206 protein-coding genes, 1 pseudogene and 1 riboswitch (1 of these 208 running past the window's edge) are annotated in these 207,044 nt (G+C 51.1%); of the genes and pseudogenes, 40 read left to right on the forward strand and 167 right to left on the reverse strand.

Annotated features, from left to right (window positions below):
• From NI000_RS04170 to NI000_RS04305, 28 genes are all read right to left on the reverse strand, one after another.
• On the reverse strand, window positions 1–629 hold the 5' portion of the coding sequence (locus tag NI000_RS04170) for a DNA cytosine methyltransferase (RefSeq protein ID WP_253407992.1). Its footprint begins 544 nt before the window's first position; 629 of the gene's 1,173 nt are visible here — the first part of the coding sequence; the start codon lies at window positions 627–629; the stop codon falls past the left edge of the window.
• Window positions 630–695: 66 nt separating this feature from the next.
• Window positions 696–1,421, reverse strand: coding sequence for a hypothetical protein (locus NI000_RS04175; RefSeq protein WP_253407994.1), 726 nt, complete (start codon window positions 1,419–1,421; stop codon window positions 696–698).
• A 21-nt stretch (window positions 1,422–1,442) separates the two neighbouring features.
• Window positions 1,443–1,775 (reverse strand): hypothetical protein, encoded by a 333-nt coding sequence (locus tag NI000_RS04180; protein WP_253407996.1) that lies wholly within the window; start codon window positions 1,773–1,775, stop codon window positions 1,443–1,445.
• Complete coding sequence (locus tag NI000_RS04185; protein WP_253407999.1) at window positions 1,772–2,140, reverse strand: DUF1360 domain-containing protein; 369 nt, start codon at window positions 2,138–2,140, stop codon at window positions 1,772–1,774. The genes NI000_RS04180 and NI000_RS04185 overlap by 4 nt, the downstream gene beginning before the upstream one ends.
• A 14-nt stretch (window positions 2,141–2,154) precedes the next feature.
• Entirely contained in the window at window positions 2,155–2,652 is a 498-nt protein-coding gene (locus NI000_RS04190; RefSeq protein ID WP_253408000.1) for a hypothetical protein, read from the reverse strand.
• Between the two features lie 145 nt (window positions 2,653–2,797).
• Window positions 2,798–3,265: a hypothetical protein gene (locus NI000_RS04195; RefSeq protein ID WP_253408002.1), complete on the reverse strand. Its 468-nt coding sequence runs from the start codon at window positions 3,263–3,265 to the stop codon at window positions 2,798–2,800.
• Window positions 3,266–3,286: 21 nt separating this feature from the next.
• On the reverse strand, window positions 3,287–3,982 hold the full coding sequence (locus NI000_RS04200; protein ID WP_253408004.1) for a hypothetical protein: 696 nt from the start codon (window positions 3,980–3,982) through the stop codon (window positions 3,287–3,289).
• An 82-nt stretch (window positions 3,983–4,064) separates the two neighbouring features.
• Entirely contained in the window at window positions 4,065–4,247 is a 183-nt protein-coding gene (locus NI000_RS04205; RefSeq protein ID WP_253408006.1) for a hypothetical protein, read from the reverse strand.
• Between the two features lie 12 nt (window positions 4,248–4,259).
• Window positions 4,260–4,838, reverse strand: a complete 579-nt coding sequence (locus NI000_RS04210; protein WP_253408008.1) for a dUTP diphosphatase — start codon at window positions 4,836–4,838, stop codon at window positions 4,260–4,262.
• Window positions 4,835–5,167, reverse strand: a complete 333-nt coding sequence (locus NI000_RS04215; RefSeq protein ID WP_253408010.1) for a hypothetical protein — start codon at window positions 5,165–5,167, stop codon at window positions 4,835–4,837. Before NI000_RS04215 ends, NI000_RS04210 begins: the two co-directional genes overlap by 4 nt.
• Before the next feature lie 231 nt (window positions 5,168–5,398).
• A complete protein-coding gene (locus NI000_RS04220) occupies window positions 5,399–5,974 on the reverse strand; it encodes a hypothetical protein (RefSeq protein ID WP_253408012.1) in 576 nt (191 codons plus the stop codon).
• Window positions 5,913–7,352 (reverse strand): replicative DNA helicase, encoded by a 1,440-nt coding sequence (locus tag NI000_RS04225; protein ID WP_253408014.1) that lies wholly within the window; start codon window positions 7,350–7,352, stop codon window positions 5,913–5,915. Before NI000_RS04225 ends, NI000_RS04220 begins: the two co-directional genes overlap by 62 nt.
• Window positions 7,312–7,650, reverse strand: a complete 339-nt coding sequence (locus NI000_RS04230) for a replicative helicase loader/inhibitor (RefSeq protein ID WP_253408016.1) — start codon at window positions 7,648–7,650, stop codon at window positions 7,312–7,314. The genes NI000_RS04225 and NI000_RS04230 overlap by 41 nt, the downstream gene beginning before the upstream one ends.
• Window positions 7,595–8,482 (reverse strand): conserved phage C-terminal domain-containing protein, encoded by an 888-nt coding sequence (locus NI000_RS04235; protein WP_253408018.1) that lies wholly within the window; start codon window positions 8,480–8,482, stop codon window positions 7,595–7,597. Before NI000_RS04235 ends, NI000_RS04230 begins: the two co-directional genes overlap by 56 nt.
• A gap of 13 nt (window positions 8,483–8,495) precedes the next feature.
• A complete protein-coding gene (locus NI000_RS04240) occupies window positions 8,496–9,185 on the reverse strand; it encodes a hypothetical protein (RefSeq protein ID WP_253408020.1) in 690 nt (229 codons plus the stop codon).
• Window positions 9,186–9,944: an MBL fold metallo-hydrolase gene (locus NI000_RS04245; RefSeq protein WP_253408022.1), complete on the reverse strand. Its 759-nt coding sequence runs from the start codon at window positions 9,942–9,944 to the stop codon at window positions 9,186–9,188.
• Window positions 9,941–10,225 carry a hypothetical protein gene (locus NI000_RS04250; RefSeq protein WP_253408024.1) on the reverse strand — a complete coding sequence of 95 codons (285 nt, stop codon included), beginning with the start codon at window positions 10,223–10,225 and terminating at the stop codon, window positions 9,941–9,943. The genes NI000_RS04245 and NI000_RS04250 overlap by 4 nt, the downstream gene beginning before the upstream one ends.
• A gap of 215 nt (window positions 10,226–10,440) precedes the next feature.
• Window positions 10,441–11,418, reverse strand: coding sequence for a RecT family recombinase (locus NI000_RS04255; RefSeq protein ID WP_253408026.1), 978 nt, complete (start codon window positions 11,416–11,418; stop codon window positions 10,441–10,443).
• Between the two features lie 2 nt (window positions 11,419–11,420).
• On the reverse strand, window positions 11,421–11,921 hold the full coding sequence (locus tag NI000_RS04260; RefSeq protein ID WP_253408028.1) for a hypothetical protein: 501 nt from the start codon (window positions 11,919–11,921) through the stop codon (window positions 11,421–11,423).
• Window positions 11,918–13,477 (reverse strand): AAA family ATPase, encoded by a 1,560-nt coding sequence (locus NI000_RS04265; protein WP_253408032.1) that lies wholly within the window; start codon window positions 13,475–13,477, stop codon window positions 11,918–11,920. The genes NI000_RS04260 and NI000_RS04265 overlap by 4 nt, the downstream gene beginning before the upstream one ends.
• Window positions 13,478–13,486: 9 nt before the next feature.
• Window positions 13,487–13,681, reverse strand: coding sequence for a hypothetical protein (locus NI000_RS04270; protein ID WP_253408035.1), 195 nt, complete (start codon window positions 13,679–13,681; stop codon window positions 13,487–13,489).
• The gene (locus NI000_RS04275) at window positions 13,674–13,949 is read right to left on the reverse strand and encodes an AbrB/MazE/SpoVT family DNA-binding domain-containing protein (RefSeq protein WP_253408036.1); all 276 of its coding nucleotides are present in this window, start codon (window positions 13,947–13,949) and stop codon (window positions 13,674–13,676) included. Before NI000_RS04275 ends, NI000_RS04270 begins: the two co-directional genes overlap by 8 nt.
• A 26-nt stretch (window positions 13,950–13,975) precedes the next feature.
• Window positions 13,976–14,173 carry a hypothetical protein gene (locus NI000_RS04280; RefSeq protein WP_253408038.1) on the reverse strand — a complete coding sequence of 66 codons (198 nt, stop codon included), beginning with the start codon at window positions 14,171–14,173 and terminating at the stop codon, window positions 13,976–13,978.
• On the reverse strand, window positions 14,170–14,322 hold the full coding sequence (locus NI000_RS04285) for a hypothetical protein (RefSeq protein ID WP_253408040.1): 153 nt from the start codon (window positions 14,320–14,322) through the stop codon (window positions 14,170–14,172). The genes NI000_RS04280 and NI000_RS04285 overlap by 4 nt, the downstream gene beginning before the upstream one ends.
• Complete coding sequence (locus NI000_RS37060; RefSeq protein WP_375540938.1) at window positions 14,312–14,623, reverse strand: helix-turn-helix domain-containing protein; 312 nt, start codon at window positions 14,621–14,623, stop codon at window positions 14,312–14,314. The genes NI000_RS04285 and NI000_RS37060 overlap by 11 nt, the downstream gene beginning before the upstream one ends.
• A 19-nt stretch (window positions 14,624–14,642) precedes the next feature.
• Window positions 14,643–15,347: a Rha family transcriptional regulator gene (locus NI000_RS04295; protein WP_253408042.1), complete on the reverse strand. Its 705-nt coding sequence runs from the start codon at window positions 15,345–15,347 to the stop codon at window positions 14,643–14,645.
• Window positions 15,348–15,533: 186 nt separating this feature from the next.
• A complete protein-coding gene (locus NI000_RS04300; RefSeq protein ID WP_253408044.1) occupies window positions 15,534–15,920 on the reverse strand; it encodes a hypothetical protein in 387 nt (128 codons plus the stop codon).
• A gap of 191 nt (window positions 15,921–16,111) precedes the next feature.
• Entirely contained in the window at window positions 16,112–16,432 is a 321-nt protein-coding gene (locus NI000_RS04305; protein WP_253408046.1) for a hypothetical protein, read from the reverse strand.
• 107 nt (window positions 16,433–16,539) lie between these two features.
• Between NI000_RS04305 and NI000_RS04310 the strand changes: the two genes are divergently transcribed.
• Window positions 16,540–16,944 (forward strand): helix-turn-helix domain-containing protein, encoded by a 405-nt coding sequence (locus NI000_RS04310; protein WP_253408047.1) that lies wholly within the window; start codon window positions 16,540–16,542, stop codon window positions 16,942–16,944.
• Between the two features lie 192 nt (window positions 16,945–17,136).
• Here the strand turns inward: NI000_RS04310 and NI000_RS04315 are convergent, their stop codons facing one another.
• Window positions 17,137–17,394, reverse strand: a complete 258-nt coding sequence (locus NI000_RS04315; RefSeq protein ID WP_010501401.1) for a helix-turn-helix domain-containing protein — start codon at window positions 17,392–17,394, stop codon at window positions 17,137–17,139.
• A gap of 308 nt (window positions 17,395–17,702) precedes the next feature.
• Between NI000_RS04315 and NI000_RS04320 the strand changes: the two genes are divergently transcribed.
• Window positions 17,703–18,146 (forward strand): hypothetical protein, encoded by a 444-nt coding sequence (locus NI000_RS04320; RefSeq protein ID WP_253408049.1) that lies wholly within the window; start codon window positions 17,703–17,705, stop codon window positions 18,144–18,146.
• A gap of 5 nt (window positions 18,147–18,151) precedes the next feature.
• Complete coding sequence (locus NI000_RS04325; protein WP_253408050.1) at window positions 18,152–18,514, forward strand: hypothetical protein; 363 nt, start codon at window positions 18,152–18,154, stop codon at window positions 18,512–18,514.
• A 26-nt stretch (window positions 18,515–18,540) separates the two neighbouring features.
• Here the strand turns inward: NI000_RS04325 and NI000_RS36695 are convergent, their stop codons facing one another.
• Together NI000_RS36695 and NI000_RS04330 are read right to left on the reverse strand one after the other, a co-directional pair.
• On the reverse strand, window positions 18,541–18,663 hold the full coding sequence (locus tag NI000_RS36695) for a hypothetical protein (RefSeq protein ID WP_272942346.1): 123 nt from the start codon (window positions 18,661–18,663) through the stop codon (window positions 18,541–18,543).
• 13 nt (window positions 18,664–18,676) lie between these two features.
• Window positions 18,677–19,225, reverse strand: a complete 549-nt coding sequence (locus NI000_RS04330) for an accessory gene regulator B family protein (protein ID WP_253408051.1) — start codon at window positions 19,223–19,225, stop codon at window positions 18,677–18,679.
• A 978-nt stretch (window positions 19,226–20,203) separates the two neighbouring features.
• On the opposite strand from NI000_RS04330, the gene NI000_RS04335 reads away from it, so the two are divergent.
• Entirely contained in the window at window positions 20,204–20,896 is a 693-nt protein-coding gene (locus NI000_RS04335) for a CPBP family intramembrane glutamic endopeptidase (RefSeq protein ID WP_253408052.1), read from the forward strand.
• Between the two features lie 16 nt (window positions 20,897–20,912).
• Here NI000_RS04335 and NI000_RS04340 read toward each other — a convergent pair whose 3' ends face one another.
• Window positions 20,913–21,773 carry an ATP-dependent DNA ligase gene (locus NI000_RS04340; RefSeq protein WP_253408053.1) on the reverse strand — a complete coding sequence of 287 codons (861 nt, stop codon included), beginning with the start codon at window positions 21,771–21,773 and terminating at the stop codon, window positions 20,913–20,915.
• Window positions 21,774–21,913: 140 nt separating this feature from the next.
• Here NI000_RS04340 and NI000_RS04345 point away from each other — a divergent pair, with 140 nt between their 5' ends.
• Window positions 21,914–22,033, forward strand: a complete 120-nt coding sequence (locus NI000_RS04345) for a putative holin-like toxin (RefSeq protein WP_301292321.1) — start codon at window positions 21,914–21,916, stop codon at window positions 22,031–22,033.
• A gap of 166 nt (window positions 22,034–22,199) precedes the next feature.
• On the opposite strand, the gene NI000_RS04350 is transcribed toward NI000_RS04345, so the two are convergent.
• From NI000_RS04350 to NI000_RS04360, 3 genes are all read right to left on the reverse strand, one after another.
• On the reverse strand, window positions 22,200–22,994 hold the full coding sequence (locus NI000_RS04350) for a hypothetical protein (RefSeq protein ID WP_253408055.1): 795 nt from the start codon (window positions 22,992–22,994) through the stop codon (window positions 22,200–22,202).
• A gap of 379 nt (window positions 22,995–23,373) precedes the next feature.
• Window positions 23,374–23,721: a YolD-like family protein gene (locus tag NI000_RS04355; protein WP_253408058.1), complete on the reverse strand. Its 348-nt coding sequence runs from the start codon at window positions 23,719–23,721 to the stop codon at window positions 23,374–23,376.
• Window positions 23,722–23,800: 79 nt separating this feature from the next.
• On the reverse strand, window positions 23,801–24,019 hold the full coding sequence (locus NI000_RS04360) for a helix-turn-helix domain-containing protein (RefSeq protein WP_253408060.1): 219 nt from the start codon (window positions 24,017–24,019) through the stop codon (window positions 23,801–23,803).
• A gap of 460 nt (window positions 24,020–24,479) precedes the next feature.
• On the opposite strand from NI000_RS04360, the gene NI000_RS04365 reads away from it, so the two are divergent.
• From NI000_RS04365 to NI000_RS04375, 3 genes are read left to right on the forward strand one after another with little or no spacing between them, the layout of a single operon-like run.
• The gene (locus NI000_RS04365; RefSeq protein ID WP_253408062.1) at window positions 24,480–24,644 is read left to right on the forward strand and encodes a hypothetical protein; all 165 of its coding nucleotides are present in this window, start codon (window positions 24,480–24,482) and stop codon (window positions 24,642–24,644) included.
• 39 nt (window positions 24,645–24,683) lie between these two features.
• A complete protein-coding gene (locus tag NI000_RS04370; protein WP_253408064.1) occupies window positions 24,684–24,851 on the forward strand; it encodes a hypothetical protein in 168 nt (55 codons plus the stop codon).
• 59 nt (window positions 24,852–24,910) lie between these two features.
• Window positions 24,911–25,102: a hypothetical protein gene (locus NI000_RS04375; protein ID WP_253408066.1), complete on the forward strand. Its 192-nt coding sequence runs from the start codon at window positions 24,911–24,913 to the stop codon at window positions 25,100–25,102.
• 126 nt (window positions 25,103–25,228) lie between these two features.
• Here the strand turns inward: NI000_RS04375 and NI000_RS04380 are convergent, their stop codons facing one another.
• On the reverse strand, window positions 25,229–25,585 hold the full coding sequence (locus NI000_RS04380) for a hypothetical protein (RefSeq protein WP_253408068.1): 357 nt from the start codon (window positions 25,583–25,585) through the stop codon (window positions 25,229–25,231).
• 735 nt (window positions 25,586–26,320) lie between these two features.
• Between NI000_RS04380 and NI000_RS04385 the strand changes: the two genes are divergently transcribed.
• Complete coding sequence (locus tag NI000_RS04385; RefSeq protein ID WP_253408070.1) at window positions 26,321–26,764, forward strand: hypothetical protein; 444 nt, start codon at window positions 26,321–26,323, stop codon at window positions 26,762–26,764.
• A gap of 55 nt (window positions 26,765–26,819) precedes the next feature.
• On the opposite strand, the gene NI000_RS04390 is transcribed toward NI000_RS04385, so the two are convergent.
• From NI000_RS04390 to NI000_RS04550, 33 genes are all read right to left on the reverse strand, one after another.
• Window positions 26,820–27,494: a M23 family metallopeptidase gene (locus NI000_RS04390; protein ID WP_253408072.1), complete on the reverse strand. Its 675-nt coding sequence runs from the start codon at window positions 27,492–27,494 to the stop codon at window positions 26,820–26,822.
• A 15-nt stretch (window positions 27,495–27,509) separates the two neighbouring features.
• The gene (locus NI000_RS04395) at window positions 27,510–28,136 is read right to left on the reverse strand and encodes a glucosaminidase domain-containing protein (protein WP_253408074.1); all 627 of its coding nucleotides are present in this window, start codon (window positions 28,134–28,136) and stop codon (window positions 27,510–27,512) included.
• Window positions 28,129–28,644 (reverse strand): hypothetical protein, encoded by a 516-nt coding sequence (locus NI000_RS04400; RefSeq protein WP_253408076.1) that lies wholly within the window; start codon window positions 28,642–28,644, stop codon window positions 28,129–28,131. Before NI000_RS04400 ends, NI000_RS04395 begins: the two co-directional genes overlap by 8 nt.
• Window positions 28,625–28,948 carry a hypothetical protein gene (locus NI000_RS04405; RefSeq protein WP_253408078.1) on the reverse strand — a complete coding sequence of 108 codons (324 nt, stop codon included), beginning with the start codon at window positions 28,946–28,948 and terminating at the stop codon, window positions 28,625–28,627. Before NI000_RS04405 ends, NI000_RS04400 begins: the two co-directional genes overlap by 20 nt.
• A gap of 3 nt (window positions 28,949–28,951) precedes the next feature.
• Window positions 28,952–29,200, reverse strand: coding sequence for a hypothetical protein (locus NI000_RS04410; protein ID WP_253408080.1), 249 nt, complete (start codon window positions 29,198–29,200; stop codon window positions 28,952–28,954).
• 165 nt (window positions 29,201–29,365) lie between these two features.
• Window positions 29,366–30,613, reverse strand: a complete 1,248-nt coding sequence (locus tag NI000_RS04415; RefSeq protein WP_253408082.1) for an SGNH/GDSL hydrolase family protein — start codon at window positions 30,611–30,613, stop codon at window positions 29,366–29,368.
• Window positions 30,614–30,661: 48 nt separating this feature from the next.
• Window positions 30,662–30,922: a hypothetical protein gene (locus tag NI000_RS04420; RefSeq protein WP_253408084.1), complete on the reverse strand. Its 261-nt coding sequence runs from the start codon at window positions 30,920–30,922 to the stop codon at window positions 30,662–30,664.
• Between the two features lie 6 nt (window positions 30,923–30,928).
• Window positions 30,929–31,402: a hypothetical protein gene (locus tag NI000_RS04425; protein ID WP_253408086.1), complete on the reverse strand. Its 474-nt coding sequence runs from the start codon at window positions 31,400–31,402 to the stop codon at window positions 30,929–30,931.
• Entirely contained in the window at window positions 31,399–32,820 is a 1,422-nt protein-coding gene (locus tag NI000_RS04430) for a hypothetical protein (protein WP_253408088.1), read from the reverse strand. The genes NI000_RS04425 and NI000_RS04430 overlap by 4 nt, the downstream gene beginning before the upstream one ends.
• A gap of 2 nt (window positions 32,821–32,822) precedes the next feature.
• Complete coding sequence (locus NI000_RS04435; protein WP_253408090.1) at window positions 32,823–33,380, reverse strand: putative phage tail protein; 558 nt, start codon at window positions 33,378–33,380, stop codon at window positions 32,823–32,825.
• Window positions 33,381–33,394: 14 nt separating this feature from the next.
• Window positions 33,395–34,513: a baseplate J/gp47 family protein gene (locus tag NI000_RS04440; RefSeq protein WP_253408095.1), complete on the reverse strand. Its 1,119-nt coding sequence runs from the start codon at window positions 34,511–34,513 to the stop codon at window positions 33,395–33,397.
• Window positions 34,514–34,515: 2 nt separating this feature from the next.
• Window positions 34,516–34,902 (reverse strand): DUF2634 domain-containing protein, encoded by a 387-nt coding sequence (locus NI000_RS04445; protein WP_253408097.1) that lies wholly within the window; start codon window positions 34,900–34,902, stop codon window positions 34,516–34,518.
• A complete protein-coding gene (locus tag NI000_RS04450; RefSeq protein ID WP_253408099.1) occupies window positions 34,899–35,177 on the reverse strand; it encodes a hypothetical protein in 279 nt (92 codons plus the stop codon). Before NI000_RS04450 ends, NI000_RS04445 begins: the two co-directional genes overlap by 4 nt.
• Entirely contained in the window at window positions 35,174–36,211 is a 1,038-nt protein-coding gene (locus NI000_RS04455) for a phage late control D family protein (protein WP_253408101.1), read from the reverse strand. Before NI000_RS04455 ends, NI000_RS04450 begins: the two co-directional genes overlap by 4 nt.
• 79 nt (window positions 36,212–36,290) lie before the next feature.
• Window positions 36,291–36,887, reverse strand: coding sequence for a LysM peptidoglycan-binding domain-containing protein (locus NI000_RS04460; RefSeq protein ID WP_253408103.1), 597 nt, complete (start codon window positions 36,885–36,887; stop codon window positions 36,291–36,293).
• A gap of 3 nt (window positions 36,888–36,890) precedes the next feature.
• Window positions 36,891–40,064, reverse strand: coding sequence for a phage tail tape measure protein (locus NI000_RS04465; RefSeq protein WP_253408105.1), 3,174 nt, complete (start codon window positions 40,062–40,064; stop codon window positions 36,891–36,893).
• A gap of 222 nt (window positions 40,065–40,286) precedes the next feature.
• Entirely contained in the window at window positions 40,287–40,643 is a 357-nt protein-coding gene (locus NI000_RS04470) for a hypothetical protein (protein ID WP_253408107.1), read from the reverse strand.
• 13 nt (window positions 40,644–40,656) lie between these two features.
• On the reverse strand, window positions 40,657–41,091 hold the full coding sequence (locus tag NI000_RS04475; protein ID WP_216788403.1) for a hypothetical protein: 435 nt from the start codon (window positions 41,089–41,091) through the stop codon (window positions 40,657–40,659).
• A gap of 3 nt (window positions 41,092–41,094) precedes the next feature.
• Complete coding sequence (locus NI000_RS04480; RefSeq protein ID WP_253408109.1) at window positions 41,095–42,627, reverse strand: phage tail protein; 1,533 nt, start codon at window positions 42,625–42,627, stop codon at window positions 41,095–41,097.
• Window positions 42,628–42,642: 15 nt separating this feature from the next.
• Window positions 42,643–43,170: a hypothetical protein gene (locus NI000_RS04485; protein WP_253408110.1), complete on the reverse strand. Its 528-nt coding sequence runs from the start codon at window positions 43,168–43,170 to the stop codon at window positions 42,643–42,645.
• On the reverse strand, window positions 43,167–43,733 hold the full coding sequence (locus tag NI000_RS04490; protein ID WP_253408112.1) for a hypothetical protein: 567 nt from the start codon (window positions 43,731–43,733) through the stop codon (window positions 43,167–43,169). The genes NI000_RS04485 and NI000_RS04490 overlap by 4 nt, the downstream gene beginning before the upstream one ends.
• A complete protein-coding gene (locus NI000_RS04495) occupies window positions 43,734–44,141 on the reverse strand; it encodes a hypothetical protein (RefSeq protein ID WP_253408113.1) in 408 nt (135 codons plus the stop codon).
• A complete protein-coding gene (locus NI000_RS04500; protein WP_253408115.1) occupies window positions 44,141–44,671 on the reverse strand; it encodes a phage adaptor protein in 531 nt (176 codons plus the stop codon). The genes NI000_RS04495 and NI000_RS04500 overlap by 1 nt, the downstream gene beginning before the upstream one ends.
• Window positions 44,622–44,996, reverse strand: coding sequence for a hypothetical protein (locus NI000_RS04505; protein WP_253408117.1), 375 nt, complete (start codon window positions 44,994–44,996; stop codon window positions 44,622–44,624). Before NI000_RS04505 ends, NI000_RS04500 begins: the two co-directional genes overlap by 50 nt.
• A 24-nt stretch (window positions 44,997–45,020) precedes the next feature.
• Window positions 45,021–48,005, reverse strand: a complete 2,985-nt coding sequence (locus NI000_RS04510) for a hypothetical protein (protein WP_253408119.1) — start codon at window positions 48,003–48,005, stop codon at window positions 45,021–45,023.
• A gap of 24 nt (window positions 48,006–48,029) precedes the next feature.
• Complete coding sequence (locus NI000_RS04515; RefSeq protein WP_253408121.1) at window positions 48,030–48,380, reverse strand: hypothetical protein; 351 nt, start codon at window positions 48,378–48,380, stop codon at window positions 48,030–48,032.
• A gap of 16 nt (window positions 48,381–48,396) precedes the next feature.
• Window positions 48,397–50,658 carry a portal protein gene (locus tag NI000_RS04520; protein ID WP_253408123.1) on the reverse strand — a complete coding sequence of 754 codons (2,262 nt, stop codon included), beginning with the start codon at window positions 50,656–50,658 and terminating at the stop codon, window positions 48,397–48,399.
• Window positions 50,639–52,195, reverse strand: coding sequence for a phage terminase large subunit family protein (locus NI000_RS04525; RefSeq protein WP_253408125.1), 1,557 nt, complete (start codon window positions 52,193–52,195; stop codon window positions 50,639–50,641). The genes NI000_RS04520 and NI000_RS04525 overlap by 20 nt, the downstream gene beginning before the upstream one ends.
• Window positions 52,192–52,953 carry a hypothetical protein gene (locus tag NI000_RS04530; protein ID WP_253408127.1) on the reverse strand — a complete coding sequence of 254 codons (762 nt, stop codon included), beginning with the start codon at window positions 52,951–52,953 and terminating at the stop codon, window positions 52,192–52,194. Before NI000_RS04530 ends, NI000_RS04525 begins: the two co-directional genes overlap by 4 nt.
• Window positions 52,943–53,806 carry a tyrosine-type recombinase/integrase gene (locus tag NI000_RS04535; protein WP_253408394.1) on the reverse strand — a complete coding sequence of 288 codons (864 nt, stop codon included), beginning with the start codon at window positions 53,804–53,806 and terminating at the stop codon, window positions 52,943–52,945. The genes NI000_RS04530 and NI000_RS04535 overlap by 11 nt, the downstream gene beginning before the upstream one ends.
• 420 nt (window positions 53,807–54,226) lie before the next feature.
• Window positions 54,227–54,733 (reverse strand): hypothetical protein, encoded by a 507-nt coding sequence (locus tag NI000_RS04540; protein WP_253408129.1) that lies wholly within the window; start codon window positions 54,731–54,733, stop codon window positions 54,227–54,229.
• 325 nt (window positions 54,734–55,058) lie between these two features.
• The gene (locus NI000_RS04545; protein WP_253408131.1) at window positions 55,059–55,352 is read right to left on the reverse strand and encodes a DUF5052 domain-containing protein; all 294 of its coding nucleotides are present in this window, start codon (window positions 55,350–55,352) and stop codon (window positions 55,059–55,061) included.
• A gap of 71 nt (window positions 55,353–55,423) precedes the next feature.
• Window positions 55,424–55,960 (reverse strand): hypothetical protein, encoded by a 537-nt coding sequence (locus tag NI000_RS04550; RefSeq protein ID WP_253408132.1) that lies wholly within the window; start codon window positions 55,958–55,960, stop codon window positions 55,424–55,426.
• A gap of 618 nt (window positions 55,961–56,578) precedes the next feature.
• Between NI000_RS04550 and NI000_RS04555 the strand changes: the two genes are divergently transcribed.
• Entirely contained in the window at window positions 56,579–58,225 is a 1,647-nt protein-coding gene (locus NI000_RS04555; protein WP_253408134.1) for a recombinase family protein, read from the forward strand.
• A 3-nt stretch (window positions 58,226–58,228) separates the two neighbouring features.
• On the opposite strand, the pseudogene NI000_RS04560 reads toward NI000_RS04555, so the two are convergent.
• The 5 genes and pseudogenes from NI000_RS04560 to NI000_RS04580 all read right to left on the reverse strand — a co-directional run.
• Window positions 58,229–59,101 (reverse strand): annotated as a pseudogene (locus NI000_RS04560) (protein prkA); the annotation flags it as partial.
• Window positions 59,102–59,455: 354 nt separating this feature from the next.
• Entirely contained in the window at window positions 59,456–59,932 is a 477-nt protein-coding gene (locus NI000_RS04565) for an RNA polymerase sigma factor (protein ID WP_253408136.1), read from the reverse strand.
• A gap of 264 nt (window positions 59,933–60,196) precedes the next feature.
• Entirely contained in the window at window positions 60,197–61,303 is a 1,107-nt protein-coding gene (locus NI000_RS04570; RefSeq protein ID WP_253408139.1) for a sensor histidine kinase, read from the reverse strand.
• Window positions 61,293–61,988, reverse strand: coding sequence for a response regulator transcription factor (locus NI000_RS04575; protein ID WP_253408141.1), 696 nt, complete (start codon window positions 61,986–61,988; stop codon window positions 61,293–61,295). Before NI000_RS04575 ends, NI000_RS04570 begins: the two co-directional genes overlap by 11 nt.
• A 39-nt stretch (window positions 61,989–62,027) precedes the next feature.
• Window positions 62,028–62,177, reverse strand: coding sequence for a hypothetical protein (locus tag NI000_RS04580; RefSeq protein ID WP_253408143.1), 150 nt, complete (start codon window positions 62,175–62,177; stop codon window positions 62,028–62,030).
• Window positions 62,178–62,349: 172 nt separating this feature from the next.
• On the opposite strand from NI000_RS04580, the gene NI000_RS04585 reads away from it, so the two are divergent.
• A complete protein-coding gene (locus tag NI000_RS04585) occupies window positions 62,350–62,976 on the forward strand; it encodes a HutD/Ves family protein (protein WP_253408144.1) in 627 nt (208 codons plus the stop codon).
• A gap of 42 nt (window positions 62,977–63,018) precedes the next feature.
• Here NI000_RS04585 and NI000_RS04590 read toward each other — a convergent pair whose 3' ends face one another.
• From NI000_RS04590 to NI000_RS04625, 8 genes are all read right to left on the reverse strand, one after another.
• Window positions 63,019–64,098: a lactonase family protein gene (locus tag NI000_RS04590; protein ID WP_253408146.1), complete on the reverse strand. Its 1,080-nt coding sequence runs from the start codon at window positions 64,096–64,098 to the stop codon at window positions 63,019–63,021.
• Window positions 64,099–64,522: 424 nt separating this feature from the next.
• A complete protein-coding gene (gene deoC / locus NI000_RS04595) occupies window positions 64,523–65,200 on the reverse strand; it encodes a deoxyribose-phosphate aldolase (protein WP_253408148.1) in 678 nt (225 codons plus the stop codon).
• 42 nt (window positions 65,201–65,242) lie between these two features.
• Complete coding sequence (locus NI000_RS04600) at window positions 65,243–66,544, reverse strand: pyrimidine-nucleoside phosphorylase (RefSeq protein ID WP_253408150.1); 1,302 nt, start codon at window positions 66,542–66,544, stop codon at window positions 65,243–65,245.
• A gap of 39 nt (window positions 66,545–66,583) precedes the next feature.
• Window positions 66,584–67,777 (reverse strand): NupC/NupG family nucleoside CNT transporter, encoded by a 1,194-nt coding sequence (locus NI000_RS04605; protein WP_253408152.1) that lies wholly within the window; start codon window positions 67,775–67,777, stop codon window positions 66,584–66,586.
• Between the two features lie 477 nt (window positions 67,778–68,254).
• Complete coding sequence (locus NI000_RS04610) at window positions 68,255–69,199, reverse strand: sugar-binding transcriptional regulator (RefSeq protein WP_010496337.1); 945 nt, start codon at window positions 69,197–69,199, stop codon at window positions 68,255–68,257.
• Window positions 69,200–69,344: 145 nt separating this feature from the next.
• A complete protein-coding gene (locus NI000_RS04615; protein WP_253408154.1) occupies window positions 69,345–73,028 on the reverse strand; it encodes a carboxypeptidase regulatory-like domain-containing protein in 3,684 nt (1,227 codons plus the stop codon).
• Window positions 73,029–73,050: 22 nt separating this feature from the next.
• The gene (locus NI000_RS04620) at window positions 73,051–74,499 is read right to left on the reverse strand and encodes a glycosyltransferase (RefSeq protein WP_253408156.1); all 1,449 of its coding nucleotides are present in this window, start codon (window positions 74,497–74,499) and stop codon (window positions 73,051–73,053) included.
• A gap of 73 nt (window positions 74,500–74,572) precedes the next feature.
• Window positions 74,573–77,338 carry a hypothetical protein gene (locus NI000_RS04625; RefSeq protein ID WP_253408158.1) on the reverse strand — a complete coding sequence of 922 codons (2,766 nt, stop codon included), beginning with the start codon at window positions 77,336–77,338 and terminating at the stop codon, window positions 74,573–74,575.
• A 473-nt stretch (window positions 77,339–77,811) separates the two neighbouring features.
• Between NI000_RS04625 and NI000_RS04630 the strand changes: the two genes are divergently transcribed.
• Both NI000_RS04630 and NI000_RS04635 read left to right on the forward strand, forming a co-directional pair.
• Window positions 77,812–78,591 (forward strand): DUF2161 domain-containing phosphodiesterase, encoded by a 780-nt coding sequence (locus tag NI000_RS04630; protein ID WP_253408160.1) that lies wholly within the window; start codon window positions 77,812–77,814, stop codon window positions 78,589–78,591.
• 102 nt (window positions 78,592–78,693) lie between these two features.
• Window positions 78,694–79,422, forward strand: a complete 729-nt coding sequence (locus NI000_RS04635) for a polysaccharide deacetylase family protein (protein WP_253408162.1) — start codon at window positions 78,694–78,696, stop codon at window positions 79,420–79,422.
• Window positions 79,423–79,510: 88 nt separating this feature from the next.
• Here NI000_RS04635 and NI000_RS04640 read toward each other — a convergent pair whose 3' ends face one another.
• The 3 genes from NI000_RS04640 to NI000_RS04650 all read right to left on the reverse strand — a co-directional run bounded on the left by NI000_RS04640 (window position 79,511) and on the right by NI000_RS04650 (window position 83,033).
• Window positions 79,511–80,434 (reverse strand): NAD(P)/FAD-dependent oxidoreductase, encoded by a 924-nt coding sequence (locus tag NI000_RS04640; RefSeq protein ID WP_253408396.1) that lies wholly within the window; start codon window positions 80,432–80,434, stop codon window positions 79,511–79,513.
• Window positions 80,435–80,777: 343 nt separating this feature from the next.
• Window positions 80,778–82,109: an MFS transporter gene (locus tag NI000_RS04645; protein WP_253408164.1), complete on the reverse strand. Its 1,332-nt coding sequence runs from the start codon at window positions 82,107–82,109 to the stop codon at window positions 80,778–80,780.
• A gap of 240 nt (window positions 82,110–82,349) precedes the next feature.
• A complete protein-coding gene (locus tag NI000_RS04650; protein ID WP_253408397.1) occupies window positions 82,350–83,033 on the reverse strand; it encodes an ArsR/SmtB family transcription factor in 684 nt (227 codons plus the stop codon).
• A gap of 133 nt (window positions 83,034–83,166) precedes the next feature.
• Here NI000_RS04650 and NI000_RS04655 point away from each other — a divergent pair, with 133 nt between their 5' ends.
• On the forward strand, window positions 83,167–83,799 hold the full coding sequence (locus NI000_RS04655; protein ID WP_253408167.1) for a flavin reductase family protein: 633 nt from the start codon (window positions 83,167–83,169) through the stop codon (window positions 83,797–83,799).
• Window positions 83,800–83,910: 111 nt separating this feature from the next.
• On the opposite strand, the gene NI000_RS04660 is transcribed toward NI000_RS04655, so the two are convergent.
• The 3 genes from NI000_RS04660 to NI000_RS04670 all read right to left on the reverse strand — a co-directional run bounded on the left by NI000_RS04660 (window position 83,911) and on the right by NI000_RS04670 (window position 87,077).
• On the reverse strand, window positions 83,911–85,209 hold the full coding sequence (locus tag NI000_RS04660; protein ID WP_375540942.1) for an ABC transporter substrate-binding protein: 1,299 nt from the start codon (window positions 85,207–85,209) through the stop codon (window positions 83,911–83,913).
• Window positions 85,210–85,356: 147 nt separating this feature from the next.
• Window positions 85,357–86,193 carry a carbohydrate ABC transporter permease gene (locus tag NI000_RS04665; protein WP_253408171.1) on the reverse strand — a complete coding sequence of 279 codons (837 nt, stop codon included), beginning with the start codon at window positions 86,191–86,193 and terminating at the stop codon, window positions 85,357–85,359.
• A complete protein-coding gene (locus tag NI000_RS04670; RefSeq protein WP_253408173.1) occupies window positions 86,193–87,077 on the reverse strand; it encodes a carbohydrate ABC transporter permease in 885 nt (294 codons plus the stop codon). Before NI000_RS04670 ends, NI000_RS04665 begins: the two co-directional genes overlap by 1 nt.
• A 168-nt stretch (window positions 87,078–87,245) precedes the next feature.
• Here NI000_RS04670 and NI000_RS04675 point away from each other — a divergent pair, with 168 nt between their 5' ends.
• From NI000_RS04675 to NI000_RS04690, 4 genes are read left to right on the forward strand one after another with little or no spacing between them, the layout of a single operon-like run.
• On the forward strand, window positions 87,246–89,033 hold the full coding sequence (locus NI000_RS04675) for a cache domain-containing sensor histidine kinase (RefSeq protein WP_253408175.1): 1,788 nt from the start codon (window positions 87,246–87,248) through the stop codon (window positions 89,031–89,033).
• Window positions 89,030–90,661: a response regulator gene (locus NI000_RS04680; RefSeq protein WP_253408177.1), complete on the forward strand. Its 1,632-nt coding sequence runs from the start codon at window positions 89,030–89,032 to the stop codon at window positions 90,659–90,661. The genes NI000_RS04675 and NI000_RS04680 overlap by 4 nt, the downstream gene beginning before the upstream one ends.
• Window positions 90,658–91,089, forward strand: coding sequence for a hypothetical protein (locus NI000_RS04685; RefSeq protein ID WP_253408179.1), 432 nt, complete (start codon window positions 90,658–90,660; stop codon window positions 91,087–91,089). The genes NI000_RS04680 and NI000_RS04685 overlap by 4 nt, the downstream gene beginning before the upstream one ends.
• Window positions 91,090–91,125: 36 nt before the next feature.
• Window positions 91,126–92,205, forward strand: coding sequence for a phosphodiester glycosidase family protein (locus NI000_RS04690; RefSeq protein ID WP_253408181.1), 1,080 nt, complete (start codon window positions 91,126–91,128; stop codon window positions 92,203–92,205).
• Window positions 92,206–92,536: 331 nt separating this feature from the next.
• Here NI000_RS04690 and NI000_RS04695 read toward each other — a convergent pair whose 3' ends face one another.
• Window positions 92,537–92,707, reverse strand: coding sequence for a hypothetical protein (locus tag NI000_RS04695; RefSeq protein WP_253408183.1), 171 nt, complete (start codon window positions 92,705–92,707; stop codon window positions 92,537–92,539).
• 246 nt (window positions 92,708–92,953) lie between these two features.
• Between NI000_RS04695 and NI000_RS04700 the strand changes: the two genes are divergently transcribed.
• Window positions 92,954–94,528, forward strand: coding sequence for an alpha/beta hydrolase (locus NI000_RS04700; RefSeq protein WP_253408185.1), 1,575 nt, complete (start codon window positions 92,954–92,956; stop codon window positions 94,526–94,528).
• A 98-nt stretch (window positions 94,529–94,626) separates the two neighbouring features.
• On the opposite strand, the gene NI000_RS04705 is transcribed toward NI000_RS04700, so the two are convergent.
• The gene (locus tag NI000_RS04705) at window positions 94,627–94,875 is read right to left on the reverse strand and encodes an AbrB/MazE/SpoVT family DNA-binding domain-containing protein (RefSeq protein ID WP_010496298.1); all 249 of its coding nucleotides are present in this window, start codon (window positions 94,873–94,875) and stop codon (window positions 94,627–94,629) included.
• 141 nt (window positions 94,876–95,016) lie between these two features.
• Complete coding sequence (gene trmL, locus NI000_RS04710; RefSeq protein WP_054977773.1) at window positions 95,017–95,481, reverse strand: tRNA (uridine(34)/cytosine(34)/5-carboxymethylaminomethyluridine(34)-2'-O)-methyltransferase TrmL; 465 nt, start codon at window positions 95,479–95,481, stop codon at window positions 95,017–95,019.
• Between the two features lie 124 nt (window positions 95,482–95,605).
• On the opposite strand from trmL, the gene NI000_RS04715 reads away from it, so the two are divergent.
• A complete protein-coding gene (locus NI000_RS04715; RefSeq protein ID WP_025851217.1) occupies window positions 95,606–96,322 on the forward strand; it encodes a response regulator transcription factor in 717 nt (238 codons plus the stop codon).
• A gap of 118 nt (window positions 96,323–96,440) precedes the next feature.
• Here NI000_RS04715 and serC read toward each other — a convergent pair whose 3' ends face one another.
• Entirely contained in the window at window positions 96,441–97,529 is a 1,089-nt protein-coding gene (gene serC, locus NI000_RS04720; protein WP_253408186.1) for a 3-phosphoserine/phosphohydroxythreonine transaminase, read from the reverse strand.
• A gap of 105 nt (window positions 97,530–97,634) precedes the next feature.
• Here serC and thpR point away from each other — a divergent pair, with 105 nt between their 5' ends.
• Window positions 97,635–98,201 carry an RNA 2',3'-cyclic phosphodiesterase gene (thpR, locus tag NI000_RS04725; protein WP_253408188.1) on the forward strand — a complete coding sequence of 189 codons (567 nt, stop codon included), beginning with the start codon at window positions 97,635–97,637 and terminating at the stop codon, window positions 98,199–98,201.
• A 65-nt stretch (window positions 98,202–98,266) separates the two neighbouring features.
• Here the strand turns inward: thpR and NI000_RS04730 are convergent, their stop codons facing one another.
• Window positions 98,267–98,422, reverse strand: a complete 156-nt coding sequence (locus NI000_RS04730; RefSeq protein WP_253408190.1) for a hypothetical protein — start codon at window positions 98,420–98,422, stop codon at window positions 98,267–98,269.
• A 171-nt stretch (window positions 98,423–98,593) separates the two neighbouring features.
• Window positions 98,594–98,935, reverse strand: coding sequence for an XRE family transcriptional regulator (locus tag NI000_RS04735; RefSeq protein WP_216797286.1), 342 nt, complete (start codon window positions 98,933–98,935; stop codon window positions 98,594–98,596).
• Window positions 98,936–99,203: 268 nt separating this feature from the next.
• On the opposite strand from NI000_RS04735, the gene NI000_RS04740 reads away from it, so the two are divergent.
• A complete protein-coding gene (locus NI000_RS04740; protein ID WP_010496289.1) occupies window positions 99,204–99,575 on the forward strand; it encodes a helix-turn-helix domain-containing protein in 372 nt (123 codons plus the stop codon).
• 131 nt (window positions 99,576–99,706) lie between these two features.
• Here the strand turns inward: NI000_RS04740 and NI000_RS04745 are convergent, their stop codons facing one another.
• Window positions 99,707–99,883: a hypothetical protein gene (locus tag NI000_RS04745; protein ID WP_253408192.1), complete on the reverse strand. Its 177-nt coding sequence runs from the start codon at window positions 99,881–99,883 to the stop codon at window positions 99,707–99,709.
• Between the two features lie 490 nt (window positions 99,884–100,373).
• On the opposite strand from NI000_RS04745, the gene NI000_RS04750 reads away from it, so the two are divergent.
• Complete coding sequence (locus NI000_RS04750; RefSeq protein ID WP_010496287.1) at window positions 100,374–100,742, forward strand: helix-turn-helix domain-containing protein; 369 nt, start codon at window positions 100,374–100,376, stop codon at window positions 100,740–100,742.
• Between the two features lie 58 nt (window positions 100,743–100,800).
• Here the strand turns inward: NI000_RS04750 and NI000_RS04755 are convergent, their stop codons facing one another.
• From NI000_RS04755 to galU, 19 genes are all read right to left on the reverse strand, one after another.
• Entirely contained in the window at window positions 100,801–101,454 is a 654-nt protein-coding gene (locus tag NI000_RS04755; RefSeq protein WP_253408194.1) for an SGNH/GDSL hydrolase family protein, read from the reverse strand.
• Window positions 101,455–101,629: 175 nt separating this feature from the next.
• A complete protein-coding gene (locus NI000_RS04760) occupies window positions 101,630–102,280 on the reverse strand; it encodes a lectin-like domain-containing protein (protein ID WP_253408196.1) in 651 nt (216 codons plus the stop codon).
• 126 nt (window positions 102,281–102,406) lie between these two features.
• On the reverse strand, window positions 102,407–102,721 hold the full coding sequence (locus tag NI000_RS04765; RefSeq protein WP_253408198.1) for a hypothetical protein: 315 nt from the start codon (window positions 102,719–102,721) through the stop codon (window positions 102,407–102,409).
• A 42-nt stretch (window positions 102,722–102,763) separates the two neighbouring features.
• Window positions 102,764–104,131 carry a sugar phosphate nucleotidyltransferase gene (locus NI000_RS04770; RefSeq protein ID WP_253408200.1) on the reverse strand — a complete coding sequence of 456 codons (1,368 nt, stop codon included), beginning with the start codon at window positions 104,129–104,131 and terminating at the stop codon, window positions 102,764–102,766.
• Window positions 104,128–105,318: a glycosyltransferase family 4 protein gene (locus NI000_RS04775; RefSeq protein ID WP_253408202.1), complete on the reverse strand. Its 1,191-nt coding sequence runs from the start codon at window positions 105,316–105,318 to the stop codon at window positions 104,128–104,130. The genes NI000_RS04770 and NI000_RS04775 overlap by 4 nt, the downstream gene beginning before the upstream one ends.
• Window positions 105,319–105,334: 16 nt before the next feature.
• Entirely contained in the window at window positions 105,335–106,114 is a 780-nt protein-coding gene (locus NI000_RS04780) for a glycosyltransferase family 2 protein (RefSeq protein ID WP_253408204.1), read from the reverse strand.
• A gap of 21 nt (window positions 106,115–106,135) precedes the next feature.
• Entirely contained in the window at window positions 106,136–107,446 is a 1,311-nt protein-coding gene (locus NI000_RS04785) for a lipopolysaccharide biosynthesis protein (protein WP_253408206.1), read from the reverse strand.
• An 81-nt stretch (window positions 107,447–107,527) separates the two neighbouring features.
• Window positions 107,528–108,961 carry an O-antigen ligase family protein gene (locus NI000_RS04790; protein ID WP_253408208.1) on the reverse strand — a complete coding sequence of 478 codons (1,434 nt, stop codon included), beginning with the start codon at window positions 108,959–108,961 and terminating at the stop codon, window positions 107,528–107,530.
• A gap of 24 nt (window positions 108,962–108,985) precedes the next feature.
• Window positions 108,986–110,119 carry a glycosyltransferase gene (locus NI000_RS04795; RefSeq protein WP_253408210.1) on the reverse strand — a complete coding sequence of 378 codons (1,134 nt, stop codon included), beginning with the start codon at window positions 110,117–110,119 and terminating at the stop codon, window positions 108,986–108,988.
• A 15-nt stretch (window positions 110,120–110,134) separates the two neighbouring features.
• Complete coding sequence (locus NI000_RS04800; protein ID WP_253408211.1) at window positions 110,135–111,298, reverse strand: glycosyltransferase family 4 protein; 1,164 nt, start codon at window positions 111,296–111,298, stop codon at window positions 110,135–110,137.
• Between the two features lie 56 nt (window positions 111,299–111,354).
• On the reverse strand, window positions 111,355–112,512 hold the full coding sequence (locus tag NI000_RS04805; protein WP_253408213.1) for a glycosyltransferase family 4 protein: 1,158 nt from the start codon (window positions 112,510–112,512) through the stop codon (window positions 111,355–111,357).
• Window positions 112,513–112,560: 48 nt separating this feature from the next.
• Window positions 112,561–113,955, reverse strand: coding sequence for an oligosaccharide flippase family protein (locus NI000_RS04810; protein ID WP_253408215.1), 1,395 nt, complete (start codon window positions 113,953–113,955; stop codon window positions 112,561–112,563).
• The gene (locus NI000_RS04815; protein ID WP_253408216.1) at window positions 113,952–115,385 is read right to left on the reverse strand and encodes an O-antigen ligase family protein; all 1,434 of its coding nucleotides are present in this window, start codon (window positions 115,383–115,385) and stop codon (window positions 113,952–113,954) included. Before NI000_RS04815 ends, NI000_RS04810 begins: the two co-directional genes overlap by 4 nt.
• A 21-nt stretch (window positions 115,386–115,406) precedes the next feature.
• Window positions 115,407–116,054, reverse strand: coding sequence for a CpsD/CapB family tyrosine-protein kinase (locus NI000_RS04820; RefSeq protein ID WP_253408225.1), 648 nt, complete (start codon window positions 116,052–116,054; stop codon window positions 115,407–115,409).
• On the reverse strand, window positions 116,038–116,766 hold the full coding sequence (locus NI000_RS04825; protein ID WP_253408227.1) for a YveK family protein: 729 nt from the start codon (window positions 116,764–116,766) through the stop codon (window positions 116,038–116,040). Before NI000_RS04825 ends, NI000_RS04820 begins: the two co-directional genes overlap by 17 nt.
• Window positions 116,767–116,789: 23 nt before the next feature.
• On the reverse strand, window positions 116,790–118,205 hold the full coding sequence (locus NI000_RS04830) for a UDP-glucose dehydrogenase family protein (RefSeq protein ID WP_253408241.1): 1,416 nt from the start codon (window positions 118,203–118,205) through the stop codon (window positions 116,790–116,792).
• A gap of 11 nt (window positions 118,206–118,216) precedes the next feature.
• Window positions 118,217–119,194 (reverse strand): UDP-glucuronic acid decarboxylase family protein, encoded by a 978-nt coding sequence (locus tag NI000_RS04835; protein WP_253408243.1) that lies wholly within the window; start codon window positions 119,192–119,194, stop codon window positions 118,217–118,219.
• A gap of 16 nt (window positions 119,195–119,210) precedes the next feature.
• Window positions 119,211–119,837, reverse strand: a complete 627-nt coding sequence (locus tag NI000_RS04840) for a sugar transferase (protein WP_253408244.1) — start codon at window positions 119,835–119,837, stop codon at window positions 119,211–119,213.
• Between the two features lie 18 nt (window positions 119,838–119,855).
• Window positions 119,856–120,746: a UTP--glucose-1-phosphate uridylyltransferase GalU gene (galU, locus tag NI000_RS04845; protein ID WP_253408246.1), complete on the reverse strand. Its 891-nt coding sequence runs from the start codon at window positions 120,744–120,746 to the stop codon at window positions 119,856–119,858.
• Between the two features lie 283 nt (window positions 120,747–121,029).
• Between galU and NI000_RS04850 the strand changes: the two genes are divergently transcribed.
• Window positions 121,030–121,395: a helix-turn-helix domain-containing protein gene (locus tag NI000_RS04850; RefSeq protein WP_054974699.1), complete on the forward strand. Its 366-nt coding sequence runs from the start codon at window positions 121,030–121,032 to the stop codon at window positions 121,393–121,395.
• A gap of 86 nt (window positions 121,396–121,481) precedes the next feature.
• Window positions 121,482–122,813 carry a hypothetical protein gene (locus NI000_RS04855; RefSeq protein WP_253408248.1) on the forward strand — a complete coding sequence of 444 codons (1,332 nt, stop codon included), beginning with the start codon at window positions 121,482–121,484 and terminating at the stop codon, window positions 122,811–122,813.
• Between the two features lie 190 nt (window positions 122,814–123,003).
• Here NI000_RS04855 and NI000_RS04860 read toward each other — a convergent pair whose 3' ends face one another.
• From NI000_RS04860 to NI000_RS04890, 7 genes are all read right to left on the reverse strand, one after another.
• Complete coding sequence (locus tag NI000_RS04860) at window positions 123,004–124,866, reverse strand: polysaccharide lyase family protein (RefSeq protein ID WP_253408250.1); 1,863 nt, start codon at window positions 124,864–124,866, stop codon at window positions 123,004–123,006.
• A gap of 29 nt (window positions 124,867–124,895) precedes the next feature.
• Complete coding sequence (locus tag NI000_RS04865) at window positions 124,896–125,330, reverse strand: hypothetical protein (RefSeq protein WP_253408252.1); 435 nt, start codon at window positions 125,328–125,330, stop codon at window positions 124,896–124,898.
• Window positions 125,331–125,484: 154 nt separating this feature from the next.
• Entirely contained in the window at window positions 125,485–126,669 is a 1,185-nt protein-coding gene (locus NI000_RS04870) for a glycoside hydrolase family 55 protein (protein ID WP_253408253.1), read from the reverse strand.
• A 181-nt stretch (window positions 126,670–126,850) separates the two neighbouring features.
• Window positions 126,851–130,147 (reverse strand): discoidin domain-containing protein, encoded by a 3,297-nt coding sequence (locus tag NI000_RS36910; RefSeq protein WP_253408255.1) that lies wholly within the window; start codon window positions 130,145–130,147, stop codon window positions 126,851–126,853.
• A 227-nt stretch (window positions 130,148–130,374) separates the two neighbouring features.
• Window positions 130,375–130,809 (reverse strand): acyltransferase, encoded by a 435-nt coding sequence (locus tag NI000_RS04880; protein WP_309247868.1) that lies wholly within the window; start codon window positions 130,807–130,809, stop codon window positions 130,375–130,377.
• Between the two features lie 541 nt (window positions 130,810–131,350).
• Window positions 131,351–132,592: a DUF1501 domain-containing protein gene (locus tag NI000_RS04885; protein ID WP_253408260.1), complete on the reverse strand. Its 1,242-nt coding sequence runs from the start codon at window positions 132,590–132,592 to the stop codon at window positions 131,351–131,353.
• Between the two features lie 14 nt (window positions 132,593–132,606).
• Window positions 132,607–133,923 carry a DUF1800 domain-containing protein gene (locus NI000_RS04890; RefSeq protein WP_253408262.1) on the reverse strand — a complete coding sequence of 439 codons (1,317 nt, stop codon included), beginning with the start codon at window positions 133,921–133,923 and terminating at the stop codon, window positions 132,607–132,609.
• 219 nt (window positions 133,924–134,142) lie between these two features.
• On the opposite strand from NI000_RS04890, the gene NI000_RS04895 reads away from it, so the two are divergent.
• The gene (locus tag NI000_RS04895) at window positions 134,143–135,024 is read left to right on the forward strand and encodes an AraC family transcriptional regulator (protein ID WP_253408264.1); all 882 of its coding nucleotides are present in this window, start codon (window positions 134,143–134,145) and stop codon (window positions 135,022–135,024) included.
• Window positions 135,025–135,051: 27 nt separating this feature from the next.
• On the opposite strand, the gene NI000_RS04900 is transcribed toward NI000_RS04895, so the two are convergent.
• The 13 genes from NI000_RS04900 to NI000_RS04960 form a co-directional block, all read right to left on the reverse strand.
• Window positions 135,052–136,125 (reverse strand): hypothetical protein, encoded by a 1,074-nt coding sequence (locus NI000_RS04900; RefSeq protein ID WP_253408266.1) that lies wholly within the window; start codon window positions 136,123–136,125, stop codon window positions 135,052–135,054.
• Window positions 136,126–136,137: 12 nt separating this feature from the next.
• Window positions 136,138–137,121 (reverse strand): Gfo/Idh/MocA family protein, encoded by a 984-nt coding sequence (locus tag NI000_RS04905; protein WP_253408268.1) that lies wholly within the window; start codon window positions 137,119–137,121, stop codon window positions 136,138–136,140.
• A gap of 24 nt (window positions 137,122–137,145) precedes the next feature.
• The gene (locus NI000_RS04910) at window positions 137,146–138,123 is read right to left on the reverse strand and encodes a Gfo/Idh/MocA family protein (RefSeq protein WP_253408270.1); all 978 of its coding nucleotides are present in this window, start codon (window positions 138,121–138,123) and stop codon (window positions 137,146–137,148) included.
• 147 nt (window positions 138,124–138,270) lie between these two features.
• Complete coding sequence (locus NI000_RS04915) at window positions 138,271–139,689, reverse strand: erythromycin esterase family protein (protein ID WP_253408272.1); 1,419 nt, start codon at window positions 139,687–139,689, stop codon at window positions 138,271–138,273.
• A 493-nt stretch (window positions 139,690–140,182) separates the two neighbouring features.
• Window positions 140,183–141,607, reverse strand: a complete 1,425-nt coding sequence (glnA, locus tag NI000_RS04920; RefSeq protein ID WP_054974711.1) for a type I glutamate--ammonia ligase — start codon at window positions 141,605–141,607, stop codon at window positions 140,183–140,185.
• 261 nt (window positions 141,608–141,868) lie between these two features.
• Window positions 141,869–142,915, reverse strand: coding sequence for a 3-deoxy-7-phosphoheptulonate synthase (aroF, locus tag NI000_RS04925; protein ID WP_253408274.1), 1,047 nt, complete (start codon window positions 142,913–142,915; stop codon window positions 141,869–141,871).
• Between the two features lie 127 nt (window positions 142,916–143,042).
• The gene (locus NI000_RS04930; protein ID WP_253408275.1) at window positions 143,043–143,576 is read right to left on the reverse strand and encodes a DUF2062 domain-containing protein; all 534 of its coding nucleotides are present in this window, start codon (window positions 143,574–143,576) and stop codon (window positions 143,043–143,045) included.
• 31 nt (window positions 143,577–143,607) lie between these two features.
• Complete coding sequence (locus NI000_RS04935) at window positions 143,608–144,561, reverse strand: 4-hydroxy-3-methylbut-2-enyl diphosphate reductase (RefSeq protein ID WP_253408277.1); 954 nt, start codon at window positions 144,559–144,561, stop codon at window positions 143,608–143,610.
• Between the two features lie 39 nt (window positions 144,562–144,600).
• Window positions 144,601–146,115: a sensor histidine kinase gene (locus NI000_RS04940; protein WP_253408280.1), complete on the reverse strand. Its 1,515-nt coding sequence runs from the start codon at window positions 146,113–146,115 to the stop codon at window positions 144,601–144,603.
• Window position 146,116: 1 nt separating this feature from the next.
• Window positions 146,117–146,809, reverse strand: a complete 693-nt coding sequence (locus tag NI000_RS04945; protein ID WP_253408282.1) for a response regulator transcription factor — start codon at window positions 146,807–146,809, stop codon at window positions 146,117–146,119.
• A 116-nt stretch (window positions 146,810–146,925) separates the two neighbouring features.
• Window positions 146,926–148,530, reverse strand: coding sequence for a S1C family serine protease (locus tag NI000_RS04950; RefSeq protein ID WP_253408284.1), 1,605 nt, complete (start codon window positions 148,528–148,530; stop codon window positions 146,926–146,928).
• Window positions 148,531–148,795: 265 nt separating this feature from the next.
• Window positions 148,796–149,032, reverse strand: a complete 237-nt coding sequence (locus tag NI000_RS04955) for a hypothetical protein (protein WP_253408286.1) — start codon at window positions 149,030–149,032, stop codon at window positions 148,796–148,798.
• Window positions 149,033–149,220: 188 nt separating this feature from the next.
• The gene (locus tag NI000_RS04960; protein ID WP_253408288.1) at window positions 149,221–149,637 is read right to left on the reverse strand and encodes a YugN family protein; all 417 of its coding nucleotides are present in this window, start codon (window positions 149,635–149,637) and stop codon (window positions 149,221–149,223) included.
• A gap of 243 nt (window positions 149,638–149,880) precedes the next feature.
• Here NI000_RS04960 and NI000_RS04965 point away from each other — a divergent pair, with 243 nt between their 5' ends.
• The gene (locus tag NI000_RS04965; RefSeq protein ID WP_253408290.1) at window positions 149,881–151,179 is read left to right on the forward strand and encodes an ammonium transporter; all 1,299 of its coding nucleotides are present in this window, start codon (window positions 149,881–149,883) and stop codon (window positions 151,177–151,179) included.
• Between the two features lie 100 nt (window positions 151,180–151,279).
• Here the strand turns inward: NI000_RS04965 and opp4C are convergent, their stop codons facing one another.
• The 9 genes from opp4C to NI000_RS05010 all read right to left on the reverse strand — a co-directional run bounded on the left by opp4C (window position 151,280) and on the right by NI000_RS05010 (window position 160,378).
• Entirely contained in the window at window positions 151,280–152,164 is an 885-nt protein-coding gene (opp4C, locus tag NI000_RS04970; RefSeq protein WP_253408292.1) for an oligopeptide ABC transporter permease, read from the reverse strand.
• Window positions 152,165–152,167: 3 nt separating this feature from the next.
• Entirely contained in the window at window positions 152,168–153,139 is a 972-nt protein-coding gene (locus NI000_RS04975) for an ABC transporter permease (RefSeq protein WP_253408294.1), read from the reverse strand.
• 54 nt (window positions 153,140–153,193) lie between these two features.
• Window positions 153,194–154,858: a peptide-binding protein gene (locus NI000_RS04980; protein ID WP_253408296.1), complete on the reverse strand. Its 1,665-nt coding sequence runs from the start codon at window positions 154,856–154,858 to the stop codon at window positions 153,194–153,196.
• A 40-nt stretch (window positions 154,859–154,898) separates the two neighbouring features.
• The gene (locus tag NI000_RS04985; protein WP_253408298.1) at window positions 154,899–155,855 is read right to left on the reverse strand and encodes an ABC transporter ATP-binding protein; all 957 of its coding nucleotides are present in this window, start codon (window positions 155,853–155,855) and stop codon (window positions 154,899–154,901) included.
• Window positions 155,856–155,882: 27 nt separating this feature from the next.
• Window positions 155,883–156,830, reverse strand: coding sequence for an ABC transporter ATP-binding protein (locus NI000_RS04990; protein WP_301292348.1), 948 nt, complete (start codon window positions 156,828–156,830; stop codon window positions 155,883–155,885).
• Window positions 156,831–157,096: 266 nt separating this feature from the next.
• The gene (locus NI000_RS04995) at window positions 157,097–158,797 is read right to left on the reverse strand and encodes a M3 family oligoendopeptidase (RefSeq protein ID WP_253408301.1); all 1,701 of its coding nucleotides are present in this window, start codon (window positions 158,795–158,797) and stop codon (window positions 157,097–157,099) included.
• Between the two features lie 164 nt (window positions 158,798–158,961).
• Window positions 158,962–159,279: a hypothetical protein gene (locus tag NI000_RS05000; RefSeq protein ID WP_253408303.1), complete on the reverse strand. Its 318-nt coding sequence runs from the start codon at window positions 159,277–159,279 to the stop codon at window positions 158,962–158,964.
• Window positions 159,280–159,505: 226 nt separating this feature from the next.
• A complete protein-coding gene (locus tag NI000_RS05005; protein ID WP_253408305.1) occupies window positions 159,506–159,658 on the reverse strand; it encodes a hypothetical protein in 153 nt (50 codons plus the stop codon).
• Window positions 159,659–159,724: 66 nt separating this feature from the next.
• On the reverse strand, window positions 159,725–160,378 hold the full coding sequence (locus tag NI000_RS05010; RefSeq protein WP_253408307.1) for a 3D domain-containing protein: 654 nt from the start codon (window positions 160,376–160,378) through the stop codon (window positions 159,725–159,727).
• A gap of 166 nt (window positions 160,379–160,544) precedes the next feature.
• Between NI000_RS05010 and NI000_RS05015 the strand changes: the two genes are divergently transcribed.
• Window positions 160,545–161,705 (forward strand): acyltransferase family protein, encoded by a 1,161-nt coding sequence (locus NI000_RS05015; protein WP_253408308.1) that lies wholly within the window; start codon window positions 160,545–160,547, stop codon window positions 161,703–161,705.
• Between the two features lie 86 nt (window positions 161,706–161,791).
• Here NI000_RS05015 and thrS read toward each other — a convergent pair whose 3' ends face one another.
• Both thrS and ytxC read right to left on the reverse strand, forming a co-directional pair.
• Entirely contained in the window at window positions 161,792–163,729 is a 1,938-nt protein-coding gene (gene thrS / locus NI000_RS05020; protein WP_253408310.1) for a threonine--tRNA ligase, read from the reverse strand.
• Between the two features lie 331 nt (window positions 163,730–164,060).
• On the reverse strand, window positions 164,061–164,993 hold the full coding sequence (gene ytxC, locus NI000_RS05025) for a putative sporulation protein YtxC (protein WP_253408312.1): 933 nt from the start codon (window positions 164,991–164,993) through the stop codon (window positions 164,061–164,063).
• Window positions 164,994–165,204: 211 nt separating this feature from the next.
• On the opposite strand from ytxC, the gene NI000_RS05030 reads away from it, so the two are divergent.
• Window positions 165,205–166,734, forward strand: a complete 1,530-nt coding sequence (locus NI000_RS05030; protein ID WP_253408314.1) for a L,D-transpeptidase family protein — start codon at window positions 165,205–165,207, stop codon at window positions 166,732–166,734.
• A 91-nt stretch (window positions 166,735–166,825) separates the two neighbouring features.
• Here the strand turns inward: NI000_RS05030 and mqnC are convergent, their stop codons facing one another.
• The 5 genes from mqnC to metA form a co-directional block, all read right to left on the reverse strand.
• Entirely contained in the window at window positions 166,826–167,965 is a 1,140-nt protein-coding gene (mqnC, locus tag NI000_RS05035) for a cyclic dehypoxanthinyl futalosine synthase (protein ID WP_253408316.1), read from the reverse strand.
• A gap of 135 nt (window positions 167,966–168,100) precedes the next feature.
• Entirely contained in the window at window positions 168,101–169,474 is a 1,374-nt protein-coding gene (locus tag NI000_RS05040) for an EAL domain-containing protein (protein ID WP_253408318.1), read from the reverse strand.
• A 365-nt stretch (window positions 169,475–169,839) separates the two neighbouring features.
• Window positions 169,840–171,036, reverse strand: coding sequence for a trans-sulfuration enzyme family protein (locus tag NI000_RS05045; RefSeq protein ID WP_253408320.1), 1,197 nt, complete (start codon window positions 171,034–171,036; stop codon window positions 169,840–169,842).
• The gene (locus NI000_RS05050) at window positions 171,029–172,228 is read right to left on the reverse strand and encodes an aminotransferase class I/II-fold pyridoxal phosphate-dependent enzyme (RefSeq protein ID WP_253408322.1); all 1,200 of its coding nucleotides are present in this window, start codon (window positions 172,226–172,228) and stop codon (window positions 171,029–171,031) included. Before NI000_RS05050 ends, NI000_RS05045 begins: the two co-directional genes overlap by 8 nt.
• Entirely contained in the window at window positions 172,225–173,151 is a 927-nt protein-coding gene (gene metA, locus NI000_RS05055; RefSeq protein ID WP_253408324.1) for a homoserine O-acetyltransferase MetA, read from the reverse strand. Before metA ends, NI000_RS05050 begins: the two co-directional genes overlap by 4 nt.
• Before the next feature lie 120 nt (window positions 173,152–173,271).
• A riboswitch (SAM riboswitch) is annotated at window positions 173,272–173,423 on the reverse strand.
• Between the two features lie 447 nt (window positions 173,424–173,870).
• Here metA and corA point away from each other — a divergent pair.
• Window positions 173,871–174,806, forward strand: coding sequence for a magnesium/cobalt transporter CorA (gene corA / locus NI000_RS05060; protein WP_253408326.1), 936 nt, complete (start codon window positions 173,871–173,873; stop codon window positions 174,804–174,806).
• 48 nt (window positions 174,807–174,854) lie between these two features.
• Here corA and NI000_RS05065 read toward each other — a convergent pair whose 3' ends face one another.
• Both NI000_RS05065 and NI000_RS05070 read right to left on the reverse strand, forming a co-directional pair.
• Window positions 174,855–175,280 (reverse strand): hypothetical protein, encoded by a 426-nt coding sequence (locus NI000_RS05065; protein ID WP_253408328.1) that lies wholly within the window; start codon window positions 175,278–175,280, stop codon window positions 174,855–174,857.
• Window positions 175,281–175,364: 84 nt separating this feature from the next.
• Complete coding sequence (locus NI000_RS05070) at window positions 175,365–176,375, reverse strand: HRDC domain-containing protein (protein WP_253408330.1); 1,011 nt, start codon at window positions 176,373–176,375, stop codon at window positions 175,365–175,367.
• 220 nt (window positions 176,376–176,595) lie between these two features.
• Between NI000_RS05070 and NI000_RS05075 the strand changes: the two genes are divergently transcribed.
• Window positions 176,596–176,898, forward strand: a complete 303-nt coding sequence (locus NI000_RS05075; RefSeq protein ID WP_010497973.1) for a hypothetical protein — start codon at window positions 176,596–176,598, stop codon at window positions 176,896–176,898.
• A 91-nt stretch (window positions 176,899–176,989) separates the two neighbouring features.
• Here the strand turns inward: NI000_RS05075 and nhaC are convergent, their stop codons facing one another.
• The 8 genes from nhaC to NI000_RS05115 form a co-directional block, all read right to left on the reverse strand.
• Window positions 176,990–178,423: a Na+/H+ antiporter NhaC gene (gene nhaC / locus NI000_RS05080; RefSeq protein ID WP_253408332.1), complete on the reverse strand. Its 1,434-nt coding sequence runs from the start codon at window positions 178,421–178,423 to the stop codon at window positions 176,990–176,992.
• 197 nt (window positions 178,424–178,620) lie between these two features.
• Window positions 178,621–178,929 carry a YerC/YecD family TrpR-related protein gene (locus tag NI000_RS05085; RefSeq protein WP_253408333.1) on the reverse strand — a complete coding sequence of 103 codons (309 nt, stop codon included), beginning with the start codon at window positions 178,927–178,929 and terminating at the stop codon, window positions 178,621–178,623.
• Window positions 178,930–178,948: 19 nt separating this feature from the next.
• Window positions 178,949–180,106: a homogentisate 1,2-dioxygenase gene (locus NI000_RS05090; protein WP_253408334.1), complete on the reverse strand. Its 1,158-nt coding sequence runs from the start codon at window positions 180,104–180,106 to the stop codon at window positions 178,949–178,951.
• Window positions 180,107–180,139: 33 nt separating this feature from the next.
• Entirely contained in the window at window positions 180,140–181,402 is a 1,263-nt protein-coding gene (fahA, locus tag NI000_RS05095; RefSeq protein ID WP_253408335.1) for a fumarylacetoacetase, read from the reverse strand.
• 16 nt (window positions 181,403–181,418) lie between these two features.
• Window positions 181,419–182,363, reverse strand: a complete 945-nt coding sequence (locus NI000_RS05100; protein ID WP_253408336.1) for a hypothetical protein — start codon at window positions 182,361–182,363, stop codon at window positions 181,419–181,421.
• A gap of 48 nt (window positions 182,364–182,411) precedes the next feature.
• Window positions 182,412–183,527, reverse strand: coding sequence for a 4-hydroxyphenylpyruvate dioxygenase (gene hppD, locus NI000_RS05105; RefSeq protein WP_253408338.1), 1,116 nt, complete (start codon window positions 183,525–183,527; stop codon window positions 182,412–182,414).
• Between the two features lie 129 nt (window positions 183,528–183,656).
• Complete coding sequence (locus tag NI000_RS05110; protein ID WP_253408340.1) at window positions 183,657–183,887, reverse strand: DUF1450 domain-containing protein; 231 nt, start codon at window positions 183,885–183,887, stop codon at window positions 183,657–183,659.
• Between the two features lie 53 nt (window positions 183,888–183,940).
• Window positions 183,941–185,101, reverse strand: a complete 1,161-nt coding sequence (locus NI000_RS05115; RefSeq protein WP_253408342.1) for a Glu/Leu/Phe/Val dehydrogenase dimerization domain-containing protein — start codon at window positions 185,099–185,101, stop codon at window positions 183,941–183,943.
• Between the two features lie 492 nt (window positions 185,102–185,593).
• On the opposite strand from NI000_RS05115, the gene NI000_RS37065 reads away from it, so the two are divergent.
• The 7 genes from NI000_RS37065 to NI000_RS05145 all read left to right on the forward strand — a co-directional run bounded on the left by NI000_RS37065 (window position 185,594) and on the right by NI000_RS05145 (window position 194,644).
• A complete protein-coding gene (locus tag NI000_RS37065; protein WP_375540939.1) occupies window positions 185,594–185,788 on the forward strand; it encodes an elgicin/penisin family lantibiotic in 195 nt (64 codons plus the stop codon).
• A gap of 81 nt (window positions 185,789–185,869) precedes the next feature.
• Complete coding sequence (locus NI000_RS37070) at window positions 185,870–186,061, forward strand: elgicin/penisin family lantibiotic (RefSeq protein ID WP_375540940.1); 192 nt, start codon at window positions 185,870–185,872, stop codon at window positions 186,059–186,061.
• Between the two features lie 191 nt (window positions 186,062–186,252).
• A complete protein-coding gene (locus NI000_RS05125) occupies window positions 186,253–189,369 on the forward strand; it encodes a lantibiotic dehydratase (RefSeq protein ID WP_253408399.1) in 3,117 nt (1,038 codons plus the stop codon).
• Window positions 189,366–191,243: an ABC transporter ATP-binding protein gene (locus NI000_RS05130; RefSeq protein WP_253408346.1), complete on the forward strand. Its 1,878-nt coding sequence runs from the start codon at window positions 189,366–189,368 to the stop codon at window positions 191,241–191,243. The genes NI000_RS05125 and NI000_RS05130 overlap by 4 nt, the downstream gene beginning before the upstream one ends.
• Before the next feature lie 38 nt (window positions 191,244–191,281).
• Window positions 191,282–192,646, forward strand: coding sequence for a lanthionine synthetase C family protein (locus NI000_RS05135; protein WP_253408348.1), 1,365 nt, complete (start codon window positions 191,282–191,284; stop codon window positions 192,644–192,646).
• Window positions 192,647–193,229: 583 nt separating this feature from the next.
• Complete coding sequence (locus NI000_RS05140) at window positions 193,230–193,595, forward strand: MerR family transcriptional regulator (protein WP_253408356.1); 366 nt, start codon at window positions 193,230–193,232, stop codon at window positions 193,593–193,595.
• A gap of 119 nt (window positions 193,596–193,714) precedes the next feature.
• Window positions 193,715–194,644 carry an NAD(P)-dependent oxidoreductase gene (locus NI000_RS05145; RefSeq protein ID WP_253408358.1) on the forward strand — a complete coding sequence of 310 codons (930 nt, stop codon included), beginning with the start codon at window positions 193,715–193,717 and terminating at the stop codon, window positions 194,642–194,644.
• A 421-nt stretch (window positions 194,645–195,065) separates the two neighbouring features.
• Here the strand turns inward: NI000_RS05145 and ilvD are convergent, their stop codons facing one another.
• Complete coding sequence (ilvD, locus tag NI000_RS05150; RefSeq protein WP_253408360.1) at window positions 195,066–196,751, reverse strand: dihydroxy-acid dehydratase; 1,686 nt, start codon at window positions 196,749–196,751, stop codon at window positions 195,066–195,068.
• A gap of 210 nt (window positions 196,752–196,961) precedes the next feature.
• On the opposite strand from ilvD, the gene NI000_RS05155 reads away from it, so the two are divergent.
• Entirely contained in the window at window positions 196,962–197,255 is a 294-nt protein-coding gene (locus NI000_RS05155; protein WP_253408362.1) for a DUF3055 domain-containing protein, read from the forward strand.
• Between the two features lie 72 nt (window positions 197,256–197,327).
• On the opposite strand, the gene NI000_RS05160 is transcribed toward NI000_RS05155, so the two are convergent.
• Together NI000_RS05160 and NI000_RS05165 are read right to left on the reverse strand one after the other, a co-directional pair.
• Entirely contained in the window at window positions 197,328–197,645 is a 318-nt protein-coding gene (locus NI000_RS05160) for a cupin domain-containing protein (RefSeq protein ID WP_253408365.1), read from the reverse strand.
• A gap of 108 nt (window positions 197,646–197,753) precedes the next feature.
• Window positions 197,754–198,569 carry an AraC family transcriptional regulator gene (locus NI000_RS05165; RefSeq protein ID WP_253408367.1) on the reverse strand — a complete coding sequence of 272 codons (816 nt, stop codon included), beginning with the start codon at window positions 198,567–198,569 and terminating at the stop codon, window positions 197,754–197,756.
• 117 nt (window positions 198,570–198,686) lie between these two features.
• Between NI000_RS05165 and NI000_RS05170 the strand changes: the two genes are divergently transcribed.
• The gene (locus tag NI000_RS05170; protein WP_253408369.1) at window positions 198,687–199,925 is read left to right on the forward strand and encodes an MFS transporter; all 1,239 of its coding nucleotides are present in this window, start codon (window positions 198,687–198,689) and stop codon (window positions 199,923–199,925) included.
• A 102-nt stretch (window positions 199,926–200,027) separates the two neighbouring features.
• On the opposite strand, the gene NI000_RS05175 is transcribed toward NI000_RS05170, so the two are convergent.
• The 4 genes from NI000_RS05175 to NI000_RS05190 form a co-directional block, all read right to left on the reverse strand.
• Window positions 200,028–200,540 carry an acyl-CoA thioesterase gene (locus NI000_RS05175; protein ID WP_253408371.1) on the reverse strand — a complete coding sequence of 171 codons (513 nt, stop codon included), beginning with the start codon at window positions 200,538–200,540 and terminating at the stop codon, window positions 200,028–200,030.
• A 20-nt stretch (window positions 200,541–200,560) separates the two neighbouring features.
• The gene (locus NI000_RS05180; RefSeq protein WP_253408401.1) at window positions 200,561–201,442 is read right to left on the reverse strand and encodes a 5'-3' exonuclease; all 882 of its coding nucleotides are present in this window, start codon (window positions 201,440–201,442) and stop codon (window positions 200,561–200,563) included.
• 354 nt (window positions 201,443–201,796) lie between these two features.
• The gene (locus tag NI000_RS05185; protein WP_253408373.1) at window positions 201,797–205,078 is read right to left on the reverse strand and encodes an amino acid adenylation domain-containing protein; all 3,282 of its coding nucleotides are present in this window, start codon (window positions 205,076–205,078) and stop codon (window positions 201,797–201,799) included.
• A gap of 15 nt (window positions 205,079–205,093) precedes the next feature.
• Window positions 205,094–207,044, reverse strand: a 1,951-nt coding sequence (locus tag NI000_RS05190) for a condensation domain-containing protein (RefSeq protein WP_253408375.1), incomplete at its 5' end; no start/stop codon positions are given.

The raw sequence follows: 207,044 nt of genomic DNA on the forward strand, positions 1-207,044 counted from the left end.
TGCGCTGTGCCCTCAGTCCGGTTGGATCGTCTCCGCTGCGATAATCCCGAGATTGTGGCGTGGGCCATAGGTGAACCGCCGAATGCAAGTCTGGAGTTCTCCTCTCCCGTTCCGAGGGACAATCCCCGCGCAATGAAGCTTTTGGAGTGGGCCACAATGAAGACTCGTTCTCTTTGGTGCGACGCACCGACGGCCGAAGCTGGAATAACAAACGCTTGTGCTTCATAGCCCGCGTTTTCCAAGTCAGCGAGGACATCGTCGAGCCCCAAAGTGATGTGCCCAGCAACATTCTCACCAAGGAACCAACGGGGCCTGATTTCCTGTAGTATTCGCTCAACCTCCGGCCAGAGGTGACGGTCATCTTCCGCGCCTTTTCGCTGCCCGGCATGACTGAAAGGCTGGCAAGGGTATCCTCCGTGAATAAGCTCAATTGGCCCGATTCCATCAGCATCTAACCTCTCTTTCGTGAGCGTACATACATCGTCGTATATGGGAATATCCGGCCAGTGTTTCCGCAGCACTCTTTGGCAAAATGGCTCCCGTTCGCAGAAGGCGACCGTTTCAATGCCAACCCATTCGCAAGCCAGGTCAATTCCGCCGATGCCGCTGAATAGGCTGAGTGCTTTCATCCGGTATCATCCTCTCCTTGGGGAGCCGAAACTCCCCGACTAAAATATCTTACGGCCTCCGCTTCGCTAAGCGGTTTCGGTCGTCTCGATGGCCTTCGGCAAAATGCCGGCTTCTTTTTCCATTTTCCACACGCAGAACTGATAGCAGTCGTCGAAATTTTCGAAATAAAACCGTCTATAGTAGGATTTTTCTACATCTTCGAACGCAGTCACACCGGGGATGTACAGATTCTGCGCAGCATTATCGGTTCGATATTCGGCGCTGTCATAGTCTCCGTCGTTCTTCAGCGAGTAATAAAGCCATGTATTCTTGATAGTTCCCCAGTCTTGCCGAGTTGAAATCTTGCGGAGAATGTTCTTCGCGGGATGATATACGGTTATTTTCTCGTAGCAAGTGCAAGTTTCAGTGACGTCCCTACCGAGCGGCGTTTTAAAGTGAATCTTCCGGTTCTCGTCGCATTGTTCGCATTTCCGCGATTCCACACAATAGTATTCAGGTGTCCACATTTCAACCTCGAAACCACCCATCAGTTCTGAAAGACGCGCTCGTTTCGCTTGACGGTAAGCCTCTTCTTTATCGGTTTCGGACTGGTGCTTCAAGGACGCGATTTCACGCTCAAAATTTCGTTTCTGTTTCTTGAACTCCTGAAGTTCGGCATTTTCTTTCCGCAGTCGTTCCATCTCGGCCAAATACTCATCTTTCACAGACTTGAGCAACGATTCTTTGAATTCCTCTATCTGCTCCTCGAATTCGTTAGGCTCGCAATAAAATTCTTCGTCGTAGTAACTCATCCGTTTCATCTCCTTTATCCCTTATGAGGGGTTTAAAAGTTTATTCCTGAACTCTTTAAGCCACTGACGGCCCTCAAATCCTGATTCATCCGCCCAATCGTGAGAATCAGTACATAAGTGGGCTAAATCGTTTACTGTCGTCCTAGCTGTCAATTTCCCGCGCCTAATGAGATGCGCCCGCTCAGTTGCTCGGGCAGCGTCACAGCGCTCGCATACGCCGTTTGAGCGGTCCTTTAGCTGCTTGTCCACCTTTGCACTGATGTCGCCCATTTGCTTCTGTGTGGGCTTCTGGCGCTTGCTTTTGCACTGGTCTTCTTTGGAATATGTTAACGCTGGACGATCGGCAAGATTCATGGCTCCCTCCGTTCAATCATTTCCGGGAAGCCGACAGTTTTGGTCCAACATGTTTCTATCAGGGAAAGTACAGCTGCAGCCGCCAGAGCAAGGAAGAACCAACTTGCCGCATCGTGAAAAGCCCAGTTAAAGCCGACCATCGCGAACGATACCCAAATCCCTGTGCACCAGTGGCAATTTAACAGTTTTCCGAAGTATCTCCTTGCTGCTCCTCCTTGAAGCATGAAAGTCGGTATTGGACCGCCATAATCCCGAGTGACGAAGAAATTCCTGATCGGATCGAAGACTTTGTCAAAAACAAGAAAGTGGGTGATTCGGTACGCGGCTAAGCAAAATATGATAACTTCTAGGAAATTTAGGTTCATGAGCTGCTCTCCCCTCAAAAAGTCCAGTCTCGATCTAGCACACCTAATGGTTTGAGATGTTTTTCGATTGACTTTTTCCCAGCCTTAATTCTTCGACCGAAAGTATTTTTATCCATATGCAGTTCTCGTGCTGACCTCATTTTTGGTATCCCTTGAAGATAAAAATATTCAACTGCATTTCGCACTTCATCATCATCAATCATTCCATGGGCAATTATTAGGCCAGCTACTCCAATTTTGTATTCGTTATAACGCCATTGACGGATCTCGTGTCGGATTACAGCGGTCCCCGTTTTATCAGCATGCGTTTCATCGCCGAAGACTTTACGGGCATTCTCACCTTCAATGTCGGCTAAATAAAGTATTTCTCCGTTTTTCTCAAACTCCCGTATGAAGTTCTTCATGAAACGGAATTCTTCTAGTAAGATCAGTGTCCGATCAGTGTCCTCTTCGGTTCTTGAAGGAAATAGCCTTACTTGCTCGTGTGATATTTCCTCCACCCCCTCACCCATCCCCCAGGATGCAGCCGGGGGGTGATTTCAGAACAATCTTTGCACTTGAGAGCGGATCTCTCCGCCCTCGTTTGTGCTATTTTCGATACCATTGCTTACATCTCCGTCATTTTCGCTGACCTTATGGGCATAGAAATGCCCGGGATCAGAAAGGAAGGTCATCGTCTTCAGGCATTTGAGGATCTTCATCGGTTTCCTCATCGCTATCATTTTCTTCCTGATCCTCTTCCTCGTCTGAATCACTTTCGGCGCCTTGCATATCGTCTGCATCTTCTTCGTTGCCAGCTTCAGTACTTTCTTCTCGGCTTTCAGCGTCTTCATCCTCGCGAGTCTCTTCGACCTCATCAATGTCCATTTGCCCAGTTTCTTCAGAAGCAGTTGCCGATTCGACTACGCCGGCCGAATCTGTTTTGATCAGAAGCCCCTTACGTGGTTCGCCGAGATAATCCGTTACCTCCATCTGTGAAATACCAAGGGCAATGAAGATCTCATCCCGTTTAGCCAGACGCTGGATAGAATCAAGACTAACGCTCGAAGGAATTTCAATGGTTAAAACTGTGGTTTTGCTGCTTGCAATTCTCTTAATTTCGGCAGAAGTCAATACAATGTTCATTTCATCACGCATCCTTTTCGATTATTTTTTTGGATTAAGAATATCCCTGACGACTTCCAACTGGTACGGCATCTTGTCAATCATTCCTAGGAGCTCGCGTTCCCGATACAGATTCCAGGCGATCCTGGCGATCACATAAGCATCAACGACGTTATCGCTCTTATGCGTGAAGCCGAAATGCTGCTGCACTGCCTCTTTCATTGCTTCCTTCTTTTCTTTATCCTTGAGGCGTCGCTTGCTTCCCGGTTCCCCTACCCAACCAGTGACGCCGACGTACTTCTTTACTGAATTGGGAGCAGCCTGATTGAATCTGAGCCCTTTCCTTACAACCATGGTCCGTACGCCGCCGTGAATCATGCCGGCCGTAATAGCCTTTTGCGTATCGAATGGGGTTCCCTCGATGACGATTTCGTCTTCATTTTTCAGATGACGGTACACCTCGTTTTCAAGCTCGACCAGTTTTTGAATATCTTCCTTCGATTTTCCGGCCAGCTCAGTCGCAACGAGGACGTTGCCTTGCTCGTCTAATGCCACGAAACCGGTCTTTGTTGCTGGGTCAATTCCTACGAATCGGATCACGTTGACCTTCCCTCCTTTTTGCTCCAAGGAACCAACCAAGCTATCCGACGATATTGCGTTCTCCGAAATGAAGCCGGCTTTGATGAAGCATAATAACGACTCGTCTCCGCTCTGATTACTTCGTAGTGACAGCAGCATAGTGGAATCAAGGCCCACGACTTATTTGCAGCCGCAACGCAGTTGGGAAAGTTGCACCTGTGTCTTGTAACCTTTGGGTACTTCATAGCAATTTCTTCAACTCCCCCGCAGCATAGAGGTAACCGGCGGCAGTGTGGATATGACTAATTGCCGGGATAAAATGTCCGAAACTGAGATAATTCTTTGTTATTTCCATTTCGATTCGAAACTTAGTTTCAAGGTCATCGATAACACGATTGATGTCGTCTGCGAGATTTCTTGGCATGCGGCACCTTCCTTAGTACCCGGTCGATTGACGCTTATGGTTAATTGCATTCTTGGCGACATAAGCTTCAGCGATCTGTTCGAAGGTGAGTCCTAAACGCTTCTCACCAAGTTCGTAAAAAAGTGAAAGGGCTGCTATAAAGTAATTCCGTCTGTATTCCAATACATTCGTAATTGGATTGACCAATAGACGATCAGCAAGAATTAATCCTACATAATGCAGAAGATTAGAAAATAAAATTACCGTGTCGCCTTCAGGGGTATATTCCAATGTGTACAAATCTTCTGCTGGTAGATCAAGCTGCCGAGCTATCGAGAGAAAGAAATGAAGGCAGTCTACGTATTCTTCAAGCACCCGGTTAACCAGTTTCTCTTCGCTGCAGTCGGTTCCCCCTATTTCTAGAACGTTAAACCGCGGTTCTCGATCATTTGACCAATGCTTAAACCCTCGCCATTCATTTGCCAGCTCGGCAATTTCAACCTGGAGTGCCAGAACGGTGTTCGGCAGCAAATCCACTCCCTCTAGTCCTTTTTCTTTGATGATTCGAGCGTCCAACTCTTTTTGCATTTCGTACATTTTCTCTAAATTCATTTCTCCATCTCCTTCTGCTGCATTCTCAATACCACCTGAACAAATTCATGCTTAACCCTATGCTCCGCATGCATCAACTCGGCGAAATCGTCCGCCAACATATCTGAATGCTTTGTCCGTAGCTCCAAAATCTTATCCCGGGCCCGCAGTACCCTAAGTACTATGGACTCGGCAACCCTGTACCGGCGCCGATAAAATCTTGCAAACTCTTCTTCTGTGCCGTCACTATATGCTTTCCTTACATCCAAAATGCTTTGCTCAAGGTCAACAGCGGTAGGGGTGTCGTCAATTTTATCTGTGCGTCTTTTGATAATGAATGTTTGGGACATTGTACTTCACATCCTCTCCCTGCGTCTTTTGCAATAGTTCTTAGTTGGAAAATTTATGAGTTTCGATTTGCAAGAAAATTTATTTTTATTAAAAAATACACATGAGAAACAAAACTTTGGGATTTTTACGGTATCCTTCATTGAACGAACGGCGGCATATCTTAAGTCCAAATCGATGTCTGGATCTGTAGCGATTTGATATAGTACCGAAACGTTAATGCTCGTGACCAATCACTCCCCCATAGGCAGCGGATGCTTCCTTGTCAACTGTTTCAGCAACTCCGGTATCACATCGCCCCATTGCTGCAAATAACGTGCTTTGAAGTCGTCGTATTCGGCCTGTGACTCCCAGGCTACTCGGCCGGTTGGATCGATGTCGGGCTTTAGCACCCAGATACTTTTACCTGCCCTCAGCCGTGTTCCTGCGCACCGAAAGCTGTTTAGAACACCGCAGAGCGTATCTACCTCACCGTATACCCTGCCGCCCTCCTTGTCCTTATCCAGCGCCATCAGGAGCAAATGTGCCCATAAATGAGCATCCTCCGTTAGGTCTGGACGTGGATCCTTTTCCGGCGGCGCCGCTTCCTGCAGTACAATGGCTGTTTTTTCTGACTTGGAGACAGGATCGACTGGTTTTGTTCTGTCCTTGTACTCTTGGATGGCAGCATTAAGCCGATTGACCTTTGTCTGAAGCTTTGACTTTTCTGCATCATCCAACAGCGGATCTCTAAGTTCCACTTCAAGACTATTTTTTAGCTCCTCGGCCTTTCTTAGCTGCTCCGCGTTTTGGATTTGCAGTGCCGCCATCGTCGTCACCATCCTTATCAAGCTCTATAAATTTCTGGTGCCACCACTTGAAAAGGTATCTGAACTTATTTAGACCGACATTACGGCCTTTAGCAAAGATAGACCTAATCACCCTTAGTCCATCCTTCAACGTACCATCCCAGTAGAGGAATTCGACCACATCGGCGTCCTGCTCTATTGAACCGGATTCCTTTAAGTGCCGCAATTTCGGCTCTTCTTCATCGACAGCACGATCCAATTGCGAAAGCATGATCATAACAAACTTCATATTTCTAGCCATAGTTTTGGCGGTTCGAGTAACCCGGCCGATCGCTTGTGTTCGATTTTCACCTTTTCGCTGTGGAATCTCCATGATTTGCAGATAATCCACAATAATAGCTGAGATCTTCCCATACTCCTTGATAAATTGCCTCGCTGTAGCTCGGATTTCGTCAATTGTTACGCCAGCACTATCCTGAACGAATATTGGCAGACCTTCCAATTCGGCGTAAGCCTGCTCAATCCGAGCCCACTCATCAACAGTAAACCCAAACTCGCCACCTTTATTGATCAGTTTGTTGTAATTCACCTCAGCGACAGCAGAAACCATGCGATCCTTAACCTCGTTCTCGTCCATTTCTTGGCTATAAAAGAGGACTGGACCGGCATTCTTGTTATATTTAGCAATACCATATGCTAGTAACAAAGCCTTTACAGTTTTCCCCACACCAGGGCGTCCGGCTATGATATATAACCATCCGATCCAGAGCATTGCCCACGCATCGAATTGTTGGAATAATCCCGTCATCAGTTTCGCAGCTTTGCTTTTTAAATGGTCGAAGTATTCCTTCTTGGATTCAGCGAAGCTACGCATCTTTGAGGTTTTCTGCGGCCGCAGATCATAAACACGATCCTCAACGGCTGCAAAGAAATCTTCATCGTTATCGAATTCCTTTACTTTTGATTTCTCTGCATCAGGGTTCGGAACGATCTGAATCGTAAACTCGCCACCGCTCGAAATTTCAACGATATCCTTACTGATTTCAATTGCCCGGCGCCGGTGCGCCTTTGATCGAACGATTTGTGCATGCCGCTTAATATTTCGAGTTGTTGCGACTGCGCCGGCCATTTGCGAAAGGTAGGTTATGCCCCCCAATTTCATCAACAGAGCCATTTTTCCTCGCAGTTCGAAATGCCCGGCTAACGTCTGGAGATCGATCGGTTCGTTCCTGTCTCGTAGGTACCGCATCACACCGAAAATGATTTCATTCCGCTTTTGGGAGAAATCCCTCGGCTCAAGAAAATAGATTTCATCAATGCAGTCACCTTCTAGCAGTACCGCCCCAAGCACAGCCATTTCAAGTTCTAAGTCGTTTAATGGAGTCTCCATCAGGTTCATAGACAAACGCCTCCGGATCATTTCCTGCTCTTACCCAAGCTGAGTGAGCTATTTCGATGTTGCGGGCTCGAATTTCGGGGTCCTCTTCGATCTCTTCTTCCTTGGACGTTCTTATATCGGCTATAGTTGGTGGATATTTATTGGACATTACGTGCTCCCGAACGTTAGCCAGCCCGGTACCGTCAGGAAGGTCCTTCAGCAAATCGAACCATAAATTCTCTTTAAAATCATCGAAGGTAAAGTTATTGTAAGTGTTTCGGAGAATCGTCAAAATCTGAATAAGCTCCGATTTTTTCATTGGCCTGCTCCTCTTGGATTTTTCGTAAGAGCCTTTCATTTTCCTTAGACAGTGTTCCGCCATCCACTTCTGCAGCAATAGGCATCTTTTGGTTGAGGTATTCAACAAAATTAGTTGGACGGAATAATGTCGAAGGTCGAAGGAATTTTTCCATTTTCACGTTGCCAAGCCAGTCGGCGCATTTTACGTCAATCACATACTTGAAGTCATCCAGCGTATATCCTTCATTAAGGCGCCCGTTGATCATTTTTTTTATCTCTTTGGTCGAAGGTCTATATTTCGTAGAAAGCTTTGCATTAAGGTAATGGATAATGTCCGTGATTAAAGCTTCGTTTTCCTTTGACACCGGTTCACCCTCCGTTTCTTCTTTTTTTGAATCTGATTTCTTACGCACAACACTATATCTTTTAAGATCTTTTAAGTTCTTATAATTCTTTACATTCTTGTTTGTGTTCAATTGCTGTTCATTTGCTGTCCAACTGCTGTCCAAATCTTGATACTGAATCCAGTTAACCACAGTAACGACGCTGTATTTCGTCGTTTTTTTGATGTTCAACATTTGCTCACTTTCGAAACGTGATAGCATTCGCCATAAAGTGGATTCACTTAGCTGTTTTGATGGCTTTATGCCCTTGTTGAACTCCTCTTCAATGGAATGTCTGCCGGTTACAAACTGCCCAACTTCCAAGTCAATCAGTTGGTTACCTACAAGCTGCCTAGTCTGTTGGTGAGATGCTTTGAGTAGGCATAAAACCCACAGCTTGAGGTAATTCGGATCAGCAAAGAAAGGACTTGCCAGCAACTTGCGGTGAAGTTTTATCCAGCCCTGCATCTCACCTCACCCTCTATGCATTTTGTTCTGCGTATACTTGCTTAACAAAGGAAGCGATACGATCAGATAATTCTTTGTCCCGCTTGTTTTGTTCGAAACCGAATTGCTCGAAGATTTGACGAATGCCCAGTTTCAAACGATCGTCCGATGAAGCTTGTTGATCCGGACCAGACATTTCGATTCTGTAGCCATTGGCGAGAGCTTTAAATAGTTTTTCTGCACCTGCCTCTGTCTGGTTATACTCCCTAAGAACTTTAAGGGCATTTAGCGTCCTTTCATCATAGTCTCTAAACAATTGACCGATTACTTCTGTTAGTGGCAGGACGTTATTTTTCGAAATTCCCGCATCAGCACAAACTATAAGAGCTTCAGCAACTTCCAAAGGAATTTCCGGCCAATCTTTGTTCCGTTCTTTGGGGATGTCTCTTTTTAGCTCGGCAATAACCTCAAGTGCTTCGAATAAAGCTTTTTCATGCAATTTAATATCGTTGCCTTGATCAATAATGCCTCGGAGTAAGGAAAGCTCTTGGCAAAGAGGCGCGAGAACGCACCTGCTTTTCTCGATGCTAACTCTTTCGTAATGCCCCCTAATGACCTGATATCGGTCTCTATCGCTTTCCTCAACCTCTAACAGCGTTCCAGCGGGTATAGGATGACAATCGTGTTTGTACATTATATTCCCGATCGTAATTACGTAAAGCACTCAAACCACCTCCAGATGATAATGCTTGCCTGCTTCAAATCCTTTTTGTCGTAATGCTCGCCTAACTGTCCCCTCGGCAAGAGCCGGCATGTTGTTGTTGCTTGAAAGATGTGTAAGGTAAATTCGTTCCCCCTTACCTTTTACCAACTTCGCCAGCGCCGCAGCCGTTTGCTCGTTGCTTAGATGCCCGCGGTCATCGCTCATAATTCGCGCCTTCAGATAATCCGCGTATGGTCCGTTCTCTAGCATGTCCTCGTCGTAATTCGCTTCAACGATATAGATGGATCCCTCCATCATTTGGAGCATGTCTTGGTCAATATGGCCGGTGTCGAAGACGATGCAGGCGCGATCTCCGTTATCATCCTCTACTGCATACCCAACCGGCTCGTAGGCGTCATGATGAATTTTGAAGGGGTAGATGTGTAACCCGCCGAGTACAATCGTTTCGTATCTACCGTGCAGGGTCCCCAGTGTTTGCCGCAATTCATCGTTAACGCCCGATATTCCATGCCATTCCCCAGATGTCGCGTAAACCGGAATGTGCCATTTGTTGGCGAGCGACAAGCCCTTTATATGATCCCCGTGGGCATGTGTAATAAATATTGCCTGGATATCCGAAGCCGGGTTTATACTGGCTTCGATCATGCGTTTCTCGATCTTCGTTTTAGGGACTCCAGCATCGATTAGGACGCCGACGGTGTCGCTTTGAAGATGGATACAGTTCCCGGCCGATCCTGATGCGAGAATGGTGACTTTCATGATTTCGTTCCGCCTACTTCCACTTTCAAGTCCCTGAACATGACAGAATTGAACCCGAAGCCGGGAAACTCTCGCAAATACACGTCGGTATGGCATCCTCCAACTTCCGTACATTCCACCGTGTATACCCCGCCTTCTTTCAAACCAACCTTTCGTGCATGCTCCGGTTCCCAATCATGTCCGTTATCGTTCAAAAAAACTACTTTATCACCCTTCTGGGCATAGATGTTCATGGTTTTCGGCAATTTTTCAATTTGCCTGTCTATATCCGACCAATTCATATCGCACGCTCCCTCTTGATTCTTTCTTGCCACTCCTTCAAATGCCCGCAGCCCTTAGCTGGCTCCTCGTAATACCGCTGACCATTTGCGAAAGAGACGAATTTGTCTGTCGCCTGCTCATAATACATACCGTTGAGGACCGGAGTGTCCGGCGCCGCAGTGGGCACCGGAACCGGATGTACATCATTGAAAAGATCGAGTTGGATTGCTACCATCTATTCCAGCGCCGCCATTAATTCGTCATCTAGGAGGTCGTCGCCAGACTTATCAGCTTCCGCGGCCTTCTTTTCTTCAATGTGCATGTCCATGATCTTGAGCAGACCCATCATTTCGGCCAATGTAGGCTTTTTATTTTTTGGCTTGGCATGCTGAGCAATGTATTTGCCCATCTCCTCCGGATCAGTAATTCCGAGGGCTTGAAACTTCACCGCCATCTGCTGGCGAGCTTCCTGAAGCTTCGTTTCTTCATCGTTGGTTGGGGACTCTGGTTTCGATACCTGCTTCTGTTCTTTTACCATTTGCTCCGCTTCAGTGGTAATATCCCGGCGTTCGTAAGTCTTCTCATCCGAAGCACCCGGAGTGATGAATTCGCCAGATTCGTCAACAACAGCTGCAATATTGAATTGTGCCTTTACAGCCCGGGTTCCGACATGCTTTTTGAACATATCCGGATCTATAGAACCGTCATCAAGCCTCCAGAACTTCGCATTATTTTTGGCGTACTTCATGACCTCGGAAACTTCCATGAGAATAATTACATCGCGGGCTCCTTTTCGTTTGGCAATCGAATATGCACCTACGACCTTACCTCTTGGGAACCTTACTTTGTGGCGAATCTTCGTGATCACACCCTCGTCGTCTGTCTCGGCTTCGAAGTCATCAGTCTCGTTTTCGCATACAACTTGGTTGAATACGCCCTCGTAGTCAGGACATTCCTTTGCTTTGGAAAGGAAGCCTTCATAAGCAACCCGGATATCCAATTTCCCGCCATACACGATTGGGAATGCTTGTTTCAGGAAAGGATCTAATCCCATTCGATTAACTTGGTACATGAATAGGTTAAATTGGGGAACAGTGCAGTCCTTGCCGATCGTTTCTTTCAAAGTATTGATTTCCGCCAAACCCCATTGGCCGATGGCTTGGATTTGATTCAAGTTGATCTCTGTAGAAACGGCGAGTTGATTTTTGCTCATTGTTATTGCCTCCTCTTAGGTAGTTGTGCTGCATTCCACGGGCTAATATCAGCGACGACTTGATCGGCTCCAAGATAATGGATAACTTCTTCCAAAGATTCACGATCTGCTTCGTTTCCACGTTCTTTTACATGTTGGTAATGCTTTCTGATTGCCGAGTAACCTTCCAAAGCTGGCGGAAGTGCATCTTTATTGGCTAGTTCACTAATAAAACGCAGCAAATATCTAGCGAGGTATAATTCACGTCTAGCCTTACATGCCTGCTCAAACTGATGGTCGCTGTTTGCTTCAATTTTTCTGAGTTCAGCTTTTACCTTTTCAAGCTCTTCATTAACTTCTGCTTGATTAAAGAGAAGTTCGCAATTTTCGAGAAGAATGGTCTTTCCTTTATGGTTCCAGTGACCCACAACATGAGCGTATTTCACACCGTCAGAGACAACGGTGTAGATTTCGCCGGGCCTATACCAGTTATCTTCATGAGCATAGGTGATAAGAGCCTTCATTCGGCATCCTCCGTATCTATTTTTAATTCTTGCCCCACTACCGCCCTGCCGGTTATCAATTGGTCGTAAACAGCAACCTTTCCAGTGTACGACTCTATACCGTCAATGAAGCACGGCACGATCAGTTCAGATTGCTTGAACAGCACTTCCGTGAGCTCGAGGCCCGCTGCAATCTTCTCGCCGGCCGATAATGCGACATAGTCTTTACCATCCATCTGAATCATGAAGTCCGATACATGCTCGCCGCTTGTCTTCACGTATTTGAAGAGCCGGACCGAGAGTGTTGAAAATAGATCCTGTACCTTTTTGGTTTGAAGTTCCGCTTCCTTGGCCTTAAAAGCTTTGATCGCGTCTAGGATGAAGATGGAGTCGTTTTTAGCTTGGAGATATGCAGCCTCGTCCTTTTTGGCTTTTTCCAATTCCTGCATGACCTTAGTTCTGGTTAATTCAGTTTGAAGTAAGGCCCTGAGCTCATTAGATCGCTCAACTAGGTCAGAAACGGAATATCCCGGTTCCGGCAGCGGTTTAAGTTCGGCCAGCTGCTCTCGTAAAGCTTTACGCTCACGGATCAACGGGTTAACCTTATCTGCCTGGTATTTGACGGCGTCTTTCTTGGCTTGCTCCGCCTTTTCCCTGGCCGCTTCGGTCAGCGGCTGTCCGCATGTTCGGCATTCCTGTTCAATCATTTGAGCAGCTGCAGCATCGTAATCTTTTTTGCCAGCTTCAATTTGTTGGGTAAGTCCTTCGATTTTCAAATGCAGTGTTCGGATTTCGCTATTCCGGTCAGCAACCTTTTGCCGATCCGTATCGAACGCTTCGATCCGATCCTTCAACGATGAAAGTTCGGACGTGATTGCTTCTTGGTCTACAGGGCCCGTTTCACCCTCCTGCTGTTGCCTTGTGAGCGTCTTAACACTGCCCTGTGTCTGGATATGAAGTTTATCGTTCTTGTTCTTTAGGTCCGTGTGGAGGCTCGCCAGTTGATCGATAGAATGCTTTTTCAAAGCATCAGCCAGACGAGCTGCTTGCGGGTTTAAGGCAATCTCCTTCTGCTTTTGCTCCGGGCTTGACCGAGACATTTCCGCGAGCACTTCCGAATTTGCTGGTGGCAGCAAGTACCTTAGCAGCAAATCGCGCTGTTTATCTTTGTGGAGACTGAAAAAGTACAATGGATAGTAGAGTGATAGAAATGTCTCTTTGTCAAACAGCGACTGGACGAATCCGCTATACTCCCCTTCTTTGACCGGGACCTCGTTCAGATAATATTTATTAGAGCCTTTGACAATCTCCCGGGTAAGAAGGTAATCGGTGCCGTCAACTGATATCAGCAATGAAGCATGCACAGCATCGAACTCATAATTCGTAGGCGTCGGGTTGTACTTAGAGCCTCCAAACAGATCTGTGCCGAAGAATACCCATGCCGGCGCCTCGCCGATCGATGACTTGCCTTCCCCGTTTTTTCCGGATAGTTTGGTGATATCACCGTAATCAACCATCAGAGAACGGTGAACTTTGTAATTCCGTAACTCCAGCTGCTTGAATCGAATACGTTTCATTTTGGCCTCCTATAAGCGAATATCAAACATAAAACCGAGCTGCGGCAATACTTCCCGATCCACCTCAACACTGCCAGATGTGGCCTGCGGGCTTACGCTGGTGTGCTTCAGAAAGGCTCTGGGCAATACAATGATTTCTTGCTTTTTGAACCGGACGATAAAATTCCCAGTGTAATGTTTTTCGAAGGAGATGAGGCTAGTCAATGACATCTCCACCTTTCAAACTGCCTGTTGATGCTGGCATTTCAGACAAGCATGCCTTACAAACAATTTTCCCCTTATAACTGGTTGTATTTTCAGCACTGCTGCAGAAGATGCATGCCGGCTCGTATTTCTTCAAGATAATCCGCTCGCTGTCCACGAAGATTTCCAGAGCGTCTTTTTCACTGATATTGAGCGTGCGGCGCAATTCAACTGGCAGGACCACACGTCCGAGCTCATCTACTTTACGAACAATTCCGGTTGCTTTCATTTCAAATTCCTCCAATAGGTATATTTTTATGGGATCTCCTCAGGATCGCCGCCGGCTTTTACAAACTCCTCGCACACTTCAAGCCATCCCTCGGCTGCTTCGGCTGCTGTACAGCCTTCCGCTCGTCGATCGGCAATATAGATGCGCCGGCTACGACTCCCGGTCTCTCGTAAAAGCCACTCCTCAAAATCAAGATGCTGCTGAAATTTGTCCCCTTGTCTCATCGCTTCAACTTTTGTACAATGGCGATGAGAATGTTTTTGACGGAAACGCTTCTCAACCCAAGCACTTGCCCTGGCCGGCGGGTGCTTTTCTTTTTGAACTGGTCGCGTTGCCCCGGCGTTAAATAAGTCCCCTCGACCTTAACGCTCATATGCCTCCTCCCGTCCAAGCAGATAATCCAAACTAACCTCGAAGTAATCGGCGAGCTTCAGCAGAGTTTCGAAGTCCGGCTGCCGCCGCGCTTTCTCATAATGTGATATCGCGGCACGTTTGATTCCTAGCTTGTCCGATAGTTGGTACTGGGTCAGGCTCCGTGATTCTCGAAGCTCTACCAGCCGGCGACCAAAGTTTTGAGTGATTCGGCAAATTTTGACCTCCTTCGCTTTCAACAAGCCGCTGGAGTATACCGGGCCGGACTGGAGCTGAGCGTCCTGCAACATTTGAGCGAACATCTCGTTTCACCTCCTTTCGTTAGAATGTTAGCTGATCATTAGCTGCTTCTATTTCCCGTAAAAGGTTATTAGGAGCCGTCCAACGCGGTACATACTGTAATGCTCTTTCATAATCTTTAATCAACGTGTTGTTATAGGAATTGACCTTAAAATATTCCTGGTAATCATTCCACAACGTTGAATACGCTGAGCTCCGCAAACTGCTGTTCCGATATGCTGGTGCCTTCTTCCCACCGAGTAGTTTCACGATCCGGGCATTACCTAATTTCTTGAGTTCCCGCTGCTGGCCGTAATCAATGGTTGAATTGTTCTCCAATTTTTCGACGCGAGCTTCCACTTCCTGAGTCCTTACATCCAACATAAAAATTGCCTGTAGCTCTTTACTTGCGCCATGAAAAGGATTTTTAAGTTTCTGTTCCATTTCTTCGAACTGAGTAACATATGCCGCTGTAAATTGAACGCCCTTTTCACCGGTCATCTTATTTGCTACCATATCGCAACCCTTGCGGGTTAGAAGAAAGCAAGGACGCGTTTCACCTTTGCCATCCTGATAGTTGCTTTCGATGAAGAAATCCAACGAACGGAAATTTCCGTTGGTTAAATGCTTCACATATCCATTGATTTTTTCGAGTAAATCGGCATGACGCACATTCGTCATTTCAGCAACTTCACGGCTATCAGTTAACAACACACCCTCACGGTTAATAACCTTTAGTTTTTTCAAATGACTCCCTCCTATTTTTTTGATTGGTCATATTCCGGATTCTAAACGAAATCCCCGGAACTCTCGATCAAACTACTTTACAAATGTACTTCTAGGAAGTAGTTCATAAAAGTAGTTGAAAATGTCCCCTCGCTAATTACGACAGGCGAGAGATATACTTATACAATTTTCTAAGTTTTTAAAGAGCTATACCGAATGCTCGAATTCTACATCTTTTACAATGCGCTGAGATTTGCAAATTTCAGTGTTTGTATGACGGATTAATTCAATAATTGAGAGAGCTACAGCCTGGGCATCTTGTACATCTCCCTTTTTTAACTTCGAAACATACTTTAGTCCAAAAGATAGGCGGATAATTACTCCTATTGCATTTGCCAGGTCATGCTTTTGTTTAGGGCTCAAGTCACCGCATTCAGTGAAAATCAGACCACGAACCAAATGCCAATTAGCAAAGTTGTTTCTTGAATGTTGATCTTGATGGTATGAGGGAGCGATGTTTACTTGGCCTTTTTCTAATCGATCCTTTTGCTTAAAGAGTAATAGACCAACTACTTCGCTTAAAAAAGACTTCAAAATAACCCCACCCTTCGATATCCTAAGTAACAAATATTATAAATACGGAATTTAAAATTCCGAAAAGGGTATAGAAGAGCAGACCCTTTATGACTTAAAGGCCTATATGAGAACAGGTATTCTGTGTTGCGGTATTTTAAATATCATGATATAGTTATAATGTAAAAAATAATGACACTGATTCAAGATCTTTAACATTGTGAATCATGCTCAAACTTTGCTTCAAGGGATGCATAGTATTCAGATGCTTGTGCAACAATATCTGGAAACAACTCATCCACGGGAGTCCTTAAATAAGCTGAGTACACATATGCCATCATAATACTTGGATCAAGCGTCCCATACTCAATTTTTCGAATAGTTTCCTCTGTTACTCGAAGATCAAGAGCCATTTTTCTACGAGAACATTTATTCAATCGAATGTTCTGAAAATTAATACGAGGTACCACCTGTCGATCTTTCTTTAGAGGCAGAGACTTGGGCTGCCGTTTTGTTGTTCTTAACCTTTCCATTTCACACCTCCAATCCTTGGTAAAACGAATATATCACGGTATTTGAAATTGCGCAATACTAAATTTTGATATTGTTAGTATCATAACACTATTGGGAGTTGCTCTTTATGACAAAATCAATGGGTGAACTAATCAAAGAACGCCGCTTGAAACTTGATCTTAAGCAAGATGAATTGGCTGCAAAGGTAGGTATTAATCGCAATGTATTATCTAGCTACGAATCAAATCGCAATATTCCACCAAGTATAGTACTTGGAAAAATAGCAGATGCCTTGAAGGTTTCAGTAGACTATCTACTGGGGCGAACTGATGATCCATATCAAATTTTTATCAATAAGGAGGATGACTTTTCTGATCAGGAACAGATCCTTCTAAAAAAATTCATGATCGAGACAGAAGAATTGTTGAGGTCAAAAGGTGATATCTCTGAGGAAAAATTAAGTCATGTTCTGGAGTTTATGGGATGGGTTTTCCGGAAGGAAGCAGAAGAAAAGAACAAAAGTCAATCCTAAATTTCGACAATTTATGTCGAATACAATAAATTTTTCTTTATATTTGTAGACCATTGCACTATTCATGTCAGGTCCGTGCTATAATGTTTTCTACAACGCCCGTTTCCATATTTCTACTATTATCGGGTCGTTGTGGGATTATTTTTTAGCTTTTTGTACCCTAAAAGGGTGACAACCATCCCAGAAGAGAACCTAATCGGTACTCTTCGTTGAATGTTGCCGCCTGCGTCGATTTGATTGTTTGGGAACGAGGTCATAGATTCTTGCCGGGTGGACACCCATCGCTTGTGCTGCGGACAAGAGCAATGCAGCTCCCATCTTTTTTCTGTTATGTGCATAGTCTGAAGCTTGCTGTCTTGTCAGGCCCATCCTTTCAGCGAAATCTTGATTCGTCCAGCCGATCTCTTTCCAAATCTCATGCAAGTGGCAATCTCCCAACTCATAACGCATCGGGTAGGTTGCCTCCTAAAAAGGTGGGTTAACGTCAATCGTAACAGAAAGCTGCAACAAAGTGAATTCCTTATAGGAGGTGTTTAATAAAAAGAAAATAAAAAAAACTCCAAACTTTATGAGCGCAAAGGCTGGTACCCTTGTACGCTCCGGTTCGGAGTTCTGTTTAATCTCATGTTTAATTGTATTATTTCACTACACCAAAAGAAAGCGAACAAAATGCGAACTTTATGTTAAGTGTTTCCGGGAAGAATTTTTCTTGACATCTTTGGAACCTTATGATCTTGGCGAATGGAGGGAACAAATACATGTCTGACGGCACTTGTGTCATGCGCGTACATCTTGTTCCCCTTGTTGACCTTGAGACTGGACAGATAGTCGAAATTGATCGAGACGACATTACAAAGATCACTAGCGACAAATACGGTATTGTCTTCACTTCGCACGAATCCGGGAAACGTTATCGTTTTCCAAGGAATCAGGATGAGATTGAAGAAGCATGGTTTCAATACGGATTCAGATCTACTGATTCGACAAACGTGGTTAATGTTAATCGGGCTAAAGTGTATGATGAGGCCAGAGGACTTTTATATTTTGGGGATTCAGAAGAAAGTGACTTCGCATACGTTGCAGCAGTACATAATGATCATGTGATAGCACTTTCGATCCAGCGCGGTATTAAAGTGATTCCTTCTGGAATCAGGTCTAGGTATAACAAAGTTAAGGAACGACTCACACGGCGATCGGAGTGATTTTTTTGAAACTAGACGAGCAACTTAAATCATTATTCGATGAAGTTGGGGAACGCTGCCCTTATAAATTAGCCCAACACCTCGGAATCACTCTCCATTATCTTGATCTTGGGGAACATGTATGCGGATTCTATCAAAATAGCCCTCTTGGAGGTCGTTATATAGTTCTCAATTCATGTCTTGATATGGATGAGATGCAAACTACAACGTATCTTCTGCTCCAGCATCACCAAGCACACGGAGAACTGAACTTGTCATTAGGTTGGAACGATATCAATACCTTCAAACGTGTCGAGAGAGAATCCGTCAAATACCTTAGGATGGTTGTCGATGCATTCTTGGCAATTAAAGTAAAAAAACAGACATAAATAAAGCGGCCAGCGGCCGCTTATTTTTATTTCATGAGCTCATCCGGAATATCCGGTGCATTACAACCAAGAAAGCAACCAGTCTTTGCTAAGCGTTTTGAGAACCAAGTGATAATTGCGTCTGTTGATTTGAATAATGCTGTCTTCATTTCATTGGCTCCTTCATAGGTTTATTTTTCTAACCAATCCCTGAACAACCGGAGTAGTTGTAATAGATTGGATAAAAAACGCGGTGGTCAAGACTTCAGACTGAAAGAAAAGATTTGAAAGAACTATCAGTGCAGATATAAATTTGAGTCTGGGATAGTGTTCCTTTTTTATGTTACTTTTCTTAATTCCTGCAGGGGCATAAAGTAACAGTAAAATTATTGAAATCACATTTAATATAAGCCCATTATACCAATATTCGACATTATAGTACATTGAGATGAGCATAAAAAAAGACGTTACTAAACTGCACAGATTCGCCGAAGAAAAATGAACCCCTCCGCTATAATAGCGTAGTAAAGGGAATCCAAGTACTGCCAGAACAGCAGCTGAAAAATGATCACTAAGTCCTCCGATCAACAATACAATTATTACAGAAAACAACAAATTTATTAGGCCTATTAACCCAAATTTTAATACAGCGACTGACGATGATTCTGGATAATTTTTATTTATTTTAATTGCAAGAGATTCAGCGATGTTTTCTATTTTTAAACTCTTCATAGCGATCTCCTAGAAGTTCTTTGATGAGTTTCCTGTTTTGTTTAAAAGTATAGATAATGCTTACAAGCAAGCTTAAGAAGATAAAGACGATTATGTATGCATGGCTCGAATAAATCGTGAAACGCGTATTTGCGAATTCAAGAACAAGAAATCCAAGAGCTAAAATAGTGGTCCAAACAAAATTAGATGTCTTCAAAGCTTGCTTTCCTGTGAACCGGTCAGAAACAAACGCAAAGCCGCGGTTAAACTTTCGGAGTACGAAAGCCAGGAGAACACAAAGTGTGGTAGTAATAAGGTGGAGCACGACAAAGTGTAAGAGATCATTTGTCATTAAATCCATTGTACTGGCGCCGGTTTGGAGAGCAGTAATCGTTACAATGGAGTCTACCAACGAAACTCCGATCGATCCTGTGATTCCAAAAATAAAAGCATATAAAACTGGATACCTTCTAAAAACAACTAAACAAATAATATATACGAGAACTTGACTAATTAAGAAATACGATGATTCCATTACGAATTTAAAATAATAATTTACGGCACCGACGATGAGGGATAGAATCAAAATCTGTTTATGGTTCCGTCTAATGTTAATCTTAAAAATCGCAAAATTTAACACAACCATGGATACGAAGAAGAATATTGTGATTACGAGTTCGACCCAAATTCTAACTTCCACTTATGCATCAGTCTCCCCATGCTTTTTCTTTGGATTCGGTTGATTTTTAAGGAGTATCCACGTCTTACCTATTTGAAAGGCCTCACATTTACCTTGCCTGCATAATTTCTTTATGTGGTCCTGGGATAGACCCCACAGTTTATGAGCTTCCTCTGTTCCCATTAAAAGCTCTTGAATCTTGCTTAATTTCAACATTTGAGCCCCCTAACCTATTGGAATTATTGACCGATATCGGTCATTCAATTATGATACTATCATGACCGATATCGGTCGTCAATACACAAGAAAGAAGTGAGCTGATGCCGCATTTCATCACGGTTTTGATCGTAGCTATTCTCCCCATAATCAGCATTTTTGAAGTCCGAAAACTCAAGTCAAATATAAGCGATCGAACCAAGGAATCGGCTTACTGGAGAATATACTTTTGGTACGTCGTTACATCTGTTCTGATCACATTTGACCGGCCAATTTCTGAGTTATTCTATCATACTGGTTCAATCGAATTGCCAACAATTATAAATCTCATACTGTGGACAGTTGTGAGTTACCACATCTTTATGCTCGTTGTTCCTACCGTTCTAGTATGTTCCAGCAAGCGAATGCAACAAGCGACTCGAGCTGCATATGAGGAAAAAGAGTACATGTTCCCACGCTCCGGGAAGAGCCTGATCATGTTTACCGCTCTGGCGTTCATTGTTGGGGTCTCTGAGGAACTGATCTTTCGGGGATACCTATACTCCTATATGCAGGAATACTGGGGCGCATCAGCCCTTCTGAGCCTTATCATCGTGAATGTGTTATTCGGCCTTCTCCACTTCCATCAAGGGCGCTCAGCTATGATCGACACTGCAACACTCGGTTTCGCTATGAGCCAGCTTTACATCCAAAGCGGAAGTCTGCTGCTGCCGATCATATTTCATATCCTGTACGATCTGAAAATAGTCATCGTCACCCGGAAACTAGGAATGCACAAGACCCACCAGCCAATTTAATGACGGTGGGTCTATGTTACAAAATAAATTCCACAAAAGCCGGCTGCCGCAGCATGCCTGCCTTTGTCCAGTTCCTTGTCTTTACCCGGGCCCGTATCTTCGGCTCCAGGTACACAAAATCGCCGCTCTCCCCGGTAACCAGTTGCTTACTAACTCCATAGAAAGCACGGGCTGCTGCAGGAGTCACACCAAGCTCCACAATCCCCGCGGGTCGGAGGCGTCCTTCTTCCTGAACGTGAACGAGCCAACCCAACTCTGATTTTCTGTAGCCAGCAATAAAAACGTCATGATATTCCCATCGAATGATCTTCAACCAATCAGGGGATCGCCGGCCGACATAGCTGCTCCCTTTCACTTTCCCGACTATCCCTTCCCATTTTCGTGCCGCGACAAGGTCAAATAAATCCATTCCCCTGCCTTCCACATATGAAATGAGGGTAAAGTACTCGTTCGGATGCAAAACTTCAGCAAGAATTCGTTTCCGCTCCATAAGAGGCATTGCGCGTAGGTCTTGACCATTCAACTGCAGTATATCAAAAACAACAAAGTTTACGGGCCTTCTTTCCGCGGTGCCATGGATCCGGTCTTCCTTCTTCAATTGGAACCTTTCCATAACCCGTTCGAAGTCAAATATGCCTGTCTCGGGATCCACAGAAGCTACTTCACCGTCCAGGATCAGCTCATCAGCATCTGTCGGAACGCTCCAGAGCTCCGGATACTGTCGCGTACAGTCGTTCCGGTGCCGTGTAAAAAGGCGCACCTGGTCGCCTGAAAAATGTAACTGCAATCGGTGTCCGTCTATCTTCGGTTCAAAAATATGTGCCGCGGAGTCGAAGGCTTCTGCCCTCGTTTCAAGCAGCATCGGCTCTAAAAACATAACCATCACCTATGTAAAATAGTAACGGTTCCATATCCAAACGGAAATAGTAGATTACTGGGGAATGTATGATGTATAATATTTCCTGTACAATAGAACGGCTTGCAAGGGCGGTCGGCTAGCCTCTCGGAAGGGAGGTGATGCCTGTGGAGGTTAAAGACACTTTGACGCTCATGATTAGTTTCGGTTCGCTTATCATCGCGCTGCTGACGCTGATTGTGACCATCGTCTTGGTGCTTATCCAAAACAAAAAGAAATAGACCGCCCCCTGGTAAGGTACGGTCTATTCTGATCAACCCTTATTGAGCCGACCGCCTTTGAAGCGGCCTACTGTACTATAGGAGTCGTGTTAGCCGCACGGCTCCTTATTTATTCTTATGATACAACTTCTTTTTCATACCTGCAACCCCAATAAACTCGTGCTGCTTAAGGTTTTACTTTATTAGCCTTCAGTCCGGTTGAGTCTTTAAGATTTTTATAAATAGCAGGATGGAAGTGGTATTGTGTAGCAATATTAAACGATCTCTTGTAGTCCGCCATCGCCATGTCTTTAAACTTCTTAAAATCTACTTTTTCAGCAGTTTCTTTATCCCAGCCAATCTTAACAGCCAGAGCCTCATTACTTTTTCCGTATTGATCAGTGAACGAAGTATACCCCCAAAGAGTTACTTCTTTGATATTCGGGTGCTTAAATAAAATTTCGCCGTAATAAACAATGGAGTGTGCCATTTTTTCTGCGAAATCTGTTTCATCCCATACAGTGCCGGGATCTAATCTGATATTAATAATTTTACTAGTTTCTGAATCGCCTCTTACTTCAATTGCCTTTAATGTTTTATCGTCAAGCTTTATATATCCAATACCTTTAAGATCACTCAGTGCCGTTTTAATTGTCTCTTCAGATATTTCAACATCCGGCCATTTCTTGGTTTCTTCCTTCTTTGGTTCTTCCTTTTTGGGCTCTTCTTTTTTCACTTCTTCCTTCTTACCTTCTGAGGCATCTTTCTGTGCTTTGTCCTCGACTTTTTGTTCGGACGTTACAGGTGCAGACGCTTCTTTCACAACATTCTTATCTCTGGTCATATTCGCAATAACACCAAGGGCACAAAATACCGCCCATATGACACCAAAGGTTTTTCCCACTGCGCGAAGATGGTTCCACCTCAAAAATATCATTACATACGGAATAAAAATCCATCCCAGAACTCTAAGGAACGCCACTTACTTTATCCCCCTTGTCGAAGAAATGATTGGTATATATAGGATAATTGTACCACAAATAATGACAAGGGCTTTCTAAAGAAATCTTTATATAGTTTTCAAGACCCACGAAAAAAACAATTGATAATAAGGCCAAGATTCCAATTAACTCCTTCAATCCAACGATACCCACCGCGGCGGCGGTGGTGACTCTGGCTCCCATCCCCGAATAACGCGCAACTCGCCTTTGCCTAGTTCGACATACCCATCTCTCACAAGGGCTTTTATGATCGCCCGAAGCTCCTCAATGGACCGCCCTGAGATCCGGCATATCTTCGCCGCATCCGGCTGCACCCATTCGCTTTTGTATTGGTTCCACAAGATTCTTAGAATCTTCCTTTCAATATCGCTCAACATTGAACTCAACCCTGATCACGTCGCGAAACTGGATCAACTCCCAACTTTGGCCTGTCTGAACTTTTACGAGACGGTACTGCGGATCAAGCCCCGTTACAATCCCGACGATTTTCTTGTTCTCGTATTCGTCAAAAAGCGTGATCTCAACGTCCAACGTGTTCGAAAGTGATGCCCGCAGCCGGCCGAATAGTTCCTGCTGCTCTTCTTCCGTCATCTCTGGCCGCACCTGTTTCTTCGCTTCTTTCCGCTGTAGAATAGAGCTCTCACGATGCTGGGGAATCATCATCCTCGTCGATTCCCATAGTCCGTTTCCATTCAGTTTGATGCTCATGATGTCACCCTCCATGTAAGAACGTTTGTTTGTATTATATGCAAACAAAATGCGAACATGCAACAAAAAAACGCCGCGGTTACTCGCCGGCGTTTTCTTCGTCTGGCTTATGCTCAATCACATCATTTGGTTGCACTCGAAAGTAAGTACATATCTTATCAATAACTTCCATTGACACATACTCCCCTTTCCCCATCTTGGCAACTGTTGACGGCCCGAAGCCGAGTGCATGACGAAGATCTTGTTTCTGCATGTTGTGCTTTGCTAGTAACACCCAAAGTGGTTTATATGAAAACATTAAAATCCACCTTTCCGTACTTTATATTCAAATAATAATAAAATAAATACAGGAAGTCAAATATTTTGATTGACGTAAAATACAGATAATGATATATTAATTACAGGAAGTGAAACATTAACTTCCTGAAAGGGTGATTAAATGAAAGATTGGGTACTTCTTCTTACGGCTTTCGTTCAACTACTCACAGCAATTATCACACTACAAAATGGCCGAAAGAAAAGCAAAAAAAGGAACCCCACGCCGCGCAGCCCGCAAACGTAAATAGGTTCCCTAGAGAGGGTCGGATGCACCCGGCCCTCTCACCCAATCTTAACATAAAGTAATGTCAAAATAAATGGAGGGATTAGGAATGGACAAGCTCTTTTGGGTCGTCTGGGTTCTGGTTTTAGTCCTCTCGGTAGCTGGTCTCATTAAGGTGTTGCGGAATCGGAAATAACGAACATGGGAGGTATACGGTATGACGTTTCAAGAAGCACAAGAAATGGTGTTGTCGCAATTGAGAGTTCGGGTTTGGGAAAAGCAATGGGGTGACATCGAAATGGATTATGTTCGGTATTTTGACGATATAGAGGCCATCGAAGCCTTCAGGAAAGAAACCGGATTCCGTATAGAGATTCTATAACGTAGGCCCTTCGGGGCCTCCATGACGAGGAGGGGAAACATGGCCGAAGAGATGCTGACGCTCCGGAATGATCTTCTGGAGCTTCAAAAGTTTTGGGGGGCGGAGGCCTTAGAACGGCCTGACGAAGCCGGTATTGAGTACGCGAAGGGAGTGAGCTACGGGTTCAAGATTGCAGCGGCTATCGTTGAAACGAAGGAACAAAAATAGCTCGGGGCTTCGGCCCCTTCAAAACATCGTCGGCGGACGGTAAACGCTAGGAGGACAAAATGTGGATCGTATCAACGGATGAGTTCGACGCTACTACGCAAGAGTTTGAAGACGAGCGTATGGCACGCCATGTATATCAGGAGTATATTACAGAGCGTCATTTTAGCGGTGGATCTTACCGCGTCTACTTGGCGGAAGTCAAGGAATACGACGGGGGTCCTGCGGATTGGAAAAGAGGAAGCTCCGCCTGACGATGGCCCGCGCGGAATGGGCCGAAACCTACCGGCACAAGCTGCTGAACGTAAAAAATCCCCACCGGCTCCGTAAGGCTGGCGGGGATTTTGTTGGATTGATCTGTACTTTAACTGAGAGGGTAATTACTCCTTAATATGCAAAATATATACGTACTCTAGTGACCTATTTTCGTAAACTCCAATCCTCGCCGTACCATCTCCGACTGATTTGATGGTTACTCGACCTGTTCGATGATTAATCTTAATATTGCCAGAATTTGTATTGTATGTGAATCTATCCGGATCAGGCAAGTCGAAACGATCACCCACGCGTAAATTCCATACGTCAATGTACTCTGTCTTTGCTGGCGCGATAATCTCTTGGGAAACACTACTTGTTGAGCTAATTTCGCGCGGTTGAATTTGTTCGGCGCTTGCAGCAGAAGTAATGGAAGTGATGGCTAATGCTGAAAGTAAAGTCAAGGATGCAATTTTTTTCATGACAATCGCTCCTTTATCTTTTTTTGTTCAGTTAATCTGAACAAGATCAACAATACAATATTTAACATTAGCTTTTGACCATTTTGATTATCTGGCAGAAAAACGGTATTATCCTGAACAAAATTAGTCGAACTTTCCAAAAATCTTGTCGGATGCATTTAACTGCTTTGATGCCGCTTCAACTCGTTCATAACCTCTCGCATATGCCGCCCTATCTTTATAACTGCCCGCGCTTCCTTGCGGTTATTAGCGATTTTCTGTTCCCGTATCCCTCGTCCCCGTATTTCTTTCTGTACAGCAGCCAACTCATCCGTAACGGGGCTTTCTTTTTCGAGTAAACACGAGGGAATTCAACAATTTTGACGAAAATTATTAAGTTTCAAAATAGTCCATTGTTACTATTAACTTTTTTGGAATATTTTACTATTATAATCAAGGATACACTTTTTACTCCGAGTATAAAAACAAGGAGGTTTCAAAAGAAATAGTTTTAAAGTGAGAAAATTAAACTTTACTGAACGGAGACAACACATCATGAGTAAGAAAGCATTGGTTGTAGATCTTATCATTACCACTATTTTGTATATCTTCTGTATAGTCTGGATGCAACGTGCAAACGTATCAGGAGATGTCTTTTGGCCTGCTGTAATTTTTGTAGGCATCGTGATATTGGTTAGGATTTACAACGGATTTTTGAAAAAGAAAAAATAATTCGTAGTGGGAGGAACTTTTATTATGAAAAAAGGAAGTTTGATCGTCGCTGCAACACTTGCTTTGACTGTAAGTGCCTTTTCCCCTATCTCTTCGTTGGCGTCTGCTGAACCAGTCCAACAAGCCGCAGCGTTAGAATCCTATCAATATGTAGGTACGATGTCGGGCCACACGCAAGCGGCCAGAGATGCTGCAGCACTTGCGGCAACACTTGCGGGTTCTATTCCCGGTCTTGGGTGGACAGCTAAGGTGGTAATGACTTTGACAGGGTATGGTGCAAATCAAAGTATTCCTGCAGCTTACTACACATACGACTTATACCAAAAAGGATTTATGACTGAAAATTGGTATCAATATTCGGTGGTTCGATTCTACGAAGATAAAGAGCACACTAAGCCAATGGGAGAGTCATGGACATCTAATCCGGTTCATATCGACTTGCCCAACAGTGTGTTGCCCTTACAATAGATTAATAAGTTTGCAACAAAAAACCCCCGTTGGCTAACGGGGGTTTTCACTTTAACTATCCCCTCTGGTCTAGGGGAATTGCTGCTGGATTCTCCGCGTCTACATCAATCCCCTGAGTACGTGCATTGATCACGGCCAACACATGCGTATATTCCCCAGCCGTCAGAGTTCGATCAAGAACCTTCTGGCACCATTGCCATTCTATTTCCCCCTTGTTATATGCTGCCCCTAAAATGTTGTATGCTTGTTTCCAGAACCAATCGTCCGCTTTGATTGCCATATTATCCACATCCTCGTCAGTAATTTCGCAATAAAGTTCAAGGTATTCCCCGGGATCAACATGCGCGCCGTAACCGTAACTTGGCGTGTCCTTGGACCGGACTTCGTAATGCAGATGGGACCCGGTGCTGCGGCCGGTCGTCCCTTGGTACCCGACGATATTTCCTTTGGAGATCGTCTGGCCTTTTTGGGCGGCCACCGAATCAAGATGGCAATAGCAATGGACATACCCCTTTTTATCCCGCAGCGCGACCACGTTTCCATAGCCACCGAATCCTGTGCCCGCAACGCCTTCGCCGGCAAAAAGAATAACCCCACCAACAAAGGCGGGGATTGGAAAACGATGATATTTGACGAGGTCGATGCCCGTGTGAAATACTCGGCTGCCGGTGAATGGATCGGACCGGTATCCGTACGGGCTTGTTATTTTCCAGCCTTCGAAAACGTTCATATTGTCGCTCGCCTCCTACTGTTCCGGCAGGCCAGACGCCCGGCGCAATGCATTTGCAAGCGTCCGCTGCCAATCTCGGAGTTTTACTGCGGTTTCCGCTCCTTCGGTGTCTCCAGCAGCGAGTGCCGCCTGATATGATGCCTCATGCGTCGCATATGCCGGCTTGAGATAGCCGTCAATGATATTGTTTGCGATTTCTGCTTTCAGCACCGGTTCGTTGACCTCCTCTAATGTGTATCCTTGTTTCGCATTACTTCTTAGCCTCGAAATCAGGCTCTCCGCATAGTTTGGGTCAGCTGCCCATCCTTGCCGCGCAATTTCACGTATCTGCCCCTCTTCTGTCCGCTGGAGCCTCACTCCGGCATACCGTGGATTGCGCTGGATGAAATCAACATACCCGACAACTGGGTCGTCGTATCGGACGTAATAGCCGCCTTCGCTCGCAGGGCGAGCTGTGCCTTTCATAGATTCGGGATATTGCGGCGTCCAAGTTTGGCCCGCGATATTTCTATTTTCGGTGAAGTTTCTACTTTGAAAATAACCGGTTTCCCATTGCCATTGAGCAAAAATGACTGTAGCAAACCAGCCGGTTTGACGGCTGGCCTCCTTCGCTTTCTCCCACCAATGATTTGTGTCAAACATTGTCCGCTTGCTCCTCTCGCTTCTGATGATGCCGCACCCGTTCCATTGCCTCCTCGAAGGATTCGCCATCTTGCGGAATCGGATTGCAGTCGGGCCGCGCCAGCTTCTGCATCATGAATTCGCCCAAGGGTAGATTATGGATACCGGTTCCGCCGTCTACTTCATCACTAGTGCCTGTATGATGGTCTTGACAGAGAACCATCATATTTCGAATATCGTCGATCGATGTGATCGGGCTGTGTTTCAGCAGCTTGCCATACCCGTACACGTCCCACTCCTCGCAAAACTCTTTCAATTTCTCGAAGTCTACGAGATTCGCGAACATATGATATATCCGGTGGTGCACCTGCAGCTCGTCTGTCCTCCCGCAAATGTAGCAGCGATAGAGGCCGTCTTCCTTTAGCCGGTGTTTAACTGCTCGGAACTCGGGAGTCTCCTCTCGTTCGGCCTTGTCCGGGTCAATGACAAACACACGCAGCGTGCGCTTTTCAATGTGCGCTGGTATCATTCCGTTTCCCCTTTCTCACAGGTGGGCTAATAGATTTTTGTTGCATTTGGGCTGCTGCAGCTGCGACGAGAAACGAATTTGCGAAAGTCAGAGCATATACCCGCCAATCCGTCACACTAGAGCCGGTAGCAAATTGTGCAGCCAACAGCACGAAGAAAGCCACCATAACGGCGAATATATCCGTTGGGACCTTCAGGTACTCATCTAGCAAACTCTTGCTGTATTGAACAATGAAAAAGGTCAACAAAGAAGCCCCTCCCATAGCGGAAAGAGCCTCCCATGTGAAGAACTGGCTTTCTTTCATTTCCTATGCGCCTCCCTTGAGCTTCCAGAAAAATGCGATAGCCGTAAAGAACAGTCCGACAGCGCTAAGGGTGATACCAATAAGCCACCGCTGTCCCGATCGAATTTCTTTCTGGTCCTCATCGATTTTTTTGTCCGTCGCATCCAGGCGCCTCACGACTTCATCCAACCTATGATGCGCCGACTTGGCGCGCTGATCCGCTTCCTTTGCGATGTCGTCGGATTTGTCCAGCTTTTCAACAAGTCTGTTCACGTTAGCTGTAAGCTCGTTTGTTGCTTTTGTGCTCGCCTCATGGAGCGCTTCAAGTCTGCCAAGCCTTCCAGATATCTCATTGAGTGCCCGAACTTCTGTATCACTCATTTCCTACTCCTTCCCGCCCGTTCAGGCAATAAAAATAGCCCCGAAACAGCTCGGAGCTCATTTGAACTTCTTCAGATAATCTGTGAATTTCAGGCGCATTCTTTCATGGCCAACTTCGTTCGGGTGGGTGCCGTCTTTCGTTGTGCCTACATCCCATTTGTTACCGTCCTTCGGATGCTGGACGGCGGACGCGGTATCGATTGTACCAGTGAGCAGGCCCGGTGCAGGATTTGACAGGAGCCAAGCATTTGCTTGATCCCTATCAGCTCCCTTTGCGAACTTTGCGTTTACGGGGGTTTGGTTCTCATGGGTCGCCCAATTATCCGTTGAGGTAGTTCGCGGCGGAATCGTGAACTGGTAGATTTCCTCTATGCCGAAGTCCCGAAGGAGCTGCCACGTCGCTGAGATATCCGCTTTGAACTGATCAAATGATTTCCCCATAAGGTCATTCGTACCATAGTGAACAAAAGCTCGACGCCCGTATTTCAGAAGGCCGACTCGGAACATGGCTTTTCCGTTAGCACGGAAGTCGTAGCTGCTTTCCCCGCCTTTTGCAACACGTATCCATGGAAAATCGGCCCCGAGTCCCGCAGCGATAAATCCGCGGTCTTGGGGATTGTCTCCAGCGCCTTGGCCGATGGAATCAGCAACTATGATGTTTCCGGGGGCATCAGAAGGCCCTACAATCGCAATGGGGTGATATACAAACTGGCCGTGTGTATCTGGTGCCCCAGAATCCACTATGTCTGCATTTTTCAGCCCTTCCCCGCGAGAATTGTACGCGACCAGGCCCCTCGGAAACTTCTCGCCTTCGGCTACCTTCACGCAAGTATACATATAGAATCCAGTGCCTTTTTTCCCGTTGACACTCACAAGATCGGATAGTTGTTTTGCTCCGGGGTCAAGAATGAATGTTCTACTTCCGCTTGATGTGTAGACTGGAATTCGCTTAGTACTCCCGATCGGGTACTCAATGGCTGCGCTGACCGAAATTTTATTCGGAACCGGAACATCTTGGTCATAAAAATTCCCGAAAATAACAGCGATTTCAGGTCGATCCTCGGTAAATTCGTGATATGTTTTGGATGTCTGCTCTTTCACTACAGGATCGTCTGCTTTGGTCGGATATACTCCATTGCATAAATGACTGCCGCGGGTCGCCACGGCTTGAATCGAACGTGCTGGTACGCTTCGCGGTTTACTTTCTGGATCTTCTGGATCAAATGTTTCGTACATCTCTCCAGGCGCAATTAGTTTGCCGTAAGCATCATAAACATAGCATCCTTTTTTATTTATCCTTAGCATAAACACACCTCATAAAAAAATTAGCTCCGATCGGTTCGGGGCCAATCACTATTTTACTATCGGCCTGTATGCCGGATCTTCAGCAGTCTTCAAAGCTACGATGTCGTCGTACTCTTTTTGGGTGATCCAACCCTGTGCGAGTGCCCTATCCAAGTCGTCAACGTAATAATTTCTCGCAGCATAACCTGCCACGTCAGAATGATAGCTCTCCGGAATGCCCTTGAAACCATCCCGGGGCGTAAAGCGCTCCTTTCCGAAAATATTGATGTTTCGCGAGTACGTGGAGACGAGAAACGGTAAGTTTGCCATGATGATCTACTCTCCTTTGGTCATGATGTATTCCATAAACGCCTGTAAATCGGCGCTGACGGCAGCGGCTTGTTCTTCTTGTTGTTTCAGTTTCAAAGCCAGCTCGACATTCGCTTTGTTGAGCTCGTCAATAATCTGCTTGTCTGTCTTCCTGAGAAGATCCCGCTTGTCCGTGAATAATTTCGGATCAAATGGATCTCCGGGACGAAAATCTCCTTTCGAGGTCGAAACGTAATACCGTGTCTCATAAAGGATCGTTTCATCCTCTAGTGGATCACCCTTTTCGTCGTATCCCGTGATGGTTTTGAATCGAGCTGTTTCAACCTGTTCTGAACGGATCGTTCCATCGTCGGTGACTAGAATGTTGAGTGTGACTCCGCGGGCGGATCCTGTCGATCCGATGACATCTTGACCATCAATGGTCTGCACATTATCAACGAAGCCCGCATACTTGCCGCTTTTGTATAGAATCGCAATCATGCTCGAATCACTCCCCCGGCATACTGATTTTCCAAAGTCGCTCCTGCTGGCTGCGACCCGTTCTTTCCGATAGTTCCGGCCGTATCGGCAACGAGCCCATATGTGTTGTTCGCTCCCGTATTGCTATCGCTGTATACTCGTGCCCTTCGAGAAAAAATGGCCGCGGAGCGATTCGATATTTCGCAGAATCCGACATGCACAGAGGAAGCGACGACATACACCCCTTCGTATGGTGCATTTGTGACCATGCGCATTCTCTGAATATCTACATGCACCGCGCTCGAGACCTCAATACACTTACGGGATATGCTGTTTAGTCGGAGACCTTGAAGCCATACCCCACAGCTAGTACTATAAACGCCAATGCTCAACAGTTGTCTGCTGTCACTAACAACGGTGTCGCCATTGATAATAATTTGTCCCCTACCCATGAACCCACTAAGCACTACATCTTCGCTATATGTTCCAGCAGCTACTACAATCGTTACCGTATGATTAACGATTTGCGGAATCCGATTAATTGCTGTTTGGATACTTCGGAGCGCTGTGCCTGCCGTTAAGCCATCATTCCCATCATTTCCGGAAGGAGAAACGTACAAAGTGATATTCCCACTTGTCGCTGATAAAACTCCGTCATCTAGCGAACCGCCTGCTAATACCAATCGGTTAGTGGTACCAGAAGGCTGCGACCCTTCTATGCCCATGCTCGCTCCATGGGCACATTGGATACCGTACACGTTGCCCGTGCCCGAACAAAATCCGACGTGTACCTTACTTGCGTAATCGGCAACAATAGCGGATCTCTTTGACGAAATCACAGCCGAATAGATAAACGCAGTTGATTTTTCAACATATATGCCATCATAAGACGTATCAACAGTCACCGATTTCGGAGCACTCATTTGTAGGCTTGTGCACCCACGAATATAGAAGGCACAACCAAATACGCTATGCTTTCCATTCGCTTCGGCCGTATCGAAATGAGTGCGTACCGTCACACCGTCGAACGCAAATGCTCTTGCCGTATAATAGGATGTTGAGTCAGTCCCCTTAATCCAAAGCGCACTTCCGCCGGAAAAGCCAGAAATCGTAACCTCTTCATTGTAGGTGCCTGCTGCAATAATGATCTCACATACGTGATTAATGACTTGTGGCAAGCTGTTTACAGCCTTTTGGATCGTCTTGAATGCTGTGGCTGCTGTTTTTCCGTCATTCGCATCGTTGCCTGTTGAGCCGTTGACATAGAGTTTCAGAGGCGTAGTGGTTTTCGTTGGAGTCGCTGCCAGTTTGTCGTTAACTTTTTTCAACTCTGTGTCGGCAGCATCCCAGTTCTCGTTCTGATCTCTAATATCATAATTATCGATTAGCCTATCCGGCTTTTTGAAGTTATAGTTTGTAGAGTATTGCACTTCTTTCACCTCTATTTCGAAGGAAGATGCGTTTCATAATAAGCATGGGTTTTCCCTTCCATTTGGGCATGAGTGAATGGTTCGAGTTCATAATGCCTAACATGAGAGAATTCCCACTCTTTACCTACGTGAGCCCGAGTTACTTCTTCGACAAACTCTTGGATCTGCTGAAATCCTGATGGTTCTCCGTATGGACTTACAATTTTGATTTTCATCAACGATTGTCCGGGAATGTTTGTGATCTCTGCTTCCAACCCATAGGAACGAAGAGCGTTTAAAAGATCATCTTTCGTGATCGGTCGGGCCTGCTCCCTCATTCTGGCTATGATGCTCGAACGTCGGATATCAAGCGGTATCGACGGATCGGAAGGTATCCCGTATTCGTCCTCTCTAAGGGAAATTGTATCAACGGCTGTAAGGACCCGGGATTCATTTTTGACCTGCTGCAGCAAGTCGTTCATCTGATCTAGAGTTTTACCTAGCCCCTCAAACATCTTCTTATTCCCATGAAGCTTCGGATTGAGCCAACGATGCGGGAAAAAACTCATCAAAAACGACGAGAAATTCATATAACATCACCTACTCAGGACATTGATATCGTCCCCGGGACCGCCATTTCAACATTCCCCAGGGTACGGTTGGCTGCAGGAGCCGTTACATTGAAGTCAAGAAGCACAGGTTTTTGGCTCAAATCCGTTTTGTCGAAAGCATTTTTAGCAGTGGTAATGATATCTACCACCCGGACTATACGATCTTTATTCGCCCGCTTGGAAATGTACGTGCCGATCGCATCCTTCACAATAGAGGCACCTGTAGTGACGTTATAACCCGCGGCCCAAGTACAGTTAGAAAGCGTTACGTTTATGGCAACAGATGTCGGTGCAATTACCTTCACTCCGCCATCTGCGATATCTGCCGGCGTTTTCGTGTCAATGTAACTTTGGCAGCTTCTGACCAAGTCAGCGCCTGGCACTCCATTCGCACCGGTGATTACGATATCAACTGTGCCGTTTCCTCTATTTCGAGGAAGGACCAACGCCGAAACCACCCCGTCTACGCTCTCTGCCCAAATTTTATAGTCGGAGGCAGTCCCCCCACGCCCCGGATTCCGCTTTCTCTCAAGAATCCGTGCTCTGTAGGGTTCATCATCCTCTTGCTCAGCTCCGGCCGTGACTAGAACAGAATCTGTAACAGAATCAAAGCCTGCCTGTGCAACCAAGTTGATTGCTCCATTTGGTACCGTTCCGACAGACCCGGATTCCGTGCATTCGACCTTTACAGTTACTGAAGATTGGCCCGATAAAATCTTTGCGTCCTGTTTGGGGATCACCCGGAACTGTACCGGCGGGTTATTCCCATAAGGGGTCGTTGTAACAAGAAACAAGTCAGGCACGGGAGTATCCACGTTAACCGGACTTGATTTTCTAAGCGCAACCTGATGAACCGCCTTCGTTGCTTGCTTTCTGTCGACCCCGTATTCATAGCCGATTTCATCAAGCTTGTTCCATTTGGCCCCCTTAACGGTAAATTGCTCGTATACCAATTTGAGGACAATGACGAATGAATAGATCGCTTCACGCAGTCCAAGCAGTAGGTGCTTCGTTACCCATTGGTTTTGTAAATCTGATATTGTTTTATTCGGGCCAAGGAGGTTTTCGACAAGCTTTTGCGTAATCTCGTCTTTCGACGGGAACTGAATCACGCCTATATCACCTCCATCTTGAGATTAATATCCCTTGGTGTCGTTGACCCTTGCAAGAGGTACTTAGCGAATAGAACCTTTTTCCCGCTTGTCTCCTCCAATTCGATGCGGCATTCAAGTACCTGTTCAATCCATCTATCCCCAACACGCGACAAAGTTGCTTTTGCTTCTGCTTCGGCCTTCTTCTTGTTTTCGTCGTTAAAAGGCCTGGATAGATACATTTGCAGTCGACCCCCGTAATCAGTGAAGAACACACTTTCACCCGAGTCTGTGATCAACTGAAGGTATGCTTGCTGATCGACGTTGTCTTCTCCACTAACCGTAGCAAGGTTATCTCCTTCCCAGACGAACTCACCATTCAAAATCAAAAAATCAGCCCCAAAATTCATACTTCACCACCATCCAAGAGCCCTAATACGACATACTGTTCATCACCGTGATCCCCACGTACTACCGCAGCAAGAACCTCTTGGTCCATTTTATAGGGCCAAGCAGGTTCATTCACTCGTAACACGCGGCACCATCCTGTCTCTGTGCCCCATGGCTCGATTACAAGTTTCAGGCTTCTAGTGTTTTGATCTACAGCTGCGACCATGGCAAATACGATCGGTGATTGAGGTAGTGCGTCGTCCATCGATCTTCTCTGATTAGAAAAGAAATTCATCCGAACGTCCCTCCTTCTTCAAGCGGAAGATTGGTGAAAGTAACTTCGGATCGAATACCTTCATCCTTTGAGCCCGTGATCGATACTTTAGGAACAAAGTAGTTGCCATTAAGCCCCTGACCAGCACCAGATATTGCAATCTTCCGGTCGTTCGATAACTCTGGAAACCAATCGGTTGAAAATGACCCATAGACCTGATTTTTTGAAAGCTCCGCCAAAATTGCTCTGGCCTGCTGTTGACATTGGTCGCGAGTCCGATTCGGGTAATAGTAACGAAGGGTGTACTTATGTCCGCTACTCGAACCCCGCATCGTAGCCTTCTCGATGATTCGCCGACCACCTTTCTTTTTTCCAGGAGCCCATGAGATCACCTCGACGGTCAAGTTCCTTGCAGCGTTCGGAGCTCGTTCGATTCGAAACGGCTCGTCAATATTGAATCCCCATGAGAAAGGGATTGGCTCAAGATCAAATCCGGGCAGTTCACTGTTTGGACCAAAGAACCATTCTTTTCCCTTCACTCGTGTGGTGAATTCCTCTGCCTGAGCCAAATATAAAACAAAGTCCCAATGTGAGACCTCTCGCTTCATATTGACGTGGTCGTCCTTGGCGTACTCACCGATCAGTTTTGATGTCTCCTCTGGTACCACAGGGGTCAACCCGTGCTGCATCGCAATTTGTTTGAATGCCGCTGTGCTAGTCAAGTTTTGCCACTTTGCCGTCTCCTTGAAGTCGAATGGCCGGGATGCATAGGATCGACCGCGAATCAAAACTATTTCCCCCTGCTGCTTTGAAAAATCCCATGTCGGGTGATCCATCGGCCCCTCTATCAACAAAGATAAAGGTCCTTCTCCTTCAAAGCCGGCTTCTATGGAGAGGATTGCAGCACCGGTGACGAGGTCAGCCGATCTGTCTGGACCGCTGAAAAGCAACTCATCTCTCGGCTGCTCAGATACCTCCCAAGGTAATGTGATATCGAATGTATCAACAGCTCCAAGACCATTCAGATCTACAGAAAAACTGATCCAATCATTCACCCGACGGCCATTGATGGTTATACTTACGATAGGTTTGCCAGTAGGTCGGAACGGACCCGACCGATTAATGAGTGGATCTCTAAACATTTATCTTCAACTCCATTCCCGGCAAAATCCAATTAGGTCCTACGGTCAGAACATCGAGATTGTCCTGATATATTTGCTCTACGAGATTCGCGTTCTTGCCTGCCGTCTCCCTTCTAGCTATTTTCCACAACGTATCTCCATCCTTTACGACATAGGTCTTCCCTTGTTGCTTTGAAGAAGATTCGGCATACTGAACTGCGGCCTTGTCTATGGAATCTACCAGTTGTGCGGCAGACTTCTGGCGTAGATCAACAACGTGAATTAGGGTGATTGTGAAAGGAATTCTTGTGTCGCTTTTGTAATCCGGGTAGAAATCCTTGATTACGATCGGAAAGGAAAATTTGTCGCAAGAGAACTCAACTGGCTTCCCGGCGGTTCTCATCAAGCCGAGAGTCATCATGCGATCGTAAGCGTCCTCTCCGATGAACATACCGCTCCATGTAATCGGGCGATATGACGGCCCCATGTCTTGGATTGAAACACTCCCCCCGGGAAAAGGACGGATCGCTAACATCTGCTCTCCGCCGCGGTTTATGAAGTCCGGCTTTTCCCAGTCTTTCAACTCAAATTCACCTATAGCCACTCGCATGGATCAATACCCCCTTGCTAGGCCGCGGGCGCCGATTGTCAGGTTTGCTCGCTGAGACTCGGAATTAAGCATTGTATTTACCTCTCGTTTTAATCGAGCAAGCAGGGCGTCGGTATTTTCTCCTGGTTGTTGGTGGATCTCAATGTTAAAGCCACCGTTTATAACAGTACCTCCACCATTAGCAGGCGGTCTATTTACAGAAATACCACTTCCGCCTCGCCCAGCTCCTTGTACCTGTACTGCACTAAAAAGAGACTCGGAAGCATTCTTCACGAGCCCTACCTGATCCATGATGCCGATCGCGACGCCTTGGGTAATGTTGTTGCCTTTCTCCTTCATTACGCGAGAAGGAGAATTTATACCTGCTTTCTTCGTGAACGGATCTTTCACATACTCATCCCAGAGCTGCCCCATGGTAGTTTTGACATTTTCCCAAGAGTCTTTAATACCATTGACCAGTCCATCGACAATGTCCAAGCCCCACTGTTTCGCTGCTTCTTTCCATGTGCCAGCAAGCTTCATAATACCTTCCCAACCCTCGCTGAAGAGCCGCTTTATGTCGGACCATAGATTTGAACCCATCTCTTTCATTGCTTCCCATGCCCCGGACCAATCGCCCCTAAGAACCTTTAATCCGATCTTAATCATGCCGGTAATGTAGTCCCACCAGAAGGCAATGACATTTTTAATATTCGTCCAGGCAACCTCAACAACCTCAGAAACCGTGCTCCATGTGAGTTTCATCGTAGCCCAGATTACTTTCCCAGCAAATTCAATCCCTATCCAGATGTTTTTCAAATTGTACAGGACGACATCACGAATCCCGGGCCAGATGAAGCTTATAAAATTCCAAATGGTGGTGAGGTAAGCTTTAACGCTTTGCCACCAAAAATTTGCCACACCACCGACTATATATTTTATATCCGGCCAAACCTCATTCGTAAAAGCTGATATCTGGGACCACGCACTTTTCAACGTGTTCCATACTTCCCGGACGGGTCCGGATACAGATGGTCCAATACTACCCCAAGCAGAAGCAATGCCGCTTTTCACCTTTTCCCAGATGCCCGAGGAATATCCAGGGATGCCCGACCAGGTCGAGGTTATCGATCCCCATAAAGAAGAAAGACCGCTCATAACGCCGCCAAACATATCTTTTCCCCACTGTTTAGCTGCGTCAACTGCGGTACCAAAGACGCGTGTTATTCCGGAAAGACCGTCGGTAAAGAGCTGCTTTACATTGGACCATAGCTTTGAAGTTGTTTCTTTCATAGCATCCCCGGCACCCGCCCAGTCCCCTTGCAGTAGCTTCACGCCAACTTTCACGATTCCGGATATAAAGTCAACCGTAAGCTTGATATAGTCCTTAATCAGCGTCCATACGACGATGGCTTCTTCCTTGACGATGGTCCAAACGAATTTGAGGGTGTACCAAATCGCCATTGCCGTAGTCTTTATCTCAAACCACATGAATTTTATGTGAATTGAGACGATGGCGCTAATGTACGGCCACACGTCCGAAACAATGCTTTTTACTTGGGGCCATATCTCATTGAAAAACGACGCTATGGAGCTGAATCCGCCAATCACTGAGCTCTTTATTTCGCTTGCAGCACCTGTGATATGGGGTTTTATTGTATCCCATACCGACACGGTTGCTGATTTCACAGAGTCCCATACGCCGCTTACATAAGGACTGATGGAGTCCCAATTCTTGTATATGAGGTATGCAGCCCCGGCAATGGCTCCAATTGCTGCAACAACACCGCCGCTGATGAGAGCGATTGTCCCAAGTCCACCTACAGCAGCCACGGCCGTAGACAAGGCCCCAAAGGCTGCTACAGCTACGGTAATCGCTCCACCGATTGCAAGAAAGGCAGTCGCCCCCAATGCTACTGCAGTCACCATTTTGATGATTTGAGGGTGTTCTTTTGCCCAAGGTATCACGCCCTCAAGGACATTCTTCAAGGCAGATAGAGCAGCCTTCGCTGGCTCTAAAAAAGGGTCGCCAAATACCCGCTTTACTACGCTCCACGTTTCCGCGAAGGATTCTGCAATGCTCTTGGTATTTTGCATCTGTAGGTCAACTTGCTGATACATATCGAGCTGGTTGCTGACGTTACCCTTGATGTCTGAGTAAACCTGACTTTGGTTCGCTAATGCGAGCGCAGTGTTTTTCCCTTGCTCCAGAAATACCTTACTCATCATGTTTTGGAACTGGTCAGGTCTGAATTTTTTGGACGTCTCCTGTAAAGTATTGAAAAGGAAGTCTGAGCCTTTGATCTTTCCGGACTCATTGAAAAAGATGCTGGATCCGTCACCCTTCAACCAGCCGAGCTCCGCCATTGCTTCCTTCTGTTTCTTTGTATGTGGGATCAGTCGATCCAAGAAGTCCTTAGTAAATGTGCCGGCGGACCCTCCATCTTTCGTATAGGTCCCCGTGGCTGCCACTAGGAGCGCTGTGTCCTCTGGGGTCATCCCGAGAGTTCCAGCTACACCCGAAGCCGTCAGCATACCAGGAATTAAGCTCTTCATGTCCATTGTGGAAGCAGCTGCGGTTTTAGCGTAAAAGTTTACCGCTTCAAGGGTCCGGTCTCCATTCATATTGAAGGCAGCCTTCTGTTTAGCAATGAAGTCACCAGAAGACTGAGGATCGATGTCTCCCAGCTGGGCGGAGTACATCGCCGCCGTCAAGCCGGAGTAATTATATTTTCCTTTCGTGTCTTTTGTGCCAAGAATGAACTCCTTATCAATGCCACCTCTCAACATGCCGAGAGATGTTTCAGCCGCGGCTTTATCGCTGAATTTCGTTGCGATCCCCAACTTCTCGAAGCCGAGCGTTAGGTCATCCAGAGTTTGTTTAATTTCTCCAGCTTTTGTTTTGTCCAGCAGGTCCTTTCCGAACGCCGCCATTTTAACGTTCGTCATGACATCCTCAAAATCAGCTGCTGCTTTTGTTGCCCCTATAACTGCATCGGTTACAGCGTTAAAGCCAAGGGCCCCGGCCACTCCAACAGCGCCTCCAACCCAGCCCATTGTCTTGAAACTCTCCATTTTCTTCTTGGCGTCGTCAGAGGCTTTTTCCATCAGCTTAAAATTGCCGATGATTCCCTTAATACCAGATGAAATATGATCGGCCAAAGATATGCTAATCGCTAGATCAAGGATAGAACTCAACTTAATACCTCCTTTCAAGCAAATAAAAAAGGCCATCGTAAGATGACCTAGCTGCTTCCTGAGCAAGCGAGAGTCATTCTCCCAGGCTCAGGAAGCCCTCCGATTATGTATCAGAGGACGCCCGTTCGTTCCATTCGTTTGTGATGATAATAGATGCAAAGACCTCAACTTCATCAAACCCCAGTGATTCGCTGAAAGAGATCCCCGCCCCGGATGCCAGCGCTAGTTCGATTCGTTGTCTGAACCATCGCTGTTCTGCAAGTTTTTTGCTGCTTCATCTAATTTCTTTTGAGTATCTGCCGGCAGGGATTTTTTCTCAAGTTCATTCCATTCGTCGTATGTGAAGTTGTCCATCAACTCATAGATTCCGGTCAAATCATCCGGTGTTTTAACTTTTTCACCATCAATAGACTCTATCGATACAATGGTCGTTACCGCTACTGTGGACATGATGCTTCCGAGGTTCTGACCGCCTTCACCAATACTGCTTGCGAGCAACCGCCTTTCAATGAAATGATGTTGACCTTTTTTCTCACGCAGCCCGACTTTTTTACCTGTGGAAAGTGTAATTTCTCTCATGAATTCGTTCCTCCTATTGTTTGACACGCCGTGTCGCGTGCCAGTTCAAATTGTTAGTGATCGGTTTACTCCCGCCATCAGACGAACGTTTATATCCGTCGAACGTAACTTCTTCATACTTGTACTTACGAACGGTGCCATCCTTATAGGTTTCAGAGGTAAAAATAACAAATTTCAGGGTGCCGCCAAATTGGTCTTGATATTGCTGTTTCAAGTCAACAATATCGTCGTATGCTGTATTTGGAGATTGGCCTTCGATCGTTCCTTTCCAGCCGCTTTGCAGCACTTGTCGATGCTCAGTTTCTTCGCCGACAGGATGTTTCTTTTCCTCGCTGGTAATCTCCTCAACTGACCATTTCAAGATCTCAGGAGACTTTTGTAGAGCATTACCCCGTTCGTCTGTGAAAGCGATAATTAACTTCTTTCCGAGCAGGCCATCTTGTGCCATAGGTTACTTCACCTCCACGTTCGTTCCGCCTTGGAAGTTCAAGAGAATCCATTCCGCGGTGTTGTAGTGCTTAACCTTGATATTTTGGACAAACTGATCGATAGCGGTTGCCTTCGAATCAAAGGTAATTGAATATGCATCAATTTTGCTGGTTTCGAGAGGATTCACCGGCTTGACTAAATTATCAAAAAATGTCCGGATTCTCCGCTCTGCATCATCTTTCATTTTCTTGGTCAGCGCCTTCCCTTGCCATGGCGCCGCGACTGCCTCAAGAGCTTTTTCGATCCAGCTATTCAGCCGGCGCTTGTTCACTTTTCGGTTTTCATCATCCCGAATTACATCCCCAGCTACATCTGTTAAGGCGAGGGTGTAATCATTCGCCATGCGCCAAGCCAAGGAACCGTCTCCAACGGCCGACGGTTTGAGTTGAAAGGCTGCGATTTGATTCGTGTAAAGAGTCGTGTAATCGTCCAGGTCAATCCCCTGATCTGAACCAACAATCCAAGGACATTCAATTGCGAGACCGGAGTCCTCGACATTTCCGATAGCATGAACGATCGCAGACAAGCATGCACCCGAGATCCATTGCCCCCCAACCGATTTATACCGGCCGTATACCATTTGCATGAAGTCAGTATCGAATGTTTTCCGGTATGCGGTGGCTGCGCTGACCGTATTTGCCGTTCCCTGTCCGCAGTAAGTCATGCAGTTGTATTTCTCGCCAAATACCTTCAATGCTGCATCGGCTGCTGCAGAAGAGTAGTCGATGAAGGCGACATCCGAAACTACGTTTCCGACAAGCTCCAAAAGTTTCAGACCGGTCCTTACACCTGTTCCGGAATCAACTGTTCCAATCCGATCGGCATCGGTTAGAACTGCGCCATTACTACCTCCAGTAAGTTGCGTCTTTGCTTTTACCGCAGGAATAGCCTGGGCTCGCGTTGCTGCTGCTGATTTCATGTCTGTGACGATGAAATGTTCACTTGCAGCATTTACGACCTTCTCCGCAAATCGAGCATCTGCCGTATCCATGCTCAAGTTGTCGTATGTTTCCATTCCGCCGATATCGGACCCCAGTATTAACTTGAAAGTCCCAGCCGTGGTTCCATCCTGCACCTCAACCGTAAAGATATTCGCATATGTGCCCGGCCCAGCTTTCGGACTCACTTTCAATGTGTCTGCCGGTGTGGCTTGACGGTCTTTTAGGGTTATGGATGCCGTAGCATAGCCGGCACCAAGCACCCTCGCAAATACCGCTTTTTTAACACGTGCGCGGTCTAGATGATCAAGTAAGGCGTTACCTTTTGCTGTTGTTGTGGTTAAACCGAGAATCGGCGCCGCAATTTCAGCTAACCGTTTACTCGGCGTCTCGCTGATCATCACATATTGATTTACCGGCCCACGATCAAATTCCCCTACAAAACCAAGGACAAAATCGCTCGTAGCCGTATCATCTGACTGCGGAACGGCCAGCTCATTGATGTATAGCCCCGGAGGGAAGCCGGCTAAAGATTTAGCTCCTCGAAGAATAGTCAACAGAAATCAACTCCTCTATTCAATTTTGAATTTCAATTTCGATACATCGATGGACTGCACTCTCTCTTCGGTGATGAGTTTCCCACGGCATCGATAGGTTGCATCACATTGGTACAAGTCCGGTTCTCCACGCGGCGGCATTGGTGGAGCTTCAAGAAATATTTGCATGGACTCGCCCCATTTATCACCCGGGATAACTAGTTCGTTATCCATCTCGACGTAAGCCATGAAAGCAGTGGAGAGTCGCTGCGCGATCCCCGGCTTTGCCCCATAGAAGGATACTTGAATCAGATAATCAAAACGACATGACTCCGTTCCCACAGTGTAGGTGCCGTCTCCGTTGTTAATCAGACCATGCGGTTCATATTCCCGCATCAGGGCCTTTTCAACGGTTCCGCTGACCTGGACAATATGTGCTGCCGGCAGTTGCTTTTTGAACACTGTCGGATCAGGATCGCCGTCTAGCACAGGAAAGTCTTTACCATGGACTTTCACCATTGCAGCAGCCAATGCTTCATACGTGGAGACTAATGGATCTCTCATCTCCGGAACCGCCCCAATTCATGGATCAGAGCTTTAGCGACCTCTTGCTTGATTGCCGGTTTAGATTCTTCGAGAGCCGGGCGCAGAAAAGGGCGCGAAGGAATGTTCTTAGCAGCATACCCAAATTCATGTGCTGCAGCAGAATCCGCTGGGCTTCCTTTTCCTGCTGCTCTGCTCCCTGCAGCCACACCAACATAGGACACACCGCGGTTATCCAACTCAGAAAAATCTGTTGTGATCGCCTGTAGAAGGTGCCCTTTATCGACCAAGGGGCTGTCATCATTCCCTCCAGCCCCCCATGATCCATGCTTTTTGAGGTATGCTTTACCTCCCCGCGTCAATTTTCCGCTTCCGGATTTCGAAAGATGCTTCCGACGGATGGTTTCGGGACTGAGCTTAGCCCAAGCATTGAAAGATCCAGACGCGCCTTGGTATGTTCCGAGTTTTGCTTTGGCTCGGCCCATGACAATGACAGCACCCTTTTTCAAGCCCTTTTTCACGGCATGATCTGCAGCGCCTGGAATAGAATGCAATGCTCTAAAGAGCTCTTCAAATCCTGCCAATCACTTCACCGCCTTCGCAGTGACTTCTTTTATGATTAACAGCCCGGCAAGCGTGGCCGGGCTGACTAATGTGATATTGTACCTTTTTGCGTTATAGATCAGAATGCGTCCTTCCTGTACCTGTTTACGTTCCGGCTCTGTCCCGTCCTCAATGACGATGAACTCAAGCATCTCGTTCGGATTGTCACCGATACCCGTCGGGTTCTCAACGAGTCCGTGGGATGTGACAACGATCCTGATAGTCTCCTTATGTGGGTCCGGGTCTTTTTCGCCGGCATCAGAAATATTCAGTCGGCTAGGATTGATTTTCTCAGGAGAAAGAAGCTCGGCGTCTACCTCATACCCTTTTGCACGTATCTGCTTTTGGAGTACTTTCCGGACCTTTAGGGCCAACTTCGAAGCATCCATTAGGTTACACCACCAACTGGCTTAGTCACCGCAGCTAAATAGCTTTTGTATCGCTTGTCAGCAAGTTCTTTGATCTGGTCGAAGTTATCAAACTTGATATCAAGACCTTTACCGAGTTTCAACTCACTGATCTCAGACCCTTCACGCACTGCATCGGAAAGAAGTTTCCACATGCAGAAATCAAGCACAAGGGAAAGAGCTTCCGGCATGCTGACGATATCATGGTTTCCGAGGTAAGTGTAGGCCACCGAATACGATGCTGCCGGCGGTCTGTCCAGATACACGATGTTATCTAGAACCTCGTATTTTTCCAGTCCCGTAACCCATGTTTGGAGATCAGCCGGCAATGTGTATTCCTGTTGGCCCGGCTGAAAATTAAGTGTTCCCCGCCGTCGCAGCGGACGGTACTGGGAGTAATCATAAACGGCGCCACGGATAAATCCCAGCAGCGCCGCATCATCATACCGATATGGTTTATCTTTATCCCCGATCTCCGCTCTCAGCGCCGTCAGCAGGGCCGTCTGGTCCATCCTCTGTAGCCCCTTTCTCCGGAACCGGTACGACAGGTTCAGAAACGTTTCCTTCTGTTTCTTTAGCTTTGAGCCATGCCGCGTAATTTTCGATTCGTTGGGATTCGTTGGACCCCAGATCGATATTGAGACTTTGCAAGAATGATTTCTGCTCGGAGGCTTTTAACTCGGTAAATTGCTCCAAGGTAAGAGATTGGTTTAAAAAGCCGCTTTCCTGATTTGCTTCTACGGACGGTACCGGATCATCTTCGAAGTAAATGTCCCCCGGGCCAATATAAAGCCCGGTTTGAGGATGAGAAAATGCGTGTCCGTTATTCACTTTCATAGGCATATAGATCACGTTCCCTTCTTAGGAATTAAAAAATTTGATAGTGCGATATGGCGGGTTGTACTGTTTACCAGTACCGTCGATTACAAGAGGTGTTGCGATACCGACTTGTTGGGTTGCATAGTACTGCTTGGCAGAAGTGACTTGCATCTTTTTCGTATCAAAATATGCTTCAGGTCCTTCGATTTGAAGTGGTGAACCAATTCCAAATCGAGTGGCATTCGTTTTTCCGATCAGAATTCGTTTGTCCCCTGCTTCCCAAGGTGCATTCGTTTCTCCAATTTGCATTCCAGCACGTGTAGCAAACCACATATTGCCACGCAGGAAGCTTGTTCCTTCTGGAGAAGCCCATTTATAAAACAACTCTGCCTGTTTGATAGGCACCATTGCATTCAACGATCCAATTGCAAAGTCAGGCATCACATAACGCGGTGCAGATCCCATATACGCTTTTTGCATATCAAATCTCTCTAACAAACGGTTGTAATAACGAGCAGGCATCTCGGCTAAAGGTGCAGGAATAGTGAGGTCAAAGAAGTTTACATTTGTAGCATATGCATACTTGATAGTGGGTCTATTTGTATTGTTATCGACGCCAGAAGAAGCAGCGAAATAAAGCTTGCCGTTTTCGAAATCAACACCGTAATCCCCGTTAATAATTCTCTTATCTTCCTTAGTAAGAACACCTCTTGTCAACGTAGTTCCTCCACGCTTGACAATAATATCGTTTACCATTTCGGTCTGTTTTCGACCAGTTGTATCCAGCCATACACGAGTTCGCGGGCGAACAATTGGAGGAACTTGTTTGCCGATTGCACCACTAACATAGCCGCAAAGTAGGCTCACAACCCAAGTTGCGTTTGAGTTTGCCGGGACGTTTCCACCAGGACCCGAAGTTGCAGCTACAATTTCAGCAGCAGCTACGGCTTCATTATTTACAACTCTGGCTTCGTATTCATCAGATACATACAGCATTTCGCGGCTCAGTTTTTGGTCATTCACCAGGCTATAGCGATTTGCCAGATGGGCAAGGTTTCGAGCTACAACATCATATCTGAAAGGGCCGGTTTGCAGTTCATGTTGAGCTTCCTTTGAAATTACCGTCCCCCTCTTCAGCCACTCAGCGCCGAATTCAAGGAAGTAGGTATGGACACCTTCCGTTTGGATTCCATCGTATTCGCCAGTTACAAAGTCATCCTCCGTAAAAAGATCACTCGATTGAAATTCAACAGGAATTTTATACGTCGAACCGTTGAAAGTATCTGCCATGACCAGTTGTAAGAACTGAAGGTCTTGCCAAGCTTGATACATGAAGGCAAGGGATATGAGCGGCGCTTGTGCAAAATCACCCGTGCTGGACAAAGCAGAATCTGTAATTACGCCGTCTTGTATGGTTTGAGCGGCGTCTGTAAGCGAGCGCATGAAATTTGTGTGTTGTTCATTTTTCTCACGTCCCAATTTCCCCATTAAGCGATCAATAATTTCTCGGTTAGTCTTCCTCATCTCAACATCCGGTCGGAAATTTCGTTCAATCTCACGATAACGGTCATCGAATGCCGCCTGCAAATTGTCGACAATTGGTCTCCACGGTTCTGGGTTAGATGTCACAGTAACCGTCGGATCAAGAGTTACTGCTCGGCCGGATTGAGGCACACCCAGACCGGCCAGTTTTGTTTCGACTGTAAACGAATCAAATACAGGATCCAGTACAGCCTGCTCACCTTCGATGAAACTGGAAACGGCGGCGGCATCCATGATTACTTCACCTTTTTTCAGAATAGCCGCCTTCACATTGTCATCATAGGGCAGGGCTTGAACAGCATCCGCAAGAGCCGTTTGAGCAGCCTGCTTCTTCTGTGCTGCCTCTTCGGCCTGTTTGCGTTCCTCTTCTCTGCGGCGGAGCTGCTCGAGCTCATCCGTCAGAGCGGCTTCTTTTTCCTTGTTTGCGATAGCCGCATCGCACATAGCCATTTCAGCGTGGCCGACGTTGCTGGCTTTCCATGTTTTCAATTGCTCAAGTGTCATTGCGAGAAAATTCATTTTCGGGTCATCTCCCTTTAGGATAGAATCTAAGATTTCGGTTACTGCGGAATCAGTCAGCGGCAACGGCGTTGTGAATGCATCGGGCTCGGCTGGATTCAGCACAACGTCCCAGGTGTAAAGGTTAAGGGACTTGGCGACATTGACCTTCCGGCCTTCTACCGTTGTTGGCACCATCGTTCCGGTCATTCGGTTAGAAAAACCGATCGGCAGACGGGCATCAAGCATCGCCTGTACTTGTCGCCCCATATCTGTATCAAGAGGTTTGTACTCGGCCCAAACAACGCCGTTTTGGTCAATATATGCGTTCCGAAATTTGACCGCCTGATTCGGTACCTTGGAATCAAAAAGCACCCGGCCATCCATGCCCTTCATAGAAGGTGGATGCGGGTGCTCTCCGGCGTATGGGAAGCCTGCTTGCTTCAGTGCGTCAAGTGTGGGCTGATAGACAGGTCGCGGATAAATCCGGTTATTGCCGTTAATCGCATCGACCCGGGAAACAGGTTGCTTGTACCAGCCTGCCCATTTACCTTCGGCGTCGGTGATTGCAACGGCCTTAGAAAGGCATATGTCCATCGCTTCACCGGCCGAATCCGTGATGACTGCGAAACTCGGTTCCACTGAATCTGTCGTTACGGTTACAGTGGCGCTGTTGACTTGGAAGCCAACAGGAGGTTTTGCTGCCTCTTCTTCTTGCTTGGCCGCGTATTCAACCTCGTAATAACCAAATTCTGTCCGGCATTTAGCTTCTATGGCTTCGTAATAAATGCGGCGATCGATTTCAGATAAAGGCTCGTTTGCCAGCTGCTTTTTGATCGCGAGTAGCGATATTGCGCTTGTAGCGTCAAGAATCTGCTTCATCCTCGGATCGTCGGAAAGCGCATCTTTAACCGGCTCGTCATCGCCAGCGGTAAAGCCGATACCGCCGAAAAGTTGTAAATCAAGTACTCTTAGGGGTTTATTCACCCTTAGCCCTCCCTTCGTTTAGTATCAAACCGTCGGTGTCTTAGTCATCACCGCCTTTCGAAGGATAGGTGCTGCTTCAGTAGCTATGAATTCCTTTGTGTTATCATCAGTTGTGTTTTGAGCAATATGAAGTATGATTTCAAGTGATTTCTGGAAAACGTCCAAATCCGTCATTTTAACCTCAACGGTCAAACCTTTGAACTGGCTCCGTTCCTTGAGCGCTTGGAATGCGATGTTATTCTCAAGTGGGCCAGCCTCGCATGTATAGCCGCATGATTCGAGTTGACTTACGATTTCTTGTAAAGTCATAGAAGCCGCTTTACAGTTATCGCTGTCGCAATATGGAGTCCTAATGTTCGGGTCGCATTTGCACATTCACAAATCCCTCCTCTTATTCAAATGGTAACAACGTACACCTGCAGCGCGGATGAGCCGGAATCGTTGGATGGTTGTCGATCGGATAAGTTTTTCCGTTCATGCTTGCACACTTCGAACAGCAACCGGCTACCGCAGACCATTGCACTCGACTAAATCCAGCATCAGCATAAATTCGTTTCGCACTTCGGTTGTATGCCCAAGATAACTCAGTTCGGGCAATCATTTCGGCACGATTAATGTCCCGTATAACCGGTTTGAGCTGGATCATGAGTTCGCGCCAGCCAAGATTCTCCTCGAAAGCTTTAGCGGACAGTGCTTGGACCTTAATTCTCGTTGTCTCTTTGATGCCTTTTATATGCTCGCCGGATGCCTCTAACAAGTCATCGTGAATGTCTTTCTTGACGATCTTCATCTTCACTCCGACGCCTGTTTCCGGGCTCGTTGGGTCAACTACTTTGCCACGGTCAAAATCCATGACCAGTTGCACAGCTCGCTCGGCACCCATCATTCCTGTTTTAGTCATATGCTTGACGATGCCTAGACGATAGTTGCCCTCTTCGGCGTTCCATGCTTCTTCGAAGACTTCCATGACCTCGTTAACATCTACCGACCTGCCATCCTCTTCGGCATCGGTTACGGCCTCTTCTGCGTTCGCCATCCTTCGATAAACGGAATCAAAAAAACGAAGGTTAGTATCCTTCGCTTCGTCTTCAATGGCATCGAACCCGGGCCTATCCTCTTGGACAACGTCTGTGACGACCTGTGCGCCATTCTCAGGCGTTTTCTCGTCTCCTGAGACCGAGCGTCCATCAGAACTCTTGTTCGTCTGCGTGCGGGCAAAATCGAGGCGGTTTTGACGCTCTTCTTCCTCAAGCTGCGCGGCCATCTCCGCCGGGTCCTCGATATCAAAGTCGTCGGCGATCTCTTGGATGGCTTTTTCAAGTGTAATGAGCTTCTTGCCGCCACCCTTACCGAGCGCTTGCTGTGCACGTTCGAGTCTTTCGGCAGGTGAATCTGCGCTCTTATCCGACCAAACGATGTCGTATTTGATGGAGTCCGGATTTATGCCGGCGAGCAGCAGTTGAAGATCAACAAGCGCTCTGTATCCTGAAAAGGTCCCCGTGTCCCCGTACTCAAGCAGGTCCGTGATATCTTCCAGCGTCTCCAGATAGTGCGGATACTGGACTTTGAGGATATCTCTGTTGATATCCTGTCCGGCCGTCAGAATCGCTTTAGGAACGCCTAGGTTTAGCCAAAGCAGGTCCTCGAAATACTTGATGTCATCCATTTGGTCAAGGTTCTCGTCGCCGTTCAAGACCTTCACGTCGGCGGTACCTACGAAATCGGAAAGCAGATGCGCGTTCCGGGTAGGGTTTCCAAGCTTGTCGATCAGCCCGACCAATCGCATGTACTCGATCGCGTCTTTCTCCTGCGTTCCCTCTGGCAGCTTGTGGTTAAATTTCTGCACACTGCGGAACTCCCGCCGGATTGCAGAGGCGATCTCCATCTTGTTCAGTATCTTGTATGTGGCCCGGGCGCTCGCATAGTGACTCGTTCCGTACATCTCCGTTTCCTCTTCCATCCAGCGAATATGATTCATCTGGAAGAGTGCGAAGTCCGTACGTGACATGCTTGGTGGGCCGATTTCCATCAATGAGTTGATCTGCGTTCGCGGATCGATCTGCGAAAAAGCTCGCTCGATGTCTGGGAACTCCCCGAACTCGTCACTATTCCGTTTGATGGTGAGTGCCGGTGCCCGTCGGATGTCCAAAACAAGTCCGGCCGACAAATCAACGATCGGATTCAGGAAAAGGTCGCCGTCCCGCGTCAATACCCGGGCGTGCTCCTTTGACTTGGCCTGCAGCTTCGTGCGCTTCAAGAAGTCGTCTATGACCTGTTGCGCGATATTGGCGCCGGGCGTGAGTCGCTTGATTTCCTTGCCTTGTTTCTTCTTCCGCGCACGGTCAGCGTCGCTGCCGGATACGACGATACGAAATCCTCCCCGGGTCGCATCTGCTGCCAACCGGTTATTGGTCATCTTGAACCGGAGATCCGTCCTTACTAGCTGATTGACTTCGCGAATCGTGGATAGCCGATCAGTCGCTACCTGGAACTGCTCGAACACATAAAGGCTCGGGGACTCTGCGTAGCTGACCATCGTCTTGGTGTCTTTGTTGGAGCCTGCGTCCGTTTGATCCGGTTCGTTTAGCGTGAGTTGCCGGCGACCGAAGAAGTCGAACAGTGTGTTTGTCATCTTAGTGATAAGTCCCGCCATATAGTTCCGTCACCTCCCCTCCAAATACTGATGATATGTCTGCTTTAATAGAAAAGCCCACGGGTTTAGTAGTGCCTTTGCTCAAGGCATGGTTAGCGAGAGCCAAAGCCCAAAATTTGTCCCCGTGGTGCTTCTCATTCCGTTCGACTGCATAGCGGAAGGCGCCGGTACTTGTGACTTCTCGTTTGATCGCCACAATTTGACTTATCAGGTCCCGGTCGTTCGGAATCAAGATGCCGCTGCGGCCACGTTCAAACTCCTTGTGCAGCGCAATTGCCATTGCTTCTTTCGTGGCGTTCGTGAACGGAATTGGCTCGACTTGCCCGGAATACTTCTTTTTCAATCGTTCCGCCAAGTCCATCCCGAGCCCTGTTTCATCAATGCAGAGTCGTATCGGCTTCGCCACTTCTAGGAACCGGCTGACCTCTTTCTCCTGCAGGTCAAAATCTGATTGCTTGTACGTCGCCATGAGCCGGAGGATTTTGCCATTCCCGGTATCATCCAGGCTGACCAACTCCGAAGCATCCTTCCGCCGGCCAACGTCATACCCGCCGCCAAGAGAACCGATAGTCTTTTCTCGCAACACCTTGAAATCGTTGGACGTCAGCTTATCCTGCTCTGACAATCCTTCCCCTTCATCGTCCATTACGCAGGCATATACCATTGCAAGAGGAAAATACGACGTGCTGTCATCGATAAAAGCGCACTCGAACTCCTGCTGGAATGCTTCAAGATCCATTGCATTAAAGAGCTCGATCAACTGCTCGGTACCAAACTCCTCTACCCGCTGAAGAGTATGCATAGACTCAGCTTCGCGGCGTGCACGGGGGACATCTTTGCAAAGCAACGAGAAATCCCACCAGTATATCACGCGCCGCTTGTAGTTCTTGTATTTCTTTGTTCCATCCCAGATGTCGAAGAACTTCCCGGCTTTCCCAAGCGGCGTACTGATGACTGTCAGGCTACCATGCTTCACCCGGGTAAGAACTGGAACGGCCGAGGTGTATACGATGTCGTCGTAGCTGCCGAAGAATGCGAACTCATCAAGAATGATGTCAAGAACGTTGTTTGAGCCTTTCCCCCGGATCGGCCCCTTGCCTTGTGCAATGATCCGTGTTCCTGTACTGTCCCGACCTGACTTACTTACGAATTCGAGTGAAGTCGTGTTATCTATCAGTCTTCGCTTCTTATAGTTGTCCGGCAATGAATCGTATATTTGCTTCGCGTACCGGATCTTTTCCTTAGAGTCATCCTGCTTGTATGAAGCTATGATACAGGTATAGTCATCAAGGTTCTGGCTACGGGCAAGCGCGCGTGCTGCTGAGACAAACGAGAACCCGAGCTGCCGACCCTTCAAATAGACTTGGAACCTATCGACCGATTCTAGGAAGTCCCGTTGATAGTCATCGAACTGCAGCGCCGGTTCGGTCAGCAACTCTAAATACCCCGCCTCGGTCGCCAATGCGTCCAGCAGGGTTTGAGATGTAATGTCCTTTGGTGTGATGATCGTCGGGCCCTGCTGCTTTTTCTTTGTCATGAATCATCACCCTTGGTAGGCGACACCTCAACATCAATTACTTTATCTGGTTTAGCGAACCGCGCCGCAAATCTTGCGTGAACCTCGTCCTGTGATATCCCAATGTTGACCTGCACCTGCGGTCCGTTCTCTTTGACTGCCTTCGGAGTCATAAGGAAGTTGGTAAGATCGATCCCAAGGTCCTTAGCGAGCTTAGAGGCCGCTGTAAGAGCCGGGTGTGCCATCTTCTCATTATAGGAATGGCCGGCGACGAACTTGGTCGTCTCAACTACAGCGCCGTCAGTATTGACTGCTTCCAGTAGCCGCACTAGTTGCACCGCCAAAGCTCCGGCCACGGCGCCGACATCGTCCTTAAGCTCTTCAAGATTGCCCTTCCGGAATGCCACCTGCCATTTCTTTATTTTGCGAAGCTCCGGCTTGCAAAGGTCCTTCTCCTCCACGCGGCCAGAAATAAAGTCCTTACATGTCCCTCGGTGCGGACAGTCTGCCGTACATGGGCGTACCGGGATTTCCGAAGTGATGTACGTCTTGGATCGGATCGCCTTCTTAGCAGCGATGTCCTGCTGTACTGCTTGGATACGTGCTTCAGCAAGAGCTTCGTCCCGATCAGCTACAGTTGCGGTAAGTACGTCTTCCTCTGGTCCCTGTGACTTCAGTTCGTTGATATAGTCATCGTCAAAATCAGGTGTGTTTGGCATGCTGCTCACCTCCAAAAGAAAAAGCACCCCGGTTATGGAGTGCTCAATATTATCGATCATTTAATAGTTCGACGGCTTCCTGAAGCTCGTCTTTCCCAGGCTCCAAGTAAATCTTCGTTGCCTCAAGGCTCGCATGCCCCATCAGTTTCATGACGATGTGCAGCGATACGCCGCGCTTAACTAAGTCATGACCGAATGTATGCCGTAGCATATGAGGTGTAAGCCTACGACCAAGCTTAGCATTTTTACCAATCTTATCACATAAGTGCTGCACTGCCCGCGGCGTGATTCGTTCCTCTCGTTGGGAATCGAAAAGGTATTCACTCATCGTATCCCTATTTGCATCTATATATTGGTTCAAGCATTCGCGTAAGACTTTCGGTATAGGAACCTCACGGTATTTGTTCCCCTTTCCTTGGCGAACGATGATTTCCCCTGATCTTTCTGTTGTAATAATATCTTCCGGCTCTAAATCACACAATTCCGAGACACGGAGTCCAGCGAATAAGAGCGTCCAAATGATCGCTTTGTTCCGGATGTTCTTCTCGTGTTCTGCTGAACGCTTTACACGGTGCGCCTCGTTTTTATCCAGCCACTTAATCGGCGGCGCCGTCATGGCGACCTTCTCAACATCAGCAACCGGATTATGGGTCAAGTGGCCTTCTTTATGAAGCCACGCGCAAAATGCTTTGATTGTGGCAAGCTTTGTGTTAATTGGTCCCGGCTTTGAACCGTTCTGTTGTAAGAAGCGCCGATACTCGACCGCATCCGTAGATGTAATCGATAATGGATCTCGGCTTCCGGTAGTCTTTTCAAGCCAATCGAGGAACAAATAAAGCTGTGATTTATAGTTCTTAATAGTAGCCTCGCTCTTGCCCCGAGCGGCCAACTTACTCAAATAAAGCTCCATCATATCAATCACCTCAATAATACGACAAGTTTTTTTATAGATAACGAACCTCTAAGCCTGCATAATTAGTAAGTTCATCTTATCACTCTCGTCGTATTATTTCAATAATATGACATGATATTTTGATAACCCGAATGTAGATTATGGGGTCATGAGCAACGTTAGGCGTGCGCACGGTTTTTTCCTACCATCAACCTTAGCAGCCTCTTTATGAAGGATAAAAACGCCGTAATCCCTTATCCCACAAGCTTTCATGCCCATTTTCACAAAAGGTAAAATTTCTTTACCATTTAGGCCAAAAAAGGTAAAAATCCTTTACCCCTCAAAAATGACCTTGCGCCCAGTCGTGGTGCGGCTTCTCGGGTTTTCAGAGTACGCCGTTTATCTAAAGAGTATATTCTGGCGGCGAAGCGGTCAGCTGGACTAATCAGGTTCTTCGTCTTCTTCAAGATCAAGTTCAAAATCAAAAACCTGTCTCAGTGCATCATCCGGTTTGACCCCACGTAATGCATATTGGGGGTTAATGACGATCGCTGCTCGCTTGCGTCTGACCTCGATAAACCCGATCACCTTCTTCTCCACAAGTGACTCCACGATTTTTATACGCGTTGGTTTGGATATGCCAGCTACCTTTTCAATCTTCGTGAAATTAAGAGGCTTATTCTTTTCCTCAATGACGCCGTCACCCACAACAATGTTAGTTTCCCATTCGAGGTATGGGAGCATGGAGAATAAGAATCCCCGTTCCTCAATTGTCAGTTTATCGTACACGCGTTTCTGCTTACGAGCCACACGTAGTTTTACGTGACGGATATTCTTTTTGCTGTAACCAGGATCGAATACACGCACGATTTCATTAGATCGTTTATGCACGAGAACGGGTTCCAATATTTCTCCAGTCTCACCATCTATATGTCTGGGTTCGTCCACGACGTATCACCTCTTTCGTAAAAAGAATTATGTAGGTATGGCTTTGAAGATGGTGGAAAACCTCGCGGTTTTCTTTTTTTATAAAAGCTCTAGACCAATATACCGATAATGCCTTTAAGATCATAAAAACGAGGTGTTTCTCATGCGTTTGCTCCGGAATCTTATTGTAATTGCTGTCGGCTGCTTGTTAGCTTACTTGCTTATGAGTTGGGCTCTCAACGATTGGTTTCAGCGTGCGGGTGCATAATTGCACCTAGACCCTACATGTGCTAAACTTCGAGCATAATAGGTTCATATGGTCGGCTCATTTTGGCCGATCTTTTTTTTATTTCTCGTCAACAATCACAATCGCGTTGTAAATGATGTGTCGCTTTCCATTCAGATCAAAAAGGATCTTGGAGCCGGTCGTGCCGCCATTCTGGTCAGTATTCGATTGGATGTCGAACTTGCCTTCGTATGTGGCGAGGAGCTGCCCTTGATGGCTGTATACCTTCATAGTGCGTTCAAGGCCGCCGTTTTGTTCGGAGCTCCATGTTTTAACTGGACGGTCCCTGCTTTCGCAGGCTGGAAGAAGTGTAATAAGAACAGCAGCAAGGATTACAGTTAGGATTTTTTTCATTTAAATCGCTCCTTGACAGAATTTTGGTCAATAAAAAAAGCACCTCGACGGGTGCTTAGTTACATCAGTTATTAACGCACATACACGTAATCAAAATAGTAATTGTCACTCAAGTTTGTAAAATTTAACTTTATGAGAACATTTGCTTCCTTAGTGTCTTTACCTAGCACAACGGATGCATGTTCAAAACGGCTTAAAGGATATTTTTCTAGAAATTGATTTGCCTGAACCTCACCATCCTTAATTGCTTCTTCTTCTTTCTTTTCACCATAAGGCACTGTATCATAAAAATGTTTGGCTACAATGAAACTAATTAGTTCCTTCTCGTCCATTCTCTTCACTTTATTAGTTCTATCTTCCCTAAGAAGATACCTATCGGTAAATTCAGGTCTTATATACTCTCTAAAAGCTACAAACTGCATTACTTCATTTGGATCATCCCCGTAGATACTAATGTACGATTTCGGCTTTTCTAAAATTGATTTTTCTAATTCATAGTATGTCTCATCCAAATATTGATTCGGATACTTCTCTTTAGGCGTTACTATCAAAAGAACATGCCGCTTTGAAGTTCCTTCTAATTTGTCTAAATAAGAATTTATTGACATGATTTTCTACCTCCATTTTTGTTATATAAAACACTTCGACATAAGGTAACATTTTCCTCTTTTATTCATCGTTTCCAAATTTAATTGTACAGTAAGCCGCCTCTTGCTTGCGCGGACGGCATGCGCCCTCGATCCTCTCCTTGATTCGATTGCTGAGGTCACAATCGGTCGGAGGCGCAGTTCTCCTATACCACCTTTGCCCTGGTGGATAGGTAAGTATGATGAACTGCCTTTTAGGGAGGAGAGGAGTGTCCAGATATAAGAAAAGACACCCTCGGTTGAGAGTGTCCTTTAAGCTGGTTCGTGATATTTTGATGCTGTCGCCCTCACATTTGCCCTGTGTTGCAATTTTCAGGTGCTTGTCCGAGGATAGAGCCTCCGAACAGACGTGCACCTTAAAATCAATTCTAGAGCGTCATTATTTTACCCGAGGAATGACTTTTTATTCCTGGTGCTGATCTCAAACTTTCACATTTACAATATAACACAGGAAAATGACCGCGTGGGGTTCAACATTTCCCGATTTGGGTTCATTTTCTCTTGATTTGTACTAATTTCATATATTTGGTCTATAGTATATAATATACTCACATACCAAATTCAAGAGGGAGGCATTCCATGGTCGTTACATTCAATAATCTACACGAATACGTAAAGAATATTATCAATTACCTTCGTAAATCCAGGCAAGACGAAGAACTTGAAAAAAAGACCGGGGAAGACTCTCTTAAGGCTCAAGCTGACTTGATGGATCGAGTACTTTCTCCGCTTGCCATTCCATATGTCCAGTTGAAAGAATTGAAGTCTGGAGACAAAATATCGGCTAGACCAGTCTTCCAAGGAGTCATAGAGGATTTGCGCAAGGGGATATACCAAGCGATAGCAGTAAAGGAAATCTCTCGTATGGGCCGCGGATCGTACGCAGACATGGGACTTATTTACGAACTCATTAGAGAGAAGCGTATTTTCATAGTTACTCCATATAAAGTATACGATCCAAAAAATCCCGCTGATTTGCGTCAAATTAGATTTGAGTTATTCCTATCAAGAGAGGAATTTGAAACAACAAGTGAACGACTGATGGGTGGGCGTGTTAGCAATGCTTTGGCGGGGCAGTGGGTATCCGGCGCAGCTCCGTTCGGATTTACGTATAACAGCGACACTCGTAAACTTGAGATTAATGAGTCAGAAGCCTCAGTGATACGTACAATTTTTGATTATTATGTAAATGGAGTGCCCATGCCAGACGGGAGCAGACGCGATGTTAGTTTTAGAGCATTAGCTACCTATATCAAAAAACATACTCCCCTACTTACGCCACGAGGAAAAAGAGAATGGCATCCTACTCAGTTACGGCAATTAATTGAGAATGAGAGATTCATCGGCACAATGCGGTTCAGAACCACTCAACGTGTTGGGGGTAAACAAGTTCCTCGTCCAGTAGAAGAACATATCATCGTCCGAAATGCAGTTCCTGCCATAATTGATATAGTTACCTGGGATAAAGCGCAAGAAAAGCTTAGAAATTCGGGGGACAAACCAAGAAATACTATGGAATTTTCTCCTTGCGAACTAGCAAGCATAGCGGTTTGCAAAGTTTGCGGGCGAAAAATGGTTCGAAATTATAGTGTTCAGAATTACAAAAGCAAAGTAACTGGAGAAGTAACTCAGTACCATAAGGAGTTCCTTTGGTGTACCACTTCTGCTTGCACGTTTGTAAAGTATCGAGAAGTTGAGGCTGATTTACTCTATTTTCTCAAGTACCTAATTGATATAGATAATGAGTTGTTTCGCGAACAGATAGCTGCTATCGTTGAAGATAAAAAACACAAGGATGGCTTAATGTCACAAGAGGACATGCTCCAGCTTATCGAGCAAAGAGAGAAAGAACTAAAAGACAGAATGGACTTCGTATACGAGCAATACGAAAAGAGGAAATACTCCGAAAAAATGTTCGATGAGCGAAAAGCCGTAATAGACGAGGAAATGTTCCAGTTAGAAGAAATGAAAAAATCAGCAATGACAGTAAATACAAATAGCCCCACTACGATCAATGTGGAGTCTGTAAAAAGTAATCTGAAATCGATTGTTGAAGCTTATAAAAACTGCGAGGATAAGACCGATAAAAACACTATTCTAAGAAAGGTGTTTGCGAAGGTAGTTGTTGAAATAACTGAGAAGGGTCGAGGTAGGATACCTTCGAAGTTTACACTATATCCGATTCTGAAGTTTGATATCCTAAATCCTGATTCTTTGCATTTATGAGTATATAATCAATTCGTCTGCCGAAATCAGCGCGAACCGTCCAGCTTTAAAGTTGCCTTCCTGCGTGAGGGACAGCAGGTTCCACAGAAACTTCTCGTCGCATTTCAGCATTTCCTGAAACTCCATCAAGCCCCGGTTGGCCTTGTTCAGCTCTCCATCGAAACGGTAAGCCCTCGGATCGGATTCCGAGCCGTACTCGGTAATCGTGGAGAAATCGATACTCCCCGTCAGGTCGGCGATATCCTGCGATTTCGGATCAGACGGACTGAACGTCCCGATGCCTACGCGGCTATCTTCGGACAGCAGCACGCGCTCCACCAGCACGTCTTCGATGCGTCCCCCATAATCATCCCGCAGTCGGATTTGGCAGGAGGGGCACAGGTTGCCCTCGATCCTCACGCCGAATTCCTGCTCGATCTCGCTTCTCAGCTCATGCGGAATTAAGTGCAAAGGCTCCTCGTGCATCGGGCAGCCTTTGATTGCATATACAGCGCCTTGATCCGTGCGCGAGAACTGCTCAAGCCCGCGCTTGAGCATCGTGACAATGGTCGATTTCCCCCCGCTAACCGGTCCCATCAAAAGCAAGATCCGCTTGCGGACATCCAACCGACGCGCCGCCGAATGGAAATATTCTTCCACCAGCTTCTCAATCGCAGAATCGAGCCCGAAAATCTCTTTTTCGAAAAAGTTATACTTTCTACGCCCATTTTCTTCCAGGATGCCGTGGGAGGCAATCATTTCGTACACCCGTGCATGCGCCGTCATAGCCAGATGCGGATGCCGGCGGAGCAGCTCGATGTACTCGGCGAAGGTTCCGGTCCAGGCCAGCCTTTCGGTTTCCGTGCGATAGTCGGCGATTTTCTTGAATATATTCATGATCTTTACCTCCTGAGGGTTTTGCGCTAAGCAAAACCGGCTTCGAAAGGATACGCTTTGAGTCTTGCTTTAGCAAAACTGGCTTCGAAAGGATACGCGCTTCGAAACGATGCGTAACGCCGTTAGCCGCCGCTTCCGGGCTTCGGCCCCGGCTTCTTCTTCGGATTTGAAGTGTAATAAATACCTATGCAGGAAGCAAAGGGAAGTTGACCGAAAATTTCTGACAAAATCGGAAAAGAAGCGCGTAGGCTTGTCCGGACGGAAATAACGAAAGGAAGGGCAAAACGGAGGGAACTTTAAAACGCGGCAGAGCGCATACCGGGGTGCTGGAAGATCAGGCAAGCCGGGGAACCGTTACGGGCGCCCCTCGACTTGGAGGCGCCGGACGGCTTCTTTCCGCGCACGATGCAGTCTTGTTTTGATCGTCGTGAGCGGGAGCTTTAAATAGGAGGCGATTTCGCCGGGCTTCAGTTCGTATTTGGCCTTAAGCAGCAGCACGTCCCGAAACGGCAAAGGCATCTCCAAAATCATCCCGAACATTTCACGGCTGTCCTCGCGCTTCAAATACTCCTCCTCCGCGGACGTATGGGCCTTCTCCGTCTCGACACTGTCCACAACCGTCACTTTGCGAAAATAGGAGCTTCTCCGATAATCGAACACGGTATTGCGGGTAATCGTGAGCAGCCACGCCCGGACGGAGCCGTCGCCCCGAAACGAAGCAATTCGGCGGTAAGCCTTCAAAAACACATCCTGGGTAATATCGTCGGCCACATCGTGCTTGCGGGTTAATCCATAAGCATAAGCCCATACCTCACGGCGGTGCTGCTCCATCCATGATCTAAAAAGAACCTCATCCTTGGAGGACGGGCGATTTTCCAAGTTACGACAATTGTTGGTTTGTTCTAATTTTTGCGGCATCTCTATCCAAGCCTCCTCCGACAAACGAGCGCTTCCGGAGCGCTTTTTTTCTTTATTATGAACTCCATTACTTAACGATGAACTAAGAAAAGTTAACGAATTTCTTAAGATTTTCTATATAAAGACGAAAAAAACGCGCCTACCCCTGCAGGTTCGGCACGTTTTATGTGCAGTTTCTTAAGAATTAGGCTTCTCTCCCAGAATATTCAGGCGCACCGTAAAGACGGTTCGTTCCTCGTCGCTGGATGCGGAAATGGTTCCTCCGTGCAGCTCGACGATGCTTTTGGCGATCGCCAAGCCGATGCCGGAACCCCCGGTATGTGTCGCGCGGGATTTCTCCACGCGGTAAAACCTATCGAAAATATGAGGCAAATCGGTTTGCGGGATCGTATCGCCGTAATTGATGATCTGGATCACGGCTTCGTCCCCTTCCTTGAAGCCCATCACCTCAAGATATTTCCCTTCGCTGCCGTACTTGATCGCATTGGAGATCAAATTCTCGAATACCCGCCGGAGCTTGTTGCCGTCGGCCATGACCAACATCTGTGATTCAAAAAAGGTCATATGCTGCTCGATCCCGGCCTCCTGAAGCTGCAGCCGAAACTGCGCGGAAAGCTGGCGCATCATCTCGACCAGATTGATCGGAGCCTTCTGGATCGTCGCTCCCGTAATATTGCTTAAGCGGGTATATTCGAACAAATCCTGAATTAATTGAAACAGCCGCTGTGATTCCTCGTACGCCATGTTGACATAATAACGCAGCTCCACTTCGTCCCGGTAACGGTCCTGCTCGATCAGACCGAGATATCCGGTAATCGAGGTGAGCGGAGTACGCAGATCGTGAGATACGTTCGTAATCAGCTCGTTCTTGGTGGATTCGGCCCGCCGTTCCTCGTCAATCGACGTCTTAAGACGCTCGACGACCTGATTGATGTTCCCGGCCAACTGGCCCAGCTCGCCGATTGATTGCACGGGCACCTTATGATCGAAGTCGCCGTCGGCGATCCGCTGCACGTCCTCGATAATATGGATCAGGTACCTGTGGTAGCGGGCGTCTTTTTCCCGTTTAAAAAAATATAAGGCCGACAGCATGAACAAAGGCAGCGCCGTAAGATAGTAAATATCGGGATAGCCGATATAATAATTAATCCAAATGAACAGTGAATTTAAAGACAGCTTGGAAAAATATATCGACTTGGCGATCGTCGAAATGACCGACAGCACGACCGCGGTCGTTAATGCGCTCCAGAAGAGCGGTACCGCGACTCTCCAGTTAGTTCTCAATTTTGTACCCTACCCCCCACACGGTGTGAATCAGCTTTTCTCCCGCCATTTCCTTCTCCAGCTTCTCGCGCAGCCGGCTGATATGAACCGTGACGGAGTTGTTCGTCTCAAAATATTTTTCCTTCCAGATTAGCTCGAAAATTTCCTCCGAACCAAAGACCCGGCCCGGATGGCTGGCCAGCAAAAATAAAATGCCAAATTCGATCGGCGTCAGCTTGATCGGGCGTTCGTCGATGGTGACGGCATGATTGCGTTTATCGATTTGCATCGATTTGATCTTGATGATCCCTTCCGCATCCGGCTGAGCCGTCTGCGCGCTGAAATACGACCGCCGCAGCAGCGACTTGACCCGCGCCACCAGCTCCAACGGATTGAAGGGCTTGCCCATGTAATCGTCGGCTCCCGTCATCAGGCCCAGAATTTTGTCCATATCCTCGTCCTTGGCGCTCAGCATCAGGATCGGCGTCGTCTTGTCCTCCCGGATTTTGCGGCAAACCTCCATCCCGTCCACTTCGGGCATCATCACGTCCAAAATGACCAGATGGACGGTTTCCTCCTCGATCCGTCTTATGGCGTCGATTCCGTTATGCTCCTTAAGAACCTCATAGCCTTCGTTTTTCAAGTAAATTTCAAGCAAATTCGCGATTTTATGATCGTCGTCGACGATGAGGATTCGTTTGTTCATTCTAGTCTACCTTCCTTAACCGGTTAGTTTAACGGCAGATTACCACGTTCCGGGAAGGAAATCAACGACTTGGCTTTCCTCGGTGCCGTACGGCCATACGGTGTCTTCCTTTCTCATGCTGCGGACATATCGTTTCTCCTCCTTCTCGGGCGGCAACAAATTGTCCCCGTCATGGCTAACAGATTCCATAGCAAAGCGCGCTTCCTTACTTTACCGCCTGTTCGTTAACCGAAAGCTAAGCAAAGCTTACGAAAAGGTTACGCTTCCTTGCTAAAATCTAACAATGCCGGACAAGCCTTGATTCCTGAATCGTCCCGTTGTATGTTCATCATAAGAACAAGAAAGCGATGTGATCGATTCGATGGGTTTTTCCGCCAAAATCATTCGGCAAGAGGATCAAAAAACGACGAGCTGGTCGGGAGGAGCCACGACGCAAATGGCGATCTATCCCGAGGGCGCGTCGTATGAGCAGCGGAATTTCGACTGGCGAATCAGCAGGGCAGCGATTCATGCGGAGGAGTCCGTCTTCACGAGCCTGCCTGGCTACCGAAGATTGCTGATGGCAACGCAAGGCCAATTTGTGCTGGAGCACGAACAGCAGCATACGGCCGTTCTGAAGCCTTTTGATCAAGACCGCTTTGACGGGTCTTGGACGACCCAGTGCCAGGGAAAGGGGAACGACCTCAACGTGATGCTGGGGCCTGGCTGCTCGGCCGAAATGCTGCCTGTCCTGATCCGCGATACTTACAGAGAGGATGTGCAGCAGCGTCTGGGTTCGGCCGCGGATACGGTGAGCTACGAATGCGTTCATCCGGTTGACGGGGATGTGGAGTTTTCAGCGGGCGACGATTTGTCGGTTGTGCTGCGCCAAGGGGACTTGCTCATTTATAAAATTAACGGAAGGCCGGAGAAGCCGCTTGCGTTCCGCTATGCGAAGGTTGGGGCTCCGGTTCATGTGGTGCGCATCACCATCCGCGGGTCAAGATAAAAAACGACGGGGTCCCTGGTAAACAGGGACCTCCGCCGTGAACTAACCGATTGCCACAAATTTGATGCATACGGGCTTGGACACATCGAGTCTATTCCCTGTAGGCGATAGCTTTCCGGTAGCCTCGTCCCGCGAGAACGTCACGATTTGATTCGAATCCCGGTTGGCTACGAGCAGGAAGCGTCCGTCCGGCGAGAGCGCGAAGTTCCGCGGATGCCCTCCAAGCGTCGAGGCATGCTCGACGAGCGTTAGTTTGCCGGTCGAGGAATCGATGGCGTACACCACGATGCTGTCGTGTCCGCGATTGGAGCCGTACAGAAATTTGCCGTCCGGCGAGATGTGAATATCGGCGCACGCATTATCCCCTTCATAAGAAGCGGGCAGCGTCGAGACGGTCTGGATTTCGCCGAGCTTACCGTTCTCCTGATCGTAGGTGAATGCCGTGATCGTTGAACCCAGCTCGTTGATAACGTAGCCGTAAGGCAGCGACGGATGAAAAACAAAGTGCCGCGGTCCCGATCCGGGCGCTACCCGAACTTCGTCATGAGGAAGCAGTTGCCCGGCGGCGAGGTCGAGTTTGTAAGTAAAAACGCGATCCAGCCCCAGATCGCAGACGACGGCGTAGCGGTTGGAACGGTCGACGAATACGGAGTGCGCGCGAGCCTGATTTTGCACGGGCAGGACGCTGGAGCCTTCGTGCCGGCGGATGTCCGCGGTCTTGCCGATGCGTCCGTCCTCCAGCAGCGGAGACAGACCGATTAGGCCGCCGTGGTAGCTTGCGACCATGATGTATGTATGGGTACGGTCCAAAGTAATGTGACACGTGGTCGCCGGCACCGTCAGTTCCTTGCCGAGCAGCGAGAGCTTGCCGGTACCGGGATCGAACCCGTATGCCGCGGCAGCCCCGCAGCGCTTGCCTTCGGCATCGGTTCCCTCCGTGATCGCATATAGCTTCAAGCCCTCAGCATTCACATCCAGAAACGTCGGATTTTGCAGCCCGGCCGTTTGATCGGTCAGCTCGAGACTTCCGGTATCGGGATCGAACCTGCAGGCGTACAAGCCCGGATCGGCCGCATCCGCATACGATCCCAAAAAAGCGAAGATCTTCTTCTTGCTCTCCATCCAAACACCTCTCAATCTCATTCATGTCCTATAGGCATTATCGCAAATCTGCTGTCCTCAGGCAACCGGGCCGCTTCTCGCGTATTCGCTGGCCGCATGGTAAAGAGGACCTCCCGTGAGGAAGGTCCTGAGTTGAGAAAGTGGTCAATTGAGATAATAGAGGTTACGAGGGTTGGGGTATCTACTTCCGGACGCTGTTGTCAGCGGGAAATTTTGATTGAAGCCGCTTAGTAGCGGATATTTCCCGCAGACAAAGGCGAACGCTATCGCTCCTCCACTAGATACCCCACCTCCGTTTGCATCTCTATTTTTTTGTAAAAATCCACTTTTTCAACAGCCTAAGGACCTTCCATTACGGGAGGTCCTTGAAGTCTAAGTAATATCGCATCGCGGGCGCTTTGAGGCGCGCTTCGTTCATTTTCGATTAGTACGCGCTGTTGGACTGCTCGCCTTTGACGATCGATACGCCGGAGCTGGAGCCGATCCGGGTAGCCCCCGCTTCGATCATTGCTTTAACATCCTCCAGGCTGCGCACGCCGCCGGACGCCTTGACTCCGATGTCCGGGCCTACCGTTTTGCGCATCAGCGCGATATCCGCTGCCGTCGCTCCACCGGTCGAAAAGCCCGTCGACGTCTTTACGAAATCCGCGCCGGCCTTCACCGCCAAACGGCATGCCCGCTCCTTCTCTTCGTCGGTCAAGAGGCAGGTTTCGATGATGACCTTCGTCAGCGCCTTACCTTTGGCTGCTTCGACGACGGCTCGGATATCCTGTTCCACCAGATCGTCCTGCTTATCCTTGAGCGCTCCGATATTGATCACCATATCGACTTCCGTCGCTCCGGCAGCGATAGCTTCCCGGACTTCGAATGCCTTCACTTCCGGCATCGTCGCTCCCAATGGGAAACCGATGACCGTGCATACTTTCACGTCCGGCGTGTCCTTCAGCACTTCAAAAGCTGTCTTCACTTGTACCGGATTGACGCACACCGAGGCGAAACGGTATTGCTTCGCTTCCTCCGCCAACCGGATCACCGCCTCACGGCTGGCATCGGCTTTTAATAAGGTATGGTCGATTAATCGGGCGATTTCGTTCATTGTCATCTGCTTATTCCTCCGTTCGTTTTTCAACCCTCGAAACTAAGATTAATGAATTTCTGCGTGCACCAGAACCGGACGTTCCACTTTGCCGGAGGCGATGGTGTACGATTCGTAGATGCTTTCAATCACGTCATCCACCGTTTCGCGATTGCTGTGAATGGTAACAAGCGTATCCCCGGGCTTCACTTCGTCGCCGATTTTTTTGTGCAGCATCAGGCCGACACTCAGATCGATCTCGGATTCCTTCGTTGCGCGTCCCGCGCCCAAGATCATCGCCGCGGTGCCGATGCTGTCGGCGACGATCTCCGAGACATAACCCGCTTCCTTCGCCTTCACCTCGATACGGTATGCGGCAGCCGGCAGCTTAGACGGGTCGTCTACGATCGACGCGTCTCCGCCCTGCGCGGCAATGAACGCTTTAAACGTCTCCAAGGCCCGCCCGCTGGAAATCGCTTCCTCCAGCTTGCTCCGCGCTTCGCTCACGCTAGCAGCCTGCTTTGCCAAATATACCATATGACTGCCAAGCGTCAAGCACAGTTCGTGCAAATCTTCAGGACCTTCCCCGCGCAGCGTATCGATCGCTTCCTTCACTTCGAGCGCATTGCCGATCGCAAAGCCGAGCGGCTGATTCATATCGGAAATGACCGCCATCGTATTGCGTCCCACGTTGTTGCCGATGTCCACCATCGCCTTCGCCAGCTCCTTGGCGCTGTCCAGGTCTTTCATGAACGCGCCGGCGCCCACTTTGACATCAAGTACGATAGCATCGGAACCGGAGGCGATCTTTTTACTCATGATCGAGCTGGCCATCAGCGGGATCGAATTGACCGTCCCGGTCACATCGCGAAGCGCATAAATCTTTTTGTCCGCCGGGGTCAGGTTTCCGGTCGGTCCGGTCACCGCAACTTTCACTTCGTTCACTTGCTTGATAAACTGTTCGCTGCTGATTTCAGCCTGGAATCCCGGAATCGCTTCGAACTTGTCCACTGTGCCGCCAGTATGGCCGAGTCCGCGCCCGGACAGCTTCGCTACGGGAACGCCGACCGCGGCGACGAGCGGCGCAAGAACGATCGTCGTCGTATCGCCGACGCCTCCGGTGCTGTGCTTGTCCACTTTGACGCCTTCGATAGCGGACAGATCGATCGTATCTCCCGACGCCACCATAGCCATCGTCATATTCGCCGTCTCCATCGGAGTCATGCCGCAGAAGAAGGCCGCCATCAGAAACGAGGACATCTGGTAATCCGGGATCGTCCCGTTCGTATAGCCTTGCACGATGAAATCAATTTCCGTCTTGCTAAGCTCGTGACCGTCACGCTTGCGGGCAATCAAATCAACCATTCTCATGTTTCTCGTCTCCCCGTGTTTAGTATAGTATCGAATATTTTATAGGAACAGCCCGATGAGCGTGGCCGACAAAATCGAGGCCAGCGTCGAGCCAAGCAGCAACTTCAAACCGAACTGCGCGGCCTCGTCTCCCCGTTTGTCGTTCAGCGCTTTCACCGCGCCGGTGATAATGCCGATGGAGCTGAAGTTCGCAAAGCTGACCAGGAATACCGAGACGATCCCGACCGTACGGGCTGACAAGCCGGAAGCAATGTCTTTGAAGCTGAGCATCGCAACGAATTCGTTGGTCACAAGCTTCGTCGCCATGATGCCTCCCGCCTGCACGGCTTCGCTCCATGGAATGCCCATCAGGAACGCGATCGGTGCGAAAATATACCCCAGCACGGATTGGAACGAAATGTGGAATATCAGCTCGAAAACGTAGTTGATCATATTCATCAAAGCGATAAAGCCGATGAGCATCGCGCCCACGATAATCGCCACTTTGAATCCGTCCATAATGCTTTCGCTGATCATCTGGAAGAACGATTCCTTCGGATGATGCTCCTCGTCAGCCACAATCGTCGCCTGTTCTTCCTCCGGATCGAGCTTGTACGGGTTAATAATGTTGGCGACAATCAGCGCCGAGAAAATGTTCAGCACGATGGCGACCACGACGTACTTCGGTTCAAGCATCGTCATGTATGCTCCCACGATCGAGATGCTGACCGCGCTCATCGCCGATGTGCAAAGCGTGTACAGCCGCTGCTTCGTGACCTGGCTGAGCTGCTTCTTCGTCGTCAGGAACACTTCCGATTGACCGAGCAGCGCGGCGGAAACCGCCACATAGTTTTCCAGTCGGCCCATGCCGTTCAATTTGCTGAGCGCCAGCCCTACATATTTGATGACGAACGGCAGCACCTTCACATAGTTCAGGATGCCGATCAGAATCGAGATAAAGATGATCGGCAGCAGCACGTTGATAAAAAAGGTCGAAGCACCCTGATTTTCCAAGCCGCCGAAGACGAAGTTGACGCCGCCTACCCCGAATTCCATCAGCTTATTGAACAATCGGGAGACGAACGTAATCAACTCCAGACCGATCTTCGTATTCAGTATGATAAAGCTCAGCACAATTTGCGTAACGAGCATAGCCAGAATCGGTCTGCTGCGAATTCCTTTCCGGTTGTTGCTGAACAAATATCCCACCGCAAACACCAGCAGCAATCCGGCCGCTACAAATAAAAATTTCATCGGAATTCCCCCAGCCTCGTCTAATTTGGCACGTAAAGAGAAGCGAACTGTTGATTGAAAGCGTTAGCAACGAATGCAAAAAAGCTTCAACACCGAACACGAAGATAGAACAATGGGTCTGTACGATGCTGTCATTTTAGCATTTCCTTGGCCATAATGTTTTTATGTGCTTTAAACATGATGTTGTTTCGAAGCGGCTTCGATTACAATTTAACTATAACAAGCGTTTGAACAAATGTAAATATATTATTGAACTTTTGTTCTTACCAATAAAACAATTTTGAACAAATTGTGGAATAACTTGCGTCTCCTATGGTTGACCCTATGATTTCGCTTCCAAAATTGCGTTTTTCTCGATCATTTGTATGGTTTATTATTCACATTCGTTCTTGGATAGGGCAAAAAAAGAAACCATCCTAGCTTGCGCCCGGATGGTTCCTTACCCCTTTAGCGGGATGCCGAATCTGATAGATTGCGTTACCCTTCTTGCTCCAATAATATTTTGGCCGTGTACTGATCCGTTACCAGTACATTCGCGTACTGCGCTTTCAATGCGCCGCGGATGCCTTCGACTTTTTTCAAGCCGCCTGCGATGAGAATCGACTGGTCTTTTGTCTTGAGCTCGTGCAGCTCGATCCCGATCGTGCGGGCATTCAGCGTCTCGTTGCAAATGGCGCCGTTTTTATCGAAGAACCGGGAAGCGATATCCCCTACCGCATGGTCGGCGATCAGCTGCATATCCTGCTCCGTGAAATAGCCGAGCTGGAACAGCAGCGAGTCCGTCCGAGGCACGCCAACCGTGAACAAAGCGATGTTCGCCTGCTTCCCCATGTCAAGCAGCTTCCGGATGTGGCGGTCCGCCTCAATCGCCTGTTTCACCACGACGTGGTCGACGATAGCCGGCAGCGGCAGCTGATAAGGCGTCGCATCGAACGCCATCCCGAACAAATGAAGCGTTTCCGAGGCATATGTTTTCTTCTCGGAATGGCTGACGCCGCCCTTCAACTGGACGATTCGGACGTCCTTCAGCGCTTTGTGCTCCAGATGCGTCGCCACCTGATAGATGGTCGTGCCCCAGATGGTGCCGATGATATCGCCGTCCTGGACGATTTCCCTCAAATAGTCCGCCGTCAGCTTGCCCAAATACTGCTTGATCACATGATCCTCGAACAACGGGATGGACGCGACCAGCGCCCGCTTCAGCCCGAACTTTTCTTCCAACTGTTCGCTCAGGATTTTGCGGTCCTCGGTCGGGTCCGAAATACGAATCTCGACGATTCCTTCCTCTTTCGCCTGCTGCAGTAGACGGGAAACGGTCGGCCGGGAAACCTCCAGCTTGTTCGCGATATCCTGTTGGCTGTAATCCAGCAAATAGTAAAGCTTGGCGGCCTCGATCATTTTTTTTAGCTTCTCTTGTTCCATAAAGCCCCCGACTCCATCCCTGAACACTTTACCATGTATTGTTACACAAATGTCCGCCGTACTGCAAGCGTTTTAGCTCAAAAACGTCCCCAACTCTAGTTAGGGACGCTTTATCCGAATAAAATTGATTAAATCTCAACATACATTAGTTAGTGAATTTTACGTATTGCAAGAATCGCTTAAGCACCGTTGCAACTTGAGCTCGCGTCGAATCCAAAGAAGGTTCGAACGCCGTATCTGTCATTCCTTCGATGATCCCCGTTCGAACGACTTGTTCAACGGAAGCAGCCGACCACTCGCTAATAGCTCCGCGGTCCTTGAATTTGTCTATCCGCATCTCAGCCTCTTTGGAGGACGGATCGCTTCCTGCTGCCTTAAGCGCTCTGTTAATCATGACAGCCATCTGTTCGCGGGTAATGCTGCCGTTCGGTTCGAACGTCCCGTTCTCGAATCCGTTCACAAGACCCGCTTTTACTGCGGCACCGACCGATCCGGCGTACCAATCTTTTGGCTGAATGTCATTAAAGATCGCAGCGCCTGGATCTTCAAGCAAGCCTAACGAACGGACAAGCAGCGAAGTAAATTCCGCGCGCGTTATTCTTTTATCTGGCTCATAGAGCTTGTCGGTCATCCCCTTTACAATAAATTTCGACGCCAGCCGCTGGATATCCGATTCCGCCCAGTGTCCGGCAATGTCATCAAAGGTATGATTGGCCGTAACTACCGTATAAATGCTGTTATGGGTGGAAAAAATTTTAACTGTAGAAGCCTTCTCTCCTTTTTCGATATAGGAAGGAATAAAGGTCGCTTCATGGGTAACCGGATCAATCGTAATGGCTGTAACATGGTCCCTATTGGGATCGCTGCCGGCGGGAACAATTACTTTACGCTCCACATAAACAGCCCCGAAATTCACTAGCTCCTGCGATAAACCGTTGCTGCCTTCGGCCGTAATTTTGAAATCAAGAGGATTGGGAAGCAGTGTGCCGGTCAGTTGATTCGTCTTGATAATCTTCTCGTTCATACTTGATGGCAGCTTCTCGATAGCCACGGTAATCTTGATGATTTGCATCGTTGTCAAGGACTGGGTCCAAGTACGTAATACGTGAACCGGCAGCTTATATTCCATCGCATCTGTGCGTAACGTGATCAAGGCGCCGGCTTGAACTTTGTCCGGATTTTGGAATGACTCCGCCGGAAACTCGACTTTAGTCAATACGTCGGCACGATCGATTTGAACGATTACCGAGCTGGCCGTTTGCAAAGCTGAGGCTAATTTGTCCTTGTCTAACGTTATTTTGGTTATCGTTTGTCCCAAGCTACTGGTCTCTTTGGCAACAATCCCGTCTTTGCTCGGATCCAGAACGACTTCCGCCGCGTTCGGTTTCGGCGTTGGTTGCGACCCGCTTGCAGATCCGGCGGTACTTTGGCTAGAGCTTGACGTACCACTACTATCCGACGAATTGCCGCTAGTGGTATAAAGCGTCATATCGTTAACCACGATCTTGTCCGCCATTGCCGTTACGCGAGTTTCGGCAGAAACGAATCCGGACGACTCCGATCTGAAGACGTAAGTTCCGGCAGGCAACGAAATGGAAAAGGCCCCGTCCTGCCCTGTTTGTAGTTTCTCAAGCAGCATGCCGTCTGCAGAATCATAGACTTTAACCCATGCTTGTGCTGCAGGGTTAGACCCGTTCGTAATTCTCCCCGCCACAACACCGTTTGTTTGCAATGAAGCTTGGACGAATACATCCTTTTCCTTGTTGACGGCTACGTTTTTCGTTATGCTTCCCACATTGCTTTTTTCCGCTGTCAACGTATAAGTTCCGGCAGGAACAAACAAGGCAAACGTGCCGTCGCCGTTTGTTTTCGTATAATTGGAATAGGCTTCATTAGTCGCACGGACGATGACCCCACCCAGTGGAGTTTTGCCGTCGGCAGCGAAGATCGTGCCGCCAATTTTCCCGGCTTCCGTTGTCAAATTCTGATGTAATGTTTGCTCCGCGGCAACGGTAATCGCAGTCGGTGTCTGATTGCCGTCAAAAGATCTACTATCAACGGTATATTGGCCGGCCGGAAGCATCAAGGAAAAGAAGCCTGTATCCGCGTGAGTCGCGATACGATCGACAGGCGTTCGAGTCTGATCGAGTACGATAGCCGAAGCTCCGCCTACGTTTGTTTTCCCGTTGGATACATAACCGTTGAATATGCCGGCCGGGCCTAATACCGGATTTACTGCAATGCTTGAGCCTCGTGAGACGCTAATATTTTTGTTTAGTGCCACTTTATGGTAATGCATTGTTTTTAATGTATAGCTTCCGGGCGGAACCTTTAGTGTGTATGTCCCGTCTACCTTCGATGTGGTGAAAGAATAGGAGCTGCCGTCTTGAGACAGAGCAACGATTGTCGCATATCGTATCCTTGTTCCGTCCGCTTCAGTAACTTTACCATTGATTTCTGTCGGATTTATCGTCGGATCATACGTGCTGGTCTGTCCTTCCAGAATGCTCAAATTCTCTTTTACCGCGACCGAATCACCCGAGACCGCAGTAATACGATAATTTCCTACAGGCAAAAGAGTCTCATAGCTGCCATCATGAAGCGGTGCCAGCTTGTCGACAACTTGTCCGTTCTTATCTTGTACGGTGATTGAAATGTCCTCAAAGCTTGTTTGCGGTCGGTTATCAGAATAAGATACTTTGCCTGATAACGTACCGGCATTTCCCAACGTAATCGCTACAGACTCATTTTTGCCGGGTGCAAGAGTTACGGGCTGACTAATCCCAGCGTGTGCCCCAGCGCTAGCTTTCACAATGTAAGTTCCGGGCGGCAATAAAAATGCATAAGTACCGTTGGGAGACAAAGGATCGACATCCGGAGCATAGGCGTTGCCTAGCAAATCGAAAACGCGAACACGGCCAGTTGAGTCAGTTGGCGCATTAGCCAGACTCACCTTCAAGCCGGAATTCATAACCGTCAGATTCATTGTCGTTGAACCGGGCGTAATAGTCGCTTCGGAACTAGCTTGTATGCCGGTTTCATTTTCTGCGGCTGCAATGATGGCAACTTGCCCAGTAGGGACTGCAAGCGTATAAAGACCGTTCTCATCTGCCCGTGTTTCGTTCAACATCATTCCCTGCTGATTAAGGGCTTTTACTTTGAATTTTGCTTTTAATCCGGATGCGGATTGAATCGTACCGCTGACTTTTCCGGCCGGGTTAAGCTCGATCGTAAGAGGGGACTTCGACGAATCCGTTGTAAGGCCCGATACAGAGCCGTAATACGGTTCGTCTTGAGACGAATAGGCCGCCACGGTATAAGAGCCTTCATTGATCGGAACCGTAAAAGCTCCGTCCGGCGAAACGGAAGCCTCATTATACATAAAGCCCGTATTCTCGTCGATCAGTCTCACTTTTGTTCCGGAAGGCAGCGGGCCATTGGAGCCGCTTCTCGTGACAACACCGCTAAGCAGCATCGTATTCAATGAAAAGTTGGCTGTCTTGGTTTGATCCTGACTAACAGTAACGGAACTGCTGGAACCCTCGGTTTCGTAAATGGCCTCAATCGTATACGTTCCAGGCGTAACGTTCAGACGGTAATTGCCGTCCGGATTGGTGATATCCTGCGCAATCGTTTGGCCGCGGCTATCCAAAGTAACCACGGCTGCATTCGGTATCGGCTTCCCGCTGCGGTCCGTCACGTCCCCGCTTACAGTCCCCTTGGCTGCACTGCTATTCGGCGCTGTATCTGCAAAAGCCGAAACGGGTAAAGCAATCGCCAGGGACAGAATCAGGAGCACTTGAATAACGATCCTCTTGCTCAAAAACATGAATGCTCGCCTCCGTCTGTTTTCATCTTTGCTGGTTGTATTGATCAAGCAATCTTCGCTGTAGATCAAAGAAGGCTAGTTTGTTGGATAGAACCATCATTTTGGGATGGCTTTGCCTCACTTTTTTTAACAGGAACCCGGCTTCTGCTATTTTACCGGAGTGAACCAATAAGTCAGCCTTTAGGATATCGGCTTTCCATGCAAGAATATCGCGGTCCGCAGTTACAGTCCCCCGGTAAGTTTCAAATCCTTCCACAGCTGCCTCGATATGTCCTTCCGCCTCTTGAAGCAGCAAGCGGGCTTTTCTCATCTGCATCTCCGCGAGCGCATAACGGGCATCGGGAAAGTCAGGATGGAGCTTCAACGCCTTGCGGCAGCATTCTTCGGCCTGCTCCCATTCGTTGCGCGACGCCAGTATTCGGGTCATCATCATATAAACTTCTGGCATTCGGCCAAATTTGGGATTGGCGCGGGCATACTCCTCGGATTTTCTCAGATAGTCCAAAGCGTTGTCGTAATCCCCCAGGGACATCGTCTCTCTCCCTAAAAAATACCACCAGCCCGAATTTTCGGGCTCTTCTTGCGTCATCAGACGAAGGAGATGGATATTGCGGCTAAACTTATCTTTATCCTCTTTAACAAAGGCTTCATAGCCGTCATGGAACACTCTGATTTTGGTCGGTTTATGCAGTACATTGGAAGTAAATATTCCTTCTTCCTGCGTAGCGATTTGTTCATGGATTCGTCCGCTGTAATAAAGTCCCCGTTGGACCGGGAATAAACGCGGTACGGAATAATCGCATACTTCCGTACCATTTACTTGGTTGATCAATCCGACATGCAGCACCGGGATAATATGGCCTAAACCAGAGTAAAGCGCTGCAGCCGTTCGAATATTTGCCTGATCTTCGGGATGAAGCCACTCGTCCGCATCCAGCCAAAATACCCAATCGGAGGTGACGCGGGCAAGCGCCTCATTGCGCAATTGCGAAAAGCTGTCGTTCCAAACCGTTTGATGAACTTTAACGGTTGGGTAATCCGTTAATATCGACAATGTTTGATCGGTCGAACCGGAATCTACAACAACGATCTCGTCAAATACCCCGATGATGCTATCGAGGCAGCGCTTAATGCAGCGCTCTTCATTTTTGACAATAATAGCGGCCGATACGCTAACCGGTTTTGTTTGCAGCAAATCGATGATATCCTGCCTCACAACCCCTATAGGGGTTTTCCCCAGTTCTCGATACGCTGACGGCATCCAAGTTGCCTCGGGATCCAAAAGATGCGCCCTCTCAAACATAAGGCGTGCCATTTCACCGTTCTGTTGATGCAATAACGCCTCTCCCAATAGAACCCACCCTTGCCCGTCTATGGGAAATAAACGGACGTGCTCGATAGCATGGGCTTCCGCTTCTTGATATCGTTGTTGTTTTAACAAATGGGTTATCATCTCGTGACGCGGATGCATAGAACCGACCTTCCTGCTTCAAAAATATATCGGCCAATCGTCCGATTGGCCGATTTCGTTCATTATAATAAGTTTAATGCTGAGCGTTGATCGTTACTGTGTTGGCTACATATCCGCTATATCCATCCGTTGCGTGGATGACGATTTGGGTCGTTTCCTGAGCAGTCCCTGACAACAGCAACAGCGTTCCGCTTATCGAAGCGCTGAGCGTGTTTGACCACGAGCCGTAAACATACGTCAATACGTCCTGATTCGCATCGATAAAGTAGTTCCGCAAGTCAATTTGCGTCAATCCGCCCGTTAAGGAAACGGCCGGCTGAGACAATGCTTGGGGAGCTATGTTTTGGCTGCTGCTCCCTATGCTCACCGTATTGCTCACATACACACCATGTCCGTCCGTTGCCTGCACGATCACATAGGTCGGCTCCTGGACCATCCCCGACAGCAGCAGCATCGTTCCGCTTACTGAGGCACTGAGCGTGCTCGACCACGGATACTTCCATCCGTAGTAGAACGTGAGCTTGTCCTGATCCGCATCGTTGAAGTAGTTTCTCAGGTCCACCTGTGTCAGCGTACCAGACAAGGAAACCGCAGGTTGCGACAACGCCTTGGGTAGGAAATTTAAGCTGAAGCTTTCTTCCGCAGATGCTCCGTGCGTATCCGTCGCTTTTACCCGGAACGTCGTCGGCGTCGTCGGCGTACCTCCCACATAAAGCGTGTTGTTGGCGATGCTCGCCGACATTCCGCTGCCCGCAGACGGTGCTTCGGTTATCGCATAGCTTAGTCCATCCCCGTTTGCATCATAGAATATATTCCCTAACTCAATGGCACTGGAGGCGAATGCCCCGCTGTTCGGGTCAAATGTTACCAGATTGTGACTCAACCAGCTTTGCGGCGCAAAGTTTAGCACTTCCGTCAAATCCGCATACAGCCCGCTCGGGTCTGTCGCCCTCACCGTAAACGAATCGTTCTTCCGCGTTGGATTTCCGCTCAAATGTACGATGCTTCCGCTTACGATGCTCGCTGAAAACCCATCCGGCTGTCTCACAATTGAGTACGTCAACGGATCCGTATCCGTGAAGTACACTCCCGCGTCCGCATCGTTGTTCATAAAACGCTGCGCCGCCGGGTCCCATGTCGTGTACACCATACCGCCGCTCGGCAATACTTGCGGGATTCCACCAGTTTGTTGCACATTTACCGTATTGACTATAGAGAAGTAGTGTCCATCCGTAGCATACACGATCACGTAAGAGGGCTCCTGCGCCATCCCCGACAGCAGCAGCATCGTTCCGCTTATCGAGGCACTCAGCGTGCTCGACCATGGATATGTCTTGCCGTAGTAGAACGTCATTTCGTCCTGATCTGCGTCGCTAAAGTAGTTCCTCAGATCAACCTGCGTTAGCGCACCGGATAAAGAAACCGCCGGCTGGTGCAGCGCTTTGGGTGCAAAATTCAGGCCGAAGCTCCCTTCCGTAGATGAACCGTGCGTATCGGTCACCTTCACCCGGAACGTCGCCGGTGACGTCGGCGTACCGCCCAGATACAGCATGCTGCCGCTGATGCTCGCCGTCATCCCGCTGCTCACAGATGGCGCCTGAACCATCGAATAGTCCAGCCAGTCCCCGTTTGCATCATAAAATATACCTCCCAGATCGATGGCGCTGGTTACGAACGCACCTCTGTTCGGGTCAAATGTTACCAGATTGTGACTCAACCAGCTTTGCGGCGCAAAGTTTAGCACTTCCGTCAAATCCGCATACAGCCCGCTCGGGTCTGTCGCCCTCACCGTAAACGAATCGTTCTTCCGCGTTGGATTTCCGCTCAAATGTACGATGCTTCCACTTACGATGCTTGCTGAAAACCCTTCCGGCTGTCTCACAATTGAGTACGTCAATGGATCCGTATCCGAGAAGTACGCCCCCGCGTTCGCATCGTTATTCACAAACCGCTGCGCCGCCGGGTCCCATGTCGTGTACACCATACCGCCGCTCGGCAATACTTGCGGGATTCCACCAGTTTGTTGCACATTTACCGTATTGACTATAGAGAAGTAGTGTCCATCCGTAGCATACACGATCACGTAAGAGGGCTCCTGCGCCATCCCCGACAGCAGCAGCATCGTTCCGCTTATCGAGGCACTCAGCGTGCTCGACCATGGATATGTCTTGCCATAGTAGAACGTCATTTCGTCCTGATCTGCGTCGCTAAAGTAGTTCCTCAGATCAACCTGCGTTAGCGCACCGGATAAAGAAACCGCCGGCTGGTGCAGCGCTTTGGGTGCAAAATTCAGGCCGAAGCTCCCTTCCGTAGATGAACCGTGCGTATCGGTCACCTTCACCCGGAACGTCGCCGGTGACGTCGGCGTACCGCCCAGATACAGCATGCTGCCGCTGATGCTCGCCGTCATCCCGCTGCTCACAGATGGCGCCTGAACCATCGAATAGTCCAGCCAGTCCCCGTTTGCATCATAAAATATACCTCCCAGATCGATGGCGCTGGTTACGAACGCACCTCTGTTCGGGTCAAATGTTACCAGATTGTGACTCAACCAGCTTTGCGGCGCAAAGTTTAGCACTTCCGTCAAATCCGCATACAGCCCGCTCGGGTCTGTCGCCCTCACCGTAAACGAATCGTTCTTCCGCGTTGGATTTCCGCTCAAATGTACGATGCTTCCACTTACGATGCTTGCTGAAAACCCTTCCGGCTGTCTCACAATTGAGTACGTCAATGGATCCGTATCCGAGAAGTACGCCCCCGCGTTCGCATCGTTATTCACAAACCGCTGCGCCGCCGGGTCCCATGTCGTATAGATCATACCGCCACTCGGCAATACCAACGGTGGGCCGGACAACTCGCTCAATTTAATTTTATTCAGTTGATAGGAAATATTCGGATTATAAACAGGATAATGATACTTTTCTAAGTTGCCATATACTGACTCTTCTTTTACTATTCTCTTTTCACTCCCCATAAGCTCAATAGAGCCTGCATTTACATATGGAGCAAACTGAGGGTATAAAACCATAGTGGCTTGCAATATTCTTAAAAGCTTCTGGTAATGATTTTCTCGAGTCAACATGCTCACCTTGTTTCTTTTATTTTTTGAAATGAAATACGTATAATCCATTCAATACAAAAAAATTAGTAATTTTCTCCTGTATATATCGACAAAACAATACCATTTTATTAGACTTTCGCACTATAACAATTTACTTTTTCGTATCAAAATGCCCTTTTCTCTTCCCCCTCCCAAGGTATGGTATAATTACACTACCCTATCACCCCAAAGAAAAAAGGAGGCGCGGCCCCTTGGCTATCAAAAGTGAAACGGAGCTGTACGCCCCCGTTAAAGCCTACTTGGAGCAGCTCGGTTACACGGTGCGCGGCGAGGTGCGTCATTGCGATCTGGTCGCCATCCGCGGAGAGGAGCCTCCGGTCATCGTCGAATTGAAAAAAAGCTTCTCGATCCCGCTCCTGCTGCAAGCGATCGACCGTCTGCGGATCAGCCGTTTCGTGTACGTCGCTTTCGAGCGGCCGGCCAAAGGACGTGCGCCACACGGCGCCAGTTGGCCGGAGCTCCGCAGACTGTGCGGCATGCTCGGCATCGGCATGATCGTCGTGCAATTCTATAAAACGCGCAAGCCTCGGGTCGAGGTCGAATGTCATCCGCCGGACGGGTCCGGGCTCGCCATGCCGCTCAAAATGCCCAGGCATAACAAATATGCGGCCGGCAAGCTGATGCAGGAATTCCAGGAACGCCGGGCCGATTATAACGTTGGCGGCAGCACCAAGCAAAAGCTCGTCACCGCTTACCGCGAAAAGTCGCTTCATCTCGCGGCGCTGCTGCGTACCCATGGCCCCATGAGCCCTAAACAGTTACGCGATCTGACAGGCAATGCACAGGCTGCAGGCATGCTTCAGAAGAACGTATATCTGTGGTTCGAACGCGTAGCCCGCGGCGTATACAAGCTCACCCCGCAGGGAGAAGCGGAGCTGCAAACTTTTGCTCATGTCGTAGAGGCTTACTTGCCGGCCGCGGCGGCGGATAGCGCCGCGGCACCGCAAGTCCCTGTCCTGCAAAATGCATAAATCGTTCGGGCAGCGGGTATGTATAGAGTGATAGACTACCGTGCAGAAAGGACGTGCGCTATGAAACCGTTCGTTCGGGCTCTCTTCGCGTTATGTCTTGCTATGCTTGCGTCGACATTGTCACTCTTCCCCCCTGCCCTCCCGCCGTCTGCGCAGGCCGCTTCTTCCATTCGCATCCCCGTGCTCAACTACCACAGCATTACCGTCGATCCCGGCAACCGGGCGACCATCGCCCCGGACAAATTCGAAGAGCAGATGCGCTACTTGGCTGACGAAAGCTACACGACGCTCACGCTTCAGCAATTCACCGATATCCTCGAAGGCAAAGAAAAATCGCCGGAAAAACCGATCCTGCTCACGTTTGACGACGGCTATGCGGACAACTACGAACACGCTTATCCGCTGCTCAAAAAGTTGAAATTCAACGCGACATTATTTATGGTTCCTGGGTTTGTAGGTGACGGTTATTATTTGGATTGGGAGCAGGTCAAAGCGATGAAAGAGGCCGGTTGGGACATTCAGCCTCACAGCATGAGCCACCCGCATTTACCGAAGCTGAATGCCAAGAAACAAGCGTACGAAATTACTGAGTCCAGGCGGCTGATCGAGGAACAGTTCGGCACGACGGCCGATATTTTTTGTTATCCGTATGGCGAGTCCAACCGGACGACCTTGAATATTTTAAAAGAGAATAAATTCCGGTATGCGTTCACCATTGATCAGGGGTGGGCTTCGTCCGATCAGGACCCGCTCAAGCTGAAACGGCTGTTCGTCAACGGAGAAGCATCGATGAAAGCCTGGAAACGACTGCTGGAGCCGCCCAAATCTTGACTTCCCCTTCCGTCGGGGAAAAAACGCAAAGGACCAAAGCGATCCTCTGAACGGAGACGGCTTTGGTCCTTTTAACCTGCGGTGCAACTTAAACGAAGACCGCGGTATTCGTTTTCCTCTTCAAAAGCTCTTTATGAATCCAAATCGCCGCCTGCGAGCCCTCGCCCATCGCGATCGTGACCTGTTCCGAATGCACCCCGATATCTCCGGCCGCCCAGACGCCGGGAACGTTCGTCATCTTGGTGCGCGGATCGGTGACGATATGACGGTTCTCTAGCCGCTCGATGCCAAGCGACGCCATCCATCCGGTATGCACTTGGTTGCCGCCGAAAGCGATAAAGCCGCGCTCTCCCTCGATCGTCCGGCCATCCGACAAGCGTACGCCGTCGAACCGGGCGTCCTGACCCCCGAGCACCTCGGCGATTTCCGCTTCAACATGCGGTATGCCCGCTTCCATCAGCTTGTCCGCATAGCCGCTGCCCACGGCTTGCCGTTCGTGATTAACGTAAACGATCCGATCGGTCCAATAGCGCAGGGCAAGCGCCATTCCCGCTCCCGTATCGCCCGATCCCATCACAACGGTCCGCTTCCCGGCAACCTCGTATCCGTCACAGTCGGGACACACGTACACGCTGATCCCAAGGCGTTCTTCCAGCCCGGGTAGAGGCGGGAAGCGATCCAGTACGCCGGTCGCCGCAAGCAGCGTCTCGGTGTGGACGGCTCCACCCCCATCGGCAAGCGCGATCTGAAAGCCGCGGCCGTTCCTTGCCGCCGCCACCGCCTCGTCGCGGCGAAATTCCACACCGAGCCGTTCGGCATGCTGCCGTCCGAGATGGCGGAGCTCTTGGCCGGATACGCCATCGGGCCAACCGAGCACATTGTGGTAGCTGCGGCATAGCGTTGAACGCCCTCGCCCTTTGTCGATCACCAGCACGCGATGCCGATACCGTCCAAGCTGAATGGCCGCCTGCAAACCGGCGATGCCCCCTCCGACGACGATGCAATCGTACATGATATACGCCCCTTCGTTATTCGTTAACGTTAGCATCCCCCCATAGTCCTTGTTTCCATTCCATCCGTTTCCTAAGCAGTACGGAAAAAAGCTTCCTCTTCAATCAAGAGGAAGCCAAAATGTTGAGAAAGCGGTCAAATGGAATTATAGAGGTTACGAGGGGGTGGGGTATCCACTTCCGACCACTGTTGTCATCGGGAAATTTTGATTGGAAGCCGCTTAACAGCGGACATTTCCCGAAGACAAAGGCGGCCGCTATCGCTTCTCCAGTGGATACCCCACCTTCGTTTGCATCTCAATTTTTGTAAAACCCCACTTTCTCAACAGCCTAACTCTCTCCAAATCAAGAGGAAGCTTTCATATCGGTACGGGAGCCGCTCTCCGAGCCGGGACTGCGCACCGCCGGGGCCTCGCCCAAAGGCGGCTCTTCATCCGCACGTCGGCTCAGCAGCCAGACAAGCCCAATTTGCAGCACGGCCGTTGCCGCCAGCACCCAGGGAAGCACCTCGCTGCCTGCGGTGCTTGTAAGCCAGACAAGCAGGCCGATCGATGCGACGCGTCCCCCGTTCAAGAACGTTTCGCGCATCACGACCGATTCGACGCGAAGCTGGCCCTTGAGCGGCAGCACGCCGATCAGGCGGTAATAATACGAAGTAATCGTGTTCCCCTGCAGCGGTGAGCAGATGGAATAAATGATCATAAAAGCGATTACGGTGCCCAGCGTCAGTTTCCACAAAATGAACGCCGTGCCGATCACGAACCCTATGGTCGAGATGAACATAAAGGCCCTCGCCTTGGATTCGCTGCCGTAACGGGAAATGAACATCCCCGTGCCGATGCCGAGACTGGCGTATAGTACTCCCAAGTAACCGACCAAATCTTCCCGGCCGACGATCTGAAAAAGCAAAATATTCGGCAAAAACAGCATCAGCCCCTGAAACAGACCCATAACCAAAAAGGCGATTAGCGAATAGGTCCAATCCCGGTTTTTGCGCATCAGCAGGCCGACATATTTCAAATAATACGCTTTATGGTGCGAAGCTTTCATCGGAATCTTGAAGCTGCCGAGCGCCGCCAGCAAAAACATGAGGAACGAGATGCCGAAAACGATCGTATAGCCCTGCAAACCCTCGAACTGCCGAATGAGAAATCCGGCCAAGGCCGGTCCGATCAGCCCGCCCAGCGTAAACGTTATCATATTGATCGCGAGAAAACGGATACGGTTGCGATCCGTCGTAACATCATACATCAAGGTCAGATAACCTACCCAGTAAAACGAACTCGCGATGCCGTTCAGCACCGCAAAAAGCACATAATATCGAGCCACCAGCTCCCCGGAGAAAACAACGGACAAATAAAACAGCGCAATCATCACAATGCCCAGCCGATACGTAACCATGCGGTCCTTTCGCTTGATCATCCAGCCGCCGAGCGCGAATGCCAGCGGCGCCACCGCATAGTTAATTGCGAAGTACGCTCCGTTAATTTCGAGGCTGTGGGTCAGCCGCCACAAGTACAGCGTCAAAAAGACGCCCGACATCGAAGCTCCGAACTGAAAGCAAAAATGAATAAAGAGCGAAGCGACGGCCTCGGCCGACAGCCTCTTTTCTTCCGGCACCGCCGTCTTCCGCGACTCCGCCCAATGCCTGACCGCTTCTCCGAGTCGTAACCCCATCCGAGCCTGGACCGCCTCTCCCGGCAAACAGGAGGCACCCCTGCCCTCCGTTCGCTCAACATCGATTTTACGACCATTGTATCAGCGGGGACTGCCGTTTGTGAAACCGCAAACAAGCGCAATTGCAAGCGTATCCGGTCATTTTTCGCCAGCAGCGGGATGAGGCCCCGGTCAACCTCCCGTTATTAGCCGTTTCCCCGTCCCTTGTCGGTTTGATGCACCGCTGTACCAGCCGCCGGTTTAATCGAACCGAATGCCAAATCGCTCTGCTATGCCTTGCTTTCCTTCCTGCGTGATTCGCACGGCCCTGCTTTGCTCCTCCCGATGAAACCAATCCATCGCAAACATCCGCTCGGTTAGCCCTTGCCCGAGTGCGCCGGCCAAATGATGCTCGCGCTCCGTCCAATCGAGACAGCAGCGGGAGAAAGCCCGCCGCTTCTTGCGCAACTGCGGCAAGTCCAAACCGAAATCCGAAAAAAAACGTTCGCCGGAAGCCGTAACGTGAAGCTGCAGCCCGTCTTTCTGCAAATGCCCTTCCCTTTGCAGCGATTCCGCAATGCGTACCGCAGCTTCCCCTGCCAAATGGTCGTAGCACATCCGGGCGTGACGCAGCTTTTTCATTTGGTCCGATTGCCGTAACGAGACGACAGGCGCCGGCCCGGCAAACGAAAGCAGCTGCTCGATCATTTCCGCATCGCTCGCCTGCGCAATCCGGTAATACCGGTGCCGGCCGTGCTTTTCTACCGTTACCATTCCGATCTCGGCCATCTTGGCCAGATGAAAGCTGGCGGTTTGCGGCGTGATTCCCGCTGCGGCTGCCAAATCCCCGGCCGGATGGCAGCGGCCGTCCAGCAGATGCAGCAGGATGGCCGCCCGGGACGGGTCGCTAATTAGCGAAGCGATGGATGATACATTCCGATTCAGGTTCATCGTAGTCCTCCTTTTCATTGCATTCCACATTTCGATGATAATGGAAACGTCTATGAATTACAATGAGCTGGGAACAGTTATCCTGAATTTCCTATCGGACTATGACAACCATCGGAGGTAATAAAGCATGAACACAAAAGCATCCCCTGCGGAAGCAAGCCATTTGAACATTCAGCCTAAAATTTTATACTACGGCATGCCCGTTATTCTCGCTACGACGCTGAACGAAGACGGTACGACCAACATCAGCCCCCTTTCCTCGTCTTGGGCGCTCGGACGTTATCTGGTGCTCGGCATGGGCTTCGGCGGCCAAGGCATCGACAACCTGCGGCAGACGCCGGAGCTGGTCGTCAACGTTCCCGACGCCGCCATGTGGCAGCAGGTCGAAAAGCTGGGCCCGCTCACCGGAAAACATCCGGTGCCGGACTACAAAGCGCAGATGGGCTACCGCTACGAGCCGGATAAATTCACCGCCGCCGGGCTTACGCCGGCCGCTTCGCTGTCCGTTAAACCGCAGCGAATCGCGGAATGCCCGCTGCAAATCGAATGCACCGTCAAGAAGATCACATTCCCGGACTATACACCGATGTTTGCGATCGTTGAAACCGAAGCGGTGCAAATCCACGCTCACCCGGATATCGTGAAGAAGACGGGCAGCGATCATATCGATCCTTCCCGCTGGAACCCGCTGATCTACAACTTCCGCCATTACTTCGGACTCGGTGATCGCCTGGGCAACAATTACCGCGCCGAAGTATAGCGGCCAAGCTGCGAAAGCCGCGCAAGCTGACATTTGAAAGACTTTCCGAAGCATGCAAAAAAATCAAGGCACCACCCGCCAGGGCAGATGCCTTGATTTTTCAAAACCATCTTATTTCTTCAGGCTTTCCCAAGTTTGCTGGAATTCCGTCAGCATTTGCTCTTTCGTTTTTTGCTTCGCGACATACGCCTGCATCGTGGAAGCAAACTTTTTGCTGGATGCTTCGCCGCCAGGGAATTTAAACCAGTTCCAGCTCAACGTTTTGTTTTCTTTGCTGTATTTCATCAGATCGGCAGCCAGAGGTCCGAGAATCTTCTCGTCGCCTTGGATGTTGGTGAACGCCGGGATGAACTTGAATTCTTCCACCATGTACTTTTTGCCCATATCCGAAGTCACGAGCCAGTTCAGGAACTTTTTCGCTTCTTCTTTGTTCGGGGAATTTTTATTGATTACCCAGTTGTTCGGCACGCCGACCGGCAGCTTGTCGTTCGCTGCTGCATCGTCGGAAATCGGCATCGGCAGGAAGCCAACCTTCAGGTTCGGGTTCGTTTGCGTCAGTTGCAATTGCGTCCAGTTGCCCTGCTGCGTCATCGCCGCTTTGCCGGTAGCGAACTCGGTTACTTGCGTTTTATAGTCGGTTTGCAGCGGGTTCTTGTTGCCGTACTGGAGCTGCAGATCGAACAGCTTCACCCAGTTGTCGAACACCGGGTCGCCCGGAATTTTAGCCGTGCCTTTGTTCAGGCCGCCGATGAACGCGTTCGGGTCTTTCTGATAAGCGAACGGCAGGTTCACGAAGTGGTTGCCGAGCACCCACCATTCGGCGTAGCCGTTCACGAACGGCGTAATGTTCTTGGCTTGCAGTTTCTTCGCCGCGTCTTCAAGCTGCGTCAACGTTTTCGGCAGCTCGGTGATGCCGGCTTGGGCAAACAAATCTTTGTTATACAGGAAGCCGTAGCCTTCCAGGTTAAGCGGTTGGCCGTACAGCTTGCCGTCCTTGGTCATCGGCTCTTTGGAAACCGGCACCAGATCTTTCACCCAAGGCTGGTCGGACAGGTCTTCCAAATGCTCGATCCACTTGTCCAAATCGGAGAAGCCGCCGTTGTTGAAAATGTCCGGTTTGTCCCCGGAGTTGAATTTCGCCATCAGCGCCGCGCCGTAGTCTGCGCCGCCGCCGACCGTATCGATTTGGATTTTGACGCCCGGGTTTTGCTTCTCGTATTCGGCTGCCAGCTTGGCAAGCGGTTCCGCAATTTCGACCTTGAATTGGAACATTTTCAGCGTTACGGCTTTGCCTCCAGCGGCACCGCCTCCGGCGTTCGTTCCGCTTGGCGCTTCTTCTTTTTTCGCGCAGCCCGCGATGAGCGACATCAGCATAACCGCTGCCATTCCGGCGCTCGCAACCTTGTTCATTTTCATGATGTAACCTCCCTTATTTAATGCTGCTGTTTGTCTGTTCGTTTCATTTGTATTGTATAAAATGCCCCGCCTTTCGAACACGTACTATATTGAACGAAAAGGTGGAACATTTTGAACAACCGCTTACATTACCATTTGTTGTCAGCCTTTGACCGATCCGGCCGTAATCCCTTCGATAATAAACCGCTGCATCGCCAGGAAGAAGGCGACGATCGGAATGACGCCGAGTACGAGCGCAGCAAGCGCCATATCCCACTGCTTCGTATATTGGCCGAAGAACGAATACGTGGCCAACGGAATCGTCCGCAGGTCCGGACTGTTCAGCACGAGCAGCGGCAGCAGGAAGTCGTTCCAAATCCACAAGCTGTTGAGCAGTATAATCGTGACGCTCATCGGCTTCAGCAGCGGAAAAATGATTTTCCAGAACACGCCGTAGGGGGTGCAGCCGTCCACGGTCGCGGATTCCTCGATTTCCCGGGGAATAGACTTGATGAATCCGTGATACAAGAACACGGTCATCGAAATCCCGAAGCCGAAGTAACAGAAGATCAGTCCGAGCTTGCTGTCCATCAAGCCGACCTCGCTTGCCACTTTGACGAGCGGGATCATGATCGATTGGAACGGAATAACCATCGCCGCCACGAAGGCGAGGAACAGCAGATTATTGAACTTCGACGGGAACCGCACCAGCCGGTAAGCAGCCATGGAACCGATCACCACAAGCCCAAGGTTACTGAAAACGGTAATGATCAGCGAGTTCGTAAATACTTTCGGAAATTTCATGATGCCCCATACTTTGACGTAGTTGTCGAAGTTGATCGATTTCGGCAAATTCGCCGAATTGACCAGCAGGTCTCCGAACGATTTCATCGAGTTGACGATTACGAAATAGAACGGCACGAGGAAAAGCAGGGCAAGCACAATGGCTAACAGCTCCAGGGCGAAGGTGCGCAGATTATAGCTTTTGGACGCTCCCATTATACTTCAACCTCCTTTTTCTTCGTGAGAGACACTTGAATGAGCGTAATGAGCGCCACCACGATGAAGAAAATAAAGGCCTTCGCCGTTCCTAAGCCGTAGCGGTTGTTGCGGAACGCTTCTTCATAAATATTGAGCGCCACGGATTGCGTCGAGTTGAACGGTCCGCCCTGCGTCAAGGATACGTTCAGATCGTACATTTTGAACGCCCAGGAGATCGTCAGGAACAAGCAGACGGTAACCGAAGGCATGATCATCGGAATCGTAATGTGGCGCAGCGCCTGCCAGCGCGTGGCCCCGTCGATGGTCGCCGCTTCCGTCAGCTCCTTCGGCACGTTCGCCAAACCGGCGATATAAATGACCATCAAATAACCGGCCGTTTGCCATACACTTACAATAATGAGTCCCCAAAACGCCGTCGGGGCATCTCCGAGCCACGGGAGCTGGAAGAAGGCGATTTGGGTCAGCTCGCCGATGGTCGAGAACCCTTTGATGAAAATAAACTGCCAGATGAACCCGAGCAGCAGTCCGCCGATGACGTTCGGCAGGAAGAAGACCGTCCGCAGCACGTTCCGCGTTTTGAGCGCCTGGGACAGCAACAGCGCCAGCCCGAAGCCGAGCAGGTTCGCGAGAATAACGCTCGTCACGGTGAACCGCGTCGTAAACCAGAACGCTTTATGGAAATCTTTATCCGTCGTTAGGATTTGTTTGAAATTGTCGAGGCCGATCCATTTGACGTTCGACGTGACCCCGTTCCATTCCGTAAACGAATAATACATGCTCATGAGAAACGGAACAAGGACAATGAGGCTGAAGAACAGAAAGGCCGGGCCGACAAAGACGGTTTGCTGGAGCATGCCGGATAGCCGCTGTTTCGCTTTCATGGATTTTCCCCCTTTATTTCTTACAATTCGCAGGCCAAGCTGAAAGTATACCCCCAGTATATAAGCCTCAAAAAGCAAAGAACACGCACTCTGGTGACGTATCAGGTGGAATTTATTGACCTCAACTGGTACAATAGTGGCGCCGACATTTGCGTGGAGGGAATCGCGATGATCCGTAACAGCATCCGGAATAAACTGATTGTATTTTTGCTTGCGGCCACCATACTGCCGATTTCCACTTCCATCGTCATGACGTACTATTTTACGAAGCAAAATATTACCCAGGAAACGCTCCAGACGAATTCCAACTTGATCTATCAAGGCAAGACGAACATTATTAATTATTTGAACGGCATTCATCAGGCCTCGCTCTCGGTGTATAACGACATTGATTTTTACGAAGCGATCGAAGCCGGGGCCTCCGATTACACGAGCCGCAACGAGATCGTCCGCGGCCTGCAAAGCATCTCCAACGCCGTGAAGGATATCCAGCAAGTATACTTGTATATCGCAGATACGGATAAATCGTACCTCTGGACGCAAGGGAACATCTACCGCAACGAATCGAGCGGGTCAAAATTCATTCCTCCCGTCAGCCGGACGGAGGATGTCATTTTGGAGCCGACGCACCCGAGCCATTTGTACGGAACGAGCGGCTTCGGCCCGGTGCCTCCGGCTCCCGCGATCAGCCTGCACCGGAAGGTTGTCAGTGCCGTGACCATGAAAAACTTCGGCATTTTATCGATTGACTTTAACTTGAACATGCTCTCTTCCATCTGCGAGCAGCTTTATAAAAAAGGAGAAGAGCAGCTTTATATCTTGGACAATCAAGGCCACGTTGTTTACGGCCCTGGGCCGCTCGGAACCCGGATCGACGAGCCTTGGGTGACCCATCTGCTCAGCTTGTCCGAACCGAGCGGAAGCTTCGAATCGGACAGCGGCGAATTTAAGGGCATTCAAATGTACGAACGCATGACGACGCCTTATATGGAATGGACGCTCGTCAAGCGGATTCCGTACGACCGGCTGTACAGCAATGCCAGACAGCTGACGGAAATCAATACGCTCATTCTGATCGGGTTCCTTGTGGTGGTCATCTCCGCCACGCTATACATTTCGTTCCGCTTTACCGCGCCGATTAAAAAGCTGATCGGATACATCGGAAAAATTCAATCCGGCAACATGCAGGTCGATATTCACGTCAAAGGAAACGACGAGTTCGGCATTCTTGCGAACCGCTTCCGTATCATGATGCAGACGATCAACAACCTGATCACGCAGGAGTACAAGCTGGAGTTGGCCAACAAGACGAATCAGTTGAAGGCGCTGCAGGCGCAAATCAATCCGCACTTCTTGTACAACTCGCTGCAGTCGATCGGAACGCTTGCCTTGCAGCACGATGCGCCGCGAATTTATTCGCTCCTGTCGTCGCTCGCCAAAATGATGCGCTACAGCATGAATACCAGCGTCGCCATCGTTCCGTTTGACAGCGAAGTAAAGCATGTCCGCTCCTATATGGAGCTGCAGATGCAGCGCTTTGAACATCAATTAACCGTGGAGTACGACATTGACGCAGACACCATTCAGGTCCCCGTGCCCAAGATGATCCTGCAGCCGATTGTAGAAAACTACTTTAAGCATGGATTCGACTCAGGACAAAATACGGGAAAATTGCTGATCGCAAGCCGTGTGGCGGAGGACGGACGCATGGAAGTGACGGTGACGGACAATGGGAAAGGGATGGCGGAGGAAGAACTGCAGCGCCTGAAAGCGAGACTCGGTTCGCCGTCGGAACCTGTGCAGGAAGAGGACAGCATCGGTCTGATCAATGTGGTATCGCGTCTGCGGCTCTATTACAACCATGAAGCGGACATGAGGATCGAGCATCACAAGCCTTACGGCGTCAAGGTAACGATCCTTATGCCCATGCATATGAAGGAGAACGGGGAGCTATGAAAGCCATCATCGTCGATGATGAAAAACACGTGCGGGAAGCGATCAAGCTGCTCGTCCGATGGAGCGACTTCGGCATCGATCAGGTGCTGGAAGCCCAGGACGGGCTGGACGCCGTCCGCCAAATCGAGGAGCATCGGCCGCAGCTCATCTTTACGGACATGATGATGCCCGTCAAGACCGGAATGGAGCTGATGGAATGGCTGCAAAGCCAATACCCGTCCGGCAAAACGATCGTCATTAGCGGGCACGACGAATTCGAGCTTGTCCGGCATGCCGTTCAATACGGCGGCGTCGATTACATCTTGAAGCCCATCGATCACGAGCAATTGGCAGCAGCGGTGGAGAAGGCGGTATCCGCCATCCGGCGCGAAGAATCGGAACGCCGTCTGCAGCAGGCGCGAAATATTGAAATGAATCAGCTCAAGCCGGTCTATTGGGACAAAATATTGTCCAACCTGCTGACCGAGCCGAAGCTGTATTCCCAGCACGTCAAAGCGTTGGACGCGGAGTTCGGGCTTGGACCTTCGGTAAAAGAGTGCCGGATCGCCATCTTGAGCCTGGATACGATGAGCCTCAGCTTCAAGGACAAGTTTATGGCCGATTACGAGCTGCTCTTTTTCTCGCTCACGAACATCTGCAACGAGCTGCTGTCCGCTCGCGCGTCCAGAGGTCCCCGGCAAGGCATTGCCTACCGGTATTGGAACAGCGACAGCGAAGCGATCCTGCTGCTCTACGGCGGACTGGACCAGACGCCGGCATTGCTCGAACGCATTCGGGAAGGCATCCGGGACACGGTCCGCAACTGCTTCGATACGGGCGTCAGCCGGGTGCATCCGTTCCCCGAAGGCTTGACGGCCGCTTATCTTGAAGCCAGGCAGGTGCTTCGCAGACGGAATCTGCTGATCCGGGAGAAGCGCACGCTGATCGCCGGACCCGCAGCGACGGCGACAAGCAGCCGGCAGCTTTCTTTTACGGATTACGCCGAACCGATCCGGCTCTCGGTGCAGAGCGGCAGCGAGGAGCAGATCCGCCGCGCGGTCGCCGCGTGGTTCGCGGACGTGCGCAAGCTGGACTCTATCGACATGGAGCAGCTCGAGCATTGGTGGCACGAGTACAATGTCGTGCGCAGCCGCTGGCTGGCCGAGCTGTTCGAGGGCGACGGGCTCCGCGGCGAGGAGGAGCATAGCGCCCCGTTCGTCGTTCCGCTGGACGAGGAAGGCTTCCTGTCCCTCGACCGCTGGGAGCAGCAGCTCGTCCGCAGCTTGTCCGAGCTCTCGCGGCTGCTGCTATCGCACCAGCGGCAGGACAGCAACGTTATTTTCGAAATTTCCAAATTTATTCAGAATCATTACCATCAGGACATTACGCTGCAGGAAATCGCCAACCATTTTTACTTGAGCCGTGAATATATTTCCCGTAAGTTCAAGCAGGAATTTCATGTGAATTTATCCGATTACATAAGCGGCATCCGCATCGATAAAGCCAAGCTGCTGCTTTTGAACCCGAATCTTCGCATTTCCCAGATCGCAGCCATGGTCGGCTACGACGACGAGAAATATTTCAGCAAAGTGTTCAAGAAGACGGTTGGCGTCTCTCCTAACGAGTACAGGAAGGTGAACCAACCATGAGTATGCAGATCGAGCCGGCGGGACAACCGTCCGCTCCGCGCAACGTCAAGCCGAGAAAACCGACGAGGAAAACGTATCTGATTCTGGCGCTGGTCTGGGCCGTACTTGTCGGCTCGGGCGCATGGGGCGCCAAGCTTTATACCGACCATTTGAAGCGGCAGCTGAAAGAAGAGCTCGCCGCTCAGACGAATGAGCAGCTTGCCGCCGTGCAGGAGCAATACCAGAAGCAGATCGCCGAGCTTAAAGACAACATGACAGGCGAAATGGCCAAGCTGCAGACAAAGGTTGATGCCGTGAACGAGCTGCTCGCCTTTACCAAAGACAGCGCCAGCAGCAAGACGGACAACAGCAACCAGCTCTATACACAGCTCGCCGAAGTGAAGAAGCAGCTCGAAGACCTGAAGAAGCAGCTGGATGCGCTGCAATAGATTGCACGGACGAAAGGATAGTGAACTTCGAAAGCCATGATTCCGATTCAACATATTAACCGGACAATGCTGCTGGTGTGCGCGCCGTTTGTCGGATTATTGTTGTTCCTGATTATCGCGGGCGTATCGGTCGAGCTATCTCCATTCGCCGGGGCTCCCGCCGCTTCGTGGAAAGCCGGCGATGAATGGCAGAACGTCCTTGCCAAGCTGGACAAAACAAAGGCCGACGCGGCGCAGACCCGGTCGACGATCGAGAAGTACTACGAGCTGTACTCCAAAAGCTCGGCCGAAGCTGCCGCCATGACGCAAACTGCGGAATCGGCGGCTGCGCGCCCGGCAGCCATCTTCGACTCGCGGATCGGCGACAAGCTCGGCGGCAAGGTCAACCGCGCCACGACAACCTCCAACGTTGATCTAAAATTATATACGTTTACGGAAGCGAGGTATAAAGGTTACGCATTGAAAGTAGATCTGAAATCAGACAAAGGCATGAAGATGGTGCTGGGAAAAGACAAGGTCGGGGGCAGCGAAACCACGCTGGACGCGGTACGCCGCTATGGCGCCGTCGCCGGGATCAATGCAGGAGGCTTCGCCGACGACGACAAAACCGGCAAGCGGTTCCCGCTTAGCACGACGGTGCTCGGAGGCAAGTATGTCTACGGCTTCGAGCCGACGTTCGAGGATTTGGCGTTCATCGGGATCAGCACCGACCGGAAGCTGATCGGCGGCAAATTTTCGCGCCAAGAAGATTTGGACAAGCTGAAGCCGTCCTTCGGGGCGACATTCGTGCCGATCCTGCTCCAGGACGGGAAGAAGCAGAACATTCCAAATCAGTGGCTAACCTCCCCGGCCCGCGCGCCGCGGACGGTGGTCGGCAGCTTTAAGAACGATCAGCTGCTCTTTATGGTGACGGACGGCAACGACGAAAACGGCCGTTCTGGCGCCACGCTGCCGGAGCTTCAGGACAAGCTTGTCGCACTCGGCGTCAAAGACGCCTACAATCTGGACGGGGGCGGGTCGTCAAGCTTGATCTATGACGGACAAGTAATCAACCGGCCGTCCGATGCCGGAGGACGCCTGCGGCCGCTGGCAACGCACTTCCTGTTTTTCAAGTAAAATTCACATATTTAGCGTTTTCTTTTGCCAATGGGTTGGTTATAATATAGGCGGGAGGTGCTGAGTAAATGTCAGTCACATTTTGGATCGTTATCGTGGTTTTTCTTCTGTTCATTGTCTCGATGCTTACAGCCGCATACAATGATGACAAAACCAAGGGACTTTAATCATACGCTTCCCTTCGCCTGCGGGTTGAGAGACTCGGCTTCCGGATCAATCAAGGTTCGTTACAGCACCTGATTGCATTTGCGGCCGGTATCTTTCAACCCGTTTTCACGTCCGTAGGCAGATACACTTTGTATCTATCACTATAAAAAAATAGAACCATCGGCTAACGTGTGTCTTCGTTCTCCGCATCGGGCTGCGAAGTCTGGTCAAGGGGGATCGGACTGCTGCTGAACTTTTGCCAATCGAGCGGATTGAGCCCAAGCTGCCTCATTACTTCACGGATCTCCAAATGTATAACGGTTTCATCTCCAGTAGTCATTGCGATTCGCTCCATCCTGACAAGTCCACCTCTATATGGTTTTAGTATGATTTTGTATGAGCTTGACCGAAGAGTGTAACAATCCTTACAGGCATTCTAGCACAGCGAGCGTTACAGAATGGTTACAAAACCAAAAGAATTCATAAATTTTCTCCTAGCTTTATTAAATTTTGGCTAAACATTTGATATAATATCCAAAGACCTAGTCCTATTAGACTAATTTAAATGAAAATTCGAATCCCATAGGGGGACTTTGGGCTTATGTCGTTTTTCATTTCCGCCGATTCTCTGATGTATTACGAACATTACGAGTGCCCCGCAAAGGGAGCGAAAACTTTGGTTATGATCCACGGCGCCGGACTGAACTCCACCTTCTGGCAGTCCATTGTCCCGCTTCTCGAATGGCGTTATTCCATCTTATTGTACGATCTAAGCGGCCACGGACAAAGCAGTGAAGGACATACGGACATTTCTTGGGAGCTGCTGACCGGAGAACTCCTTGCTCTGCTGCGCTCGCTGAGATTGGAGCGTGTCACCCTGCTGGGTCACGACTTCGGGGCCCATCTCGCCGTCCAGTTCGCATTGACGTACGGCTCAATGGTTGAAAGCCTTATCCTGATCTCACCATTCGCCCACCTTCCGCTTACCTCGCTTCATAAAGAATACAAGCTGCGCGTCTCCCTCGCCAAGAAAGCAGCTCGTCAAACGCTCGGGGAAGCGATGGCGAAGCGCATGTCCGTCAAGCACGCGGATGCGGTCTTGACGCAGCGAATCGTGCAAGCCTTTGAACGGGTCCATTCCCCTACCTATGTTCAACTGGTGGAGCTGGCGACGAAACCCGTATTTCCGAAAGATTATCTCCTCCTCCAAAAGCCTGTGCTGCTGCTCTCCGGCGAGCAGGACCCTGTCTTCACGCCGGCGCTGGCCGGTCTGATACATGCGCAGCTGGAGACGACGGCCTTCTTGGTCGTCCCCGACGCCTCGAGCCTGGTGTTCGTCGATCAGCCGATTTATGCGGCCGACTGGATCGATGCCTTTAGCCGCAAGCCGTTTACCGGACAGCGGAATAACGCCATAAATCGCGAGCTGCGGCAGCACGTGCAGCAATTGACTAAACAGGGCTACGAGCATTGGGGCGGCAACCGGATTCGCATCCGCTGCTTGGGCAAGTTCGAGGTCTGCCTGAACGACCGGATCGTGCCGGGCGGCTGGAATACCCGGTACGCCAAAAGCCTGATAATCTATCTGGCCTTTCACCCGACCGCTACGCGGGAGCAGCTGTGCGAAGCTCTATTCCCGGAAGTCGAGCACCCGAATGCGATGCGGAATTTGCGCGTCTACTTAAGCCACTTCGCCAAACTGCTGGAGACGAATAATACGGAGAAGCCGTGCCTTACGATCGGAAGAGATGTCGTCAAGCTAAATTATGTTGTCGATTGCGATTTAATGGAATTTCTGAACGATCTGCAGCAGGTCGCCGCAGAGCAGGATAGCGAGGTGAAGTACGGGCTGTGCGAAGATTTGCTTAGCCGGCTCAGCGGCAAGCTCATGCCGGGGTGCTACGATCCTTTTGCCTTATCGTTGAAAGAAAAAGTGGAGCAGCTATGGGAAGGCATCACCTTATGGGCGGCCGATTACTGCATGCTGACCGGAAAAAGCGGCCAAGCTATTCCATTCCTGCTCAGCGGATTGCAGCACGGCTTGGCGGACGAAACCTTGTATTATGACCGGTTGATCGCCATTTATCAGGAAAACGGCAATACCAAAGAGCTGCGCAAATGGGTCCGCAAAAAAAGAAACAGCCTATCCGCGCCCCCGGCGGAGGAAAAGCTATAAGCGGCTTCCAGCAGACGAAAAAGCACGGCCGGCGTCCCTTACGGAACGAACCGGCCGTGCTTCTCCAGTTGCGGGCTAACCCTGCGCAGCCGCTCGGATTACCCTTTCAATTGATGCATCTCGCCCAGGCATTCGGCGCAGATATGTCTTTCCTTGAAATCGCTCACTTGCTCCATCGAGCCGCAAAATACGCAGCGGGGACGATACCTCTCCAGAATGATATGATCACCGCTTACCAATATTTCAACAGGATCGCCTTCGTTCATTTGGTATCTTTTGCGCAGCGATTTCGGGAGTACAATTCTGCCGAGCTGGTCGACTTTTCTTACTACTCCTGCCGGTTTCATCATCAATTCACCTCACTTTCACACGATTACGCTTGCCCTCCATATAGTTCGACGCTGATGTTAAAATTCCTTCCCATAATTGCGAGTTTTCTCCGTTGATTTCTATGAGAGTCGCATTTTCGTAACGAAATGGGTCGAACTTTAGGACAATTCTGGAAATCCGGTCTGCCGGAGCGCTTCGAACAGGACGATCGCCGCGGCGTTGGACAAGTTCAGCGAACGAACGGCGTCCGTCATCGGCAGCCGCATAAGCGAATCCGGGTGCTCGGCCAAAATCTCCGGAGCAAGCCCTTTCGTCTCTTTGCCGAATACCAAAAAATCGCCGTCTTGAAATGTCAAATCCGTGTAAACTTTAGACGCCTTGGTCGTGGCAAAAAAGAAGCGGCCGTCCTTGTATTTATCTTTCACTTCCTGAAACGAATCGTGATACTCCAGCTTGACGGCGTGCCAATAGTCCAGTCCGGCCCGCTTGAGAGTCCGGTCGTCGGTATCGAAGCCGAGCGGACGAACCAAGTGCAGCCAAGTGCCGGTCGCGGCGCACGTTCTGGAGATATTCCCCGTATTGGCCGGAATTTCCGGCTCTACCAGTACGATATGAAAAGCCATGCTGCTCCGTTTTCCTCCTGTATGCCTCATTAATTTTACATACGTTTTACCTTTTCTTAATACGAAGATGATAGTGGCTTGAGATAATGAATTCATCCAAGTGACTACAAAGGAGACTACCGAAATGATGAAGAAGAAAATTCTTGTCGTTGACGACGAACCTTCAATTTCGATGCTCATAGAATTCAACCTGAAGCTTGTCGGCTTCGAAGTGCACTGCGTCTACGACGGTGAAGCGGTATTCCAGGCGATTCAGCATTTCCGCCCCGATCTGATCGTGCTCGACCTGATGCTGCCCAAGATGGACGGTATTCAAGTGTGCCGCAAGCTGCGCGGCCAGAACAATCTCGTACCGATCATTATGCTGACGGCGATGCAGGACTTGTCCGACAAAATCGCCGGTCTCGATAACGGCGCCGACGATTATATGACGAAGCCTTTCAGCCCGCAAGAGCTGATTTCGCGAATTCAAGCGATCCTGCGCCGCATTCAGACCCTGCCTTCCACAAGTCCGAACACGCCGGTGTCCATCGGTCAGATCGTCATTCAACCCGATCAGCGGGAAGTGAAGGTCAAGGGCCAGCCGATCGAGCTGACGCCCAAAGAATTCGATCTGCTGCTCTTCCTGTGCAAGCACCGCGGCAAAGTGCTTAGCCGCCAGCAGCTGCTGCACGGCGTCTGGGATTATCATTTCCTCGGCGATACGCGGATCGTCGATGTGCATATCAGCCATTTGCGCGACAAGATCGAGACCAACGCCCGTAACCCTGAATATATCGTAACCATCCGCAACGTCGGTTACAAATTGGCCGAGCCCGCCATGAAAGAATCTTACGCCTAATATCCGATACAACGAGCGCCGCGCAAACTTGCCGCGGCGTTCTTGTCATATTCGCGCCGTACAAAAAGCAGCCTTCGCTCGGCTTCATGCCGTGGCGAAAGCTGCCGGACGGGTCCGATTACCCGTTGCGTTTTTGGAAATCAACCATAAATTCGGCCAGCGCTGCACAAGCTTCGTAAGGAACCGCATTGTAAGCGGAAGCGCGAATGCCTCCTACGCTGCGGTGACCGGCCAAACCGACGAAGTTGTTCTTCTCCGATTCCTTGACGAACGCTTTCTCCAGCTCTTCGCTCGGCAGGCGGAACGTGACGTTCATGATCGAACGGCTGTCCGGAGCGATGTTTCCGGTATAGAATCCGCCCGAGGCATCGATGACATCGTAGAGCAGCTTCGTCTTGGCGACGTTCTGCTTCTCCATCGCCTCTACCCCGCCGTTCTCCTTCACCCATTTCAGCATCAGGTTAACGACATAGATCGAATGTACGGGAGGCGTGTTATACAGCGACTGATTTTTGGCATGCGTCGTATAGCGCAGCATGACGGGAACATGCTTCGGCTCTTCCTGGAGCAGATCGTCGCGGATGACCGCCACGGTTACGCCGGCAGGACCGAGGTTTTTTTGAGCCCCTGCATAGATCATCGCAAATTTATGGGCATCGATCGGACGGCTCAAAATGCCGCTGGTCATATCGCCGATCAGCGGAATGTCTCCGGTTTCCGGAATGTCGGACCATTGCGAGCCTTCGATCGTATTGTTCGTTGTCATATGCACGTAAGCGGAGTTCGGATCGATCCGAATTTCTCCTGCTTTCGGCAGGCTTCTCCAGTTCGTTTCTTTATTGGAGGCGGCGACTACCGCTTCTCCGACAATTTTGGCATCCTGATACGCCTTCTCGGAAAAGCTGCCCGTTACGAGGTAGCTTCCGACCTTGCCAGGCTTCAGGAAGTTGAGCGGAATCATTGAAAACTGCATGCTGGCGCCGCCGCCCAGAAACAACACCTGATAGCCGGACGACAAACCGAGCAATTCGAGCATCAGCTCTTGGGTTTCACGGTTCAGCGCTTCATATTCCTTGCTGCGGTGGGAGATCTCCGTCAGCGACATGCCGATGCCGTTGTAATCGACGAACGTTTCTTGGGCTTTCTGCAGCACTTCGAGCGGGAGCGCAGCCGGGCCGGGATTGAAGTTGTACGCGCGCTTGGACATGTTTAAAACCCCTTCGCTTTTCATATGATATGGCTATGATAGCAAAGGTTGCAGCGCCGCATCAAGTGTAAGTTTCATGAACATCCGAAAGGAGAGAAGATTCCAATGGAACTGTCCGACCGCCTGTTCGTCGCCGTCCCTGCTCCGCCGTCCATGATCTCCACCGCCGAGTCTTGGGTCCTGCGACTAAAGGACCGGCTTGCCTTTGCCAAGTGGGTCCACCCTCAGGATTTGCATCTTACTTTACAGTTTTTAGGTGACGTTGAACGGGACCGAATCGATCGAATTGCGCAAGCGATCGGACAAGCGTCTGCGGGCGCGGCTCCCTTCTCGCTTCATTTTCAAGGCTTGGGAGTGTTCGGCAAACCGAGTGCTCCGTCGGTGCTGTGGGCCGGGGTGCAGGGAGAAGTGGAGAAATTAGGGCAGCTTCAAAGCCGAGTAGAGGACACGATGAAAACGCTGGGGTTCGCTGCGGAAAACCGTCCGTATAAACCGCATTTGACGCTGGCAAGAAAATTTACAGGTCCGGCCGGAAGTCATGCCGCAATGCTGGACGTTGCGCTGCCGGACGAATGGCATACGCCTTGGCGGGTTAAGGAAACCGTGCTTTATCGCAGCCGCTTGGGCAGCCGTCCGATGTACGAGCGTGTCGCCTCTTTTCCTCTCGGCTGAAAGAACGCGAACAATCGTGAGCTTGGCAGAGGCAAGGCAGCAGGACATCGTACCCTGAGGCGGGGCTAATCGCCCGTCAAGAGAGCGGCCTCGCCCGGTGGGGCCGTCCGTTCGGGCGGCAGGATCATCTCCTCAATGGTCAAAAACTCCATGGCTTTCATCGGATTCATGCCTAGCTGACGCAGCATATCTCGAATATCGAGCAATATGGTTTTGTCCATAGCTACCTCTCTCTCCAATGGTTATCCTCAGGGTCTCCCTTGTTCTATTTCTGTATTGTAACGGAATGTACCGCACTTTTGATAGTCTAAAATGGCTATTTTATCGACTCTAAAGAATTTTTTAGCGGGTCTGTCAAATCACGACAATAGGCGCATTTATGGTATATTTTGTCACTGGGCCTGGTCGTAAGTCACCGTTTGTCTCATCTTCAGCTGTACGACGATTTTGCGAAGCGACTCTTTGTTCAGGCCGAGCTCGTTCAGCTCCTGAATCAATTGAACCCACTCCTGGTCCAGCGTCTCGGGCTTGTCCCCCTGATCGTGCAAAATAAGCGTTTGTACGTTTACGCCGAGTACGGGCGCGAGCTTCCGCAGAAATTGGATGGACGGATTCGATTGCAAATCCCTTTCGATTGAACTCAAATAAGACTTGGCGACGCCGGCGCGGGCGGCAAGCTCCGTAAGCGACATGCGCTTTTGATGTCGAAGGGACTGAATTCTTGCCCCGATCATGATTAATTCCTCCTTAATGTTCCCGAAGGCCGAGTTTTATAGTTCTAGTTCTATATTCATACTAATTGTATCATATTTTGATACATTTTGTATCTTAATTTAAAAAATTTTATTATTTTTTGCCTATTGACCGCCACTTTTTTTTGAAATATGGTTCTTCACAAACTTTGCTACGTAATGTATAATCTAGTCAAGCTTGAATTCAACAGATTTCGACAAAAGTGATACCGAGACTAGTACATCGGCAATGTTTTGGAGGGAAATGGAAATGGTCAGAATCGGGGACAAAATCGCTCTGCTCCGCGAAAAGCATGCGCTCACTCAGGAAGAGCTTTCCAGTAAAATCAACATTTCGCGCGCTTCGCTCTCTCATTACGAGAAAAACCGCAGGGAGCCGGACTACGAAACCGTGGTCAAAATTGCAGATTTTTTTAAGGTATCCATCGATTACTTATTGGGAAGGACCGAGGACCCAAGAGTCGTACTGGAGCCGGAAGTACGGGCTTTCGTAGATAGTCTGGAGCTGTCCGACGAAAAGATTATCGACCGATTTTCCTTAACCGTAGACGGCATGAAACTGACTTTTGACGAGGCGAAACGGTTCATCGCCTTCGTAAGGGCCGAAAGATCGCTCAGATAACGCTGCGAGCCTCCCCTCCTGTTAAGCAAGCAGCCTAGCTCGATCCTCATTTCCATACAATTAGGTATACATGCGCCCCGCAATGGCAATAATGGGCAATTGGGCGTCCTGCACGGTTCGCGGCGGATCGTTTATCCTGGCTTCGTGCGGCCGGGCGGTACGGACGACTGGGCTGAGGGCAGCTCCCGGACCGGATGATTACGCTCCGGACAACCCTTAAGCTCGTCCAAAAAACGGTTGATTTTATCAGGGTGAATCCCAAGCTGCTTCATTGTGCTGCGAATATCAAGGGCAACGTTTCTGCTCATGACTCCAAATCTCTCCTGTACAGGTTTGGGTATGGGAAGCCCCCTGCTTCAAATAATTGGATTTGAAAAATCAGGGATAAGTTGCAACGGCATCTTGTATACTTATTGTATCATAAAACAGATACAAATTGTAACCCAATTTTTCGCTTTTCCTTGCCATTTGGTAACAAAATTCACCCAAAACAAGGAAGAACCATCCTTCACAAATGTCGATACGTAATGTATAATTTAATTACTTCCTAACACAGTCTGGGAGCTTGACCCCTCGTTACGGCCGTTCTTTATAGAAAACAGGCCCCGCTGTGACAAAAGAAGCAAACGCATTCAATTGGTCTGGGAAGTTTGCTCCTGAAACGGTTTACTCCGGATTGTTTTTTCGTTATCGATTAGGCACAACGACTCATTCGCGACAAACGAAAAGACCTAGAACGAAACATTTCGTCCTAGCCGGAGGACTATCGTATACTTAAGATGATCGGGGTGAGAACAGTTGGGGCAAATTGGAAACCGCATCGCTGCATTAAGGGAAAAGCAAGGATTGACTCAAGAAGAGCTTTCCTTGAAACTCGATATTTCCCGCGCCTCCCTCTCTCATTATGAGAAGAACCGCCGGGAACCCGACTACGATACCCTGGTGAAAATCGCCAATCATTTCAAAGTATCGATCGACTATTTGCTTGGTCGGACTCAGGACCCGGAGATGGTGCTGGATCAGCAGGTCAGACAATTCGTCGACAGCCTGGAGCTGTCGGACGAACGGATTTTGCAGCATTTTACGCTTACGATTGACGGAAAACAGCTCACGCCGGAGGAAGCCAAGCGGTTCATCGCCTTTGTCCGGGCAGAGCGGTCCTTTTAAGCATTTTAAATAAAGCCCCAGGCTTATGCCTGGGGCTCCGCTATGTTCCGCGCGCCGGCTATTCGGTATCCTGCTTTGGACCCTTTAAAAAATATTCGGTCACAATCTTAGCCCATATTTCATAGCCCTCATCGTTGGGATGTGTGGCATCGCTCAACACTTGGTCCAGGTTCATTTTATTTTTAGCGAGCGTCTCGTTCATTTCCTTATAAATATCGATATATTCCCAGCCGTTTTTCTCGATAAACGCTTTGGTGCCCTGAATGTAATCCTCGTACGTAAGCCCCGCCTTATTCTTGACCTCCCCGTGTCTTCTGGGGTTAGGAGACAATAAAACAATTCTGCTTTCCGGCAGGCCCTGCTTTAGCCGGTTCACAATCGTTTCAATGTTTTTATTTGTCGTTTCGATCGTTATATTTTGCAGGTAATCGTTCAATAGGCTTGTCTCAAAAAGAACGACGGTCGGCTTTTGACGAATAATCCGGTCGGGAATTTGATGGTCGATCAAATTTTGGGTGGAAAAACCGTTAATTCCCCCGTTGTTGAATTGCAGGCCGCTTAGCCCCGGCTGCTTTTTCAAAGCCTGCACCAGCTGACTGACCCAATTCTTCTCTTTCTGCGAGGCTCCCATGCCCCCTGTGACGCTGCTCCCCATCGTAGATATAGACAAGGCTTTGTTATGCGCCGCTTCGTATTCCAGCGTCTTGACCACGGGAGAAATTTGACGGCAAGCGGTTCGATGGGCCAAAAAATATTCAGGATTGGTGCAACCCGAGGAGTTACTCATATCTAACGAGGATATTCCGGCAAACAATAGGATGGTTAAACTTTTAATGAAATCCAATAGATTCATTCTGTAACCTCCACTTCTCTTGTTGTCCCTTGGATCATGATGGTTCCAGCTCTATACTAAAGTTATCGATTATATGCGAATTCGTATATTCTCCCGTGCTTGCGCTGAAACCGATAGCCCGCAATGGATCCGCTCCATCGACAGCTTCGGAAAGCACCCTCACCCGGTCCAGCATGACGACCAGCTTTTCTCCGGTAAATTTGATTTCGACGTCGTGCCAATTATAATCTTCCGTCTTCACGGTTTCAAACGAAGCCACTTTATTGGTAATGCTACGTTTCACCAAGGCGATATAATTGCTCGCCGGATCATTTAATTCGGGATTGTAAAAATTATCGAAAATCACGGCGTAGCCTTCCGCCGGCTCAAAGCCCAAATATCCTCCGGAAGGCGCCGCTTCCGACGGTCCCGCCACCCACAAAAAAGCAAGACCGTCCCCTCCCGTGCCTCCCCCGGCCTTATAGCGGAAGGAGACCTTCCACCGGTCGGCCACATTCGTCTTGAGCCACGCGGCTCCCGCCGAATTCAGATTGGGGGTCGTTAAAACCATCGTCCCTTCTCCCCGGAAGGCCGTTCCCCGATAGCTCCATAACCCGCTATCTTCCTCAAACGTATCCGTAATCAACGGAATACGCGTACCCGTATTGCTTGCTCCAGGCGAAGCCGGCGAATCGTCATTTTTCAAGAGCGATGCACTCTGTCCAGACTCTTTCTGTGCAAATAATACCATCATTAAAATCGTAATCGGGAACAAAAGGATAAGTTTTCGTCTCAAGTGTGACTGCTCCCTTCTGGTTGACGACGGCTCTGTTTATTTTTCGGCGGCCATATGCTTGCTCAAAATGTTCTCCCCAGCTTCCACCGGAATATTTAACAGCTGCAGCAAGTGCTTGGACTCCAGATACAGTTTATGCGTGCCCTTGGAAATTCGTAAGCAGGAGCAAACGAGCTCGTAATCGATATTCAAATATTCCGCAAGCCGCTTGTATATTTTCACATCGTAGGTTTTACTATCCTGGCATTCCGTGCAGACAAAGCTGACCGCGTAATTGGTCCCTTTCCCCGATTCCTCGTCCGTTTCAAAGAAAAACACTTTCTTGATCCGATTGCCGCAGGTACAAATCATGTTCCATATCTCCTATGCACAACAATATGCATTGATGGTTACTTAAATGCATAGCCGGACGATCTCCGTCCAGGTCGTGCACAGCTCAACTGTGTTCTCTTCAAAAGCTCCGGTGCCGTTCTGGATTTCGATCAACTCAAGATCGGTCAGCGCGCGAATGCTGTGTCTCGTTCCGGCCGGAATCTGAATGACGTCGCCTGCCTGAACCGGTTGAAGCCGCTCATCGAGGATCATTTCCCCTGTGCCGGAAAGCACGGTCAGCACTTCGTCATGCATGCGATGAACCTGATAGCTGTGATGCTTACCGGCCAAGATGCACAGCCTTCGGGTTAACGCCTTGTGGTCGTTCTCGCCAAGAACGCAATCCAAGATTCGGTATTTTCCCCATACTCTTTCCTCATACATGGGGGGCTGCTCGATCGATTTGATGATATCTTTGATCTTCGGAGTCGATTCCTTGCTTGCCACAAGAATTCCGTCCGGACTTGCGGCAACGACTACATCCGGCACATCCAGCACGGTAATGGGAATGTTCAGCTCGTTGACCAAATGCGTATTTTGGCTGGCGTCCGTCATGATTCCCGTGCCGATAATCGGCGTACTCATCTCTTCCGTCAGCGTATTCCAGGTGCCCAGGTCTTTCCATACTCCATCGTACGACAGCATAGCGATATTTTTCGTTTTCTCGACAACTTCATAATCGAAGCTGATTTTGTCCATTTTCCCGTACTGTCGGACCAATTCCTCATACTGAATGGGCAGGCCTTTTTTAATCAACAGCGTGATGATGAAGTCGAGCTTAAACGCGAAGATCCCGCAATTCCATAGCGCGGATTGGGCAATCAGCTCCGCCGCTTTGCTTTGCGTCGGCTTTTCTTGAAAGTTGGCCACTCGCATGAACGGTTCGTCGCTGTCCGTACTCGGCTCCGGCACGATATACCCGTATTTTTCGGATGGAAAAGTCGGCTTTACTCCCATCAGCGCCAAGTCCGCCTTCGATTCCCGCAGTACATCCTCCAGCTTCTTAATATGCTCGAAGAACGGATCTTCCACGTAAGGATCGACGGGAAGAATCGCTACGCATTCTTCGAGACTGACGCTTTCCACAGAGTACAAGTAGACGGCAGCCAGAGCGATCGCCGGAAACGTATCCCGTCTCTCCGGCTCGATGATCAGGGGAACCTGCTCGCCGATCTGGCTTTGCAAAATTTCCCGCTGCACCTTTCCCGTGGCCACGTAGGCGGACTGATCGATATCGGCGTGTTTCAACTGCCGCCATACCCGTTCAACCATCGATTCGAGCTGCCCTTCGTCGTTGCGCAGCACCTTCAAAAATTGCTTCGACCTCGTATCGTTCGATAACGGCCACAGACGCTTGCCGGAGCCGCCGGACAATAAAATGTATTTCATGATAAGCACATCCTTTTCATGGTATCGTTTTGTTCGCCCGCGGTTCGCAGCAACACCTCGTTCACGTGATTTGCCGCATGACTCCACGTATATTTGGACAGCACAAAGTTGCGGCAGACCTCCGAAGTAGGCCACGTCTCCCGCTCCCGGTACAGACGAACTAGCCCTTCGGCAATGGCATCCGCGCTCGTATCCTTGAATAAAAACCGGGAGTCGAACGGCGTCAAAATCTCCTTGTTCCCTCCGATGGGAGTCGCCACCACCGGTACTCCGCTGGCGAGAGCCTCAATGGTGATCAAGCCGAAGCCTTCCAGCGCCTGGGTAGGAACAACGAACAAATCCGAGGATTGATAATACAAGGGGAGCTGATCCTCCGGCACATATCCCAGCAAACGAACATGATGTTCAAGGCCGTATTCCCGGATTTTCTCCTTCAATTCGTCGGCCAGCGGCCCCCTTCCGCCGATGAGCAAGAGACTGTTCGGCTCCTCAAGCACAACCGTTTTCCAGGCTTCCAGCAAGTTGAGCAAGCCCATCCGCTTGACCAAGCGTCTCACGGTCAATACGACAAACCGGTCGGAAGGAATGTTCAGCTCGGCTCTTGTCTTCTGCCGGTCGGAGGCTGGCTTGAAGTTATCGATATTGGTCGCTCCGGGCACAATTTCGATTTTCTCAAGCGGAATCCCGTAGGATTCGTGTAAAATGTCTTTAAAAAATTGGCTCAGTACAATGAAGCGGTCGCCAAGCCGGTACGTACTCATCTCGATCTTCCGGGCCACCGAGTTTCTCAACCGGTTGACCAAATCAAGCTTCTCTACGCCCAATTCGTTCGCCCACGGGCCGTGAAAGCTCATCACCACGGGAATATTCCGTTTCTTCGCTTCCAGAGCCGGACCCAGAGCATACGGCGAGAAATGCGTGTAAAGCACGTCGATCGGACGGCTGTTCATAATGGCCGCTGCTTTTTTTCGGAAGGCCAACTGCCGCAGCAGCATCATCTTATGGGGCTGCGTGGCCTGAATGATTTTGATTCCCTGATGCACCGGCTGTTCCGGGCTGCTCACCATGGCTTCCAGATCATGGATTTCGGAAAGCTTCTCGCATATCGAACGAAAATATGTGTTTAATCCTCCTGGCTGATACACGGGCCATCCCATTCCCGTTGCCAATATTCGTAATATTGACATGCTGATCCCCCTACCTTTATTCGGCAACTCCGCTATTTTGAACCCTTTTTAATTCATACAGCTTGATTTGCGTCAAATATTCGTAATAAGCCCACAGGGTCGCAACCGTGAGGCCGGCCAGCCCTTTCTTGAACAGCCCGTGAACAAAATATTTTTGCCCGAAGCGCAGAACCGGGCGGAACAGCAGCCGCATCAGACTGAAATTTTGGTTGGCGGAAAGCGCTTTTTGCGCTTCCAGGGCGGTGTATTTATTAAACCGGATGACATGGTCATCGATGCTGCGGTAGCCGTCATGCCATAGAATTCCCGGCATAAATCCGATCTTGCGTCCTTCCGGTTCCGGTCCTTCGTGAACCTCCGTCTCTCGAATGGAGGTGACTTTCCGGTTGTACATCCGCGGAAGATTCTCCCCTTTATCGAGCCATTTCCCCATAAAATTGCCGATCCGGTAAATGTTATAAATATCGGCGTCGGCCGTTGTGCCCGCTTTCCACTGCTTAATGGAATGTTTCAGTTCCTCGTTCGCAAATTCATCCGTATCGATGAAAAAGATCCAATCGTGGGCCGCCTTCTCCGCGGCAAAATTGCGCTGCTTGGCAAAGCCGGGCCATGGATTGACATAGACTTTGCAGCCCAGGCTTTGCGCGATTTCCACCGTCGCATCCTTGCTTCCCCCGTCGACAACAACAATCTCATCCGCAAAATCCTGGCATGAAACAACGGCTTTGGCGATTCGTTGCTCCTCGTTTTGAGCGATAATCGTCACCGATATGCGCTTGACCTCGGAGTTGTCCATCTCCTGATTGACTCCTTTCGTTTAGGTGGCATTTGATTTGAGCCGTTGCGTGATTTTTCGCTTAAACCATAATAAATCGCCCTGTGTCGGGACAGGACGCGGCATCGGGACCTTCAAGCTGAGCGGAAATTGAAACATGATGAAGCAGAATCGTACAAAGGTTGCCGCTAACAGCGCACAAGCCGCCCCCGTCAAGCCGAAGCGCGGAACGAGAATGATGAGCAGCGGAATGCTGATGGAGAGGCCAACCGCTTGGAGAAGGGATACTTTGCCGGGCTTTCCCAAAGCCATGAAGGTTTGCGCCAACACCCAGACCGCGCCGCTTAATACCGTCTCAAGAAGCAAAATCCATATAATACCCGTCGCTTCCCTATATTTCTCGCCATACAACAAGATGAGCGCCGTCGGCGAAATGACCATTAACACCAAGGCAATGATGCAAGTGCCCGTCGAAGCGATCCGGAATACTTTCATCGTGAGCGAAATGGTCTCTTCCTTGCTCATGCCTGCGGCTTTAGGCAGCAGGACAATCGCAATGGCATTTTGAAAAATGCCGACCATCCGCGCAAGGCTTAAAGCGACCAGATAGAGACCCAGGTCGGTCGGTGTCATTAACCGCACCATCACCACCTGGTCCATGAACAACGTTAACGTGGCCACGATATCGATCAAGTAGGAGGAAAGGCCGTACGTGATAAGCCTCTTGACCGACGAGACGATGCCTTTCAACGAAGTTTTGTACACGCGAAACAGCTGATATACGGTATAAATCCCAATCGGAACATTGGGAAGAAAATACGATAAAGCCGAAGTGAACGGCGTGAGATGGCCCGTGAGCGCCAGCCCCAACAGCATGATCAGCGTCGCGATCACCGGCAAATACCGTCTTCGGTTGAACCCCCTGAAATCTTCGCGCCCCTGCATGACGGCGTTTAAATAGTTCGTAAAAAGTACGCTTGGTGCAAAAAACATCAAAATTTGTGCCAAAACTACCGTTTCCTGCGAATAAGAGCTCAGCCAAACCGGAACAAACCAGATACCTAGAGCCGTAATGAATACGCTGGTTCCCAGATGAATCAGGCACGCGGTATAAATAAAGTGTCCGGATTCTTGCGGATTTTTCTTCATGTTGTAGATTACGGAGGTTTGCAGGCCGAGCGTAAACAATTGCCCGAGCAGCGACGGCCAGAGCATGATCGCCGATTGCTCCCCTCTCCCGATCGGGCCTAAGAAACGGGCGCAAATGATTCCCGTTCCAAGGTTCAGAAGAACGATAAACATGCTGGTCATGATGGTTCTTATCGTATTGGCCGCGCTTGATTTTTTACTCAACTTGTTCTGAAGACCGGTCCATAAAGGAATGAACCTTTTCCTTGCTTTTTCGGGTAGTATAGACATGAGCCGCGACATCCTTTAGTCTCCTTTAGTTGATGGTTCGGAGCCATTCCAGCCCATAGCAACGCAAAACCAGATCAATACGCCTAGAATCGAATTGTAGCTGTTGGAGAAAAACAAATTGGTGAATGAAGCGGTCATGACGGCAATGCCGAATCGCGTATAGCTTCTCTCCCTTAAGCTCATCCCCTGTTGACTGCACAAGCTTTTGAACAAGCTCCAGAGCCCATAACAAAAAGCGGCAGTTCCAATCAGACCGTAGGTCATCATAATACTGCCTATCCCGCTATCGAATACGCCGGTTTCTTGGCTAAGCTCGCCGCCGTTCTGCAATCGCGTGGCCGTCCCCAGGCCGCCCAGTCCCAAGCCCTGCGGATTGCCGAGGAGCATCGGCAGCAGCTGGTTGGTCAAATCCATCCTTTCGTTAAACGAATGATCGTTCTCCATATCCCCAAACGTAGCAAACCGGTTCAGCAGATCCTGTCCTTGCGGCACAACCAGCAAGCATGCGTAAATGAACAGGATAAAGCCGGCGAGAATGCTAAACGATTTCAAGCGGTTCATTTCTTTCGAAATCGCGATAAAGACGATTAAGGCGACGGCGGCCAGCACCCATCCCGAGCGCACCAAGGTCACCATCGAGCCCATCGCTACCAGCATGACGCCGGCCCATCCGAAAGCCCCCCGCCATTTTTTGACCAGCAGCATCGCGGCAAACGCCAACGAAAGATAGCTGCCTGCGGGACCCGGAGAGTTGAGCGTCGAAAATACCCGGATTTCAAACGGGTTGGGCTTGCCGATCGACGTCATTCCCGAATAATCCATCCAAAACGCATCCCATGGCGGGACCGCAACAAATTGGATCAGTCCGTAGCAGGCAATGAAGACGGCAAGATGGACGAAGCTGATCATCCAGGTATCGCGTTCTTGAACCGTTGGACGGTAAGCTACGATATAAGGCAGCCACAGCAAAGGCACCAGCGTATTGGCCAGGTCGAACAGACTGGCCGATCCGTTACGCGCAAGCCCGATGAGCAGCGCATACCCCAGCGCCCCAAGCAGCCACAGCAGGCCCTTGCCCGCTTGCCCGGGAAAATCGCCCAGTGCACGGACGATCGGGATGACCATCAGCAGGCTGACGACGAGCGGAAGGACGCTGATCATCGACATCGAATGGTAAGAATCCGTCAACCAATCGTAGATTCTTCGCATTTCGGGCGCCGTAACCCAGACAAACAGATTGTAAGGAAGAAACCACAGCGAATTATGCCATGCCAGCAGCAAAGCCGGAAAGACGACTAACATGACGACAACCAGCTGCATCATGGAATCGCCGCTTTTTAATCCGATGGCATAGCCTAAATAACCTGCAAGCAACCAAGACAGAATGATTTTTCCTATCCAGTGGCCGTATAATTTGCCGCTTATTTTCAAGTATCCTGTTTTATGCAATTGGCCGTTCCTCCTACAGTGTCTTTAAGACAGCGAAACGCCAACGGACTTTCTTTGCTTCGTGCTTTCCAGAAATGCGCGGTATTTCGTTTGCAGATGCTGGTCGAACTCGCTTTTAAACCGGTCGACGTTGAATTTCTCCGCGTGCGCCCGAATAAGCTCCGGATCCCAAGTCATGCTCTCGCACTGCCTGACGGCATCGGCCAACGAAGCCGCATTCGGCTGCTCGAAATAGACGCCGTTAAGCGGTGGACGGATCGTATCGAGCGCTCCGCCTCCCTTGTAGGCGATAACCGGCCGGCCCGCGGCGTTGACTTCAAGCGGCGTAATGCCGAAATCTTCTTCCCCGGGAAAAATAAACGCCCGGCACTGCGACATCAGCTTGGCGACTTCCTCGTCCTCCAACCGGCCCAAAAATTGAACGTTGCTTTTGGCCATGCCGCGAAGCCGCTCCAGATCGGGCCCGCCGCCGACCACGTACAGCTTGGCGCCGATTTGATTGAACGCCTCCACCGCCAGATCGATTCTTTTGTAAGGGATAAGACGCGAAACGATCAAATAAAAATCGTCCACCTGCTCCGAGATCCGGTAACGATCCGTTTCGACCGGAGGGAAGATGACGCTGGACTCCCTGCGGTAACAATTGTGAATTCGTTCTTTCACGATCGTGGAGTTCGCGATGTACTCATTCACCCGGCCGGCCGTGTTCCGGTCCCAGTATTTTAAATATTTCACATAAAACCGCAGCCCGTTTTTGATGAGAGGCGAATAGGATTCCCGCGAGATGTACGTTTCAAAATCCCACGCAAACCTCATCGGGGTATGGCAGTAGCATAGATGGAACGTTTCTTTCGGAACCTTGATTCCTTTTACAAAAGCGAAGCTGGACGAGATGACGACATCGTATTCGCGAAAATCCATCTGCTGAAGAGCAAAGGGATAGAGCGGCAGCAGCTTCTTGAAATTGGCTTCGATCCCGGGAATTTTCTGGGCCCATGTTGTCCGGATATCGGCGCCCTTCAAGTCGTGCATCATTTTGTCAAAATTGGCGGCTAACGTGTAGATCGGAGCTTCGGGATACATTTGATGCAGAACGGCAAGCACCCGCTCGGCCCCGCCCATCTGCGTCAGCAGATCGTGAACAAGCGCTACTTTCAATTCCGAAGGCCTCCTTTATATTTTTATTCTTCCGCTGATGACTTGAGGATAGAACGACGTAATTTTTTGAACCGTATGTTCGATCAAGAACAGCTCCTTCACCCGGTTCATGGCCTTCTCGCCCATTTCCTTGCGCTCTTCCGGATGCTCAATCATCCATTGAATGGCTTCAATTAGCCGATCCGCTTTTCCCGGCGGAATGAGCAAGCCGGTTTCTTCGTTCAGCACGATCTCCCGGGGCCCTCCCGCATTGGACGCGATGACCGGGAGCCCGACCGCCATGCCTTCGACGATCACCTGGCCGAAAGGCTCCGGAATGACGGACGTGTGAACCAGCAAATCCGCTTGGCTCATCAATTGGGAAATATCGTTCACATGTCCCAGCATCTTGACGTTAAACAAGCCGTTCTCGCGGATGTATTGGATGAGCTGCTGCTTGTAGACCGCATCCGCTTCGAAAAGCGCGTCGCCGGCGATCCAAAACTCGACATTCCGCTTGGCAAAGGACTTCGCGGCTTCCAGCAAAATATGCTGTCCTTTCCAATCGGCCAGCCTGCCGACCAACAGCACGATAAAGCGGTCGTCCTTATCCTCAAGCTCCGGTTCGTTCTTCCGTCCGATTTGACCGAAGTAAGAAGGGTAGGCAATGGTTTTTTTCTTGGACGTCGCTTGCGACAAATTCAAAGTAGCCATCGTTGCATTGGAGTTGGCGATGACGCCGTCCGGCAAATATTTCACCAGCAGCTTCATAAAAAAAGCGACGATTTTTCGCAAATACGGCGCCTCGATGATGTCATGAATATGCCAAATGAGCGGTATGCCGGCCGACTTGGCGGCCACGGCACCGTAGATGGCGGATTTCAGAGAATTCGTATGAACGCAGACCACTTTTTCTTCCCTAAGCACTCTACCAACGGCTTTTCCGTATAAATAAGTTTTAATCGCAGAGCTAAATACTTGGAAATTAATTGTATTGCGATTTCTATTTCTAACCTTCTCGTCCAAATGGATGATTCGAACGTCCATTCCTTTTTCTCTTAAACGTTCTGCGAGCGGACCGTCCTCTGCCAACACGACTAACGGTTCTACGGTTTGATCAAGATTGGTCAGCAGATTAAACAGCGCCACTTCACCGCCGCTCCATCTGGCAGTATGATCCAAGTATGCTACGCGGTACATGCGACACATTAACCTCCCTTCTTACCTATAAACTTATAATGAAAAGTGACCCCACATCACTGAACCTTCTGCTCCCGGATGACCATCGGATAAAATTCGGTAATCCGTTTCACGGTCGATTCAATCAAAAAGTGTTCCTGCACACGCATCATGCCCATTTCTCCCATGTGCCTTCGTTCCTCGGGATGATCGATCATCCATTGAATGGCCTCGCTCAGCAGATCCGGCTGTCCCGGCTGAATGAGCAGTCCGGTGACATGCGGCACGACGATCTCGCGCGGTCCCCCTAAATCCGAGGCGATGACCGGCAAACCGTTCGCCATTCCTTCCACAATAACCTGCCCGAACGGCTCCGGCATGATGGAGGTGTGGACCAACAGATCGGCTTGCTGCAGCAAAGACTGGATATGCTCGACGTGCCCAAGCATCATCACATTCGTTAACCCGTGGTCCTCAATAAACTGCTGCAGCCGCTTTTTGTATCCGTCGTTGCCGAACAAGGCATCGCCGGCCAGCCAAAACTGGACCTCCGGCTGCTGCTTGAACCGCTTCGCGGCATCGAGCAGGACATGCTGTCCTTTCCATTCGTCCAGACGTCCTACGAGCAAAATGACAAACTGCTTCCGGTTCGAGGATTGACCGAGCATCGATCCGATCGGGCCGTTGTACGACGAATAGGCAACCAGCGTTTTGACGCTCTGCGCTTCGGACAGATGCAGGGAAGACATGGTCGATTTGGAATTGGCAATAATGCCGTTCGGCAGCAGCTTAGCCATGATGCGAATAAATTTGGCGATGACAGGGCGCAAGTACGGCTCTGCAATGTTATCCCGAATGTGCCAGACGAGGGGAATCATGGCGCTTTTGGCTGCGATTGCCCCATAGATGGCTGATTTCAACGAGTTGGTGTGTACGCACGATACTTTTTCCTTTTTCAGCAATTTGCCGATTTTCAACCCGTACTGGAAAAATTCAAGAATGGAGACGAATAAATGCATGTCCAGTTTGTTCCGATTCCGGTTCCTCGTTTTGTCATTGAGCAGCATGACCCTAACGTCGATACCTTTTTCCCGCAGCTTTTCGGCCAGCGGTCCCTCCTCGGCAAGAATGACCAAAGGATGGACCGTTGAGTCCATATTCGTAAGAAGGTTGTACAGCGCTACTTCTCCTCCACTCCACCTGGCCGTATGATCCAAATAGGCAACCCGAAGCATGGCAATTTTTCCATCCTTTCTCCAGTAATACCACTCCTCTTGAGACCTTCACGCATCATTTGTTTGTTTCGTTACGTGGCTTCCCAGATTCACTTGGCGCAACAACCATCGGATATCGTCACGAGTGATGAGCAGGCGTGGAATTGTAGTTTTTAAAGTAAATTTGTATTGACTCAGTATGAAGACAAAGCGAATGCAGGTTGCGGTGAGCAGCGATATTCCGGTAAAAAGCAAGCCGTATCTGGGAACAAGCAGCACCATAAGCACAAGGCTCACGGAAAGACCGATCACTTGTTGAATCGAGCAAATGCCGGGTTTTCCGACAGACATAAACGCTTGCGACAAGATTAAAGTGCCGCCGCCGATGACAACCTCCAGCAGCAGAATCCGAAAGATGCTGACCGCTTCGTGATACTGCGAGCCGTACAACAAATTCAATACCAAAGGACCGATAAACATAAAAAGAAGCGCTACGATCAGGGTGACGAATACGCTGATGCGGAACACTTTTTTGACGAGCTCAATCGCTTCCTCCTTTTGGAGGCCCGACGCTTTGGGAAAGACGACCAAAGCCAGCGAGGTTTGAATCACATTGACCACTTTGGCCAGACTGACCGCGACCAGATACAGCCCCAGATTGGAGGGGGACAGCAGCATGATGACGACGACCTGATCCATGTACATGATCAACGTGCCCATGACGTCGACGCCGGAAGACCGGAGGCTGTAGGAAACAAGATTGCGGACGGACTGCTTCATCTGTTTCAAGCGGGGAAGATACCGCCATAGCAACCGCACTGTCAGCCCCAAGGTAATGGGAATGGTCGGCAGCGCATAAGCAACAGCTCCGCTGAAGGGCGTCAGCTTATTCGTGAATATCAATACGAGCAGGATCAGCACAGTCCCGATATGGGGTAAAATACGCAATTTATTAAAAAGTGTAAATTCCCCCCTTGCCTGCAAAACCGAGTTATTTATATATTCTAAAAGCAATACGGGCGAAGCCAACATAAACCATTGTGCGTATCGAACCACTTCCGGAGAGTAGCCGTGCAGCCAATAAGGGATACCGGTGAAGCCGATCAGCAAAGCCGCGCAGCCGGTCGCCAGACATAACAGCACTCCCGCTACGTACAGCCCGGGGGAATCCTCCTGGCGCTTCTTTAAATTAAACAACAGCGCGGAAGGAAGCCCCAGCATAAGCATACCGGCCAAAAAAATAAACCAGAGCGTCATCGCGGAAAGCTCGCCCTTGCCGACCGGGCCGAGATATCTGGCGGTCAGGATGCCGGTGATCAAATTCAACAGAAAGATCAGCATGGTCACGGTCACCGTGCTGATCGAGCTGGCCGTACTGTCTTTTCTGGTAAACAGGCTTTTGACTAAGCCATAGACGTTAGAAATATCCAATCCCTTGCGAAACAAGGACATGAAACTGTTCATTTTCTCTCCTCAATTCGTTCGATAGCCGGAAGAGGCTTGATCCCTAAAGCGGCGACAAACCATACAATGGCTGCTCCAATCCCTGACATTCTATTTTCGAATGTTAAGTAGCATACGGCACTGACCAAGACGCAAAGCGCCAGTCGAACGTATTTTTGATCGGCTGGCCCGGCTGTTTTATGCAATCGGAACAACTGTTTCGCGTACAGCCATATGGCTCTTAAAAACACAATGGCGCCAAAAATTCCGAAGGTCAAAAACAAAGCGAAAAATCCGTTATCAAAGTTCCCATACTGTCCCAGCTGTCCGCCATTTTCCAATTTCGTCCCTGTTCCTACGCTGCCCAGCCCTTCGCCGAACGGATTCCCAAGCAGCTTCGGAATCATACTTGCCGTGAATTCCATCCGGTCGTTATACGAATAGTCGTCATCGATGTTGCCGAGCGATTGGAACCGTTCGACCAGTTTGTCCCCGCCTGGAACGACCGGGATAAGACCAACGCCCAATATGGCAATCGCACAGATCAGCAATAAGCCTTGCGCGCGTCTTTTGGCATTGCTCAGCAGCAGGTAGAGCAAGATCGCCACCACCATCGTCACCCAAGACGCTCTAACCAACGTAATGATTAATCCCAAAGCCATAACCGGCACGCCAAGCCACCCCATGAAGCCCCGCCACTCTTTCTCGACCAGCATGGCCAGCAAGGCGACGGACATGAACATGCCCGCCGGACCCGGCGAGTTCAGGGAAGAAAAGACGCGGATTTCGTAAGGCACAGGCAGCCCGTTTGTCGACATCTCGACTTCATTCATCCAAAAAGCGTCCCAAGGCGGAACGACAAAAAATTGAATGATGCCATAAACGGCCACAAGCAATGCGATGTTCACATACGATTTCATCCACAAACGGCGCTCCGCATGTCCGTGAGAGCGGAGCTCGGCATATACTAAAAACAGCAGAGGGACTATATAATTCGCAAAATCGAACAGGCTGGCAAACCCGTTCCGTATCAATCCGATCGCAAGCCCGTAAATCAAGGCGATTAAAAACAAGATCAGTACGTTTCGGATAACGGGCGTCATCTCCCAGCGTCTCCGCACAATCGGGATGATGACCGTCAAAGTGACCAGCAGCGGCAATACGCTAAACAAAGAAACCGGATGATATTCGTTGTGGTACCATTCAAACAACCTGCGTATTTCCGGGTTAACCGCCCATACGAACAAGATATAAGGAATTAACCACTTCGAATCGGTCTCCGCCATAATCAGGGCCGGAAAAAACATGGATAGGATGATCGTTAATTGAACGGCCAGCTGCTTCTCAAGGAGAGAGCAAAAAAAGCCGATCCCTACCGAAACAACGAAGGCGAGCCACATCCATGCCGGAATTTGCAACCATCCCGCGGTCTTTTGCAAAGGTATCTTCATACTGCTCCTTTTAACACATGTCTACGTTTCTGATTCCATAAACACAAATCCGATTAAACGAGCGTTCACTTGCTCGTGGTTTTTCTTCCATTTCCGCACTTCATCCAATTTTACGGTTTTATGCTTGACGACGAGCACCACGCCGTCGCACTGGGCCGCCAGCATCAGGCTGTCCGTTGTCCACTCCGCAGCAGGCGAATCGATAAACACGAGGTCGTATTCACCGGCGAGCTGACGCAAGATCAGCCCAAGCGTTTCCGAGGCCAGCAGCTCCGTCGGATGCAATCCCGTAACTTCTCCCGCCGGAATGACGCTTAGCTCCTCAACATGGGTGCGCACGACGGCATTTTTTAGCGGCAGTTGTCCCGTCAAAATGTTGGAAAGCCCTTCTTCGTTGGAGATGTGAAAATAGTGGTGCTGCACCGGTTCGCGAAGGTTAGCATCGATCAGCAGGACCCTCTTGCCGGCTTGGGCGAAGGAGACGGCCAGGTTAGCCGTCAACTGCGATTTCCCTTCCTTGGGCTTGATCGAAGAAATCAAGATGATGTTCTTGGTTTCATTCATGCGAAACGAATATTCCAGCTTCGTACGAATGGACTTGTAGTCTTCGGATGCTTGTGCCTTAGGATTCGTTAGCGTAATTAAAGCGGTATTAACTGAGCTTGGCATACGTCGGATCACCAACTTTTCGATTCATTGTTTTCGCTTCCCGCCGCTTCCAATCTTTCTTGGTCGTGACGGATACGTTGCCTAAGGGGATCAAGCCGAGCTCGGCTTCCAAGACAGCCGGGTTTTTGATCGTATCGTCAAGCGTTTCTCTTGCGATAATAAAACCTACCGACAGCAGCAGCGATACGACAAACGCCAACAAGACGTTAATCAACAGCTTCGAGGTCGCTTTCGGCGCTTCGCCGTCGGCCGGCCCGTCCGGGAGAATGTAAATGTTGTTCACCTGCATAATGTTCGCAACCTGCGATTGGAACACTTTGGCGACGGCATTTACAATCTGATTGCCGTACTCGTAAGAGCTTTTCGTAATGGAAATGGTCAGCAGCTGAGAGTCCTTGGACGAGCTTACCTTCAGCTTCTTGGACAAATCCTCGGCGGACAGCTTCAGATCGGGGTATTCGGTTACCGTTTTGTTAAGCACGGTCGGAGATTTAATCAGTTCCTTGAACGTGTTAATTAACAAAATATTGGTATTGACCGCACCCAAGTCCAGCTTGTCTCCACTGTTTACGATAAGTCTGACGGACGACTCGTAAGAGGGGGGAAGAACTTTATACGTGACATAGAACGAAGTCAAGCAAGCAATAAGTACAAATGAGACGATCCACAGCAGTTTTCTTCTCACTGCCCGGATATAATATACAAAATCCATACCCTACCTCCGAATGTTAGCTCTTATATGACCTCGGACAAGGCTCGGTACTGATGGTGCTCTTGGGAACTTCCGATACCGATGCCCTCGTAATGATAACCAAGCTGGTTCATCATTGCGGCCGCCAGGAAGTTTCTGGTATCGAGTACGTATTTATGATTCATGCGGCTGCCCATATCGCTCCAGTTCAACAGGGCGTAATCTTCCCAATGCGTCAGCAGCACAATGGCATCCGATTGGTCCGCCACCTCTTCCGCCGCATTGCAATACGTTACCGCCAAGTTCGGGTTGAAGATATGGAACATCTCCATTCCTTGCGGATCATGCACCTTGACGCTCGCCCCTTGGTTGATCATGCCTCTGATGATGAAGCTAGCTTGCGTATGGCGCGTATCGTCCGTGTTGGGCTTGAACGTAAGACCCAAGACGCCGATCGTCTTGCCATAGAGCGTCCCTAATTTTTTCTTCACTTTTTCCACAATATACGCATGCATTTCCAAGTTCGATTCCATGGCGGCTTTGACTACATTAAGCTCGCGCCCGTGCTTCCGGCTGGCAGCCAAAAACTCCGCCGTATCTTTTGGGAAGCAGCTTCCGCTCCAACCGCTGGATACCTGCAAAAATTTGTTGCCGATCCGCGAATCTAAGCCCATGCCTTTGGATACCTCCAGCACGTTGGCTTGCATGGCCTCGCATAAACGGGCGACTTCGTTAATATAGCTGATTTTGACGGCCAAAAAGGCATTGGACGCGTATTTGATCATCTCGGCGCTGCGGGTATCCGTCTCAAAATAAACGGGCAGACCGCTCTCCCGCTGCGGGTTGAAGCCGAGCTGGCGAATAATTTCGTAAGGCTGCTCTATGTCGACAAGCTTGCTGTACAACTCTCTCATGATCGTTCTTGCCCGTTCGTTCAACGTCCCGATCACGATCCGGTCCGGCAAAAATACGTCTTCTACCGCATAGCCTTCTCTTAAAAATTCCGGATTGCTGATGACGCTGAAGTGAACGTTGCTTTTTAGCCCCGAATGCTCTTCGATGATGGCGCTGACATGCTCGGCCGTTCCGACGGGAACAGTCGATTTATTGACAATGACCGTATAACCGTCAGGCTTTATGGCTTTGGCGATGTTGATAGCCGCTCCTTCGATATATTTCAGATCGGCACTTCCGTCCGGTCTTGACGGCGTACCTACGCCAATAAACACGACGTCCGCTTCCGATACCGCATCGTACTCGACCGAAGCGTTCAGCGTCACCCCGGCATACGTTTTAATCAGGGTGTCCAAGCCTGGCTCGAAGATCGGGCTCTTGCCTTCGTTAATCGCCTGCACCTTGGATTGATCGATATCAATGACGGTCGTCTGATAACCGAGCGCAGCAAAAGCCGCTCCGGTAACGCTGCCGACATAACCTGCTCCTATGCAAACAACTCTCATGGTTTGCCTCCTTATACGACGTTTTGTTTCATGTCAGCTTCATGTTTCGCCCGATAAGCGTCAATCGTTCGTAATAACCCCTCTTCCAATTCAATGATCGGTTCCCAGTTCAGCAATCGCTTGGCTTTCTCGATATTGGGACGGCGAACTTTCGGATCGTCTACGGGTAGCTGGTGGAACGTAATGTTGCTGTCGGTATTGGCCAATTGCTTGACCAACTGGGCCACTTCGATAATTTGATACTCTTTCGGATTGCCGATGTTAATAATTTCGCCTGTGGCCAGATCGCTCTCCATCATCATTTGCAGGCCGCGAATATTGTCGTCTACATAACAAAAAGACCGGGTCTGCGTTCCGTCGCCATATACGGTCAGGTCTTCCCCGCGAATAGCCTGGGATACGAAATTCGAAATGACTCTTCCGTCATCGTTCCGCAAGCCGGCGGAATACGTATTGAAAATTCTCGCAACCTTCACTTCCACGCCATAGCGTTTATGGTATTCGTAGCAGTAAACCTCGCCGAGTCTCTTCGCTTCGTCGTAGCAAGCGCGAGGGCCCCAAGTGTTCACATTGCCCCGGTATTCCTCAGGCTGAGGGTGCACTTCCGGATCGCCGTAGGCTTCGCTGGTGCTCGTGTACAGCATTTTCGCTTTCTTAGCCTTGGCCAACTCCAGCATATTTTGCGTTCCCAGCGTATTCACTCGCATCGTGCCAATAGGATCATTTTGGTAGAATTTAGGAGAAGCAGGGGAGGCTAAATGATAAATTTCGTCGACATGTCCGAGCTTCTCAAGCTCTTCCGTGACGTCGTTCGAAATGTCCATTAACAAAAACTCGAAATTCGGATGAGTCAATTCCTGATGCAAATTCGAGATTAATCCGGTAGACAATATATCGATACCGATGACATGGTGGTTTTGCTCAAGCAAGCTCCGCGTAAGATGAGAGCCGAGAAAGCCGGCCGCCCCGGTGATGACAATTCTTTTCATGACAATTCTCCTATTCTTAATGAGTATTGCTCTTGATCATGACACGCAGCGTGCCGAAAATGATTTTGATATCCAGCCAAAACGAAGCGCGTTTAATATAATACAGGTCATGGTGCAAATTTTCGTGAATCGGCTTTTTGCGGTCCTCGCTAATTTGCCAGAGCCCCGTAATCCCCGGTTTGACGGAGAAACGCCCGTTTTCTGTGTCGGTATAGTATTGTTCGACGATAGACTTCTGCTCGGGACGCGGACCGATAAAGCTCATGTCCCCTTTTAAAATATTGAACAGCTGCGGCAGCTCGTCGAGACTCGTTTTGCGGATGAATCTTCCGACCTTGGTTACCCGGGGATCGTAATCGTTCTCGGGAGACCTTCCTTCGCGGGCAACATGCGTATACATGGAGCGAAACTTGTAAATGACAAACGGCCTGCCGCCTTTTCCGATGCGGTGCTGCTTGAAAACGACCGGGCCCTCCGACTCTAACTTGATGAGAATGGCAACCATGATCAAGACCGGGAGCAGGAATAGGATAAATGCTATGCTCAAAATCAGGTCGATCGCTGTCTTTACATACTTCACATACACATCGGACGATTTGGTTATATCGTCTTCCATCGAGTCTTGATAAGTCGCGGAGTCCAAGTAAGACGCCCTCCTCACTTAAACAACAATCTTTTCAATTTTTAAATCTTTGGCGATGTCCTGCAAATACGTCCCGAACTCTTCCGCCAGCTCTCGGTTTCTTAGCGCGTATTCGACGGTGGCCTTCAAAAAACCAAGCTTGCTTCCCACGTCGTAAAGCGTTCCTTCATATATATAGCTGTAAATGGATTCCCGCGCAGTCAACACTTTTAAAGCGTCTGTCAGTTGGATTTCCCCGCCAACGCCAGGCGCTGTATGTTCCAAAATATCAAAAATGGCCGGACTCAAAATATATCTTCCCGAAATCGCCAGATTCGATGGCGGATCCTGCTTCGGTTTCTCTACGAGATTATGAACCAAATGCACGCGGTCCTCGATACGTTCCGAGACGACCACCCCATAATTTTGCACTTCGCTCCAAGGCACCGGTTCGACGGCAATGACCGAACCGCCCGTTTCATCATACACATCTATCATTTGTTTCAAGCAAGGCACTTTATGATTGATGATCATATCGCCGAGCAGCACCGCAAAAGGCTCATCCGCAATAAACTTTCTTGCGCTCCAGATCGCATGGCCAAGGCCTAAAGCTTCTTTTTGCCTTACATAGTGAATGTCCACCATATTCGTGATTTCTTTCACGATATGAAGAAGATCGTTCTTTTGTTTGCCTTCGAGAGTGATTTCAAGTTCAAAGTTTTTGTCAAAATGATCCTCGATCGACTTTTTGCTGCGTCCGGTCACGATGATGATATCTTCAATTCCCGACTGGATCGCTTCTTCTACGATATATTGGATGGTAGGTTTGTCGACGATAGGCAGCATTTCCTTGGGCATGGCTTTCGTTGCCGGTAAAAAACGGGTACCCAGGCCGGCAGCCGGAATAACAGCCTTTCTAACTTTTTTCATGAAATCCACTCCATTATTTTTATATTGAAAAAATGTTGCCCGAGGCATCTAACCTCTCCTCACGTCACACTCTCGACGATACACGTCTAAGGTTTAGCCAACCCACAGCATGACCGAGTACCTCCGTTGATAACGGTAAGGAGATATCACCGAAAATGAAAGCGTTGAAAATATTGATACGTATTGTAACATTTATGGTTCTAATTTATAATACATTTTGTATCAAGTCAATTGTTATTTTTTCACCATTTTCATGTTTTTATTTTGTTGAGGAGTGATTTCGATGCAATACGACACCAGGATTGCAGCTTTGCGGGATAAGAGCGGCTTCACGCAAGAGGAGCTGGCGGATCTGCTTGGAATATCGCGGGCGTCCTTGTCACACTATGAGAAAAACCGCAGAAAACCGGACTTTCAAACCTTGACAAGACTAGCGGATTTTTTTAAAGTAACAATAGATTACTTAATTGGGCGACCTCCCCAGTGGTTTTTTCAAACCGAAATTCGGGAATTCGTCGATTTGGATCAGCTTGATAACGAAGAGATGTTTCGCTTGTTCGATCTGCGTTGGGATGGCCATCTTTTAACCGAAGCCGAGACCAAAAAAATGATAGACCTCGCACTGCAACCGCGAGTCTTGAAGCAATGATACCGGCCATTCTGTTACACTTGTCGTCCATGTCCAACTCCATAAAAAAAAGGACGGGGAATATGTATCTACTAGCCGCTAAGACGATGATTCCGTTCTTGTTACTCACTGGTCTGGTTGCGAATTCTGAATTAAATTCTCCTCCGATTATCGAAAAGCCGGCGCCGGAGCGAAAAGTCGCTTCCCTCTTGGGGGGCGGTAATTTCACCAACGAGGCGGCGCATTCGACGAACGACCTGACTTACATGCGCAAATTAAACATAAGCTGGGCACGGCTTAATCTATACCCTCAGTACTATTACAGCAAACAGACCCCCAAGACCGACTCGATCGAGAAAGTCATGTCGGATATGTACAGCCATAAGATCACACCCATGATTTTGTTCGAATATTACGGAAGCTATGAGAAAAAAGGCATTCCCATCGGGGATTATTCGAAATGGTATTCCATTGGACAAGCCTATGCGGAAACGTACCGGCCAGGGGGAACGTGGGCTGCTGAACGTGGCATCAAAGATTGGGGAGTTACGGTATTTTCTGCTTTTAACGAACCCGATGTCGAAAGAACCATTCCCTTTGAGAAATACTATCAGGCTTTAAAAGGATTAGCCGACGGTGTGCATTCCGTCGATCCCAAGCTCAAGGTCATTCCGGGCGGGTTCAGCTCCCAGAACGCCTTCTCCGACTGGTCCTTGAAAGGCTATGGTCCAGCCATCGCCGAGTTATTGAATAACGGGACCTTGGACGGACTCGACCTGCATACGTACTATGACGACAAATACGCTCCGATTCTGGGCACTTACAAGAACTCGGCGCAGAACAATTTTGACCAAATCAAAAAAAGGCTGGGCTTGACCCGGGATATTCATTTTTATTCGACGGAGTTCAATGTCAAGCAAAGCAAGCCGCCGCACAACGCGCAAACGGAAGAATATTTGGCCAAGCAGTTTTTAACTGCCATTTGGGACAACCTTGGGGTTGTGAAGAACGACGGCCATACGCCCGCCACTCAATTCGCCATGCCGTGGAGTCTGCTGCAGACCGGCAAAGAAGACAAGCTCTACGGGATGCGGACGGAGCACGAAGGGAGCGCTTCTCAGATTTCCCGGACGAAGGTGCTGCAGCTGGTGACGGAAGTGACGGCGGACGCCTCGTTTGACTATCTCGATCCGAAGAAAAAGGGAGAATACATTCTGACGAGCCCCGGCAAGAAAATATGGGTCTGGCAAAACGTGAAAGGCTGGAGCAACCGCACGGGACATTCATATCAAATTGATAATATCCCTGACGGAGCCAAAGAACTGGCCGTCTACCGATGGAACGGGTTGAACGAAGTCATTCCTCTTGATGCAAGCAAGCGCACGGTCACGTTGAACCATTTGAACCAAGACGAAACGTATATGTTTGTTGCGCGATAACCGCTTCATGAATAAGAAAAGCTTCTTATCGAAGCCTATTCGAGGAAGATACATTCGTGTTTTAGAGGAAGCTTTTCTTGCGATATAGAATTCAATCAGCTCCGCTGATAACTTATCGATTCTATATCTAAAAAACAGACGTCCTGAAAATCGCTTTCATCATTTCAGAACGTCTGTTTTTTACTTTTCCTCAATCGCCCAGCTTCCGGCTCAAAATATATTGCACCGAGTCTCCGGCGGGCAAATTGACCTGAAATTCGGCCCAAGGCGAAGCTTTAACGTTCACCTGCTGAACGGCGTCGCGGTACGTCTCTCCCGGACCGATCCGTTCTCCGTCATATTCGCCTTTCAAGGGCATCTTCACCCGGACGCGCACCGATTGCGGCGAATCTTCGAAGTTGACGAAATTGACAAGCAGCTTGTCGGAAGTTGCTCCGGAACCGGGAAGCGGTGCCAAATAGCTGGTATCTACCGCACGTACATACACTTTTTTATCATGGGCTTCCGAACGGTTCATGATTTCAAAGCTGAGCGGTTTACCGTGCGTCGCATAAGCCAAGGCCAACCGTCTGAAAATTTTGACCCTGCTGTCCTGATTGCCGGAAAACGAATAGCTGCGCGTAGCTGCCGGATCGTGTGATTTAAAGTCAAAATCGTGGCGAAACAGTTCATAGTTCTTATAGAATGCGGCGTGCTGGATAAAAATATCGCTGAAGCCGATATGGGCTCTTAAAATGCGGTCGAAGACAGCCGCTTGTTTCTGGCTGGCGCCGTAGCCGGGAGGGTCCAAATGGGTGTTGGTCGTTCCGACTTCCGTATTTAACATTTTTTTCGGAAGGCCGTCCTCATCCGAACCTAGCGTCCGCAGGTTCTCAACAAAGCTTCCTCCTTCGTTATCCGCATAAGACGTCCCGTACGCATGACCGTTCGTAAGATCGGTAAGATCCTCCAGCTCTTTTCTTTGCAGCGAGTCCCGCTCCCAGCCGAATGGTTCGCCTCCCGTAGACTTGTAAGACCATCCCGGGGAAACAATCTGCAGATGCGGGCTGTAGATCGACCGGTGTTCGGACAGCCATTGGGCCACGGCGACATTGACGGCTTTGGAACGCTCAAACAGGCCCGGCTCATTATCCACTTCGTAATATTGGATGTACCGGCCATATTGCTTGAGAAAGTCCGTCAGCTTCGCTCTGGCGTCAGCCGGTAAGCCTCCGTCCGGATCGAGCGTTATATTTTTGGTGTAAAGATACAGCGCAACGGCACCTGTGTTGTACTCCTTTAACGCAGCATAGTAATTTTTCATGTCCGAACAAGAATTTCCGACATTCGAAAAACATCCTGCACGAACGATGTTTCCACTATATGCGATGCCTAACCATTTTAGAACATAAGGCAAATGCCGCGTGGCCGCCGTATCGAAGTAATAATCGTTCGAAGCGACCCCGGTCCCCATGTGGATATAGCGGCCGTGCACCGGTTCCCCGGAAGGAACTGGCAGCGCTTCCAGTTCCAAATAGTCCCACGACCACGATAAGTGAGGATCTTCTTTATTGGAGCAATAGAGACAACGCTCGGCCCCCAGCTTAAGCTCATTCTGCCCCTGCTTCAGCTGTTCCTTGGGAATATACAGCTCATAGAGCTTTTTATACTTATAGGGACTATTCTCACCGATTCCGGCAATCTGAATCATACCGGACAACGTCCCGTTCGAGAAAACCGACATTTGAGGCACGGCTTTGGAGGCGGACAGAATCCGGACTTTGAAATTTACGCCATGCTCGGGAACTTTGCTTAACGAATAACGAATGGATAAATTGCGTGTGATCGAGGCGTCCAGCCCTGCAGGGAAATCGCTCCATACCGCTTGTGATGTTCCTTGTTTCACTTGGTACTGGAGCTTATCCGCGGTTGGGTTGGCGGCGAACTCCTGCTTCGAGTCGTCTTCCACCCCGATTCTCCAAATGCGGGGGTCTTGCTCGGGCGGTTGCAGCGCAAATCCGGACAGTATCAGCAATCCTGCAAGGATAAACATGATGCCTGCTTTTTTTAACATGTATCCCTCCGTACTGGTCCAAATTCGGTTTATAACTGAATATCAATATGCGCCGAGCCCATCGGGACTTCGAAGAGATGGTAGCTCTCACGAACCTTCCGGCAGTCCGCCACATGCTTGATCAGCCATCTCCATGCGGATTCGGTCTCGGGCTCCAGATGAAGCTCCACATTATAGACAAGCTCCGAATCGTTCATCCGGTTCACGCCATACACCCGGCCTTCCAAAGCAATCACGTGATCCGATGTCGAAAGCTCAATTCCGATCACCAGCTCCGTTTGCAGAGGCAGCAGCAAGGTCGAAGCGAACGAAATTCGGTGTTCCTCCATCACAATAATACGAATAGGAGCAAACTTTGTTATAACCGGCGTGCGGTTCAATTGTTTAATGGTCATTAAAGCGTGGCCTGCAAATGACGGATCCATTTCAATAGCCGGATCGGCAAGTTCATAATTGGTGATCAATTTGAGCCCTCCTCTGCTTCTTCGTGTTCACTGATACAATTCGGACGAAATTCCAAGGTAATGTTTATATAATTAAATTTATGTTACAATATGTATCGTTGTCAAGTTGATATTAAGAAAAGCCGCCGAAGAGTTTTTCCGGCAGCTCATCACCTCACAACGTTTGCACGACTTTCCATGTTTGTCCCCAATCCGTCGAAATTTGCAATTGATTGTTCAGCGAACGAAGCAACAGATTTCCCAGCACTACTTTCGAGGAGTAATTGGATCGGCCGATTGCCGTCCCCAGTCGTAATTGCGATATCTCCAGCATGGTTAAGCCGGTGTCGATGGACGGATAATTTAAGAACGAAGCATGGCTCATCTCCGTTCCCAGCTCATAGATGGAAAATGCACTGTACTCTCCTTCAATAACAATCGGAGGCCCGGAATGCTTCCCGCGGATCGTGTTATTTTCGAATGTAATTTGACTGGACTGCGCTCTTTGCTGTTTCAAGATCCCAAGCGCATCCGTGTCCGTATTGGCAAGAAACGAGCTGCCTCTGACCGCCATATTCGTTTTATCGAAGGCACGCAATGCCCACACATGTTTGTAGCCCTCAAAATCGATTCCATCGAAGATGATGTTACCTGTCCCGCCGATGGTGCCGGTGACCAGATCTTTGCCTATAATCACGATTCCCAAGCTGTCGTCAGGCGCGGTCAACCCGAAGCCGGCCGATAATTGTCCCCCCCAAAAGTGGAACCCGCCCGAAGCCGGAGAAATATGGACTGCCGCTTTCGTTCCGCCTAACCAGCAGTTGTAGAATTGAAGATCGTTGCCGCTTTGAAAGCCCGATCTCAGGTTCAACGCAACGGTATTCCAGTTATACTGTGCCCGCAGATTGAAAAAGACCGAGCCAAAACAGTTGTTGATTAAATCAAAGGCAATGGGAAATCCGTCCGATTGTACGTTGCGCACCTCAAATTGGCGGATCCCGTTTAATTTCACGCCGGCGGTTACCCCTTGCGGCTGCTTCACAGGCCCCAGAAAATAAATATCCCGGAGAAAGCCTCCCAAACTTTGGTTATTCATATTGGCTCCGGGTCCGATCAGAATACAGTCATAATCGTTACTTAACGTTTTAATGACGGTATTGGTCCCTCCGGCTCCGTAGATCATGACGTTGCTTCCCTTTGCGATCAGCGGCCCCGAGGTCTGATAAGTTCCCGGAGGAATATAGCAAGGAACTTTGCGCTGAATCGCTGAGGCGAACGCCGCATTCAACGCGTTGGTCGAATCGTATTTTGCCACTTCTTCAATTGGAATCGCGCCACAGTCTCTTGCGTTCACGATCATTGTTTTTAGATCACCCACCGTCTGCTCCGCTCCTTATTTTTTATTTTCATTCCCGTCTATAGTATTCTTTCCGCGGACTTTTGGCTTGGACGATGCACTAGACCAGGCCGTCAAATCCAATGACAAAAAAGAGCTGATCCCAAGTCTTTGCAGACCTTGAGGAACAGCCCCTGAAGGGTGGTTATTTATAAACATTGAACTCATGGATAGACCAGAACACGCCGGCTTGCCCGGTTTGAACGATTCTCACATATCTCGCGGTTTGCGGCGGGAAGTGAACGGTCGTCATGATGCTGCCCGCACCGGAGGCTATAGGCGCCCCCCATCGTTCTCCGTCATTGGACACGTATACCTCGTAGCCTCTGGGGAAGTCAAGCACCGAGTTCCCGGCATCCAACACGATTCTGGAAAATGTTTTCCGGGCTCCCATATCCACTTGAAAACTTTCGCCGCCCGCCTGACGCGCTCCCGTATCCCAACGGGTGAACATCTTATTGTCGATCGCAAAAGGATGATTCGCGCCGGTTCCCGAGCTCTTCCAGCCTTCCTTATCCAGCGAATCGCAAAATACGTAAAGATCGTCGACGCTCCACGGACTTCCGCCCGTATTGACGATTTTGATGTACCTGGCCTTTTGCTGAGGCATCGTTATGGTCGTGATCGGGCCGCCTGTGCCCGATTGAACAGGATTCCCCCAAGCCGCACCATCCGTTGAGACGTACAAGCTGTAATGTTGCGGGTAAGCATTCGGCCCGCGGGAAGCGTCCAGCACGATTCGGTCAAACTTTTGCGGCTCTCCCATGTCCGCCACAATCGTTTGGGCCCCGGCGAATTTCAGGCTGTCGCTTTGCTCATGGAAGCCGGCCAACGCTTCTCGTCCCGCATTAACCCCTGAGATGGTCCAGCCCGTTCGGTCCAGCGAACTGCTGTACACATTCAATTCGTGTACGGACCAGAACGTAGGACCTTTGCCGGTTTGGACGACTTTCAGGTACCTGGCCGTCTGTGGATAAGGAAGCCCCATCGTTGTCGTAACGCTTCCCGTCCCTTGGGATACGGGCTCCCCCCAATTCCTTCCATCGCTCGAAACATACATTTCGTATTGGCGCGGATAATCATGAGGCGAAGCTTCGGTGTCCAGCATCACTTTATCGAACGTTCGATTCGACTGCATATCGATAATAAAGTATTGTCCCTCTTTCTGAGGCGCTCCCGTATCAAACCGCGTCGCGGGCGAGCCGTCCAGCATCTCCTGTCCGCCTGGCTTCCCAGTCGAAGCCGTAACCGTCCAACCGCTTCGGTCCAAAGCCACCGAAGACGAAGGAATGATTTCCATGGGCCTGGAGCGTCCGCCGGCGCCGTTCGTTCCGACAGCTTGAAGGGCATAATAATACACGGTATCGTTTTTCACCGTGATATCCTTGAATGAATTCGCAGTCAGCCGGGCTGCGACAGCTTCGTAAGGTCCTTCCGGGGCCGTCGACCGAAGCACGTTGTAAGAAACGGCCCCTTCCGATTCCAGCCAAGTCAGCTCAACGCTTTTGTAGCCGACCGCTTGGTTTAAAATCACGGGAGCTTCGGGAAGCGAGCTTCCTTTTTCCTCCAAAATATACTGTACCGATTCGCCGGGGTCCAAATGGACCGACAAGCTTAAGGCGGGGTTCGCGGCTAGGCCGGTAACATAAGTTCTGGCGGCTTCATATGTATCTCCGGCGCCGATGCGGTCGCCCTCGTATACGGCTTGACTGGGCATCACAATTCGCGCGCCGACGGTCTGCGGCGACGATTCGAAGTTTACGAAATTCAATAATATTTTGTTTGAGGTTGCGCCGCTTCCGGGGAGTGGCTTTAACGTCAACGTATCCACTGCCCTGACATACACTTTTTTTCCTTTGAGCGACTCGCGGTTGTTGAGCGTATAGGACAGCGGCTTTCCGTGCGTAGCGTAGGCGAGCGCGATTCTCCGCATCGTTTTCACACGGGAATCCTGCCCCTCGTCAACGTAAAAAATTTCCGTCTTCGCGGGGTTATGTATCTTCATGCTTGAAAAGTCCGTTTTGAACAAGGAGTAGTCCTGGAAAAACGCCGCATGCTGCGTGAAATAGTCGGCGAATCCGACGTGAGCTCTGGCATTACGGTCAAACACGGCCGCTTTGCTGGCCGCTCCTTCTCCGACCACGGGGTCGGTCAAATCGTCCTTCGTGCCAAATTCGGTAGCGAACATCGGCTTCGCAAGGCCGCTGGCCCCGACGCCGACCGATTTGATATTTTCCACGAGACTGCCGCCCATGTTATTGGCATACGAGGTCCCGTAGGCATGGCCGTTTGTTAAATCCGTCAAGTCTTCGACGGCTTTTCTTTGCTTCGGGTCCCGCTCCCATCCGGCAGGAATGCCGCGTTTATCGTCGTAGGCCCATCCGGGAGACACGATTTTCAGATGCGGGGCGAGTGCGGCGCGATGATTCTTGAGCCACCGGGCAACCGCGATATCGACATCTCTGGAGCGGTTAAACAATCCCGGCTCGTTGTCGACCTCGTAGAACTGAATTTTCGAGCCGTAGCTTTTGAGATAGTCGGACAGGACGTTTTGCGCCTCCATCGGAAGACTGCCGTCCGGATTGAGCGTAATATTGCCGGTATAGAGATGAAGCGCAATCGCCCCGGTATTCAACTGGCGGAGCTTGTCCAAGTAGTCGGACATGGCCGAACAGGAATTGCCGACGTTCGAGGCGCATACCGTTCGAACGTAGTTGCCGCTATAAGCGATTCCCAGCCATTTGAGAATATAAGGCAGGTGATTGACCGCGCCCTGATCGTAATAGGCCTGATTATTTTTCACATTCGTGCCGAGGTGAACGTACGAGCCATGAATCGGCTCCCCAGCCGGCGCCTCCAGAGCTTCCAGTTTCATGTAATCCCATACCCACCACAAATAAGGATCTTCGTTGGCCGAGCAGTACAGACACCGGCTGGCCTCCAAGGTAATCGTATTGTTCCCGGGCTGAAGCATCTCCTTCGGGATATACAATTCATAGACTTTACTGTAGGAGACGGCGCTCGTCGTCCCTCCTACCCCTGCAATTTGAATCATTCCGGCAAACATTTGATTGGAGTAAACAGCCAACTGCGGAACATATTTATGGGCATCCAAAATTTTAACGGAAAATTTAACACCGTTGGGAGGAATTTGGGCCAGTGGATAGGCCAGCGTCATGACGGGGTTTTGGCTGCGGTTCAAACCTTTCGGTATGGCGCTCCAATCCGTTCTGCTTCGCCAATCTTCCGGAACCGGAACTTCCTTGGCGCTGCCCGCTTGATAGCCGACAAATTCGGCGCTGGATTGATCCGCCTTTCCAATCATCCATAAGACCGGGTCAGCCGCACGGGCGACACTGATACCGCTTTCACGGGGCCCGAGGTACCAGAAAAACAGTGCAACAAACAACAGGATCGGGAGTTTAATACGGTAAAAGTCCACCCCAAATTACCTCATTCCGATGTCATATTTTGTCGGTTTTCGCCTCCAATGGTTTCCATTTTACCATGTAGCTGGCAGCTGACGACATCCGACAAAATGCATAGGAACGAGCTGCGAATGCATGACTTTACTCCTATCCGATTGTTTACAAAATGCGGCTTGCAGCATATAAACGTCGATAAAAAAAATCCTCAGATTCTCCAAGTCCGGAAAATCCGAGGAAGGGATTACAAATGCCAATCGACATCGGTCTTAATGACTTTCGCCGGTACGCCGGCTACAAGCGAGCGCGGAGGCACATCGTGAGCGACAACGGAACCGGCGGCTACAATCGCGCCGTCTCCGATCGTAACGCCTTTCAAGATCGTGGCTTTGCAGCCGATCCATACATGATCGCCGATGATGACCGGCTTCGTATTCGGTCGCCCGTCCATAATCGTATGGTAATCCGTGTCCATGATCGACACATCCCAGGAGATGGCGCAATGACTGCCGACACGGATATGTTGCTTGCACATGAATTCGGTTCTCCGGTTGATAAACGTTTTGTCGCCAATTTCAACCGTCGCTCCGGGAGCGTCCAGATAAAAGCCGACCCCCGCATGCAGCAGCACATGATTGCCTATGACGAGATTCGTATTTTTTAATTCCGAGCGGTGCACCTTTCCGCATACCCTGAACATTTTCCCGCATTTTTGCACATGTCTGCGAAACAATAATCCTAGAAAAAGTCTGTAGGCATATCGTACATACTCGTAAAATGCCCGTTTTTGCTTGACATTCCCCATCGAATCAGTTCCCCGTGTTATAAAATTTGTTTTGCTGCAGAATGATACTTTTTGTATATTATATTATATTTTTGTTCCAAATTGTAGAGTTAATTTCGCCACATTTTGGCAGCACAAAAAAGGACCGGCTGTGTTCGTAGCGGTCCTTGAGCTTGTTGAGAAAGTGGTCAATTGAGGTAATAGAGGTGTACGAGGGGTGGGGTATCTACTTCCGGTCGCTGTTGTCTGCAGGAAATTTTATTAGAAGCCGCTTGGTAGCGGATATTTCCCGCAGACAAAGGCGAACGCTATCGCTCCTACAGTAGATACCCCACCTCCGTATGTTTTCTATTTTTTATAATGACCACTTTCTCAACAGCCTAAAGGACCGTACTGCATTCGCAGCGGTCCTTGTTCCTATCCTATGCCATGCAAGTTACAAAAACCCGAGCCGTTCGTACGTTTTTCCGAGCGCGCCCGCCGCGTCGCCTTTGAGCCATTGGTCGATGACGGTGTAGTACACGGAGCGGAAATCGACCTGGTATTTCAGGTCGCCGTTATCGAGGTTCGTCAGACTCGGCATCACGCCATACAGTCCTCCCTTGATTTTGCCGCCGAGCACAAAGACGGGAGCTGCGGTTCCATGGTCCGTGCCTCCGTTGCCGTTCTCTTTCACCCGCCGTCCGAACTCCGAAAAAGCCATGGTCGCGACGCGATTCTCAAGCCCCTGCGCTTCCAGGTCCTCATAGAAGGCGCCGAGCGCTTCGTCAAGCTGCTTCAGCAGCCTCGCATGCAGCTCTTTCTCCTGGACGTGATCGTCGAAGCCGCCGAGCTGCAAATAAAAAACGCGCGTGCCGGACTTGCCCGCGAGCATCTTGACGACAAGCTGAAGATCTCTGGCTATGGCCGTCTTCGGATACTCCACCTTCGCCTGGTATCCGCCCCCGAGCTGATGCACCGCTTCGACGCTGTCATAAGCGTCCCGGCCGCGCTCGCAGGTTACGCGGATGACGGTACCTTGCCGCTTCGGATCGTACATATCGAGGAACGCCTTGGCGAGCCGATTTTGCTCGGTCTTCGGCATTTTCGGGTCCAGGAAGGAGTACGTCTCCAGCGATTGGATGACCGGCACATTGACCGATTCCGCTTGAAACGCCAGCCCGCCGGCGGCACTGCCGATCTGCAGCGCCTTGAGCGGATTGCCGTTCCGGCTTAGCGACGCTGCCGCATACCGGCCGAGCCAGCCGGTGCGCCCCATCTTCTCCGGCTCCGCGGTCTGCCATATTTCCATCGAGCGGAAATGGGAGCGGTCCGGCTTCGGATAGCCGACGCCTTGGACGATCGCCAGCTTGCCTCTTTGGTACAAGGCGTGCAGCCGGGTCAGACTCGGATGCAGCCCGACCTGGTTGTCGATGGCCAGCACCTCGCTCTGCGTCAATCTCAGCGTCGGCCGCGCGTCGAAATAGCCGCCCACCCCATAGGGGATAAGCGTATTGAGCCCGTCGTTGCCGCCCGACAGCTGAATGACGACGAGCGCAGACGAATCGGAGTCGCCGTTATCCGTCTCTTGCGACCGGAGCGGCGAGCCGTTCTCGGCGAAGATCATCGGTCCCCCGAGTCCGAGCGTCGCCAGCAGGGCCGTGCCCTTGATTAGAAAGTCTCTTCTCGTCAGCTTCATCGGCGTCTCCCCTCCTATTTCATCTGCGCTTCCGGACTAATCAGCACAAGCTGGAGCAGGCCGCGCATCCCGTTCGTCTTCTGGGCGGCATGGATGAACGTTTCATCCGCATAATTCGCCAGCACCGCAGCCGTCTGCTCTCCCAGCTCCCGGACCCCGACGTTCAACCCGAACTGCTTCACCCATTGCTGCGAAGACGCGGAAGCCTCCAGCATGTAATCCTTCGCGCTAAAGTGGCCCTGGTTCAGCCGCTTGACGGCCGATTCCGCGAACTGGCAGCGCGCCAGCAGGTTGGCGGTCGTCAGCCAGGCCGTCCCGCCGCGCCAGCCAGCAACATTGGGCGGAAGGTAAAGCTCCTGCCCCATCTTGCGCAGCGCCTGCGCATAGCCTCTGGCGACCGGCAGCTCCAGCACTTTGGCGATGCCCGCAACGTATTCCGCCGGCGACTTGACCAGGCTCCCCCGCAGCTCCGACGCGTAGAAGGCATCGGAGAGAAAAAGCGACCGCAGCGTATCGCCGATGTGGAAGTTTTTCGCGAACACCGCCGCCAGCCCGGTCACCCACTCCTCCGACGGCTCGGCCGCCGCGAACCACGTGAGCAGCTTTCGCGCCACCCAACGCGGGAGCGCGTCCTGCTTGAACAGCACGTCCACGAAGCCATCCGCATCGAGAGGGCCGGTATGTCCGAGCACCGTCTTGCTGCCGCCGTCATGCTGCTTGGCGTTGAAGTTGACTTGGTCCGTCTTTTTATCGTAGCTCCATCCGGTCAGCGCCCGCGCCGCTTCCTTGACGTCCTCTTCCGTATAGTTTCCGATCCCGAGCGTGAACAGCTCCATCGCCTCTCGGGCGTAGTTTTCGTTCGGCTTGCCCTTGCGGCTGTTATTCGTATCCAGATATACCATCATCGCCGGATCTTTGCCGATCTCCCGCACCAGGTCGCGAAAGCTGCCAAGCGCGTGAGTGCGCAGCAGCTCGTTCTGCCGCACAATTAACGGCATCTCCCTGACCTTCTGGTACGAGGTGGTAAAATGGCCGTGCCAGAACAGCGTCATTTTTTCGATTAACGGAGCTTGCGTGTTGATCATCCGGTACAGCCAATAGGTCTGCTGATCAATGATCGGCTCTTTGTCCAGCGCTTTGCCGTCGGCGGTAATCCGCTCGATCGGCTCCGGCGAGAACGTTCGGCCTATCAACGACTCCCCGGCGACGAGCCGCCGCACGGTTTCCTCCTTCCCGAGCTGAAGTACCGCATTCACTTCCTCCCTACCGGGAAAAAACGTCGCCCGGCTGAGCAAATGCGCCGCTTCCTTTTCCGTCCATTGTGCACTCATCCGCAGCACCGCCCTGCATGTCTTTATTCCTAATATATTGTTATTCTATAGGACAAATGTTACAAAAGTATTTGCCTGATCATTCCAAATAAAAAAAAGAGCAAACAAAAAAAACGCTTCAAATCGAAGCGTCCGTTCGGTACAATATAATGAAGTTTCGAATCCGCTTCAACTTCAAAGCGACTTGTCGGATTCGGCCGCAGCCAAGAGGTGATTCGCATGCGCTCTGATCTGATCATACGGGAACTGCCCATTGTCAAACAAGTGTTCCCTTATAAAGTACTGCCGCAAAAAAGTCCTTCCCAGTTTTATTCCCATTATCACGACGACGTGTTCGAGATTCTTCTGGTGCAGCAGGGGAGCGCCGAATTCCGTATTGGCGGGCAGAGGCTGACGGCCGTGCCCGGCGATATTTTTCTGATCAACGAGGGAGAAATTCACGAAGGCGGCACGCTGGACGACGAGGCGGAATACTGCGCGTTTCTGTTCGATCGGACCCGGATCGTTCATTCGCACGTCGCCCATTCGGATTACGCCGCTTCCTTAACCGAGCCGTTGTCCGTACCGGTGCATCTGAGCCCCGCCGACGAGCATTACGAATCCATCGCGGCCCTGCTTCGACGCATTGCGGACGAGTACGACCGCAAGGAAACCGGCTTCGAGGTCGTCATCCAATCGTACATCACCGTGCTGATTACCGTGCTGACCCGTCTCTACGCAAGCCCCGGCCGCAGCGATCAAGGAGAGGCCGCAGGCAAACGCAAGCTGGAGAAGCTGAAGGAAGTGCTCACTTTCGTCGAAACGCATTACCGGGAAAAATTAACGATCGAACGCGCCGCACAAGTGGCCAACATGAGCAATCATCACTTCTGCCGCGTGTTCCGCGCAGCCGTCGGGAGAACGTTCATGGAATATGTCCACCTGCTGCGCATCAACAAAGCGGAAGAGCTCCTCCGCGATACGGACTGGTCCATGACGACGATCGCCGAGGAAGTCGGCATTTGCGATGTGAATTACTTCGGGCGGCTGTTTCGCAAGTACAAGCGCTGCAGTCCGGCCCAGCTCCGCAAAAACCGTTACGCCGGTCAGCCGCCGGGTTGACCGGCCGAGCTTCCGCTTCGCCGTATGTCACGATAAACGAAATTGCTCCAAGCTGGCGATATAGACGGGAATTCGCTCCTCCACCGCGGCTTGGTCGCCATAGCGCAGCACCGCTTCCTCCGTCATATCGTGCTCCAGAAGCCCGATATGGTCGCAGGTCAGGTCCAACAGCATCAGAAATTGTTCCACGCGCAGCGCGTAGACCATCTCAGGATCGCCTTGCGCATACCCTTCGAGAAACCCGTCGGCGAACGAGCGGAGCAAGGGCCGGTACCGGTCGAACCGGTGATGCTCGTACCGCGGAGAGCGGTGAAACGACGGAAACAACGTATTGAAATTGTTCAACACGTTGCCGGCAAACGCGAGACCGTCATAGATGATCGGCACCGGATCGATCAAGCGGACCCCCGCTTCGCAAATAATGAGGTTTTCCGGTGACACGTCCCGGTTCGTCAAGCTTAGTCCAGGCGTACGCCGCAAGCGGAACGGGACGATTTCGTCCACAATTCGCTTCACGCCCGCGGCTTCGCTGCCATATCCCGCACGCTGCAGCCGTTCCCACGACTCCAAATAGCTCTCCGTATCCTCTACCCAATACGCGCAAAAATCCTGCTGATGATCGCCAGCAAGTTTTCCGTCCTTCCAGTCCAGAAACCCGAACCCTTCCAGCTCGACGCTCGTCCGGTCCATTTGCCGGAAAAAGCGTCCGCACTGCGCTCCCCACCGGGCCGCTTCGACTTCGTCCGCTGCCGCGAGCGACATGACGGGCCCGCTGTAGGTTTCGATCGTAAAGCTCAGCTCCGGACTGACGTAGTATGTATAATACGGAGGGCAGATGCCTTCGCTCACCCCGTTCGCCAACCGGTAATACAATCCTCGGCCGCCATATTCGGCTCTCAGTTCCCGTTCGTTATACACAAACGGCTTCCCGTAGGAAAAAGGCTTCGGAAACCGCGCCACCAAAGGCCCGGTTTCCGTTGTAGAGATCAGGTAAGCTTCATGCCATGCGCCTTCCGCCAAATACGAGACCTGCAGCCCGTTTTTTCCGAGCCCGGTCAGCTTAAGCGCAGCTTCGATTCTTGCCTTGATTCCCGCTTCCAATGTAGCTCCTCCTTACAGCCGGACCGGCTGCCCTTGTGCTGCGGACTCATAGGCGGCAAGAGCAACGGCCGCGGCTTTCATCCCGTCTTCGCCTGTAATCGGGACTGACGTGCCGTGGAGCAGCGCCTCAACGAACGATCGGACCAAATACTCGTCCATATTGTCTCCCCAATAGCTCCACTCCCCTTTGCCCGCCTGAACGTTGTACACATCGTTCTTTTGGGCAAACGCATCGACGGAGAGCACTCCGCGCGTGCCGACGATTTCCATCGTCACATCCCCCCAGGTCGGGAAGCTCCGGTTGCGCGACCAGCTCGGGTCCAGAACGGCGAAAACGCCGTTATCGAATTTGACGTGCACCATGCCGGCGTCGTCAATATCCTGCTCCTGAAACACCGTCGTCGCATAGGCGTATACTTCCTGCACTTCCGCGCCAAGAAACCAATGCATCAAGTCCATGACATGGACCGTATGGTCCAGCACCGCGCCACCGCCGGACAGCGCCTTATCGGCGAACCATCCGCCCGGAAAGCTGCCACGGTTCGTGCCTTTGATCGCCACGATCTCGCCGATCTCACCGCGCTCGACCGCTTGCTTCGCTTGCACGACCGCAGGCAGATAGCGGCATGGAAAGGCGGTCATCAGCTGTACGCCGTTTTCTTTGCAGGCCGTGATCATCTCTTCCATCTCCCGCTTGGAAACGCCAAGCGGCTTCTCGCACAGGACGTGCTTCCCGGCTTGCGCCGCAGCGATGGTCAGCTCCGCATGCCGGACATTTTCCGAGCAGATGACGACGGCATCGATATCCTTCGAGAGCAGCTCCCGGTAATCTTCAAAATAAGGGATACCGTGCTTCTCCGCCACGGCCTCCACGCGGGATTTCACTTCGTCTGCGATTCCCGCCACTTCGACCTCGGGCATGGCAACGAGCGAGTTCAAGTAGCTGAATGCATGACCGTGCGCGAAGCTGATCATTCCTATTTTTAATTTGTTCATCGTAGCGTTCCTCCTCACGTGGAATTAGAGATGCACGGCAGTGCCCGTTTTGGCCGATTTAATGGCGGCAAGTGCAATTTCAACCGCTTTGTACGCATCGGCCGGCGTCACGATCGACTCGCGGTTTTCACGGATGCACCGGACGAAGTGCCGCAGCTCGTAATAATACGGATCGTGATATCCCGGGCTGCCCGGCACTTCCACGGCGGCAGGGCCGTCCTGGCCCTCGGATACCCGGACCAATTGCAGCGACTGCGCCTCCAAGCTGCTGTTGCGCACGATTCCATCCGACCCGGCGATTTCCGCCTTCGTATGGAACGGTCCGGGATACCCCCAGAACGCTTCCAGATTGGCGACGGCCCCCTGTTCGAACACGAGCGTCGCCAACGCATAATCCATCTCTTGATCGCGCCGGTTAAGCGCATACACCGATTTCACTTCGCCGAGCGCCCAGCGCATAAAGTCGATATCGTGAACCATCAGGTCGAGGATCACACCGCCGCTTTGCTCGAAATTGCCGAACCATTCTTTCACCTTCGCCGGATGGCTGCCGGACCGTTTCGCGTGCGCTACTCCGAGCTTGCCCAATTCCCCGGCCTCGACTTTCCGCTTGATATCGGCATACTCCGGGAAGAAGCGGACGACATGGCCGACGAACAAACGAACGCCCGCCTGCTCGCAGGAGCGGATCATCTCCGCCGCATCCTCCAGCGTCAGAGCCATCGGCTTCTCGCACACGACGTGCGCGCCAAGCGCCGCTGTCTTCACCGTGTATTCTTTATGTAAATAAGTAGGCAGCGCAATGCTGACCAGATCAGGCTTGACGGCGGACATCATTTCTTCATAGGAAGCAAAAGCGCGGCAATTCGTTTCATCCGCCAGCCGCTCGGCAAGATGAACCTCGATATCGCATACTCCGACCAGCTCAACTTCAGGCATGGACGCATAATGGATAGCGTGAATCCGCCCCATTCCCCCGCAACCAACTACGACGACTTTCATGAATAACCCTCCTTGACGGTATTCCGAAGCTGTTCGGATGCTTCCGATTATAACCTACGGGAAGCGTGCCGTCTCGGCATGGAATTGCTCATTTTTAGCACGATATTGATCGTTTCTCTCAAATCAGCGAAGGAACGGGGCAAAAGCTTAAGGCTTCGTTCTTATATACGTCGGCGGGTGAACCTTATCGATCATCAGCAGGCCGTCGAATTGTTCCCGCGGAATCATACTTTCCGGCAACATCCCCCAATCGAGCGAGATGCGGGGCTGGAACATCCACGAGGTGCCCTTCTTGTTCTTCCAATATTTCAAATCGACATACGTATACGGATGTCCGGCTTGCTTCAAAATGTGTTCCATGCTGCCGGGCTCGTGCGTACCGATCTTGTACGTTTGTGCCATATTGTTGCCTGCCTCGCCTTCATACATGTACAGGCCGATCGCATAGCTTTGCTTCTTCAGCCTGTCAGGCATGAGCTCGCCCATGAGCTTCACTCCGGAGTACGGAGAGTTCATGACCTGCGAATTGTTTTTGCGGATGTGGTCGTTATGGCCCCAGACGATGATTTTCTTGTTCGGATATATATGATCTGCAAGCCAAGTCAAGTTGTCTGCCATCATTTCGTCGCGAATGCGCATCGTTTGCAGAAAAGGCTCGTAGTCCCCTTGCTCCGTGGCGGTGTTGCTGCGAATGACAACCTCCGTGTACTCCTTCACGACACGAATCCGGTCGTCCATGACCCGCTGCGTCATTTCGAGCAAGTGCTTGTTTTTCGGATACTGTGCTTGCAGCTCGGCCGCATGGTTCCCCAGAAAAGCTTTCATGTCTTCGTAGGTTTTGAGCAGTTGAGGCTTCGCCTGGGCGTAAGCGGCGGCATCCTTGCTCTCGCTCCAATCGGCAAGCTCCTCCTCGGCCTTGACAAACGCATCGGCCAGCGCGGCATCCTTCGTTCCGATCCATTCCTTCATAAACGAAGCGTAAGGGAATTGAACCTGCATATCGAAGCCGCTGACCGCAAGCGGACGCTCCGTACCCGCGCTTTGCTTAATATAGTCGAATAAAGGCAGCGTCTCCTTGCTCCACCATACCCCAAAGATCGCATCCTTCATCAGCTCTTCCGGCGAGCGGGACTCGACTCGGGCATAGGCGCCTGCCGCATTCCCCATCCCCGATTCAAAAGCGATCACGTCAAAGCCGAGCTCCTCATGCAAATATTGAATCAGCCGGGTTTTCACCTGATTATACTCAGCGACGCCATGGGAGTTTTCCCCCAGATAGACGATCCGCTTATCCATCAATAGAGGCTTTAGAAAGGTTAAATCTTTAAATTGCTCTTTCTCAATCGAACCGTTCGATACCGTTTCCGGCTCAATCGATTCGAGCGCATACGCATGGGACTTCACCCAATTCCCCCACGCGAGATTATAGTCTTCTACCGAGCCCTTAAGCGGAGCTTTCGCTTCCGTCGTTTCCTTGACTTCGGCATACGCTGCCTGAGGAATTAAGCAGACGGCTGCCATCGCAGCAATAACAGCTTGCTTCATTGTCCATTTCAGCTTGTGCATCCTTCGTTCTCCTTTTGTCCGATACGTTGGTGTAGAAACCGCCATTCGCCCTATGCGGTCACTCGGCTTCCATCCTATCAACCACAGTTTAAAATCGAGAACGATTTTTGTTTAAATTTCGGTTAAAACCCGATGCATCCTAGCAAAAAAAGAAGCCCCCTGCTTAGAGCAAGGAGCTTGTTCAGACGGAATAATAGAGGTTACGAGGGAGTGGGGTATCCACTTCCGACCGCTGCTCCACCCCACAAAGTGAAGTTAAATCAGAGAAGCTCAGTCCGAGTACTTTGCGGGGACCCCGGGTCATCGGGAAATTTGATTGAAGCCGCTTAGTAGCGGATATTTCCCGAAGACAAAGGCGGCCGCTATCGCTTCTCCAGTGGATACCCCACCTCCGTTTACATCTCTATTGTAAAAGCCCACTTTCTCAACGCACAGAAGCTCCTTGCCTGAGGCAAGGAGCTTCTTCGTTCGAATCTATGCATGAGGCCGAGGCTTACAGATCGAAGTACAAGGAGTACTCGTGCGGGTGAATGCGGATCGATACCGCTTTGGCTTCATCGCGCTTCAGCGCAACGTAGTTGTCGATGAAGTCTTTGGAGAACACGCCGCCTTCGGTCAGGAACTCGTAGTCCGCTTCCAGAGCGTCGAGCGCTTCGTCCAGCGTACCCGGTACGCTGCGGATTTCTTTCTTCTCTTCTTCCGGCAGCTCGTAGATGTTCTTGTCGAGCGGGCCGTAGCCGAGTGCGCTCGGATCGATTTTTTTCTTGATGCCGTCCAGACCGGCGAGCAGCATTGCTGCGAAGGCCAGGTACGGGTTAGCCGTGGAGTCCGGCGTACGGAACTCGATGCGGCAGCCTTTCGGCGTTACGGCAGCAACCGGAATACGAACGGCTGCGGAACGGTTGCCCTTGGAGAACACGAGGTTAACCGGCGCTTCGTAGCCAGGAACCAGACGTTTGAACGAGTTCGTGCTCGGGTTGGTCAAAGCGATCAACGCCGGAGCATGGTACAGAATACCGCCGATGTAGTGCAGCGCCATTTCGCTCAAGTTGGCATAGCCGCCTTTTTCATAGAACAGCGGAGTGTCGCCGTTGAAGATCGATTGGTGAACGTGCATCCCGCTGCCGTTGTCACCAAACAGCGGCTTCGGCATGAAAGTGGCCACTTTGCCGTATTGACGGGCGGTGTTTTGCACGATGTATTTGTATTTCATCAGGTTATCGGCTGTTTTGGTCAGCGTGTCGAAACGGAAGTTGATCTCGCCTTGGCCTGCGGTAGCCACCTCATGGTGATGGCGCTCAATGCGGAGGCCGGATTCGATCAGCAGTCGGCACATTTCGCTGCGGATGTCTTGCTGCGTATCCGTCGGACCAACCGGCACATAGCCGCCTTTGTGGCCGACTTTGAAGCCCAGGTTGCCGCCTTCTTCCTTGCGGTTCGTGTTCCAGTGCGCTTCTTCGGAATCTACGAAGTACGAGGAAGAGTTTTGCTTGCTTTCGAAGCGAACTTCGTCGAAGATGAAAAATTCGGATTCCGGTGCGAAGAATGCAGTCGTACCTACGCCGGACGTTTGCAAATATTCTTCAGCCTTCTGGGCGATGCTGCGCGGATCGCGCTCGTAGCGTTCGCCGTCAGGCGTATGGATGTTGCTCATGATAACCAGCGTCGGATGAGCGGTGAACGGATCGATGTAGCTGGTCTCCGTGTCCGGCATCATAACCATGTCGGACTCTTCAATGCCTCTGAAACCGGGGATGGAAGAACCGTCGAACGCTACGCCGTTCACGAAAGTTTCTTCTTCTACCTCGGATGCCGGTAAAGAAATGTGATGTGCTCTGCCGTTCAGATCGACAAAACGGAAATCTACCCACTCGATGCCTTTTTCCTTGATGGTGTTTAATACGTTTTGTACTGACATTGACTCGCCAACCTCCTAATTTCCGAACATTTTCATCATTTTGTTCGCTCATTGTTCAAGTTTTCGTTGATCATGGACTTATTATAAATCGACATCGCAATAATCGTCAATACTTATGTCAGGTATTTTTTACGAGAGTGTAAGGTATGCTTACACAAGAGTGATTCTTGTCACAAATTGGACAAGAAAAAGGCTTGATTTCCTGAAAAACAGGAGAATCAAGCCTCTTCCGATAAGGAATCTACCTTAAAAATACGATCATTACAGCGCCAGTACCGCTTCTTTCTTCGTATCGAACCGTTTTCCGCAAAGCGGCGCCAATTGCTCCAAATCTAACATGAGTTTGGCGAATTGGTCCGGGAACAGCGATTGCACGCCGTCTCCGGTCATCGAGTTGTCGGGGTCCGTGTGCATTTCGACAATCAGACCGTTTGCACCGGCGGCGACGGAAGCTTTGCACATCGGCTCTACCAGCTCGCGGCGCCCCGTGCCGTGGCTCGGGTCCGAAATGACCGGCAAATGACTGAGCGACTGCAGCGCCGGAATGGCCGCCAGGTCGAGCGTGTTTCTCGTGTAAGGTTCGAATGTTCGGATTCCGCGTTCACAGAGCATGACGTTCGGATTGCCGCCCGCCAAAATGTATTCCGCCGCATTCAAAAATTCATCGTACGTCGCACTGAAGCCGCGCTTGAGGAGCACCGGCGTTTGGATCGAGCCGAGCTTGCGGAGCAGATCGAAATTCTGCATGTTCCGGGTGCCGACCTGCAAAATATCGGCGTACTCGGCGCACACGTCGACGTACTCCGGCGTCATGACTTCCGTGATGGTCAGCAGTCCGTGCTTTTTGCCGGCTTCCGCCATCATCACCAGTCCCTCGACGCCAACGCCCTGGAAGCTGTAAGGGCCGGTTCTCGGCTTGAAGGCGCCGCCGCGCAGCACCTGGGCGCCGGAGGCTTTTACCAAGCGGGCGATTTCGTCGATTTGCTCCGGCGACTCGACCGCGCAAGGTCCGCCCATAATGACCAGTTCGTCGCCGCCGATCGATACGTCGCCGATTCGGATTACCGTATTGTCCGGGTGAAAATCGCGGCTTGCAAGTTTATACGATTTGGAGATTTTGACGACCTGCTCTACGCCGGACAACTGGCGAAGCTGTTCGGCCAGCGCCGGGCTCGCCTTGCCGATAATGCCGACGACCGTGCGGTCTACGCCTTTGGACACATGAGCCGTTACCTCGTGCTTCTCAATATGATGAACGATTTCGGCAATGCGCTCTTCGGTAATTTTGTCGGATAAAATAACGATCATGACAATCCACGCTCCTCTGGGACATGTTCATACTTAGACGCTTCGACGCTTATACGCTTTTAAGTGTTAAAGTAACTATACAACGAGGAGCCGCTCCTCGTCAAGAACGAAGCAAAAGATTATTCCTTCAGCCTTCAGTCCCCGAGGAGAGCAGCACCTGTTCCTTGCGCCTTCTCCGCTTTTCCTTCCGCTTGCCGTCGTACCACTCCAGCAGCCATTTAATCGGATAAAAGACGATAAGCCCCAAGACGGCCCCGTCGATGACCCCGCCGATAAACAGCTTCAAGTTGAATTTGATAAACGTATCGAGCCAATCCGGCAGCACGGTCAATAAATGCCCCTTGATGCCGCGCGGAAGCACCCAGCCTCCCACTTGCCGATTCAGGAACGACATCGGGATGTAGATCACTTTGCCGAACACGAATCCGATCAAAGCCGCGGCCATGCTGGCCCGGAATACGTAGACCAGCGGAAAGATAAGAAAAAAAGCAAGCCCCGCCGTAGGCAGGGTAAACATTTCTATAAACAGACCGACGGAGAAGCCGAGCGCGACGATGGCCGGCCCTCCTTTGGCTCTTGTCAGCTGCAGATACTTGTATTTGAACCAACGTCCCACATTTCGAAGTTGAAAAGGTTTTTTGCCTGTTGTCTGTTTGCCCATGACTGTATGTCCCTTTCCTTCCGTGAGCAGCCTACTCCGCGCTTGCTTTTTGCTTGGCGACCGGGATTAAGCGGTCCATATTGACCGTGCGCCGCAGCTCCCAGGTCGCGGGATCGGCAGCATCGTATTGTTCCAGATACGCGATGACTTCCTTGGTGATCGGCGTGGGCGTCGAGGCCCCGGAGGTGACGCCTACGCGGCGCACCGGCTTCAGCCACTCGGGGTTCAGCTCGGAAAGATCGGCGATGCGGTACGCCTTGACTCCCGCGATCTCCTCGGACACTTGCGCAAGACGGTTCGAGTTGTTGCTTCGCGGGTCGCCGACGACGATAACGAGATCGGCCTCCTTCGCCTGCTCCGCGACCGCTTCCTGCCTTACTTGGGTAGCAAGGCAAATCTCGTTATGAATTTCCGCTTGCGGGAACTTTTTCAGCAGCCGGTTCATGATGTGTTTGATATCCCACTGGCTCATTGTCGTCTGGTTCGTAATCAGGATACGCTCCGACGCCACATCAAGCTTGTCGATTTCTTCCGTATTCTCGATCAGATGCACGCGATCCGGCGCGACGCCCACGGCGCCTTCCGGCTCGGGATGGCCTTTCTTGCCGATATAAATGATCGTATAGCCCTCGGCCGTCTTCTCGCGAATCAAATCATGCGTCTTCGTCACGTCGGGGCACGTCGCGTCCACGACGGTCAAGCCCTTGTCGCGTGCTTTGCGGCGAACCTCGGGAGATACCCCGTGGGCGGTGAAAATCACCGTGCCCTTGTCCACCTGCTCCAAAATTTCCAGACGGTTCGGGCCGTCGAGCGTAATGACGCCTTCTTTTTCAAAATAGTCGGTGACATGCGCATTGTGCACGATCATGCCTAAAATATATATGGGTCTCGGCAGATCCAAATTTTTGGCGGTCTGCATCGCCAGCGCCATCGCGTCGACGACGCCGTAGCAATAGCCGCGGGGAGATATTTTGATAACGTCCATGCTGCACCTGCCTGTCGAATTTTCTCGTTTATTCTTTCATTATACCTGATTCCTCGGCTGGAGGGAATTGTCCTCGGCTTGCGGCGTCCGTCTGCTTAGTTCCGCTGCGATCGGCAACCAGATTATAAAGGTCGTTCCCTCGTCTTTCCGCGTCTTGACCTCGACGGAGCCCTGATGCTCGTCGATAATCCATTTGGCGATGGACAGACCCAGCCCCGTTCCGGACTTGCGGCCCCGCGACGGGTCCGCGCGGTAGAACCGCTCGAAAATATGCGGAATCTCGGATTTGTCCATCCCGATGCCCGTATCCTCGATCCGGATGCCGATCTGTCCGCCGTGCCTTAAGGTATCGAGCCGGACGTGGCCCTGCTCCGTATACTTGAACGCATTTTCGAGGAAAATGAACAGCAGCTGTCTTAAATAATCTTCATTGCCGTAGACGTATACGCCCTCGACCGCCTTCGTCTGTCCGACGATCCATTCGGCCGTTTTCGGCAGCAGCTGCGCTTTCCGCGCGATCTCATCGAGCAGCGGCTGCAGCTCGACTTCGTCCTTGGTCATCTGGAACCCGGCGTCGGCGCGGGCCAGCGACAGCAGGTCGTTCACGAGCCGCGACATGCGCTCCGCTTCGCCCGAAATATCGTGCATCGCCTCCAGCGTCATCTCCATCTTCGCATGGTCCTGCTCTCCGGAGGTGAGTGCCGTTTGCTTCCATATTTTTTCCAGCAGCTCCATATTGCCGCGTATCGTCGTCAGAGGGGTACGCAGCTCGTGCGACGCATCCGACACGAACCGGCGCTGCGCGCCGTAAGCCTCTTCCAGTTCGGTATAAGCGTTCTGGAGCCGTCCGAGCATGCCGTTAATCGTCTGTGTCAGCTCGCCGATCTCATCGTTCGGGCCGGTGTATTCGATCCGCTTGTCGAGGTCCACCCCTTTTTCGATCCGGTTCGTGGCCGTGATGACCTGCTCGATCGGCCGAAGCGCCTTGCGCGCGAGAAACCAGCCGACCGAAGCGGCAATCAGCACGCTGATCAGCCCGATCACCGTCAAAATCAGGCGCAGGAGCGCCAGTAAGCTCTCGTACTGTTCAATCGAGTAAGCGGCCTGCATGACCCCCAATACGTTGCCAGTATACTGCTGAACGAGAGGTACATAATATACCATGAACGAGTAGCCCTGGATGCTCATCCTCTCGAACTGACACTGGTTGTTCAGTATGCATTTGACCTTCTCCTCGGTCATATTGGGAATTTTGATCCCCGTCTGTTCGGAGTCGGGCAACTCAATGATCTGCCACGTACTCAAACTTGTCACTTGGTAAAAGACGTTGTTCGTTTTCGGCAAGTCGCGAATGTTCGGAACGAGAACGAACTCCCCGTTTATGATCTGAGGCTTGATACGGGAGGCTACGCCCCCTGCTTGCTGCTGGATTTCGGTCTTTAAGTTATCGTAGTAAAAATAATGCAAGAACAAGTAAAGTCCCAGCCCCAGCAGCAGCAGGGTTGCGGATAATATCGCCGTATACCAAAGGGTCAGGCGCAAGCGGATGGACATGTCAGCCTTCCCCTCTCAGCACATAACCGGCGCCGCGAACGGTCTGAATCATCCGTTTGTGCCCATGCTCCTCCGTTTTTTGCCGTAAGAGAGCGATATAAACCTCCAGCACGTTCGATTCTCCGCTGTAATCATAGCCCCAAATTTTCTCCATAATAACGTCCCGCGAAAGCACCCTTCTCGGATTCTGCAAAAACAAGTGCAGCAGCTCGAATTCCTTAGTCGTCAGCTCGATGAGCTGCCCGCCGCGGTACACCTCGCGCGTATCCAGATCCATAAAGATGTCCTGGTACTGCAGCTTGTTGGAAGGCTGCTCCGTTTTGTCCGCCGCTTTGCGGCGCAGCAGAACGCGCACCCGGGCAAGCAGCTCCTCCAGTGCAAACGGCTTCACAAGATAGTCGTCCGCGCCGAGATCAAGCCCCTTCACCCGGTCGGACACCTCGTCCTTAGCCGTCAGCATGAGCACCGGCACGTCCGAGCCGCCTTCGCGAATACGGCGCACGACCTCCCAGCCGTCGAGCTGCGGCATCATCACATCCAGGACGACCGTATCCGGTTCGTTCTCAAGAATTTGCTTTAACCCGTCCATCCCGTGGTTCGCCGTAAATACGGTGTATCCTTCGAACGCCAAACTCCGGCGCAGCATGGACGTAATTTTCTCATCGTCGTCAATCACTAGTATTTTCTCTCTCATAAAATCGTATCCACCCGCCCTTCTTACCTCTATTGTATCAAAATAATGAGGATTGCAAAAAAAAAGAAGCGGAGCTTTCGCTTGTCGTCCGCTCTGCTTCTTTTTTCTTTATGGCATTACTGTTGCTTCTGCGGGTCGATCGTGTTGCGGTCGCCGATCGTAATGTCAATGTTCTGCTTCTTGCCGTCACGCATGATGCCAAGCGTTACTTTATCGCCGGCCTTCAATTTTTTGATGGCTGCGACGACCTCTTCGGAGGTTTTCATCTTGGTGCCGTTGACTTCGGTGATCACATCGTAAGGACGGATACCCGCTTTGAAGGCCGGGCTTTTGCGCTCGACTTCGGCAACGATCGCCCCTTCCGTATTTTCAAGCTTGAGCTCCGAGATCCAATCCTTATCGATATTTTGCATTTGCACACCGATGTACGGAACCGGTTCTTTCGGAATTTTCACGTTGTTTTTCAGGTTATCCAGTACCGCGGATATCGTGCTTGTCGGAATTGCGAAGCCGATGCCCTGTGCTTGCGCACTGACGGCCGTATTGATACCGATGACTTCGCCGTTCAGATTCAGCAGCGGACCGCCGGAGTTCCCCGGGTTAATCGAAGCGTCCGTTTGCAGCAAATGTTTGTATTGGCGCGTTCCGTTCTTATCCGGGATATCGATCGGACGCTCTTTGGCGCTCAGCACCCCGACGGTTACCGTATGATCGAAGCCGTACGGGTTCCCGATGGCTACTACCCAGTCGCCCACGTTCAAGCTGTCTGCGCTGCCGATCGGCAGTGTCGGGAATTCTTGGCCGTTTTCCGGTTCGATCTTCAGCGCGGCCAAGTCGAGATCGTAGTCGTTGCCCAGCAATTGGGCTTTATACGACTTCTCGCTGCCGTTGGAATTTACTTTTACCCAAATTTCATCCGCACCGTCAATCACGTGCTCGTTGGTCAAGATGTAGCCGGTCTTCTCGAAAATAAAGCCGGTCCCCATCCCGCCTGGCTGCAGTTGGCCTTCGTTGCCTTTAGGCTGCTGCTGACGGCTGCCGCCGAAATCGTCGCCGAAAAATTGGCGGAAGAACGGGTCGTCGTACAGCGGATTGCTGGAGCGTCCCGTGCTTTTCGTTTTGACTTTCGTCTCGATCTTAACGACCGCCGGACTTGCCTGCTGCACGATCCCAGAAATATTCGTCGGACGGGCCAAGTCAAGCGAGGAAGGCTTCACGTTTCCGTTATTATTGGCTGCCTGCGCCGGTGCAGCCGCCGAGCTCTGGTTGCTGTTTCCGGTCATAATGCCTTTCGCGCCGGTGAACAGGTTCATTTTGTCCGAGGCGAACATCAGCGCGCCGACCACGACTACACCGGCCATAAACGCGGCGAACATGCTGCGGAAGCCGCTCGACTTCTTCGGTACCGCGCCGAGCTGCCAGTTCCCCATCGGGCCTTGCTGCTGTTCCCCGGAGTTAAAGCCGTACGTGCGAATCGGTTTCGGCGGCGTTACTTCCACCGGGGCGGAGCCTTGACTGTCGCTGACCGTCGTATCCGAAGTGCCGGATTTGTAAGGACCGTAGGAAAAGTAATGAGAGCTTTGCTCACGGCTCGCTGCCGCTTCCTCTCCTCCGGCCGTTTGCCGGTTGTTCCCGTCGGACTCGCTATGCTTCAACTCGTCGTTCGGGCGACGATAAAGATCGTTTGCGTTGTTGTTATTATTGTTATTGTTGTGATCCATCAGAAAAACCTCCGTTTCGTATAAGGCTTCAGGATGATTGCTTTCTTGCCTTGCTGTTCATGTCTTTATATTGCACGTGCAACCTTAAAGAAACCTTAAAGAAAAATAAAATGGAGGTAAAATAAGAGAGGGCAACCCCCTAAGAAGAGCAACCCCCTAAATCCCCCTTAGTAAGGGGGACCCCAGGGGCTGCGCCCCTGGACCCGCAAGGTTGTCTGGGGAGGGAGTGCGCCACATTTTTGTTACTATAGATGAAGGAACGCGTCTATCCGGCGAGCCACGACTCGCCGGATACGCTTACATTTTGGCGCGGCAAAGTCCCGCGCAGCCGTGCGCTGACTGGAAGCGAGGACGGGCCTCGACCGCCGTTAGGCTGGTCGGGACCGGACAGTCGCGGTCCTTGCACCGGCGTATTCGCTAGTGCTGGTGCGCCGCATGGAAGCGAGGACGGGCCTCGACCGCCGTCAGGCTGGTCGGGTCCGGACAGTCGCGGTCCTTGCACCGACGTATCACTAGTGCTGGTGCGCCGTATGGAAGCGAGGACGCACGCTGCCGGCCGTCAGGCCAGGCGCGGGCGGACAGTCGCGGTCCTTGCACCGACGATCCGATTATGGCGACGCTCCCCCTCCCCCGACAACCTTTCGTCGTCCAGGGAGCGAAACCCCTGGGGTCCCCCTTACTAAGGGGGATTTAGGGGGTTGTAAACCCACTTTCGATCTCCCGCAGCAACGAAGCTGCCCGACCTACCCACTTGTCCTCCACGCTGCCGTCTTTATCGAGCGGCTCCTGAAACTGATCCATTAACGCTCCATAAGTGCGAGCCTGTGCCTCTTGATCCAATCCTTCATTATAAACATGCTTGAGTACAAACGGGGTCCCGATTCGGACAAAAGCGTCCGTAGAATCCGTATCTCCGTCCAGTACGCCGCTTGTGACTTCAAACGGGATGCGCAGCCACACTTTATGCCCCTCATCCAAATAGCGGTCAAAGGAACCGTGCTCATAATCCCAGTTGCCGCCCAATGTGAACTCATGCTCGTGCAAATAGCTTCGCACATGTTCAAAAGGCTCTTCCCGCCCTTGCAAAGTCGAATCTAAAGGAACCATCGGCATCTCCTCCAAATCATGATCGCTGCAACAAAGTCACGCTTAGCATGTACCCGACCAAGTAAAATTATGCCCATCAAGGAGGATATAAGAAGTTCTTACGATAAACATCCGAATATCAACCATCATATGTAAGAATATCTTACGTAATTCGTTGACATAAATTCCACGCGAATCGTATAATGAGAAGCAAAATAATCGCTTTATACGTTATTAAGCACCTTCTGAAAGGAGATAGCCTTGATGGATTTGAATACGCTCGCGAGCGGATTAGATACAATTTGGGTTGTACTTAGCGCTGCGATGATTCTGCTGATGGAAGGCGGTTTCGCCTTGCTGGAAGCGGGATTCGTACGGCAAAAGAATGCCGTCAGCATCATCATGAAAGTCTTTGTCGACATTACGTTCGGCGCATTGATCTTTTTCTTCTTCGGCTTTGCGCTGATGTACGGAAAAGATGCCGGCGGGCTCATCGGAACGACCGGCTTTATGATGGGAGGAGACTTGACACACATTAACCTCACCATCACGCATGATACGTATTGGCTGTTTCAATGTGCGTTCGTCATCGCCGTCATTTCGATCGTTTCCGGCGCGGTAGCCGAACGAATCAATTTCCACGCTTATATTTTGTTCACCGTTGCCATGACCGGCTTGATTTACCCGGTTGCCGGACATTGGATTTGGGCCGTAGGCGGTTGGCTTGGCAGTCTCGGGATGATCGACTTTGCGGGCTCGGCGGTCATCCACGCCCTCGGAGGCTTTGCCGCTCTGGCCGCCGCCATCGTCATCGGACCGCGAATCGGCAAATTTACGGAGAACGGCACGGCTAACATCGTCCCTCCTTCCAATCTTCCGCTCGCATCGGTCGGAGCCTTCATCCTTTGGTTCGGCTGGTTCGGCTTCAACTCGGGCAGCACGCTCAGCGCAACCAACGGGTCCATCGGACACATCGCGGTAACGACGATGCTAGCGGCAGCCTCAGGAGGAGCGGCTTGCATCCTGTTTACGATGCTGCGCTATCGCAAATCGGACCCGCCAATGGTCATTAACGGCTCGTTGGCCGGACTGGTCGGCATCACCGCTGGCTGCGCCTTCGTCAGTGACGAGGCGGCGATTCTGATCGGCGCCGTTTGCGGCATCGCGATGGTGTTCGCGACGGAATTTCTAGAATCCAAACGGATCGACGACCCGGTCGGAGCGTTTGCCGTCCACGGAGTCAGCGGAAGTATCGGAACGCTGGCCGTCGGTTTATTCGCGCAACCGGAGTTGGCCGGGAAGGTAGGGCAAGGCTACAGCGGTTTGTTTTACGGAGGAGGGTTTTTGCTGCTTGGCGTTCAAGCGCTTGGACTAGTAACCGTCATGATTTGGGGGTTCGCGACGACTTGGATTGCTTTCAAGCTGATTAACCGACTCGTTCCTGTCCGCGTCAGCCGGGATGAAGAGCTTGTCGGTCTGGACGTCGGAATCCACGGCGTACCGGCCTACAGCCAAGAGCACGACTTTATTGAATTGAACCAATTGACGCTGGATAAAAGATAGTATTCTGCCTACGCAATCCTTTCATACCCAAGCTACAAAGAAACAGAAGAAGCCGCTCCACAAATTTCCGGAACGGCTTCTTTCCTTTACGCTCATTATTTTATTTCGAATCAAAAGCGCTGCGTAATCCGTCGCCAATGAAGTTGAAGCACATGATCGTCAGGAAGATCATAAAGCCGGGGATGAACGGATACCAAGGCGCATTGTTCAAAATCGTCAAGCTTTGAGCGCTTTGCAGCAAATTCCCCCAGCTCGCGGTAGGCGGCTGAATCCCCAGACCAAGGAAGCTGAGGCTGGACTCCGTCAAAATCATGCTGCCCATCTGCAGCGTTGCGGAGACGATGACCGGAGCGATGGCATTAGGCAGAATATGCACGAAAATAATCCGGAAATCCGACATCCCGATGGTCCGCGCCGCATCGACGAACTCGCGGTTTTTGACCGAAAGGATTTGCCCTCGCAGCAGCCTCGCCTTGGACATCCAGCCGAATGCGACGAACACAACGATAATATTGAATAAGCTCGGCTTCAGGACGGTAACGACCGTGATCAGAACGAAAAAGCTCGGAAAGGCCAGCAAAATATCGACGATCCGCATCAGAAAGCCGTCGACTTTCCCTCCGTAATAACCGGCCAATGAGCCTACGGTAATCCCGATCAGCAGGTTAAGGACAACAGAAAAAATCGCGACGGAGAGCGATACCCGGGCCCCGTAAAGCACCCGGCTGAACAAATCCCGTCCTAAATCGTCGGTCCCGAACCAGTGCTCGGCGCTCGGCGGCTTCAACCGGCTCATTAGATCCTGTTCCGCAGGATCGTGAAGTGCTATGACGGGCGCGAACAACGCGAGTACGATGAGTACCGCCATAATCCACAGGCTGACAAAGGCCAGCCGGTTAGCCTTGAATCGTTCCCAAGCCCGATTTTTCGGTTTGGCGGCGGCCGCAGGAAGCTGGGCCTTATTCGTAGTTACGGCTTCATTCATGGATTATACCTTCGCCTCGCTTTTGCTGTAGTTGACCCGGGGATCCAGGATCGCATAAGATAGGTCGGCCAAAATGCTGCCGATGACATAGAGAAAGGCAGTCAATGTCGTAACGGCGAAGATGACCGGGTAATCCCTCTGGAAAGCCGCTTCCGTGAACAGCCGGCCGATTCCGGGAATGCTGAAGATCGTCTCGACAATAACGGAGCCCGCGAAGAAGCCGGGCAGCGATAGCCCGAACAGCGTTGCCAGCGGAATCAGCCCGTTGCGCAGGCCGTGCACGGTCAATATCCGTCCGCCTCGCAGCCCTTTGGCTTTGGCTGTACGCATGTAATCCTGATTGATAACCTCCAGCATGCTGGAGCGGACATACCGGATCCAGACCGCCACTTCGGAGCATGCAATCGTAAACACCGGCAAAATCAGATGAAGCACCCGGTCCCCCAAGCCGGACGGCGCATTGATCGTCTGCAGTCCGCCCGATGGCAGCCAGCCGAGCCGAACAGCAAAGAACATCATCAACAGAAGGCCGAGCCAAAACCCGGGCAGCGAAATGCCGACGAACGTAATGCCGGACACAAGCTGATCGAGACGCGAATTCGCTTTAACCGCGCACAAAATGCCGAGCGGAATCGCTATGGCCATGGCCAGAACAAAGCTTGTGACCGTCAGCAGCAAGGTATTCGGCAGCCGGTCCCACATCAATTCCGAGACCGGCTGGCTTTTTTGAAACGAAGTGCCGAAATCCCCTTGCGCCAGGTCGCTGATCCATTTCCAATACTGAATATATAACGGTTGATCCAAGCCGTAAGCTTTGATCATATTCTCTTTATCGATGGCCTTGATCGTCGGATCGTCGACATACTGGGAGATCGGACTGCCCGGAGCCATATGGATAATGAGAAAAGAAATGATCGTAATGCCGATCAGAATCGGAATGGCGTTCAGCAAACGCCGAAGGGCATATCGGGCCACCGGATGTCACTCTTCTTTCATCATAATTTCGATCATAACGATCTACGGATTTTATTATTTCGTAAAGTACCACTTTTCGACTTCCTTCAATGCGTCGCGGTTCGGGTTAAATCCTTCGAGATTAGCCGGATAAGCCATCGTGGCGGTCGGCGAATAAATGAACGTATACGGCTGGTCTTCCGCAATCAAAGCGTCGATTTTGGCCAGCAGCTCTTTCCGTTTGTTCATGTCGAACGTGTTCAAGTCTTCGTCGATGAGCTTGTCGACCTCGGGATTTTTATAAGAAATATAGTTCGATCCCGTCTCCATCGCCGTGGAGTGCCAAATGCCTTGCGGATTCGGGTCTCCCGAGATGCTCCAGCCATGGATGAGAGCAACGAAGTTTTTACCTGTCCAGTTTTTCGTAAAGGCAGAGCCTTCTACAATCCGGGGCTGAACGCTGATGCCTACTTTTTTCAACTGCTGCTGAACAACCGTCAGCGCCTTCTCACGGACCTTGTTTCCTTGAATCGTTTGCATTTCGAATTCAAATTTTTGACCGTTTTTGTCCAAAATGCCGTCGCCGTCCGTATCTTTCCAGCCTGCATCGGCTAACAGCTTCTTCGCTTTTTCCGGATCGAACGGGAATTTCGGCACATTATCCGTAAACGACCAGTAGGAAGGAGACGTTTGGCTGTGTACGATCTTTCCTTGTCCTTCGACGATGTTGTCTACGATCCCTTGACGATCCAGCGCCATTGTGAGTGCTTGACGTACTGTTTTATCCTGGAATAACGGATTGGTCAAGTTCCAAGCGGCAAAGATATAGGAGCCTGTACCAATCCCTTTTTGCAGCTTGATTTTGCCCGACGTTTTGGCAAATTGCTCGATGGCTTGCAAATTGTCGGCCGGCACCGCAACGACGTTAATTTCTCCCGTTTGCAGTTGCGCCATCATGGCGTTGGCATCGGGAACGATCTTCGCCGTAATTTTCTCGATGGCCGGTTTGCCGCCGAAATAGCTGTCGTTGCGCACGAAGCGCAAATATTGGCCTTGCTTCCACTCTTCCAGCTTATAAGGACCAGACCCTACAGGCTGCTTGAAGAATGGAGATTTGTCCATATCTTTTACGGCAACATCCTTCAGCAAATGCTGAGGCAAAATATTATAAATCAGCATATCGATGTATCCGGCATGCGGCTCTTTGAACGTAAATTTAACGGTCGTATCGTCCGCTTTCTCGACTTTCGCCAGCTTCTCGAACGTCCCTTTGCGCGGGCCTTTATAATCCGGATTAAGCGGAATGTTATATGTAAACACCACATCGTCGACCGTTACCGGCTTGCCGTCGCTAAACTTGGCATCGTTGCGGATTTTAATCGTCATTTCCTTCTTATCTTGCGAGAACTGAGGTTGTCCGGCCGCCAGATCCGGAACGATTTCCTGTTTGTCATTGAAGTCATACAACGAGCTGAACACCAGGTCGATTACTTCGCTGGAAACCGTAGTGGTTGCCCAAAAACGGATAAAGCCTTGCGGATCCAGCAAATAAGCCGTATTGATTTCGCCGCCGTCCACCTTTTCTTTTTTGCCGCTGTTAGCTGCCGCCCCATCGGCCGGCTTTTCGTTCGTTGCGGGGGTTCCGCCTCCTCCGGACGTGCAAGCGCTCAACAATAGCGCGGTGGTCATCAACGTGGCAAGAGCGATATTTCCCGCTTTGCCGATTTTTTTGAACAACATGGCAAGTTCCCCTCTCTTTTAGATGCCTTCTGCAGGCTGTTTATACGAAATGGCACGAGGCGTAATGCCCCGGCTCCACTTCACGGAAGACAGGCTTCTCGATCCGGCAGCGCTCCGCAGCATGAGGACACCGCGGATGAAACGCACAGCCCGACGGCGGATTTGCCGCGTTCGGCACTTCTCCGCTTAAGATGATCCGCTCTCGCTTGCCATCCACATCCGGCTCGGGTACGGACGACAGCAGCGCCTGGGTATACGGATGCTTCGGGCTGCCGAACAACTGGTCCCGGCCGGCCAACTCGACAATTTGACCTAAGTACATGACCGCGACCCGATCGGAAATATGTCGGACGACGCTAAGATTGTGCGAGATGAACAAGTACGACACGTTCGTCCGCGTCTGCAGCTCCTCCAGCAAGTTGACGATCTGCGCTTGAATCGAGACATCGAGCGCCGAGACCGGCTCGTCTGCCACGATGAGCTTCGGACTTAACGCAATGGCGCGGGCAATCGCGATACGCTGCCGCTGTCCGCCGGAAAATTCATGCGGGTACATGCCGACCGCATGTGACCTTAGTCCGACCGTATCCAAGAGCTGTTCCGCCCGTTTCATCGCGTCCGACCACTTCAAGCCGCCCTGCACCACAAGCGGCTCGGCAATCGCTTTACCCACCGTGATTCTCGGATTTAACGATGCATACGGGTCCTGGAACACGCACTGCATCTCTTTCCGGATCGGCCGCAGCTGCCGTTGATTCCAGTTGCCGATCGAAGTTCCGTTAAACACGATTTCACCTTCGGTCAAATCGAGCAAGCGCAAAACCAACCGCCCGACCGTCGACTTGCCGCAGCCGGATTCGCCCACAATGCCCAGCGTTTCGCCTTTAAATACCGTAAAGCTGACATTGTCAACCGCTTTGACGGCTCCATTTTTTAAGCTGCCGCCGATGCCAAAATATTTTTTCAACCCTTTAATCTCCAGAAGCGGAGCCCCCACGTGTCGATCATCTCCCTCTAATCCGTACTAGGTCAAAATGCAGCGAACTTGATGCCCCGCTCCGATGTCCCGCAACTCAGGCTGCCGGTCGCGGCATTCTGCTTTCGCCATCGGACAGCGCTCGGCAAACCGGCACCCGGCCGGAAAAGCCCCTGCGGGCGGAACGCTTCCCGGTATCGGAACCAGCCGTTCAATAGCCCCCTGCATGCGAGGCGTCGATTGGAGCAAGCCTTTCGTGTACGGATGTCTGGCATCTGTAAACAGCGTTCTTACGTCTGCCGTCTCGACGATTTGGCCGGCATACATGACGATGACGCGCGTAGCCATCTCGGCAACAACGCCCAAGTCATGCGTGATGAACAGCACGGACATGTCGGTTTCGCGAAGCAGCTGTCGGATCAGGTCCAGCACCTGAGCCTGAATCGTCACATCCAAGGCCGTCGTCGGCTCGTCGGCAATAAGCAGCTCCGGCTTGCAGGCCATCGCCATCGCCAGCATGACACGCTGCCGCATGCCGCCCGACAGACGATGCGGATACTCCTTCCGAATCCGGGAAGGCTCCGGAAATCCGACCCGCCGCAGCCAGTCCTCCGCTATTGTAACCGCTTCCGATTTGGATACGCCAAGATGCCGGGTAATCGCTTCGGTCAACTGCTTCCCAATGGTAAGCACCGGATTCAACGAGGTCATCGGCTCCTGGAAGATCATCGCGATTTGACGTCCGCGAACGCCCGACATCTCCCGATTGCTGAGGCCGACCAAATTCCGCCCGCCGAAACGGACTTCACCGCCGGCAATCTCCCCTACCCGGGGAAGCAGCTGCATGATCGACAAGGAAGTCATGCTTTTGCCGCAACCGGATTCTCCTACGAGCGCGACCACTTCGTTCGTTCCGATTTTAAAATCGATGCCGTCGACAACGGTCAATTCCCTCTTTTTGTCTTTAATTACCGTTTTAAGCGATTTCACTTCCAAAAGTGCCTCAGACAAGGGATCACCTTCACTTCCACATTCATTGTGTCATAAAATTTCACTTCGCTGGAATTATTTCGGATGACAGCATCAAGTCCCATTATGAAGTTAATTGACCAAATTGTCATTAGAAATTTTAAAATTTTACATTTTTTTTTGAATTCTCCTTAAACACCAGTGAATTGAAAGATAAAAAAAGAGACGAAAATGTAAAACTTTTTCGTCTCTTAGGAAAATTATGTTTATTTTCAATGCTGCTGTCGAATTTTCTAGAACGCGCGAATGTCCGCCTTTTCCAGCCACGCGCCGATATCGCCGATGACCGACTCGACCGTGCCTTCCGCAAACGGCGAAAGCAGCCCCGCCACCTCCACCAGCTCGCTGAACGAACGGCTGCCGCCTTCCCGGCAAAGCCTGACGTAATCGTCCCAGGCCCGCTTGCTGTCGCTTTGCGCGTGGGACCAGAATTGGAGCGCGCAAATTTGCGCCAGCGTGTAGTCGATATAATAAAACGGCGTACGGAAAATGTGCCGCTGCTGATACCAGTACCCGCCGCGATTCAGCAAATCGTTCTCCTCCAGCGCCAAATCCGGACGATAGACCGATTCCAGCTCGCGCCACTTGGCTTTGCGCTCCGCCGGGGTCGCTTCAGGGTGCTCGTACACGAAGTGCTGGAATTCATCGACCGCGGTACCGTAAGGAATGAACAAAATAGCCTCGCTCAAATGCTTATACTTGTATTTGTCCGTATCTTCGCGGAAAAACAGCTCCATCCAAGGCCAGGCGAAAAACTCCATGCTCATCGAATGAATCTCGCACGCCTCAAGCGTCGGATGCAAGTATTCCGGCACCTCATGATGGCGGCTCATGTAATGCTGGAACGCATGTCCGGCCTCGTGCGTCAGCACGTCGACATCTCCGCTCGTTCCGTTGAAGTTTGAGAAAATAAAAGGCACCTGCTCCGCTTTGATATACGAGCAGTACCCGCCGACCGCTTTGCCGGTTTTGCTGACGAGATCCATTAATCCGCGGTCCGTCATCATCCGGAAGAAAGCGTCGGTTTCTGGCGACAGCTCGGCATACATCCGCTTGGCGTTGTCGACGATCCAATCCGCATCGCCTTTAGGCCTCGGGTTGCCCTTCGGAAAACGATACTTGGCGTCATAGTATGTTAACCGGTCCACGCCAAGCATGCGCCGCTGCTGCTCTCGGATGCGCGAAGCAAGCGGCACCAGATGCTCCCGCACCTGCTCCCGGAAAACGGCTACATCGGCCGCGTCGTAGTCCGAACGCTTCAGGCGGTCGTATCCAAGCTGAACGAAGTTCGGATAGCCGAGCTTTCGGGCGATGCTCGTCCGCACTTGGACGAGACTGTCGTAGATTTCGTCAAGGGTCGTCTCGTGCTCCGCAAAAAAAGCGTATCCCGCATCCAGTGCGCGCTTGCGCGTCTCCCGGTCGGTAGACAGCGTGTAAGGCGTGAGCTGAGCCAGATTGAGCTCGCGGCCGTCAAACGAAATCGACGCGGAGGCGGTCAGTTTAATATAGTCGGAGACAAGCTTGTTCTCCTGCCGCAGCTCGTCAATCACTTCGGGCGCGAACGTTTTCATGGTTCTCTCGGCGATCCGGAACAATTGTTGGCCCCACTGCTCTTCCAACGCCGCCCGGTAAGGCGATTCGGCCAATGCCGCATAATACTTCGACAGGAAGCCTTGATAAACCGGCGTCTGCTGGTCGAAAAAATCCTGCTCCGCTTTATAGAACGGGTCGTTCGTATCGATGGTATGCCGGATACGGGCGATCGCGGCCATCGACTCGAAATGGCTCCGAAGCTCGTTCATCCGGGTCAGAAGAGCCTGCTGCTCCTCCGGTGAACCCGCCTCGGAGAACTGCTGCAGCGATTCGTTCATCTGTTCCGTCAGTTGATCCATATCCGGGCGTTCGTATACAAAATCTTCGAACTTCCTTATCATCATCGCTTCATCCCTTTCCATGTCTATCGGCCGGATAACCGTCGACCTTCGTTAGAAACATAAGGGGGCAAGCCGTTTTTGTCAATATGCGGAAACAAAAATAAGCCTCCGACGCCAACAAACGGCGAACAGACGCTTTATACTGTCACGATTGTTTTCTTGGTTTAATCCAGCGCTCTCGACAACTCTTCGCTGACGGCCACCAAATCGTTCGGTTCACTTTCATTCAAAATGGCGCGGGCCTGCTCAATCTCCAGTCGCAGCACGCGAATTTGTTCCATAGGCTTTTTGACGTAGTGAATATATTCGACGGCCAGATGATGATCCGGCTTTTTCCCTGCAAATAATCGCCGAAAAGCTGACATCATTTGATAGCTTCGTTCTTCCATCATCCGCTTTTTCTCGTAACGTTCGATGGTTTGTTCCAGCTCGGCCAGCTGCTCTTCCTTACGAGCGATATACGCTTCAAGAAAAGGATACACTTCCGCCGCTTTCCGCTGGTTCGTCCTTACTGAACCCCCTGATGGCACAGCATTCAACATAAAACTTCACCTATCCTATGATGTTAGATATAATCACATTATTAGTATCAGTTTACACCAAAATCCGCGCTTTGAAAATAACGAATTTCGTACTGACTCCCATCAAGCGAAAAGAGGAAGCCTCGAAATTTTCATTCGGGCTTCCTCCTTGGATCTGCTTATTTCCTTATTGTCTTGCCGATTCGCTGGCGCTCTCGCTCGGGTTGTTTTGAGCCGCCTGCTTCACGTTATTTGCCACAACCTCTTCGGAAAATTCCGTATCGGTCTTCAGGTTTTTATTGAGATTTAAATTAAAATTTTGATTTTTATTTTTAGCCATCGCCATCACCTCCCCTGACATCCTTTATTATGGATATCATGGAGGGATGTTATGCTTAGAAAATTTTTAAAACAGCAGCTCGCTTTTCAGTTGGTTCCAGAGCGCTTCGTTAATTTTTCCGTCGCCCTTTTTGACCACGAAGACATTCAACGTTTTTTTGCCCCACTCTTTATACACCTGATCCTTCGTCTCGAAATACAAGTCAATCCGGTTGCCTTTGATGGCACTACCCGTATCCGCGACAATCCCGTAGCCGTAGCCGGGAATGTACAGCACCGTTCCGATCGGAAACACCTTCGGATCTGCGGCGATCGTGGAGAACGATTCGACGTCCCGGGTAACCTTCATTCCGGAAAACGTGACTCCGTATTCGGGATGCCCGGGGTTTTTGCCAGTCGACTCCCGTCCGGCATAGTATCCGGTTGCCGTCACCTCGACGGCTTTATAGTTGGATAAATCTTGTCCCTTGTGGGGAAACAGCTTGTAATTCATCGTCCGGCGGCCGCTTGCGGCAGATACGGGCTGGGAGTCGGGCTGCTTAACCTCCGGCTTGTTGACACCGGGCGAATGCAAGGATACGGGTAAAGCGGCGATCGGCAGCTCATTGTTCGGCGCGGTAGACCGCTTGTAATCCTGTTGTTTTTCAAACCATATCAAGAAGGACAGCATCAACAAGATGAACAAGATCCATTTGGCATGGCTTGCGGTTTTTGGTAGCATATGCTTGGTTTAAACCTCCCCTTATTAGAAGAGGCTCTCCAACATTCGCAAGATCTATACACGGTCCCTATGCCGTCGCAAGCCAAGCTGATTATAAAATTTTGTTTAACTATTGGCGGCCGAACGATACGTTTTGTATTATTTTCATAAAAGGAGGGATCGCAATATGGGAAGCTTGCGGTTCAAACAATTAGATTCGTTAAGAGGTTTGGCAGCGCTTACAGTTTTATTTCATCATCTCTTGCTGGCTATGCCGCAAAAGAATGCATTGACCACATTTCTTGAAGTCACGCCTGCCAGATTGTTTGTCAACGGGCATGGGGCGGTCATTTTATTTTTTCTGCTCAGCGGATTCGTGTTGTCGCTGCCGGTTTTGAACGGAAATTCACCCCCTTATTTTTCATTCCTTATTAAAAGATTGTTCCGAATTTATGTTCCTTATTTAGTTACAATTTGTATCATAATTTATATTGCCATTGTTTTATATCAAGGTATTTTGCCTGAATTCAATTCCTTTATCAACCAATCGTGGAAGAACGCTTCCGATCCCTCGTTAATCGCGGAGCATATTTTATTCATCGGTAACCCTCATACGATATCTTATAATCCTGTGATCTGGACACTCATTCACGAGCTGCGCATCTCGATCGTCTTTCCGTTCATTGTCCTCATGGTCAAAAACTTCAAACCCCTCGTCTCTCTGATCGTTTGCTTGCTCCTTACTTTCATTGCCGGATTGGATGGAATGTTATTTAAGCTTCCAAGCAATGGATACCATTCAAGCTACTTTGATTCCTTGCATTATTTATCGCTCTTCATCATCGGTTCGTTAATTGCCAAGCATAGAAAGCAATTGATGGATATGTACCGTCATTCAAAGGCTTCCTTGAAATGGACCGTGTTGATCTCCGCATTGCTCTTTTATAATTATTCGGAAGTGCTAAATAAGGATTTCTTCAAAAGGCTGTTCGATACGCCCTATAATTTTTACTTATCCGAGTACGGCATTGCCGTGGGCGCATCCGTGTTCATCGTTGCTTCGCTCGCTTCTTCCAAATTTTCCGACTGGTTAACACATCCCGTGCTCGTCTTCCTGGGCAAAATATCGTACAGCTTATATTTAACTCATCTGGTGGTGATGTTGACGCTTGCTCACGCTTTGCACGGGCGATTGTCCAATTCCATGATCCTGTCCCTATCCTTTATAGGAGCGCTCATTGTAGCGGCAGTTTGCTGGTTTATGATCGAGCGGCCTTCCATGCAGCTGGGAAAATATTTAACGCGAAATAAGCAAGCCACAAGCAATCAACCTACAAGCCCGCTTTAAAAACTGCTTCCCTTGGTCAAAGTGCAAAGAGCCTGCCCCCTTCACAACAAGGAGCAGGCTTTCTGCAAATCCTATCGTATAGCAGCTTACGCTTGCTTGGTCCGAATGTCTTCCCGGATCATCTCGATGACGCTATCTACGCTGTGTGCGCCGAGGTCGCCTTGACCGCGCTTGCGGACGGAAGCGCCGGACGCTTGCACCTCATTTTCGCCGACAACGAGCATGTACGGAATTTTCTCAAGCTGCGCTTCGCGAATTTTATATCCGAGCTTCTCGTTGCGCAGATCGGCTTCGACCCGGATACCGGCGTTTTGCAGCTTCGCTTCGACTTCTTTGGCGTATTCGTCGAAGTTGCCGGAGACGGGAAGCACCTTCGCCTGGACCGGACACAGCCATGTCGGCAGCGCGCCGGCAAAGTTTTCGAGCAGGAAAGCGGTCATCCGTTCCATGGTCGAAATAATGCCGCGGTGAATAACGACCGGACGATGCTTCTGGCCGTCGGTTCCGATGTACTCTAATTGGAAGCGCTCCGGCAGCAGGAAGTCGAGCTGCGCGGTCGACAGCGTCTCTTCTTTCTTGAGCGCGGTCTTGATCTGCACGTCCAGCTTCGGACCGTAGAAGGCCGCCTCGCCTTCCGCTTCGAAGAACGGCAGACCGAGCTCCTCGACCACCTCGCGAAGCATCCGCTGCGACATTTCCCACATTTCGTCGTTTTGGAAATATTTCTCCGTATCTTTCGGATCACGGTACGACAGACGGAAACGGTATTCCTTAATGCCGAAGTCCTCGTACACTTGACGGATCAGGTTCACGACGCGCGCGAACTCTTCCTTGATTTGATCCGGGCGGCAGAAAATATGCGCGTCATTGAGCGTCATCGCGCGCACGCGGTGCAGGCCGGTAAGCGCTCCGGACATCTCGTAGCGGTGCATCGTTCCGAGCTCGGCGATCCGCACCGGCAGGTCGCGGTAGCTGCGCATGTCGCTCTTGTACACCATCATATGGTGCGGGCAGTTCATCGGGCGCAGCACAAGCTCTTCGTTGTCCAGTTCCATCTTAGGGAACATGTCTTCCTGATAATGCTCCCAGTGGCCGCTCGTTTTGTACAATTCCACGTTGGCAAGCACCGGCGTGTAGACGTGCTGGTAGCCGAGACGCTCCTCCAGATCGACGATATAACGCTCCAGGGTGCGTCGTACTTTGGCGCCGTGCGGCAGCCAGATCGGAAGGCCTTGGCCAACTTCGCTGGAGAAGGTGAACATTTTCAGCTCTTTGCCGAGCTTGCGGTGGTCGCGTTTTTTCGCTTCCTCCAACAAGTGCAAATGCTCGTCCAGCTCCGATTTTTTCGGGAACGCCGTGCCGTAGATGCGCTGCAGCATTTTATTCTTGGAATCGCCGCGCCAGTAAGCGCCCGCTACGCTGAGCAGCTTGAACGCTTTGATCCGTCCGGTGGACGGAAGGTGCGGTCCGCGGCACAGGTCAAAAAATTCGCCTTGGTCATAAATCGTAATGACCGAATCTTCCGGAAGGTCGCGGATCAACTCCAGCTTAAGCGGGTCCTCCAGCTCGCCGAAAATGCCCAGCGCTTCCTCGCGGCTGACCACCCGGCGGCGGATCGGCAAGTTTTCCTGAACGATGCGCTCCATTTCTTTCTCGATTTTGCTCAGATCTTCCGGGGTGATCGACGTTTCCATATCGATATCGTAGTAGAACCCGTCTTCGATCACCGGTCCGATGCCGAGCTTGACGCTTTTATTGCCGTACAGCCGTTTAATGGCCTGCGCCATCAAATGCGCCGTGCTGTGACGGTATACCTCCAGACCTTCTTCGCTGTCCAGCGTAACGATTTGCAGCGCGGCGTCTTCTTGCAGCGGCGTGCTCAAGTCGACCAGCTTTCCGTTGAGTTTGCCTACGACGGCATTTTTTTTCAGCCCCGAGCTGATCGAGCCTGCGATCTCTTCCACCGTCGTTCCCTGCGGATATTCCTTCACCGCTCCGTCGGGGAAAGTTACTTTTACAGCCATGTCCACTACCTCCAATAATTGTAGAAAATACAAAAAGCGTATCATCCCGAAAGGGACGAGTACGCTTAGCTCGTGGTTCCACCCTAATTCAATCCGCAGCTCATCAGTTGAACAAAAAGAACATGCTGCGAATCCTCAACTCATTCGGTAACGGGAATGATCCGGCGATTTATACTGCGCGTCTCCACCCGCTGGTCTTATCGGCGAGGGCGACGTTTTCCAAATCACGGCTACAAAGGGGTAACCGATTGACGTTCGCTGAAGGGGATTGCAGCCGGGTGTCCCCTCTCTCTGGACAGCACTTCAACCGATCGTGTCTTCGATCTTTGCCTTACCCCTTATTATATTCAGCCGCCGTCGAGCGGTCAAGGTTTTGGCATAGCCGACAGTAGCCGCACAGTTCCACACGATTTTCAAAAATTTGCCGAATCGTCTTGATCACCTGCAAATCCGGCTCGCGGGTGTGGATATAGATCTGCTGCGGAGATACCGTAATCAGCGTGCTGACAATCATATCCTCGAAATTCATATCTTTCTCGAGCGTTTCTACCGTTACGACGGCATCCGCATCGTTCGTTTCGATCTTCTCCAGATGCTCGCCAAGCAGCATAAATTCATTGCCGCCTTTGTGAATAAGGTGAACGAACGGAATTTTCGCTTCCTGAATATAGACGAAATATTGCAGCAGGGAAATGAATTCGCGATACTGCCGGTCCATGACGAATTCGTCGACGGCATATTCGACAACTTCGCGGAGCTCGTTCAAGTAATCCGGCGCCCGGAAGCGCAGAAAGCCGTCCAAATTCAGTTCCGTATGCTCTTCGATGTATTCGGTAAGCAGGACGGTCAGCTTGTTTTTCCGCCGCAGATACGCTTCACTCTTGTCCGATTTGACCGCCGCCGAATCGTTCCGCTCCCCCAGCATTTGGCTGCAATAGCCTAGGATGCTGTCCGTCTCTTCGTCCTGCTTGTAATGAAACTCATGACGGATCATATGACGCAGCAGGCGCTGCTCTTCTTCCGCCAATAAATAGTCCGCCAGGGCGCCGGCCGCCGCTTCATAAAGTGCGTGACCGTCGGCCTGCAGCTGAAAAGCCGGCATAACCGCGCTCACTTCGACTCGCTGCAGACCGTTCCGCCGGTCCAGAACGATCCGGATCTTGTTCTCCTTATGTAGCCGTTCGCCGAAAAGCTCGACAAGACGCAAAAGCCGGTCAGCCTGAGCTTCGGAGCGTTTCACCATTACGATCGTCAACAGCTTCATCCAGGGTCACACTCTCCTTTCGGGCCTTACGATTCCTTTAAAGTATATGGCTGGACCTTCGCAGATATACAAAGTACAGACACCCGGGACGTAGCAATAACTGTGAGGAGAATTGATGAGGTATCTCTTTATCGTGATACCAATTGTATTTTTTGACACATTTATGATACAATATGTATCAATCACAAAATACGATCCTGGGAGGTTTGCTATGCAGCATCTTCGCCAAAGGTTCAAATCGCCGGCTGCGGACAAGCTGGTTCGTCTGCACAAAAATATTTACCTTAACCGCAACGACCCCAAGTATCACGAAAAGGTGATCACTTATCTCGATCCGCACTCCCCCGAGGCGCATTACAAGCTGGGGCAATATTTCGAGAACAACGGCAATATCGGTAAAGCGCTGCAGCATTATAAAGAAGCGATGAGCACGTATCCTTCGCCGTATTATTTTCCCGCTTCCGGCTCGATCCGGCGGCTGACGAAGGAGAAAACTCCCGCTGTCCCCGGACCTCAAGCCGCTATAAGTGCAAGCTCGAGTTCTCCAGGTACGAAAAGAAAAAGTGCTGCCTACGGCTTAAAAATGCTGCTGCTGGTGCTTCTGTTCATCAACGTGCTGCTGCTGGCCCTGCTGTACGGACCGACCGCCGTTTCTAAGGTCGTGTCGGCGTTTATGCCTTGGAGCGTCGGGAAAGAAGTCACGTATGAAAGCGTCGAAACCGCTTACGTCCTGCATTTTCCTTACGGAGAGCCGCAGAAGGCTGTAGAGGAGGCGCTTCATAAGAAAGCGCTGCAGCTTGCAAACGATCATCCGAAGCAAACGATCGTCCTGTACGGCATCGCCTCCGGCGTTCGAAACGCGGATAATCAAGCGGCGCCGCTGAGCGACGAGCAGCTTAAGGCCAAGGCATTTGTCTTGGCGGAATACAATCCGGCCGTCGATACTTCGGTCAAAATCCGGTTCCTTCACCCGGAATTTCAAAAGCTCCGGACGACGGCCGGAGCCCAATTGATCCGGACGGCGCTTGACGCTTACGCTGCGGATCACGGATCGCCCCCCTCCTCCATCGAACAGCTGTTTCAGCCTTATCCCAATAACTATGCCAGCTATATGCCTATAGAAACGATTACCGGTTCGGCTCATGTCCGAACCGTTTTTGATGGGAGCGGCGGATGGGTTTACGATGCCCGTGCCCAAGACCCCGCGCGCAGGTTTTATCCGAATGTCGCGTGGGTGGGTGCATCCGGGGCGGCAACCGCCTCCGCCAGCCTTCCTTTCGAACCGGTCACGGTCACGATCGACAAAAGCGCTCACTTGCTCCGGCTGAACGCCGGCCCGGTGGTGCTAGCGGAGCTGTCGGTCGGATTGGGTGCCGACGGCCGAACTCCCGACGGCGCCTTGACCGTCCTGGAGCGGGTCCGTGAGCCGCAAGGGAGCCGCCCAGGGGTGTACGGCACCGCTGCCTTGGGGATGGGCGAGATCGCCATTCACGGCACCACGGACGCAGCATCGATCGGCGCGAACCGGTCGCTCGGCTGCATCCGGCTGACGAACGAGGCGATGTCCGCTCTGTACCCGCTTGTGCCGCGGGGCTCGCGGGTCGTCATCGGCAGCGGTACGGGCGGAAGCGGCGGCGCCCCGGTTCTAGTCCAGCCGGAGCTGCTGCTTCCGGGCAAGGACGGCTTGGGCCGCGGAGCCGAGGAGAAGGCCAAGCACCGTGTCTTCCAGTGGTTAGGCTAAGCGTTGGCGCGAGCCGTGCATAAACATACGCAAAAAGACGCCTTCCTTCGAGCCTGAGATGGTTCGAAGAGCAAGCGTCTTTGATTTTGTGCTAATTTTGCATAATGAAGTCTTTATGCACCTGAGCCGTTTCGTCGTCGAAGCGGCGCAGAATCTCATAGCGTGTATTGCGCTGCGCAGGAATTTTGCCCGCTTCCCGAATGAGCTGCAGCGTCGATCCGATGTTCACCTTGTGTGTCGTCCCTGCCGCGGATACGACGTTTTCTTCGATCATCGTCGAGCCGAAATCGTTGCAGCCGTAATGCAGCGACTGTTTGCCGACTTCCGGTCCCATCGTCACCCAGGACGACTGGAAGTTCTTAATGTTGTCGAGCATGATGCGGCTGATCGCAACGTTTTTAAGGTAATCTTGCGGCCCCAGCTTCTCCGCCTTCAGATTCGTGTTGTCCGGTTGGAACGTCCAAGAGATGAAGGCCAGGAAGCCAGCCGTATTGTAGCCGTTAGCGATGCATTCATCCTGCGCGTCGCGGATGCGAAGCAGGTGCAGCGCGCGTTCCTCGATCGTCTCGCCAAAGCCGATCACCATCGTCCCGGTCGTGTTCATACCGACTTTGTGGGCCGTTTGCATGACATCCATCCAGTCGCGCCACGAGCCTTTCAGACGGCTGATTTTGCGGCGGGTGCGGTCGTCGAGAATTTCCGCGCCGCCCCCGGGCAGCGAATCCAGCCCGGCTTCGTGAATGGCCCGGATCACTTCCTCCAGAGACAGGCCGTTTGATACTTCTTTCATTTTCATAATCTCGGCCGGGGAGAACGAGTGCATCGTAATGTTCGGGAACCGCTGCTTGATTTCTTTCAGCAGATCGGTGTAATAGCTGAAAGGCAGGTTCGGGTTCGTGCCCCCCTGCATCAAAATTTCGGTTCCTTCCACGTCGATCGTTTCCTGTATCTTTTGAAAAATCACCTCGTTCGGCAGCACGTAGCCTTCTGCCGAGCCCGGTGCGCGGTAGAAGGCGCAAAAACGGCAGTACACATCGCAAATGTTCGTATAATTGACATTCCGGCCGATCACGAAAGTCGTAACCGGCTCCGGATGATGCCGCAGCATAATTTGGTTGGCCACATGGCCCATTTTTTCGATTTCGTCCGATTCATAGAGCGCCATACAGTCTTCCAGACTGATCCGGTTTCCCGCCAGCGCGCTATCCAATATCCGGTCGATGGAACTCATCGCTTTCATCTCCTTTATGCTCTCATCCTACCATAAAATACTCCGCTCCTGCCATACTAAAAGACCGCCATTTTCCGAGGAGCGGAAAGCGGCGGCCGTTTTTGTGACTAATTTGTGATCATCGGCACAAAGCTTTCAAGCGGGATGCATCTGCCGGTGGCCTACGATTTTTTCTTTGACCAATTGAAGCTGCTGAACCCGTTCCTGGTCCGTCACAAGCGGCTGCGGACGGGCAAAATAAAAGCCTTGTACCATATGCACCTGCATCTCGCAAAGCATGCTGAGCTCTTCCGGCCGTTCCACGCCTTCGGCGATCACTTGGCAGTTCATGTTGTCGGCGAAGTGCAGCAGCGCCTTCAGCAGCGATTGCTTGACGGACATCCGGTCGATCTCGGCAATGACCGATCTGTCAATTTTGATGATGTCAGGCACCAGCTCGGAGATCGATTGCAGGCTCGAATAACCGGCCCCTGCATCGTCCACGGCAAAGCGGAACCCATGAGCGCGGCAAGCGTTCATGACAGCCCCTATGTATTGAAAATCCCGAATCGCGTGACGTTCCGTAATTTCCAGAACGACCTGCGAGGCCGAAATGGCCGGAAATTGCTTCAATGTTTCCAGCAGCTGATGCAGAAACAACGGATGTCCGAGCGAAACGGGCGTCACGTTAATAAACACCTGCTCTTGAATCGCCCGTAACGATATTTCCATGAACGCTTTCTTGATGACCAGAAATTCGAATCTCGATAAAAGATCGGCTTGGTAAGCCATATCGAACAGCTCGGCGGGCGTGTGGAACGGCGAGTTTTGCGGACCGCGGGTCAATATTTCCCAGCCATATAATTCGCCGCTGGCCAAATTAAGAATCGGTTGGGCGAGAACGAAAATGCTCTCCTGCTTCAAAATGTCCAACAGATGCTCCCGGGTCGGGCAAAAATGCGGCGGCAGCTTTTTCGTCGCGATGCAACGGGCATAATGATAGGCCGCTTGAATGCCGGCGGACGTGTTCTCGAGGTCCGAACCGATGATATAGCACCCGCTTTGCAGTGATACGGGAGCTTGTGCGTCGGTGTCCGCATGCATGCGCAGCCTGCGCGAAACTTCCTTTTGCAGTTCCTGCGCCTTGCGCTGCAATTCGTCGAACCCGCAGACGGCTTGTTCTTTAACGAAAATACCGTAATCGTCGAGCGCAAACTGGCGGACTCCGATCACGTCTTTGTCCCGGAAGCAGGAAGGCAGCAGCTCCAGGATCGTCTGCCGGATACGACCCTGCAAGGCGCAGAGCCTCGCTTCGGAATAAGTGGAAAACATATGATGAAAATCTTCCAAGTACAGCAAAATAAACCCGCACGATTTTCCTTGGCTCCGGTACCGTTTGACCAGCGAGAGCACCGGATTGCGAAACGTAAACTCCGGGGGAAAAAAGCGGAGCGCCCTGCTCGGATAAGGCAGCCGGAGTAACATCCGGATTCGTTCTTTCCACTCACCTGAAGCAAATGAAAATGTCATAAATTTCCCCCTAACCGGCAGCAACAACTTGTCCCTACTATCATATCACGAGTTCGTTATAGTGAATAGGGCGGCATTCCTTTTTTTCACAGAAAAGCCGATGATCCCCTGAATCATCGGCTGAGCTTGTTGAGAAACCGCTTCGCGTATAAAACTCTCTGCATACGCCGGTGGGGTATATCCCTCCAGCCGCTCTTGAAACCCGTGAATTTGATTAGAATTTGTGGTATTTTCACGGGTTTCAAAGGCGGACGTAAACTCTTACGGGATATACCCCACCTCTATTTGTCTGAGTTTTTCTACTTCCAAGGTTTCTCAACACTCTGGACGATGATCCCTTGAATCATCGGCTTTTATTCCTTTGTTTAGCGGTCCGTATCCGCTAACGCTTGCTCCAGGTCTTCAATGATATCGGCGATATCCTCAAGACCGACGGAATACCGGACGAGCCCGTCGGTAATTCCGCGCTCCAGCCGGACCTCGCGCGGCATCGCCGCATGCGACATCATCGCCGGGTAGGAAAGAATACTCTCGACCGCCCCTAGGCTGACGGCGACGAGCGGGATGCGCACCTTGGACAGCAGACGCTTGGTCCGATCGCCGGAGCCGGTGTCGAACGAAACGACGGCGCCATAGCCGAGCGACTGCTTCTCGTGAATGTCCCGACGGGGATGATTCGGCAGCCCCGGATAATAGACGGCTTCGATTGACGGATGAGCCGCCAACCAGGATGCCAACTGCCGGGCGCTTTGCTCGTGCGCTTCCATGCGGGCCTTCAAGGTCTTCATCCCGCGCATGAGAAGCCACGAGTCCTGCACGCCGAGAATGGTCCCGAGCCCGTTTTGAATCTGCTTCAGCCGGCGGCCCAGACTTTCGTTCGCGGCAACGGCCAGCCCTGCGGTTACATCGCTGTGGCCGCCAAGGAACTTCGTTGCGCTGTGCAGCACGATATCGATGCCGTATTCGATCGGTCGCTGATGATAAGGCGTCATGAACGTATTGTCCAGCATGGTCAGCAGGCCATGTTCTTTCGCCCAGCCTGCGATTTCGGCAATATCGGTAATTTTGAGCGTCGGGTTCGACGGCGTTTCGAGGAACACCGCTTTCGTGTTCGGCTTAAGCGCCGCTTTCACCCGGTCCAGATCCGTCATGTCGACGAACGTCGTTTCGATGTTCATCCGGGTCAGGATGGACGTCAGCAGCCGATACGTGCCCCCGTACACATCCTCCGTGCAGATCACATGATCCCCCGCCGACAGCAGCATGAACGCGCCGGAGATGGCTGCCATGCCCGAAGCGAACGCGAAGCCCCGCTTGCCCCCTTCCAGCAGCGCAATGTAATCCTCCAGCGCCTGCCGGGTCGGGTTGCCGGAACGGGAGTAATCGTACTCCTGCGGCTCGTCGAGCGAAAATTGATGGAACGTCGATGCCTGGTAGATCGGAACGCTGGAAGCGCCGGTCGTCCGGTCGATTTCGCTTCCAAAATGGATCAGTTTCGTAGCAAAAGCGCGGTCCTTATGATGATCGTTCGGATGAGTCCCTTGCGTCGTCTTCTCAGCCATGAGCCGGTCCCCCTCCTTCAATCTCCTGCTGTGCCAAATCGATGGCGCGGGACAAATCCGCAATCAGGTCGTCCGCATGCTCGATGCCGACGGAATAGCGCAGCAGTTTATCGTCCACGCCGACTCTTCGGCGGATGTCTTCCGGGATATCGGCATGGGTCTGAACCGCCGGGTACGTCATCAGCGACTCAACGCCGCCCAAGCTTTCCGCGAACGCAATCAGCTTCACGTGACGCAAGATCGGTTCGATATAGCAGGCGTCTTTCATTTTAAAGGAAAAAATCCCCGTATTGCCGGACGATTGCTTCTTCTGAATGTCATGGCCCGGGTGGCTTTCGAGCGCCGGATAATAGACCGCTTCCACCTGCGGATGGGACTGCAGGAACGTCGCGATGCGGGTGGCGTTGTACTCGTGGCGCTCCATGCGGATCGCCAATGTTTTCATGCCGCGCATCAGCAGCCAACTGTCCTGCGGGCCTAATACCGCGCCGATCGAATTGTGCAGAAACGCCATTTCCTCGGACAGCTCCTTGCCTTTCGTTACGATCAACCCGGCAAGCACGTCGTTATGCCCCCCGAGGTACTTGGACGCACTGTGAATCACAATATCGGCTCCAAGCTCGATCGGACGCTGGAAGAACGGAGTAAGCAGCGTGTTGTCGACGATGGAAAGAATGCCTTTTTTCTTCGCCCAGCCGCACACCAGCGCCAAATCCGTGACCATCATGAGCGGATTGGTCGGCGTTTCGATCAGAACCGCTTTCGTGCCCGGCTGCAGGTTCGCTTCCAACGCATCGAGATCGTTCGTGTCCACATACGTTGCGGTGACGCCGAAGCGGGACATGATTCGCTCCAGCATCCGGTACGTCCCGCCGTACAAGTCGAGGGAAACAAGCAAATGGTCGCCTTGGCTGAATAGCGCAAAGATCGTCTGGAGCGCCGCCATGCCGGAGCTGCAGGCAAAGCCCGCGTCCCCGGATTCCAACTCGGCAATCGCATCCTCCAATACTTTGCGCGTCGGGCTTTTCGTGCGCGCGTAATCGAATCCCGTGCTCTGCCCGAGCTTCGGATGACGGAACGCCGTCGCTTGATATACCGGGAAGCTGACCGCCCCCGTCACCGGTTCCTCCTGGGAGCCGATCTGTGCGAGACGGCTCTCAATTTTCAACTCTGGCTTGGAACAGTTGCTCATATCATATAATCCCCCTTATACAAATCGTACGGCGTCTCTTGGTACACATAATAGTTGAGCCAGTTGGAAAACAACAGGTTCGCATGTGCCCGCCAGGTGTTGAGCGGCGACCGGGTCGGATCGTTGTTCGGGTAGTAATTTTTCGGAATCGCGATCTCCATCCCTTTGTTCACGTCGCGGTCGTACTCATATTTGAGCGTACACGCGTCGTATTCCGAATGGCCGGTAATAAAAATTTGCTTCCCGTCCTTCGTCGCGGCGATGTAGACGCCCGCTTCCTCCGATTCCGTCAAAATGTCGAGCTGCTCGACCCGGGCAACATCCTCCCGGCGGACGTCGGTATGACGGGACTGGGGAACGAGAAACAGCTCGTCGAATCCGCGCAGCAGCTTCACGTTCGGCGTGGTAATCGTATGCGGGAATACGCCGAATATTTTTTCTTCAAGCGGGTACTTGGGCACGCCGAAATGGTAGTAGAGACCAGCCTGAGCCGCCCAGCAAATATGCAGCGTCGACGTGACATGGGTTTTGCTCCACTCCATAATCTGCGTCAATTCTTCCCAATAATTCACCTCTTCGAATTCGAGCTGCTCGACCGGCGCGCCTGTAACGATCATGCCGTCGAACCGTTCATGCTTGATGTCTTCGAACGTTTTGTAGAACTGCTCCAGGTGCTCCAGCGACGTGTTTTTGGACGTGTGCGTTTTCGGGTGCAGCAGAATGAATTCAACCTGTAGCGGAGTGTTGCCGATCAGCCGCAGCAATTGGGTCTCCGTCGTTTCTTTCGTCGGCATCAGATTTAGGATCACGATCCGCAACGGGCGAATATCTTGACGAAACGCTACGCTCTCGTCCATGACGAAAATATTCTCGTTGACAAGCACTTCCTTGGCCGGCAGATGATCTGGTACTTTGATGGGCATCGGGCTCACTCCTTCGGGTCATTGGATTCGTCGTTCCCTGCACTCCTGCGACTGAAAAAGGCATAAGAAATGGCCTTTCTCTATCGCACGAGAAAGGCCTTTGTATAGTTACATCGTCCTCTCTCATCTGTCAGAAGCCGCCTGGCTTCCGCAAGAATTAGCACCGTGCATTCCTTTGCCATGCTGAAAAAACATCAACGTATTGTTTACGCAAAGGTCTGTCGGTTGCCGGGTATCATCGGGCTAGTCCCTCCACCTGCTCTTGATAAGAGTGTGAAACCGAATCTATTCAGTTGTTTTCGATAATACTAATGTAATCGAAATCACAGCAAGCGTCAAGCGGAACCTTTTCCATGAAATGATGCCGTCCGAACCCGCACCAATCCGCCGGATTTTGCATAAAGTATTCCCATGCGCGAATGAAATACAAACTCATTGTGTTCTCGAATATGACGCGTTATACTATACAAGTATTCGACATTTCACGCTAAGAAGGGGTGCAGCAATCGAATGGACGGAGACCCGGGAAGTCGCATCTGCGTTCAAACACAATTGAATCTATCGTTTGGAACCCGATCGTCTGCCATTCGTTCGAGAATGCGCATGCTTTTTTGTGCGTAAGATGACGAATAGCGCCTGACTGAAGCTTAAGGGTCTGTTTTCTCGCAGGAGGCAGACGGCCGAGCGTTCCATCCGATCAATACGGAAGGGTGGAACCTATGAAGGCACGCTTGGTTCAGGACGGCATTTTTACACTAGTGGAAGACATCACGCAAACCATCGATCCGCCTCAGCACGGCTTTTATTGGATTGATGCCGAGCCGGAGGACTTGGACGTTTTACAGCCTTTGTTTCATCTTCACGAGCTCGCCATAGAGGACGTTTTGACGGAAGAAGAGCAACGGCCGAAGATCGAGCTGTACGACTCGCATTATTTTATCGTGGTCAACAGCATCCGGTTCGATGACGAGGAAATTTTTCTCCGCGCACTCAATATATTTCTTGGGAAGCACTATATCATCACGATCACCCGGCAAAAAATCAACGAAATTCGCGCCTTGAAGCCGATTCTCTGGGAAGAGGAGGTTACGGCGCCCGACCAGTTTCTGTATCACTTGATCGACCTCATCGTCGATAATTACACCAACGTCGGGGACCGGATCGAAGCGAAGATCGAGAAGCTGGAAGAAGACATTCTTATGCATACGAAGAAGTCGCATTTGAATGAGATCATCGGGCTGCGAAGCGAAATTTTATGGCTCAAGAAAGTGCTCGTTCCGCAAAAAGAGGTCATCGCGACGCTGCACAAAAAAGAGCTGAAGCTGGTCAGCGAGCCGCTTAAAAAATATTTTGGCGATATTTACGAAAACGCCGTGAAAATTTCCGAGACGTTCGATACGTTTCGCGACTTGATGGCGAACTTGCGGGAGGCTTACCAATCTTCCCTGGCTAACCGTGCGAACGAAATCATGCGCGTGTTTACGGCACTGACAACCATCTTCATGCCGCTCACGTTCATTACCGGCGTTTACGGAATGAACTTTGATTATATTCCCGGCTTGCACTGGGAGTACGGCGGAGTCGCTGCGGTCATTGTATTGGCGCTTGTCGGTATTTTCATGTTCGTATTGTTCCGCAAAAAGGATTGGCTGTGAAGCCGGTCCTTTTTTTACATGCAAAAAAGGAACCTTGGGAAAGGTTCCTCATTCGGGATGCTTGGCCATATGGTCTTCCAGACGTTTAATCCGATCCAAGGTCGCATCCATATCGCTTTCGAACAAACGCATGCTCCGTTTAATATGTCTGACGTCCGCACCGACATCGTCGATCTGGCTCTGCAAACTCAGATGGACGCGATCCAGCCGGGCATCGAGAAAGTCGATTTTGGTGCCGAGACTCGTGTTGACTTCGTCGGTCTTTGCATCTAGAGTGACGATCTTCGCGTCTAGAGCGTCGATTTTCGCGCTGAGTCGAGCGTCGACTTTATCGATCTTCACGTCAAGGGCGTCGATTCGCGCGTTCGTCTCGCCGATTTTGGCGCTTAACTGCAGATTCAGCTCGCTTATTTTCGCGTTGGTTTCTTCCTGGTTCTTGATAATGCTGTGAAGTATAGCCCGAAGCTCCTCCATACGGTCAGCTCCTTCATATTCCTATAATTCATCTTATCTTACCCGCCGGGCTTGTTCAATGTTTTTTTACCCTGCTGCCGCGCCTCAGCTCGCTTCAACCGTCTTCCGTTCGTTCTCGCGGCGGAACTTCATCCGCAGCATGCGAAGCCATTCGTAGACGCGTTCCGCATCCTGCGCAGTCAGCTCCTTCTGGCTGTAGACCGTTTGCAGAATCGGCTTCAAATAACGGTCGCCCTGCTGCTGGAACGCCTGCCAGGCCAGCTCGCGCTCCGGCTCGGGCACCTGCTCAAGCTGTCCTTCGATATAGCTCTGCAGGTCGTAGCCTTCGCGATCCAGCTCTTCGAACAGCTGCACCAAATTGCGCCGCTGAAGCTTGGTCTGCTCCAGCAGCTCATCCAGCTTCTCCCCGCGCGCAATGGCTTCGAGCAGCTTATGCTTGAGCTCCCGCTTCTCCTCCTCGGCCTTCCGCTTCCGTTCATTTTCCTGAAGCAGCCAGGCATTCAGCTCTCCCGGATCGATCGATTCCGCCACCCACGTTAGCGGAAAATCCGTATCCCGCTGGAAGCCGGCGGTGATGGCGACGATATCGGCTGCATAAGCGGCAGCTTTGGCTTTTCCGAATCCCGGAAGGTGCAGCAGCTCTTCTTCCGTGTAGGGAACGAAGGCGCTTATCATCTTCAGCAGCCGGTTGGTCGCGATCAGATACGCCGCTTTGCCGTCGCGGCTTGCTTGTTTAAACCGCCAATCGCGGAGTTTGTCGAACAGCTCTTCGTTGGCATGCTTCTCCCCGTAAAAATGCAATCGTTGAATATACGCCGTCCGGCGGTCCAGTACGTCGATTTCACTTACGTTCACCTGCACAATTGGCTTATAGCCCCCGCATTGCTTGGCAAACACCCGCTCGCGGAAAATGGCGAGCATCTCCTCCCATCGCAGTCCTTCGTACCAGCACTCCTGCACCCTGCGGCCGTCTTCTCTCGTCTCGTTCCACATCACCATCCAGGTGCCCTGACTTTCGCCGATCGTCACCTGCGCCGTAGTGACATTCCCCTCTTCCGTCGCCTTTTCCAAACTGTTCAAAAACACCAGATTCACTCGAAAAACCTCCCCCAAGAAGTTGTCAAAGCAGCTTCAAACGCAAAAAAGCACCATCTTACCCGACAAAGGGTAAGAGGTGCTTCCTCTCAAGTACACGTTTGAAATTAGACCTATATTACCACGAAACGTCATGGATGACAAGCATGATTTGGATAATCTTCCGGTTTAAGGACAAGCTAAGAGAAACCATCTTGCCTATTGAAAAGAGGAATCGAGCATGAGCCCAAACGACACGAACCAAGACGGATTTATGAGCGAAGCGCCGCAGAAGAAATATACCGATCTGAGCACGGTGGAATCCCAGCGCAACGACCTGACGGCGGAGGAATTTCCGGAAGGGCCATACGGCAGCAGCCTTCTCACGGAATCGCTCGGCAAGAGCACGCCGTGGCGGGAGGATCAGCGCTCGTACAACCAGTTTACTTACGAGAACCGCGAGCTTCACGCCGGCCTCTCCCGCGGGTATCCCGACGCGCATCCGACCCACGATTCGTCCGGCGACGATTACGTGGAAGAGTAGCCGGGCAACCGCAAAAGGCGATCCGCCGGACCTCTCCTCCGGCGAACCGCTCCCGCGCTTGCTGCCCCAACGCCAGCAAACTCTTTCCAGTCTACACGCCGCTGTTGTTCATTCCGATCTCGAACTTTTCTTCGTACGCGCCCCTTTCGTCTTCTTCGCCAATCGGCGTTATGGCGAATCCGGTATAACCGAAAATGATCGCCAATAACGGATTGATGATACATATAAACGAATAGAAAACATATTCCATACCGATATTCAGCGTAGCCATAATAAAGGCGCCCGTCACTCCCCATGGAACGATCGGATGGACGATGGTTCCGGCATCTTCGAGCGTTCTGGACAAATTTTTCGGATGGAGCTTCACCCGCTTGTACGAAGACTCCAGCATCTGTCCGGGCAAAATAATGGACAAGTAGCATTCCCCGATAATAACATTCACCCCGATCGAAGAACAAACCGTCGCGCTGATGACATTTCCTTTTTTATTCAAGAGGCTCTTAATCCGGTCGATAATGGTATGAACCAGACCGATTTCTTTTACAAGACCGCCAAAGGCGAGCGCCAGGATGATAAGCGAGACGGCAAACAACATACTGGATAGCCCGCCTAGCGACAGCAGCTTATCGATCGCTTCGACTCCCGTTTCCGACTTATAGCCAAAGTGCGCGACATTCATGAGCTGGCCTGCCGAAATGCCGGGAACCGTGAAAAAGGCCGTCGCGATAGCGACCAATAAACCGACAACGAGCGTTGGAATGGCATCGAATCGTTTGAAGGCCAAGACGATAATCGCCAGCGGCGAGAGCAACGTCAGAGGAGTAATCGCGAAGCGTTCGTTGAGGGTGCGGATCATCGTTTCAATACCGGCGGTGTCTGCGGCACGGTCGGAGGATATGGCAAAAAAAGCAAACAGGATCAGCGTCAATACCAAGCTTGGAATCGTCGTCCACAGCATATGCCGGATATGATCGAAAATAGGCACCTTGGCCGTCGCGGAGGCAAGGTTCGTCGTATCCGAGAGAGGCGATATTTTATCGCCGAAGACGGAGCCGCAGACGACAGCCCCTGCCGCCATAGCGGGAGAAATTCCCATGCCGTAGGCGACCCCCATCAAGGCAACGCCCATCGTGCCGATGGCGCTCCAGGAGCTTCCCGTCAGCACGGAGACGACTCCGCAAATTAAGACCGCCGATACGAGAAAATAGCTGGGCGAAAGAATATGCAAGCCGTAATAAGACAAGGTCGGCACGGTTCCGTTCAACACCCATATCCCGATCAAGATCCCGATCAGACACAAAATGAGGATCGAGGGGAGGCCGTACAAAATGCCTTTGACGACAGCTGATTCCAACTGCTTCCAAGTAAAGCCTAATTTAAAGCCATACAAAGAGAGCAGGATGGATGCCATCAAAATGGGGATTTGCGGAGCGACTTGGTAGTGAAGAATGCTTACCGCCAAAATGACGACGATAACCGCAATGAGCGCGCTTGACATGAAAAACGACGGTTTTTTCGTTACCATAACTATTCCTCCTGCACGAACGGAATCGTAAGACACGCAAAATCGTCATGATGTAAGCGTATTCAAAACAAAGAAGAAAGCAATCGACGGGAGACCGGGCTGTACGAATGCAAGCACCATAACGATTCAACGCTTCGTTTCTCATCCACCGGTCTCGCCGTCAGAACGCTTCTTGCGGCAGGTGTGCCGTTTTTTTCTCATGGCTGTTTGCCGTGCTTATTCAACCGCTCCAAAATGGTCCGGAAGCCTCCCCTTCCATGCTTCAGACAATTTTTGACTCGAAAAATGATGGCGCTGCCTTTCTGGGTCTCCTCGATAATATCCAAGTAAGTAGCCCCTTCGAGCAGCTGTTTTGCGACTTCAAGCCTGAGAGCCATCGTTTTGACCTCGTTTACCGTACACAAATCGGAAAAAAAATCGTAGCATTCATCCTTCGTTTGCAACGATAAAATGGCTTCGAATAACTGATGAATTTCTTCCTCGCTTCGCACGTTATTCCGCCGCACCATGCCACCACCACGCCGATTATTTATGAGACCAGCTGTAAAGATAGTTTTTGTCTTCGAAGGTGTGGGCCGCCTTGACGACTTTAAGCGGACGGAACGTGTCCACCATGACCGCTAATTCCTTCGTTTCTTTTTTGCCCAGGCTCGCCTCGATCGTGCCGGGATGTGGACCGTGAGGGATTCCCGACGGATGAAGCGTAATGGACCCTTCTTCGATCCCCCGGCGGCTCATGAAATTGCCCTCTACATAGTAAAGCACCTCGTCGCTGTCCACGTTGCTGTGGAAATAAGGCGTAGGTACGGCTTCCGGATGATAATCGTACATTCTCGGAACGAAGGAGCAGACGACGAACTGATGCCCTTCGAACGTCTGGTGGATCGGAGGCGGCATATGAATGCGTCCGGTGATCGGTTCGAAATCCGCAATATTGAAAATGTACGGATACAGATAACCGTCCCAGCCGACGACGTCTAGCGGATGATGGCTGTAAATATGCGAATGCAGCGCGCCTCTCGTTTTGGACCGCACCTCGAACTCCCCAAGCTCCGTGTACGTCTCCAGCGTCTCCGGCAGCCGGATATCCCTTTCGCAAAAAGGACTGTGCTCCAGCAGTTGACCGTGCTCGTTGCGGTAACGCTTCGGCGTGCTGATCCAGCTGTTCGTTTCCACGACCAAAAATTTGGTATCTTCCCCATCCGGCACAATCCGGTAAATCGTACCGATCGGAATGACGATATAATCGCCCGGACGGTAACGCAGCGTACCGAACATGGTCTCGACCTTGCCTGTTCCGTAATGCACGAACAGAAGCTCGTCGCCGTCGCCGTTGCGGTAATAATAATTCATTGGTTCTGTAGGACTCGAAACGGCAAGCAGAATATCGTCATTGCCGAGAACGTACGTTCTTCCCAGAACGCCATCGCCTTGCTTCGGAGCCGCTCCCGTCTGAAAATGGCGGTACCCGAGCACGCTGTCGTCCTCGTACTCAATGCTGCACGCACCGAGGTATTCGGCTTTGACGATTTCCGTCGGCGCCCCATGATGATAAAGGATCGATTGAATGCCGGAGAAGCCTTTCGTGCCCATCACTTGCTCGCGAAACAACGAACCGTCTTCTTTTCTGAACTGCACGTGTCTTTTATTGGGAATTTGCCCCATTCGATGGTAGAACGGCATCTTGTACGACCTCCTTGGTTAAGTTGCGCTTGCTTATTTCAACGAAGGCAGAATCCGGCCCATCACCTCGCCAAACCCGATGCGGTACCCGTCGCCTTGAGCGTAGCCGGTCATGGTCAGCCGGTCGCCGTCTTCCAGCCAGACCCGCTTGATGCCATCGCTTAACTGAAGAGGCTCGGCTCCGCGCCAGGCCAATTCCAGCATGCATCCGCGGCTTGCCTTATCCGGTCCGCTGATCGTCCCGGAGGCCAGCAAATCCCCGGCCCGCAGGTTGCAGCCGCCTACCGTATGGTGAGCGATTTGCTGCGCCATGCTCCAATACAGGTATTTGACATTGCTCTCCGTGATCCGCTCGGCCTGCTCCATATCGGCGCTTTGCAGATACACTTCAAGCTTAATATCGAAGGAGTGTGCTCCCTCCTGCTTCAGGTAAGGAAGCGGCTCCGGCTCCTGCCGGCTTCCGCGGATGCGGAACGGCTCCAAGGCATCGAGCGGCACAACCCAGGGCGAAATCGATGTCGCGAAATTTTTCGCGAGAAAAGGTCCGAGCGGCTGGTATTCCCAAGCTTGAATATCCCGGGCGCTCCAATCGTTGACGAGCACCAGTCCGAAAATATGCTCCTCCGCCCGTTCGACGGGGATGGGCGTACCGAGCGGGTTGCCTGCCCCCATAAACCAGCCGATTTCCAGCTCAAAGTCCAGCTGACGGCTCGGCCCGAATACGGGCGCCGCCGCATCCGGCGGCTTCATCTGCCCTTGGGGGCGGCGCACGTCGGTCCCGCTAAGCACGATCGAGCTGGCCCGGCCATGGTACCCGACCGGGAGATGATGCCAGTTGGGCATCAAGGCGTTTTCTTTCCCCCGGAACATCGTTCCTACATTGAAGGCATGGTCCCGTGAAGCGTAAAAATCCGTATAATCGCCAATCTCTACAGGCAGCAGCAGCTCTACGTCCTTCTGCGGAAGCAGGGCGGCGGTCCGCAGCCCCGCATTATCCCGCAGCTCCGGCTCGTCGGCCGACAGCAGCCGCTGAATTTCCGCGCGGACCTGCTGCCAAGCCGGACGGCCGAGCGCCATAAACGCGTTCAGCGACGCTTGCTCGAATATTCCCTGCCCGGCTGCTGCCGTCCTGGCGAAGCAGCCCGCCTGATCGAGGACGGCAAGATCCAGAACGTACTCCCCGATGGCCGCGCCAATCCGGGGAGTACCGCCGTTACGTGAGCGGAAGACGCCGTAGGGAAGATTTTGGATAGGAAAATGCGATTCCGGCGCAACCTCAACAAATGAGCGCAGCATCTTTTAACGGCTCCTTTTACTCTATTGATTTTAGCTCCCGCAGCTCGTCGCGGGGCTCATCGAAGCTGCAGCTTCCGTAGGAACACAGCGCCTGATTGCGCAGCCTCCGCACCTCGTCGGCTGAAACTGTAAGCGCTCTCCAACCCAACGCATCCGGGAGGAAGACGAAGCTGTCGGGACTGTCGTCCGCCAAAATTTCGGCGGTTTTGTCGCGGTCCAGCTTGTAGCCATGCGCCAGCATCCCTGCAACAAACACGTTTAGGAAGCCGTGCATCTCGGTCTTCACTTCTTCCCGATACATGCGAACCGGGTGATGAAGGCCGGCTGTGAACTTTAGCGCCAACTGGCGGTCCCTGCACCCGATGAGGACGGTAGCTACCTGCTCCGGCGACGGAAACGCGTCGGAGGTGACGCCTCCGGTCCGCAGCTTTACACCTGGCTGCATCCCGCCTTGGCTGGCGCAGCACTTCACCGCGTCAAGAGCTTCTTCGATCCGGCTCCCCCAATCGCCGTTCCAAGGAAACGTCCATTCGAAGAACAGCCGGAGGCCGTGTTCCGATGCTCCGGCTGCAATCTCATCCAGTAACCGAGGGTCCGCACCCGCAAGGGGAAGAGGAAGCTCCAGCACGTCGATGTTCACCGACGAACCATGCTTCCCCCGGAAAGCCTCCGTTTGCCGCAAAGTATCGCCAAACAGCCGAAGGCATTCTTCCGCATCCCGGCTGCGGGTTCCAAGAACCGACAGCAGCAGCGGCCAGTCCTCAGAAAACATCGGCATATACGGAGACAGCTCCTCCAATTGTGCGGCGGGGATAATGAACCGCCCCAACATCCAAGCGTCCTGTCCATCCCGGTAAGCCGCGTAATTGCGGACCGCCTGCTCCAAAGGCAGGGCGGCGGGCGGAAATAACCCGGCATAATCGAGGAGCTGCTCCATCAAAGCTTTAGCGCTGGAAATCATGTGACGATCGCCCGCCTTTCCTTTTAAACCTGTAGATTTGTAAGAAAATTACAAATTTCCGCGGCGTGCCTGCTCTCTTTCGATCGATTCGAACAGCGCTTTGAAGTTGCCTTCACCGAACGTGGTCGCCCCTTTGCGCTGAATGATTTCAAAGAACAGAGTCGGCCGGTCGACGAGCGGCTTCGTAAAGATTTGCAGCAGGTACCCCTCCTCATCGCGGTCGACAAGAATGCGGTATTGCTTCAGCTTCTCGATATCTTCGTCAATCTCGCCGACCCGGTCCGCCAGCTCTTCGTAATACGTTTCCGGCGTATCCAGGAATTCCACGCCGTTTTCCTTCAGCACCTTCACGGTTGTGATGATATCGTTGGTCAATAAAGCTGCGTGCTGCACCCCAGGGCCGTTGTAAAACTCCAAATATTCTTCGATTTGCGACTTGCGCTTGCCGGTGGCCGGCTCGTTGATCGGCATTTTGATACGGCCGCCGTTGCAAATGACTTTGGACATCAAAGCCGAATATTCCGTGCTGATATCTTCATCATCGTAGTGAATCATTTCCTTGAAACCCATGACCTTCTCGTAGTAGGACACCCATTCGTTCATTTGCTCGACGTTTCCGACGACATGGTCGATCCCGATGAGCCCCGCATCCTGATACGGAAACGAGAAGTTGACGGGCTGATATCCCGGTGCAAACAAGCCCTTATAGTTCTTTCGATCCACGAGGGTATGCACCGTATCGCCGTACGTGCCGATGATTGCTTTTTTGTAGGTGCCGTGTTCGTCTGTCAGCACCTGCGGCGCCATCACGGGAATGCCGCCTCTGGAAATCGCCTCCGCGTAAGCCTTTTCAACGTCGTCAACCCGAAACGCGACGTCCTTCGCTCCTTCGCCATGCTTCTTGATAAATTCCGTGACCGGGTGGTCCTCCTGAAGCGAGCCCGTCACCACAAAACGGATTTTCCGCTGCTCCAGCACATAGGATACGCGATCGCGCTGGCCGGTTTCCAGCCCGGCGAAGGCAACAATCTTGAACCCGAAGGCCCGGCTCATGTAATAGGCGGATTGCTTCGCGTTGCCAACGTAAAATTCCATATATTCAAAATCCTCGATCGGGAAAAAATCTTGCTGCAGCTCGCTAACTAAGGTAGTATCCATTTCCATTTTTATAACCTCCTAGAATAATATTCCTAATCATTGATGCTATTATATGGCAAACTTGTGAACTCTTCAAAAATGTTCAGTGCTGTATGCGCGTGTCAACGCTAAATCGCTTTAGTACGTTAAATGAGGTTAGTCGGCTTCGGAGGTAGTAGCTGCTTTCTGAAGCTGGTCCAGCAGCTCTTCTTCATCGTTCAAAACGATAATTCGTTGATCCACTTTCACAAAGCGCTCCAAGTAACATTGCCCGCAATTGCCCAAGCAATCTTTTACCAAAATATCAACAGAGCCGTCACGCACGATTTGTTTTAAAGCTTCCGATTTGGTCAGCTCATTCGAGCTGCACAGCTTGACGGTAGCCATATGAACAAGCCTCCCGGAAAATCGTAATTATTTCCTATGTTTCCTGCCTGCGGTTAGTGGCGAATTTGCCATTTGGCGCGCTTTCTCGGAGAAAAGAAGCTGTTTCTTCCTTTTCTGGATTGAATTCGCTGCTCGCAGATCAGATTCGCCGCCTCGACCGTTGTAATGTTCTTTTCCTTGGCTTCCGAGAGCACGCGGAGCAGCGAATGATAGATCGCTTTCGTTTTGGCCAAAACTCTGTCTTTGTTCGGTCCGTACAGCTCATCCGATACTTGCATGATGCCGCCGCTGTTAACCACGTAATCGGGGGCGTAAAGGATGCCTTTTCGCTTGAGGTCGAGGGCGTGGCTCTCATGAAGAAGCTGATTGTTCGCTGCGCCTGCGATCGCTTGGACCTTGAGCTGCCCGATCGTGCGATCGTTAAGAATGCCGCCGACGGCACACGGAACGAAGAAGTCGGCCTCCACGCCGTAGATCTCTTCTCCTTTCACGGCGGTCGCGGTTCTGCCGAGCTTACCGGCTCTTTCCACAATTTGGTCTACCGCGGTTTGATCCACATCGGTCACATACAGATCGGCACCTTCCTGCAGCAAATGCTCGGCGACTTTAAAGCCGACCTTCCCCAAGCCTTGAATCGCGAACCGTTTGCCGCGCAACTCCTCATGCCCCCATAATGTTCGGGCTACGGCTTTCATGCTGTACAGAACGCCCAAAGCCGTCGGAATCGACGTTTCTCCCCCGCCGCCATATTCCTCGGGCAGCCCGGCAATGCAATTCGTCTCCTTGCACGCATGGACGAAATCGTCCAGCACCGTGCCCATATCCGTTCCGGTATAAAATCTCCCGTTCAACGAATCGATAAATTGTCCGTAAGCCCGGAACAATTCCGGGGTCTTATCCTTGGCCGGATCTCCGATGATGACCGCCTTCCCTCCGCCGAAGTCCACATCGGCCGCCGCACATTTATAGGTCATCGCCTTCGATAAACGCAGAACATCCTCGAGCGCTTCCTCGACGGTGGCATAGGGCCTCATCCGCGTTCCTCCCAAAGCCGGGCCGAGCGTCGTATCGTGGATGGCGATAATCGCTTTCAAGCCTGTGGCGGGGTCGTTGCAAAACAGCACCTGCTCATGCTCCTGCATTTTCTCGAACAAGTCGGTCGTACGCGAGGACGCCGACGGTTTGATCTCGGATAATAACGCTGCATTGTTCATCTCTATTCCTCCTGAAACGATTCTCTACTCTCTACACAAAAGTAAACGTTTTCAAAATAGCACGGCGCGACGCTGCATTACGAGCGAATAAGCTATACCTTCATGTTATGTGTAACACTCCTTTATGGTTTGGATAAAACAAACTATGATTCCTTTTTGTAACAGTTCACATACTAAACTACCTCCATGATTCGCGCAAACATCCCTTTTAACGCGCGTGTTCTTTGATGTTTCAGCACTTTTGCGCGTTGAATAAGGTTAGTGCTCGTAACAAGGTCCCTACTTCCAACTATACTAACTTTTATAAAAATTTTTGTAATATATTGACTATTAATATATTATTCGGTATATTATAGTCGAATATGGATTTGAATACATATTTTTCAATTCTATTCTTCCATATTCACGTTTCTGTGCGGCGAGGCCAGGCGAAGGCGAAAGCGGTTTCAATCGGTTTAAAATTTTTTTTACATTTGAAGGGAGAAGATACTTATGGCAAACAACAATTTCGATCTGGATGTCCAAGTGAAATCGGTTAATTCGGTAAACGCGAATTTTGGGCTTTACACGTCAGAATGCTATAGTTCTCAATGCTATTCTTCCAAATGTTATTCCGATACTTGCTATTCCTCCGACTGCTATACCGGCAGACATATGTGCGGCTACACCCACGGCTACAGCTGCTAATTTCATCCATTCATTCCGCTTTCGCCGGCTGCCGCAACAAACTTCGGAGAAACATTCTCCGTTGGAAGGGAGAAGATATGTATGGCAAACAACATTTTCGACCTGGATGTTGAAGTGAAATCGGTAAATTCGGTACATCAGAACATCGGCCTCTTCACGTCCACTTGCTTTACTTCTCAATGCTTCACTTCCAAGTGCTTCACGGATACTTGCTTTACCTCGGACTGCTTTACAGGCAGACATCAATGCGGCTACACCCACGGCAGCTGCTAATCTTTCGCGTGTTCCCGCAACTACTTCGGAGGAACGTTCGCGTTCTTCCGAAGTATCTCTTACGACTCGATAACGGAAGGTGAGACGACATGTCAGTTCAAGCGGCCCCCTCTCAACCGACGCCAGTTCATGCACATCCAAGCGTTTTTCAGGCGCTTGATTTTTTTATTTTGAGGATGCCTTTATTGCCGGTGGAACTATTCCAGAACCTTTCTGTCGATCTAAATGAGGATGAGGCGCTTAGCCGCAAGCCATGGTTCGAGAAATTGGCCGCCTACGCCGAATTGCCTGTCATCCGGGAGGCCATTGCCGTATCCAGCTTGCCGCTGCTTCAGGCTTTGCCCAATCTAACCAACCAGGAGCATCCGCGCAAACAAGATCAGGCCGTAAAAGGCTTTCTGCGTTATTTGCTGCGTATGACCTCGCGTCCGACACCTTTTGGTTTATTTTCTGGAGTAACATACGGAAATTTCGGGGAGCGGTATGCGTTCGAGCTTCAGCCCGTAATGGCCCACACCAAACGAGCCCGCCCTGATATGGAGTGGCTGTTGAAAGTGCTGTCCGGCTTGGAGGGCCGGTTTGATGTCGTCAAGCAGTTAAAGGTCAGTCTCAATTCCTTGGCTTATCCCGTAGGCTCCCGCCTTTACCTGCCCTACCTGACCAAGTACGGCGTCAAGCAGAAAAGCAAAAGCACTATGGAGAGCACCTCCGTTCGCCTTACTCCGGCTGTGAAGCAGGTGATGGAGCTTACCCGTCAGCCCCTCCCCTTTTACGAGTTGGCCTTGAAGCTACACAGCCAATTTTCCGATACGTCACTCGAGCAAATAAACCAATTTCTATGGCAGCTGGTTCAGCAGGAAATCATCATCACGGACCTGCGCCCGCCTCTCATGACCGCCTCGCCATTCGATTACGTACTGCGGCGTTTAGCCGATATCACAGGCGTGGAAGCCGAGAGGGCGAAGCTAGAAACGGCCGCAGCTCTCATCGCGAGCTATAACCGTACGGAAATCGGGCAAGGCGAGCCCTTATATCATGAACTCGTAGAGCATATGAAATCCGTTGCCGAAGCCGATAATCTCCTGCAAGTGGACCTGGCCCTCTCGATGGAGGAATTAACCCTCCCCAAATCCGTTGCGCAAGAGATCGAGCGCGTCGGCGAAGCGCTTTGGCGAATTTCCGGGGAACGGCTGGGACTTTCGCATCTGGAAAGCTACCGTGCCGATTTCATGGAGAAATACGGGGCTTACCGCGAGGTTCCCCTGCTGGAGCTGCTGGACGCAGACATCGGGCTTGGCGCTCCGGCCGGATATGAATATCCCCGGGGCAAACGCAAGGAAGACAACACCCCCTCCTTCGCCCAGCAAAAGAAAAAGATGCTGCTGACCCAATGGGTCATGACATGCCTCCAGCAGGGGCGACAGGAACTGGAGCTGACCGACGACATGGTGATGCAGCTTGAACCTGTGCCGATGGAAGAAAAGTACGCGCCACGGTCGTTGGAATTGTATTTTGGCCTTGCCGCCCGATCCGGCCAAGCGGTAGAGGAGGGTGACTTTCTCCTGATTGCCGGAGGTACGACGGGTACCTACGGTGCGGGCAAGTCCGTCGGCCGGTTTGTCGATTTATTTGATTCCTCCTTTGTGGACAAGCTCAAGCAAATTGACCGATTGGAGCAAAAGCTTCATCCCGATGCGATCCTCGCCGAGCTCGTTTATTTTCCGGGAGACGGCCGCGCAGCCAATGTCGCTCTGAGTACGAACATTCGCGAGTACGAAATCGACATCGGCACCAATTCGGCCAAAGATCCGGAGCATACGATCCCGCTCTCCGATCTAGTCGTCGGCATTACATCCAGCGGTTTTTATTTGCGGTCTCTGGCAAAAAATCGAAGGGTTATTCCGGTGACAAACCATATGCTGAATACGTCGAATTCGCCTAACGTCTACCGGTTTTTGCGTGAGTTATCGATGGAAAACCAGCGCAACATCGATTTTTTTGAATGGAATGAGTTAAGAACGCTTCCTTTCCTGCCGCGGTTAAGGTACAGCAAAACGATCATTGCCGCGGCCTGCTGGAAGTTTAACGGGGACCTGCCCCCTTTTCACGCGAACATAACCGAAACGCAGTGGCGCCAGGCTTTCGATGCGTACCGAAAGCAGTGGAATGTGCCGCGCTTCGTTTATTTGACCCAATCGGATAACCGCTTGCTGCTGGATCTCGATTCCCCGCTTCATCGGGACGAAGTGTATCGGGATTATACGAAGCTTCAGCCTGGAGGGCAGATCGTCTTAACCGAAACCGGCTTTGCGTTTGAGCTTCTTCCCGAGAGCGCAGGCGGGCACTACGTGACCGAGTTTGTTTTTCCTCTCGTCAAACGGGACCTGCCGCAAGCTTCTGCGCAGCCGGATCTCGGCGGAGCTCTCGCCTCTCCACCCATCCAGCTCGCCGAGAGATTGAAAATGCCGGGCAGCGAATGGCTGTATCTGAAATGGTACGGTGCGGAGCATCGCGCCGACGCTTTTATCGGGGGGCCTCTGCGGGAATTTTGCCGCCAGGTGGAGGAGCAGCGGTGGGCAGCCGGCAGCTTCTTTATGCGCTATGCCGATCCCGATCCGCATCTTCGCTGGCGTTTCTGCGGCCATCCCGAGCAGCTTCACACCGCGCTGCTGCCGCAGCTGTACCGGTTTACGCGGCAGTGCGTGGAAGACGGGCTCTTGTCCCGCCTAGTGATCGATACTTACGATCCGGAAATCGAACGGTACGGGGGGCGGACGTTGATCGGAGCAGCGGAGCGGCTGTTCTGTCTCGACAGCCGGGTCGCGGCCGAATGGATTCACGCCAGACAATCGGGTCACCTCAGCCTGAACCCGCATTTGCTGGCTGTCATCAGCGTCATTGACATTATGGAACGGTTCGGGCTGTCCTTCTTCGAGCAATTCGACTGGCTTAACACGATGGTACAGCATAAGGAGCATTTGGAGCTGTTTCGTCAGCATCGGCCGTTTCTTATGAAATTCGGGGATGCCAGAGGAGACTTTGCCCAGCTTCGCCATCTTCCTGACGGAGCGGCCATCCTGCCGATGCTCCAAGCCCGCGGCGAGGCGATAGCCCGGTACGCGGAAGGAATCCGGCTTTGCCAAGCGGAAGGAACCTTGACCAATACTCGGGGGGATCTGATGCAAAGCGTGATCCATATGCATCTAAACCGGCTGTTCGGCATCCAACGAGAGGAAGAGCAGAAGGTGTTGACTCTGGCCAGACATACGTTATACAGCTTGCAGCATGTGAGGAGGAATCAGCCATGAGCTCGGCTGCGGAAGAAGCATCCCTAACCGTAAATCTAACGAATATTATGCAATCCTTTCGCTATTGGCCCCGCGTGTTCCAATTGCTGTGGCAAACGCATAAACCGTATTTTTTGCTGATTCTAGTTATTAACATCCTGCGCGGCGCCTCGCCGGTCATCTCGCTGCTGCTGCTCCAAACCTTGATCAACAGCATAGGCTCCGCCTGGGATACGGGTTTTCAGACCGTGCTTTGGCCCTTTATTTGGCTCATTACGTTTACCGCATTTAATGAAGCGCTGTCGCTGGCTCAAAATTTCATCAGCAAATTATTCGAAACGCTGCTTAGCAATCGGATCAACATGCTCATTATGGAGAAGTCGATTTCCCTTTCGCTTAGCGATTTTGAGAACTCCCAGGTGCAGGACGCCCTGAAACGCGCCCAGAACGAGGCCGGTCATCGGCCGTATCAAATCCTGCAGCAGATTTTGTCCATTGTTACGGCGTCCATTACGTTATTCTCGACCGCGGCTATGCTCATTTCGTGGAAATGGTGGGCGGCTTTTCTCCTGATCCTCATTCCCTTGACCTCCTTCTATTCGTTTCTGAGAATCGGGCAGCAGGAGTTTATGCTTCAATGGAACCGGGCCCCGAAAATGCGGCACACCTGGTATTTGTCCGTGCTGCTGACAAGGGATATTTCTTTCAAGGAGATCAAGCTGTTTCAACTGGGCGGTTATTTGCTCGGCAAATATCACGAGCTTCTACGGCAGTTTTTGGCGGAAGACAAGCGCATGATCAAGAAGCGGCTCGGCGTGGGAGCGATTTTTCAAGTTATCCAGCAAGGGGTCAACGCGTTCATGTTTCTCATGGTCTTATGGTCTGCCTACAAACGCGAAATTTTGATCGGCCATGTGGTCAGCTATACCCAAGCCATGACGTTAACCCTGGTTTCGTCGCAAAATTTGACGCAGGGCATCCTTTCCTTATGCCAGCACAATTTATTTTTACAGCAGTTGTTCGCTTTCCTGGATTTGCAGTCCTCCGATCCTTCCGCCAGAAGTATCGGAGCTTCGGAGGCTTCCCGTGCAACGAATGCGTCCGTCATCCAGTCGGTGGAATTCCGCAATGTGTCTTTCCGTTATCCCGGCAGCAGTTATCCGGCTCTGCGGAATGTCAGCTTTTCCCTGCAGCGAGGTGAAACGCTTGCGATTGTAGGGCGCAACGGGTCCGGGAAGACCACCCTGATGAAGCTGCTGACGCAGTTGTACGACTCCTTCGAAGGAGACATTCTCATCAACGGCGTCTCGATCCGCGACATGGACTGCGAAGCTTTTCGCCGCAAGGTCGGCGTCGTGTTCCAGGATTTTGTCCAATATGAGATGCAGGTCCGGCAAAATATCGGTTTTGGCAACGTCGCCAAAATGGAGGAGGACGCCGAATTGTGGAAGGCGGCGGAGCGGGCGGGCATCGCCGGCTTGGTCCAATCGATGCCGGCAGGTCTTGCCACCCAGCTCGGACGCTTGTTTGACGAAGGGCAGCAGCTCTCCGGAGGACAGTGGCAGCGGATTGCCATCGCCAGAGCTTTCATGCGCGAGGCTGAGCTCTATGTGCTGGACGAGCCCAGCTCCATGCTCGATCCGGAAACCGAGCTGCAGGTGTTTCAGGCGTTCCGGGAGTTGGTCCGCGACCGGTTGGGTATCTTCATTTCTCACCGTTACTCCGCCATCCGGTACGCCGATCATATCCTCATGATGGATCAAGGCTCCGTGGTCGAGCAGGGCAATCATCAACAGCTCATGCAGCAGAACGGGATGTATGCGGAGCTCTATATGATGCAAGCGAATGCTTATTTGGACGCCGATCATGAGCGCAAAGCGCGTTCTGCCGTTTGATTAAAGCAGGCAACCATGATCCGAAGGGAGAAATCGGAATGAACCTGAAAGAAACTTGCGAGGCCAAGTGGCTGCCGCTTGAAGGCGCCGAACGAATCGAACGGGTCCGCTCGATTGTGATGGAGACGGCCCGGCGATTGAAGGACCCGGAAGAAATCGAGCGATTCGCCCTCGCGGAAGAACAGAAACGGATCGAACAAGGGAAGTTCTACGTGAAATGGAACGGGCTGCACCTTGCTCGGGGATATTCGGGCTTATGCTTGTTGTTCGGCGAATTGGATCGCCTGGAGCCCGATGGCCAATGGGACGTCGCAGGTCACCGTTATGTTGTTCTCATACAGCAAGCTCTGGAACGGCAAGGAATCGAATCCCTATCCCTCTGGAGCGGTATGGCCGGTGTCGTTACGAGCATCCAGGCTTTGTCGCGGCAGGGCACCCGGTACGGGAATATGCTTCGGTCGCTCAACGACTTTTTCCTGCGTATGTTCCCCGAGTACATGTATGTTGTCCGGAGAAATATAAAGGAAGGCGTGCTCATGTCCGATTACGACGTGATGCAGGGTTTAAGCGGCATAGGCCGTTATTTGCTGCACTTTAAAGAGCAGCCCGAGATGCGCATTGCGCTTACGCAGGTGCTTGAATATATGGTTGAGCTGTGCGGGTGCAAGGAGATGCAAAGCACGCAGGTTCCGGGGTGGTATATTTCGCCCGACCGGCTAATTTCATCCTCCGATCAGGAGTTATATCCCGAGGGTTACTTCAACTGCGGAGTTTCCCATGGCATTCCGGGTCCCTTGGCCCTGCTCTCCCTTGCGCATCAGCAAGGCGTAGAAGTGGAGGGCGGGCGGGAAACCATCCGATCCATCGCCGAGTGGTTGATGCGGTTTACGATCGAGGATGAGTACGGCCCCTATTGGCCCGCGCATGTATCGTGGCAGGAGCAGGCAGCGGGCGCCGCAAGCGGTTCGCCGCCCCGCGAAGCTTGGTGCTACGGCGGGCCCGGCGTCGCGCGTACGCTGTGGCTCGCGGGGCAATCGCTCGGGGAACCGGCGTGGAGGCAAGCGGCGGTTCAATCGTTCCTTGGCACAGCCCAGCGTCCCGAACGGCTGTGGAACTTGCATTCCGCCACCTTTTGCCACGGCTATGCCGGTCTTCTGCAGATGACGCAGCGGATGATCGCAGACACGGGAACCGCGGAACTGATTCCTTTACGCGACCGTCTCGTCGATCGGATTGTTCAGTCCTATGATGCTAGTGCGCCTTACGGCTTTGCAGAGCTGGAGGCTGGCGAAAAGCTGCATTTCGCCGGATTGCTGGACGGGGCCGCGGGCGTTACGCTTGCGCTGCTGGCTGTCATGCAAGATAGGGAGCCGGAGTGGGATCGGGTTTTCCTGTTGAAGTAATATTTATCGCTTCAGTCGACGGTTCACTTTTCCGTCGGCTCTTTGTTTTTTCACCAATGTTCCGTTAACTCCCGCCAGAAAACCACATTAACTCGATACCTTTTGTCTTCTATTTGCTACTTACGATGTGAAATTTTATAATGGCGTTACAACTTTAAACCAAATTTGGTTACTCTAGGGTCCAAAGGGTGATGTTATGGAGCGAAAACTAAATTTATTATTCGGAATTTTTGGCGGAATAATGCTAATTTGCATCAGGCTTCCATCGGTATACTTTTACTCTGTGTTGGAGAACTTTCAAGGGTTTGTAAGTGACTACATTGCCCAATTTCTATCCCGTGTTGGATTATTAGTTGTTATTTACTTCAGCATATTGTTAATTATTGATTGTGTTAAGTCAGAAATTAAAAGAAAGAGCACTAAGGACGAAGAGTAAGATCGATTTTGGAGTGCACCTAGAGTTTATCGATATTGCAGATGAACTGGGGGAACGAATTGAACTATTACAGAATGCGTTTCTTGAATGCAGCAAAAACCATTTAATTTTAAGAACCTCATGCATCTCGAAGGAGGCCCGTGAGGAATGAAAACAAGCGAATTATCGCGATTATCCAATGTCAGCGTACGATCCATCCGACATTATGAAAATAAAGGTCTTCTACGCGCCGATAGGCTGGAGAACGATTATCGGGATTTCGACGAATCCGCCGTAGAACGAGTCAAGGCGATTCAGTTATATTTGAAGCTTGGATTAACAACAGATGAGATCGGAGCCTTGTTCAAGACGGAAGCGGCAGAGCCTGACGAATATGAATATTGTGAGGAGATGCTGGCAACGTATGAAGAGAAACTAGCCAATGTGAATCGTCAAATCGAAGCGCTTCATGGATTGAAGAGATTATTGGAGAGGCAAATCTCCTTTACGATTAGCAAAAAGAAAACCGTCTAACACAGATGCGGCCCTGGAGCATGAATAAACGCTCCCGGGCCTTTTTTTTGCGTATTGACATTGACACTAGTGTAATCCTTTATGATCTGCTTAGTCTCATTACGAAAGGAGTTTTTCCATTGAACAGCAGCAACCCAAAAGAAGTCATTAGTGTCGACAATGCGAGTGCAGCCACGAATCGCAAATCGGTGACCGTCATGGGATTAGGGCCGATGGGCCAGGCGATGGCGGGCGTTTTCCTTGAATCCGGCTATGCGGTAACCGTGTGGAACCGGACCCCAAGTAAAGCAGACGAGCTTGTAGCGAAAGGAGCCATCCGAGCGTCCACAGTCGACGAGGCGTTAGCCGCTAATGAACTCGTGATCCTCAGTCTTACAGACTACGATGTGATGTACGCCATTCTCGAACCGTCTTCGGCTAACTTGTCCGGCAAGGTGCTCGTCAACCTGAGTTCGGATACCCCAGAGAAAGTACGCGAGGCGGCCAAGTGGTTAGCCGATCGTGGAGCCCGGCATGTCACCGGCGGCGTGCAGACTCCGCCTTCAGGTATCGGTAAGCCGGAGTCATACACATACTATAGCAGTCCAAGAGAAGTCTTCGAGGCCCATAGGGAGACGCTGGAAGTACTGACTGGTACCGACTATCGGGGTGAGGATCCCGGGCTAGCCATGGTGTACTACCAGATTCAGATGGATATATTCTGGACGTCCATGCTTAGTTACCTACACGCACTTGCTGTAGCCAACGCAAACGGCATTACGGCGGAGCAGTTCCTGCCCTATGCTTCGGCGGCCTTATCGTCGCTGCCGAAGTTCGTCGAGTTCTACACGCCGCGTCTCGACGAGGGCAAGCACCCTGGCGACGTGGACCGACTTGCCATGGGATTGGCGAGCGTCGAGCACGTCGTTCATACGGCTGAAGATGCCGGCATCGACATTGCCTTGCCAGCCGCAGTGCTGGATATCTTCAAGCGAGGCATGGAAAACGGTCACGCTGGCGATAGTTTTACCAGCCTTATTGAAATCTTCAAGAATCCTGTTCGTCCATAAAAATTAGGCCATTCCTTTTGGGATCGCCTCAGAGTGTTGAATAAGTGGTCAAATGGGAGAATAGAGGTTACGAGGGGTGGGGTATCCACTTCCGACCGCTGTTGTCCTCGGGAAATTTTTATTAAAGCCGCTTATCAGCGGACATTTCCCGAAGACAAAGGCGGCCGCTGTCGCTTCTCCAGTGGATACCCCACCTCCGTTTGCATCTCTATTTTTGTTAAAGTCTACTTTCTCAACAAGCTCAGGCCATTCCTTGTGGGATGGCCTTTAAACTTGCCGTTACAAACAGCACGGGAAATGATGATCGTTCCGCTATCGGGAAACGATAGATTCAACAGTTGCTTTTAGCTCAGTAAGTTTTTCCCCGCCAATATAAAACGGCCCGCCGGAATCGCTTCCGGTGAGCCGCTATTTTTGCTTCTTAGATTTTCATGACTCCGCCGGTGCTGGCCGAGGTTACGAGCTTGGAATAGCGGGCCAGATAGCCCGTTTTCACCTTCGGCTCGAAGCCTTTCCAGTTCGCGCGGCGGCGTTCGAATTCCTCGTCGCTGACCAGCAGCTCGATTTTGCGGTTAACGAGATCGAGCTCGATGATATCGCCGTCCTCGACGAATGCGATCGGGCCGCCTTCCGCCGCTTCCGGCGAGATGTGGCCGATGCTGATCCCGCGCGATGCGCCGGAGAAACGGCCGTCCGTAATGAGGCCGACTTTCGCGCCGAGTCCCATCCCGACGATTTGCGAGGTCGGGGCGAGCATTTCCGGCATGCCGGGACCGCCTTTCGGGCCTTCGTAACGGATGACGACGACATGGCCTTCTTTTACTTTGCCGTTGGCGATGCCTTCCAGCGCCGCTTCCTGCGAATCGAAGCAGATAGCCGACCCTTTGTGATAGCCGCCGACGGACTTGTCCACCGCGCCGACCTTGATGATCGAGCCGTTCGGCGCCAGGTTGCCGAACAGGACCGCCAAGCCGCCTTGCTCCGAGTGCGGATTGTCCAGCGTACGGATGACATCCGTATTCAAAATGTCGCAGCCGGCGACGTTTTCGCGCAACGTTTTGCCGGTCACGGTGATGCGGTCGCCGTACAGCGCGCCCGGCTTTTTGAACAATTCGTTCAGGACGGCACTCACGCCTCCTGCGTTGTGCACGTCCTCGATATGATAATCGGAGGCCGGAGCGATTTTGGCCAAGTGCGGGATGCGCTTCGCCACTTCGTTGATCCGCTCGATCGGGTATTCAAAGCCCGCTTCGTGCGCCAAAGCGAGCGTATGCAGCACGGTATTGGTCGAGCCGCCCATCGCCATATCCAGCGCGAACGCATTGTCGATCGCTTCCATCGTTACGATATCGCGCGGCTTGATATCCTTTTGAATCAGCTCCATGAGCTGCTTCGCGGAACGCTTCACGAATTCTTTGCGGTCTTCGGAAACCGCCAAGATCGTGCCGTTGCCCGGGAGCGCCAGGCCAAGAGCTTCCGCCAGACAGTTCATCGAGTTGGCCGTGAACATGCCGGAGCAGGAGCCGCAGGTCGGACAGCCGTATTGCTCAAGCTCAAGCAGACCTTTATCGTCGATTTTGCCGGCTTGGTAGGCGCCCACGCCCTCGAACACGGAGGATAGCGAAATCGAACGGCCGTCGCTCGTTTTACCCGCTTTCATCGGACCGCCGCTGACGAAGACCGTCGGAATGTTGACGCGCAGCGCGCCCATCATCATGCCCGGTGTAATTTTGTCGCAGTTCGGAATGCAGACCATACCGTCGAACCAGTGCGCGGACACGACCGTTTCGAGAGAATCCGCAATAATCTCGCGGCTCGGCAAGGAATAGCGCATGCCGATATGCCCCATGGCAATGCCGTCGTCTACGCCGATCGTGTTAAATTCAAACGGCACGCCGCCCGCTTCGCGAATCGCTTCTTTTACAAGCTTGCCGAATTCCTGCAGGTGGACGTGACCCGGAACGATGTCAATATACGAGTTGCAAACCGCGATAAACGGCTTGTCGAAGTCCTCCTCTTTGACGCCGGCGGCACGCAGCAAGCTGCGGTGCGGAGCGCGGTCAAAGCCCTTTTTGATCATATCGCTTCTCATTTTTCCCTTGGACATTCGCTTAAAGCCTCCGTTTCCATCTCTATGAAAATAGAATTCTACGATTTAACGCTTCACTCGATTGTATCACGTTTCCCCGGAATTGAAAACGTGAACCGAATTGGAAAAAAGGCGGCTTCCCCGGCTGACGGACCGTTTTTGCGGCTTGGTCGGCAAATCTGTTATAATTCGGTTAGCTTCAGGAATTTAAGTATCGGAGGATGCGTCATGACGGAGTTTGATTACTTGTACGACGGTACGGAGGAAACGAAAACCCGCTTCGTATGCGTAGTCGGCGAAACGCTGCGGCGGTTCGATCTGGCGATTACGAGCACGAATCGTTTTTATGGAAAGAAATTAGTTACCGACATGCAGACGGGACGGACGGCGGTCATCGGACCGGACGATCTGGAGGAAGAAGGATACTTGGAGCATGCGTACAAGCTCAGCGAAGAGGAAGCCAACGAGCTGCGGGCGTTTCTGAGCGAGGTTGTCGGACCGATCAGCTTCTCGGACATTTGATACACCCGGAACCTGCAGATAAAAAAAGCCGCCGGACACCGCTAAATACGGCATCCGGGCGGCTTTTCCCCGTTATCTCTTGACCAGATCCTCGCGCACCGGCGTGAACGAGTCGAGCAGCGCGCTCGCCTCCAATGCCCGGCAGCCGTGCTTCGCCCCGCTCGGGATATAGATCGTCTCTCCCGCCGCGATCACTTTCGTTTCCCCGTCCACCGTGAATTCCAGCCGGCCCTTCAAGCAGTACGACAGCTGCTCGTGCGGGTGGCTGTGCACGTACCCTTCGGCCCCTTCCTCGAAATGCACTTCCATCATCATGATGCCGGCTCCCGGCTCGAATATTTTCCGTTTCACGCCGGGCTCGGCGTTTTCCCATACGTTGATGTTGCTCATGCGTGGTCCCCTCTTCCCGATCCTGGTCTTTCGATTATATCTCAAGGTTGCACGAATTCGAAGGGAGTTTCCCTAGATGAAATAGGCTTTTTTTCAGATATGGACGCCTTAGCGGGGGGCAGCTCCTTTGCGGTACTGCTCCGGAGTGACGCCTGTCGCTTTGGCAAAGGCCCGGTACAGTTGGCTTGGACTCGAAAATCCCAAGCTGTAGCTGATTTCCGTGACGCTGGCTCGCGTCCTCGCCAACTGCTCCTTCGCCTGTTCGATCCGCAAGCGCAAAATATATTGATAGGGCGTCACGCCCACCGTCTGCGTAAAAGAGCGGATAAAGTGAAACTTGCTCTGGTAAACGAGCGAAGCAAGCCTCTCCATCGTCAGCCGCTCCGTATAATGCGCATGAATAAACTCCAGGATATTCGCCATCCCCGATGCGAGTGCCCGATCGGCTTGTCGTCCGTTCAGCCCGCCGGAGACGCGTGAATCGTTTTTCCCCACCACGCGCCGTATATAAGTCAGCACCCGTCCTTCGGTTTCTTCCACCGCCAGCGGGTCGGGACCGTCGCGAAGCAGCAGCTCGGAAGTCCAGGCTTTCATTTGTTTTTTTATGTCTTCGGGGTTAAAAAGCGGCCGCGAATCCAGCTCCGGCTCCTGTTCCCGCCATCCTTCAGCAAGCAATTGCTTCCGAACCTGCACGATATATACGCCTCCATCCGGACCGAGCGAAAAATGATGCTCCTCCCCCGGATGCTGGATCAACGCGCGGCCTCCGCTGATCGAATACACTCTCCGCTCCTGCGTCAAGCGGCACGTGCCGGTGACCGGAATGGTAATTTGGTAAAAATCGGCGTGGGCATGGGGGATATTCTCAAACGTATTCTCGATGCGCCATAGTTCCATGTTCGGCGTCGTTAATTTAAATTGCATGTCCGGTCTCCCTCCTTCCCGCCATTATAGCAAAAATTGCTCGGACGTTAAGCAATTTTTGCGGCGACTTCGTCCGTCTCCTCCCTTAAGATTAGAAAGAAAAAAGGATAGGTGCCTATGAACGCTAAAGACACGTTAAACAAAACCGCTTCGTCCGGCATGCTCGCGCTGACCGGGGTCAGCCTGGCACATCTGCTGAACGACGCGATGCAGTCCGCCATCCCTGCGGTATTTCCGATCTTCCAGCAATCGATGCAGCTCAGCTTCGCGCAAATCGGCTGGATCGCCTTCGCACTGAACGTCACGGCCTCCGTATTGCAGCCTTTGGTCGGCTATTACACCGACAAGCGTCCGACGCCGCTGCTGCTTCCGGCGGGCATGGTTTTCTCGCTGCTCGGCATGATCGGGTTCGCCTATTCGGCCAATTGGTGGATGCTGATTGCCTCCGCCTTGCTGCTGGGCGTCGGCTCGTCCGTGCTGCATCCCGAATCTTCGCGGGTTGCCCATCTTGCCTCCGCCAAAGGAAGAGGACTGGCCCAGTCCATCTTTCAGGTTGGGGGCAACACCGGACAGGCGCTGGCTCCCTTAATCGTCGCCTGGCTCGTGGTGCCTCAAGGACAACGAGGGCTGCTCTTGTTCTCGTTCGCCGCCGTATTGGGAATCGTGCTGCAAGGCATCGTCTCGGGCTGGTACCGGCGGCATCTTGCCGCTCAGGCTTCCAAGAAACGGAGCGCATTACAAGCCAATACGAAGCCCTTGAAAAAAGGATATGTCTCCTTCGCCATCGGATTGCTGATTGTCTTGCTGTTCTCCAAATTTGTGTATATTGCCGGGATGACCGGCTATTATGCCTTTTATTATATGGAGCGGTACGGGTTGTCCTTGGAAAAGGCCCAGCTTTGCTTGTTCGTGCTGCAAGCGGCCGGCATGCTCGGGACGCTGTTCGGCGGCCCGCTTGCCGACCGTTTCGGGCGGAAGCGGATCATCTGGTTTTCCATTCTCGGTACGGCGCCGTTCTCGCTGCTGCTGCCTTATGCCACGCCGTTCTGGGCCGCCGTGCTTTGCTTTATGATCGGCGCCATCCTGATGTCGGGGTTTACGGTGATTATCGTGTACGCCCAGGAGCTGCTCCCCGGGAAGGTCGGGACCGTCGCCGGACTGTTTTTCGGCTTGGCCTTCGGGCTCGGCGGGCTCGGATCTGTCGTCTTGGGCGCGCTGATCGATAAGACGAGCGTCTCCTTCGTCATTCAGCTCTGCGCCTTCCTCCCGCTGCTGGGCGCCGCAGCTCTGCTCCTGCCCAAAGACGTCGGCGCGGTGAGGCAAATACCTGAAGCGGAGACGGTCGCGGGGGTCTGACTGCCGAATCCTGATAATCCTGCGCTCCATCCAAGATAAAACAGAACAGACCTCCGGGCCGCATCGGCAGCCTTCGGAGGTCTGATTCATTCCCAACTTCGATTATTCCCAAGGAAAATCCGTAATCAAGTAGTCGGCGAACGCCTTGCTCTGCTCCCGGCGGATTCTGCGCATTTCCGCCCGGTGCTTCGCCGTTTCGTGCAGCCGCTTCTCTTCTTCCGTCTCCGGGATGACTTGCGGCACCGGAACGGGCCGCTGGTCGTCATTTAACGCGACGAAGGTCAGGAAGGCCGTTGCCGCAATTTTCCGCTCGCCGCTAATCAGGTCCTCGGTGATGACTTTTACAAATACTTCCATCGAACTTTTGCCGGTCCACGTGACGAACGATTCGAGACAGACCGAGTCCGTAGGCCGCACAGGCGACAAAAAGTCGACGGAATCGGTGGATGCGGTAACGACGTTTTCCCGGCAATGCTTGGAAGCCGAAATCGAAGCGATATCGTCGATATAAGCCATCAACTTGCCGCCGAACAACGTATTGTGATTGTTGACATCAGTCGGGAACACCCGGGAAGTTTTGTAGCATCGCGATTGTTTGGCATATTGTTGTTCCATAAGATAGGCGCCCCTTTTCATTATCCGATCAATTTCATTAATCCCCTGAATTCGAGCTCTTCAAACTTGCTCAGGACCGATTGCCGGTCCATTTCCCAGAAACAGCTTTCCAGCGCGCAGGCGACGGGAGCTTCGCAGCATATTGTCGCGAGGCTTCGCGAGAGATGCAGCATGTCGAGCTGCGTCTCGATCTTGGAGCGGACGCCCTTCGGCAGCAGCGCAAGATTTTCCAAAATCCCTTCGATGGATTCGTACTCTACCAGCAGCTTGAGCGCCGTCTTTTCTCCGATGCCTTTTACGCCCGGGTAATTATCCGCCGTGTCGCCCATGAGCCCTTTGAGATCGATAAATTGCTTCGGTGTCAGCTGCATTTCCTCAAACAGCGATTCCGGGCTGTAGACGGCGTAATTGCCTTGGCCCTTCTTCATAATCACGACCCGTACCCGCTCGGCCACGAGCTGCAGCATATCGTGATCCCCTGTCAGTATGTATACTTCCGCGTCCTGACTATAGTGCTTTGCCAGCGTGCCGATGCAGTCGTCGGCCTCGTACCCGGAGATGCCAACGTTGATGACGCCGAAGCTGGACGTCACTTCTTTGACAAGGTCGAACTGGGGAATAAGCTCTTCCGGGCAATCGACCCGGTTCGCCTTGTATTCCGTGAATTGCTCGCTGCGGAACGTTTTGCTCCCCATGTCCCAGCAGCATACGATGTGCGTCGGCTCAAACCGCTGAACCGCGTCCCAAAAATATTTCACGAATCCGAATACGGCGTTCGTCGGCGTCCCCGCGCTCGTCCTCATAATATATCCGCTGTAGGAAGTGGCGTAAAAAGCGCGGAACAGCAGTGCCATCCCGTCGACGAGCAACACCCGCGGAAGCGTCGCATTGTTATCATGCATATCGTTTGTATCCTTCAACTGCTCCAAGCTTCATCTCTCCCATGAACCGTTATTCCTTCATCATTATAACACAGGTTCGCAGTCCGGAGACGCAACGTTTGCAAAAGCAAAATTCCCCAGCCAGCCTCTTGCCAATCCAAAAAAAGAATCCCGATCGATTCGCGGGCCTTAAAAAGACCCCGCTCGATCAGGATTAATCAGTTGATATTCGTCCCGCTACACCAATGAGATTCCATCCGGGTACCGGACGTTTTTTCGGCGATTTGCCCGTTCGGGACTTTCACCCTAGAGATGACGCCCATGCTGGCGTACCACAAAAAGGGAGGTGCCTTTGCCGTTTCATTAGCCCAATTGCTACAGCTGTTCCGTCCGTTCGACGATTTCCTTCACGATGCCTTGAATGACTTTTGCATTATCCTCTACAAAACCAGGGAAAAGCAGATCCAAATGCCCGCCCTTCAGCTCATATTCCGTATACCGGGTTTGGGTCGCATCCTTCCAAAGAAAGCGGTTATATTTTGCTTCTTCCCCAATATCCGAATTTTCTTCAAGCAAGCTATGGATGTTTGCTTGAACCGTCCCTGAGTTGACAAGATCGCTTAAATAGTGGTGGAAAGCATAAATTTTCTTCCTGACTTTCTCCTTGGTCACGGGGGCGTTTAGGACTTGGTTGTACGGCTCAGGCACATACGCAAATAAGTAGTCGATTTCATAATCGAGCCTCTCAGGCAAGCCAAAAGCATAATTCCGTCTTGTCGAATCCACGATCAGGACATCAGACACTTCGTAGCCCTTCTTCTCCATCGCTTTCGCTACTTCAAAGACCAGATTGCCTCCTGCCGAATAACCGAGAAGCACATACGGTCCTTGCTCCTGAATGCGCAGAATCGATTCGATGTAGGAATCATACAAGTCTGCATGATCCTTGTAATCATCGATGAAATCAACCGTGTATACCGTGCAGTGGTTGTCCAGGTGCCTGGCCATATCTGAAAACATCATGCCGTATCCAAGCACTGGCGGGAAGCAGAACACATTGAGAAAACCAGGGCTATTGAGCTTGATGATGTTGCTGCCGCGGTGATATTCGTACTTGGTAAACTCAAGCTGCAGGAGTTCCGCAGCCAACGCTTCGACCGAAGGATAATCATAGACGACGCGAATGGGGATATCCACCTGAAGCTCATCATAGATTTTTTCTGTCAATTGCAGCACCTTTAAGGAATGGCCCCCGATGTCAAAGAAGTTGTCTTTCACACTTACACGCTCAAGCCCCAGCACTTCTTGGTAGATTTTAACGAGCTTCGTTTCCATTGGGGTATTCGGAGCTTCGTAATCCTCGCCTTCGATCAGCGATGCAACCGGTTCCGGCAGCGCCCGCCGGTCCACCTTGCCGTTCGGATTTAGCGGAAGGTGCTCCAGCTGAACAAAATGAGCCGGTATCATGTATTCCGGAAGCTCCTGCAGCAGCTCGCTCCGTATACGGCTCGCCGGGATGGCTTCCTCCGCCGAGTAGTAGGCGCACAAATATTTCCCGCCACCTTCCTCTTCGCGGGCGACCACCACCGCTTCCTGTACGCTCCCGATCTTAAGCAGCTCGACTTCGATTTCCGAAAGCTCAATGCGGAAACCGCGGATTTTCACCTGCTCGTCGATTCTTCCCTTATACTCCAACGCGCCATCAGGACGCCATCTGGCCAAGTCTCCTGTACGATAGCAGCGGCCTCCGCCGGCAAACGGATTCGGGATAAACTTCCCGGCCGTCAACTCCGGCTGGTTCAAGTAGCCGCGTGCTACGCCGTCCCCGCCGACGAGCAGTTCCCCCCATGCGCCAATAGGAGCCAGCTTGTTTGCCGCGTTGACGACATAAGCGGTGGAGTGAGCAATCGGACGGCCGATCGGCACAGCTTCCGTTTGTTCCCCGACAACCCTATGCGTGGTGGAAAACGTGGTATTCTCCGTAGGTCCATATCCATTGATAAAATGCAGTGACGGATGCTCGCGAAGCACACGGTTGACATGGGGCACGGACAAAACATCCCCACCGACAATAAGCGTGTGCAGACCGCTAAACAGGCCGATGTCCTGCTGGACCAATTGACAAAACAACGGGGACGTCAGCCACAACGTCGTGATTCCATAGGCTTGGACCGCTTCCTTCAGCTTTGCCGCACTCAAGATAACGTCCTTATCAACGAGATAAAGCGTGCCCCCATTCAACAAAGCGCCCCAAACTTCAAAAGTGGAGGCATCGAAGACGGCCGCGCCGGTTTGCAGAATCCGCGTGTTTTCATCCAGCTCGACATAATTCGTCTGTTTCACGAGCCGCACGACGCTGCGGTGCTCGACCATAACACCCTTCGGCCTTCCCGTCGACCCCGATGTATACATGATATAGGCGAGCTGCTGCGGGTCATGTGTGGCTGCTAAGCCTGCGCTACGTGCTTCAACGTCCGCCAGCGGGGCCTTCACAGACGCCTCGTTGATATCCAAGATCTGTTCGATGACGTCTGAGAAAGCTTCCGCTCTTTCGCGGGAAGCCTTAGAGGACAGCAGCACCCGGACGCCGGAGTCTTCCAGCAAGTAACGAATACGCTCGTCCGGATAATCCGGATCAATCGGCACATAAGCGCCCCCGGCTTTCAGAATGCCGAGGATGCCGGCAATCATGTCGATGGAACGCCCAGCGATAATGCCGACAAGCTCTTCCTGCTGTATGCCCGTTTTCTCCAAAGCCGCGGCAATAGCGCTGGACCGTCCGGCAAGCTCCAGGTAAGTCAGCGATTCCCCGCCGCACACCACGGCGGTCTGATCAGGCAGGCGCCGGACTTGTTCTTCAAATAACTGGTGGATCGTGGACTCCCGTGGATACGTAGCTGCAGCCGGGTTGAATCGCTCAAGCAGCTGCTCCTTCTCTTCCTCCGATAGAAAATCGGCTTGCAGGAGGGGCAGCTCGGATTCAAACAATACCACGGAAAAGAGCTTGTGCAAATGGGCAAGCAGCTGTCGGATGAACCCCTCCTCATACTTGCTGCCCTCATACGAAACCTGCACGGAAGCCATCCCATCCTGCCAGTCAAAGTGGAACGCAAGCTCGGCAACCACTTTCTCGGCATGGTCCTGGGTGTGAAGCTGATTGAGCGTTACCCACGTGGCGATCAGGGGAATCCCGCTGGCAAGCAGCGGGATTTGCACCTGTCCGGTGTAATTCCAGTAAGGCAGGTTTTGATGCTCAATGGCTTCGGAGACCGAGCTTCTCAGGCTGTTCAGCAAGCTGCGGAAGTTCGTATCCGGGACGATCCGGGTTTTGATCAGCAATAGCGGGTTTACTGGAGCGGCGCTGTCGCCTGGAGCCGGGACTGGAGGCGAACCGACAATCAGTTGCTCTTCATTCGTGTAAGCATAGAGCAGCGCCTGGACACCCGCCATCAAGACCATAAATACGGGAAGCGGCGCTCCCCCGCCAGTAATCGCGGCGATCCGGCCGGAAATCTCCGGCGCAAATATGTTCGATACATGCTGGATCCCTTCAGGAGCATCGTTTCGGGCGCTTTTATAAGGAAAAGCCGCTACCCGGTCCTCGCTATCGAACCTGTCCTGCCAATACGTCCTTTCGTTCTCAAACATGATTTGCATGGGGCCACCTCCGAATCAGAATGTAAAATGAATCGTTTCCTGTACCGGCTTGCTTTGCACAAGGCGGCTTCCGAATTCCAAATCGTTAATGGCCTGCGCAGGATTGCGCCCAATCTCAGCCAGCAACGTTGTAAAATGCCTGGAAAGCAGCTCCACGACCTGCCTGTTAAACAGCTTCGTTGAATATTCGATGATGCCCAGCAGCCCTTCCTCGGCCACGCTCATCGTTAAAGTCAGATCGAATTTGGCTGTTGCAAGCTCTTGAGCGTAAGCCTCAAAGGTCAGCGATTCCATGGTTGATTCCTGGCGTTCTAAATTGTCAAACATAAATGCAGCGTCAAAAAGCGGATTGCGGCTCGGATTGCGCGGAACATTCAAACGTTCCATCAGCTCCTCCAGCGGATATTCCTGATGCTCGAACGCCAGCAAGGTCCGTTCCTTGACTTCTTGCACATAGCTGAGAAAGCTTTTATCCCTCGCCGGATAATTGCGGAGCGGTATCGTATTGACGAACATGCCAACGATTCCTTCCAGATCGGTGGACAACCGTCCCGCCACCGGCGAGCCGATAATGATATCTTCCTGGCCGCTGTACTTGGACAACAGCACCGTATAGGCGGCGAGCAGAACCATATACATTGTCGTACCGGTTTCGGCAGCCAGTTTAAGCAGTAGTTCCGCGGTTTGCGGCTCTACCGTAAATTCGAGATTCGCCCCTTCAAAGCTGCGCTGGGCAGGTCTTGGATAGGCGATAGGCAAATCCAGCACCGGCAGCGTACCCGACATATGATCCAGCCAAAACTCCTCTTGCTTGCGGCGGCGCTCGGAAGACGCCGCTTCCTGCTGCCATACGGCGTAATCCTTATACTGAAGCGTGAGTGGAGACGGCTCTTGACCGTTATAGAATTGCGCAACCTCCTGAACGATAATTTGCGACGATACACCGTCGGTAATGATATGGTGCATGTCGATCAACAGCAGGTGGCGGGCCGGCTCCAGTTCGATAAGACGCACGCGGATCAGCGGCGGACGCTGCAAGTCAAACGGGCGGACGAAGCTGCGAATATGATGATCCGCCTCCGCTTCCGGTATTTGCACAAATTCCAGAATAAAATCGGCATCGTCGTAAACCCGCTGTACGACTTGGCCATCCACGATGCCAAAGCCGGTTCGCAGCGTCTCATGCCGCTCAATCAGACGAAGGAAAGAGTTCTCCAACCGCCCGCGGTCAAGTTCGCCCTTCACCAAAAGCACGGTCGGCATGTTGTAGCTCACCTCTCCTCCTGCCTGGTGGCTAAGCAGATAAAGCTGCTTTTGCGTCGATGTTACCGGGTAATACTCCATAACGGGCGCCACCGGAATCGTTGCATACGCCGATTGCTGCAAGCTCTCTGCTGCTTTTGCCAATTGTTCGATGGTTGGAGCGCGGAACACCTCCCGCAGCGGGATCTGAACATTCATTTCTTTGTAGATACGCGCCACCATCGCGGTAGCACGCAGCGAATGTCCGCCGATGTCGAAGAAATTGTCCTTGACACCGACCCTCTCCAGTCCCAGCACATCCTGCCAAATGCGCGCAAGCTGCTTCTCCGTCGGCGTGCGCGGCGCCGCATAATCTTGCCCCGATTGTACAGCTATCTCCGGTGACGGCAGTGCCTTTCGGTCGATTTTGCCACTGGCCGTGAGCGGCATCCGCTCGACCTGCACAAAGTACGTCGGCACCATATAGCTTGGCAGCTCTTTCGATAGCGCCTCACGCAATTCGCCTGCCGTCAGTTCCTGCGATGCCACAAAGTAAGCGCACAGCAGCTTCTGGCCTTGGCCGTCATCGCGGGCCATAACTACGGCCTCCTGTATCGCTTCCACAGCCAGCAGCTCCGCTTCAAGCTCGCCCAGCTCGATCCGGTAACCGCGGATTTTCACCTGATGGTCGATCCGGCCCAGGTACTCGATGTTGCCATCGGGC

It is taken from the genome of Paenibacillus tyrphae, assembly GCF_024158745.1.
Classification (GTDB): domain Bacteria; phylum Bacillota; class Bacilli; order Paenibacillales; family NBRC-103111; genus Paenibacillus_G; species Paenibacillus_G tyrfis_A.

What these genes read in the sequence shown, in the direction of transcription:
- NI000_RS04175 (WP_253407994.1), bottom strand. Translation starts at nt 1,421, where the DNA reads ATGAGTTACTACGACGAAGAATTTTATTGCGAGCCTAACGAATTCGAG.
- NI000_RS04180 (WP_253407996.1), bottom strand. Translation starts at nt 1,775, where the DNA reads ATGAATCTTGCCGATCGTCCAGCGTTAACATATTCCAAAGAAGACCAG.
- NI000_RS04185 (WP_253407999.1), bottom strand. Translation starts at nt 2,140, where the DNA reads ATGAACCTAAATTTCCTAGAAGTTATCATATTTTGCTTAGCCGCGTAC.
- NI000_RS04190 (WP_253408000.1), bottom strand. Translation starts at nt 2,652, where the DNA reads ATGGGTGAGGGGGTGGAGGAAATATCACACGAGCAAGTAAGGCTATTT.
- NI000_RS04195 (WP_253408002.1), bottom strand. Translation starts at nt 3,265, where the DNA reads ATGAACATTGTATTGACTTCTGCCGAAATTAAGAGAATTGCAAGCAGC.
- NI000_RS04200 (WP_253408004.1), bottom strand. Translation starts at nt 3,982, where the DNA reads ATGCTGCTGTCACTACGAAGTAATCAGAGCGGAGACGAGTCGTTATTA.
- NI000_RS04205 (WP_253408006.1), bottom strand. Translation starts at nt 4,247, where the DNA reads ATGCCAAGAAATCTCGCAGACGACATCAATCGTGTTATCGATGACCTT.
- NI000_RS04210 (WP_253408008.1), bottom strand. Translation starts at nt 4,838, where the DNA reads ATGAATTTAGAGAAAATGTACGAAATGCAAAAAGAGTTGGACGCTCGA.
- NI000_RS04215 (WP_253408010.1), bottom strand. Translation starts at nt 5,167, where the DNA reads ATGTCCCAAACATTCATTATCAAAAGACGCACAGATAAAATTGACGAC.
- NI000_RS04220 (WP_253408012.1), bottom strand. Translation starts at nt 5,974, where the DNA reads ATGGCGGCACTGCAAATCCAAAACGCGGAGCAGCTAAGAAAGGCCGAG.
- NI000_RS04225 (WP_253408014.1), bottom strand. Translation starts at nt 7,352, where the DNA reads ATGAACCTGATGGAGACTCCATTAAACGACTTAGAACTTGAAATGGCT.
- NI000_RS04230 (WP_253408016.1), bottom strand. Translation starts at nt 7,650, where the DNA reads ATGAAAAAATCGGAGCTTATTCAGATTTTGACGATTCTCCGAAACACT.
- NI000_RS04235 (WP_253408018.1), bottom strand. Translation starts at nt 8,482, where the DNA reads ATGCAGGGCTGGATAAAACTTCACCGCAAGTTGCTGGCAAGTCCTTTC.
- NI000_RS04245 (WP_253408022.1), bottom strand. Translation starts at nt 9,944, where the DNA reads ATGAAAGTCACCATTCTCGCATCAGGATCGGCCGGGAACTGTATCCAT.
- NI000_RS04250 (WP_253408024.1), bottom strand. Translation starts at nt 10,225, where the DNA reads ATGAATTGGTCGGATATAGACAGGCAAATTGAAAAATTGCCGAAAACC.
- NI000_RS04255 (WP_253408026.1), bottom strand. Translation starts at nt 11,418, where the DNA reads ATGAGCAAAAATCAACTCGCCGTTTCTACAGAGATCAACTTGAATCAA.
- NI000_RS04260 (WP_253408028.1), bottom strand. Translation starts at nt 11,921, where the DNA reads ATGAAGGCTCTTATCACCTATGCTCATGAAGATAACTGGTATAGGCCC.
- NI000_RS04265 (WP_253408032.1), bottom strand. Translation starts at nt 13,477, where the DNA reads ATGAAACGTATTCGATTCAAGCAGCTGGAGTTACGGAATTACAAAGTT.
- NI000_RS04275 (WP_253408036.1), bottom strand. Translation starts at nt 13,949, where the DNA reads ATGAAAGCAACCGGAATTGTTCGTAAAGTAGATGAGCTCGGACGTGTG.
- NI000_RS04280 (WP_253408038.1), bottom strand. Translation starts at nt 14,173, where the DNA reads ATGAGACAAGGGGACAAATTTCAGCAGCATCTTGATTTTGAGGAGTGG.
- NI000_RS04285 (WP_253408040.1), bottom strand. Translation starts at nt 14,322, where the DNA reads ATGAGCGTTAAGGTCGAGGGGACTTATTTAACGCCGGGGCAACGCGAC.
- NI000_RS37060 (WP_375540938.1), bottom strand. Translation starts at nt 14,623, where the DNA reads ATGTTCGCTCAAATGTTGCAGGACGCTCAGCTCCAGTCCGGCCCGGTA.
- NI000_RS04305 (WP_253408046.1), bottom strand. Translation starts at nt 16,432, where the DNA reads ATGGAAAGGTTAAGAACAACAAAACGGCAGCCCAAGTCTCTGCCTCTA.
- NI000_RS04310 (WP_253408047.1), top strand. Translation starts at nt 16,540, where the DNA reads ATGACAAAATCAATGGGTGAACTAATCAAAGAACGCCGCTTGAAACTT.
- NI000_RS04315 (WP_010501401.1), bottom strand. Translation starts at nt 17,394, where the DNA reads ATGCGTTATGAGTTGGGAGATTGCCACTTGCATGAGATTTGGAAAGAG.
- NI000_RS04320 (WP_253408049.1), top strand. Translation starts at nt 17,703, where the DNA reads ATGTCTGACGGCACTTGTGTCATGCGCGTACATCTTGTTCCCCTTGTT.
- NI000_RS36695 (WP_272942346.1), bottom strand. Translation starts at nt 18,663, where the DNA reads ATGAAGACAGCATTATTCAAATCAACAGACGCAATTATCACTTGGTTC.
- NI000_RS04330 (WP_253408051.1), bottom strand. Translation starts at nt 19,225, where the DNA reads ATGAAGAGTTTAAAAATAGAAAACATCGCTGAATCTCTTGCAATTAAA.
- NI000_RS04335 (WP_253408052.1), top strand. Translation starts at nt 20,204, where the DNA reads ATGCCGCATTTCATCACGGTTTTGATCGTAGCTATTCTCCCCATAATC.
- NI000_RS04340 (WP_253408053.1), bottom strand. Translation starts at nt 21,773, where the DNA reads ATGTTTTTAGAGCCGATGCTGCTTGAAACGAGGGCAGAAGCCTTCGAC.
- NI000_RS04345 (WP_301292321.1), top strand. Translation starts at nt 21,914, where the DNA reads ATGCCTGTGGAGGTTAAAGACACTTTGACGCTCATGATTAGTTTCGGT.
- NI000_RS04355 (WP_253408058.1), bottom strand. Translation starts at nt 23,721, where the DNA reads ATGAGCATCAAACTGAATGGAAACGGACTATGGGAATCGACGAGGATG.
- NI000_RS04360 (WP_253408060.1), bottom strand. Translation starts at nt 24,019, where the DNA reads ATGTTTTCATATAAACCACTTTGGGTGTTACTAGCAAAGCACAACATG.
- NI000_RS04365 (WP_253408062.1), top strand. Translation starts at nt 24,480, where the DNA reads ATGACGTTTCAAGAAGCACAAGAAATGGTGTTGTCGCAATTGAGAGTT.
- NI000_RS04370 (WP_253408064.1), top strand. Translation starts at nt 24,684, where the DNA reads ATGGCCGAAGAGATGCTGACGCTCCGGAATGATCTTCTGGAGCTTCAA.
- NI000_RS04375 (WP_253408066.1), top strand. Translation starts at nt 24,911, where the DNA reads ATGTGGATCGTATCAACGGATGAGTTCGACGCTACTACGCAAGAGTTT.
- NI000_RS04380 (WP_253408068.1), bottom strand. Translation starts at nt 25,585, where the DNA reads ATGAAAAAAATTGCATCCTTGACTTTACTTTCAGCATTAGCCATCACT.
- NI000_RS04385 (WP_253408070.1), top strand. Translation starts at nt 26,321, where the DNA reads ATGAAAAAAGGAAGTTTGATCGTCGCTGCAACACTTGCTTTGACTGTA.
- NI000_RS04390 (WP_253408072.1), bottom strand. Translation starts at nt 27,494, where the DNA reads ATGAACGTTTTCGAAGGCTGGAAAATAACAAGCCCGTACGGATACCGG.
- NI000_RS04395 (WP_253408074.1), bottom strand. Translation starts at nt 28,136, where the DNA reads ATGTTTGACACAAATCATTGGTGGGAGAAAGCGAAGGAGGCCAGCCGT.
- NI000_RS04400 (WP_253408076.1), bottom strand. Translation starts at nt 28,644, where the DNA reads ATGATACCAGCGCACATTGAAAAGCGCACGCTGCGTGTGTTTGTCATT.
- NI000_RS04405 (WP_253408078.1), bottom strand. Translation starts at nt 28,948, where the DNA reads ATGAAAGAAAGCCAGTTCTTCACATGGGAGGCTCTTTCCGCTATGGGA.
- NI000_RS04415 (WP_253408082.1), bottom strand. Translation starts at nt 30,613, where the DNA reads ATGCTAAGGATAAATAAAAAAGGATGCTATGTTTATGATGCTTACGGC.
- NI000_RS04420 (WP_253408084.1), bottom strand. Translation starts at nt 30,922, where the DNA reads ATGGCAAACTTACCGTTTCTCGTCTCCACGTACTCGCGAAACATCAAT.
- NI000_RS04425 (WP_253408086.1), bottom strand. Translation starts at nt 31,402, where the DNA reads ATGATTGCGATTCTATACAAAAGCGGCAAGTATGCGGGCTTCGTTGAT.
- NI000_RS04435 (WP_253408090.1), bottom strand. Translation starts at nt 33,380, where the DNA reads ATGAATTTCTCGTCGTTTTTGATGAGTTTTTTCCCGCATCGTTGGCTC.
- NI000_RS04445 (WP_253408097.1), bottom strand. Translation starts at nt 34,902, where the DNA reads ATGAATTTTGGGGCTGATTTTTTGATTTTGAATGGTGAGTTCGTCTGG.
- NI000_RS04450 (WP_253408099.1), bottom strand. Translation starts at nt 35,177, where the DNA reads ATGAATTTCTTTTCTAATCAGAGAAGATCGATGGACGACGCACTACCT.
- NI000_RS04460 (WP_253408103.1), bottom strand. Translation starts at nt 36,887, where the DNA reads ATGCGAGTGGCTATAGGTGAATTTGAGTTGAAAGACTGGGAAAAGCCG.
- NI000_RS04470 (WP_253408107.1), bottom strand. Translation starts at nt 40,643, where the DNA reads ATGAGAGAAATTACACTTTCCACAGGTAAAAAAGTCGGGCTGCGTGAG.
- NI000_RS04475 (WP_216788403.1), bottom strand. Translation starts at nt 41,091, where the DNA reads ATGGCACAAGATGGCCTGCTCGGAAAGAAGTTAATTATCGCTTTCACA.
- NI000_RS04485 (WP_253408110.1), bottom strand. Translation starts at nt 43,170, where the DNA reads ATGAGAGATCCATTAGTCTCCACGTATGAAGCATTGGCTGCTGCAATG.
- NI000_RS04495 (WP_253408113.1), bottom strand. Translation starts at nt 44,141, where the DNA reads ATGGATGCTTCGAAGTTGGCCCTAAAGGTCCGGAAAGTACTCCAAAAG.
- NI000_RS04500 (WP_253408115.1), bottom strand. Translation starts at nt 44,671, where the DNA reads ATGGACCAGACGGCCCTGCTGACGGCGCTGAGAGCGGAGATCGGGGAT.
- NI000_RS04505 (WP_253408117.1), bottom strand. Translation starts at nt 44,996, where the DNA reads ATGAAAGTGAATAACGGACACGCATTTTCTCATCCTCAAACCGGGCTT.
- NI000_RS04515 (WP_253408121.1), bottom strand. Translation starts at nt 48,380, where the DNA reads ATGTGCAAATGCGACCCGAACATTAGGACTCCATATTGCGACAGCGAT.
- NI000_RS04520 (WP_253408123.1), bottom strand. Translation starts at nt 50,658, where the DNA reads ATGGCGGGACTTATCACTAAGATGACAAACACACTGTTCGACTTCTTC.
- NI000_RS04525 (WP_253408125.1), bottom strand. Translation starts at nt 52,195, where the DNA reads ATGACAAAGAAAAAGCAGCAGGGCCCGACGATCATCACACCAAAGGAC.
- NI000_RS04530 (WP_253408127.1), bottom strand. Translation starts at nt 52,953, where the DNA reads ATGATCGATAATATTGAGCACTCCATAACCGGGGTGCTTTTTCTTTTG.
- NI000_RS04535 (WP_253408394.1), bottom strand. Translation starts at nt 53,806, where the DNA reads ATGATGGAGCTTTATTTGAGTAAGTTGGCCGCTCGGGGCAAGAGCGAG.
- NI000_RS04545 (WP_253408131.1), bottom strand. Translation starts at nt 55,352, where the DNA reads ATGAAAAAAATCCTAACTGTAATCCTTGCTGCTGTTCTTATTACACTT.
- NI000_RS04550 (WP_253408132.1), bottom strand. Translation starts at nt 55,960, where the DNA reads ATGTCAATAAATTCTTATTTAGACAAATTAGAAGGAACTTCAAAGCGG.
- NI000_RS04555 (WP_253408134.1), top strand. Translation starts at nt 56,579, where the DNA reads ATGGTCGTTACATTCAATAATCTACACGAATACGTAAAGAATATTATC.
- NI000_RS04565 (WP_253408136.1), bottom strand. Translation starts at nt 59,932, where the DNA reads ATGGAGCAGCACCGCCGTGAGGTATGGGCTTATGCTTATGGATTAACC.
- NI000_RS04575 (WP_253408141.1), bottom strand. Translation starts at nt 61,988, where the DNA reads ATGAACAAACGAATCCTCATCGTCGACGACGATCATAAAATCGCGAAT.
- NI000_RS04580 (WP_253408143.1), bottom strand. Translation starts at nt 62,177, where the DNA reads ATGGAATCTGTTAGCCATGACGGGGACAATTTGTTGCCGCCCGAGAAG.
- NI000_RS04585 (WP_253408144.1), top strand. Translation starts at nt 62,350, where the DNA reads ATGGGTTTTTCCGCCAAAATCATTCGGCAAGAGGATCAAAAAACGACG.
- NI000_RS04590 (WP_253408146.1), bottom strand. Translation starts at nt 64,098, where the DNA reads ATGGAGAGCAAGAAGAAGATCTTCGCTTTTTTGGGATCGTATGCGGAT.
- deoC (WP_253408148.1), bottom strand. Translation starts at nt 65,200, where the DNA reads ATGACAATGAACGAAATCGCCCGATTAATCGACCATACCTTATTAAAA.
- NI000_RS04600 (WP_253408150.1), bottom strand. Translation starts at nt 66,544, where the DNA reads ATGAGAATGGTTGATTTGATTGCCCGCAAGCGTGACGGTCACGAGCTT.
- NI000_RS04605 (WP_253408152.1), bottom strand. Translation starts at nt 67,777, where the DNA reads ATGAAATTTTTATTTGTAGCGGCCGGATTGCTGCTGGTGTTTGCGGTG.
- NI000_RS04610 (WP_010496337.1), bottom strand. Translation starts at nt 69,199, where the DNA reads ATGGAACAAGAGAAGCTAAAAAAAATGATCGAGGCCGCCAAGCTTTAC.
- NI000_RS04615 (WP_253408154.1), bottom strand. Translation starts at nt 73,028, where the DNA reads ATGTTTTTGAGCAAGAGGATCGTTATTCAAGTGCTCCTGATTCTGTCC.
- NI000_RS04620 (WP_253408156.1), bottom strand. Translation starts at nt 74,499, where the DNA reads ATGCATCCGCGTCACGAGATGATAACCCATTTGTTAAAACAACAACGA.
- NI000_RS04635 (WP_253408162.1), top strand. Translation starts at nt 78,694, where the DNA reads ATGCTTGCGTCGACATTGTCACTCTTCCCCCCTGCCCTCCCGCCGTCT.
- NI000_RS04640 (WP_253408396.1), bottom strand. Translation starts at nt 80,434, where the DNA reads ATGTACGATTGCATCGTCGTCGGAGGGGGCATCGCCGGTTTGCAGGCG.
- NI000_RS04645 (WP_253408164.1), bottom strand. Translation starts at nt 82,109, where the DNA reads ATGGGGTTACGACTCGGAGAAGCGGTCAGGCATTGGGCGGAGTCGCGG.
- NI000_RS04655 (WP_253408167.1), top strand. Translation starts at nt 83,167, where the DNA reads ATGAACACAAAAGCATCCCCTGCGGAAGCAAGCCATTTGAACATTCAG.
- NI000_RS04660 (WP_375540942.1), bottom strand. Translation starts at nt 85,209, where the DNA reads ATGAACAAGGTTGCGAGCGCCGGAATGGCAGCGGTTATGCTGATGTCG.
- NI000_RS04665 (WP_253408171.1), bottom strand. Translation starts at nt 86,193, where the DNA reads ATGGGAGCGTCCAAAAGCTATAATCTGCGCACCTTCGCCCTGGAGCTG.
- NI000_RS04670 (WP_253408173.1), bottom strand. Translation starts at nt 87,077, where the DNA reads ATGAAAGCGAAACAGCGGCTATCCGGCATGCTCCAGCAAACCGTCTTT.
- NI000_RS04675 (WP_253408175.1), top strand. Translation starts at nt 87,246, where the DNA reads ATGATCCGTAACAGCATCCGGAATAAACTGATTGTATTTTTGCTTGCG.
- NI000_RS04680 (WP_253408177.1), top strand. Translation starts at nt 89,030, where the DNA reads ATGAAAGCCATCATCGTCGATGATGAAAAACACGTGCGGGAAGCGATC.
- NI000_RS04685 (WP_253408179.1), top strand. Translation starts at nt 90,658, where the DNA reads ATGAGTATGCAGATCGAGCCGGCGGGACAACCGTCCGCTCCGCGCAAC.
- NI000_RS04690 (WP_253408181.1), top strand. Translation starts at nt 91,126, where the DNA reads ATGATTCCGATTCAACATATTAACCGGACAATGCTGCTGGTGTGCGCG.
- NI000_RS04695 (WP_253408183.1), bottom strand. Translation starts at nt 92,707, where the DNA reads ATGGAGCGAATCGCAATGACTACTGGAGATGAAACCGTTATACATTTG.
- NI000_RS04700 (WP_253408185.1), top strand. Translation starts at nt 92,954, where the DNA reads ATGTCGTTTTTCATTTCCGCCGATTCTCTGATGTATTACGAACATTAC.
- NI000_RS04705 (WP_010496298.1), bottom strand. Translation starts at nt 94,875, where the DNA reads ATGAAACCGGCAGGAGTAGTAAGAAAAGTCGACCAGCTCGGCAGAATT.
- trmL (WP_054977773.1), bottom strand. Translation starts at nt 95,481, where the DNA reads ATGGCTTTTCATATCGTACTGGTAGAGCCGGAAATTCCGGCCAATACG.
- NI000_RS04715 (WP_025851217.1), top strand. Translation starts at nt 95,606, where the DNA reads ATGATGAAGAAGAAAATTCTTGTCGTTGACGACGAACCTTCAATTTCG.
- serC (WP_253408186.1), bottom strand. Translation starts at nt 97,529, where the DNA reads ATGTCCAAGCGCGCGTACAACTTCAATCCCGGCCCGGCTGCGCTCCCG.
- thpR (WP_253408188.1), top strand. Translation starts at nt 97,635, where the DNA reads ATGGAACTGTCCGACCGCCTGTTCGTCGCCGTCCCTGCTCCGCCGTCC.
- NI000_RS04730 (WP_253408190.1), bottom strand. Translation starts at nt 98,422, where the DNA reads ATGGACAAAACCATATTGCTCGATATTCGAGATATGCTGCGTCAGCTA.
- NI000_RS04735 (WP_216797286.1), bottom strand. Translation starts at nt 98,935, where the DNA reads ATGATCGGGGCAAGAATTCAGTCCCTTCGACATCAAAAGCGCATGTCG.
- NI000_RS04740 (WP_010496289.1), top strand. Translation starts at nt 99,204, where the DNA reads ATGGTCAGAATCGGGGACAAAATCGCTCTGCTCCGCGAAAAGCATGCG.
- NI000_RS04745 (WP_253408192.1), bottom strand. Translation starts at nt 99,883, where the DNA reads ATGAGCAGAAACGTTGCCCTTGATATTCGCAGCACAATGAAGCAGCTT.
- NI000_RS04765 (WP_253408198.1), bottom strand. Translation starts at nt 102,721, where the DNA reads ATGATTTGTACCTGCGGCAATCGGATCAAGAAAGTGTTTTTCTTTGAA.
- NI000_RS04770 (WP_253408200.1), bottom strand. Translation starts at nt 104,131, where the DNA reads ATGAAATACATTTTATTGTCCGGCGGCTCCGGCAAGCGTCTGTGGCCG.
- NI000_RS04775 (WP_253408202.1), bottom strand. Translation starts at nt 105,318, where the DNA reads ATGTCAATATTACGAATATTGGCAACGGGAATGGGATGGCCCGTGTAT.
- NI000_RS04780 (WP_253408204.1), bottom strand. Translation starts at nt 106,114, where the DNA reads ATGGACAACTCCGAGGTCAAGCGCATATCGGTGACGATTATCGCTCAA.
- NI000_RS04800 (WP_253408211.1), bottom strand. Translation starts at nt 111,298, where the DNA reads ATGTACCGCGTAGCATACTTGGATCATACTGCCAGATGGAGCGGCGGT.
- NI000_RS04805 (WP_253408213.1), bottom strand. Translation starts at nt 112,512, where the DNA reads ATGCTTCGGGTTGCCTATTTGGATCATACGGCCAGGTGGAGTGGAGGA.
- NI000_RS04810 (WP_253408215.1), bottom strand. Translation starts at nt 113,955, where the DNA reads ATGAACAGTTTCATGTCCTTGTTTCGCAAGGGATTGGATATTTCTAAC.
- NI000_RS04815 (WP_253408216.1), bottom strand. Translation starts at nt 115,385, where the DNA reads ATGAAGATACCTTTGCAAAAGACCGCGGGATGGTTGCAAATTCCGGCA.
- NI000_RS04820 (WP_253408225.1), bottom strand. Translation starts at nt 116,054, where the DNA reads ATGCCAAGCTCAGTTAATACCGCTTTAATTACGCTAACGAATCCTAAG.
- NI000_RS04825 (WP_253408227.1), bottom strand. Translation starts at nt 116,766, where the DNA reads ATGGATTTTGTATATTATATCCGGGCAGTGAGAAGAAAACTGCTGTGG.
- NI000_RS04830 (WP_253408241.1), bottom strand. Translation starts at nt 118,205, where the DNA reads ATGAGAGTTGTTTGCATAGGAGCAGGTTATGTCGGCAGCGTTACCGGA.
- NI000_RS04835 (WP_253408243.1), bottom strand. Translation starts at nt 119,194, where the DNA reads ATGAAAAGAATTGTCATCACCGGGGCGGCCGGCTTTCTCGGCTCTCAT.
- galU (WP_253408246.1), bottom strand. Translation starts at nt 120,746, where the DNA reads ATGAAAAAAGTTAGAAAGGCTGTTATTCCGGCTGCCGGCCTGGGTACC.
- NI000_RS04850 (WP_054974699.1), top strand. Translation starts at nt 121,030, where the DNA reads ATGCAATACGACACCAGGATTGCAGCTTTGCGGGATAAGAGCGGCTTC.
- NI000_RS04855 (WP_253408248.1), top strand. Translation starts at nt 121,482, where the DNA reads ATGATTCCGTTCTTGTTACTCACTGGTCTGGTTGCGAATTCTGAATTA.
- NI000_RS04860 (WP_253408250.1), bottom strand. Translation starts at nt 124,866, where the DNA reads ATGTTAAAAAAAGCAGGCATCATGTTTATCCTTGCAGGATTGCTGATA.
- NI000_RS04870 (WP_253408253.1), bottom strand. Translation starts at nt 126,669, where the DNA reads ATGATCGTGAACGCAAGAGACTGTGGCGCGATTCCAATTGAAGAAGTG.
- NI000_RS04885 (WP_253408260.1), bottom strand. Translation starts at nt 132,592, where the DNA reads ATGAAGCTGACGAGAAGAGACTTTCTAATCAAGGGCACGGCCCTGCTG.
- NI000_RS04890 (WP_253408262.1), bottom strand. Translation starts at nt 133,923, where the DNA reads ATGAGTGCACAATGGACGGAAAAGGAAGCGGCGCATTTGCTCAGCCGG.
- NI000_RS04895 (WP_253408264.1), top strand. Translation starts at nt 134,143, where the DNA reads ATGCGCTCTGATCTGATCATACGGGAACTGCCCATTGTCAAACAAGTG.
- NI000_RS04905 (WP_253408268.1), bottom strand. Translation starts at nt 137,121, where the DNA reads ATGAACAAATTAAAAATAGGAATGATCAGCTTCGCGCACGGTCATGCA.
- NI000_RS04910 (WP_253408270.1), bottom strand. Translation starts at nt 138,123, where the DNA reads ATGAAAGTCGTCGTAGTTGGTTGCGGGGGAATGGGGCGGATTCACGCT.
- NI000_RS04915 (WP_253408272.1), bottom strand. Translation starts at nt 139,689, where the DNA reads ATGCACAAGCTGAAATGGACAATGAAGCAAGCTGTTATTGCTGCGATG.
- glnA (WP_054974711.1), bottom strand. Translation starts at nt 141,607, where the DNA reads ATGTCAGTACAAAACGTATTAAACACCATCAAGGAAAAAGGCATCGAG.
- aroF (WP_253408274.1), bottom strand. Translation starts at nt 142,915, where the DNA reads ATGATCGTTATTTTATCCGACAAAATTACCGAAGAGCGCATTGCCGAA.
- NI000_RS04930 (WP_253408275.1), bottom strand. Translation starts at nt 143,576, where the DNA reads ATGGGCAAACAGACAACAGGCAAAAAACCTTTTCAACTTCGAAATGTG.
- NI000_RS04935 (WP_253408277.1), bottom strand. Translation starts at nt 144,561, where the DNA reads ATGGACGTTATCAAAATATCTCCCCGCGGCTATTGCTACGGCGTCGTC.
- NI000_RS04940 (WP_253408280.1), bottom strand. Translation starts at nt 146,115, where the DNA reads ATGTCCATCCGCTTGCGCCTGACCCTTTGGTATACGGCGATATTATCC.
- NI000_RS04945 (WP_253408282.1), bottom strand. Translation starts at nt 146,809, where the DNA reads ATGAGAGAGAAAATACTAGTGATTGACGACGATGAGAAAATTACGTCC.
- NI000_RS04950 (WP_253408284.1), bottom strand. Translation starts at nt 148,530, where the DNA reads ATGGATCACAACAATAACAATAATAACAACAACGCAAACGATCTTTAT.
- NI000_RS04960 (WP_253408288.1), bottom strand. Translation starts at nt 149,637, where the DNA reads ATGGTTCCTTTAGATTCGACTTTGCAAGGGCGGGAAGAGCCTTTTGAA.
- NI000_RS04965 (WP_253408290.1), top strand. Translation starts at nt 149,881, where the DNA reads ATGGATTTGAATACGCTCGCGAGCGGATTAGATACAATTTGGGTTGTA.
- opp4C (WP_253408292.1), bottom strand. Translation starts at nt 152,164, where the DNA reads ATGAATGAAGCCGTAACTACGAATAAGGCCCAGCTTCCTGCGGCCGCC.
- NI000_RS04980 (WP_253408296.1), bottom strand. Translation starts at nt 154,858, where the DNA reads ATGTTGTTCAAAAAAATCGGCAAAGCGGGAAATATCGCTCTTGCCACG.
- NI000_RS04995 (WP_253408301.1), bottom strand. Translation starts at nt 158,797, where the DNA reads ATGATAAGGAAGTTCGAAGATTTTGTATACGAACGCCCGGATATGGAT.
- NI000_RS05005 (WP_253408305.1), bottom strand. Translation starts at nt 159,658, where the DNA reads ATGGCTAAAAATAAAAATCAAAATTTTAATTTAAATCTCAATAAAAAC.
- NI000_RS05010 (WP_253408307.1), bottom strand. Translation starts at nt 160,378, where the DNA reads ATGCTACCAAAAACCGCAAGCCATGCCAAATGGATCTTGTTCATCTTG.
- NI000_RS05015 (WP_253408308.1), top strand. Translation starts at nt 160,545, where the DNA reads ATGGGAAGCTTGCGGTTCAAACAATTAGATTCGTTAAGAGGTTTGGCA.
- thrS (WP_253408310.1), bottom strand. Translation starts at nt 163,729, where the DNA reads ATGGCTGTAAAAGTAACTTTCCCCGACGGAGCGGTGAAGGAATATCCG.
- ytxC (WP_253408312.1), bottom strand. Translation starts at nt 164,993, where the DNA reads ATGAAGCTGTTGACGATCGTAATGGTGAAACGCTCCGAAGCTCAGGCT.
- NI000_RS05030 (WP_253408314.1), top strand. Translation starts at nt 165,205, where the DNA reads ATGCAGCATCTTCGCCAAAGGTTCAAATCGCCGGCTGCGGACAAGCTG.
- mqnC (WP_253408316.1), bottom strand. Translation starts at nt 167,965, where the DNA reads ATGAGTTCCATCGACCGGATATTGGATAGCGCGCTGGCGGGAAACCGG.
- NI000_RS05040 (WP_253408318.1), bottom strand. Translation starts at nt 169,474, where the DNA reads ATGACATTTTCATTTGCTTCAGGTGAGTGGAAAGAACGAATCCGGATG.
- NI000_RS05045 (WP_253408320.1), bottom strand. Translation starts at nt 171,036, where the DNA reads ATGGCTGAGAAGACGACGCAAGGGACTCATCCGAACGATCATCATAAG.
- NI000_RS05050 (WP_253408322.1), bottom strand. Translation starts at nt 172,228, where the DNA reads ATGAGCAACTGTTCCAAGCCAGAGTTGAAAATTGAGAGCCGTCTCGCA.
- metA (WP_253408324.1), bottom strand. Translation starts at nt 173,151, where the DNA reads ATGCCCATCAAAGTACCAGATCATCTGCCGGCCAAGGAAGTGCTTGTC.
- corA (WP_253408326.1), top strand. Translation starts at nt 173,871, where the DNA reads ATGAAGGCACGCTTGGTTCAGGACGGCATTTTTACACTAGTGGAAGAC.
- NI000_RS05065 (WP_253408328.1), bottom strand. Translation starts at nt 175,280, where the DNA reads ATGGAGGAGCTTCGGGCTATACTTCACAGCATTATCAAGAACCAGGAA.
- NI000_RS05075 (WP_010497973.1), top strand. Translation starts at nt 176,596, where the DNA reads ATGAGCCCAAACGACACGAACCAAGACGGATTTATGAGCGAAGCGCCG.
- nhaC (WP_253408332.1), bottom strand. Translation starts at nt 178,423, where the DNA reads ATGGTAACGAAAAAACCGTCGTTTTTCATGTCAAGCGCGCTCATTGCG.
- NI000_RS05090 (WP_253408334.1), bottom strand. Translation starts at nt 180,106, where the DNA reads ATGCCGTTCTACCATCGAATGGGGCAAATTCCCAATAAAAGACACGTG.
- fahA (WP_253408335.1), bottom strand. Translation starts at nt 181,402, where the DNA reads ATGCTGCGCTCATTTGTTGAGGTTGCGCCGGAATCGCATTTTCCTATC.
- NI000_RS05100 (WP_253408336.1), bottom strand. Translation starts at nt 182,363, where the DNA reads ATGATTTCCAGCGCTAAAGCTTTGATGGAGCAGCTCCTCGATTATGCC.
- hppD (WP_253408338.1), bottom strand. Translation starts at nt 183,527, where the DNA reads ATGGAAATGGATACTACCTTAGTTAGCGAGCTGCAGCAAGATTTTTTC.
- NI000_RS05110 (WP_253408340.1), bottom strand. Translation starts at nt 183,887, where the DNA reads ATGGCTACCGTCAAGCTGTGCAGCTCGAATGAGCTGACCAAATCGGAA.
- NI000_RS05115 (WP_253408342.1), bottom strand. Translation starts at nt 185,101, where the DNA reads ATGAACAATGCAGCGTTATTATCCGAGATCAAACCGTCGGCGTCCTCG.
- NI000_RS37065 (WP_375540939.1), top strand. Translation starts at nt 185,594, where the DNA reads ATGGCAAACAACAATTTCGATCTGGATGTCCAAGTGAAATCGGTTAAT.
- NI000_RS37070 (WP_375540940.1), top strand. Translation starts at nt 185,870, where the DNA reads ATGGCAAACAACATTTTCGACCTGGATGTTGAAGTGAAATCGGTAAAT.
- NI000_RS05130 (WP_253408346.1), top strand. Translation starts at nt 189,366, where the DNA reads ATGAGCTCGGCTGCGGAAGAAGCATCCCTAACCGTAAATCTAACGAAT.
- NI000_RS05135 (WP_253408348.1), top strand. Translation starts at nt 191,282, where the DNA reads ATGAACCTGAAAGAAACTTGCGAGGCCAAGTGGCTGCCGCTTGAAGGC.
- NI000_RS05140 (WP_253408356.1), top strand. Translation starts at nt 193,230, where the DNA reads ATGAAAACAAGCGAATTATCGCGATTATCCAATGTCAGCGTACGATCC.
- ilvD (WP_253408360.1), bottom strand. Translation starts at nt 196,751, where the DNA reads ATGTCCAAGGGAAAAATGAGAAGCGATATGATCAAAAAGGGCTTTGAC.
- NI000_RS05155 (WP_253408362.1), top strand. Translation starts at nt 196,962, where the DNA reads ATGACGGAGTTTGATTACTTGTACGACGGTACGGAGGAAACGAAAACC.
- NI000_RS05160 (WP_253408365.1), bottom strand. Translation starts at nt 197,645, where the DNA reads ATGAGCAACATCAACGTATGGGAAAACGCCGAGCCCGGCGTGAAACGG.
- NI000_RS05165 (WP_253408367.1), bottom strand. Translation starts at nt 198,569, where the DNA reads ATGCAATTTAAATTAACGACGCCGAACATGGAACTATGGCGCATCGAG.
- NI000_RS05170 (WP_253408369.1), top strand. Translation starts at nt 198,687, where the DNA reads ATGAACGCTAAAGACACGTTAAACAAAACCGCTTCGTCCGGCATGCTC.
- NI000_RS05175 (WP_253408371.1), bottom strand. Translation starts at nt 200,540, where the DNA reads ATGGAACAACAATATGCCAAACAATCGCGATGCTACAAAACTTCCCGG.
- NI000_RS05180 (WP_253408401.1), bottom strand. Translation starts at nt 201,442, where the DNA reads ATGCATGATAACAATGCGACGCTTCCGCGGGTGTTGCTCGTCGACGGG.
- NI000_RS05185 (WP_253408373.1), bottom strand. Translation starts at nt 205,078, where the DNA reads ATGCAAATCATGTTTGAGAACGAAAGGACGTATTGGCAGGACAGGTTC.